This window comes from Actinomadura sp. 3N407 (genome assembly GCF_052245875.1).
Taxonomy (GTDB): Bacteria; Actinomycetota; Actinomycetes; order Streptosporangiales; family Streptosporangiaceae; genus Spirillospora.
In genome coordinates this window covers 1-228,428 of record NZ_JBQQBP010000015.1, presented here as the reverse complement: position 1 = coordinate 228,428, position 228,428 = coordinate 1, and the positions used below count along the sequence as shown (strand labels likewise).

General features: G+C 71.6%; 205 protein-coding genes, 5 tRNA genes and 4 pseudogenes. 71 read left to right on the top strand and 143 right to left on the bottom strand.

Going from position 1 to position 228,428, the window contains the following annotated elements:
• Window positions 1–908: 908 nt before the first annotated feature.
• From ACTWPP_RS32500 to ACTWPP_RS32485, 4 genes are all read right to left on the bottom strand, one after another.
• Window positions 909–2,114, bottom strand: a complete 1,206-nt coding sequence (locus ACTWPP_RS32500) for an ABC transporter substrate-binding protein (protein ID WP_443108205.1) — start codon at window positions 2,112–2,114, stop codon at window positions 909–911.
• A gap of 493 nt (window positions 2,115–2,607) precedes the next feature.
• Window positions 2,608–2,958 carry a hypothetical protein gene (locus ACTWPP_RS32495; RefSeq protein WP_443108204.1) on the bottom strand — a complete coding sequence of 117 codons (351 nt, stop codon included), beginning with the start codon at window positions 2,956–2,958 and terminating at the stop codon, window positions 2,608–2,610.
• Between the two features lie 398 nt (window positions 2,959–3,356).
• Window positions 3,357–4,862 (bottom strand): CoA-acylating methylmalonate-semialdehyde dehydrogenase, encoded by a 1,506-nt coding sequence (locus ACTWPP_RS32490; RefSeq protein ID WP_443108203.1) that lies wholly within the window; start codon window positions 4,860–4,862, stop codon window positions 3,357–3,359.
• Window positions 4,859–6,166: an aspartate aminotransferase family protein gene (locus ACTWPP_RS32485; protein ID WP_443108202.1), complete on the bottom strand. Its 1,308-nt coding sequence runs from the start codon at window positions 6,164–6,166 to the stop codon at window positions 4,859–4,861. Before ACTWPP_RS32485 ends, ACTWPP_RS32490 begins: the two co-directional genes overlap by 4 nt.
• Window positions 6,167–6,314: 148 nt before the next feature.
• Here ACTWPP_RS32485 and ACTWPP_RS32480 point away from each other — a divergent pair, with 148 nt between their 5' ends.
• The 3 genes from ACTWPP_RS32480 to ACTWPP_RS32470 all read left to right on the top strand — a co-directional run bounded on the left by ACTWPP_RS32480 (window position 6,315) and on the right by ACTWPP_RS32470 (window position 9,979).
• Window positions 6,315–7,931 (top strand): PucR family transcriptional regulator, encoded by a 1,617-nt coding sequence (locus ACTWPP_RS32480; protein WP_443108201.1) that lies wholly within the window; start codon window positions 6,315–6,317, stop codon window positions 7,929–7,931.
• A 59-nt stretch (window positions 7,932–7,990) separates the two neighbouring features.
• Window positions 7,991–8,779, top strand: coding sequence for an alpha/beta fold hydrolase (locus ACTWPP_RS32475; protein ID WP_443108200.1), 789 nt, complete (start codon window positions 7,991–7,993; stop codon window positions 8,777–8,779).
• A gap of 81 nt (window positions 8,780–8,860) precedes the next feature.
• A complete protein-coding gene (locus tag ACTWPP_RS32470; protein WP_443108199.1) occupies window positions 8,861–9,979 on the top strand; it encodes a carboxylate-amine ligase in 1,119 nt (372 codons plus the stop codon).
• Here ACTWPP_RS32470 and ACTWPP_RS32465 read toward each other — a convergent pair whose 3' ends face one another.
• Together ACTWPP_RS32465 and ACTWPP_RS32460 are read right to left on the bottom strand one after the other, a co-directional pair.
• Window positions 9,980–10,795: a TrmB family transcriptional regulator gene (locus ACTWPP_RS32465; RefSeq protein ID WP_443108198.1), complete on the bottom strand. Its 816-nt coding sequence runs from the start codon at window positions 10,793–10,795 to the stop codon at window positions 9,980–9,982.
• 219 nt (window positions 10,796–11,014) lie between these two features.
• Entirely contained in the window at window positions 11,015–11,506 is a 492-nt protein-coding gene (locus tag ACTWPP_RS32460; protein ID WP_443108197.1) for a helix-turn-helix transcriptional regulator, read from the bottom strand.
• 231 nt (window positions 11,507–11,737) lie between these two features.
• Between ACTWPP_RS32460 and ACTWPP_RS32455 the strand changes: the two genes are divergently transcribed.
• From ACTWPP_RS32455 to ACTWPP_RS32420, 8 genes are all read left to right on the top strand, one after another.
• Window positions 11,738–12,958 carry a hypothetical protein gene (locus ACTWPP_RS32455; protein ID WP_443108196.1) on the top strand — a complete coding sequence of 407 codons (1,221 nt, stop codon included), beginning with the start codon at window positions 11,738–11,740 and terminating at the stop codon, window positions 12,956–12,958.
• Window positions 12,955–15,420 (top strand): tetratricopeptide repeat protein, encoded by a 2,466-nt coding sequence (locus ACTWPP_RS32450; protein WP_443108195.1) that lies wholly within the window; start codon window positions 12,955–12,957, stop codon window positions 15,418–15,420. Before ACTWPP_RS32455 ends, ACTWPP_RS32450 begins: the two co-directional genes overlap by 4 nt.
• A complete protein-coding gene (locus ACTWPP_RS32445) occupies window positions 15,417–16,736 on the top strand; it encodes a protein phosphatase 2C domain-containing protein (RefSeq protein ID WP_443108194.1) in 1,320 nt (439 codons plus the stop codon). Before ACTWPP_RS32450 ends, ACTWPP_RS32445 begins: the two co-directional genes overlap by 4 nt.
• A complete protein-coding gene (locus tag ACTWPP_RS32440; RefSeq protein ID WP_443108193.1) occupies window positions 16,733–18,073 on the top strand; it encodes a vWA domain-containing protein in 1,341 nt (446 codons plus the stop codon). Before ACTWPP_RS32445 ends, ACTWPP_RS32440 begins: the two co-directional genes overlap by 4 nt.
• Window positions 18,074–18,075: 2 nt before the next feature.
• Complete coding sequence (locus tag ACTWPP_RS32435) at window positions 18,076–18,996, top strand: FHA domain-containing protein (protein WP_443108192.1); 921 nt, start codon at window positions 18,076–18,078, stop codon at window positions 18,994–18,996.
• Window positions 18,993–20,522 carry a hypothetical protein gene (locus tag ACTWPP_RS32430; protein ID WP_443108191.1) on the top strand — a complete coding sequence of 510 codons (1,530 nt, stop codon included), beginning with the start codon at window positions 18,993–18,995 and terminating at the stop codon, window positions 20,520–20,522. The genes ACTWPP_RS32435 and ACTWPP_RS32430 overlap by 4 nt, the downstream gene beginning before the upstream one ends.
• Complete coding sequence (locus ACTWPP_RS32425; protein WP_443108190.1) at window positions 20,510–21,403, top strand: transporter substrate-binding domain-containing protein; 894 nt, start codon at window positions 20,510–20,512, stop codon at window positions 21,401–21,403. The genes ACTWPP_RS32430 and ACTWPP_RS32425 overlap by 13 nt, the downstream gene beginning before the upstream one ends.
• A 175-nt stretch (window positions 21,404–21,578) precedes the next feature.
• Window positions 21,579–22,799, top strand: a complete 1,221-nt coding sequence (locus ACTWPP_RS32420) for a hypothetical protein (RefSeq protein ID WP_443108189.1) — start codon at window positions 21,579–21,581, stop codon at window positions 22,797–22,799.
• Here the strand turns inward: ACTWPP_RS32420 and ACTWPP_RS32415 are convergent.
• Window positions 22,760–23,431 (bottom strand): hypothetical protein, encoded by a 672-nt coding sequence (locus tag ACTWPP_RS32415; protein WP_443108188.1) that lies wholly within the window; start codon window positions 23,429–23,431, stop codon window positions 22,760–22,762. The genes ACTWPP_RS32420 and ACTWPP_RS32415 overlap by 40 nt on opposite strands.
• Before the next feature lie 126 nt (window positions 23,432–23,557).
• Between ACTWPP_RS32415 and ACTWPP_RS32410 the strand changes: the two genes are divergently transcribed.
• On the top strand, window positions 23,558–24,076 hold the full coding sequence (locus ACTWPP_RS32410; protein WP_443108187.1) for a PH domain-containing protein: 519 nt from the start codon (window positions 23,558–23,560) through the stop codon (window positions 24,074–24,076).
• 27 nt (window positions 24,077–24,103) lie between these two features.
• Here ACTWPP_RS32410 and ACTWPP_RS32405 read toward each other — a convergent pair whose 3' ends face one another.
• The 6 genes from ACTWPP_RS32405 to ACTWPP_RS32380 form a co-directional block, all read right to left on the bottom strand.
• Entirely contained in the window at window positions 24,104–25,513 is a 1,410-nt protein-coding gene (locus ACTWPP_RS32405) for an NAD(P)/FAD-dependent oxidoreductase (RefSeq protein ID WP_443108186.1), read from the bottom strand.
• A gap of 171 nt (window positions 25,514–25,684) precedes the next feature.
• Complete coding sequence (locus ACTWPP_RS32400; RefSeq protein WP_443108185.1) at window positions 25,685–26,515, bottom strand: ABC transporter permease; 831 nt, start codon at window positions 26,513–26,515, stop codon at window positions 25,685–25,687.
• Window positions 26,512–27,375: an ABC transporter permease gene (locus ACTWPP_RS32395; protein ID WP_443108184.1), complete on the bottom strand. Its 864-nt coding sequence runs from the start codon at window positions 27,373–27,375 to the stop codon at window positions 26,512–26,514. The genes ACTWPP_RS32400 and ACTWPP_RS32395 overlap by 4 nt, the downstream gene beginning before the upstream one ends.
• Entirely contained in the window at window positions 27,375–28,619 is a 1,245-nt protein-coding gene (locus ACTWPP_RS32390; RefSeq protein ID WP_443108183.1) for a polyamine ABC transporter substrate-binding protein, read from the bottom strand. The genes ACTWPP_RS32395 and ACTWPP_RS32390 overlap by 1 nt, the downstream gene beginning before the upstream one ends.
• A complete protein-coding gene (locus ACTWPP_RS32385; RefSeq protein WP_443108182.1) occupies window positions 28,616–29,767 on the bottom strand; it encodes an ABC transporter ATP-binding protein in 1,152 nt (383 codons plus the stop codon). Before ACTWPP_RS32385 ends, ACTWPP_RS32390 begins: the two co-directional genes overlap by 4 nt.
• A 35-nt stretch (window positions 29,768–29,802) precedes the next feature.
• Window positions 29,803–31,236, bottom strand: coding sequence for a gamma-aminobutyraldehyde dehydrogenase (locus tag ACTWPP_RS32380; RefSeq protein ID WP_443108181.1), 1,434 nt, complete (start codon window positions 31,234–31,236; stop codon window positions 29,803–29,805).
• Window positions 31,237–31,394: 158 nt separating this feature from the next.
• Between ACTWPP_RS32380 and ACTWPP_RS32375 the strand changes: the two genes are divergently transcribed.
• Together ACTWPP_RS32375 and ACTWPP_RS32370 are read left to right on the top strand one after the other, a co-directional pair.
• Window positions 31,395–31,856: an Lrp/AsnC family transcriptional regulator gene (locus ACTWPP_RS32375; RefSeq protein WP_443108180.1), complete on the top strand. Its 462-nt coding sequence runs from the start codon at window positions 31,395–31,397 to the stop codon at window positions 31,854–31,856.
• Window positions 31,857–31,944: 88 nt separating this feature from the next.
• Window positions 31,945–32,211: a type II toxin -antitoxin system TacA 1-like antitoxin gene (locus ACTWPP_RS32370; protein ID WP_443108179.1), complete on the top strand. Its 267-nt coding sequence runs from the start codon at window positions 31,945–31,947 to the stop codon at window positions 32,209–32,211.
• A gap of 365 nt (window positions 32,212–32,576) precedes the next feature.
• On the opposite strand, the gene ACTWPP_RS32365 is transcribed toward ACTWPP_RS32370, so the two are convergent.
• Window positions 32,577–33,008, bottom strand: a complete 432-nt coding sequence (locus ACTWPP_RS32365) for an HIT family protein (RefSeq protein ID WP_443108178.1) — start codon at window positions 33,006–33,008, stop codon at window positions 32,577–32,579.
• Between the two features lie 325 nt (window positions 33,009–33,333).
• Window positions 33,334–33,438: pseudogene (locus ACTWPP_RS32360) on the bottom strand (IS5-like element IS711 family transposase); the annotation flags it as partial.
• A gap of 189 nt (window positions 33,439–33,627) precedes the next feature.
• Between ACTWPP_RS32360 and ACTWPP_RS32355 the strand changes: the two are divergent.
• The 3 genes from ACTWPP_RS32355 (at window position 33,628) to ACTWPP_RS32345 (ending at window position 35,547) form a co-directional block, all read left to right on the top strand.
• On the top strand, window positions 33,628–34,005 hold the full coding sequence (locus tag ACTWPP_RS32355; protein ID WP_443108177.1) for a hypothetical protein: 378 nt from the start codon (window positions 33,628–33,630) through the stop codon (window positions 34,003–34,005).
• A 190-nt stretch (window positions 34,006–34,195) separates the two neighbouring features.
• Window positions 34,196–34,861 (top strand): ATP-binding cassette domain-containing protein, encoded by a 666-nt coding sequence (locus tag ACTWPP_RS32350; RefSeq protein WP_443108176.1) that lies wholly within the window; start codon window positions 34,196–34,198, stop codon window positions 34,859–34,861.
• Window positions 34,858–35,547 carry a hypothetical protein gene (locus ACTWPP_RS32345; RefSeq protein ID WP_443108175.1) on the top strand — a complete coding sequence of 230 codons (690 nt, stop codon included), beginning with the start codon at window positions 34,858–34,860 and terminating at the stop codon, window positions 35,545–35,547. Before ACTWPP_RS32350 ends, ACTWPP_RS32345 begins: the two co-directional genes overlap by 4 nt.
• Before the next feature lie 299 nt (window positions 35,548–35,846).
• On the opposite strand, the gene ACTWPP_RS32340 is transcribed toward ACTWPP_RS32345, so the two are convergent.
• The 3 genes from ACTWPP_RS32340 to rlmN all read right to left on the bottom strand — a co-directional run bounded on the left by ACTWPP_RS32340 (window position 35,847) and on the right by rlmN (window position 38,468).
• A complete protein-coding gene (locus ACTWPP_RS32340) occupies window positions 35,847–36,674 on the bottom strand; it encodes a DUF1963 domain-containing protein (protein ID WP_443108174.1) in 828 nt (275 codons plus the stop codon).
• Between the two features lie 63 nt (window positions 36,675–36,737).
• The gene (locus ACTWPP_RS32335; protein ID WP_443108173.1) at window positions 36,738–37,244 is read right to left on the bottom strand and encodes a DivIVA domain-containing protein; all 507 of its coding nucleotides are present in this window, start codon (window positions 37,242–37,244) and stop codon (window positions 36,738–36,740) included.
• Between the two features lie 66 nt (window positions 37,245–37,310).
• A complete protein-coding gene (gene rlmN / locus ACTWPP_RS32330) occupies window positions 37,311–38,468 on the bottom strand; it encodes a 23S rRNA (adenine(2503)-C(2))-methyltransferase RlmN (protein ID WP_443108172.1) in 1,158 nt (385 codons plus the stop codon).
• Window positions 38,469–38,582: 114 nt separating this feature from the next.
• On the opposite strand from rlmN, the gene ACTWPP_RS32325 reads away from it, so the two are divergent.
• Window positions 38,583–39,728, top strand: a complete 1,146-nt coding sequence (locus tag ACTWPP_RS32325) for a suppressor of fused domain protein (RefSeq protein ID WP_443108171.1) — start codon at window positions 38,583–38,585, stop codon at window positions 39,726–39,728.
• 32 nt (window positions 39,729–39,760) lie between these two features.
• Here the strand turns inward: ACTWPP_RS32325 and ACTWPP_RS32320 are convergent, their stop codons facing one another.
• From ACTWPP_RS32320 to rpsB, 5 genes are all read right to left on the bottom strand, one after another.
• The gene (locus tag ACTWPP_RS32320; protein WP_443108170.1) at window positions 39,761–40,825 is read right to left on the bottom strand and encodes a phosphatidate cytidylyltransferase; all 1,065 of its coding nucleotides are present in this window, start codon (window positions 40,823–40,825) and stop codon (window positions 39,761–39,763) included.
• Window positions 40,825–41,382, bottom strand: coding sequence for a ribosome recycling factor (gene frr / locus ACTWPP_RS32315; protein WP_443108169.1), 558 nt, complete (start codon window positions 41,380–41,382; stop codon window positions 40,825–40,827). Before frr ends, ACTWPP_RS32320 begins: the two co-directional genes overlap by 1 nt.
• A gap of 89 nt (window positions 41,383–41,471) precedes the next feature.
• On the bottom strand, window positions 41,472–42,173 hold the full coding sequence (gene pyrH, locus ACTWPP_RS32310; protein ID WP_443108216.1) for a UMP kinase: 702 nt from the start codon (window positions 42,171–42,173) through the stop codon (window positions 41,472–41,474).
• A gap of 256 nt (window positions 42,174–42,429) precedes the next feature.
• Complete coding sequence (tsf, locus tag ACTWPP_RS32305; protein WP_443108168.1) at window positions 42,430–43,266, bottom strand: translation elongation factor Ts; 837 nt, start codon at window positions 43,264–43,266, stop codon at window positions 42,430–42,432.
• A gap of 82 nt (window positions 43,267–43,348) precedes the next feature.
• A complete protein-coding gene (rpsB, locus tag ACTWPP_RS32300) occupies window positions 43,349–44,371 on the bottom strand; it encodes a 30S ribosomal protein S2 (protein WP_443108167.1) in 1,023 nt (340 codons plus the stop codon).
• A 392-nt stretch (window positions 44,372–44,763) separates the two neighbouring features.
• On the opposite strand from rpsB, the gene ACTWPP_RS32295 reads away from it, so the two are divergent.
• Window positions 44,764–45,450 (top strand): M23 family metallopeptidase, encoded by a 687-nt coding sequence (locus ACTWPP_RS32295; protein WP_443108166.1) that lies wholly within the window; start codon window positions 44,764–44,766, stop codon window positions 45,448–45,450.
• Window positions 45,451–45,657: 207 nt separating this feature from the next.
• On the opposite strand, the gene ACTWPP_RS32290 is transcribed toward ACTWPP_RS32295, so the two are convergent.
• Entirely contained in the window at window positions 45,658–46,569 is a 912-nt protein-coding gene (locus tag ACTWPP_RS32290; RefSeq protein ID WP_443108165.1) for a tyrosine recombinase XerC, read from the bottom strand.
• A gap of 155 nt (window positions 46,570–46,724) precedes the next feature.
• On the opposite strand from ACTWPP_RS32290, the gene ACTWPP_RS32285 reads away from it, so the two are divergent.
• The 3 genes from ACTWPP_RS32285 to dprA are packed head-to-tail and all read left to right on the top strand — an operon-like array spanning window position 46,725 to window position 49,783.
• Window positions 46,725–47,078: a YraN family protein gene (locus ACTWPP_RS32285; protein WP_443108164.1), complete on the top strand. Its 354-nt coding sequence runs from the start codon at window positions 46,725–46,727 to the stop codon at window positions 47,076–47,078.
• On the top strand, window positions 47,079–48,635 hold the full coding sequence (locus ACTWPP_RS32280) for a YifB family Mg chelatase-like AAA ATPase (RefSeq protein ID WP_443108163.1): 1,557 nt from the start codon (window positions 47,079–47,081) through the stop codon (window positions 48,633–48,635).
• Window positions 48,632–49,783, top strand: coding sequence for a DNA-processing protein DprA (gene dprA / locus ACTWPP_RS32275; RefSeq protein ID WP_443108162.1), 1,152 nt, complete (start codon window positions 48,632–48,634; stop codon window positions 49,781–49,783). Before ACTWPP_RS32280 ends, dprA begins: the two co-directional genes overlap by 4 nt.
• Before the next feature lie 34 nt (window positions 49,784–49,817).
• On the opposite strand, the gene ACTWPP_RS32270 is transcribed toward dprA, so the two are convergent.
• From ACTWPP_RS32270 to ACTWPP_RS32145, 26 genes and pseudogenes are all read right to left on the bottom strand, one after another.
• Window positions 49,818–50,132, bottom strand: coding sequence for a DUF2469 domain-containing protein (locus tag ACTWPP_RS32270; RefSeq protein WP_392901780.1), 315 nt, complete (start codon window positions 50,130–50,132; stop codon window positions 49,818–49,820).
• The gene (locus ACTWPP_RS32265; protein WP_443108161.1) at window positions 50,129–50,851 is read right to left on the bottom strand and encodes a ribonuclease HII; all 723 of its coding nucleotides are present in this window, start codon (window positions 50,849–50,851) and stop codon (window positions 50,129–50,131) included. Before ACTWPP_RS32265 ends, ACTWPP_RS32270 begins: the two co-directional genes overlap by 4 nt.
• 1,015 nt (window positions 50,852–51,866) lie before the next feature.
• Window positions 51,867–52,751, bottom strand: coding sequence for a signal peptidase I (gene lepB, locus ACTWPP_RS32260; protein ID WP_443108160.1), 885 nt, complete (start codon window positions 52,749–52,751; stop codon window positions 51,867–51,869).
• Window positions 52,752–52,985: 234 nt separating this feature from the next.
• Complete coding sequence (gene rplS / locus ACTWPP_RS32255; protein WP_089312872.1) at window positions 52,986–53,336, bottom strand: 50S ribosomal protein L19; 351 nt, start codon at window positions 53,334–53,336, stop codon at window positions 52,986–52,988.
• A 118-nt stretch (window positions 53,337–53,454) separates the two neighbouring features.
• Window positions 53,455–54,000, bottom strand: a pseudogene (gene trmD, locus ACTWPP_RS32250) (tRNA (guanine(37)-N(1))-methyltransferase); the annotation flags it as partial.
• Between the two features lie 450 nt (window positions 54,001–54,450).
• Window positions 54,451–54,687 (bottom strand): annotated as a pseudogene (locus tag ACTWPP_RS32245) (tRNA (guanosine(37)-N1)-methyltransferase TrmD); the annotation flags it as partial.
• Window positions 54,684–55,196 carry a ribosome maturation factor RimM gene (rimM, locus tag ACTWPP_RS32240; RefSeq protein WP_443108159.1) on the bottom strand — a complete coding sequence of 171 codons (513 nt, stop codon included), beginning with the start codon at window positions 55,194–55,196 and terminating at the stop codon, window positions 54,684–54,686. The pseudogene ACTWPP_RS32245 and the gene rimM, both read right to left, overlap by 4 nt.
• Before the next feature lie 11 nt (window positions 55,197–55,207).
• The gene (locus tag ACTWPP_RS32235; RefSeq protein WP_021598307.1) at window positions 55,208–55,450 is read right to left on the bottom strand and encodes an RNA-binding protein; all 243 of its coding nucleotides are present in this window, start codon (window positions 55,448–55,450) and stop codon (window positions 55,208–55,210) included.
• A 2-nt stretch (window positions 55,451–55,452) separates the two neighbouring features.
• Complete coding sequence (rpsP, locus tag ACTWPP_RS32230) at window positions 55,453–55,899, bottom strand: 30S ribosomal protein S16 (protein ID WP_443108158.1); 447 nt, start codon at window positions 55,897–55,899, stop codon at window positions 55,453–55,455.
• A gap of 247 nt (window positions 55,900–56,146) precedes the next feature.
• The gene (ffh, locus tag ACTWPP_RS32225; protein WP_443108157.1) at window positions 56,147–57,730 is read right to left on the bottom strand and encodes a signal recognition particle protein; all 1,584 of its coding nucleotides are present in this window, start codon (window positions 57,728–57,730) and stop codon (window positions 56,147–56,149) included.
• A 258-nt stretch (window positions 57,731–57,988) separates the two neighbouring features.
• A complete protein-coding gene (locus ACTWPP_RS32220) occupies window positions 57,989–60,529 on the bottom strand; it encodes an ACT domain-containing protein (RefSeq protein WP_443108156.1) in 2,541 nt (846 codons plus the stop codon).
• Between the two features lie 69 nt (window positions 60,530–60,598).
• A complete protein-coding gene (locus ACTWPP_RS32215; RefSeq protein ID WP_443108155.1) occupies window positions 60,599–60,937 on the bottom strand; it encodes a P-II family nitrogen regulator in 339 nt (112 codons plus the stop codon).
• A gap of 2 nt (window positions 60,938–60,939) precedes the next feature.
• Window positions 60,940–62,310 (bottom strand): ammonium transporter, encoded by a 1,371-nt coding sequence (locus ACTWPP_RS32210; RefSeq protein WP_443108154.1) that lies wholly within the window; start codon window positions 62,308–62,310, stop codon window positions 60,940–60,942.
• Between the two features lie 169 nt (window positions 62,311–62,479).
• Window positions 62,480–63,634 (bottom strand): signal recognition particle-docking protein FtsY, encoded by a 1,155-nt coding sequence (gene ftsY / locus ACTWPP_RS32205; RefSeq protein WP_443108153.1) that lies wholly within the window; start codon window positions 63,632–63,634, stop codon window positions 62,480–62,482.
• A 96-nt stretch (window positions 63,635–63,730) separates the two neighbouring features.
• Window positions 63,731–64,405, bottom strand: a complete 675-nt coding sequence (locus ACTWPP_RS32200; protein ID WP_443108152.1) for a DivIVA domain-containing protein — start codon at window positions 64,403–64,405, stop codon at window positions 63,731–63,733.
• Window positions 64,406–64,410: 5 nt separating this feature from the next.
• The gene (locus tag ACTWPP_RS32195) at window positions 64,411–65,598 is read right to left on the bottom strand and encodes a globin domain-containing protein (RefSeq protein WP_443108151.1); all 1,188 of its coding nucleotides are present in this window, start codon (window positions 65,596–65,598) and stop codon (window positions 64,411–64,413) included.
• A gap of 22 nt (window positions 65,599–65,620) precedes the next feature.
• A complete protein-coding gene (locus tag ACTWPP_RS32190; RefSeq protein WP_443108150.1) occupies window positions 65,621–66,028 on the bottom strand; it encodes a globin domain-containing protein in 408 nt (135 codons plus the stop codon).
• A 325-nt stretch (window positions 66,029–66,353) separates the two neighbouring features.
• Window positions 66,354–70,010, bottom strand: coding sequence for a chromosome segregation protein SMC (gene smc / locus ACTWPP_RS32185; protein WP_443108149.1), 3,657 nt, complete (start codon window positions 70,008–70,010; stop codon window positions 66,354–66,356).
• A 723-nt stretch (window positions 70,011–70,733) separates the two neighbouring features.
• Window positions 70,734–70,931, bottom strand: coding sequence for a hypothetical protein (locus ACTWPP_RS32180; RefSeq protein WP_083946295.1), 198 nt, complete (start codon window positions 70,929–70,931; stop codon window positions 70,734–70,736).
• 178 nt (window positions 70,932–71,109) lie between these two features.
• Entirely contained in the window at window positions 71,110–71,415 is a 306-nt protein-coding gene (locus ACTWPP_RS32175; protein ID WP_443108148.1) for an acylphosphatase, read from the bottom strand.
• Between the two features lie 34 nt (window positions 71,416–71,449).
• Window positions 71,450–72,352, bottom strand: a complete 903-nt coding sequence (gene mutM / locus ACTWPP_RS32170) for a bifunctional DNA-formamidopyrimidine glycosylase/DNA-(apurinic or apyrimidinic site) lyase (protein WP_443108147.1) — start codon at window positions 72,350–72,352, stop codon at window positions 71,450–71,452.
• Window positions 72,345–73,169 carry a ribonuclease III gene (rnc, locus tag ACTWPP_RS32165; RefSeq protein ID WP_443108146.1) on the bottom strand — a complete coding sequence of 275 codons (825 nt, stop codon included), beginning with the start codon at window positions 73,167–73,169 and terminating at the stop codon, window positions 72,345–72,347. Before rnc ends, mutM begins: the two co-directional genes overlap by 8 nt.
• A gap of 354 nt (window positions 73,170–73,523) precedes the next feature.
• Entirely contained in the window at window positions 73,524–73,703 is a 180-nt protein-coding gene (rpmF, locus tag ACTWPP_RS32160) for a 50S ribosomal protein L32 (RefSeq protein ID WP_358451043.1), read from the bottom strand.
• Between the two features lies 1 nt (window position 73,704).
• Window positions 73,705–74,352 carry a YceD family protein gene (locus ACTWPP_RS32155; protein ID WP_443108145.1) on the bottom strand — a complete coding sequence of 216 codons (648 nt, stop codon included), beginning with the start codon at window positions 74,350–74,352 and terminating at the stop codon, window positions 73,705–73,707.
• Window positions 74,353–74,445: 93 nt separating this feature from the next.
• Entirely contained in the window at window positions 74,446–74,928 is a 483-nt protein-coding gene (coaD, locus tag ACTWPP_RS32150) for a pantetheine-phosphate adenylyltransferase (protein WP_443108144.1), read from the bottom strand.
• 69 nt (window positions 74,929–74,997) lie between these two features.
• On the bottom strand, window positions 74,998–77,739 hold the full coding sequence (locus ACTWPP_RS32145) for a LuxR C-terminal-related transcriptional regulator (protein ID WP_443108143.1): 2,742 nt from the start codon (window positions 77,737–77,739) through the stop codon (window positions 74,998–75,000).
• A 57-nt stretch (window positions 77,740–77,796) separates the two neighbouring features.
• Here ACTWPP_RS32145 and ACTWPP_RS32140 point away from each other — a divergent pair, with 57 nt between their 5' ends.
• Window positions 77,797–78,414 (top strand): dihydrofolate reductase family protein, encoded by a 618-nt coding sequence (locus tag ACTWPP_RS32140; protein WP_443108142.1) that lies wholly within the window; start codon window positions 77,797–77,799, stop codon window positions 78,412–78,414.
• A 53-nt stretch (window positions 78,415–78,467) separates the two neighbouring features.
• On the opposite strand, the gene ACTWPP_RS32135 is transcribed toward ACTWPP_RS32140, so the two are convergent.
• Both ACTWPP_RS32135 and rsmD read right to left on the bottom strand, forming a co-directional pair.
• Complete coding sequence (locus tag ACTWPP_RS32135) at window positions 78,468–79,919, bottom strand: penicillin-binding transpeptidase domain-containing protein (protein ID WP_443108141.1); 1,452 nt, start codon at window positions 79,917–79,919, stop codon at window positions 78,468–78,470.
• 29 nt (window positions 79,920–79,948) lie between these two features.
• Window positions 79,949–80,515 (bottom strand): 16S rRNA (guanine(966)-N(2))-methyltransferase RsmD, encoded by a 567-nt coding sequence (rsmD, locus tag ACTWPP_RS32130; protein WP_443108140.1) that lies wholly within the window; start codon window positions 80,513–80,515, stop codon window positions 79,949–79,951.
• Window positions 80,516–80,740: 225 nt separating this feature from the next.
• Between rsmD and ACTWPP_RS32125 the strand changes: the two genes are divergently transcribed.
• Window positions 80,741–81,514, top strand: a complete 774-nt coding sequence (locus ACTWPP_RS32125) for an LPXTG cell wall anchor domain-containing protein (RefSeq protein WP_443108139.1) — start codon at window positions 80,741–80,743, stop codon at window positions 81,512–81,514.
• A 48-nt stretch (window positions 81,515–81,562) separates the two neighbouring features.
• Here ACTWPP_RS32125 and ACTWPP_RS32120 read toward each other — a convergent pair whose 3' ends face one another.
• From ACTWPP_RS32120 to ACTWPP_RS32110, 3 genes are all read right to left on the bottom strand, one after another.
• Window positions 81,563–83,323 (bottom strand): protein kinase domain-containing protein, encoded by a 1,761-nt coding sequence (locus ACTWPP_RS32120; RefSeq protein WP_443108138.1) that lies wholly within the window; start codon window positions 83,321–83,323, stop codon window positions 81,563–81,565.
• A 158-nt stretch (window positions 83,324–83,481) separates the two neighbouring features.
• Complete coding sequence (gene recG, locus ACTWPP_RS32115) at window positions 83,482–85,674, bottom strand: ATP-dependent DNA helicase RecG (protein ID WP_443108137.1); 2,193 nt, start codon at window positions 85,672–85,674, stop codon at window positions 83,482–83,484.
• Between the two features lie 33 nt (window positions 85,675–85,707).
• Window positions 85,708–87,303 (bottom strand): DAK2 domain-containing protein, encoded by a 1,596-nt coding sequence (locus tag ACTWPP_RS32110; RefSeq protein ID WP_443108136.1) that lies wholly within the window; start codon window positions 87,301–87,303, stop codon window positions 85,708–85,710.
• 274 nt (window positions 87,304–87,577) lie between these two features.
• Here ACTWPP_RS32110 and rpmB point away from each other — a divergent pair, with 274 nt between their 5' ends.
• Entirely contained in the window at window positions 87,578–87,772 is a 195-nt protein-coding gene (gene rpmB, locus ACTWPP_RS32105; RefSeq protein ID WP_030164391.1) for a 50S ribosomal protein L28, read from the top strand.
• An 81-nt stretch (window positions 87,773–87,853) separates the two neighbouring features.
• Here the strand turns inward: rpmB and thiD are convergent, their stop codons facing one another.
• The 3 genes from thiD to ACTWPP_RS32090 form a co-directional block, all read right to left on the bottom strand.
• Complete coding sequence (gene thiD, locus ACTWPP_RS32100) at window positions 87,854–88,666, bottom strand: bifunctional hydroxymethylpyrimidine kinase/phosphomethylpyrimidine kinase (RefSeq protein WP_443108135.1); 813 nt, start codon at window positions 88,664–88,666, stop codon at window positions 87,854–87,856.
• 55 nt (window positions 88,667–88,721) lie between these two features.
• Entirely contained in the window at window positions 88,722–89,585 is an 864-nt protein-coding gene (locus tag ACTWPP_RS32095) for a cellulose binding domain-containing protein (protein ID WP_443108134.1), read from the bottom strand.
• Window positions 89,586–89,686: 101 nt separating this feature from the next.
• Window positions 89,687–90,607, bottom strand: a complete 921-nt coding sequence (locus ACTWPP_RS32090; RefSeq protein WP_443108133.1) for a thiamine-phosphate kinase — start codon at window positions 90,605–90,607, stop codon at window positions 89,687–89,689.
• A 133-nt stretch (window positions 90,608–90,740) separates the two neighbouring features.
• On the opposite strand from ACTWPP_RS32090, the gene ACTWPP_RS32085 reads away from it, so the two are divergent.
• Window positions 90,741–90,974 (top strand): Lrp/AsnC family transcriptional regulator, encoded by a 234-nt coding sequence (locus ACTWPP_RS32085; protein WP_443108132.1) that lies wholly within the window; start codon window positions 90,741–90,743, stop codon window positions 90,972–90,974.
• Window positions 90,975–91,050: 76 nt separating this feature from the next.
• The gene (locus tag ACTWPP_RS32080) at window positions 91,051–91,473 is read left to right on the top strand and encodes a DUF3515 domain-containing protein (protein WP_443108131.1); all 423 of its coding nucleotides are present in this window, start codon (window positions 91,051–91,053) and stop codon (window positions 91,471–91,473) included.
• Between the two features lie 7 nt (window positions 91,474–91,480).
• Here ACTWPP_RS32080 and ACTWPP_RS32075 read toward each other — a convergent pair whose 3' ends face one another.
• From ACTWPP_RS32075 to ACTWPP_RS32030, 10 genes are all read right to left on the bottom strand, one after another.
• The gene (locus ACTWPP_RS32075) at window positions 91,481–92,032 is read right to left on the bottom strand and encodes a nuclear transport factor 2 family protein (RefSeq protein WP_443108130.1); all 552 of its coding nucleotides are present in this window, start codon (window positions 92,030–92,032) and stop codon (window positions 91,481–91,483) included.
• On the bottom strand, window positions 92,032–92,226 hold the full coding sequence (locus ACTWPP_RS32070) for a ferredoxin (protein ID WP_443108129.1): 195 nt from the start codon (window positions 92,224–92,226) through the stop codon (window positions 92,032–92,034). The genes ACTWPP_RS32075 and ACTWPP_RS32070 overlap by 1 nt, the downstream gene beginning before the upstream one ends.
• Window positions 92,223–93,563 carry a cytochrome P450 gene (locus tag ACTWPP_RS32065; RefSeq protein WP_443108128.1) on the bottom strand — a complete coding sequence of 447 codons (1,341 nt, stop codon included), beginning with the start codon at window positions 93,561–93,563 and terminating at the stop codon, window positions 92,223–92,225. Before ACTWPP_RS32065 ends, ACTWPP_RS32070 begins: the two co-directional genes overlap by 4 nt.
• On the bottom strand, window positions 93,560–94,339 hold the full coding sequence (locus ACTWPP_RS32060; protein WP_443108127.1) for an SDR family oxidoreductase: 780 nt from the start codon (window positions 94,337–94,339) through the stop codon (window positions 93,560–93,562). Before ACTWPP_RS32060 ends, ACTWPP_RS32065 begins: the two co-directional genes overlap by 4 nt.
• Before the next feature lie 2 nt (window positions 94,340–94,341).
• Window positions 94,342–95,538: a cytochrome P450 gene (locus ACTWPP_RS32055; protein ID WP_443108126.1), complete on the bottom strand. Its 1,197-nt coding sequence runs from the start codon at window positions 95,536–95,538 to the stop codon at window positions 94,342–94,344.
• Between the two features lie 10 nt (window positions 95,539–95,548).
• Window positions 95,549–96,136: a TetR/AcrR family transcriptional regulator gene (locus tag ACTWPP_RS32050; RefSeq protein ID WP_443108125.1), complete on the bottom strand. Its 588-nt coding sequence runs from the start codon at window positions 96,134–96,136 to the stop codon at window positions 95,549–95,551.
• 227 nt (window positions 96,137–96,363) lie between these two features.
• A tRNA-Tyr gene (locus tag ACTWPP_RS32045) sits at window positions 96,364–96,447 on the bottom strand.
• Between the two features lie 122 nt (window positions 96,448–96,569).
• A tRNA-Leu gene (locus ACTWPP_RS32040) sits at window positions 96,570–96,643 on the bottom strand.
• 221 nt (window positions 96,644–96,864) lie between these two features.
• The gene (locus ACTWPP_RS32035; protein ID WP_443108124.1) at window positions 96,865–98,289 is read right to left on the bottom strand and encodes a protein kinase domain-containing protein; all 1,425 of its coding nucleotides are present in this window, start codon (window positions 98,287–98,289) and stop codon (window positions 96,865–96,867) included.
• 278 nt (window positions 98,290–98,567) lie between these two features.
• Complete coding sequence (locus tag ACTWPP_RS32030; protein ID WP_443108123.1) at window positions 98,568–100,961, bottom strand: ATP-binding cassette domain-containing protein; 2,394 nt, start codon at window positions 100,959–100,961, stop codon at window positions 98,568–98,570.
• Window positions 100,962–101,100: 139 nt separating this feature from the next.
• Here ACTWPP_RS32030 and ACTWPP_RS32025 point away from each other — a divergent pair, with 139 nt between their 5' ends.
• The 7 genes from ACTWPP_RS32025 to ACTWPP_RS31995 all read left to right on the top strand — a co-directional run bounded on the left by ACTWPP_RS32025 (window position 101,101) and on the right by ACTWPP_RS31995 (window position 108,337).
• Window positions 101,101–102,267, top strand: a complete 1,167-nt coding sequence (locus ACTWPP_RS32025) for an acyl-CoA dehydrogenase family protein (RefSeq protein WP_443108122.1) — start codon at window positions 101,101–101,103, stop codon at window positions 102,265–102,267.
• 4 nt (window positions 102,268–102,271) lie between these two features.
• A complete protein-coding gene (locus ACTWPP_RS32020) occupies window positions 102,272–102,844 on the top strand; it encodes a TetR/AcrR family transcriptional regulator (RefSeq protein ID WP_443108121.1) in 573 nt (190 codons plus the stop codon).
• Between the two features lie 64 nt (window positions 102,845–102,908).
• Complete coding sequence (locus tag ACTWPP_RS32015; RefSeq protein WP_443108120.1) at window positions 102,909–104,375, top strand: aldehyde dehydrogenase; 1,467 nt, start codon at window positions 102,909–102,911, stop codon at window positions 104,373–104,375.
• Complete coding sequence (locus tag ACTWPP_RS32010; protein WP_443108119.1) at window positions 104,372–105,106, top strand: SDR family oxidoreductase; 735 nt, start codon at window positions 104,372–104,374, stop codon at window positions 105,104–105,106. Before ACTWPP_RS32015 ends, ACTWPP_RS32010 begins: the two co-directional genes overlap by 4 nt.
• Before the next feature lie 50 nt (window positions 105,107–105,156).
• Window positions 105,157–105,993 carry an NAD(P)-dependent oxidoreductase gene (locus tag ACTWPP_RS32005; protein WP_443108118.1) on the top strand — a complete coding sequence of 279 codons (837 nt, stop codon included), beginning with the start codon at window positions 105,157–105,159 and terminating at the stop codon, window positions 105,991–105,993.
• Window positions 105,990–106,385, top strand: coding sequence for a carboxymuconolactone decarboxylase family protein (locus ACTWPP_RS32000; protein WP_443108117.1), 396 nt, complete (start codon window positions 105,990–105,992; stop codon window positions 106,383–106,385). The genes ACTWPP_RS32005 and ACTWPP_RS32000 overlap by 4 nt, the downstream gene beginning before the upstream one ends.
• An 80-nt stretch (window positions 106,386–106,465) precedes the next feature.
• Window positions 106,466–108,337, top strand: a complete 1,872-nt coding sequence (locus ACTWPP_RS31995) for a beta-propeller domain-containing protein (protein WP_443108116.1) — start codon at window positions 106,466–106,468, stop codon at window positions 108,335–108,337.
• A 33-nt stretch (window positions 108,338–108,370) separates the two neighbouring features.
• Here ACTWPP_RS31995 and ACTWPP_RS31990 read toward each other — a convergent pair whose 3' ends face one another.
• From ACTWPP_RS31990 to ACTWPP_RS31980, 3 genes are all read right to left on the bottom strand, one after another.
• Window positions 108,371–109,492 carry a D-alanine--D-alanine ligase family protein gene (locus ACTWPP_RS31990; RefSeq protein WP_443108115.1) on the bottom strand — a complete coding sequence of 374 codons (1,122 nt, stop codon included), beginning with the start codon at window positions 109,490–109,492 and terminating at the stop codon, window positions 108,371–108,373.
• 76 nt (window positions 109,493–109,568) lie between these two features.
• Window positions 109,569–110,558, bottom strand: a complete 990-nt coding sequence (locus tag ACTWPP_RS31985; protein ID WP_443108215.1) for an NAD(P)H-dependent glycerol-3-phosphate dehydrogenase — start codon at window positions 110,556–110,558, stop codon at window positions 109,569–109,571.
• A gap of 17 nt (window positions 110,559–110,575) precedes the next feature.
• Entirely contained in the window at window positions 110,576–111,409 is an 834-nt protein-coding gene (locus ACTWPP_RS31980; RefSeq protein ID WP_443108114.1) for a lysophospholipid acyltransferase family protein, read from the bottom strand.
• Window positions 111,410–111,519: 110 nt separating this feature from the next.
• On the opposite strand from ACTWPP_RS31980, the gene cofC reads away from it, so the two are divergent.
• Both cofC and ACTWPP_RS31970 read left to right on the top strand, forming a co-directional pair.
• A complete protein-coding gene (gene cofC / locus ACTWPP_RS31975) occupies window positions 111,520–112,170 on the top strand; it encodes a 2-phospho-L-lactate guanylyltransferase (protein ID WP_443108113.1) in 651 nt (216 codons plus the stop codon).
• A gap of 10 nt (window positions 112,171–112,180) precedes the next feature.
• The gene (locus tag ACTWPP_RS31970) at window positions 112,181–112,387 is read left to right on the top strand and encodes a cold-shock protein (RefSeq protein ID WP_443108112.1); all 207 of its coding nucleotides are present in this window, start codon (window positions 112,181–112,183) and stop codon (window positions 112,385–112,387) included.
• 61 nt (window positions 112,388–112,448) lie between these two features.
• Here ACTWPP_RS31970 and ACTWPP_RS31965 read toward each other — a convergent pair whose 3' ends face one another.
• From ACTWPP_RS31965 to leuC, 4 genes are all read right to left on the bottom strand, one after another.
• Entirely contained in the window at window positions 112,449–112,727 is a 279-nt protein-coding gene (locus ACTWPP_RS31965; RefSeq protein WP_026403810.1) for an HU family DNA-binding protein, read from the bottom strand.
• Window positions 112,728–112,885: 158 nt separating this feature from the next.
• On the bottom strand, window positions 112,886–113,074 hold the full coding sequence (locus ACTWPP_RS31960; protein ID WP_443108111.1) for a hypothetical protein: 189 nt from the start codon (window positions 113,072–113,074) through the stop codon (window positions 112,886–112,888).
• Window positions 113,075–113,250: 176 nt separating this feature from the next.
• Entirely contained in the window at window positions 113,251–113,838 is a 588-nt protein-coding gene (leuD, locus tag ACTWPP_RS31955; protein ID WP_443108110.1) for a 3-isopropylmalate dehydratase small subunit, read from the bottom strand.
• Between the two features lie 9 nt (window positions 113,839–113,847).
• Window positions 113,848–115,284: a 3-isopropylmalate dehydratase large subunit gene (gene leuC / locus ACTWPP_RS31950; RefSeq protein ID WP_443108109.1), complete on the bottom strand. Its 1,437-nt coding sequence runs from the start codon at window positions 115,282–115,284 to the stop codon at window positions 113,848–113,850.
• Window positions 115,285–115,395: 111 nt separating this feature from the next.
• On the opposite strand from leuC, the gene ACTWPP_RS31945 reads away from it, so the two are divergent.
• From ACTWPP_RS31945 to ACTWPP_RS31930, 4 genes and pseudogenes are all read left to right on the top strand, one after another.
• Window positions 115,396–116,115 carry an IclR family transcriptional regulator gene (locus ACTWPP_RS31945; RefSeq protein WP_443108108.1) on the top strand — a complete coding sequence of 240 codons (720 nt, stop codon included), beginning with the start codon at window positions 115,396–115,398 and terminating at the stop codon, window positions 116,113–116,115.
• A gap of 49 nt (window positions 116,116–116,164) precedes the next feature.
• A pseudogene (locus tag ACTWPP_RS31940) lies at window positions 116,165–116,350 on the top strand (glycoside hydrolase family 3 C-terminal domain-containing protein); the annotation flags it as partial.
• Between the two features lie 184 nt (window positions 116,351–116,534).
• Window positions 116,535–117,164 carry a MerR family transcriptional regulator gene (locus ACTWPP_RS31935; protein WP_443108107.1) on the top strand — a complete coding sequence of 210 codons (630 nt, stop codon included), beginning with the start codon at window positions 116,535–116,537 and terminating at the stop codon, window positions 117,162–117,164.
• A gap of 90 nt (window positions 117,165–117,254) precedes the next feature.
• Window positions 117,255–118,544 (top strand): NAD(P)-binding domain-containing protein, encoded by a 1,290-nt coding sequence (locus ACTWPP_RS31930; RefSeq protein WP_443108106.1) that lies wholly within the window; start codon window positions 117,255–117,257, stop codon window positions 118,542–118,544.
• Here ACTWPP_RS31930 and ACTWPP_RS31925 read toward each other — a convergent pair.
• Entirely contained in the window at window positions 118,509–119,444 is a 936-nt protein-coding gene (locus tag ACTWPP_RS31925; protein ID WP_443108105.1) for a LysR family transcriptional regulator, read from the bottom strand. The genes ACTWPP_RS31930 and ACTWPP_RS31925 overlap by 36 nt on opposite strands.
• A gap of 39 nt (window positions 119,445–119,483) precedes the next feature.
• Here ACTWPP_RS31925 and ACTWPP_RS31920 point away from each other — a divergent pair, with 39 nt between their 5' ends.
• From ACTWPP_RS31920 to ACTWPP_RS31900, 5 genes are all read left to right on the top strand, one after another.
• Window positions 119,484–120,299, top strand: coding sequence for an SAM hydrolase/SAM-dependent halogenase family protein (locus ACTWPP_RS31920; protein ID WP_443108104.1), 816 nt, complete (start codon window positions 119,484–119,486; stop codon window positions 120,297–120,299).
• Between the two features lie 12 nt (window positions 120,300–120,311).
• Complete coding sequence (locus ACTWPP_RS31915; protein WP_443108103.1) at window positions 120,312–120,710, top strand: NUDIX hydrolase; 399 nt, start codon at window positions 120,312–120,314, stop codon at window positions 120,708–120,710.
• Between the two features lie 167 nt (window positions 120,711–120,877).
• Entirely contained in the window at window positions 120,878–121,744 is an 867-nt protein-coding gene (locus ACTWPP_RS31910) for an MHYT domain-containing protein (RefSeq protein WP_443108102.1), read from the top strand.
• A 158-nt stretch (window positions 121,745–121,902) separates the two neighbouring features.
• Window positions 121,903–122,640 (top strand): alternative oxidase, encoded by a 738-nt coding sequence (locus tag ACTWPP_RS31905; RefSeq protein WP_443108101.1) that lies wholly within the window; start codon window positions 121,903–121,905, stop codon window positions 122,638–122,640.
• A gap of 58 nt (window positions 122,641–122,698) precedes the next feature.
• Entirely contained in the window at window positions 122,699–123,022 is a 324-nt protein-coding gene (locus tag ACTWPP_RS31900) for a CocE/NonD family hydrolase C-terminal non-catalytic domain-containing protein (RefSeq protein WP_443108100.1), read from the top strand.
• 111 nt (window positions 123,023–123,133) lie between these two features.
• Here the strand turns inward: ACTWPP_RS31900 and ACTWPP_RS31895 are convergent, their stop codons facing one another.
• The 9 genes from ACTWPP_RS31895 to ACTWPP_RS31855 all read right to left on the bottom strand — a co-directional run bounded on the left by ACTWPP_RS31895 (window position 123,134) and on the right by ACTWPP_RS31855 (window position 131,058).
• Window positions 123,134–124,516, bottom strand: coding sequence for an NADH-quinone oxidoreductase subunit N (locus tag ACTWPP_RS31895; protein ID WP_443108099.1), 1,383 nt, complete (start codon window positions 124,514–124,516; stop codon window positions 123,134–123,136).
• Window positions 124,516–126,003: a complex I subunit 4 family protein gene (locus ACTWPP_RS31890; RefSeq protein WP_443108098.1), complete on the bottom strand. Its 1,488-nt coding sequence runs from the start codon at window positions 126,001–126,003 to the stop codon at window positions 124,516–124,518. The genes ACTWPP_RS31895 and ACTWPP_RS31890 overlap by 1 nt, the downstream gene beginning before the upstream one ends.
• A 3-nt stretch (window positions 126,004–126,006) precedes the next feature.
• Window positions 126,007–127,629: an NADH-quinone oxidoreductase subunit 5 family protein gene (locus ACTWPP_RS31885; protein WP_443108097.1), complete on the bottom strand. Its 1,623-nt coding sequence runs from the start codon at window positions 127,627–127,629 to the stop codon at window positions 126,007–126,009.
• The gene (gene nuoK / locus ACTWPP_RS31880) at window positions 127,626–127,931 is read right to left on the bottom strand and encodes an NADH-quinone oxidoreductase subunit NuoK (RefSeq protein WP_443108096.1); all 306 of its coding nucleotides are present in this window, start codon (window positions 127,929–127,931) and stop codon (window positions 127,626–127,628) included. Before nuoK ends, ACTWPP_RS31885 begins: the two co-directional genes overlap by 4 nt.
• On the bottom strand, window positions 127,928–128,440 hold the full coding sequence (locus tag ACTWPP_RS31875; RefSeq protein WP_443108095.1) for an NADH-quinone oxidoreductase subunit J: 513 nt from the start codon (window positions 128,438–128,440) through the stop codon (window positions 127,928–127,930). Before ACTWPP_RS31875 ends, nuoK begins: the two co-directional genes overlap by 4 nt.
• Before the next feature lie 11 nt (window positions 128,441–128,451).
• Entirely contained in the window at window positions 128,452–129,318 is an 867-nt protein-coding gene (locus ACTWPP_RS31870) for an NADH-quinone oxidoreductase subunit H (RefSeq protein ID WP_443108094.1), read from the bottom strand.
• Complete coding sequence (locus ACTWPP_RS31865) at window positions 129,311–130,171, bottom strand: hypothetical protein (protein WP_443108093.1); 861 nt, start codon at window positions 130,169–130,171, stop codon at window positions 129,311–129,313. Before ACTWPP_RS31865 ends, ACTWPP_RS31870 begins: the two co-directional genes overlap by 8 nt.
• A complete protein-coding gene (locus tag ACTWPP_RS31860) occupies window positions 130,162–130,506 on the bottom strand; it encodes an NADH-quinone oxidoreductase subunit A (RefSeq protein ID WP_443108092.1) in 345 nt (114 codons plus the stop codon). Before ACTWPP_RS31860 ends, ACTWPP_RS31865 begins: the two co-directional genes overlap by 10 nt.
• Before the next feature lie 69 nt (window positions 130,507–130,575).
• A complete protein-coding gene (locus tag ACTWPP_RS31855) occupies window positions 130,576–131,058 on the bottom strand; it encodes a hypothetical protein (protein ID WP_443108091.1) in 483 nt (160 codons plus the stop codon).
• A gap of 161 nt (window positions 131,059–131,219) precedes the next feature.
• Here ACTWPP_RS31855 and ACTWPP_RS31850 point away from each other — a divergent pair, with 161 nt between their 5' ends.
• The 5 genes from ACTWPP_RS31850 to ACTWPP_RS31830 all read left to right on the top strand — a co-directional run bounded on the left by ACTWPP_RS31850 (window position 131,220) and on the right by ACTWPP_RS31830 (window position 137,631).
• A complete protein-coding gene (locus ACTWPP_RS31850; RefSeq protein ID WP_443108090.1) occupies window positions 131,220–131,945 on the top strand; it encodes an ABC transporter ATP-binding protein in 726 nt (241 codons plus the stop codon).
• Window positions 131,946–131,997: 52 nt separating this feature from the next.
• On the top strand, window positions 131,998–132,558 hold the full coding sequence (locus tag ACTWPP_RS31845) for an ArsR/SmtB family transcription factor (RefSeq protein ID WP_443108089.1): 561 nt from the start codon (window positions 131,998–132,000) through the stop codon (window positions 132,556–132,558).
• 116 nt (window positions 132,559–132,674) lie between these two features.
• Complete coding sequence (locus tag ACTWPP_RS31840) at window positions 132,675–134,729, top strand: MMPL family transporter (RefSeq protein ID WP_443108088.1); 2,055 nt, start codon at window positions 132,675–132,677, stop codon at window positions 134,727–134,729.
• A gap of 362 nt (window positions 134,730–135,091) precedes the next feature.
• The gene (qcrB, locus tag ACTWPP_RS31835; protein WP_443108087.1) at window positions 135,092–136,660 is read left to right on the top strand and encodes a cytochrome bc1 complex cytochrome b subunit; all 1,569 of its coding nucleotides are present in this window, start codon (window positions 135,092–135,094) and stop codon (window positions 136,658–136,660) included.
• Between the two features lie 128 nt (window positions 136,661–136,788).
• Window positions 136,789–137,631: a DUF6416 domain-containing protein gene (locus tag ACTWPP_RS31830; RefSeq protein WP_443108086.1), complete on the top strand. Its 843-nt coding sequence runs from the start codon at window positions 136,789–136,791 to the stop codon at window positions 137,629–137,631.
• Window positions 137,632–138,298: 667 nt separating this feature from the next.
• Here ACTWPP_RS31830 and ACTWPP_RS31825 read toward each other — a convergent pair.
• From ACTWPP_RS31825 to ACTWPP_RS31810, 4 genes are all read right to left on the bottom strand, one after another.
• Window positions 138,299–138,511, bottom strand: a complete 213-nt coding sequence (locus tag ACTWPP_RS31825; RefSeq protein ID WP_443108085.1) for an EF-hand domain-containing protein — start codon at window positions 138,509–138,511, stop codon at window positions 138,299–138,301.
• 487 nt (window positions 138,512–138,998) lie between these two features.
• Window positions 138,999–139,493: a hypothetical protein gene (locus ACTWPP_RS31820; RefSeq protein WP_443108084.1), complete on the bottom strand. Its 495-nt coding sequence runs from the start codon at window positions 139,491–139,493 to the stop codon at window positions 138,999–139,001.
• On the bottom strand, window positions 139,490–139,945 hold the full coding sequence (locus ACTWPP_RS31815; RefSeq protein ID WP_443108083.1) for a hypothetical protein: 456 nt from the start codon (window positions 139,943–139,945) through the stop codon (window positions 139,490–139,492). Before ACTWPP_RS31815 ends, ACTWPP_RS31820 begins: the two co-directional genes overlap by 4 nt.
• A complete protein-coding gene (locus ACTWPP_RS31810) occupies window positions 139,932–141,302 on the bottom strand; it encodes a hypothetical protein (protein WP_443108082.1) in 1,371 nt (456 codons plus the stop codon). Before ACTWPP_RS31810 ends, ACTWPP_RS31815 begins: the two co-directional genes overlap by 14 nt.
• Window positions 141,303–142,001: 699 nt before the next feature.
• Between ACTWPP_RS31810 and ACTWPP_RS31805 the strand changes: the two genes are divergently transcribed.
• Both ACTWPP_RS31805 and ACTWPP_RS31800 read left to right on the top strand, forming a co-directional pair.
• Entirely contained in the window at window positions 142,002–142,640 is a 639-nt protein-coding gene (locus ACTWPP_RS31805) for a hypothetical protein (protein WP_443108081.1), read from the top strand.
• A 247-nt stretch (window positions 142,641–142,887) separates the two neighbouring features.
• Complete coding sequence (locus ACTWPP_RS31800; protein WP_443108080.1) at window positions 142,888–144,693, top strand: alpha/beta fold hydrolase; 1,806 nt, start codon at window positions 142,888–142,890, stop codon at window positions 144,691–144,693.
• A 26-nt stretch (window positions 144,694–144,719) separates the two neighbouring features.
• On the opposite strand, the gene ACTWPP_RS31795 is transcribed toward ACTWPP_RS31800, so the two are convergent.
• Window positions 144,720–145,061, bottom strand: coding sequence for a hypothetical protein (locus ACTWPP_RS31795; RefSeq protein WP_443108079.1), 342 nt, complete (start codon window positions 145,059–145,061; stop codon window positions 144,720–144,722).
• 88 nt (window positions 145,062–145,149) lie between these two features.
• Here ACTWPP_RS31795 and ACTWPP_RS31790 point away from each other — a divergent pair, with 88 nt between their 5' ends.
• Complete coding sequence (locus ACTWPP_RS31790) at window positions 145,150–146,376, top strand: hypothetical protein (protein WP_443108078.1); 1,227 nt, start codon at window positions 145,150–145,152, stop codon at window positions 146,374–146,376.
• 27 nt (window positions 146,377–146,403) lie between these two features.
• Here ACTWPP_RS31790 and ACTWPP_RS31785 read toward each other — a convergent pair whose 3' ends face one another.
• Window positions 146,404–146,883 (bottom strand): YcxB family protein, encoded by a 480-nt coding sequence (locus ACTWPP_RS31785; RefSeq protein WP_443108077.1) that lies wholly within the window; start codon window positions 146,881–146,883, stop codon window positions 146,404–146,406.
• Between the two features lie 790 nt (window positions 146,884–147,673).
• Here ACTWPP_RS31785 and ACTWPP_RS31780 point away from each other — a divergent pair.
• From ACTWPP_RS31780 to ACTWPP_RS31770, 3 genes are read left to right on the top strand one after another with little or no spacing between them, the layout of a single operon-like run.
• Entirely contained in the window at window positions 147,674–149,077 is a 1,404-nt protein-coding gene (locus tag ACTWPP_RS31780; RefSeq protein ID WP_443108076.1) for a family 43 glycosylhydrolase, read from the top strand.
• 9 nt (window positions 149,078–149,086) lie between these two features.
• Entirely contained in the window at window positions 149,087–150,547 is a 1,461-nt protein-coding gene (locus ACTWPP_RS31775) for a family 43 glycosylhydrolase (protein WP_443108075.1), read from the top strand.
• A 55-nt stretch (window positions 150,548–150,602) separates the two neighbouring features.
• Window positions 150,603–153,137, top strand: a complete 2,535-nt coding sequence (locus ACTWPP_RS31770; protein ID WP_443108074.1) for an alpha-L-arabinofuranosidase C-terminal domain-containing protein — start codon at window positions 150,603–150,605, stop codon at window positions 153,135–153,137.
• A gap of 60 nt (window positions 153,138–153,197) precedes the next feature.
• Here ACTWPP_RS31770 and yjfF read toward each other — a convergent pair whose 3' ends face one another.
• The 16 genes from yjfF to ACTWPP_RS31690 form a co-directional block, all read right to left on the bottom strand.
• Window positions 153,198–154,208: a galactofuranose ABC transporter, permease protein YjfF gene (gene yjfF, locus ACTWPP_RS31765; protein WP_443108073.1), complete on the bottom strand. Its 1,011-nt coding sequence runs from the start codon at window positions 154,206–154,208 to the stop codon at window positions 153,198–153,200.
• Entirely contained in the window at window positions 154,205–155,281 is a 1,077-nt protein-coding gene (locus ACTWPP_RS31760; protein WP_443108072.1) for an ABC transporter permease, read from the bottom strand. Before ACTWPP_RS31760 ends, yjfF begins: the two co-directional genes overlap by 4 nt.
• Window positions 155,278–156,783 carry a sugar ABC transporter ATP-binding protein gene (locus ACTWPP_RS31755; RefSeq protein ID WP_443108071.1) on the bottom strand — a complete coding sequence of 502 codons (1,506 nt, stop codon included), beginning with the start codon at window positions 156,781–156,783 and terminating at the stop codon, window positions 155,278–155,280. The genes ACTWPP_RS31760 and ACTWPP_RS31755 overlap by 4 nt, the downstream gene beginning before the upstream one ends.
• A 102-nt stretch (window positions 156,784–156,885) precedes the next feature.
• Window positions 156,886–157,866 carry an ABC transporter substrate-binding protein gene (locus ACTWPP_RS31750; RefSeq protein ID WP_443108070.1) on the bottom strand — a complete coding sequence of 327 codons (981 nt, stop codon included), beginning with the start codon at window positions 157,864–157,866 and terminating at the stop codon, window positions 156,886–156,888.
• Between the two features lie 86 nt (window positions 157,867–157,952).
• Window positions 157,953–159,008, bottom strand: a complete 1,056-nt coding sequence (locus ACTWPP_RS31745; RefSeq protein WP_443108069.1) for a LacI family DNA-binding transcriptional regulator — start codon at window positions 159,006–159,008, stop codon at window positions 157,953–157,955.
• A gap of 194 nt (window positions 159,009–159,202) precedes the next feature.
• Window positions 159,203–160,234: an NAD(P)-dependent alcohol dehydrogenase gene (locus ACTWPP_RS31740; protein ID WP_443108068.1), complete on the bottom strand. Its 1,032-nt coding sequence runs from the start codon at window positions 160,232–160,234 to the stop codon at window positions 159,203–159,205.
• 487 nt (window positions 160,235–160,721) lie between these two features.
• Window positions 160,722–160,794 (bottom strand) — tRNA-Glu (locus ACTWPP_RS31735).
• Window positions 160,795–161,176: 382 nt separating this feature from the next.
• Window positions 161,177–161,249, bottom strand: a tRNA-Glu gene (locus ACTWPP_RS31730).
• A gap of 26 nt (window positions 161,250–161,275) precedes the next feature.
• Window positions 161,276–161,347 (bottom strand) — tRNA-Gln (locus ACTWPP_RS31725).
• 98 nt (window positions 161,348–161,445) lie between these two features.
• On the bottom strand, window positions 161,446–162,072 hold the full coding sequence (locus tag ACTWPP_RS31720) for a DUF2461 domain-containing protein (RefSeq protein WP_443108067.1): 627 nt from the start codon (window positions 162,070–162,072) through the stop codon (window positions 161,446–161,448).
• A gap of 9 nt (window positions 162,073–162,081) precedes the next feature.
• Entirely contained in the window at window positions 162,082–162,849 is a 768-nt protein-coding gene (locus ACTWPP_RS31715) for a fumarylacetoacetate hydrolase family protein (RefSeq protein WP_443108066.1), read from the bottom strand.
• Between the two features lie 22 nt (window positions 162,850–162,871).
• Window positions 162,872–164,320, bottom strand: coding sequence for a cellulose binding domain-containing protein (locus tag ACTWPP_RS31710; protein ID WP_443108065.1), 1,449 nt, complete (start codon window positions 164,318–164,320; stop codon window positions 162,872–162,874).
• A gap of 90 nt (window positions 164,321–164,410) precedes the next feature.
• Window positions 164,411–164,782: an SEL1-like repeat protein gene (locus ACTWPP_RS31705; protein WP_443108064.1), complete on the bottom strand. Its 372-nt coding sequence runs from the start codon at window positions 164,780–164,782 to the stop codon at window positions 164,411–164,413.
• Between the two features lie 182 nt (window positions 164,783–164,964).
• Window positions 164,965–165,372, bottom strand: a complete 408-nt coding sequence (locus ACTWPP_RS31700) for a DUF6292 family protein (RefSeq protein WP_443108063.1) — start codon at window positions 165,370–165,372, stop codon at window positions 164,965–164,967.
• A 201-nt stretch (window positions 165,373–165,573) separates the two neighbouring features.
• Window positions 165,574–165,978 (bottom strand): hypothetical protein, encoded by a 405-nt coding sequence (locus ACTWPP_RS31695; protein ID WP_443108062.1) that lies wholly within the window; start codon window positions 165,976–165,978, stop codon window positions 165,574–165,576.
• 46 nt (window positions 165,979–166,024) lie between these two features.
• A complete protein-coding gene (locus tag ACTWPP_RS31690) occupies window positions 166,025–166,231 on the bottom strand; it encodes a hypothetical protein (RefSeq protein ID WP_443108061.1) in 207 nt (68 codons plus the stop codon).
• A 252-nt stretch (window positions 166,232–166,483) separates the two neighbouring features.
• On the opposite strand from ACTWPP_RS31690, the gene ACTWPP_RS31685 reads away from it, so the two are divergent.
• Both ACTWPP_RS31685 and ACTWPP_RS31680 read left to right on the top strand, forming a co-directional pair.
• Entirely contained in the window at window positions 166,484–167,371 is an 888-nt protein-coding gene (locus tag ACTWPP_RS31685) for a GntR family transcriptional regulator (protein ID WP_443108060.1), read from the top strand.
• 136 nt (window positions 167,372–167,507) lie between these two features.
• A complete protein-coding gene (locus ACTWPP_RS31680; RefSeq protein WP_443108059.1) occupies window positions 167,508–168,125 on the top strand; it encodes a GNAT family N-acetyltransferase in 618 nt (205 codons plus the stop codon).
• 32 nt (window positions 168,126–168,157) lie between these two features.
• Here the strand turns inward: ACTWPP_RS31680 and ACTWPP_RS31675 are convergent, their stop codons facing one another.
• Window positions 168,158–168,448: a hypothetical protein gene (locus tag ACTWPP_RS31675; RefSeq protein WP_443108058.1), complete on the bottom strand. Its 291-nt coding sequence runs from the start codon at window positions 168,446–168,448 to the stop codon at window positions 168,158–168,160.
• A 351-nt stretch (window positions 168,449–168,799) separates the two neighbouring features.
• On the opposite strand from ACTWPP_RS31675, the gene ACTWPP_RS31670 reads away from it, so the two are divergent.
• Window positions 168,800–170,116 carry a Crp/Fnr family transcriptional regulator gene (locus ACTWPP_RS31670; protein WP_443108057.1) on the top strand — a complete coding sequence of 439 codons (1,317 nt, stop codon included), beginning with the start codon at window positions 168,800–168,802 and terminating at the stop codon, window positions 170,114–170,116.
• A gap of 2 nt (window positions 170,117–170,118) precedes the next feature.
• On the opposite strand, the gene ACTWPP_RS31665 is transcribed toward ACTWPP_RS31670, so the two are convergent.
• From ACTWPP_RS31665 to ACTWPP_RS31630, 8 genes are all read right to left on the bottom strand, one after another.
• A complete protein-coding gene (locus tag ACTWPP_RS31665; RefSeq protein WP_443108056.1) occupies window positions 170,119–170,400 on the bottom strand; it encodes a GNAT family N-acetyltransferase in 282 nt (93 codons plus the stop codon).
• 38 nt (window positions 170,401–170,438) lie between these two features.
• Window positions 170,439–172,016 carry a citramalate synthase gene (gene cimA / locus ACTWPP_RS31660; RefSeq protein ID WP_443108055.1) on the bottom strand — a complete coding sequence of 526 codons (1,578 nt, stop codon included), beginning with the start codon at window positions 172,014–172,016 and terminating at the stop codon, window positions 170,439–170,441.
• Window positions 172,017–172,263: 247 nt separating this feature from the next.
• Window positions 172,264–173,367 (bottom strand): branched-chain amino acid aminotransferase, encoded by a 1,104-nt coding sequence (locus ACTWPP_RS31655; protein WP_443108054.1) that lies wholly within the window; start codon window positions 173,365–173,367, stop codon window positions 172,264–172,266.
• A 174-nt stretch (window positions 173,368–173,541) separates the two neighbouring features.
• Window positions 173,542–174,597 carry a 3-isopropylmalate dehydrogenase gene (locus ACTWPP_RS31650; RefSeq protein WP_443108053.1) on the bottom strand — a complete coding sequence of 352 codons (1,056 nt, stop codon included), beginning with the start codon at window positions 174,595–174,597 and terminating at the stop codon, window positions 173,542–173,544.
• Window positions 174,598–174,670: 73 nt separating this feature from the next.
• Window positions 174,671–175,198, bottom strand: coding sequence for a (2Fe-2S)-binding protein (locus tag ACTWPP_RS31645; protein ID WP_443108052.1), 528 nt, complete (start codon window positions 175,196–175,198; stop codon window positions 174,671–174,673).
• A gap of 744 nt (window positions 175,199–175,942) precedes the next feature.
• Entirely contained in the window at window positions 175,943–177,532 is a 1,590-nt protein-coding gene (gene serA / locus ACTWPP_RS31640) for a phosphoglycerate dehydrogenase (RefSeq protein WP_443108051.1), read from the bottom strand.
• Between the two features lie 175 nt (window positions 177,533–177,707).
• Window positions 177,708–178,346 (bottom strand): hypothetical protein, encoded by a 639-nt coding sequence (locus ACTWPP_RS31635; RefSeq protein WP_443108050.1) that lies wholly within the window; start codon window positions 178,344–178,346, stop codon window positions 177,708–177,710.
• 352 nt (window positions 178,347–178,698) lie between these two features.
• Entirely contained in the window at window positions 178,699–180,240 is a 1,542-nt protein-coding gene (locus ACTWPP_RS31630) for a DUF2079 domain-containing protein (protein ID WP_443108049.1), read from the bottom strand.
• 181 nt (window positions 180,241–180,421) lie between these two features.
• Here ACTWPP_RS31630 and ACTWPP_RS31625 point away from each other — a divergent pair, with 181 nt between their 5' ends.
• Window positions 180,422–181,210: a hypothetical protein gene (locus ACTWPP_RS31625; RefSeq protein ID WP_443108048.1), complete on the top strand. Its 789-nt coding sequence runs from the start codon at window positions 180,422–180,424 to the stop codon at window positions 181,208–181,210.
• Window positions 181,211–181,275: 65 nt separating this feature from the next.
• Here the strand turns inward: ACTWPP_RS31625 and ilvC are convergent, their stop codons facing one another.
• From ilvC to ACTWPP_RS31605, 4 genes are all read right to left on the bottom strand, one after another.
• Complete coding sequence (ilvC, locus tag ACTWPP_RS31620) at window positions 181,276–182,259, bottom strand: ketol-acid reductoisomerase (RefSeq protein ID WP_443108047.1); 984 nt, start codon at window positions 182,257–182,259, stop codon at window positions 181,276–181,278.
• 79 nt (window positions 182,260–182,338) lie between these two features.
• On the bottom strand, window positions 182,339–182,863 hold the full coding sequence (ilvN, locus tag ACTWPP_RS31615; protein WP_358463753.1) for an acetolactate synthase small subunit: 525 nt from the start codon (window positions 182,861–182,863) through the stop codon (window positions 182,339–182,341).
• A 5-nt stretch (window positions 182,864–182,868) separates the two neighbouring features.
• A complete protein-coding gene (locus tag ACTWPP_RS31610) occupies window positions 182,869–184,683 on the bottom strand; it encodes an acetolactate synthase large subunit (protein WP_443108046.1) in 1,815 nt (604 codons plus the stop codon).
• Between the two features lie 293 nt (window positions 184,684–184,976).
• Complete coding sequence (locus tag ACTWPP_RS31605; RefSeq protein WP_443108045.1) at window positions 184,977–187,817, bottom strand: putative bifunctional diguanylate cyclase/phosphodiesterase; 2,841 nt, start codon at window positions 187,815–187,817, stop codon at window positions 184,977–184,979.
• Window positions 187,818–188,283: 466 nt separating this feature from the next.
• On the opposite strand from ACTWPP_RS31605, the gene ACTWPP_RS31600 reads away from it, so the two are divergent.
• Window positions 188,284–189,396 carry a PQQ-dependent sugar dehydrogenase gene (locus tag ACTWPP_RS31600; RefSeq protein ID WP_443108044.1) on the top strand — a complete coding sequence of 371 codons (1,113 nt, stop codon included), beginning with the start codon at window positions 188,284–188,286 and terminating at the stop codon, window positions 189,394–189,396.
• Window positions 189,397–189,479: 83 nt separating this feature from the next.
• Here ACTWPP_RS31600 and gatB read toward each other — a convergent pair whose 3' ends face one another.
• The 3 genes from gatB to gatC are packed head-to-tail and all read right to left on the bottom strand — an operon-like array spanning window position 189,480 to window position 192,774.
• Window positions 189,480–190,964 carry an Asp-tRNA(Asn)/Glu-tRNA(Gln) amidotransferase subunit GatB gene (gene gatB / locus ACTWPP_RS31595; protein ID WP_443108214.1) on the bottom strand — a complete coding sequence of 495 codons (1,485 nt, stop codon included), beginning with the start codon at window positions 190,962–190,964 and terminating at the stop codon, window positions 189,480–189,482.
• Window positions 190,965–190,978: 14 nt separating this feature from the next.
• Window positions 190,979–192,475 (bottom strand): Asp-tRNA(Asn)/Glu-tRNA(Gln) amidotransferase subunit GatA, encoded by a 1,497-nt coding sequence (gene gatA, locus ACTWPP_RS31590; protein ID WP_443108043.1) that lies wholly within the window; start codon window positions 192,473–192,475, stop codon window positions 190,979–190,981.
• The gene (gene gatC / locus ACTWPP_RS31585) at window positions 192,475–192,774 is read right to left on the bottom strand and encodes an Asp-tRNA(Asn)/Glu-tRNA(Gln) amidotransferase subunit GatC (protein ID WP_443108042.1); all 300 of its coding nucleotides are present in this window, start codon (window positions 192,772–192,774) and stop codon (window positions 192,475–192,477) included. The genes gatA and gatC overlap by 1 nt, the downstream gene beginning before the upstream one ends.
• A 360-nt stretch (window positions 192,775–193,134) precedes the next feature.
• On the opposite strand from gatC, the gene ACTWPP_RS31580 reads away from it, so the two are divergent.
• Window positions 193,135–193,377: a DUF6458 family protein gene (locus ACTWPP_RS31580; RefSeq protein WP_443108041.1), complete on the top strand. Its 243-nt coding sequence runs from the start codon at window positions 193,135–193,137 to the stop codon at window positions 193,375–193,377.
• A 405-nt stretch (window positions 193,378–193,782) separates the two neighbouring features.
• On the opposite strand, the gene ACTWPP_RS31575 is transcribed toward ACTWPP_RS31580, so the two are convergent.
• The 5 genes from ACTWPP_RS31575 to mnmA all read right to left on the bottom strand — a co-directional run bounded on the left by ACTWPP_RS31575 (window position 193,783) and on the right by mnmA (window position 201,379).
• Window positions 193,783–195,894: a putative bifunctional diguanylate cyclase/phosphodiesterase gene (locus ACTWPP_RS31575; RefSeq protein ID WP_443108040.1), complete on the bottom strand. Its 2,112-nt coding sequence runs from the start codon at window positions 195,892–195,894 to the stop codon at window positions 193,783–193,785.
• Window positions 195,895–196,169: 275 nt separating this feature from the next.
• On the bottom strand, window positions 196,170–198,320 hold the full coding sequence (ligA, locus tag ACTWPP_RS31570; protein WP_443108039.1) for an NAD-dependent DNA ligase LigA: 2,151 nt from the start codon (window positions 198,318–198,320) through the stop codon (window positions 196,170–196,172).
• A gap of 51 nt (window positions 198,321–198,371) precedes the next feature.
• Window positions 198,372–199,382, bottom strand: a complete 1,011-nt coding sequence (locus ACTWPP_RS31565; protein WP_443108213.1) for a methionine synthase — start codon at window positions 199,380–199,382, stop codon at window positions 198,372–198,374.
• Window positions 199,383–199,413: 31 nt separating this feature from the next.
• Window positions 199,414–200,208 (bottom strand): LLM class F420-dependent oxidoreductase, encoded by a 795-nt coding sequence (locus ACTWPP_RS31560; RefSeq protein WP_443108038.1) that lies wholly within the window; start codon window positions 200,206–200,208, stop codon window positions 199,414–199,416.
• A gap of 94 nt (window positions 200,209–200,302) precedes the next feature.
• The gene (gene mnmA / locus ACTWPP_RS31555; RefSeq protein ID WP_443108037.1) at window positions 200,303–201,379 is read right to left on the bottom strand and encodes a tRNA 2-thiouridine(34) synthase MnmA; all 1,077 of its coding nucleotides are present in this window, start codon (window positions 201,377–201,379) and stop codon (window positions 200,303–200,305) included.
• 67 nt (window positions 201,380–201,446) lie between these two features.
• Between mnmA and ACTWPP_RS31550 the strand changes: the two genes are divergently transcribed.
• Window positions 201,447–202,523 carry a DUF695 domain-containing protein gene (locus ACTWPP_RS31550; protein WP_443108036.1) on the top strand — a complete coding sequence of 359 codons (1,077 nt, stop codon included), beginning with the start codon at window positions 201,447–201,449 and terminating at the stop codon, window positions 202,521–202,523.
• A 12-nt stretch (window positions 202,524–202,535) separates the two neighbouring features.
• Here ACTWPP_RS31550 and ACTWPP_RS31545 read toward each other — a convergent pair whose 3' ends face one another.
• The gene (locus ACTWPP_RS31545; RefSeq protein ID WP_443108035.1) at window positions 202,536–203,417 is read right to left on the bottom strand and encodes a DUF1206 domain-containing protein; all 882 of its coding nucleotides are present in this window, start codon (window positions 203,415–203,417) and stop codon (window positions 202,536–202,538) included.
• 18 nt (window positions 203,418–203,435) lie between these two features.
• Entirely contained in the window at window positions 203,436–204,611 is a 1,176-nt protein-coding gene (locus tag ACTWPP_RS31540) for a cysteine desulfurase family protein (protein WP_443108212.1), read from the bottom strand.
• Window positions 204,612–204,752: 141 nt separating this feature from the next.
• Here ACTWPP_RS31540 and ACTWPP_RS31535 point away from each other — a divergent pair, with 141 nt between their 5' ends.
• The 3 genes from ACTWPP_RS31535 to ACTWPP_RS31525 all read left to right on the top strand — a co-directional run bounded on the left by ACTWPP_RS31535 (window position 204,753) and on the right by ACTWPP_RS31525 (window position 208,532).
• Complete coding sequence (locus ACTWPP_RS31535) at window positions 204,753–205,271, top strand: TetR/AcrR family transcriptional regulator (RefSeq protein ID WP_443108034.1); 519 nt, start codon at window positions 204,753–204,755, stop codon at window positions 205,269–205,271.
• 142 nt (window positions 205,272–205,413) lie between these two features.
• Window positions 205,414–206,643: an MFS transporter gene (locus tag ACTWPP_RS31530; RefSeq protein ID WP_443108033.1), complete on the top strand. Its 1,230-nt coding sequence runs from the start codon at window positions 205,414–205,416 to the stop codon at window positions 206,641–206,643.
• A 68-nt stretch (window positions 206,644–206,711) separates the two neighbouring features.
• Complete coding sequence (locus ACTWPP_RS31525; protein ID WP_443108032.1) at window positions 206,712–208,532, top strand: serine/threonine-protein kinase; 1,821 nt, start codon at window positions 206,712–206,714, stop codon at window positions 208,530–208,532.
• Between the two features lie 65 nt (window positions 208,533–208,597).
• Here the strand turns inward: ACTWPP_RS31525 and ACTWPP_RS31520 are convergent, their stop codons facing one another.
• The 8 genes from ACTWPP_RS31520 to ACTWPP_RS31485 form a co-directional block, all read right to left on the bottom strand.
• Window positions 208,598–209,548 (bottom strand): electron transfer flavoprotein subunit alpha/FixB family protein, encoded by a 951-nt coding sequence (locus tag ACTWPP_RS31520; protein ID WP_443108031.1) that lies wholly within the window; start codon window positions 209,546–209,548, stop codon window positions 208,598–208,600.
• A gap of 23 nt (window positions 209,549–209,571) precedes the next feature.
• The gene (locus ACTWPP_RS31515) at window positions 209,572–210,351 is read right to left on the bottom strand and encodes an electron transfer flavoprotein subunit beta/FixA family protein (RefSeq protein ID WP_443108030.1); all 780 of its coding nucleotides are present in this window, start codon (window positions 210,349–210,351) and stop codon (window positions 209,572–209,574) included.
• Between the two features lie 275 nt (window positions 210,352–210,626).
• Entirely contained in the window at window positions 210,627–211,949 is a 1,323-nt protein-coding gene (locus ACTWPP_RS31510) for a protein kinase domain-containing protein (protein WP_443108029.1), read from the bottom strand.
• 61 nt (window positions 211,950–212,010) lie between these two features.
• Complete coding sequence (locus ACTWPP_RS31505) at window positions 212,011–213,939, bottom strand: serine/threonine-protein kinase (RefSeq protein ID WP_443108028.1); 1,929 nt, start codon at window positions 213,937–213,939, stop codon at window positions 212,011–212,013.
• A 51-nt stretch (window positions 213,940–213,990) separates the two neighbouring features.
• Window positions 213,991–214,815, bottom strand: a complete 825-nt coding sequence (locus tag ACTWPP_RS31500) for a serine/threonine-protein kinase (protein WP_443108027.1) — start codon at window positions 214,813–214,815, stop codon at window positions 213,991–213,993.
• A 42-nt stretch (window positions 214,816–214,857) separates the two neighbouring features.
• Window positions 214,858–215,808 (bottom strand): acyl-ACP desaturase, encoded by a 951-nt coding sequence (locus ACTWPP_RS31495; RefSeq protein WP_443108026.1) that lies wholly within the window; start codon window positions 215,806–215,808, stop codon window positions 214,858–214,860.
• Between the two features lie 220 nt (window positions 215,809–216,028).
• Window positions 216,029–216,811 (bottom strand): SDR family NAD(P)-dependent oxidoreductase, encoded by a 783-nt coding sequence (locus tag ACTWPP_RS31490; RefSeq protein ID WP_443108025.1) that lies wholly within the window; start codon window positions 216,809–216,811, stop codon window positions 216,029–216,031.
• Between the two features lie 66 nt (window positions 216,812–216,877).
• Window positions 216,878–217,543 (bottom strand): NADPH-dependent F420 reductase, encoded by a 666-nt coding sequence (locus ACTWPP_RS31485; protein WP_443108024.1) that lies wholly within the window; start codon window positions 217,541–217,543, stop codon window positions 216,878–216,880.
• Window positions 217,544–217,625: 82 nt separating this feature from the next.
• Here ACTWPP_RS31485 and ACTWPP_RS31480 point away from each other — a divergent pair, with 82 nt between their 5' ends.
• On the top strand, window positions 217,626–217,997 hold the full coding sequence (locus ACTWPP_RS31480; RefSeq protein ID WP_443108023.1) for a winged helix-turn-helix transcriptional regulator: 372 nt from the start codon (window positions 217,626–217,628) through the stop codon (window positions 217,995–217,997).
• Between the two features lie 6 nt (window positions 217,998–218,003).
• On the opposite strand, the gene ACTWPP_RS31475 is transcribed toward ACTWPP_RS31480, so the two are convergent.
• A complete protein-coding gene (locus ACTWPP_RS31475; RefSeq protein ID WP_443108022.1) occupies window positions 218,004–218,786 on the bottom strand; it encodes an enoyl-CoA hydratase/isomerase family protein in 783 nt (260 codons plus the stop codon).
• A gap of 131 nt (window positions 218,787–218,917) precedes the next feature.
• On the opposite strand from ACTWPP_RS31475, the gene ACTWPP_RS31470 reads away from it, so the two are divergent.
• Window positions 218,918–221,932: a DEAD/DEAH box helicase gene (locus ACTWPP_RS31470; protein ID WP_443108021.1), complete on the top strand. Its 3,015-nt coding sequence runs from the start codon at window positions 218,918–218,920 to the stop codon at window positions 221,930–221,932.
• Window positions 221,932–222,714, top strand: a complete 783-nt coding sequence (locus ACTWPP_RS31465) for an SWIM zinc finger family protein (protein WP_443108020.1) — start codon at window positions 221,932–221,934, stop codon at window positions 222,712–222,714. The genes ACTWPP_RS31470 and ACTWPP_RS31465 overlap by 1 nt, the downstream gene beginning before the upstream one ends.
• Here ACTWPP_RS31465 and ACTWPP_RS31460 read toward each other — a convergent pair.
• The 3 genes from ACTWPP_RS31460 to ACTWPP_RS31450 all read right to left on the bottom strand — a co-directional run bounded on the left by ACTWPP_RS31460 (window position 222,711) and on the right by ACTWPP_RS31450 (window position 225,041).
• Window positions 222,711–223,889 carry a sensor histidine kinase gene (locus ACTWPP_RS31460; protein WP_443108019.1) on the bottom strand — a complete coding sequence of 393 codons (1,179 nt, stop codon included), beginning with the start codon at window positions 223,887–223,889 and terminating at the stop codon, window positions 222,711–222,713. The two genes, ACTWPP_RS31465 and ACTWPP_RS31460, sit on opposite strands and share 4 nt — an antisense overlap.
• A 29-nt stretch (window positions 223,890–223,918) precedes the next feature.
• A complete protein-coding gene (locus ACTWPP_RS31455) occupies window positions 223,919–224,089 on the bottom strand; it encodes a hypothetical protein (RefSeq protein ID WP_443108018.1) in 171 nt (56 codons plus the stop codon).
• Between the two features lie 70 nt (window positions 224,090–224,159).
• A complete protein-coding gene (locus tag ACTWPP_RS31450; protein WP_443108017.1) occupies window positions 224,160–225,041 on the bottom strand; it encodes a serine/threonine-protein kinase in 882 nt (293 codons plus the stop codon).
• Window positions 225,042–225,144: 103 nt separating this feature from the next.
• Here ACTWPP_RS31450 and ACTWPP_RS31445 point away from each other — a divergent pair, with 103 nt between their 5' ends.
• Window positions 225,145–225,306, top strand: a complete 162-nt coding sequence (locus ACTWPP_RS31445; RefSeq protein WP_443108211.1) for a helix-turn-helix transcriptional regulator — start codon at window positions 225,145–225,147, stop codon at window positions 225,304–225,306.
• Between the two features lie 70 nt (window positions 225,307–225,376).
• On the opposite strand, the gene glgP is transcribed toward ACTWPP_RS31445, so the two are convergent.
• Window positions 225,377–227,977, bottom strand: coding sequence for an alpha-glucan family phosphorylase (glgP, locus tag ACTWPP_RS31440; RefSeq protein ID WP_443108016.1), 2,601 nt, complete (start codon window positions 227,975–227,977; stop codon window positions 225,377–225,379).
• 273 nt (window positions 227,978–228,250) lie between these two features.
• Between glgP and ACTWPP_RS31435 the strand changes: the two genes are divergently transcribed.
• Window positions 228,251–228,428, top strand: a 178-nt coding sequence (locus ACTWPP_RS31435) for a maltotransferase domain-containing protein (RefSeq protein ID WP_443108210.1), incomplete at its 3' end; no start/stop codon positions are given.

Genomic DNA, 228,428 nt, shown 5'->3' with positions numbered 1-228,428 from the left:
CGTCGGCGAGCAGGTACAGCGCCACGGCCGCCACGGCGACCGCGGCCACCAGCAGGGAGCCGGCCGCGCCGATCGCCGTCAGCGTCCCGCGCGCCCGTGCGGAGCCGGGCCCGTGCGGCAGTACGCGCGACACGGCATTCCGGACCGACATGTCTCCTTTGTACGCAATATCCCTCCAAGGAAGGGCAAAGTGCCTGGTCAATGATCGTATGCGCATGGTCTGCATACGCCCGGGCCGGCGGCGGCCCCGGCGCCCGCCCGCCCGCGCAGACCCTGCGGGCGGCATAGCCCAGATGACCTTGACGGGACGGGCGACACGTAAGGCTTTGCCGCCCTTTTCACCTTGGGTAGCGGGGACAACACACTTCCCCGCCTATAAAGGAGTCACGTGACGTCGACTCCCGTCAGGGGGAGGGACATGGGCCAGACAGGCGAGCCGACCGTGGACCCGGGCGGGCTGAGCACAGCCCAGCGCCTGGGCGACGCCTGCGTCGTCTGCCGCAAGAGGTGGCCCCGGCCGCGCGTACGCGTCGGCCGCCTGCCGGATTCGACCGGGGTGTTCGCGTGCGACGACTGCGCACCCGCCCCGCCGGTACCCCGCGCACGGCGGGGCTCCCGGGAGCCCGTCACGGATGCCGGACGGCCGGCCGGGGAGCGGCCGCCCGCGCGGACGGCGGCGGTGGACGCCGTCGTCATGGAGGTCTCTCCAGGGAGAAGGGTGACCCGGGCATTCGGGGGGAAGCCCGGGACCACCCGACAGGCGCGCCCGGCTGGGGGCGGCCGGGCGCGCCGGAGAGACTCCTCCTGACCCGCCCGGGGACCGTTGGGTCGCGGCGCATCGCCCTTCCAGCGGTCCCACTCGGGCGACGTGCCGCCGGGCCGGTGAACGCGGGACGGGCGCCGGCGCCCTACAGCTTCGTGGCCTCGATCCAGGTCTTCTTCCACTCGGCGTAGTCCGTGCAGTCGTTCTTGTCGGACTCGCCGTCGCAGTCCTTCGCAGGCGCGTGCGCGAAGACGATCCGGTCGAGGTAGTCGCGGTCGCCGACGTGGTAGGCGGCGCAGAAGCCGGGCTTGAGGCGGTCGCCCGAGCACGCCTGCGGGTTGGCGGGCGCCACCCCGGTCCACTCGGCCACCTGCTGCTGGACGTCCGGCGAGGCGGTCCACTGCAGCCACTGGTACATGCAGTTGGGGTGCTGCACCCGTGCGCCGATCATCCACGCGTCCATCCAGCCGGTCACGCCCTCGGACGGGGCGACGCTGCGGACGGGCCGGGAGGCGCGGTTCAGGACGTCGACGTGGTAGGGCCATGCCTGGCCCAGCACGGCCCGTCCGCCCGCGAACGCGCTGACGGCGTCGGCGGGCCGCTTCCAGTAGTCCCCGACGTGCGGGCGCTGCTCGGCCAGCACGCGCCCGGCCTCTTCGAGCTGCTCGGGGGTCAGCGAGTACGGGTCGTCGATCTCCAGCTTGGGCTTGTCGCCCTTGAGGTAGAGCGCCGCCTCGGCGATGGCCAGCGGGCTGTCGCGCATGATCAGCTTCCCGGAGTACCGGCGGGCCTGCCCGGGATCGAACAGCGCGGCCCAGCTCGCCGGCGGCGGGACGGCCCCGGTGTCGTACATGAGCAGGTTCGAGCCCCACCCGTACGGGATGCCGTACTGCCTGCCGTCCCGCTTGAGCAGGCCGCGCAGCTTCGGCTCCAGCTTCTTGTAGCCGTCGACGAGGTCGGTGTTGACGGGCGCGGCCTGGTTCTCGGCGATCAGCCGCCCGGCGACCTCGGGGGGCGCGGCGACGCCGTCGTAGCGGCGGTCCTCGTCGCGCATCACGTCGGCCATCTCCTCGGGCGTCTGGACGACCTTCAGCCCGATCTTGCAGCCGGTGCGCTCCTCGAACGGGGTGACCCAGTCGACGCGCGGGTCGTTGGTGCCGCTCTCGATCGATCCGGGCAGCGTGACGAGGTTGAGCATCCCCTCGCCCGGGCCGAGGGTGCTCGCCACCTTGGCGGTGCCGACCGGCTCGTCGTCTTCGCCGCTGCAGGCGGCGAGGCCCGCGGCGGCGAGCGCGGTGGCCGCCAGCAGGGCCGACCACACCCTGACCCGCGCCGTGGCCTTCAGCCGCATGTCGCTCCCGATCCGTGCCCGGGGCCCTCCCCCTCGTGAACGGGCCCGTCGGCGAGCGTAGCGTCTCCGCCGCGGCGAGGAGGTCCGTACCCGCACCGGACGGCGTTCCGCGCCGCGCCCGGCCGCCATTCCGGTCCGTCCCGGCGAGTGCGCACGAGTCGATCGCCGGTTTTCTTCGATTTCTCCTCCGACTCGCGGTACGGCGCCGGTGATTACCGAAGATCGCGACTCCGGTGTTTCCCGTTCTGTTTCTCAAAGGTAAGGACGATGTGTCCATTGACCGGCGATTCCCGCCCGAGTTTCCGCGGCCGATTGCCATATCGGTGTTTTCGGACGGGTTGTTAATGGAGAAACCGCCACGACCCCGGGGGACGGCGGGTGCTGGCGTCCGCGCCATACACGGAGGTTGCTGGAGAGGGATATGGCGCGGGCTGCCGTCCTTCCCGGGGCCGCGGCGGCACCGGCGGGCGTGGCGAGGTTGGGGAACAGCGGATCACCTTGCAGTGCTGCCTGGCCACGCGATCGCCGGTACCCGGCCGAACGGCGACGGTGTGACGCCCTCGAGACGGAGGAGATTCGAGGGACGTCGCACGTCAGGCCGGGTGTCGCGGGGATTCCACGGACGATCGTGCTCGATCAGGGGGCGGCTCGTTGCGGCGTGCTTGACCACCTCGATCCGTGCGATGAGCCGTTGCGGGGTGTCGGCTTCAAGGAAGTCGCCGACGTCGCGGTCCTTCGGCGGCAGTGCCCACCAGTGGCCGGTGAACGCGCCGAACCAAATGGTCCAGCCCGGAAATCGCCTTGCGAGCGCGTCCACCTCTGCTGCGTGGTCGGCTGCGGTCATAGCGCGGCTCTCCTGCACATCGGCCCCACCGGACTCCTGCGACTCCGGACCTCATGTTTCTGACTGCGGACCCTGACTTTTAATTTCGCCTCATTTAATGCAGACAGTCAGATTGTGTCGCCCGCCACAGAGCCCGTCAATGGGTGTTGGCATTATTCGTCACCCGCCACCGGACGAAAATTGACGACGAAAACCGACGGCCGTGGGAAAATCCCGTCGCGCCCCGACCTGGGCGTTCTCACGGTGGGCGAGCGGTTCTCACGCCACGCGATCCCGGCCCGCTCTGTTTGATGACTTTTGCCACATTCTGGGCGATTCGCCGTTTTCCGGGCGCACGAACGTGCGGCCGGTCATGGCGACCGGCCGCACGTTCGGGGCGATCCGCGGGAAGGACGGGTTCAGCCGCTGGTCGGGAAGCCCAGGTTCACTCCACCATGGCTCGGGTCGAGCCAGCGCGCGGTGACGGCCTTCGTCCGCGTGTAGAAGTGGACGCCCTCCATCCCGTGGGCGTGGCTGTCACCGAACAGTGAGTCCTTCCAGCCGCCGAAGGAGTAGTAAGCCATCGGAACCGGGATCGGCACGTTGACGCCGACCATCCCGACCTCCACCTCGTTCTGGAAGCGGCGCGCCGCCCCGCCGTCGTTGGTGAAGATCGCGGTGCCGTTGCCGTACGGGTTGGCGGAGATCAGCTCCATGGCCTCCTCGTACGAACCGGCCCGCACGACCGACAGCACCGGCCCGAAGATCTCGTCCTTGTAGGCGTCCATCTCCGGCGTGACGTGGTCGAGGACGGTGGGGCCGAGCCAGAACCCGTCCCCCGCGCCGCCGAGGACGTCCGGGTCGCGGCCGTCGACGGCGAGGGTGGCGCCCTGCGCGACCCCGCCGTCCAGGTAGGACGCGACCTTGTCGCGGTGCGCCCCCGTGACCAGCGGGCCCATCTCCGACTCCGGGTCGTCCCCGGGGCCCACCTTGAGCTTCGCGACCCGCTCGCGGACCTTGGCCATCAGCTCGTCCCCGACCGGGTCGACGGCGACGACCACGGAGATCGCCATGCACCGCTCCCCCGCCGAGCCGAACCCGGCGGACACGGCGGCGTCGGCGGCGAGGTCCAGGTCGGCGTCGGGCAGCACCAGCATGTGGTTCTTCGCGCCGCCGAGCGCCTGCACCCGCTTGCCGTTCGCCGCCGCCGTCGCGTAGATGTAGCGGGCGATCGGGGTGGAGCCGACGAAGCCGACCGCCTTGACGTCCGGATGGTGCAGCAGCCCGTCCACCGCGGCCTTGTCGCCGTGGACGACGTTGAACACCCCGTCCGGCAGCCCCGCCTCGGCCCACAGCTCCGCGAGGCGGACCGACGTGGACGGGTCCTTCTCCGACGGCTTGAGGACGAACGTGTTCCCGCACGCGATGGCCACCGGGAACATCCACATCGGCACCATCGCCGGGAAGTTGAACGGGGTGATCCCGGCGGCCACGCCGAGCGGCTGCAGGATCGAGTAGGCGTCCACCCGGGTCGAGACGTTCTCCGAGAACCCGCCCTTGAGCAGGTGCGGGACGCCGCAGGCGAACTCCACGACCTCCAGGCCGCGGGCCACCTCGCCCGCCGCGTCCGAGACCACCTTGCCGTGCTCGGACGAGATCAGCCGGGCCAGCTCGTCCCGGTGCCCGCTCACCAGCTCGCGGAACTTGAACAGCACCTTCGTCCGCTGCGAGAGCGAGGCGTCCCGCCAGCCGGGGAACGCGGCCTTGGCGGCGGCGACCGCGGCGTCGACCTCGGGTCGCGCGGCGAAGTCGACCGTCCCGGCGAGACGCCCCGACGCGGGCTCGTAGATGTCGCCGCGCCGCCCGGCCTCGCCGGCGTGCGGCTTGCCGCCGATCCAGTGCGTGACGTGCTTGGTCTCGGTCATGAGGTGGCTTCCCCGTTCACCGCATCGAGGGATGCGATCAGGATGCCGAGGCCCTCGGCGGCCTCGGCGTCGGTCAGGTTCAACGGCGGCGCCATGCGCAGCACGTTCCCGTACAGGCCGCCCTTGCCGACCAGCAGGCCCCGCTCGCGGGCCGCCTCCATCACCGCCGCGGTGAGCGGCGGGCTCGGCTCGCCGGTCCCCGGGTCGGACAGCTCGATCGCGAACATCAGGCCCTTGCCGCGCACGTCGCCGACGATGGGGAACCGGCCCGCCGCCGACTCCAGTCCGCCCATGATCGTGGCGCCCTGTTTCGCGGCGTTGGCCTGCAGGTCGTGGTCCAGGACGTAGTCGAGGGCGGCGTTCGCGGCGGCCATCGAGATCGGGTTGCCGCCGAACGTGGAGACGCCGAGGGCGTGCAGGGAGTCCATCAGCTCGCCCCGCGCGACCACGCCGCCGACCGCGAACCCGTTCCCGAGACCCTTGGCGAACGTCATCATGTCCGGGGTCACGCCGTGGTTCCCGATGCCCCAGAAACTCTGGCCCGTCCGCCCCCAGCCCGTCTGGACCTCGTCGGAGACGAACAGGATCCCGAACTCGTCCAGGACGGTCTTGTACGCGGCGAACAGGCCGTCGGGCGGCATCGTGAATCCGCCGACGCCCTGGACCGGCTCGGCGATGAGCGCGGCGACGTCCCCGCCGGTCGCCGTAGCGAGCACGTGCCGGAGGTCCTGCACGCACGCGTCGATGTACGCCTCGTCCGACATGCCGGCGAACTGCGGGAGGTGCCGGTCGGCGCCGTGCAGGAAGTGCACGTTCAGCGGCGAGTAGGACACGTTCGTCCAGGCCCGGTTGCCGGTGATGCCCGTCGTGCCGAACGACCGGCCGTGGTAGCTCTGCCGCATCGCGAGGACCTGGTCGCTGCGCCGCGCGTACGCGGCCAGCAGCAGCGCCGTCTCGTTGGCCTCCGTCCCGGAGTTGGCGAAGAACACCTTCGCGTCCGGGATGCCCGACAGGCGGGCGATCTTCTCGGCCAGCTCGACCTGCCCGCGCAGCAGGTACAAGGTGGAGGTGTGCACGACGCCGGTGGCGAGCTGCCGCTCCACCGCCTCTCGCACCTCGGGAAGGTCGTACCCGAGCATGTTCGTGAGGATGCCGGTGAAGAAGTCGAGGTAGCCGTTCCCCTCGGCGTCGGTCACGCGGCTGCCCTTGCCGCCGACGATCTCGATGGGTTCGGTGTAGTTGAGCGCCATCCACGACGGCAGGACCGCCCTGTGGCGCCGGAGCAGATTCGCGTGTTCCGACATGCCCCAAGTCTCGTTCCCGCAGGCCGCCGCGGCCACCCGCAGAGTGTCAGGACCCTGCGCCCGCGCTTAACGCTCTGCTGGCGGGCTGACATCCTGTAATGGCGGACGCCTCGCCCCTTGACATCCTGTCGGGATATCCTCGTGGTCGATGCTGCCTACTGTCGACGACGTGCTCCAGCTCGAGGCGGTCCGCCGCGGACAGCCGCGCGTCGTCGCGGGCGGCGACCGCATCGGCAACCGGGTCCGCTGGGTGCACGTCGCAGAGGTCACCGACATCGCGCACCTGCTGCACGGCGGCGAACTCGTCCTCACCACCGGGATCGCGCTGCCGGACGAGCCGGAGCGGCTGCGCGCCTACATCGGCGAACTCTCCGACGTCGGGGTGAGCGGCCTCATGATCGAGCTGGGCCGCCGCTACGCCAGCGTGCTGCCGCCCGCGCTGATCGCCGCCGCCGAGGACCACCGCCTCCCGGTGATCGTCCTCGCCCACGAGCCCGCGTTCGTGGACATCACCGAGTCCGTGCACGCCCGGATCGTGCAGGACCAGTTCGCCGAGCTGCGCGCCTCCGAGCAGCTCCACGAGATCTTCACCCAGCTGTCGGTCGAGGGCGCCTCCACCGACGAGGTCGTCCGGCAGGTCGCCGCGCTCGGCGGGCACCCCGTCGTGCTGGAGAACCTCACCCACCAGGTCCTCGCCGCCGACGCCGACGGCGGCGACCCGTCCGAGCTGCTGTCGGCGTGGGAGACCCGCTCCCGCGCCGTCCGGCCGGGCCGCCGCACCGGCTACGACGCGACGTCCGGCTGGCTGGTGACCATGGTCGGCGCGCGCGGCGAGGACTGGGGCCGCCTCATCATCGACCTCGGCGCGCCGCCGTCGCCCCGCGAGACCGTCCTGATCGAGCGGGCCGCCACCACCCTCGCCCTCGGCCGCCTCCTCGACCGGCACGCCGAGAGCGTCGAACGCCAGGCGCACGGGACGATCATCGCCCGCATCCTCGCGCACGCCTACTCCGACCCGCAGGAGGCCGCCGCCCGCGCCCGCGCGCTCGGCGTCCCGCTGTCCGGCCGGCGGCTGCTCGGCGTGGTGCTCCGGCACCGCGGCCCCGGCACGCCCGCCCCGCCGGTCGGGGAGCTGTCCGCCCTCGCCGAGACGGCCGCCGCCGCCTGCAAGGACGCCCGGCTCGCCGCCCTCGTCGGCGTCCTGGACGAGGGCGGCCCGCACGCCCGCGTCGGCGTCCTGGCCTCGCTGCCCGCCCGCGCCGACGCGGAGACGGCGCTCACCGAGGTCGCCACCCGCGTCCGCAAGCGGTCCGGCGACACCGTGATGGCGGCCGGTTCCGTCGTCGAGACGATCCGCGACGTCCGCCGCTCCTTCCTGGAGGCCGAGCAGGTCGCCGACGTCGCCGCGCGCGGCTCCGGCGCCCGCCTCTTCTACCGGCTTCCCGACCTGCGCCTCCGCGGTCTCCTGCATCTGCTCCGCGACGACGCCCGCGTCCAGACGTTCGTGGAACGCGAGCTCGGCCCCCTCCTGGAGTACGACGCCCAGCGCGGCAGCGACCTGACCCGCATCCTGGAGCTGTACCTCGAATCCGGGCGGAACAAGGCCGTCGCCGCCCAGCATGCCCACCTGTCCCGCCCCGCGTTCTACGAGCGCCTGCGCCGCATAGAACGCGTCCTGGACGCCGACCTCGACGACGTGGATTCCTGCGTCTCCCTCCACGTCGCCCTCCTGGCCCTCAGCTCCGTCCGCTGGGAACGCCCCTGATCCCGGATTGGCCGGTGAAGGCCGTCCGGGACGGGCCCTTCGCGCATACGCTTCACTCCATGACGGACGCTGCGTTGCATGTTCATCGGTATGGGGATCCGGCGGGCCCCCCGGTCGTCGTGCTGCACGGAGTCACCGGGCACGGGGCGCGCTGGCGGCGGACGGCCGAGCGGTATCTGGCGGACCGGCTGGTCCTGGCACCCGACCTGCGCGGGCACGGACGGTCGCCGCACGAACCGCCGTGGACGGTCGAGCGGCACGTCGCGGACGTCCTCGCCGTCCTGGACGCGGAGGGCATCGAGCGGGCCGACCTCGTCGGGCACTCCTACGGCGGGATGATCGCGCTGCATCTGGCGCGGACGGCGCCGCGGCGGGTGCGGCGCCTCGTCCTGCTGGACCCGGGGATCGGGCTGGACCCGGCGGGGGCGGCCAGGGAGGCGCGCGGCTACATGACACCGGTGTCGTTCGCCGATGTCGCGGAGGCCCGGGCCGCCCGCGCGGCGCGGTGGCCCGAGGCGCCGGACGAGGCGGTGGACGACGAGGTCGCCGAGCACCTCGAGCACGAGCCGGACGGCCGGCTGCGCTGGCGGTACGAGCCGGCCGCCGTCGTGACCGCGTACTCGGAGATGGCCCGTCCCCACCTGACCCCGCCCCCGGACATGCCCACGCACCTGGTCATCGCGACGCGGGCCGACCTGGTGCGGCCCGAGTTCGTCGTCGACTGCCGCGCGGCGCTCGGCCCCGGCCTCGTCATCACCGAGATCGAGGCCGGGCACATGCTCTATACCGACCGGCAGGACGAGACCGGGACGCTGCTCGCCACGTGGCTGGGCGACGGCGACCGGTGATCTCCGGCCGCGTCGTAGCAGGCGGCCCGATGGGTTGTACATCGGCGCGCTGACGGGCAGGAACACCAGGTGACCGTTCGCATGGGCCCACGTACGTTCGGGGTCGAGGAGGAGCTGCTCCTCGTCGATCCCGTGACGGGCGCGCCGCAGTCGATCTCCGGTTCCGTCATCCGGTACGCGCAGCGCCACGACGAGCTGTTCCTCACCGGCGGGCGGCGGTCGAAGCCGCTGGAGACCGAACTGCAGCGCGAGCAGCTCGAAACGGCCACCCCGGTGTGCACCTCGCTCGGCGAGCTGTCCGACCACATCAGGTCCGCGCGGCTGGCGGCGGCCCAGTCGGCGGCCGGTGTCGGCGTCACGGTGGCCGCCCTCGCGACGTCCCCGGTCGTCGTGCGCCCGTCGCTGACCCCGTCGCACCGCTACCTCCGGATGGCCGACGTCTACGGGACCACCGCCGACGAGCAGCTCACCTGCGGCTGCCACGTGCACGTCGGCATCGAGTCCCCCGACGAGGGCGTCGCCGTCCTGGACCGGATCCGGCCGTGGCTGCCGCCGCTGCTGGCCCTCAGCGCGAACTCCCCGTTCTGGCAGGGCTCCGACACCGGCTACGACAGCTGGCGGCACCAGGTGTGGGGACGCTGGCCGTCCAGCGGCCCGACCGAGCTGTTCGGCTCGGCGAAGGCGTACCGGGCGACGGTGGACGCGCTGCTCGCGACGGGCGCGCTGATCGACGAGGGCATGATCTACTTCGATGCCCGGCTGTCGCGCCACTACCCGACCGTGGAGATCCGCGTCCCGGACGTGTGCCTGGACGCCGGCGACGCCGTGCTGATGGCCGCGTGCGTCCGCGCCCTGGTCGACACCGCCGCCGGCGCCTGGCACCGCGGCGAGCCGCCCGACCCGGTGCGGGCCGACCTGATGCGGCTGGCGATGTGGCGGGCCGGGCGGTCGGGGCTGCGCGGCGACCTCGTCCACCCGTCCACGCGGCGCGCCGCCCCCGCCCGCGCGGTCGTCGGCGCGCTCCTCGATCACCTGACCCCGGCGCTGGACCGGGCCGGTGACCTGAAGACCGTCACCTCGATGCTCCACGACCTCCTGAAACGCGGCAACGGCGCGCAGGTCCAGCGGGCCGTCCACGCCCGGACCCGCGATCTCACGGCCGTCGTCGCGGCCGCCGCCGACCGCACCGTGGCCGTGTAGTCAGCGCCTGCCGAGCAGCCGGCGCAGGCTCGGGTCCGCGGCGAAGAGGCGGTCCAGCTCGGCGGCGCCGACCCGGTCGGCGAGGATCTGCAGGACGATGTCCTGCCGGACGTATTCGGCGGCCATGAGCGCGACGGCCGGGTCGGCGGTGTAGACGCCCCACGCCACGCCGCCTCCGAAGCCGCCCACGACGGCCTCGCGCCGGTCGCCGACGACCACGATGAGCCGGTACCCGAGATCCTCGAGCACCGCCTCGGGCGCCGAGTAGCGGTGCTCATGGACGTTCCCGGGCCCGTCGAGCGGTTCCCTCCCGAACGACACGACCGACACCTCGACGTCCCGCCCGGCGGCCGTCAGCAGGGGGCCGCGCAGGACCCGCATCTCCTCCGGCCAGATCGACACGAACAGGTCCCGGCGCGCGCCCGCCACGACGTCCCCCGCCCGGTCGAGCATCGCGTCGGCGTCCTTGAGGTTGTGGATCAGGTGTCCCTCGGGCGCGGCGGCGACCGCCGGCAGCGCCGACCGCAGCGCGGACACCGACCCGTCGAACTCGCGCCGCATCCGGTCCAGCAGGGACTCGGGCGGCAGCGGAAGGTACTCGGTGGCGTCGGACGACCCGCGCACCTCGTACGCCGCCCCGCGCGCCACGAGCTTGCCGAGCGTCTCGTACACGGTGCTGCGCGGCACCCCGGAGCGCTTGGCGACCTCGTACCCGTTGACGGGCCGGCCCGCCCCCACCAGCGCCACATACGCCTTGGCCTCATACCCGGACATGCCGAGCCGCTGCAGATGCTCCAAGACGTCCTGAACACTCACCGGCGTAGCCTATTGCAGTGCCCTTGGCGTCAGGCGCTGGAGCGCCTTCCTTCGGCGGGCACTGCGGTGCGACCGCTGCATCGCTTTGACTCGCCTTGCGGCTCGCTGCGCGATCAGGTTTCTCGCACGCTCAAAACCCGCCTTCGGACGCGATCGCGATGGTTCAGGTCGTTGACGGCTGAGGCGCCGGTTGACCTTGTGGCCCGCTTCGTCCCCGTCTCACTGCGCGGTCCTGCGCTGGAAGGGGATATAGCGGTCTGCGCGGCGGGGGCGGGCGAGGAGGCCGGTGGACTCGACGGCGAGGATGCGGTCGAAGCGGAAGGCGCGGACGCCGCGGCGCATGCGGCACCAGCCGACGAGGTACCAGTGGTCGCGGTGGACGAGGCAGGTGACGGGCTCGACCTCGCGGATCGTGACGTTGGCGCCGGCGTCGCCGTAGCAGAGCCGGACGACGCGGTGCTCGGTGATGGCGGCGGCGATCACGCGGGCGCGGTCGGAGGTGGAGGCGTCCAGGGGCGTGGTGAGGGTGCCGAGCGTGGTGGTGACCACGTCGTCGGCGGGGGTGGCGTCGAGGAGGGCGTGCAGGGCCCGGCGCGCGGTCGTGGCCTGCGGGCCGGCGCCGAGGTGCGCGAGGGAGAGCGCGAGGGCGGCGATCTCCGCCGCGGAGAGCGTGGTGGGCGCGGTCTGGGGGTGCGTCGCAACGTTCGCCATGGTTCGATCATACGTTCGAACACTGACATTTTGCAGTGTTCCGGGTGCGGCCGGATCGGGTCGCGTGACGCAGTACGGCGGCGCGGGGGACGATGATCGGTTACATGCTTGAGAAGGCGGCCGCGCATGGTGAAAACTTGGCACCGAAATGTGCTCAACTTGGGGGAATCGGGGCGGACATGGGCCATCGGTGGACCGGCGTTGAGTGACGCGCGCGTGGGCCGGCCCCCGATGAGCCGAGACGAGGTGGACCGCACGCTGGCACGGCTCCGGGACGAGAAGGAGCGCATCAGCACGGCGCTGCTCGAACTCGAGGCCCATCAGGGCTACCAGTTGCTGGAAGGCGCGGCGCTGAACGGCGAGACGTTGCGCGTGCAGTCCGACGTGCGTGCGGGCATGGCCTCGCTGTGGGGGCTGTTCGACCTCTACGGGCGCGCGCTCGGCGCCGCCGAGGACCTCCGCGCCCGCCATCCCAGGCCGGGGCAGGCGCAGCTCACCGAACTCACCCGGCTGCTGGCCGGGCCGTCGGTCGAGCTGCCCGTCACGGAGGTGCCGCTGGAACGGCGGACGCTGCTGTCCGTCCCGTCCGGGGAGAAGCTGACGCTGCGGGCCGCGGTCGAGCGGATGACCCCGCTGTACGAGGAGGTCGCGCAGGCGGTCGCGGCGCTCGACACGGTCTGGTCGGCGCTGCTGTCGCGGCTCGCCGAGGTGGAGGCCGAGCGCCGGGCGGCGGAGGACCTGCTGGAGTCCCTCGGCGGGGTGGAGCCGGAGCTCGACCGGCTCCGCGCCGACCTCGACGCCGTCGCCGCCGTCGTGCGCGGCGACCCGATGGCGCTGGCGCGCGGCGACCGCGCCGACACCGGGCGGCTGGACGCGATCCGCACCGGCCTGGCCGGGGTGCGCCGCGGCCTGGAGGAGGCGGAGCGGGTGCGCGACGGGTTCGCCGACCGGCTCCGCGGTGTCGCCGACGTCCTGGACCTGCTGCGCGGGACGGAGGAGGAGGCCCGCCGCCTCCGGGACGAGGTCCTCGCCAAGATCGCCTCACCGGTGCTGCCGGACCTGCCCGACATGTCCGCCGCCCTCACCGACCGGCTCGCCGCCGTCGGCGGTCCGGGCCGGGGCGCGGCGGTGCGCGGCGGCGGCTGGACCGACCTGGCGGCGCGGGTCGCCGAGCTGGAGAAGGCGGCGAACGCCGCGCTGGAACGGGCCCGGGAGACCGCCGGCGTGATCCGCGGCCTCCTGGACCGGCGCGAGGAACTGCGCGGCCGGCTGGAGGCCTACCGGGTGAAGGCCGCGAGGCTCGGGCGCGCCGAGGACGCCGAGCTGGCCCGGATCTACGACCAGGCCCGCGGAACGCTGTGGACCTCCCCCTGCGATCTCCGGAAGGCGACCGTGACGCTCTCGGAGTATCAGCAGGCCATCAACGCACGGGCGAAGGGAACGAATCGATGAGCCAGTGCGCCGAGCCGGGCTGCGGCGGAACCGTCGACGGCGGTTACTGCGTCCTCTGCGGGGTGGCCGCCTCCACCGGCCCGCCGCCCGCTCCTTCCCCGCAGCCCGCCCCGCCCCCGCCGTCTTCGCCGAACGGGTGTACTCAGCCCGGCTGCACCGGGACCATCTCGGACGGCTACTGCGACATCTGCGGCAATCCACCGGCGAGCGCCCCGAGCGTGCCCGCCCCGCGCACTCCGGTCGCCGTGCCCGACGACGGGTGCCGCCAGCCCGGCTGCACCGGGACGATCATGGACGGCTACTGCGACGTGTGCGGCTCACCGCCCGCCCACACCACCCTCACGTCACGGGCGGGCAGCGCGGGCACGGCGGGCGGCTCCACCACGGCCGGCACGCGGACGGGCAGCACCCGCACCGGGTCGGCGCGCTCGTCCGGGCGCCGCGGCATGCTGGGCGCGGGGCTGGTCGAGGTGCCGCGCGTCCCGTACCGGGACCCGTCCACCGCGGTCATGAGCGACCCGCAGGTCGCGGAGGGCAAGCGGTTCTGCAGCAGCTGCAACGAGCAGGTCGGCCGTGGACGCGGCGACCGGCCGGGGCGCACCGAGGGGTTCTGCGCCAAGTGCGGCACCCGGTTCTCCTTCACCCCGAAGCTCAGCCCGGGCGACCTCGTCGGCGGGCAGTACGGCGTGCTGGGCTGCCTCGCCCACGGCGGCCTCGGCTGGATCTACCTGGCCAAGGACAGGAACGTCAGCGACCGGTGGGTGGTGCTCAAGGGCCTGCTTGACAGTGGCGACGCCGACGCGATGGCCGCCGCGGCGGCCGAGCGCGCCTACCTCGCCGAGGTCGAGCACCCCAACATCGTCAAGATCTACAACTTCGTTCAGCACGAAGGCGACGGCTACATCGTCATGGAGTACGTGGGCGGGCAGTCCCTCAAGGACATCCTGCTCCAGCAGCCGCAGGCGCGCGGCGAGAAGCACCTCCCGCTCGCGCAGGCCATCGCGTACGGGCTGGAGGTGCTGCGGGCGTTCGAGTACCTGCACGCGCAGGGCCTCGTCTACTGCGACTTCAAGCCGGACAACGTGATCCAGTCCGAGGAGCAGCTCAGGCTGATCGACCTCGGCGGCGTGCGGCGCCTGGACGACCCGGACGGCGCCATCTACGGCACGGTCGGCTACCAGGCCCCCGAGATCGCCGACGACGGCCCGTCCATCTCGTCCGACCTCTACACGGTCGGGCGTGCGCTGGCCGTGCTGAGCTTCCCGTTCCGGGGCTACACCAGGACGTTCGTCGACTCGCTCCCGCCGCGCTCGGAGATCCCGCTGCTCCGGCGGTTCGAGTCGTTCGACCGTTTCCTGCGCCGCGCGACGCACAAGGACCCGGCGGAACGGTTCCAGGACGCGGCGGAGATGGCCGAGCAGCTCACCGGCGTGCTGCGGGAGGTCCTGGCCGCGCAGGACGGCACGCCGCGTCCCGCCCCGTCCGGGCTGTTCGGGCCGGAGCGGTTCGCGACAAGGGTGGCGGGCGGCGAGTCGGACGAGTCCGCGCTGCCGCCCGTCCCGCCGGACGTGGCCGCGGCGGCGCTGCCGGTGCCGCTGGTGGACGGCGCCGACCCCGCCGCCGCGTTCGTCTCGGGGCTGTCGGCGCTGGAGCCCGAGCAGGCCGCCGAGGCCGCGGCGAACGCGCCGGAGCGCACCCCGGAGGTCAAGCTGGCGCAGGCCCGCGTCCAGATCGAGCTCGGCCGCCCCCACGACGCGGGCGGGCTGCTGGACGAGGTCGCCGCCGAACGCCCCGGGGACTGGCGGATCGACTGGTACCGCGCGGTCGCGCTCCTGTCCCGCGGCCACGTCGACGCGGCCGAGCCGCGCTTCGACCGGCTGTACGGGCTGCTGCCCGGCGAGGCGGCGCCCAAGCTGGCCCTCGCCTACTGCCGCGAGCCGAAGGCGCCGGCCGAGGCGGTCCGCCTGTACGAGATGGTGTGGCGGACCGACCAGAGCTACATCAACGCGGCGTTCGGTCTCGCCCGCGTCCATCTGGCGGCGGGCGACCGGCGCGCGGCCGTGGCCGCGCTCGACTCGGTGCCGAAGATCTCCATCCGGTACGTGCCCGCGCAGGTCGCGGCGGTCGCGACGGCGGTGCGGGGCCGTCCGGCCGTGGAGCTGACGGCGGCCGAACTGGTCGCCGCGGGCGGCCGTCTCACCGCGCTCGACCTGGACGCCGAACGCCGCGACCGGCTCGCCGCCGAGGTCCTGGAGGCCGCGCTCGGCTGGCTTCTGGACGGCCCGGGCGCGGCGGGCGGGGCACAGGGCGGCTCCCTGCTCGGCTCCCCGCTCTCCGAGACACGGCTGCGCCGGCTGCTGGAGGAGACGTACCGGGAGCTTGCACGCCGCACCAGGGACCGGGACGAATGCCGCCGGCTCGTCGACTCCGCCAACGCCGTACGCCCGAGGACGCTGCTGTGACTGACGATGAGAACGGGGCGGACCCGATCGCGGCCAAGGCGGCGGAGCTGTCGTGCCCCTCCTGCGGCGAGATGGTGTACCCGGGAGAGATCTTCTGCGAGGAGTGCGGGCACAGGGTCGCCGACGCCCCGCCCGCCGAACAGGCCGGGACGGGCGCGCAGGAGGGGCGCCCGGACGCCACGGTCAGGCGGAGCTCGTCCTCGTCCGGGCGCGGCCGTGCGGCCGCGCGGCCGTGCCCGGGCTGCGGCGGGACGGCGATCGGCGCCGACGGCTACTGCGAGACCTGCGGGCTGCGCCAGCCCGCGGAACGCGACCATGTCGAGATCGAGCTTCCGGCGGCGGGCGGCGGGAACGGGGCCCGGCCGGTGATCGCGGCGGGCGCGAGCGACCGCGGCCGGCGCTACCCCCGCAACGAGGACGCGCTCGCCATCGCCGCCCACTCCGCCGGGGTCGCGGCCGTGGTGGCCGACGGCGTCGGCTCCTCGCAGCGTCCCGAGGACGCCTCCCGCGCGGCCGCCGACACCGGCGCCGCCGAACTGGTGGCGCTCCTCGACTCCGGCGAGGACCCCGAGGACGCCACCCGCGGCGCGGCGCTCAGCGCGGCCGCGGCGGTCGCCGCGCTGGCCACGTCGCCGTCCGACGCGCCGTCGTGCACGTACGTGTCGGCGGTGACGCGCGGCCCGGCGGTCACGGTCGGCTGGATCGGCGACAGCCGGGTCTACTGGCTGTCCGCGGACGGTGCCGTGGACCCCGGCGAGGACGGCGCGCGGGAGCCGGCCCCCGACGAGGCGGACCCGGACGCCGCGGAGGTGAGCACCGGCGACATGGCGGAGCTCGGCCCGTCCCGCCGGCTCACCGAGGACGACTCGTGGGCCGCGTTCATGGTCGCGCAGGGATCGCTGACCGAGGCGGAGGCGGAGGCGCACCCGAACGCGCACGTCATCACGGCGTGGCTGGGCGCGGACGCCGGGCAGGTGAGCCCGCACGTGGCGACGTTCCGTCCGGCGGGTCCCGGCACGCTGCTGGTCTGCAGCGACGGCCTGTGGAACTACTTCCCGGCGGCCCGCGACATCGCGGCGCTGCTGGCCGCCGGCCCCGGCGCCGGCGCCGTGAACGGGGCGGGCGGTCCCGCACCGGATCCGGGGCACGACCCGGCGGCCGACCCGCTCGGCGTCGCGCGGGCGCTGGTGCGCCACGCCCTGGACGCGGGCGGCCGCGACAACATCACGGTCGCGGTGATCCCGCTGCCGTCCCCCACCGCCCCGCAGAGCCGCATCCATGAGAGCACCCCGCAGAGCACGGAGCAGCCCCGATGAGCGAGCAGCCGAAGTTCACCGTCAAGATCGACCAGAACAAGTTCCTGCCCGAGGGCGGCCGCGAGGTGCACGCCATCGTGTCCGTGGAGGCGACCGCCGAGGGCGGCGCCGCGGCGGCCCCGTCGTCCGCCAAGGCGTCCGAGGTCATCATCATCGACACGTCGGGCTCGATGTCCTACCCCGACACCAAGCTGCGCGCCGCGGTCAAGGCGGCGCAGGTCGCGATCGACACGCTCCGCGACGGCGTGGAGTTCGCGGTCATCGCCGGTTCCAACACCGCCTCGATGGTCTACCCGCAGCACGGCGGCCTCGTCGCCGCCGACACGCAGAGCAGGCAGAAGGCCAAGCGGGCGCTGAACGGCCTGAAGGCGTCCGGCGGCACCGCGATCGGGTCGTGGCTGCGGCTGGCCGACGAGCTCTTCGACGACGACCAGGGCGGCATCCGGCACGCGATCCTGCTGACCGACGGCAAGAACCAGCATGAGACGCCCGAGGAACTCGACGCGGTCCTGTTCCGGTGCGGCGGCCGGTTCGTGTGCGACTGCCGCGGCGTCGGCACCGACTGGGAGGTCGCCGAACTGCGCAAGGTCGCGTCCGCGCTCCTCGGCAGCGTCGACATCGTCGCCGACCCGGCCGGTCTCGTCGCCGACTTCCAGGCGATGACGGAGGCGGCGATGGGCAAGGCCGTCGCCGACGTCGCCCTGCGGGTATGGACGCCGCAGACGGCGAGCCTGCGGTTCGTCAAGCAGGTCATGCCGTCGGTGGAGGATCTGACCGGCAAGCGCGTCGAGTCGGCGCCGCAGGCCGGCGACTATCCGCTCGGCGCGTGGGGCGCCGAAAGCCGCGACTACCACATCTGCGTGGAGATCCCTCCCGGCGATATCGGCAAGGAGCTGCGCGCCGCGTGGGTCAAGCTGGTCGTGCCGGGGGCGCCCGGCGAGGAAGCGCAGGTCCTCGCGACCGGGAACGTTCTCGCCCAGTGGACGGACGACGAGGCGCAGTCCACCAGGATCAACCCGCGGGTGGCGCACTACACCGGGCAGGCCGAGCTCGCCTCCGTCATCCAGGAGGGCCTGCAGGCCCGCAAGGACGGCGACTTCGACACCGCGACCGCGCGGCTCGGCCGGGCGGTGGTGCTGGCCGACGAGGCCGGCAACGACGCGATCACCGCGATGCTGCGCAAGGTCGTGGACGTCGTCGATCCCGCGACCGGCACCGTCCGGTTGAAGCGCAACGTCGACAAGGCCGACGAGATGGAACTCGACACCCGTTCCAGCAAGACCGTCCGGACGCGCAAGGACGAGACCCTGACCACCCCCCGCCCGGACAAGCACTGAGCATGGCGAACTGCCCCAACGGACACACCTCGCAGTCGCCGGACTACTGCGACGTCTGCGGCGAGCGCATCCGCGCCGCCCCGTCCGGCTCCGGCTCCGGCGCCTCGCCCGGCCCGGCTGCCCCGCCCGGCGGCCCGGCCGGCGGTAACCCGGCCGGCGGTAACCCGGGCGGCGGAGACGGCGGCGGCGCGACGGCCTGCCCGGACTGCGGGACGCCCGGTACCGACCGTTTCTGCGAGGCGTGCGGTTACGACTTCGCCACGGGCGGCGGCAAGCCCACGCCGAGGACCGCGCCGGCATACCCGTCCCAGCCGGCCGGGCCCGGCCGGGGGCCGTCCGACCCCAGGCGCGCTCCCGACCCTCCGATGCCCGCGCCGCCCGTCCCGGAACCGGCCGTACCCGCCCCGCCGGTGCCCGCCCCGCCCGTCCCGGCACCGCCGGTACCGGCACCGCCCGTGCCCGCGCCCCCCGTGCCGGCGCCGCCGATCCCCGCGCCGCCCGTCCCCGGGACGGTCTGGACGGCGGTCGTGTCCGCCGACCGCGACTACTACGACAGGGTCATCGCCGAGGAGGGCCCCGACTCGGCGTCGCTCACGTTCCCGCCGTACGCGCCCGAGAGGCGGATCCCCCTCGCCGGGCCGCAGATCCGCATCGGGCGGCACAGCTCCTCCCAGCCGTCCCCGCCCGAGATCGATCTGCGCGAGCCGCCCGAGGACCCCGGCGTCTCCCACGTCCACGCGGTCCTGCTGGCCAAGCCGGACGGCACCTGGACGCTGGTCGACCCCGGATCCACCAACCGGACCTGCATGAACGGGTCCACCGAGCCCATCCCCTACAACGTGGAGGTCCGGGTGTCCGACGGAGACCGGATCCACGTGGGGGCCTGGACCACCATCACGCTCACCCGAGGCGAGGCGACATGACCGCCGTTCAGCCGGCTCCCGCGACGGGGCAGCAGCCCGCCCCGGGCCCGCAGCCAGGCCCGCAGCAGGGTCCGCCCGACCGGCGGCGTCCCACGGCGCTGCTCAAACGGGCCCCCGACGCGCCGCCGTCCGGTGTCGCGCGGCTGCTCCCCCGCACGGTCGCCGCGCACCTCCGGACGCTGACGGCGCTCGCGATCGTCCTGCTCGTGGCGCTGCTGGCGGTCACGTGGGCGGCGATCGCGAACGCGCGCGAGGGCGTGCGGGTGATCGGGCACGACGCGGGCCCGCAGGTCGTCGCGACCGGCGACCTGTACTTCCAGCTCACCGACATGGACGCCCAGCTCGCCAACGCGCTGCTGATCGGCGGCGCGGCCGGCGGCGGCCGCGAGAAGGCGCTGGCCCGCTACGACGACAACCGGCTGAAGGCGGGCGACGCGCTGCTCAAGGCGGCCAAGCTCGCCGACGAGAGGACCGAGGAGAACACGGCCCGCGACGTGCTCGACGCGCTGGGCCGCTACGAGCGCCTCGCCGGGCAGGCCCTGCTGCTGGACCGGCAGTCCGACCGCGCGTCCGGCCCGCCGTCGAAGGAGGTCATCGACCTCTACCGGCAGGCGACCGACCTGATGAAACTGGACCTGCTGCCCAAGGCGTACAACCTCACGCTCGACAACGGCACCCTCGTCCGGCACACCTACGAGGACGAGCGGTCGGCGGTCCTCTCCGGGCGCACGTGGATCATCATCATCGGGCTGGCCCTGGTCGTCACCCTGGCCGGTTTCCAGCTGTACCTGTCGAGGCGCTTCCGCCGGCTCCTGAACATTCCGCTGGCGCTGGCCACGCTCGGCTCACTCGTCCTGGTCGCGGCGGGCGCAACCATGCTGTCCGGTCAGGCGGACCATCTCCGCAAGGCCAAGGAGGACGGCTTCGACTCGATCCTGGCCCTCGCGCGGGCACGCGCCATCAGCAACAGCGCCAGCGCCGACGAGACCCGTTTCCTCCTCGACCCGGAGCGGGCCGACGCGTACGAGCAGGTCTATCTGAGCAAGTCCCAGACCGTCCTGTACATGAAGGCGGGCAACCTGACCCAGTACAACCAGGCCGTGCAGAACAAGATCTCCTGGGAGCCCGGACGTGCGCCGTTCCTCGGCTTCCTCGGCACCGAGGCCAACCGGCCCACGGAATCGGGAGAGCAGCGGGCCGAACTGGTGAACGCCCTGAACAAGGTGCTGCGCGACTACCGGAAGGTGCAGGCGAACGACCGGCGGATGAGGGACCTCGTCCACAACGGGCAACGTGACCAGGCCGTGGCCGCGCGCAGTGCGGCCGCCGCGGACTTCGCCGAGTACGACCGGTCCCTGCAGGAGCTGATCGGCATCCACCAGAAGGAGTTCGACGAGGCCGTGAAGGACGGTGACGACGGGACGAGCGGCTGGTACGCCGTCCTCCCCGCCGCGGGCGTCGTCATCGCGCTGCTCGTGCTGGCCGGAGTGCGTCCCCGCCTCGCGGAGTACCGGTGGTCGAGGTGACGGGACCGGCCACGCGTCCCGCCGGCCGGGTGCGGCGGGCGGCGACGGCGGTACTGGTGGCGGCGCCGGTCCTCGCCGCGGGGGCCTGCGGCACCGCGGACGCCGCGGATTCCCTCCTCCGCGAGGACGTTCTCGCCATCGGCGTCCAGACGGACCAGCCGGGCCTGGGCCGCCAGATCCCCGGGGCCGAGAGCGGCCGCTACGACTCCTACGAGGGCTTCGACGTCAGGATGGCCAAGGAGATCGCCAGGAATCTGGGGTTCCCCGCCAGGAAGGTGTCGTTCTCGCCGGTGTCTTCGAAGATGCGCGAGGAGGCGATCCTGTCCGGTCAGGTCGACCTCGTCGTCGGCAGCTACTCGGTCACGCCCGAACGCAAGACCAAGGTGGGGTTCGCGGGGCCGTACTACGTCGCCCACCAGGACATTCTCGTCCGCGAGGCCAACCCCGCGTCGATCCGGAACCTGCACGACCTCGCCGGCAAGCGGCTCTGCACGGTCCCGGGGTCGCAGTCGTTCCACCGCGTCCGCACCGAGCAGAGCGTCCCCGCGGTGCCCGTCGAGGCCAAGGGGTACACCGACTGCCTCGGCAAACTGATCGCGGGCGAACTCGACGCCGTGTCCACCGACGACCTGATCCTCGCGGGCCTCGCCTCGATGGCGGCCAGGACGGGCGACTACATGAAGCTCGTGAACGCGCCGTTCTCCGACGAGCGGTACGGCGTCGGCCTCCTGAAGGACGACGTGGACGGCTGCGAGGCCGTGAACGAGGCGATCACGAAGATGTACCAGGACGACACGGTGCGGCTGCAGCTGAACAGATGGTTCGGACCGACCGGACTGGAACTCACCACCACCGTCCCGCAATTCGAAGGCTGCATCTGAACCGGCCGTCACCGACGGCATGGAATTGCTCACGGAATGGCGTGAGAAGGGCCGGTGAGACCGGCTGGTCACTGAGATCAGTCGGTTACGTAAGTTCCGGTCGGCCCGCGTGATCGTAAGTTATGGTCGCGATCAAAACCCGGTCCGGTAATCACCGTCACGCCCGAGGAGTGCAATGACGACGGTCATCCTGGTGGTGATGTGCGTCGTGGTGGGGGCGCTCGAACTGTACGCGGGCAAGCAGAGCCGGGATCAGTCGAACGCCTTCTCCCGCCGGATCGACGAGCTGAACGAGCAGGTCACCAAGCAGAACAACGTCCTGGTCACGGTGGGCGAGCAGCTCACCGCCGAACTGTCGCGGGTCAAGCAGGACGTGCTGCCCGCGCTCGACACCCGGCTCCGGCAGAACACCGGGCAGGTGGAGGAGCTCGCGGGCCTCGTCCACCAGGCCGACGACTTCCTGCGGACCCAGGCCGGCCGGCTGCGCGACCTGGAGCAGCAGCGGATCACGCTCGCCGCGCTGCGCCGCAAGCTGACCGAGGTGGAGACGTCGGTGCGCGCCGTCACCCGCGCGGGCGGCGACGAGGTCGAGGGCAAGGTCGACACCGCCCTCGACCGGCTGGCCGGCCTGGAACGCGGCGGCGAGGAGATCCTGGCGCTGCAGCGCACCCTCACCCGGACGCTGGAGGACGTCGAGGACGTCGTCGCCGAACTGCTGCAGTTCACCGAGGGCGAGCTGGACGACACCGTCACGGCGGCGCTCACCGGCCGTCCCCGCGCCCACGGCGACGCCGTCACCGCCACGGGACGGCTGTGGACGCGCGACGACCAGCTCGACGACATCCTCGGCGAGATGTACGAGCGGTGCGTGCGGGCGAGCCGGCTGAACGTCCGGTTCCGCACGGCCGAGGGGTCCGACGGGCCCGTACCCGGCTCCCCCGAACGCCGCCGGTACTTCCTCGGCGGCCAGGCCGCCGAGGACCTCGCGGGGTCGTTCAGCGCGCTGCTCATATCGACCGGCGCCGACCTTCCGCGCAACGGCCTGCGCAACGGCCTGCAGGAGGGCCCGCCGGGCGGCGGGACCAGGCGCGGGCTGGCACGGGTCGAGCCGGGCGTCCCACCGGGCGTCGAGCCCGCCCGTCCGCCCGAGGACGAGGCGGCCCTCAAGGCCCTGCTGCGGACGCTGTCGGAGTGCTCCGGCGCCGTCGCGCAGATCGGCCCGCTCATGGCCGTCCGGACGCGTGAAGAGCTGCTGTGCGCCGTGCTGACCGCCGCGCAGTCACTGGAACTGGAGAGCGACGAGGTGTTCTGGGACCCGGCCGCCGCGACCGTCCGGCTGCGGCGCCTGCCGTCCCATCAGCTGTGGGACCTCACCGGCTGGGCCGCCGCCCCGTAGGGCTGCGCCGCCCCGTAGGCGCGCACCGTCCGCTCCGCCGGACCGCCGAGCCGCACGTACAGCGGGCAGGTGAGGGCGCGCGTCACCGGGTCCACCTCGGCGCAGAGCCCGATCCCGGCCGCGCGGTCGAGGAACACCGCGTTCTCCACCGCCCGCGCCCCCCGCACCGCGTACGGGACGGAGTCGGCGTCGCCGGTGTCGAGGAGCTCGTCGAACGTCAGCCGCCGCGCGAACCGCATCAGCACCCGGGCGTCCACGACGCGGCTGCCGATCGCCGCCGCCGGGCCCGCGACGACGATGCCGAAGCTCGGGTCCTCCCGGCCGCGGACGTAGATCTCCCGGTCGGGCTCCAGCCCCCTGCGCCGGTCGGGGACCTGCACGCCGAACCCGGCGTCGCCGTTCACGTACGCGGGCGGCCCGAACCCGTCCGCCGCGCCGTCCCGGACGCGCAGCGCGCCCGCCGGCATCTCCCAGCCGGGCAGGTAGACGCCGAGGCCCCGCAGCAGCAGCCGCCAGACGGGACGTCCCGTCACGTCCGGCGCGAACTCGCCCCGCGACCCCCGCGCGCCGTGCGGCCCGCCCGCGTCCCCCTGGCCGTGCGGTCCGTCCACGGGCTCCCTGACGCCGTCCATGTCGATCATCATCAGCCGCCGGTTCCCCCTTCGACAAGGCCCCGAATCCCTTACCGCGCGGCCGCTGCGGCGGCGCGACCGCGTCGGCTACCGTTGGACCAACCGGATCATGACGAGGACGCCGCCGTGAATCTGCAGGACATGATGGTGCAACACGACAACTCGTCGCGCACCGTCGACAAGTACCTGATGTCCCACGAGGGACGTGTCATCGCCGTCCGCCGCCACCCGGCGGTCCTGATCCCCCCGGTCGCGATCGTCGTCGCCGGGCTCGTCGCGTGCGGCGCGGTCGGCGCGGTCGCCGGCCTGATGTGGATCTGGTGGCTGTGGCTGCTCACGATCGGCTACCTGCTGTGGAAGGTCGTCGCCTGGTCGCTGGAGTTCTTCCTGGTCACCGAGCACCGGGTGATGGTGATCAAGGGGGTGCTCAACCGCAGCGTCGCGATGATGCCGCTGTCCAAGGTCACCGACATCACGCTGAACCGCTCCATGACCGGGCGGATGCTCGGGTACGGAGAGTTCCTCACGGAGTCCGCGGGGCAGAAGCAGGCGCTCCGCAACATCGGGTTCATGCCGTACCCGGAGCAGCTCTACCTCGAGGTCTCGTCCGTCATCTTCGGCACCATCGACGAGTCCCCGGACTGACGGGGCGTCCCCCCGGGGCGACCCCGGTCAGGAGTCGAAGCCGAGGCCCAGGCGGTCGAGGGTGCGGAGCCAGAGCCCGCGGCGTCCGGCGTTGCGGTCCGCACGGGCGATCTCGCGGCGGGTCAGTTCGATGACGCCGTACCGGAACGGCTCCGGCGGGAACGGGACGGGCCTGGAGCGCACCATCTTCAGGCGTGTCCGCTCGGTCTCCTCGCCGGGCGCCAGGCCGACGTGCAGAAGGTCGAGCATGACGTCGGCACCGAAGCGGGTGGCTCCGACACCGAGGCCGGTGTAGCCCGCCGCGTACGCGAGCCTGCCGTCGTAGGCCGTCCCGAAGAACGCGCAGAAGCGGCTGCACGTGTCGATCACACCGCCCCACGCGTTGGTGAAGCGGACATCTTCGAGCTGCGGGAACGTGCTGAAGAAGTGCTTGGCGAGCGTCGCGTACGTCGCGGGGCGGCGTTCCAGCTCGGGACGTAGGCCGTTGCCATAGTGGTAGACGGCGTCGTAGCCGCCCCAAAGGATCCGGTCGTCCGCGGTGAGCCTGAAGTAGTGGAACTGGTTGGCGCTGTCGCCGAGGCCTTGCCGGTGCCGCCAGCCGATGGCCTCGCGCAGGCCGGTGCTGAGCGGTTCGGTGACGAGGGCGTAGTCGTACACGGGGACGACGAAGCCGCGCACGCGCCTCAGAAGCGACGGGTACGGGCCGGTGCCGAGCGCGACGCGCCGGGCGGTGACCGTCCCGTGCTCGGCGGCCAGCCGCAGCCCGCCGCCGTCGGGGCGCAGGCCCGTGACGCGGGTGTTCTCGAAGACGCGCACGCCCAGGGAACGGCAGGCGTCCGCGAGGCCCCAGGCGAGCTTGGCGGGATGCACCATCGCGACGGCGTCGCGGTCCCACAGGCCGGCGAGGAACGTCGGCGAGTCCACCTCGGCGCGGACGGCGTCGGGGCCGAGGAGAATGGGCTCCCAGCCGAACTCGTACGCCTTCTCCGCCTCCTCTTCGAGCGCGGGGACCTGCCACTCCTCGGTCGCGACGCTCATCTCGCCCGTGGGCTCCCAGTCCGCGTCGAGGCCGTACCTGACCAGGGTGTCGGCGATGCCCCGCAGGTTGTCCCAGCCGAGGCGTTCGAGCGTGTGCATGTCGTCCGGCCAGCGTCCGAGGCCGTTCTCCAGGCCGTGGGTGAGGCTCGCGGCGCAGAAGCCGCCGTTGCGTCCGGACGCGGCGTCACCGACCCGCCCGGCCTCCAGCACGACCACGTCCAGGGAGGGGTCGCGTTCCTTCGCGAGCAGGGCCGTCCACAGGCCGCTGTACCCGCCGCCGACGACGGCGAGGTCGCACGTCCGCGCACCGGCCAGGGCCGGGCCCGCGTCGGGACGGGCCGGGTCCTGGAGCCAGAACGGCTCCGGGCCGGCGTCCGCCAGCGCCTTCACCACGTCCACGTCGTCCCCCGATCCCCCACGATGACTCCCCCGCCCTGTCCCGCGCCCGTCCCGCCGCATCGCTGCACCGCCGTCCCGCCGTCCCGCCGCGCGCGCCGCCCTGCCGCACCACCGTCCCGCCGCACCGCCGTTTCGGCGCGGCGCCGTTTCGCCGTGCGGCCGCGCCGGCCGTCAGCGGGACGCGCGGAAGGTGCGCCGCGCCGAGGCGACCGCGATCACGACGCCGACCGCGAAGATCAGCGTCCCCATCACGTTGACCTGCGGCGGGGTGCCCGTCCTGGTGGAACCGTAGATCCACAGCGGGAACGTCACCGTGGCGCCGCTGGTGAAGTTGGTGATGATGAAGTCGTCGATGGACAGCACGAACGCGAGCAGCGCCCCCGCCAGCACCCCGGGCATGATCATCGGCAGCGTGACGAGCCGGAACCGCGTCCACGGACCGGCCCCGAGGTCCTGCGCCGCCTCCTCCACCGCCGGGTCGAGACCGACGACGCGGGCGCGGACGGTCACGGCCACGAACGCGATGGAGAACATCACGTGCGCGACGAGGATCGTCAGGTAGCCGCGCGGCAGGTTGAACGTGACGAACATCGACAGCAGCGACGCGCCCATCACGATCTCCGGGCAGGAGATCGCCATGAACAGCAGGAGGTTGGTCGAGCCCTTGCCGCGGAACCGGTACCGGCCGAGCGCGAGGCCCGCGAACGTCCCGAGGACCGTGGTGATGAGCGTGCTGAGCAGCGCGATGGTCAGGGAGTTGATGACGGCGGTGGTGAGGTCGCTCCTGTCGAACAGCTGCGCGTACCACTTGAGCGTGAAGCCCTGCCAGCGGAAGTTCTGCTTGCCCTGGATGTCGTTGAACCCGAACAGGATCATGATCGCGATGGGCAGGATCAGCCACGCGATCAGCAGCAGCGTGTACAGGTGCAGGCCGGAGATCCGGCGGCGCCGTCGCGGCGCGGCGGGACGTTCCGCCTGGGCCTTGCGGAGGGTCGTCGTCATCGTCTCGCCGCCTCCAGGACGTCCTGCGTACCGAGGGTGCGCGCGTAGAGGAAGATGCCGACCAGCAGGATCGCCATCAGCGTGAACGACAGCGCGGACGCCGTCGGGTAGGCGCTGTTGTTGAAGTACTCCGTCTGGATCACGTTGCCGATCATGGTGTTCTGCGGGCCGCCGAGCACCTCGGCGTTGACGTAGTCGGACGAGACCGGCACGAACGTCATGATCACGCCGGCGAACACGCCGGGCAGCGACAGCGGCAGGATGATCCGCGTGAACGCCTGGACGCGGCTCGCGTACAGGTCGTAGGCGGCCTCCACGACGCGCGGGTCGATCCGTTCGAGCGCCACGTAGATCGGAAGCAGCATGAAGGGGAGGAAGTTGTAGGCGAGCCCGGACACGACCGCGACGCCGGTGTCGAGCAGGTGGAAGTCCTTCGGCAGGAGCCCGTGGTTGCGCAGCGGTCCGAGGATCGGGCCGTTGTCGGTCAGCACGAGCTTCCAGGAGACCGTCCGCAGGATGAACGACACGAAATACGGAAGCAGAAGCAGGAACAGGTACGTCGACTTGTGGCGCCCGCCGCGGAACGCGATCCAGTACGCGGCCGGGTAGGCGATCGCGATACACGCGACCGTCGCGAGCAGCCCGTACCAGAGGGACCGTACGAACTTGTCGCCGTAGGTGCTGAGGCCGTCGGTGTAGTTCTGCCAGTGCAGGGTCTGCCGGAACCCGTCGATGAGGTTCCCCGTCTGCAGCGACAGCGACACCATCAGCACCATCGGGACGAGGAAGAACGCCGCCAGCCACAGCCCGCTCGGCAGGATCATGAGGTACGGCGCGAGCCGCCCCCGTGCTCGCCCCATCACGAGCCCTTGGAGATCGGTTCGAAGATCTTCTGGTATTCGGCCTCCTCCGCCCGGGTGAGCCGCCGGTAGTGCCGCAATCGGGCCAGGTCGGCCTCCGTCGGGAAGATCAGCGGGCTGGTGCTCAGCCTGGTCAGGTCCTTCTTCTCGTCGCCCGTCGCCTCGGCGGCCTTCTGCGCGAGGATCTGCTGGGTCGCCGGGACGGGCGGCATGTAGTTGATGTACTCGGTCAGCGGCGCGTTGTTCGCCGGGACGTAGAGCCAGTCCATCAGGGTCAGCGCGTCCACCGGGTTCTCGGCGGTCTTCGGGATGCACATGTTGTCGGTCCAGATCGTGCCGCCCTCCTCGGGCACCACGAACTTCACGTCCGGGCTCGTCAGGCTGTAGACGTCGCCCGACCACGCCATCGTCAGCCACACGTCGCCCTTGCTGACGGCGTCGACGTAGTCCTGGCTGTAGTACTTGCGGACGATCCCGCTGTCGCGCTGCTCGCGAAGCTTGGCGGCGGCCTTCTCCCAGTCGGCCTTCGTCGACTTCTCCGGGTCGATGCCGAGCAGGAACATCCCGAAGTTCCCGAGTTCCTGCGAGTCGCCCATCATGCCGACCCTGCCCTCGTACTTGGCGTCGAACAGCTGGGCGATGCCGGTGATCTCGTCCTTGACGTACTTCGTGTTGTAGGCGATGCCGGTGATGCCCGACTCGTACGGGATCGTAAAGGTGTTGCGCGGGTCGTAGGACGGGTTCTTGAAGCGCGGCCCCGCGTTCGCGGCGAAGTTCTTCAGCCTCGCATGATCGAGCGGGGCCAGGTAGCCGAGCTGGCGGGCCTTCTCCAGCTGGATCCCGTTCGTCATGACCATCAGGTCGAAGTCGATGGACTGCCCCGCGGCCAGCGGCGCCTGGATCTTGCCGAACCACGGGCCCATCTCCTGGATGACCTCCTTGTAGGTCACCTTGATGCCCGTCTCCTTCTCGAACGCCTTGATGGTCTCGCGGTCGTCCTGCATGTAGCCCGGCCAGTTCGCCCAGTTCAGGCTGCCGTTCTTGGCCTTGCCCGCCCAGAACTCCTGGACGTCGTTCCTGCTGACCTTCTCCTTGCCGCCCTGCCCCTCCACACCGCAGGCCGACAGGGCGAGTCCGGCGCCCGCGGCGCCCATCAGCCGCAGGACGTCCCGGCGGGACGCCCCGGAGAACGCGGAACGCGGCCGCGTGAGTCCGCGCAGGAAAGCGGGGTCGATGTGGCTCACTGGGGGGCTCCTATGGCGTACGAGTGGCGCGGATCCCACGACAGCCAGACACTGTCGCCGCGCACGGCGATGTCGTCGGCGGACGTGGCGTTCTGCAGGAACACGACGACGTCGGCGCCCGCGGAGGTGGTGATGTTGTAGTTCGTCGACGTCCCGAGGTAGACGACCTCGGTCACGGTCCCCCGGACGCCGCACAGATCGTTCTTCGGCTTCGCCGTCCCTATGCCGATCTTCTCGGGACGGACGGTCAGCTCCAGCCGCTCCCCCGCCGCGACGTCCAGGCCGTCCCGCACCGGCACCTCGATCCGCCCTTCCGGCCCGTGGGAGATCACCGCGGTCCCCGGACCGGTCTCGGTGACCTCCCCGCCGAGCAGGTTGGACGTCCCGATGAACCCCGCCACGAACCGCGTCGCGGGATGCTCGTAGATCTCCCTCGGCGTGCCCAGCTGCTCGATCAGCCCGTCGTTCATGACGGCGATGCGGTCCGACATCGTCAGAGCCTCGCCCTGGTCGTGCGTCACGTACACGAACGTGATGCCGACCTCCCGCTGGATCCGCTTCAGCTCCACCTGCATGGCCTGGCGGAGCTTCAGGTCCAGCGCGCCGAGCGGCTCGTCCAGCAGCAGGGCGCTCGGCCCGTTCACCAGTGCCCGGGCGAGCGCCACCCGCTGCTGCTGGCCACCGGACAACTCGGTGGGACGCCGCCGCTCCCGTCCCGCCAGGTCGACGATGTCGAGCATCTCCGCGACCCGCCGCGTGATCTCCGGCTTCGGGACGCCGCGCCGGCGCAGACCGAACGCGACGTTCTCGAAGACGCTCATGTGCGGGAACAGCGCGTACGACTGGAACACCATGTTCACGTCGCGCCGGTTAGGGGGCACACCGGTGACGTTCTTCCCGTGCAGGTAGATCTCGCCGGCCGTCGGCTCCTCGAAGCCGGCGATCATGCGCATGGTCGTCGTCTTACCGCAGCCCGACGGGCCGAGCATGGAGAAGAACTCCCCCTGCGCGATCGTCAGGCCGACGCCGCGGACCGCTGCCACGGTCTCGCCATAGGCGTGGTACGCCTTCTCCACTCCCCTGAGCTCGATGGCGGGAACTGCGCGCTCCTGGTCGTCACGTACCGGGGCGGGCTGGGTCTCGGTCATGGCCGGGTTCCTTCACGGACTCGGTTCGGCAGTACTCAGCCGCCGATGTAGTGCATGACGTGCTTGACGCGGGTGTAGTCCTCGATTCCGTACATCGACATGTCCTTGCCATAGCCGGAGTGCTTGAAGCCGCCGTGCGGCATCTCCGACACCAGCGGGATATGGGTGTTGACCCATACCGCGCCGAAGTCCAGGGCCTTGCTCATGCGCATGGCGCGACCGTGGTTCTGCGTCCACACACTGGCGGCGAGGCCGTACTCGACGCCGTTGGCCCACTCGATGGCCTGCTGTTCGTCCGAGAAGCTCTGAACGGTGATGACCGGTCCGAACACCTCGTCCTGGATCATCTCGTCGTCCTGCTTGAGGCCCCCGACGACGGTCGGCGCGAAAAAGTAGCCACGGTCCCCGACACGCTCACCACCGGTCAGGACCCGTGCGTGGCCGGGCGCCCTGTCGATGAAGCCTTGGACGCGTTCGAGCTGCCCTTGGCTGTTCACCGGCCCGTAGAAGGCGTCCGTGTTGCTCGGAGGACCGACCACGGTTCCCTTGGCCGCCTCAGTGAGCGCCTCGGTGAAATCCTCGTGCAGCCGCTCGGCGACCAGTACACGTGTGGCGGCCGTACAGTCCTGCCCCGCGTTGAAGTACCCGGCCTCGGCGATGCCCGCCGCCGCCGACTCGATGTCCGCGTCATCGAACACGACCACCGGAGCCTTGCCGCCCAGCTCCAGATGGACGCGCTTGAGGTCCTTGGCCGCCGACGCGGCGACCTCCATCCCCGCCCGCACGCTCCCGGTGATGGACACCATCTGCGGCGTCGGATGCTCGACCAGGGCCCGTCCCGTCCCACGGTCGCCGCAGACCACGTTGAACACGCCGGGCGGCAGGAACCCGGACGCGATCTCGGCCAGCATCAGAGTGCTCGCCGGCGTCGTCTCCGACGGCTTGAGCACGACGGTGTTGCCCGCCGACAACGCCGGCCCGATCTTCCAGACCGCCATCATCATCGGATAGTTCCAGGGCGTCACCTGCGCGCACACGCCCACCGGCTCCCGCCGGACCGAAGACGTATGGTCCGCCATGTACTCGCCGGACGCCCGGCCCTCCAGCACCCGCGAGGCGCCCGCGAAGAACCGGAGGTTGTCCACCATCGCCGGCATTTCCTCGTCCAAGGTCATCTGGAGCGGCTTGCCGGTGTCCCGGCTCTCCACCCCGACGATCTCCTCGGCCCGGGCCTCCACCGCGTCGGCGAACCGCAGCATCGCGAGGCTCCGCTCCCCCGGCGTGGCGTCCCGCCAGGCGGGGAACGCCTCGGCGGCCGCGCGGAACGCCGCGTCGACGTCCTCGGCACCGGACACGGGCGCCTCCGCGTACGTCTCGCCGGTACTGGGATCGGCGACCTCCAGCATCCGCGCGCCCTTGGCGTCCACGTACTCGCCGCCGATAAAGTTGCGCAGCCGCTCGCCACTCATACTCAGGTCCCTTCTGGGCACCGCCGTGTCCTGTTGGCCCGACCCTGACAGAGGATGCCCTCCAGTACAAGTGATTCCGTTGTTACGATCCAGTTTCGCGACTGATTCACTTGACTCAACCGCCTCACACCCTCGATGCCGCAGCTAGGAGACCACCGATGGAACGCGCATCCCGCGTCCAGCTGGACGAGACCGCCAAGCAGATCATCGAGCAGCTCCAGCAGGACGGCCGCCGCTCCTACGCCGCCATCGGCAAGGCGGTCGGGCTCTCCGAGGCCGCCGTCCGCCAGCGCGTCCAGAAACTCCTCGACACCGGCGTCATGCAGATCGTCGGCGTCACCGACCCGCTCATGCTCGGCTTCTCCCGCCAGATGATGATCGGCGTCAAATGCGAGGGCGACCTGGAGAAGACCGCCGACGAGCTCGCCGGTCTCGACGAGATCGACTACGTCGTCATCACCGCCGGCTCGTTCGACATCCTCCTCGAACTCGTCTGCGAGGACGACGAACGACTCCTCGAACTCCTCGGCCGCATCCGCGCCGTCCCGGGCGTCGTCTCCACCGAAAGCTTCGTCTACCTCAAGCTGCGCAAACAGACCTACTCGTGGGGCACCCGCTGACGACACCCGGCGATTCTCCTTCTCAGTGGGGATGTCCTGACAAGACCTCCCGGCGTACTTTGAGATGCCGCAAGGAAGGAGACCGGCCATGTCTGAGTCGGTTCGCCAGGACCTTCCCGCCACCCAAGCCGACGACCACATCGCCTTCCGGATATCCGCGGAACAGATCCTCGTGATCCGCAAGGCGGCCGAGCTGATCGGCTGGACGGTCACCGACTACGTCCTGTCCACTGCCCTGGACCGGGCCGAACGCGACCTGTACGAACACGCCGCCGCCGTGGAGGCCGCGGCCCCCGCCGACACCGATCCCGACTCGACCGATCCCTACGTAGCCCTACTACTGGCCCTGACCTGACCCACGCGGGCAGTCGCCCCTCACCATGGGCCCAGGCCCCGGCGTGGCGGTGATGCTGTCGGATCATGTCCGTCAGGGGCGTCGTGGTGACGTAGTCATCGGCGTGAGCCATCGAACCCAAGTGGCCGTAAGCCGCTGGTGGCGCCCCCGATTTCGCCCGCACCATGACCCGACACCATCACCGCCACGCGAACACCCCGATCGGGGACGGAAACGCCGGGGGTGAGGGCGTTGCCGAGCGCGATCAGCAGCCGCGGCAGCGGCCCGAACACCCGCGTGGGAAGCACACCCGAAGAGCCCGATCGCCCGGGATCCGACGGTGGCGCCACGGGTCAGGGCGGCGGACACCGGTCACACCCCTGCGATCATGCGCGGTCGGCGAGGGCCCCGGACAGACGCGCGGCGTACTCGGCGGCCTCGGCATCCGACTCATATTTCTGACGCGGCCAGAAGAACCCGCGGAGCCCGTCCTTCCGGTTGCGCGGGACGACATGAACATGCAGGTGCGGCACGCTCTGACTGACCCGGTTGTTCATGGCGACGAACGACCCGGCCGCACCGAGCACCGCCTCCATCGCGGCCGCGAGCCGCTGCGCATGCCCGAAGAACGAGCCGAGCGATTCGGCCGGCAGATCGGTGAGCGTCTCGAAGTGCATGCGCGGTACCAGCAGCGTGTGCCCCTTGAACAGCGGCCGCGTATCCAGAAACGCCACCACGTCCGGGGCGTCCATCACCACATGCGCGGACCGCTCCCCTTCAGCGATCTCGCAGAACACACACCCCGTCGCACCACCCATGCCGCCCATTCTCCCCATCTCCCCCGACCCCCGCCCCCCCGCTCGACCGACCGCACCGTTCAACACCCCCGTCACTCACGATGCACGAACACGTGGCGGCCAGCTAGGACGGGCCATTCTCGACCACACCCGGCGTCCAGACACCCGTGCTTGCCGGGAACGTCCCGTCCTAGGACGGCACATGGCACCAACCGGGATAGCGCCTGAGGCTCGCGACCAGATGCAGATTCCGTGCCCGGCGAGAGCCCTGTACAGCCCGCCCTGCCACCAACGGCCCCGCGCGCGGAAGGCAACCACAACTCCAGCAGGGCAGCGGTTGCGGGTTGTCGCCGACCTGGCCCGGGGTGGGCAGGATCGGCATCGGCAGGCCCCGCCGGTCGACCGCCAGGTGGATCTTGCTGGTCAGCCCGCCCCGGGATCGGCCGGGGGCTTCTCCGTCCACGGCGAGGCGTTCGACCCACGGGCCGGCGTGCCGCCGCCTCGCCCGCTGATTCTGTCGACGCCTCTCATGTGACTGCGTGTTCTCGGTTGCCGTCGACGGGGTTGAGCGGACGGTCAACACTGTCCGTCCGCGAAAGAAAAGCGAGGAAGGATCACTTTGCTGCGTAAAGTCTTGTCGGTGGCCGGTATCGGCCTGGCCGCCGTCCTCATCTCCGCGTCCCCGGCGCACGCCGGCACGGACATCCCGCCGGCCTACAGCGTGGACATGGGCGCCGGCGGTAAGTTCACCTCCACCGGCGAAGCCTTCCAGGTCTGCGATCTCAAGCTGGATGGCCTGCGGGCCCGGATGTACATCAGGTACGTGGTTTACCGCGATCCTGGCCTTACCGTCTGGGAGAACGTCGGTCATCTGGACGACACCACCGCGAACGGCGTCTGCGTGGACAAGAGCATCAACATTCCCGACGGGAAGATCGTCCAATTCAGGATCTGCACGTTCCGGGCGTCGGAGAGCAAGAACGTCAGCTGCAGATGGAGTAAGGAGGGTCGGGCCTAGGCCGCACTGCTGTGCCGGGCATCCGGGGGACGGCACTCACCCGCAAGCTGAGGTCGGCGACGGCGGGGGGATGTGCGCGGCAGCGGCTGGGACACGTTGCCTAACGGGGCTCTTACGCGTGGGGCGCTACCCTCCGGGTCTCATGCGGTTGGAGGGTGTGGCCTTTCGTTACCGCCGGAGGAACCCCTGGGTGCTCAGGGACGTCACCTTGTCGCTTCCTCCCGGCGGCGTGACCGAGGTGACCGGACGCAACGGCGCCGGGAAGTCCACCTTGCTCCGCGTGATCGCCGGCCTGCGCAGGCCGCGCAGGGGCGTCGTCAAGGACAGGCCCGGCCGGGTGGGGTACGCTCCCGAGCGCTTCCCGGTGGACCAGCCGTTCACCGTCCGCACCTACCTCGGCCACATGGCCGCGATCCGCCGTGTCCCCGCGGACGCCGTCGGCACATGGGTGCAGCGGCTCGGTTGCGATCACCTCCTCGATGTGCGGCTTCCCGAGCTCTCGAAGGGCAGCGCGCAGAAGGTCGGCCTCACGCAGGCCCTCATGGGCGACCCGGGTCTCCTCATCCTGGACGAGCCGTTCGCCGGCCTGGACGCGGCTACACGCGACGCGCTGCCCGAATTGATCTCCGAACTCGCGACCGGAGGCACCACCGTGGTCGTCAGCGACCACCAGCGCTGCACCGAAGCCCTCCCGGGCATCGACCGGTTGCATGTGGCCGACGGAACGGTGACCCGACTGGCCTCCGCGGGGGCCCCATGGACCCTGCTGGAGGTCGAGGTTCCCGAGGACGAGGCCGATACCGTGGAGACCAAGCTGCGCGCGGACGGCTACCGGGTGCGGAGGCCCGAGCGATGATCGCGCTCGTCCGGTTCCAGGTCGCGGGCTACCTCCGTTCGCTGCGCGTTCTGCACCCCTTGATCGTCGTGGCACTGGTCGTGGTGCTGGTCTTGATCCAGGGGCCGGGCGGGCCGGACGCCGCCGACCTCGCCGTCGGGACGCTCGGGGACGTGGCAGCGTTCATGTTCCCCATTTGGGCCTGGGCGGCGCGCGCCCTCCTCGACACGCAGCCGGACGAACAACGATCACTGACGGCCACCGCGGCACGCCGCTCTTCCATGCCCATGTGGGCGGGGCTGTTCGCGGCCTACGGCGTGAACCTATGCCTGGGCGTCGCCGCATTGGCGGTTCCTCTCATGCAGGCGATTCAGGTGGGTTCGCCAGGGCGCGCGATCTTGGTGGGTTGTGCGCTCAACTTCCTGGTCGCCGTCCCGGCCACACTGGTCGGCGCGTGGACGAGCCGTGCTCTGATCCCCGATCCCGGCGTCTCCCTGCTGGTGCTTCTGGGCGCTGTCACGGCTCTGGTGCTCCTCGGCATCGGACGGTTCGCCTGGCTCTCCGTCCCGATGATCGAGTGGCTCCGCGCAGCGCATGACGGCCCCCGCGAGTTCATCTCGGACTTCCCCTCCATCGCCCTCCACTTGGCACTCTGGTCCGCGGTCGTCGGCGCCGCCTACATCGCGGCCGCCCGCCATCGCCCCTAACCCGCGGCCACGAGCGGCCCAAGGGAATTCGACGTCAGCACGCGGCACGCCCAGACCCAGATTCATCCACCACCAGCGCCCTGTCAGGGCATCGAGAACCAACCCCGGCCGCCCCTGCACCCCGGACCGCACCCTGACCCGGTCGCCCTGTCCCGGATGGGCCCACGACCTGACCGGGCAGGGCGCCGAGGGTGCGGGCCCAGGAGCGCGTGGTCCTCTTCGTGGCCGACGGCGGGCCCTGACCCCGGCCCCATACCCGGCCTCCCTGTGCCTCGCGGGGGGCGGGGCGCGCTGCCCGTTTATGTGGCTTGCAGGGTCAGCCAGGTTTGTTCCAGGGGGTCGGTTGGGCGAGCGCAGAAGTAGACGCGGCCGGGGTCGCCCCAGTACCAGCCGAGACGGCGGTCGGAGTCGAGTTGGAGCAGGAGGCGCCACTCCTCTACGGCACGCTGCTCGTCCGGGGACAGCGGTGGGGGGCCAGGGGAATCCAGGGGACGGCCCGTCGAGGCGTAAAGGCAGTCGGGGCCGATCGGACGCTGGACGAGGGCCGGCCAGCCGCCCAGTTGGTGGGCGGGCATGTCGTCGGGCCAACTGTGCTGTGACCAGGCGGCGTGCAGTTGCTCGTAGACGGACAGGAAGCCGGTGTAGGCGGCCTCCAGGCGGCGCACGGCTGGTTCCTGCTGTGACGGCAGGGAGAGGAACGGGGTGGCGTGCAGGCGCGTCCGGGGATATGTCAATGCGCCCGGTGGCGGGCCGGCTCCCCGGAGGTCGCCGGTGAAGATGCGCCAGCCGTCCCGCTGCGTGGCCGCGTCGCCCCACGGACGGGGGGTTTCGCTGGCGTAGTAGAACGCGGCCTTGCCGGACGACGGAACACCGGCGATCTCACCGAAGCGGGCGAGGTCGGCGAAGTCGATCGCGCCGAGGAAGTCGAGAGGGCGGCCGTCCCACCTCGGCCAGGGCTCGCCGGGCGGCAGCATCGGGGCGCCACCGAGGTGGACGGGCACGTCGCCCCCGGGGCCGAGCCTCAGCGCCGGCCTGGTCAGGGGGAGCAAGGCGGCGATGATCTCGGGGGTCAGGAAGACGGCCAGGAGGGACCGGAGCCGGCGGTAGTGCGCCGCGAAGTGTTCCATGCACGTAGCGTGACGCCGAGGGGCGGCGGGCCGCGGTGCTCGGCGGAATTGTGGATAACTTCGTCAGTGGCGTTCGAGGGCGCTCGCGAGCTGCAGGAGGAAGCGGTCGACCTCCTGCTCGTCGTAGCCGGGCCCGAGGCGGACGACGCGGAACGCGCTCTCCCGCACGTCGCGGGCGGTCACCGGCGGGGCTATGCCGCGCAGGCCGGCGACGATGCGGTCCAGGAACGCGTCCACGTCCCGGACGTCGTAGCCGGAGCGCAGGCCCGCGCCCGAGAAGCGGGCGTTCTGGATCCAGTTGATCAGCCATGCCGGTTGCGCGCGGGGACGGCCGGGACGCTCGCCCATCGGCGCCATGGCCTGCAGTTCCCTGATGCATTCGCGCACCAGTTCGTCGACGGCGCGGGGCTCGTACCCGCGCAGGACGACGTCGAAGCGGGTCTCCCGCACCTCGTTCGCGGACATCCGCGGTCCGCCGTTCAGCGCCTGCGAGATCCTTCTCAGCAGGGCGTCCACCTGGTTACGGTCGTAGCCCCGCAAGACGACCGGCAGCCGCGTACCCGTCTTCACCGGCACCGTGCTCCTCAGCCCGCGTCCCTGCGGCCGCGAGGCGCCAGGGACACGCTCGCGGCGCGCTCAGTCCTTGGTCGCCGCGGCCAGCTGGCCGCAGGCCCCGTCGATCTCCCTGCCCCGAGTGTCGCGCACCGTGACCGGGATCCCGTGGGCCTCGAGGCGCCGGACGAACTCGCGCTCGTCCTCGGGCCGCGAAGCGGTCCACTTGGAACCCGGCGTTGGGTTCAACGGGATCAGATTGACGTGTACGAGATTCCCGCGCAAGAGCCTGCCGAGAAGATCGGCCCGCCACGCCTGGTCGTTGACGTCCTTGATGAGGGCGTACTCGATCGACACGCGGCGGCCGCTGCGGTCGGCGTAGGCCCAGGCGGCGTCCAGAACCTCGGCGACCTTCCAGCGGTTGTTGACGGGTACCAGGTCGTCGCGTAGCTCGTCGTCGGGCGCGTGCAGGGACACCGCCAGCCGCACGGACATGTCCTCGGCGGCGAGTCTCTCGATCGCCGGGACCAGCCCGACAGTGGAAACGGTCACCGAGCGCTGGGAGATGCCCAGGCCGGCAGGTGCCGGATCGGTGATGCGGCGTACCGCGCCTATGACGGCCTTGTAGTTGGCCAGCGGCTCACCCATCCCCATGAAGACGATGTTGGAGACGCGTCCGGGACCGCCTGGGATGCGGCCACGGGCCAGTGCGCGCGCGCCGGCGGTGACCTGTTCGACTATCTCGGCCGTGGAAAGGTTGCGGGTGAGTCCTGCCTGGCCGGTCGCGCAGAACGGGCAGTTCATGCCGCACCCGGCCTGGGATGAGACGCACATCGTGGACCGGTCCGGGTAGCGCATCAGCACCGACTCGAACAGGACACCGTCGAACGCCTTCCAGACGGTCTTCAGCGTGGTGCCGTCGTCGCAGTCCATCTCGCGCACCGGGGTCAGCAGCGACGGCAGCAGCTCGGACACGAGACGCTCGCGGACGGCGGCGGGCAGGTCCGTCATCTTCGCCGGGTCGTCGACCAGGCGGGCGAAGTAGTGCCGCGACAGCTGGTCGGCGCGGAACGGCTTCTCGCCCAGCTCGGCGACCGCCGCACGGCGTTCCGCGGACGTGAGGTCGGCGAGATGCCTCGGCGGCTTGCCGCGCCTCGGGGCCGCGAAGACGAGCTTCGCCGGGGTCTTCTCGGGCGCGGAGCCGGGCGCGGAGCCGGTGGTGGCGGGCTGGGTGGTAGACATGGTCCTTCCAGTGTCGCAAACACCGGCCCGTGCCTCGTCCGTCTGCGGCCACGCATCTTTACCCGTACCACGACATTCCTGCACATGACCTTGTGTGCGACTAAGGTCTCGATCATGTCGGTTTTGCGCAGGGGTTCCGCCTCGTCCCGGGGATCCACGGCCACGGTCGTCCACGCCGCGGCCAGCCCGTACGGCAGCCGGCGGCTCACCATCGAGACCGACGGTGACGTCACTGCGGCCTACCTGAAGGACGCGCGGGACTCGGTGGTCGGGGCGGTCTGGGTCGGGAATCACCGCAAGGCCCCGCCGGAACTGGACCAATCCCGCCTGGACGCGGGCCGTGCCCCGCTTCTGCCCGAATCCCACGTTCGCCAACCGGCCGGACGCAAGGCACTGGACGCCGAGGGCCTGGAGGTCGTCTGGTTCGAGGAGGGCGACGGCGTGGCCGTCCTCGAGGCCGGAGACCCGCTGTTCGTGATCCCCGGCTGGTCCGACATGGGACGCGGCATCCCCGGCTACGCCCGTGACGCCACGCGGCAGAGCCCGTTCGCCTTCCCCCTGGACGAGGAGATCGAGGACTTCGGGCCTCGCATCGACCGGGCGCGCGAGCACTGGAAGATGTGCCGCGCCGACGACTCCTGGGCGGAGTTCCAGCAGTCGGTGCTCGGCCACTTGCTGCAACGCCTCGGGCCAGGCGGCCACTACTGGCACGATGTCGGCCGGCAACTGGGCAGCGGGCGTACGGGCGTGGCCCCGACGGTGGGCGTGTCCGAGCGTCCTGCGCGGGGCGACCGCGAGTTCACCGTACTGAGCACGGTCGGAATGTGCCGCCAACGGATGCCGACCGTCGAACTGTACGAAGACGACGTCGCCCCATACGGGCGAATAGAACTGGCCGTCGCGAGCACTCTGCCCAGCCAGCGGGCAGGCAGCATATTCCCGTGGCTGGCGCAGTATCCATGGCGGTCGGTGACGTGGTTCGCCCCAGGCGATGTCGTCAAGTGGTACCACGAGGCCCGCACGTTCCCTCTCGGCAACGACGAGGTGAAGTGGGAGGGCGTGCTTCTTCTGGACGATCCGAGCCGTATGGCGGGTCCTGAGGCCCCGGGTCTGACCGGCCTGACCCTCAACGGCGACCCCGTCCGGTGGCTGTGGCTGGTGCCCATCACCGGAGAAGAACACCGCTACGCCAAGAACGAAGGGTCGGACGCGCTCATCCGGCGTCTCGCCCAGCAAGGCCGTTCCTGGGTGGTCTCCTAAGGGACGCCGCGCCCCGACTGCAGGCGAACGTCCTAGCTCGGGACGAACAGCTCCAGGAGAAGCCAGACGACGGGGGCCGTCGCGACCAGGGAGTCGAGGCGGTCCATCACTCCGCCGTGGCCGGGAAGGAGCGTTCCCATGTCCTTGATCCCGAGGTCACGCTTGACCATCGACTCGACGAGGTCCCCGGCGGTAGCGGTGACCACGGCGGCGAGGCCGACCAGCACGCCCTGCCAGATCTGGCCGCCGTCCAGCAGCCACCACACCAGCCAGCCGCCGACGAGCATGCACATGAGGGCCGAGCCTGTGACGCCCTCCCAGGTCTTCTTGGGGCTGATCGTGGGCGCCATCTTGTGCTTGCCGAGGAACGACCCCGCGAAGTAGCCGCCGGTGTCGCTGGCGACCGTGATGGCGACGAAGATGACGGTGCGGTGGTCACCGTCGTCCGGACGCATGAGGAGCGCGACGATCCCGCCCATCAGCACCAGGTAGCCGGTCAGGAGCGCCCCGGCGGCGACGTCCCGCACGTACCCGTCGGCGCCCTCCATCATCCGCGTCATCAGCAACGCGAGGATCGTGAGGGAGACCGCGGCGACCGTGGCGGTGGGCCCCCACACGTAGGACACGACCGGTGTGCCGACCATGCCCGTCGCGACGGGGATGAACGGGACGCCGATGTCGCGGCTCTTGAACCCGTCGGTCAGCTCACGGATCCCGAGCAAGAGGAACACGACCATCACGGCAAGGAAGATCTCCTTGACCGTGTAGAGAGAGAGCAGCACCAACGCGCCGAGAGCGGCGCCCACGCCGATGGCGAGCGGAAGGTTGCGGCCGGTCTTGCTCTCGCGCTTGCCTTCGGACGCCGCAGAGGACCCATCGTCGGACGACGCGTCATCCGACGCCGCATCAGCGGAAGACCCGCCCGCACGGGACGCGCCGGCATTTGGTGGGTGTGGGCCTGCAGAGGGGGTGGCGCCGGTGGGGGTGGGGCCGGAGGACGGGGTGTCCTCGGGGGAGGTGTCCGGTACGTGCCCGGCCATGTCGGCCCCCGGCTCATCCGGGGAACCCGAGGGCTCCCCGGCGTCGTCGATTTTCATCAGACTTCGAGCAGTTCGGCCTTCTTGTGCTCGAGCAGTTCGTCGATCTGCGCCACGTAGCGGTGCGTGACGTCGTCGAGCTCCTTCTCGGCACGGTGGACCTCGTCCTCGCCGGCCTCGCCGTCCTTGGCGAGCTTGTCGAGCGTGTCCTTGGCACGCCGGCGGACGTTACGGATCGCGATCTTGCTGTCCTCGGCCTTGCCGCCCGCGACCTTGATGTACTCCCGCCGGCGCTCCTCCGACAACTCGGGGAAGACCACCCGGATGACGTTGCCGTCGTTGGTGGGGTTCACGCCCAGGTCACTGTCGCGGATCGCCCTCTCCACCGCCTGCATGGACGACTTGTCGAAGACCTGGACGATGACCATCCGCGGCTCCGGCAGCGTGAACGACGCGAGCTGGTTGATCGGCGTCTGCGTCCCGTAGTACTCGGCGGTGATCTTGTTGAACATCAGGGGGGTGATGCGGCCGGTGCGGATGGCCTGGAAGTCCTCCTTGGCGACCGCGACCGCCTTCTCCATCTTCTCCTCGGCTTCGAGGAGGGTCTCGTCGATCACTGTGACTCCCATGTCATCTGGTCGGCCCTGGTCCTACGGTTCCACATTGCGTTCCGCGCCGCGTCACGCACTGCGGTTCCGGGCTGTGGTCAGCCCTCCGCCGGGCTGACCAGCGTGCCGATCTTCTCACCCCGGACTGCCCGGACGATGTTGCCTTGCCCCATGAGATCGAAGACCACGATGGGGAGCGCGTTGTCCATGCAGAGGCTGATGGCCGTGGCGTCCATGACCTTCAGACCCCGCTGTAGAACTTCACCGTAATCCAAGCGGTCGAACTTGACCGCGTCAGGATTTTTTCTTGGATCTGCATCGTAGACACCGTCCACCTGAGTGGCCTTCAGTACGGCCTCGGCGCCGATCTCCAGCGCGCGCTGGGCGGCGGTGGTGTCGGTGGAGAAGAACGGCTGTCCGAGGCCCGCCCCGAAGATGACGACGCGGCCCTTCTCCAGGTGGCGGATGGCGCGCCGCGGAATGTACGGCTCGGCCACCTGGCTCATGGTGATCGCGGTCTGCACGCGGGTGTCGAGGCCCAGCTTCTCCAGGAAGTCCTGCAGGGCCAGGCAGTTGATGACGGTGCCGATCATCCCCATGTAGTCGGCGCGGCCGCGGTCCATGCCGCGCTCGGCCATGACGGCGCCGCGGAACATGTTGCCTCCGCCGCAGACGACCGCCACCTGCACGCCGTCGCGTACGGCCTCGGCGATGGCCTCCGCCACATGCTGGACGATCTCGGGATCGATGCCGAGCGGGTCACGTCCGGCGAAGGCCTCCCCCGAGAGCTTCAGCAGCACCCGCTTCCAGCCCGCGCGTGGCGCGTGCTGGACGGATGCGCGCCGGCCGGCCTCATGCCGACCGGTTTCGGGCCGACCGGACGAGGTGCCGCCGGACGCGTTGCCGCCGGACCCGTTCCGGTCGGACGCGCCCTGATCGGCGACGTCCCGATCGGACGACGAGGCCGCCGTCGCGCTAGTGGTCGTCTTGTCCGGCACGTCGGCGGCCTCCTCGTTGCTTCGCGGTATCTGTCGGGTACCCGTCTCCAGAGTGCCCCTACGCCTGCCCGACCTTGAACCGGGCGAAGCGCACGACCTTCACGCCGGCCTCATCGAGGACCTTCGCGATCGTCTTCTTGTTGTCCTTGACGAACGCCTGCTCCGGCAGCACGAAGTCGCGGAAGTAGGCGTTCACCCGGCCCTCGACGATCTTCGGGATGGCCTGCTCGGGCTTGCCCTCGTCGCGGGTGAGCTGCTCGGCGAGCGCCCGCTCCTTCTCGACCACCTCGGCGGGGATCTCCTCGCGGGTGAGGTACCGGGGGGCCATCGCCGCGATCTGCTGGGCGACGTCCTTGGCGACCTGGGGGTTCTCGCCGTCCAGCTCGACCAGGACGCCGGTGCTCGGCGGCAGGGACGGGTCGGACTTGTGCAGGTAGCTGGCCACGTAAGCGCCCTGGAAGTGGGCGAAGTGGCGCAGCTCGACCTTCTCGCCGATCGTGGCGCTGTTCTCCTCGATCAGCGCCTGCACGGTCTTGCCCGGCTCGATCTCGGCGGTCAGCAGTGCGGGGGCGTCGGCGGCGCCGCTTCCGGCGGCGAACTCGACCAGGCGGTTCGCCAGCTCGATGAACTGCTCGTTCTTGGCGACGAAGTCGGTCTCGCAGTTGAGTTCGAGGAGTGCCCCGTCACCGGAGTTCGCAAAGTACTCGGCGACCAGGCCGTTGGCGGCGGTGCGCTCGGCGCGCTTGCCGACGTCCTTGGCGCCCTTGAGGCGCAGCAGCTCCGTGGCCTTCTCGAAGTCGCCGTCCGCCTCGGTGAGGGCGTTCTTCACGGCCATCATGCCGGAGCCGGTCAGGTCGCGTAGCCGCTTGACGTCAGCGGCGGTGAAGTTAGCCATCGCTCTCTTCGCTTCTCTCGTCGTTGGTCGTGGGACCCGCGACGGTCCGGCGGCGCCCAGGCGGGGCCGCCGGACCACGGGATCAAGCCTGCTCGGCCTCGGCGGGCTTCGGGGCCTCCGGCGCCGGCGTCTCCGCCTCTGCCTCCGCCGTTGCCTCGGAGCTCGCGGCGGGCTCGGCGGGGGCTTCTGCAGCTACCTCTGCCGCAGGCTCCGCCGGAGCCTCCACGGGGGCCTCTGCCGGGGCCTCCGCGGGGGCCTCCGCAGCGGCTTCGGCGGGGGCCTCCGCCGGGGCCGCTGCGGCGTCCTCCGCCGGCTTGTTCTCCAGCAGGTCGCGCTCCCACTCGGCCAGCGGCTCGGCGGCACCGGCGGCGGCGCCCTCGGCGGGCTTCTCGTCGCCACCGGGGGCGGCGCCCGCGCGGGCGATCAGGCCGTCGGCGACGGAGTCGGCGACGACGCGGGTCAGCAGGCTGACGCTGCGGATCGCGTCGTCGTTGCCCGGGACCGGGTAGTCGACCTCGTCGGGGTCGCAGTTCGTGTCCAGGATCGCCACGACCGGGATGCCGAGCTTCTTGGCCTCGTTGACCGCGATGTGCTCCTTCTTGGTGTCCACGATCCAGATGGCGCTCGGAACCTTCGCCATGTCGCGGATACCGCCGAGGGTGCGCTCCAGCTTGTCCTTCTCACGGCGCAGCCCGAGAAGCTCCTTCTTGGTCATCCCGGAGCCGGCCACGTCGTCGTAGTTGATCTCCTCCAGCTCCTTGAGCCGGGTGAGCCGCTTGTGGACGGTGGAGAAGTTGGTGAGCATGCCGCCCAGCCAGCGCTGGTTGACGTAGGGCATGCCGACCCGCGTCGCCTGCTCGGCGATGGACTCCTGGGCCTGCTTCTTCGTGCCGACGAACAGGATCGTCCCGCCGTGGGCGACCGTGGCCTTGACGAACTCGAACGCGCGGTCGATGTAGGACAGCGACTGCTGCAGGTCGATGATGTAGATGCCGTTGCGCTCGGTGAGAATGAAGCGCTTCATCTTCGGGTTCCACCGGCGAGTCTGGTGACCGAAGTGGACGCCGCTCTCTAGGAGCTGCCTCATGGTGACGACGGGTGCCATTGCCCGTACTCTCCTTCTCTGGGCCCTGCCGGGCCGCATTTGGTTATCTGCCTACGCCCGGGTGTCGTCCCACCGTCGCCGTTGCGACGGACCGAGGGACGGCGCCCCACCATGTCTGCGGTGGCATGCGGACGCGTGAAATCAGCCGCCGGGGAACCCCAGGCGGCTGTGACCCGTTCCCGGGTCTGTGACTCCTCCGCTCACCGGGAGCGGCTTCTCATCTCTCCGCCCTGGGGACGGATCGGCGACGGCCTGGCCCTGGCCGGTGTCCTCTCGGGCACTCCTACAGATTATCAGGGCGCGGAGGTGTCCGGGAATCAACGGCCTCGGGAGTTATCCACAGTTCGCGGGCCTCGCCGCGGCCCGCGCGCCGGACCGGCAGGGTTCGATTCATGACGCTGCTGACGATGCTCCTCACCTGCGTGATCGCCACCGGGACACCGGGCCTGGACGCTTGGCGGTGGCCCTTGGGACCACCCGTCCCCAAGGTCATCCGGGCTTTCGCTCCGCCCGCGTCCCCGTGGGGTGCGGGCCACCGTGGCGTGGACCTCGCGGCCCGCCCGGGGCAGCCCGTGTACGCCGCCGGCCCGGGGCGCGTCTCCTACGCCGACCGCTTGGCGGGACGTGGCGTCATCGCGATCGACCACGGCGCGCTGCGCACCACCTACCTGCCCGTCCGTCCCAGTGTCCGCGCGGGCCGCCGGGTCGCGTCCGGCACCCGGATCGGCGTCCTGGAGGTCGGCCTGGTCCACTGCACGGCGTCGTGCCTGCACTGGGGGCTGCGCCGCGGCTCCCTCTACCTGGACCCGCTCAGTCTCGTGCAGCGCCAGGTGCGCCTGCTCCCCCTCTGGTCGCAGCCCTCACCATCGGCGCCCCAGCGCGCCCCCGCGCCTTCGCACGAGCCGAGGATGACCCTGCGTGACGCGACCACGGCAACGGGCGGGGCGCTGACAGGCATGGTCTTGGCCTTCACACTGGCCTTCGCCTGGCGCCGAACCCGCGCCCGCTACCGCCTGCGCCGTCCGCCCTCAGGCGTCGTCGACCTATCCCGCGAACGCCGCCTACGCCGCACCCCCTGATCCCGCGGCCCCAGCCAAACGCCCCCATCCCCGCCCACGGGAACGCCGACACTCTCAACTGAATGCCGCCAGCGCCACACACCCTGACCGTCCCTGGCGCACCCGCCCTCTCCCAAAGGGGCGGGACGGCAGTCCGGCGCGGCGCAGCACAGCACGAACAGGCCATTGCGGGCCAAGTGTGGGCTGGGTAAGCGCTCAGGTTCTGGCCTAGTCGGTCTGGGCGCCGCGGGGATGCGCCTGACGGTGGACTTGTTTGAGGCGCGCGGCGGACACGTGGGTGTAGATCTGCGTGGTCTGCAGGGAGGCGTGGCCGAGGATCTCCTGGACGCTGCGCAGGTCGGCTCCGCCTTCGAGCAAGTGGGTGGCGGCGCTGTGGCGCAGCCCGTGCGGGCTCAGGTCGGGCACCTGGCCGACCTCGGAGATCCGCTCGTGGACGATGCGGCGCGCACTGGTCGGGTGGAGGCGGGCCCCACGGACTCCCAGGAAGAGGGCGGGGCCACTGCCCTCGGTCACCAGTACGGGCCGTCCCGCACGCAACCAGTCCTGGACGGCGCGGGCGGCGGGTTCGCCCATGGGGACGGTGCGTTCCCGTCCGCCCTTGCCGAGGACGCGTACCGTCCCGCGACCGGTGTCCAGGTCGTCGATGTCGAGGCCGCAGAGCTCGCTGACTCGGACGCCGGTCCCATAGAGCGTCTCCAGGACGGCCAGATCGCGGAGCCCCACCGGGCCCTGCGCGTCCATGGTGTCAAGCAGACGTGCAGCATCGCCCTGGGTGAGCACCCCAGGCAGATCACGCTGGCGTTTGGGCGTGCCCAGCAGTAGCCCGGGATCGTCCTGGAGCAGGCCGCGCCGGTGCAGATGCCGTGTGAACGCGCGCGCGGCGGCCGTCCGGCGGGCAAGGGTGGCGCGGGATCGTCCCAGAGCGTGCTGGCGGGCGAGCCAGGCACGTAGCAGCGGCACGTCCAAACCCGCGGGTTCCGTCACGCCGGCGTCGGCGGCGTAGCCGGTCAGGTCGCTCAGATCACCGAGATAGGCCCGCAGCGTATGCGGCGATACGTCGCGTTCGGCGCGCAGATGCCGCTCGAAGTCGCGGATGGCGTCCTGAAGCGCGTTGGTCACAGCGTCACGCTCCGCCAACCCCGTGACCGAAGCAAGCACCGCAGACCGATTTCGCGCGAATCGCCGCAGATGTTCGCCGAAGTTATCCACAGGAGGTCGTTCTCCGGAGGGGCATCGTGACGCTCCGGCACCGTCGAGGACCGGAGGTGAGGCCCATGAACGCCCACATCACTCTCGGCCGGCGCGGTGAGGACGCCGCCGCCGACTACCTGGTCGAACTCGGCTGGACGATCATCGAGCGCAACTGGCGGTGCCCCGAGGGCGAACTCGACATCGTCGCCCACGACGGCCGCCGGCACGTCGTCTGCGAGGTGAAGACCCGCGGCTCGGTCCGCTTCGGCGATCCCCTCGAAGCGATCACCGCGGACAAGGCGGCCCGGCTGAGGCGGCTGGCCTGGCGGTGGGCCACCGCGCACGGCGTCACCGGTGCGCCCGTGCGGGTGGACGTCCTCGGCCTGGTCGCCGACGGCGGCGGCTTCTCGGTCGATCACCTGCGGGAGGTGTGCTAGATGACCCTCGCGAAGACCCGCTCGGTGTCCCTGGTCGGGGTCGACGGCTTCGTGGTGGACGTGGAGGCGGCCATCACCAGCGGTGTCCCGGGCCTGCACCTGGTCGGCCTCCCGGACACGGCGCTCAGCGAGGCCCGCGACCGGGTCCGCGCCGCGATCTTCAATTCGGGCGAGGACTGGCCCAACAGGCACGTCACGGTGTCGCTGTTCCCCGCGAGCATGCCGAAGAAGGGTTCGACATTCGATCTCAGCATCGCGATCGCTCTGCTCGCGGCCGCCGAGGCCGTTCCGGCACGGGCCTGCGCCGGGCTGGTGATGATCGGCGAACTCGGCCTGGACGGCCGCATCCGCCCCATCCAGGGCGTCCTGCCCGGCGTGCTGGCCGCGGCCAACCAGGGCTGCCAGACGGTCGTCGTCCCCCGCGCGAACGCCGCCGAGGCCGAGCTCGTCCCGGGCATGAAGGTGGTGTCCGCGAGCACGCTGCGCGGCCTTCTCTGCCTTCTGCGCGACGAGCCGCCCCCGATCGAGGAGGACGAGGAGGAGGGCACGCCTCCTTCGCCCGCGGACGGGCTCGCCATCCGGCGGCGGGACATCCCGCCCGATCTCGACCTGGCCGACGTCCGTGGGCAGGCCGAAGCGCGCAGAGCGCTGGAGATCAGCGCCGCGGGAGGCCACCATCTCTTCTTCGCCGGCCCTCCCGGCTGCGGGAAGACGATGCTCGCGGAGCGGCTGCCGACGCTGATGCCGCCCCTGGAGCCCGACATCGCGCTGGAGGTCACCGCGATCCACTCCGTCGCGGGGACCCTCCGCCCCGGCCAGCCGCTGATCACCCAGCCGCCGTTCTACGCGCCGCACCACACCGCCTCGCGCGCCTCGATGGTCGGCGGCGGCTCGGGCCGCGTCCTCCAGCCGGGCGCCGTGTCCCTCGCCCACCGGGGGATCCTGTTCCTCGACGAGGCCCCGGAGTTCATCGCGGGAACACTCGACGCCCTCCGCCAGCCTCTCGAAGAGGGCGAGGTGCGGATCAGCCGGATCGAGGGCATGGCGCGTTTCCCCGCGCGGTTCACCCTCGTCCTGGCGGCGAACCCGTGCCCGTGCGCCGCGGCCAAGCAGGTCGACTGTTCCTGCGCCCCCGGAACCCGCCGCAAGTACGCCACCCGCCTGTCCGGCCCGCTCCTCGACCGCATCGACCTCAAGCTCGAACTGACGCCGGCCAGCCGGGCCGAACTCCGCTACGACCTGGAGTTCGCCGAATCCAGCAAGGTCGTGGCCGAACGCGTCCTGCTCGCCAGGGAACGGACGCTCAGACGGCTGGCCGGCACCCCGTGGCGCTCCAACTCCGAGATCCCCGGGCCGGAGCTGCGGCGCCACTTCACACCCCCTTCTGAGGCGATGCACGCCGCCGACGAAGCCCTGCAGAGGGGGACGCTCAGCGCACGCGGCCTCGACCGCATCCTGCGGGTCGCCTGGACGATCGCCGACCTGGCCGGCCACGACGAACCCGGCCCGGACGACGTCGGCGGTGCGCTCACCCTGTGGTCGGCGGGGCGCCAATGAGCGATGAGCGAACCGCCCGCGCCACCCTCACCGCCGTGGCGGAGCCCGGCGACACCTTCCTCAACCGGATCATCGACCACTCCGGCCCGGAGCAGGCGCTCGAATCGGTCCGCACCGGCAAGCTCCCCGACGGCGTATCCGCCGACGCCAAGGAACTCCAGCGGCTCGACCACTGGCGGATCCGGCTGATCGCCGCGGAACCCGATCAGGACATGGCCGTCTGCGCCCGGTTCCGCGGGCGCCTCATCTGCCCGGGAGACCCCGAATGGCCGACGACCCTCGACGACCTCGGCGGAGGACGCCCCTATGCCCTGTGGCTGCGCGGCCCCGGCGACCTGCGTTACGGATGCCTGCGTTCGGTCGCCGTCGTCGGCTCCCGCGCCGCGTCCCCGTACGGGCTGCGCGCCGCAGCGGACTTCGCCTCGGATCTGGCCGACAAGGGCTGGACGGTGATCTCCGGCGGCGCCCTCGGAATCGACGCGGCCGCCCACCGCGGCGCCCTGGCCGCCGACGGCCCCACGGTCGCGGTCCTCGCCAACGGTGTCGATGTCCCCTACCCGGCGTCCAATGAGGGCCTCTTCGCCGAGGTGGCACGGCGTTCCCTGCTGGTCAGCGAGTCGCCGCCGGGCACCCACCCGCACCGCCTCCGGTTCCTGGTCCGCAACCGGGTGATCGCCGCACTGTCCCGGGGGACGCTCATCGTCGAGGCGGAGGCCCGCAGCGGCGCCCTCAACACCGCCGGCTGGGCCGCCAAACTCGGCCGCGTCGTCATGGCCGTGCCCGGCCCGATCACCAGCCGGTCATCGGTCGGCAGTCATCGGCTGCTGCGCGAGGAGGGCACCACCCTCATCACCCGCACCGAGGAGATCATCGAGGCCGTGGGACGCATCGGCGCCGACCTCGCCCCGCCCCCCGACACACCCGTCCTGCCACGCGACCGTCTCGAACCGGTCACCCGGTCCGTCCTGGAGGCGTTCCCCGCCCGCGGCGCGACCGGCCCCGCCCAGCTCGCCGTCAAGGCGGGCGTCGACCTGACGACGGTCAACGCCAAGCTGGGGCTCCTGGCCGCCGCCGGCTTCGTCGAACGCGCGCCCGCCGGCTGGCGCCTCACCAAGTCCGCGAAGGCGCCTCGCGGGAACACAGAATGAAGCACTCAGGGCAGGCGAACCGGGCGCCACCACATCACTGATCCGAGGGAAGCTCGAAGTCGCTCTTGGCGAGTTCTTCGACGTTGACGTCCTTGAACGTAACGACACGCACGTTCTTGACGAAGCGGGCAGGACGGTACATGTCCCAGACCCAGGCGTCCTGCATCGTGACCTCGAAGAAGATCTCGCCGTTGTCGGCGCTGCGCACCTGGAGGTCGACCGAGTTGGTGAGATAGAACCTGCGTTCGGTCTCGACGACATAGCCGAAGAGCCCGAGGACGTCGCGGTACTCGCGATAGAGCTGCAACTCCATCTCGGTCTCGTACTTCTCGAGATCCTCCGCGCTCACGCCCGTGCCCCTTCCGTGCGGCCCTCGCCGGGGACCTCCCCTTCAGTCTCCTCCACGTCCACCTCTCCATTGTTACGCAAGGCACGCCCAACGTTGACGTAGGAGAACCGATGCTCTGGACAAGGTCCGTGCATGGCGAGCGCCCTGCCGTGCGCACGGGTCACATACCCCTTGTGAACGTCGAACCCGTACTCCGGATACCGCTCATGAAGGCCCACCATGATCCGGTCTCGGGTGACCTTCGCGACGATCGACGCCGCCGCCACGCAGGCCGCGGCCTGATCCCCCTTGATCATCGCAAGCCCCGGGACATCCAGGCCGGGCACCGGGAACCCGTCGGTGAGCACGTACGCGGGCCGCTTGTCCAGGGCGGCCAGAGCCCGCCGCATTCCGGTGACGTTGCACCGATGAAGGCCGATCCGGTCGATGTCGTGGCACGGGATGACCACCGCGCTCCACGCGTACGCGCGCTCGGTGATCTCTGCGTACAGCTCCTCCCGGCGCGCGGGACTGAGCAGCTTGGAATCGGTGAGGCCGTCGATCCTGCGCCGTCCACCCTGAAGGATCACCGCCGCGACGACCAGCGGCCCCGCGCACGCCCCCCGCCCCGCCTCATCGACGCCGGCGACGGGGCTGAACCCCGCATGATCCAGAGCACGCTCGAACGCGTGCATGCCCGCGTCGCGGCGCGGCGTGAAGCGAAGCGGACGACCCTTCATGCCCGCAGCGTACGTCCCCACAACGTCCCGCCGCGCCCCGAACGCCCCGTTCCCGTCATCTGTCCGACCTCCTGGAGGAGCACGGCGCCGACCCTGCCAACGCCGCGACAATTCTCGTTCCCGCAGGCGACAACGCCAACCGGCTGGAACCCAAGCGTCATCGGGCAGGAACCGACACCGGCGACTGATCCGCAGAAGACACAAGCAACCCAACTCGGCGCTCTCCCACATCGCCATGACGCCGCACACGCTGCGATGAACAGACCCACGACTACGTCCCCCGGCGAACCGCCCAAGGCCGCCCAACGGGCGTCCATACACCGCCTGGCGCGCCCCGTCTTCCACCCACCGCCACCGCCAACGGAACCCAGATGCAACTTGACGAAACAGGGGCCATCGACCAGCCCGCACTCATTGGCATCCACTTGACCGCAACGACTGCAGGCCGGCGTGTGCCCGTCTGACCGCGTCTTGGGCCCCAGAGACATGCCCCGGCCGCAGTCATCACGGCGGGGCGGCCCGCCAAGGTCCCGGCCGCCCCCGAGGAGGCCTGAGGATGTCGCAGGCGGCCCGTCCGCCTCCCCCGTGACCGCGTCTTCTCCCAGACCTGCCCGCAGAACTGCCACAAGCATGGCGGGCGACCCGCCTGCGATAGCCCCGACGGCCCGGGACGCCACAGCGGCAAGGGCATCACGGGGCGGCCTGGCCGCCTCCCCCGTGGCCGCGTCTTGGCGCTCGGACGTGCCCGCACGAAACGGCCGCAGCCATCGCGAACGGCCACGTCCCCCGGCGCCGACCACCGAAGGCCCGGTGCGCCACCGCGGCAAGGGCGTCGCGGGCGGGCCGGGCGCCTGCACTTTTGGCCGCGTCCTCGGCGCTCAGACGTGCCTCGCACGAAGCGGCCGGAGGCATCTCGGGTCCCTCTGGCGGCGATCGCCGTGGAGGGTGCGGGGCTTCTCGGTGGGGAGGGCGGCGTGGGTGGGGCGGCGTTCTTGTCGGGGACGGTAACGGTTGGTCAGGTGGTTTTCCAGCGGCGGCGGTATCGGAAGTAGGCGAGGGGGAGGGTGCAGATGACGCCTAGTGCGTAGGGGGTGGCGGGAAGGGCCGCGGCGGCGGTTTTCTGCAGGGCGATTCGTTCGAAGGCGTCGGGGATCGGGAGGGTGCCGATGCGGTCCAGAGGCCAGACGATGACGAAGGCGCGGCCGATGACGCGGTCGATCGGGATGGTGCCGCCACCGGGGTCGCCGCGGTGGGAGCGGGAGTCGTAGGAGAGTTCGCGATGGTCGCCCATGACCCACAACTGGCCCGGCTTCACGGTGACGTCGAACGGGTCGTTGGACGGCTTGTTCTTCTCGTGCGTGATCGGGTCGGTGTAGAGGTAGGAGCTCTCGTCCAGGGGGACGCCGTTGACGGTGACCCGGCCTTGGGCGTCACAGCATTTGACGCGGTCGCCGGGGATGCCGATGACGCGTTTGATGTAGTCCTTCTCGTTGGGCGCGACACCGAAGGCGGTACCGATCGCGCGCAGCACCTTCGACACCGGGTTGCCGGGCTCCTCGACCTGGACCTCCGGGTCCCAGGAGTCGAGGCCGTTGAAGACGATGACGTCGCCGCGGGCGATGTCGCGGGTGTGGTAAACGATCTTGTTGACGAGGACGCGGTCACCGACCTGGAGGGTGTTCTCCATGGAACCGGACGGGATGTAGAACGCCTGGACCGCGAATGCCTTGATGACGAGGGCCAGTACGACGGCGACCACGATCAGGACGGGGAGTTCTTTCCAGAACGAGCCCTGCTTCTTCTTCTTTTTGCCGTCGTCCTCGGAGTCGTCGGCCGTCTCCTCGTCCGAGTCCACGGGCTCCTTCTCTTCGGGCACCGCGCCCTCGGCTTCGGATCGCACGTTTCTCCGATCGTCCTCGTCAGTCATCAGAGCGAAAGCCTAGCGGCGAGGGGCCCGCGGTACGCCTCCCGTGGGCGTGTCGCCGGCGGACGAGGCGGTCGACTCACTCCGAAACGCCCAACGCCCCGGTCACCGTTACGGGTTTCCGGGGCGTCGTGGTTCATCCGCTCAACGAGTCCTTCTCATCCTCGGCGGGCACATGCTTCGCGGTCTCGGCGGCGGAGGAAAAGGGGCTCAGTGGTCGCGCTTCTCCTTGATGCGCGCGGCCTTGCCGCGCAGGTTGCGCAGGTAGTAGAGCTTGGCGCGGCGGACGTCGCCGCGGGTGACGACCTCGATCTTGTCGATGGAGGGGCTGTTGATCGGGAACGTCCGCTCGACGCCGACGCTGTAGCTGACCTTGCGGACGGTGAAGGTCTCGCGGGCGCCGCCGCCCTGACGCCGGATCACCACGCCCTGGAAGACCTGGATACGGCTCCGGTTACCCTCGGTGACACGCACGTGCACCTTCAACGTGTCGCCCGGACGGAAATCCGGCACGTCGGCGCGCATCGCGGCCTTCTCGATCTCCTGGATCAGGGTGTGCATCGCTGCGGTTCCTCATGGTCGAACGCGGGCGTCGAGAGGCCCCGGTGGATCTTCGGTGGGGGCGTCGCGCCGCGGAAAGTGGTCGTGGGGTGCCGTGCGATCTGGACGCACGGACGCTTTAGTCTGCCATACCTTCGCCGTCAACCGGAAAACCGGCCTCGCGCAGCACGGCGCGGTCCCGCTTGTCGAGGTCCTCCGGGTCGAGGCGGGCGAGCAGTTCGGGACGGTGCCGCGCGGTGCGGCGGAGCGCCTCGTCGCGCCGCCAGCGGGCGATCGCGCCGTGATGTCCGGACAGGAGGACGTCCGGGACGGGACGTTCACGCCAGACCGGGGGCTTGGTGTAGACGGGGCCCTCCAGCAGCGATTCCATGGCGCCGGGCGCGAAGGAGTCGTCGGCGACCGAGTCGGCGTTGCCGAGGACGCCGGGCAGGAGACGGCCGATCGCCTCGACCATGACGAGGACGGCCACCTCTCCGCCGGCGAGCACGAAGTCGCCGAGGCTGACCTCGTCCACGGGCATCCGGGTGCGGGCCTCCTCCGCGACACGGGTGTCGATGCCTTCGTAGCGGCCGCAGGCGAAGACCAGCCAGGGTTCGGCGGCGTACCGGACCGCGTCGGCCTGGGTGAACGGCCGCCCGCTCGGCGTGGGAATGATCAGCCGCGGCACCATCCCGGGCGACCCCGGTCCCGGGGCCGTCTGGCCGGTCGTCGACTGGCCTGTCACCGACCCGGCGGAAACCGCCTCAGAAGGTCCTGTTCCAGGGGCGTTCAACGCCGAAGACGCCGCACCGTAGGGCGCGGAATGAGGGGACGGCGGGCCGGAGGGGGGCGGCTTTGAGGATTGTGGGTCAGAGGACGCCGAATCCGGGGATCGTGGGCCGGGAGAAGCCGCCACTGAGGACATCGGGCCTGAGGGCAGCGTGCCCGCGGACGGTGGGTGCGAGGGCGTCGCGCCAGGGGGCGGGGGGGCCGAGGACGCCGCGCCGGAGGGCGGTGAGTCCGAAGTCGGTGGGCCGGAGGACTGTGGGCGCAAAGACGTCGGGGCGGGGGGCGGTGGGGCTGTTGGGAGCTCGCCAGAGGGGCCCGGGTGCGCTTCGGCGCCGGAGGCGTCCGGAGCTGATGGTGGCGGGACGATGGTGTCGAGGGCTTCGCCCCAGGGGTCGGGCTTCATGACCATGCCGGGGCCGCCGCCGTACGGGGTGTCGTCGACGGTGCGGTGCCGGTCGTGGGTCCAGTCGCGCAGGTCGTGGACGTGCACGTCCAGCAGTCCGGTCCGGCGTGCCTTGCCGAGGAGGGAGATGTCCAGGGCGGCGAAGTACTCGGGGAAGATCGTGATGATGTCGAGTCTCATGATGGGTCGAGCAGTCCGGGGGGCGGGTCGATCACGAGCCGCCCCCCGGGGACGTCCACCTCGGGGACCAGCGCCGCCACGAACGGGACCAGCTTCTCGCCGGCGGCCCCGCGGACGACCAGGAGGTCCTGGCCGTGGTGCAGGACGTCGGCGACCTGGCCGACGTCGGCGCCGTCCGCGGTGACGACGGCGAGGCCGATCAGTTCCTGGTCGTGGAAGTCGTCCGGGTCGGCGGACGGGGGGATGTCACCGGGGTCGACGACCAGCCAGGTGCCGCGCAGTTCATCCGCGGCGTCGCGGTCGCCGATCCCGGCGAAGCGCACGAGCAGGCGTCCCGAATGCCAGCGGACGCGCTCGATGGTGAGGGGGCCGGTGGCCGCGGGATCGGTGAGGATCTGCGTGCCCGCGACGAACCGGGACTCCGGTTCGTCCGTGCGGACATCGACGGCGACCTCACCGCGGATCCCGTGCGGCCGCCCGATCCGTCCCACCACGAGCGGTTCGCTCATCGGAACGCCACTCAGCGGACCTCGTTGACGTCGAGCAGGTCAACGCGCACATACCGGCCCCCGGACAGGGCACTGATCACGGTGCGCAGGGCCTTGGCGGTACGACCGCTGCGGCCGATGACCTTCCCGAGGTCCTCGGGGTGCACGCGCACCTCGAGGACCCGGCCGCCCCTGATCCGGCGGGCGCGGACCCGGACATCGTCCGGGTTCTCCACGATCCCGCGGACCAGGTGCTCGAGCGCTTCTTCGAGCACTGTCAGCCCTCGCTCTTAGCTTCGGTGGTCTCGGCGGCCTTCGCCTCGGACTTCTTCGGCTCGGCCTTCTTCTTGCCCTTGGTCGCGGGCGCGGCGGGCTCGTCGCCGAGCGACTCCTTGACGGCGGCCTCGAACGCGGCCTTCTTGTCGGCCTTCGGCTCGGCGACCTTCAGGGTGCCCTCGGCGCCCGGCTCGCCCTTGAACTTCTGCCAGTCGCCGGTGATCTTCAGCAGGTTGAGGACGGGCTCGGTCGGCTGCGCACCGACGCCGAGCCAGTACTGCGCGCGCTCGGAGTCGATCTTGATGAGCGACGGCTCCTGCTTGGGCTGGTAGAGCCCGATCTCCTCGATGGCGCGCCCGTCACGCTTGGTGCGGGCATCGGCGACGATGATCCGGTACTGCGGGTTCCGGATCTTCCCCAGACGCTTGAGCTTGATCTTGACTGCCACGGGTGTGGTGTACTCCAGACTTCTTTACAGGGTGGGCGGGCCCGCGCCAGGTGGGGAACACCGGCCTACGGCCGCCCGATGGACTCCGGCCGCGCAGGACGAGAGAGGGCGCCTCACGACTCCGGGGTTTCCAGCAAGTCATTCTGCCAGACGATGGCGGTAAAAGCGCAATCGCGCGATGCCGTGTCCGGGACCCGGCGGGCCCGCTCGCCATCGTCCGGACGTCATCGCCCGGACGAATGCGCGGTCACTTCTTCTTTCGGCCTTGGAGCTTGTTCAGGTCGGGCATCTGGAGGCCGGGCGGGAGCTGGCCGCCGAGGCCGGGAGGAAGCCCGCCCTGACCACCGCCGAGACCGGGTGGCAGGCCCTGGGGCATGCCGTCGGCCGCGGGCTGCTGGTCGTCCTGGCGGTCCTTGCCGGCGGCGCGTTTGCGCGGGTCACCGCTGCGCTGCTTGCCCTTTTTGTTCTTGGACGCCTTCGCCGCCTTGGTCGCCTTCTTCCGTCCGCCGGGCATGCCGGGAATGCCCATCCCGCCGGCCATCTGGCGCATCATCTTCTGCGCGTCGAAGAACCGGGTGACCAGGCTGTTGACCTCGCCGACGCCGACGCCCGAACCGCGCGCGATGCGGGCCCGCCGCGAACCGTTGATGATCTTGGGCTGGGAGCGTTCCTGGGGGGTCATCGAGCGGATGATCGCGGCGATGCGGTCCAGGTCCTTGTCGTCGATCTGGCTGACCTGATCGCGGACCTGCCCCATGCCCGGCATCATGCCGAGCAGGTTGCCGATCGGGCCGAGCTTGCGGATCATCATCATCTGCTCGAGGAAGTCCTCGAGGGTGAAGTCCTCGCCCGAGGCGAACTTGGTGGACATCTTCTCGGCCTGCTCGGCGTCGAACGCCTGCTCGGCCTGCTCGATCAGGGTGAGGATGTCGCCCATGTCGAGGATCCGGCCCGCCATGCGGTCCGGGTGGAAGACGCTGAAGTCCTCGAGCTTCTCGCCCGTCGAGGCGAACATGATCGGCCGGCCGGTGACGTGCCGGACCGAGAGCGCCGCACCGCCGCGGGCGTCGCCGTCGAGCTTGGTGAGGACGACGCCGTCGAAGCCGACCCCGTCCATGAACGCCTGGGCGGTGTTGACCGCGTCCTGGCCGACCATGGCGTCGACGACGAACAGGACGTCGTCGGGGTTGACGGCGTCCCGGATGTCGATGGCCTGCTGCATCATCTCGGTGTCGATGCCGAGACGTCCCGCGGTGTCGATGACGACGACGTCATGGAGGGCGTGCCGGGCCTGGTCGAGCGACCGGCGCGCCACGTCCACCGGGTCGCCGACGCCGCTGCCCGGCTCGGGCGCGAACACCGGCACGCCGGCCCGCTCGCCGACGACCTCGAGCTGCTGGACGGCGTTGGGACGCTGCAGGTCGGCGGCCACGAGCATCGGCGCGTGGCCCTCCTGCTTCAGCCACCGGGCCAGTTTGCCCGCGAGGGTGGTCTTGCCGGAGCCCTGCAGCCCCGCGAGCATGATCACGGAGGGCGGGGTCTTGGCCAGCCTGATCCGGCGGGTCTCGCCGCCGAGGATGTTGATGAGCTCCTCGTTGACGATCTTGACGACCTGCTGTGCCGGGTTCAGCGCCTGCGAGACCTCCGAGCCCCGCGCCCGCTCCTTGACCCGCGCGATGAAGTCCTTGACCACGGGCAGCGCGACGTCGGCCTCGAGCAGCGCGATCCGGATCTCGCGGGCCGTGGCGTCGATGTCGGCCTCGGAGAGCCGGCCCTTGCTGCGCAGCGACGAAAAGACCGTCGTCAACCGGTCGGAGAGCGTCTCGAACACGTGTCTGGACCGTCCTTGGAAAGCGTCTGGGATCGCCTATCAGCGTATCGGGTCACCGGCCAAGCCCCACCCCTCTCGCCGAGCCCGTTCCGGACGCCCTCCCGGCGATGCCGTCCGCCACCCCCTTTCCGGCTCCGGCACGACCGTCGCCGGGGCGCGCGTGAAGCCCGCACCGCAGGCCCATGGCAGCCGATGCACCTGCACAAAGGCGCACGTGCAGGCCCCCGGCCGCACTCACGAGCCGCACGGCGGGCGGGGTCAGGAGAGGGAGGTGAGGATTTGGGTGCGGACGGCGTCCAGGGTGGCGGGGTCGTCGAGTGGGCGGCCCCGCTCGTCCACCACGTAGAAGACGTCCACGGCCTCGGCGCCGAGAGTGTCGACCTGCGCCGCGCGGACCCGCAGGCCGCACGCGCCCAGGGTCTGCCCGATCCGCCAGAGCAGCCCGGGCCGGTCGTGAGCGCGCACCTCGACGACGGTGGCGGTGCGGGACGCGTCGTCCACGATCATCACCCGGGGCGGGGGGACCGTCACGCCCGGGCGCACCCGCGCCGACCGGGCCCGCCGTTCGAGGCGGTCGGCGACGTCGAGCCGGTCCGCGAGCATCCGGCGGAGATCCGCCTCCAGGCCCGCCGGATCCGGCGGCGTCCCGTACTCGGGCACGGCCGTGAAGTCCAGCACGGCCGTCTCCCCGGAACCTTCCGGGGAGGAGATCGTGCGGGCCGTCTTCACGGCCAGGCGGTGCAGGGCCAGGACGCCGGCGGCGCGCCACAGGAGGCCGGGACGGTCCGGGGCGGCGATGGTGATGCGGGAGCCGGTGACGCGGACGGCGGCGCCGTCGTGGCGGGCGAGGGCCAGCCGGTCGGGGCCGAGGGCGGGGACGGGCGGCGGTGTTCCGCCGGACAGCGCGGCGGCGGCGCGGCGGGCGAGTTCGGCGACGAGGCCGGCCTTCCAGGTGCCCCAGGCGGCGGGTCCGGTGGCGTTGCCGTCGGCGATCGCGAGGGCGGCGAGAAGGTCGATGATCTCCCGTTCGCGGCCGGGCACCCGCGAGACGGCGGCGGTGACGGTCTGGACGGTCACCGGGTCGTCGAGGTCGCGGCGGGTGGCGGTCTCGGGGAGGAGCAGGTGGTGGCGGACGAGCGTCTCCAGGACGCGGACGTCGTCGTCGGGGAAGCCGAGGCGGGCGCCGATGTCGCGGGCGACGACGGCGCCGGCTTCGGAGTGGTCGCCGGGCCGGCCTTTGCCGATGTCGTGCAGGAGGGCGCCGACGAGCAGGAGGTCGGGCCGGGCGACCTCGCGGGTGAGGGCGGCGGCTCCCGCGGCGGCCTCCACGAGGTGGCGGTCCACGGTGAAGCGGTGCACGGGGTTGCGCTGGGGGCGGTTGCGGACGTGTTCCCAGTCGGGCAGCAGCCGGACGATCAGCCCGGCCTGGTCGAGGGCCTCCCAGACGCCGATGGCGGCGGGCCCGGCGCCGAGCAGGGACACGAGGGCGTCGCGCGCGTCGGCGGGCCACGGCGTCCGCGGCAGGACGGCGCGCTCGGCGAGCCGGGCGACCGTGGCGGGAGCGATCGGCAGACCCGCCTGGGCGGCGGCCGCGGCGACGCGGAGCACGAGCGCGGGGTCGTTCAGGTCGGCCTTCCGCGCCAGGACGACCTCGCCCTCGTGCTCGACGGCGCCGTCCCCGACCGGCCGCCGCTCGACACCGCCCCGGTCCACCCCACGCGAGGCCGAACCACGCGCCACCGGTCCGGGCGAGGCCGGACCGCGCGAGTGGGCCCCACGCGACGCCGAACCGCCCGACGCCGCAAGGGAAGCCGGCCCAGCCGTGAATGAACCAGCCGACCCCGGATCAGCCGACCCCGGACCGTGCGACGGTGAACCAAGCGACGGTGAACCAGCGGACGTTGAACCGGGTGACCGTGAGCCAGGTGACGGTGAGCCAGGTGACGGTGAGCCGGGTGTTGTTCGGGGTTGGGTGGGGCGTCTCTGGGACGTGGTGAAGCGGTCGACGCGGCGCCACAGGTGGGTGGCCGCGTAGGTGACCGTGCGAGCCGCCTCCGCGATCGAGCGTTGCAGGACGTTCGCGTCCAGCAGGCCGAGGGCGCGGGCGACCGACTCGTGTTCCTGGAGGACGAGGCGGTCGGTGGACCGTCCGGTGACCTCGTGCAGGGCGTGCCGGACGTCGAGCAGCAGGTCGTGGGCCGCCCGGACCCGGGCGCTGGGGGCGGACGCCACCCAGGACGCGGCGACGGCGTGCATGACGTGGACATCGCGCAGGCCGCCGCGCGCCTCCTTCAGGTCGGGTTCCTGGAGGAACGCGAGTTCGCCTTGGGCGTCCCAGCGTTCGCGGCACATCGCCGACAGTTCGGCGAGCCGGACGGGGGCGTCGGCACGCCAGTCGGTGAGGACGGCGGTGCGCAGTTCGTCGGTGAGCGTGTGGTCGCCCGCGATCCGGCGGGCCGACAGGAGCCCGAGGGCGGCCTTCATGTCGCCGCGCGCCACGGTGCGGGCCTGGTGGACGGTGCGGACGGAGTGGTCGAGGCGGAGCCCGGAGTCCCAGATCGGGTACCAGACCCGGTCGGCGATGCCGGCGACGTCCGCGTGGCCGCGGTGCAGGAGCACGAGGTCGAGGTCGCCGCCGGGCGTCAGCTCGCGGCGGGCGTGGCTGCCGACCGCGACGAGCGCCACGCCGGCGGGGACGTGGCGGTCCGCGAGGAGCGAGCCCAGCCAGCGGTCCAGTTCCGCGGCGCGTGCGGCCCGCGCCGCCGCGAGGGCGGCGCGGGCCGTGTCGGCCGTTCCCACGGGCGTCCCGGGGCCGGGGCGGCCCGGGCGGTCTCCGGGGGATGGGGCGGCGAGGGTCACCGGGGTGCCTCAGAGGGCTTCGGGGCCGGTCTCGCCGGTGCGGACGCGGACGACGGTGTCGACCGGGACGGCCCACACCTTGCCGTCGCCGATCTTGTCGGTGCGGGCCGCCTTGACGATCACGTCGATGATGTCGTCGGCGTCCTCGGATTCGACGAGGACCTCGACGCGCAGCTTGGGCACCAGGTCGACCTGGTACTCGGCGCCCCGGTAGACCCCGGTGTGGCCCTTCTGCCGGCCGTAGCCGCTGGCCTCGCTGACGGTCAGGCCCTTGACCCCGAAGGTCTCCAGGGCCTTTTTGACCTCGTCGAGCTTGAACGGCTTGATGACCGCCGTGATGAGCTTCATCCCTACGCCTCCACCTTCTTGGCCGCGCCCTCGGTCTCCGCCGCGTCCTCCTGTACCGGAGCGGGCGCGGCGGCCGCCGCCAGGGTCGCACCGGCGCCGCCGCCCGTCCGGATGGTGCCGAAGTCGTAGGCGGTCTCCGCGTGGGCGGTGCTGTCGATTCCGGCGGCCTCGTCGTCCTCGCTGATGCGGAAGCCCATGACCAGGTCGATGAGCTTGGCGATCAGGTAGGTGACGACGAACGAGTAGGCGAGGGTCGCCAGGACGGCCACGGCCTGCTTGCCGAGCAGCGACAGGCCGCCGCCGGCGAACAGCCCGTCGGCGCCGCCGTCGTTCACGGCGGTGGTGGCCAGGAAGCCGATCAGCAGGGCGCCGACGATGCCGCCGACCATGTGGACGCCGACCACGTCGAGCGCGTCGTCGTACCCGAGCTTGTACTTGAGGCTGACCGCGAAGGCGCACACCGCGCCGGCGACGAGGCCGATGACGATGGCGCCGAGCGGGGTGACGAACGCGCAGGCCGGGGTGATGGCGACGAGGCCGGCGACGATGCCGGAGGCGAGGCCGAGCGTGGTGGACGAGCCGTCCCGCAGTTTCTCGACGACGATCCAGGCGAACGCGGCGCCGCAGGTCGCGGCGAGCGTGTTGATGAACGCGACGCCGGCGAGTTCGTTGGCGGCCACGGCGGAGCCGGCGTTGAAGCCGAACCAGCCGAACCACAGCAGGCCGGCGCCGAGCAGGACGAACGGCAGGTTGTGCGGGCGCATCGGCTCTTTCGGCCAGCCCCTGCGCTTACCGAGGACGATCACCAGGGCGAGCGCCGCGACGCCGGCGTTGATGTGGACGACGGTGCCGCCCGCGAAGTCGAGGGCGCCGAGTTCGAAGATCCAGCCGGCCTGGCCGCCCTCTTCGCCGTCCGACCACCAGACCCAGTGCGCGATCGGGAAGTAGACGAGCGTCACCCAGGCCAGGGTGAACACGACCCAGGCCCCGAATTTGGCACGGTCCGCGACGGCGCCGCTGATGAGCGCGACGGTGATGATGGCGAACGTCGCCTGGAAGGCCACGAACACCAGTTGCGGGATGCCGGTGCCGTCGTCGGCGGTGGCGGCGGTCTCCAGGCCGACGAGTCCCCATTCGCCGAACCCGCCGATGAACGAGCTGAGCCCGCCGCCTGAGGTGAAGGCGAGGGACCAGCCGTAGACGACCCACGCCATGCCGACGACGGCGATGCTGACGAAGCTCATCATCATCATGTTGAGGACGCTTTTGGCCCGGCTCATGCCTCCGTAGAAGAAGGCCAGGCCCGGTGTCATCAGCAGAACGAGCGCCGTGCTCGTCAGGATCCACGCGGTGTTACCGCTATCGATCTTCATCTCTGAGAGAGTCCCTCCTCGCCGGGGAACGTGACTGCTCAGAGACTCTGGCGCGGCCGTTTCACCTGAGGGGCTCCTACGTTTCCGCGGTGTGAAAACCGACCCCGGTGTGTTTCGCCGGTGTTTCCAAAACCTCACATGCCGTATTCAGGCGATATTGGACCTTTTCTCAGTCCCCCAGGATCGCGTCCACAAAGGCCTCGGGCTCGAACGGAGCCAGATCGTCCGGTCCCTCGCCGAGCCCGACGAGCTTGACCGGGACGCCCAGCTCGCGCTGCACCTGGACGACGATTCCGCCCTTCGCGGTGCCGTCCAGCTTGGTCAGCGCGATGCCGGTGATGTTGACGACCTCGGCGAAGACGCGGGCCTGCTGCATGCCGTTCTGCCCGGTCGTGGCGTCCAGGACCAGCAGCACCTCGTCGACCGTGGCCTGCTTCTCCACGACGCGCTTGACCTTGCCCAGCTCGTCCATCAGCCCGGTCTTGGTGTGCAGCCGGCCCGCGGTGTCGACGATCACCACGTTGACCTTGGTGTCGATGCCCTGCTTGACGGCGTCGAACGCGACGCTGGCGGGGTCGGCGCCCTCCTCCCTGCGGACGACCTGCGCCCCGACCCGGTTGCCCCAGGTCTCCAGCTGGTCGGCGGCGGCGGCGCGGAAGGTGTCGGCGGCGCCGAGGAGCACGGTCTTGCCGTCGCCGACGAGGACGCGGCCGAGCTTGCCGCAGGTGGTGGTCTTGCCGGTGCCGTTGACGCCCACGACCATCATGACGGCGGGACGGTCCCCGGGCGTCTCGGTCTGCAGGGAGCGGTCCAGATCCGGGCCGATCTGCTTGACGAGTTCCTGCTTCAGCAGCTCGCGGACCTCGTCCGGGCTGCGGGTGCCGAGGACCTGGACGCGGGTCCGCAGGTCGTCGGTGACCTGGCGGGCCACGGCGGCGCCCATGTCGGCGGTGATCAGGGTGTCCTCGATCTCCTCCCAGGCGTCGTCGTCGAGCGTCTCGCGCGACAGCAGCACGAGGAGGGTCTTGCCGAAGGTGTTCTGGGAGCGGGCGAGGCGGGCGCGCAGCCGGACCAGCCGGCCCGCCCCGGGCGGCGGCTTCTCGATCTCGACCGTGGGCCGCGGCGGGGGCACCTCCGTCGGCGGCGCCTTCTCAATGGTGGCGGCGCCGCCCTCCGCCTCGTCGACGGCGGTCGCGCCCCCCGCCCCTTCCGTGGGCCGTTCGGCGGGCGGCCGCGGCCGGCCGCGGCGGGGCCGCAGCAGCATGACGCCGCCGACGATCAGTGCGACCGCGGCCAGCGCGGCGATGACGATCAGATATTCCATAGCGCCCCCCAGTTTTCCAGATGGTGCCCACCCAGGGGCGCGACCCCCTGAACCCCGTGTCGCCGAAGGTTCGGACCCGGTCCTAGGGCGATCTGGTCATTGTGTTGGCCAGGAGGCCGGCAATGACGCGTTTTCCGAGTTCTCCCACTCGTCAACGTTCCGCAAAAGGGCCTCCAGGTAGGAGCGGAGGTGGGTGCGGTAGACGTCGCTGTAGGTGCGCAGGTAGGCGATCTCGCGCTCCATGGCGCGGCGCTCGTCGGCCAGGAGGGCCTCCTGGCGGACGACGGGCGGCGGCGCGGCCTGTTCGGCGTTGCGGACGGCGGCGTCGGCGACCGCGGCGGCCTTGCGGTGGGCGTCCTCCAGCATGTGCTCGGCGCGTCCCTTGGCGTCGGTCAGGATCGCCTCCCGGTGCAGCCTGGCCTCGTGGGCGAGTTCGCGGGTGTAGCGCTCGGCGTCCGCGACGTACAGGTCGGCGGTCTGCTGGGCCTGCGACAGGATCCGGACGGCCTGGAAGTGGGCGTCCTCGGGCGCCATCACGCCGGGCGTGCCCTTGGCCGCCTGGGCGCGCAGCCGGTTGACCTCGTCGGCGAGGGCCGCCTTGTCGCTGAAGATCTGCACGAGTTCCCGCTCGACGTACGCCAGGAAGTTGCGGACCTGCTCCTCGTCGTATCCGCGGCGGCCGAGGGCGGCCCGGGCGAAGACGACCGACTGCAGTTCGCCGGGGGTCAGCCGCGTGCCCTCGGAGACGACGGGAAGGTTCGGGGAGTTCAACGCGCTCACCTCTGTGCGTCTGCGAAGGTTTCCAGCCGGATGCGGTCGCGGGCGACGCCGATCCGCGCGAGCTGCTCGACCGTGTGCCCGACCATCGCGGACGGCCCGCACACATAGGCGTCGTGGCCGTCCCATGGGCCGTGCCCGGCCACCACGTCCGCCAGATTTCCGTGCTCGACGTCGCCGTCGTCCGCGTGGAGTCCCGGCTGGAGCCCCGAGGGGAGCCCTGACCGGAGCAGGGCGGAGAAGCCGTGGCCGCCGGACTCGTCCGACACGGCGGGCACGACGGTCAGCCAGCGGAACTCGCCGGCGAGTTTGGTCAGGTCTTCCAGGTCGTACAGGCCGTCCCTGGTGCGGGCGCCGAAGAACAGGTGCACGCGCGGAGGGGCGGTGCGGCGTGAGATCTGCTCCAGGATCGCCTTGAGCGGGGCCAGGCCGGTGCTGCCCGCGACGAGCAGGACGTCCCGTCCGGACGCCTCGTCCAGCGTGAGCGTGCCGACGGGGGCGCCCATGCGGACCCGGTCGCCGGTGTCGATGCCGCGCACCAGCACGGGGCTCACCGGGCCGCCGTCGACGAGGCGGACATGGAAGTCGACGGTGTGGTCGGGGCGGGGGGCGTTGGCCATCGAGTAGTAGCGCCAGTGCCGCAGCCGGGACGGCACCTCCAGCGCGACCGACTGGCCGGGCCGGTAGGGCAGCGGCCGGTCGGGCTGGACGCGCAGGACGCTGATGTCGAATCGGCGCCGCTCGACGCCGATGACCTGGCCGTTCCACCAGGCGGGGCTGGTGAGGGCGTTCTCGTCGGCGGCCTCCAGCATGACCTTGGCGACCAGGCTGTAGGCGGCGTTCCAGTCGCGCTCGACGTCGTCGGTCCAGGACGCTCCGCAGAAGTGCCGCAGGGTGGCGAGGAGGCTGGCGCCGACGTGCGGGTAGTGCTCGGCGACGATCCCGAACCTGCGGTGGTCGCGGCCGAGCTGCTGGAGGAACGGGACGAGGGCGGGCAGGTCGTCGACCTGGGAGACGATGTGCCCGAGGGCGCGCAGCAGCTTGTCGCGCTGGGCGCTCATCCCGATCGGGAACATGTCGCGCAGGTGGGGGTTGCGGACGAAGAGGTCGGAGTAGAAGAACAGGGCGACCTGGTCGCCTTGTCCGGCGACGTGGTCGAAGCTGTCCTTCAGGCGCTGAGCGTCCATGTCAGATCAGGTGACGGCCGGATCAGGAGACGGGCTCGGACGCGGCCTCCGTCATGACCTTGGCGACGAGGCCGTAGGCGGCCGTCCAGTCACGTTCGAGGTCCTCGTTCCATTCGGGGCCGCTGAAGTGGGCGAGGGTGGCCAGGAGGCTGGCGCCCACGGGGGCGTAGTGGTCGCCGAGCACCCCGAAGCCCTGGTGCCGCCGGCCGAGGTCCCGCAGGAACGGGACGAGCGCCTCGGTGTCGTCGACGGTCGAGACGATCTGGGAGAGCGCGGCGAGCAGGACCTCGTGCTGCTTGGTCATCGCCGCCGGGAACATCGACCTGAGCTGCGGTTCCCGCGCGAAAAGGTCGGCATAGAAATATTCGGCGACGTCGACGCCGTTCGTGCCCACGAGGGCGAAATTGTCTTTGAGTTTCTGCGGGTCCACGGGCGCCACCTTCCGGGCGGTTCTCCGTACCGGGCGGGGTTTGGCCGGTGAGGGAAGCCGGAGAACCAACGGTGCATATGGGTAGTGGATGGGTCCGACCCGCACAAGTCCGCCAGCGTTGTCACGGCGTCACGGTCGGTGCACGGCGGTCGCGCCGCTTCCCCGCCACCGGCGCGAATGCGCCGTGACCAAGCAGTTATTGGAGCCCGAAAATCGGGAAGACCACATCTCGCGACCCGTCCGAAATGCGGAGCACTGGGCGATGTAACGTTCCAAAGAAAGGGTGACTGATATTGCTGTTATATGAAATTTCACGCACAAACCGTCAGTCGCGCAGCCGCTGGCTGACCACCTGGGTGACGCCGTCGCCGCGCATGCTGACACCGTAGAGGGCGTCGGCGCCCTCCATGGTCCGCTTCTGGTGGGTGATCACGATCAGCTGGGACGCCTCCCGCAGCTCCTCGAACACGGTGAGAAGCCGCTGCGTGTTGGTGTCGTCCAGCGCGGCCTCGACCTCGTCCAGGACGTAGAACGGCGACGGGCGTGCCTTGAACACGGCGACGAGGAAGGCGATCGCGACCAGGGACCGCTCGCCGCCCGACAGCAGCGACAGCCGCTTGACCTTCTTGCCGGGCGGGCGGGCCGCGACCTCGACGCCGGTGGCGAGCATGTCGCCCGGCTCGGTGAGCGACAGGCTGCCCTCCCCGCCGGGGAACAGCCGCGCGAAGATCCGCTCGAACTCGCGGGCGGTGTCGTCGTAGGCGGTGCCGAACACCTGCTGGACGCGCTCGTCCACCTCCTTGACGAGGCCGAGCAGCTCCCGCTGGGTCTTCTTCAGGTCCTCCAGCTGGGAGGTCAGGAACGCGTGCCGTTCCTCCAGCGCGGCGAACTCCTCCAGCGCGAGCGGGTTCACCTTGCCGAGCTGGTTGAGCTGCCGCTCGGCGGACTTGGCGCGCTTCTCCTGCACGGCCCTGTCGTACGGGACGGGCCGCGCGTCCTCTCCCTTGTCGAGATCGGGCGGGACGAGCTGGTCCGGCCCGTACTCCGACACCAGCGACTCGACCTCCAGGCCGAACTCGTCCAGCGCCCGCTGCTCGTACTGCTCCAGCCGGAGCCGCTGCTCGGCGCGGGCGACCTCGTTGCCGTGCACGACGTTGACCAGGCGTTCGAGCGTCCCCGACAGCTCGCGGACCTGGGTCCGCACGACCTTCAGCTCGGCCTCGCGGGCGGCCTTGGCCTGTTCGGCCGCCTCCCGCCGCCGCACGGCCGCGGCCAGGGAGTGCTCGATGCGGTCCAGGGCCGTCCTGGCGCCCCGGTGGACGGCCTTGGCGACCCTGGCCTGCTCCTCGCGGCGGGCGCGGCGCTGGGCGGCGCGGGCGCGTTCCTCGCGCTCGCGGCGGGCACCGCGTTCGAGCGCGTCGGCGCGGCCGGAGATGGCCTGGACGCGTTCCTCGGCGGTCCGGACCGTCAGCCGCGACTCCATTTCGGTGCTGCGCAGTTCCTGGCAGCGGGCGTTCAGCTCGTCGCGGGCCTGAGTGTCGTCGCCCGCCTCCTCGGCGACCTCCGCGGCCTCCTCCGACTCGGCGAGCCGCATCGCCAGTTCGTCGGCCGCCTCGGCATCGCGTTCCAGCGACTCGTTCGCCGCGTCGAGCGCCTTGGTCAGCCGCTCCGCCTCGCCCTGCGCGGCGCGGACGTCGGCCTCCAGGCGGGCGGCGCGCTGGGCCTCCTGAGCGGCCTGCGCGTCGAACTCACGCAAGCGCGCGCGGACACGGTCAAGCTCTGCCTGCGCCTGGTTGACCCCTGACTGGGTCTCGTTAGCGGCCGCTTCAGCGGCTTCCACCGCCGTCTGCGCCGCCTGCTCCCGCTCTATGGACGCCGTGAGGTCATCGGCCGCGACACCCGCCGCCGTCTCTGCCGCCGCCAGATCCTCGGTGGCCTCATCGAGCGTCGCGCGCATCTGCAGGAGACTCTGCCTGCCGCCCGCTGCGCCGCCCTGGGCCCAGTGCGCGCCGACAAGCTCCCCGTCACGGGTGACGGCCCGCAGAGAGGGCTCCCTGCGAACGAGCCCGGCGGCGGACGGAACATCGTCCACCACGGCAACGCCGCGTAGAAGGTGCTCGACCGCAGGACGCACGGCATCCGGCACCGTCACAGCGTCGACCGCATAGTCGACGCCGGGAAGCCGCCCGCCCGCCGCGACCGCTCCCCCGCCGATGAGCAGCCCGGCACGTCCGGCATCCCGGGAACGCAACAGCGTCAAGGCGGCCTCGGCCGTGTCCAGCGAGCCGACGGCGATGGCCTCGGCCGCGTTGCCGAGCGCGGCCGCGATCGCGGTCTCATACCCGGGGCGGACGTTCAGAAGCGACGCGACCGTCCCGAGGACACCCTCCAGCGAACCGTCCGCCCCCGCTGCGAGAAGGGCCTCCCCGCCATCGGCGGCGCTGGCCAGCGTCAGGTTGAGGGCCTCGATCCGGGCCTGCAACGCCGTGACCCTCTTCTGCGCGGCCTGATCCGCGGACCGTGCGGAACCCACCGCCGACCGGGCCTCCTTCAACGCCCGCCGCGGACCCTCCACCGCCGCGCGCGCCGCCTCGGCGGCGTCCTTGGCGGTGGCGAGCGCCTCCTGGGCCACATCGTGCTCGGCGGCCAGCTCCGGGTCCTCCACGACCTCGGCCTCGAACGCCTCGAACTCGGCCCGCGCGGACTCGGCGCGCTGCCCGGCCTCCTCCCGCGCCTCGGCGAGCCGCCCGATCTCCGAGCGTCCGGCCGCCGCCTTGCTGCGCAGCGCCTCGACCCGTCCCCGCAGCCGAGCCAGCTCCTCCCGCCGGTCGGCGGCGGCACGCGCGGCGGCCTGCAACCGCCGCTCCTCGGCGGCCAGGGCGTCCTCGGCGCGCGACCGCTCCTCGACGGCGGCGGAGAGCCCGTCCTGCGCCCCCTCCAGCGCCTCCCGGAGCATCTCCTCCTGCTCACGGATCTCGGCGGCCTCGCGTTCCATGTCCTCGGGATCGCGCCCCCGCCGCTCCTCTTCACGCGCCGCGGCGGCGTTGCGATGCCGCTCGGCCGCAAGATCGGCGACGCCGCGCAGCCGCTCCTTCAGCGCCGACAGCCGGAACCACGTGTCCTGCACGAGCGCGAGCTCGGGCGCCTGCTCGGCCTCCTCGGCCTCCAGCACGCCCTCACGTTCCTGCGCCTCGTTCAGCGCCCGCTCCGTCTCGGTGCGGCGCTCCCGGACGGCGGCCTCGTCGGCCGCCTCCTGCTCAAGCCTCGTCCGCAGGGTGACCAGATCATCGGCCAGCAGCCGCAGCCGGGCGTCACGCAGGTCGGCCTGGATGACGGCGGCCTTGCGCGCGATCTCCGCCTGCCTCCCCAGTGGCTTCAGCTGCCGCCGCAGCTCGCCGGTGAGGTCCTGGACGCGGGTCAGGTTCCCCTGCATCGCGTCCAGCTTGCGGAGCGCCTTCTCCTTGCGCTTGCGGTGCTTCAGAACACCGGCCGCCTCTTCGATCACCGCACGGCGCCCCTCGGGGCCCGAGTGCAGGACGCGGTCGAGCTGCCCCTGCCCGATGATGACGTGCATCTCGCGGCCGATGCCCGAGTCGGACAGCAGCTCCTGGATGTCGAGGAGCCGGCACGAGTCCCCGTTGATCGCGTACTCGCTGCTGCCGGACCGGAACATCAGCCGGCTGATCGTGACCTCGGTGTAGTCGATCGGCAGCGCGCCGTCGGAGTTGTCGATCGTCAGCACGACCTCGGCCCGGCCGAGCGGCGCCCGGCTGGCGGTGCCGGCGAAGATGACGTCCTCCATCTTGCCGCCGCGCAGCGACTTGGCGCCCTGCTCCCCCATCACCCAGGCCAGCGCGTCGACGACGTTGGACTTGCCCGACCCGTTCGGCCCGACGACGGCGGTGATGCCCGGCTCGAACTTCAGCGTGGTGGAGGACGCGAAGGACTTGAAGCCGCGCAGCGTCAAATTCTTCAGGTACACGCGTCCGCCGTCCTCCTGGGGTGACTAGGCGATGGCCGGGCAGCCGTGTTCGTTATACAACGGCCGAGGTCGACTCGGGCACGGGACGCGCGGTCGGCGCCATGGTTTCGGGTCACGGCGGTCATGAACCACCGGATGCCCCAAATGCCACCGATTGCTTCAGATGCCATCAGATTCGGACAGGCAGAACGCGTAACAAGGTTTGACCGAATCCAGACCGTTCCCCATACACCAGCACGAGGGTACACCCGGGCCCCGCCCAGGCCCCCTTTTCAGCCGTCACACACAGTGGCACCGGGCCGGCGCCGGGGGCCTGCCCCACTCAAACACCCACACCACCCATCACCACAACCACGCAACGACTTGAACTCCCTCGCGATCACGGACGAAGGAGGGGCCGGACACCCACATCAGCCACGGCGACCACGCGTCAACCCGAACCGCGGCGATCACGCCCGAAGGAGGAGATCACCCCGGAAGGAGGGAGTAGGCACCGACATCAGCCGTCGCCGCAACCACGCGACAACCTCGACAATCGCGATCGCGTCCGAAGGCAGATCCGAGCGAAGCAAGGATCTGATCGCGCAGCGAGCCGAAGCGATGCAGCGATCGCATAGCAGTTCCCGCCGAAGGAGGGCCCTCCAGGGCCCGGCGCCAAGGGAACTGCAATAAACAAGGGACGCCAGGTCGTGGCGTCCCTGTCCACCTTGAGAAAGGCGCCGATCAGGTCAGCGCCGGTTCACGGTCCTTCACCGCAAGGGACATCACATCGTCGTCCGGCGCCGTCGCGAGCGCGTCGTTCTCTGCCTGAAGCCGTACGAGCTCGGCTTCCAGATCACGTACGCGCTGCTGAAGGCGCCGCATCTCCGCGACCATCCGGGGGTCGGGACCGCCGACGTGGCCGAGTAGAGCCTTCGCCATGACTAAGGGTCCTCCACGCTGAGTAACCAGCAGGGATCGCGCACGAGAATCAGCTGAAGTCGGTGCGCGTATCGTCTAGAGTCGCACCGGCCGGTGTCCTGGTCAAGACGCACATCACAGGCCGGTAACAACCTTCCTCTACTAGTTTAGCAGGTATAAACCGGAACCCCCTACCCGGTCAGCGCTCGTGGAAACCGGAGCCCTCGCCGCGCGGCTCGCTCCAGCGGCCGGTCACGCCCGTCACCTTGCCGGGGCGTCCGGGCAGGCCGGCGGGCGCGTCGCCGTCCAGCAGGTCCAGGAGCCGCCGGCATTTCCGCCGGGGGCCTTCGGCGACGACCTCGACGCGGCCGTCGGCGAGGTTGGTGGCGCTGCCGGCGAGGCCGAGTTCGAGCGCCCGTGCCCGCACCCACCAGCGGAAACCGACCCCTTGGACGTGGCCGCGCACCCAGGCCGTCAGCCGGACGATCTCCTCATCACCGTCCATCGCGTCCCCCATCCCGATCGTGACTCCGGTCGCCCTAGCACCGTGCCCGGCGGGGACGCGGCTGGCACACGGGGCAACTGTAGGACGAGCGGTTCATGAACTCGTCGCGGCGGATCGGCGTGCCGCAGCGGCGGCACGGTTCGTCGCGCCGCCCGTAGGCGTCCAGGGACCGTTCGAAGTAGCCGCTCTCGCCGTTCACGTTGACGTACAGGCTGTCGAACGATGTGCCGCCGACGGCCAGGGCCGCCCCCATGACCTCCTGAGCGGCCTCCAGGACGCCCGCGGCCTCCGCCCGCGTCATCGTCTCGGTGGGCCGCGCCCAGTGCAGCCTGGCCCGCCACAGCGCCTCGTCGGCGTAGATGTTGCCGACCCCGCTGATCAGCGACTGGTCGAGCAGGGCCCGTTTGATCCCGGTTCTGCGGCGGCGGAGGGCGCGGAAGAACGTCTCGGCGTCGAAGGCGTCCTCCAGCGGGTCGGCGGCGATGTGCAAGATCGGCTCCGGGACGAGCCCGGGGCCGTCCGATCCGCCGATCACGTCCGGCACCAGGTCGGCGACCATGAGATGCCCGAACGTGCGCTGGTCGACGAAGCGCAGGTCGTGGCCGCCGTCGTCGAAGCCGATCCGGACCCGCAGATGTTTCTCGCGTTCCCGGTCCGGCTCGCCGACGAGCAGCTGGCCGCTCATCCCGAGGTGGGCCAGCATCGCCTCCCCCGGCGCTTCGCCGTCGTCCGCGCTCAGCGGCAGCCACATGTACTTGCCGCGCCGGCGGGGCGTCAGGACGGTGCGGCCGGCGAGACGCCCGGCGAAGTCGGCCGGGCCGGGCTCGTGGCGGCGCACCGACCGCGGGTGCAGCACCTCGGCGGACGCGATCGCGCGGCCGGCCGTCCAGCGGTCCAGGCCGCGCCGGACGACCTCGACCTCGGGAAGCTCAGGCACCGGCCTGGGCCGCCTGACCGGCCTGCCGCTGACCGGCCTCCTGTGCCCGCCCGGTCTCCTGCGCCTGCCCGGTCTCCTGCGCCTGCCCGGCCTGCTCGGCCTCGCGCTCCACGACGATCCGGCGGATCTCGTTCCAGGCGGCCTCGGCGGCGTGCTGCTCGGCCTCTTTCTTGCTGCGGCCCTCACCGGCCCCGTAGGTCGCCCCGCCGACCCGGACCGTGGCGCGGAACGTCTTCTGGTGGTCGGGGCCGCTCTCGGCGACGTGGTACTCGGGGACGCCGAGTTCCTCGACCGCGGTGAGCTCCTGCAGCGAGGTCTTCCAGTCCAGGCCGGCGCCGAGGCCCGCCGAACGGGTGATCAGCCCGTCGAAGAGCCGGTGCACCAGGGCGGACGCCTCGTCCAGGCCGCGGTCGAGGTAGACCGCGCCGATCAGCGCCTCCAGCGTGTCGGCCAGTATCGACGCTTTGTCGCGCCCTCCGGTGCCCTCTTCGCCGCGGCCGAGCCGGATGTGGGCGCCGACGCCGAGGCCCCGCGCGACGCCCGCGAGGGCCCGCATGTTGACCACGGCGGCGCGCAGCTTGGCCAGCTGCCCCTCGGGCAGGTCGGGGTGGCCCCGGAACAGGGTGTCGGTGACGACGAGCCCGAGCACGGAGTCGCCGAGGAACTCCAGGCGCTCGTTGGTGGGCAGCCCGCCGTTCTCGTAGGCGTAGGAACGGTGGGTGAGTGCGCGTTCGAGCAGTTCGTCTTCCACGTCGACGCCGAGCGCGCCGCTGAGTTCCGCGCGATCCGGCGCGGGGTCGCTTTTCTTGCCGCTCACAAGCCCTCCTCGCGGGCCGTGCACCGCGCGCAGGGCGCGGTCGCGTCTGTGGCGCGCGGCCGGGGCGGCCGGGACGGCGAGGACGCTCGGCGGGGAAGGTCCGCGAAGACGAGGTGCGCGCCGGTCGGTGATCCCGGCGTGCACCACGGCTCCGGGCGCAGTCTCCGCGCCGGTCACCACGCCGACGTCACGCGCCGGGGTGGTCGGGGTGCCTGTCCTGCCGCATCGCGGGGGGCGGGCCGCGCCGTCCGCGCGGATCCGCCCCCCAGGATGCGAGAAGACCGAAGGTTTTTCATCCGGCCTGCCGCCGGAGCCGTCACCAGGTGCCGGCGACCGAGGATGAAAGGTGTTCACTCAGGACGACGGGGTGATGACCTGCCGCCGGTCGTAGGTGCCGCACGTCGCGCAGGCGGTGTGGGGCAGTTTGTGGTCGCGGCACGTCGGGCACTCGACCAGGTTCGGCGCCGCGGTCTTCCACTGCGCACGCCGGTGCCGCGTGTTGCTGCGCGACTTCTTCCGCTTGGGGACGGCCACGTCAGCCCTCCTGCTTTCCTTCTCGTCGGTCGGATGAACCACGGGGGCCTGAGCTCCCGTCCCCCCGGCCGGGGGGAGCCGGCGCCAGGTCGCCGGCGATGTCCTGCAGCGCCGCCCATCGGGGGTCGGCGACGTCGTGGCGGTGGCCGGGTTCGGCGTCCGCCAGCCGTACACCGCAGTCCGGGCACAGGCCCGGACAGTCCTCCCGGCACAGCGGGGACAGCGGCAGCGCGAGCACCACCGCGTCCCGCAGGACGGGTTCGAGGTCGATCAGATCGCCCTCGAGGCGGAGTTCCTCGTCGCCGGCGTTCCCGCCGGAGCGGGTGTCGTCGTAGACGAAGAGTTCCTGGAAGTCCGCCTCGAAGGTCGAGGCGATCGGGTCGAGGCAGCGGGAGCACTCCCCCCGGAGGGGGACCGCCGCCGTGCCGGTGACGAGCACCCCTTCGAGTACCGCTTCGAGCCGGATGTCCAGCTCGATCGCGGCGCCCTCGGGGACGCCCACCATCTCGACGCCGAAATTCTCCGGTGCCGGCACGGACAGGTGCTCCTCCCGCGACGACCCGGGTTGCCTGCCCAGCGCTCGGGTGTCGAGCACGAGTGGGGCGTTGGGGTCGAGGCGTGTCAGTGGCTTCCTGCTTTCGTGAGGCATGAGAATGACGGCCGCGGGTGATGGCCGATGTCCCAGGGTACCGAAGACCCGGCGATTGCCCCAACTCGCGGCGCCCTCACCAGGGCCGGGCCGTCACTGGTCCTGCCGGAGCCGGTCCACCAGCCGGTCGTGCACGATGTCGGGGACGAGTCCGGAGATGTCACCGCCGAATTTCACGACCTCTTTCATCAGGCTTGACGAAAGGAACGCGTACTCGGGGTTCGTCGCCATGAAGAGCGTCTCCACGCCGGCGATGCGGTGGTTCATCTGGGCCATCTGCAGTTCGTACTCGTAGTCGCTGACGGCCCGGAGCCCGCGGACGATCACCGGGATGTCCTGCTCTTTGCAGTAGTCGACGGTGAGCCCGTAGAACGTGTCCACCTTGACGTTGCCGTACTCCTTGGTGACGGCGGAGATCATGCCGGCGCGTTCGTCGACGGTGAACAGGCTCTTCTTGTTCTTGTTGATCAGCACGGCGACGACCACCTCGTCATAGAGACGGGAGGCGCGGCTGATGATGTCAAGGTGCCCATTGGTCACGGGGTCGAACGATCCCGGACAGACGACTCTGCGCACGACGCGAACCCCTTCGGTCCCGGTTTCTGACCTGCGGCGCGAACGTACCAAATCGTATTCGGCCCGCTTTCACCCGGGCTCGTCCGGGGCGCGGGAGGCCGCCAGGCGGGCCAGTTCGGTGCGGTTGGCGACGCCGAGCTTGGCGTAGACGTGCGCCAGGTGGGTCTTGACGGTGCCGCGGCTCATGAACAGCCGCGCGGCGATCTCGGGATTGGACAGTCCCCGCACGGCGAGTTCGACGACGGACCGTTCGGTGGGCGTGAGGCTCTCCCACCCGGAGTCCGGCCGGCGGCGCGGCCCCCGCGAGCGGGCGGCGTAGGCGGCCGCGTCCTTCAGGTCCATCGACCGCCCCCGTGCCACGGCCGTTTCGTCCAGCCCCGCGCTCAGTTCGCCGGTGGACGGGCGCCGGTCGGCGCCGGCCTGTGACCAGGCCCGTTCCACGGCGCCGGCGAGGACGGCGGCGGCCTCGGCCATGCCGCGCCGCCGGTTCAGGACGGTCAGTGACTCCAGGCATCCGACGCATCCGAGGACGAGGCCGTTGTCGACGTTGATCCGCAGAGCCTCGTGGCACAGGTCGAGCGCGCGTTCGGTGTCGGTGGCCTGGGCCAGCAGCGCCTGCTGCTCCAGCACCGCCGCATGGATGCGCGGCATGCCGGGTGTCAGGGGCGAGTCCGCCAGGACCCGGAGGAGGTCTGCGGCGGCAGCCGCGTCGCCGGCTTCTCGCAGGGCGGTCGCCAGCACCAGCCGGGTCTCGGGGGTGAGCTGTTCGTCCCGGCGGCACCATCGCACCGCTTCACGCGGGCGGCCTTGTCCGAGGGCCAGGACGGCGTTGGTGCGCTCCCATCCCGGGATGTAGACCGGTTCGTCGGATCCGGCCACGAGGCGGCCGATCGGCGCGAGGGCGTCGACGGCGTCCTCGATCCGTCCCTGGAGTGCGCGGACCTCGGCCAGCGTGCAGCGGGCCACACCGATCCGGTGGAAGTCGCGCAAGGGCTCGGCCGTCTCCACGGCCCGTCCGGCGACATCGTCCGCGCGTTTCAGATCGCCCGACCGCGCGGCGGCCAGCGCGAGCCAGCTCAGCGCGGAGGACGCCACGCCCCGGTCGCCGCGTCGCAGGAGCCCGTCCAGGGCGCTCTCCAGATGATCGATCGCCTCGGCGTACTCGTCGCGCAGCAGGTGGACCAGGCCGGCCAGTGCCTGCGAGGAGTCCGCGACGAACCCGTCGCCCTCCCGCACGGCCTCGTCCCGGACCCGCACGGCCTCCTCGCGCGCCGCGCCGAGGTCCGAGGCCAGCAGCCCGATGGCTGCGATCGAGGCGGCCAGCCTGCCGGCCGCGGGCGCGCCGGTCTCGTCCGCCATCTCCCGGGCCGCCCGCACCGTCTCGTACGCGTCGGCGCCCGGCAGGGCCGTGTCGGCCACCAGCGCCTGCGCCACCAGCACCTCCGCCTGCAGGGGGCTCCGTTCGCCGCCGCCCCGTTCGGCCGCCAGGCGGAGCAGCCGCACCCCTTCGCTGCCCCGGCCCTCCAGGTGCCACAGCCACGCCATCGACGCGGCCAGCCTCCTGCCGCGCGCCGGGTCGTCGCGCGACAGTCCCCATTCGATGGCGGCGCGCACGTTGGCGTACTCGGCGCCGACGCGCGCCCGCCACAGGTCCTTGTCGGTCTCCAGCAGCGGCGCCAGGTCGTCCGCCAGCGACAGCTGGAGGTCCAGGTGCCGGTCCCGGGCGAGTTCGGTCTCCCGCGCCTCCTCCAGCCGGGCCAGCGCGTAGGCGCGGACGACCCCGAGCATCCGGTACCTGGCCACCGTCCCCGTCGTGTCGGCCACGACCAGGGACTTGTCGATCAGGCCGCGCAACGCCTTCAGCGGGCGCCCGCCCGCCGGGCCGCCCAGCGCGGCCAGGCCCGCGACGGCGTCGGAGGAGAAGCCCGGCTCGAACACGCCGAGCCGGCGGAACAGGACCCGCTCGTCGTCGTCGAGCAGGCGATGGCTCCACCGCATCGACCCTTCGAGCGTCTGCTGCCGGAACGCCGCCGTCCGCGCACCCCCGTCCAGCAGCAGGTACGGGTCGCTCAGCGAGTCGGCGATCTGCGCGGGCGACAGCGTTCCCGCCCATCCGGCCGCCAGTTCCAGGGCCAGGGGCAGGCGGTCCAGCCGGTCGCAGACGCGCCTGGCTCCGGCGCGCGCCTCCTCACCGGTCCGCGCGTCCGGGTCGTTGGCCCGGGCACGCTCCAGGAACAGCGCCTGCGCGTCGGGCAGGTCCATGGGCGGGACGCGCCACACCCGTTCGCCCTCCACACCGAGCGTGGCCCGGCTGGTGGCCAGGACCGCGACGCCCGGGCAGCGCGCCATGATCGCCGAGATCGCGCGGGCCGAGTCGTCCAGGACGTGCTCGCAGTTGTCGGCCACCAGCAGCAGCCGGCGATCCCGGAGGCCCTGCGCGAGCGCCGCGACCGGGTCCGTCCCCTCGGGCAGCGGGATCCCCAGCGCCTCGGCCATCCGGTGGACGACGAGTTCTCCGCCGGATTCGTGCTCCAGCCCCACCCAGAAGATCCCGTCCGGCCAGGACGGGGCCTGGGCGCGGCAGGCGCGGATCGCCAGCCGGGTCTTCCCGCAGCCTCCCGGGCCGACCAGGGACAGGACCCGTCCCGCCGTCACCCGGTCGCCGATCGCCGCGAGGTCCGCGGCCCGGCCGACGAACGACGACAGCTCGGGCGGGACGTGGTGGAGGCCGGCCGTCGCGGACGGTCCCCCGCCCATCAGCCGGCCGCCCCGCGCATATCGGCCAGGTGGCAGATGTTCCGGCCACGCCACGGCGACACGCTGGACCCGGCCGACGCCACCGGGGCGTCACCAGCGAAAGGACCGGACATGACGCACAACACCCAGCCCCAGGGCCGGCGGGTCGTCGCCAACATCTCCCTCTCCCTCGACGGCCGTATCCACGGGCGCGGCGGCGAGTACGACATGGGGTGGATCGCGCCCCACGCCGTCACGGACGCGCCTCGCGACCTCATGGTACGGATGACGAACTCGGCCACGACCGCCCTGATGGGCCGCAAGAACTACGAGGGCTTCGGCGGCTACTGGCCGGCCGTCGCCGGAGACGAGGCCGCCGAGCCCCGCGACCGTGAACTCGCCCGGTGGCTCGACGCGGTCGAGAAGGTCGTCTTCTCCACCACGCTCACCGAAGCGCCGTGGCAGAACTCCCGGATCGCCGGCGCCGGCCCGGTGGACGAGGTCAGGCGGCTGCGCGAGCAGGACGGCGGCGACATCGTCGTCCTTTCCAGCAGCAGCCTCATCCGGGCGCTGATCGAGGCGGACGAGGTCGACCGGCTGCAGATCACCCAGTGCCCCGAACTCGTCGGCGGCGGTGCCCGCCTCTTCGAGGACGGCTTCCCTTCGTCCTCATGGTCGCTGACCGACCTGTCCACGGCCGAGACGGGCGCGATCTGCCTGGTCTACGACCGGATCCAGGCCGGGGACTGACCCCCGGCGGCGGGGCCGGGACGCACTCGGCCGCGTTCCGGCCCGGCGCGGCCTCAGTCGGCCAGCGCGTCGACGATCCTGGCGGCGATCGGGCCGGACTCGATGCCGTAGCCGGGCGCCTCGGTCATCACCGCGACCGCGTACTTCGGGTCCTCGCGCGGGCCGAAGCCGATGAACCAGCGGTCGTTGTAGGGGGCGCCGGTGACGTCGGCGGTCCCCGTCTTGCCGCCGAGGATGGACGTGCCCTGCAGGGACTCGGCGGTGCCCCTCTCCACGACGGCCTCCATCATGTCCCGCATCTGCTCCGCCCGCTCGGACGTCATGGCCCGGGACATCCGTCCCGGCGAGATGTCGTCCACCGTCCGGCCGCCCGGGGCGCGCAGCTTGTCGACGAGATGCGGCTGCATGACCACCCCGTCGTTGAGGACCCCGGCGGCGACCATGGCCATCTGCAGCGGCGTGGCGACCGTGCTGCCCTGCCCGATGGAGCCGAGCGCGCCGAGCGCCGGCTCATCGGTCCGCGGGAAGGAGCTGGCCGCGCTCAGCAGGCCGTCCGCGTACTCGATCCGGTCGCCGAACCCGAATTCGGCGGCCTTCTCATGGACGGCGTCGCTGCCGGGCTCCTCCGCGCCCATGTAGGCGAACGTGGTGTTGCACGACTGCGCGTACGCCTCGATCAGCGGGATCCGGCTCAGATCGCACGCCCCGCCGATGTCGCCGGCGTCGTTGTTGATCGCCTGCCCGGCGCCCGGCGGTTTGTAGCTGCGTCCCGCCCTGACCTCGGTGTCCTTGCTCGCCCCGGCCTCCAGCGCGGCGGCGGCGACCACGGTCTTGAACGAGGAGCCGGGCGGGAACAGCTCCCTGGTGGCCTTGTTGAGCAGCGGCTTGAGCTCCTGGTCGTTGAGCCGCTCGAACGCCGCCTTCGCCTCCTCGCGGTCGAGCGTCGACACCTCGTTCGGGTCGTAGGCCGGCGTGGACGCCATCACCAGGACCGCGCCCGTGCCGGCGTCGAGGACGACGGCCGCGGCCCGCCGCGCGCCGGCGCCCTTGAGCGCGTCGTAGGCGGCGCGCTGCGCCCCGACGTCGACGGTGGCCTCGACTGTCCCGCCCGGAACGTGCTTCCCGAGGAGCTTGTCGATGAGGTTGGACGTGGCGAGCCGGTCGTCGGTCCCGTCCAGGAAGTGGTTCGCGGCGTCCTCCAGGCCGGTCTGGGAGAACACGGAGAAGTAGCCGGTGACCGGCGCGAAGACCGGGCCGTCCGCGTACCGGCGCCGGTAGCGCTCGTCGTCGATCTTCTCCGACCAGGCGAGGCGCTCGCCGTCCGCCACGATGGGCCCGCGGTCGATCTTGAATCGGTCGTCGAGCCGGCGGGCGTTGAGGGGGGCGTCCCGCAGCTCCTGGGCCTCGAATCCCTGCACGTAGGTGACGTTCACCATCAGCCCGATGATCATGACCAGGGTGACGACCCAGGTACCTGCCAACGCGCGGTCGATCCCGGGTTTCATGCGCGTGCCCTTACCCGAATCCGTTCCTGTCAAGGGCCCGTGGCGCGCCCGTACCAGAACGTCGCCTCGCCGTAACGCCGGTCCCGCTCGGCCTCGTACCCGTCCGGCCACCTCAGCGCCGGCCCTCGCGCGGCGCGTTCCACGACGACCAGCGCGTCCGGTGCGGCCCACCCGTGGTCGCGCAGGTTCTCCAGCAGGACGGCGACGGACGCGTCCGCCAGCGTGTACGGCGGATCCGCGAAGATCAGGTCGTACGGCTCGCCCGGCGGCCTGCGGACGACCCGCTCCACCTTGTCCGGGCACGGGACGGCGCCGGGCAGCCCGAGCACTTCGGCGTTCCGCCGGATCGCCTTCATCGCACGCGGATGCGACTCGACGAGCAGCGCGTGGGCGGCGCCCCTGGAGAGCGCCTCCAGGCCGACGGCCCCCGATCCCGCGTACAGGTCGGCGACGCGGAGCCCGTCCAGCGGGCCGAGGAGGGCCAGCACCGTGGAGAACAGGCCCTCCCTGGCGCGGTCGCTGGTCGGCCTGGTGTCCCGTCCCGCCGGGACGGCCAGCCGCCGCCCTCCCGCGCTCCCCGCGATGACCCTGGTCATCCCCCCAGTATCGCGCCGGCCCGACGTGCACGGTGCTCACATCCCGTCCGCCCGGGCAACGGAAGTCTGCGAAAACTGCACAACGCGCACGGCGGTCTCTTGTGGAACCACACCTAAATGACCAGAACGCTGTTCACAGCAACTACTGGACGTGTAAACGTGCTCGCAGGTTGTGCAACCGAATCCCCTCAGGAGAACTCTGTGCATCACGGTAGGAGACTGGCGGTGACGGCCGGCGCGACGGTTCTCGGCATCGCCGCCATGAGCGGCGTCTCACACGCCGAGACCTCCCAGCCCCCCGTCAAGCACGCGAAGGAGCCCTCACTCGACCTTCGCCTCGGCGCCAGTCTGAAATACGACGAGGGCACCAAGACCACCTCTGCGGGCCTCGACCTCGGCGCGGGCGTCAACACCCCCGACGGCGGCGCCGGGATCCGGGTCAAGACCGGCGCGAGCGCGTCCCTGCCCAACGCCACCGTCAAGGCGGGCGCCAAGGTGGAGGCCAAGGCCAAGTCGTCCGCCGGAAGCGCCGGGGTGACGGTCAAGACCGGCGCGAAGATCTCGGGCGGCGAGCAGGTCGTCAGCGCCGGAGCCGGCGTCGGCGCCTCGGTGGCCCCGGCCGGCGGCACGCCGCTGTCGGCGAACGTGTCGGCCAACGCGTGCGTCGGCTCGGGCTGCGAGGCCCCGACCCCGCCGACACCGCCCACGCCCCCGACCCCGCCGACACCGCCCACCCCGCCGGTGCCCCCGGGGACCCCGGCGCCGCCGAGCCCCTCCCCGGCGCCGCCCTCGCTGCCGTCGTCGCCGCTGCTGCCGGAACTCCCGTCCGGCATGGCGATGGGCCCCGGCGCCACGGCCGCCGGCGAGTTCACTCCGCCGAAGACGCTGCCCGTCACCGGGGCCGACGCGCTGCCGCTGGTGGCGCTGGGCCTCACCGCCATCGCCGCGGGCGGCGCCGCGGTGGCCGCGACCCGCAGGCGGACCGCCCGCGAGTCCTGAGCACCCCGTGCGAAAGGGCGTCTCCCACCGGGGAGGCGCCCTTCTCGTTCAGAGCCGCTCGGAGCTCGCGACCTTCCAGCCGTCACCCGAGCGCTGGAGCAGCAGCCTCCGGAACGAGACCGGATCCTCGTCGGTGCAGCCGCTCTCACACTCGCCGAGCGTCACCAGCGCCAGAAGGCGGTCCGCCTGCCCGGCCGGACGCAGACCGATCTCCACCGGCGTCCCGGACGCGACGGACGGGTCCCGCGACACGGCGTCCAGCGCCCCGCGGGCCTGCGGGCCCGGCCAGGACGCGCCCGCCGTGTCGGCCCGGGCCGAACCCGCCTTCAGCGAATACAGGCTGTCGAGCAGCCAGCCGTCCCCCTGCTTGACCATGGTCGCCCGCATCGGGTCCTGGAGCCTGCCGGGGTCGGCGTTCTCCGCGCGGACCGTCCGCCTGACGTACGACAGCACCGTCACCCTGCCGGACGACGCTGCCACCACGGCGGAGTCGACGACGTCGGCGGTGACCGAGCCCTTCTTGTCCTTCAGCTCCTCGCGGTAGTCGCGGGTCGCGAGCTGCCGGTCGTAGTCGGCGCCGTACCGGGGCGTGGACACCCGGTGCGCCGCCGCCACGTTCGCGTCGAGCGACGCGTGGTCGAAGCTCAGCACCGTCTCGATCGCCCGCGTGGCCGGCTCGACGGCCCCCACCGCCGCGCCGGGCGGCGCGGCGGAACCGGTGTCCGCCTTCGCGGGATCCTTCCCCGAGCCGCCCGACAGCAGCGTCCACGCCGTCCCGCCCACGGCGAGGGCGAGCAGCGGCGCCGCCACCGCGGCGACGATCCCCAGCATCCGCCGCCGGCGCGCCGGCGGGACCGTCTGCGGCTGCCGCACGGGGGCGGTCCCGCCCGAATCCGTGCCGGCCAGATGACCCGACCGCCCCACGGTCGGCGGTGCGAGCGGAGCCCTCGCGAAGTCGGCGCCGGTGCTAAGCGTCCCCTCGTCCCCCTGCCCGGCCGGGGCCTCGCCGCCGAGCAGGTTCAGCAGGACCTGCTGCGCCTCCGGGCGCATCGCCGGGTCCTTCGCCAGACATGACGCGACGGCCCCTCGCAGCGACTCCGGCAGCGCCGACATGTCAGGCTCGTAGTGCAGGATCCGGTGGAAGACCGCGGAGATCGTGTCGTTGCCGAACGGGTGCCGCCCCGTCGCCGCGAACAGCATCGTCGCCGCCCACGTGAAAAGGTCCACACCCGTGCCCAGTTCGGCGTCGGTCACCTGCTCGGGCGCCATGTACGACGGCGTCCCCACGACGCCGCTGCCCTTGGCCGCCGACGAGCCGATGACCCGCGCGATGCCGAAGTCGATGACGCGCGGCCCGTCCGGCCCCATCAGCACATTGGACGGCTTGAAGTCGCGGTGCAGGATGCCCGCCCTGTGGATCGCCGCCAGCGCCGTCACCGTGCCGATCGCCAGCCGGTCGAGGTCGGTCCCCGTCCGCGGCCCCTGATCGTTCACGAGCCCGCTCAGCGACGGCCCCGGCACGTACTCGCTGACGACATAGGGCAGATCGCCGGAGACGTCGGCGTCCATGACCTGCGCGGTGCAGAACCCCGCGACCCGCCCGATCATCCCCAGTTCCCGCTCGAACCGCGCCCGCCACTCCGGATCGCGGCTGAGCCGGTCGCGCAGCAGCTTCACCGCCGCCTGCACGCCGTCGTCGCGACGCCCCAGGTAGACGACGCTCTGGCCGCCCTCTCCCAGCCGTCCGACCAGCTCGTACCGTCCAAGCCGCACCGGGTCGTCCGGCAGCAAGGGGCCAACGGCCGTCATGGGAGCTCCTCCGTCGCGAACCGACCCGCCAGGAAAGCAGTACCCGCACAACCCTCATACGGCCACCCACCACTTTCAACAAGTTAGACGTCCGTGACCGGCCGTGCGTTCTCAGTCATCCGCCGGGCCGCCGGCCGCGCACGGCGAGCGCGGCCGGATCACGCCTTTTCGAGGAAGTCGGCGCGGTCTTCGTCCAGGAGGGAGGCGAGGACGGTGGCCAGGCCCGGGTGGGCGGACAGGTCGGGATCGGATTCGACCAGGGCCGTGGCCTCCTCGCGGGCGTCGCGGATGACGTCCTCGTCGCGGTGGAGGGTGAGCAGGCGGAGGCTGGTCGTGCGGCCGGCCTGCACGGCGCCGAGCACATCGCCCTCGCGGCGCTGCTCCAGGTCGAGGCGGGACAGCCGGAAGCCGTCGGTGGTGGACGCGACCGCGTCGAGCCGTTCGCGGGCCTTGCTTCCGGGTTCGGCGTCGGTGACGAGGAGGCACAGGCCGTGCAGGGTGCCGCGCCCGACGCGGCCGCGGAGCTGGTGGAGCTGCGAGACGCCGAACCGGTCCGCGTCCATGATCACCATGACGGTGGCGTTGGGGACGTCCACGCCGACCTCGATGACCGTGGTGGCGAGCAGGACGTCCAGGTCCCGGTCGGTGAAGCGGCGCATCACCGCTTCCTTCTCGTCCGGGTGCAGTTTGCCGTGCAGGACGCCGATGCGCAGGCCGGCGAGCAGTTCCTCCAGTTTGGGCAGCACCTCCATGATCCCGAGGGGGGACCGGCGGGCGGACTCGTCGCCGGCGTCCATCGCGTCGCCTTCGTCGCCCTCCTTCTCGCCGATGCGCGGGCAGACGATGTAGACCTGGCGTCCCTTGGCGGCCTCCTCCTTGATGCGCTCCCAGGTGCGGGCGAGGAACGCGGGCTTCTCCGGCGGCACGACGTGGGTCTGGATCTCCGACCGGCCCGCCGGAAGCTGCCCGAGGACGGAGGTCTCCAGGTCGCCGAAGACCGTCATCGCGACCGTGCGCGGGATCGGCGTCGCCGTCATGACCAGGACGTGCGGGCGGCCGCCGCCGACCTTCTCGCGCAGCGCGTCCCGCTGCTCGACGCCGAAGCGGTGCTGCTCGTCCACGACGACGAGCCCCAGGTCGGCGAACTGGACGCTCTCCTGCAGGAGCGCGTGGGTGCCGACGACGATTCCGGCGGTGCCGGACGCCGCGTCCAGCAGGGCCGCCTTACGCGCCTTCGCGCCCTGCGAGCCGGTGAGCAGGGCGACCCGGGTGGCGTTCTCCGCGCCGCCGATCTGGCCGGCCTGGGCCAGATCCCCGAGCATGCCGGTGATCGACCGGTAGTGCTGCTGTGCGAGGACCTCGGTGGGCGCGAGCAGCGCCGCCTGCCCGCCGTTGTCCACGACCTGCAACATCGCCCGCAGCGCGACCACGGTCTTCCCGGCTCCGACGTCACCCTGGAGGAGGCGGTGCATGGGGTGTTCCAGGGCCAGGTCTGCCGCCAGGTCATCGCCTACTTCGCGCTGGCCCTCGGTCAGTTCGAAGGGCAGGCGGGCGTCGAACTCCGCCTGGAGGCCGCCGAAGGACGGCGGGCGGGGCGTCGCGGGGAGCGCGGCGGCGGCGAGGCGGCGCTGGGCCAGGGCCACCTGGACGACGAACGCCTCGTCCCACTTGAGGCGGGCGCGGGCGCGGCCCAGTTCCTCCCAGGTGCGGGGGCGGTGGATGCCCTCGTACGCCTCGCGCAGGCCGGTCAGGCGGCGGCGGCCGAGGAGGGCGCCGGGCATCGGGTCGGCGGGGAGGGCCAGCTGGTCGAGGACGGTCCCGACGGACGTGCCGATCGTCTCGATGGGCAGCGCCTTGGTCGATGGGTAGATCGGGATGATCTCGTCCGCCCACTCCTGCGCGGCCTCCTCGGCGCCCTTCTCCGCGACGACCTTGTACTGCGGGTGGGTGAGCTGCCGCACCTCCTTGCCGCTGCGGGGCCGGTAGGTGCTGATCTTCCCGGCGAACAGGCCGCGGGTGCCGGGCGACAGGTCCTTCTCGGGCCGGTAGGAGCCCTTGCGGCCGAAGAAGCTCAGCTTCAGCAGCCCCGTCCCGTCCGTGACGGTGATCTCCAGGACGTAGCCGGGGCTGCGGGTGAGGCTGCGGCCCTGCACCTTCACGACCTCCGCCATGACGGTGACGTGCTCGCCGTCCTGCAGGCCGCTGAGCTGGGTCAGCTCGCCGCGGTGGGCGTAGCGGCGCGGGTAGTGGTGCAGGAGGTCGCCGACCGTGTGCAGGTCGAGGCCCTTCTCCAGCGCCTTGGCCGTCTTGTCGCCGAGGACCTTGCGCAACGGCTCGTCGAGATTCGCCACGCAGTCTTTTCTAGCCCATGGCGGCGACGGGAATCACTCAACGCCGATGAGCAGCGGGTACCGTTCCTGGCCGCCGTCGTAGACGCCGACCTCGACGTCCGGGTGATCGCCGCGCAGATGTCCCTCCAGAGTCTCGGCGAGGGCGGGGGGCGCGTGGGTGCCGGCGATCAGCGTGACGAGCTCTCCGCCGCCGGACAGCATGCGGTCGAGGAGGTTCCGGGCGACCTCGGTGACGTCCGCGCCGATCGTGACGACATCGCCCTCGATCAGGCCGAGGACGTCGCCGGGCTGGCACAGGCCGACGCTCGTCACCGCCTCCTGCTCGGCGACCTCCAGGTGGCCGAAGCGGGTCGCGCCCGCGGCGCGGGTCATCTCGATCACGTCCTCGCCGAAGCGGCGCAGCGGGTCGTGGACGGCGAGCGCCGCGATCCCCTGGACGGACGCCTTCGTCGGCACCACCGCGATGTGGACGCCGCCGTCCCGCGCGCGCTCTGCGGCGGCCTCGGCGAGTGAGAGGACCTCCGGCTCGTTCGGCAGGACGGTCACCTCGTCGCCCGCCGCGAGGATCGCCTCGGCCAGCACCGCGAGCGGCGGCGCCGTGCCGGGTTCGCGCCGGACGACCCGCGCGCCGCACTCCTCGAACAGCGCGGCCAGCCCTTCGGCGGCGGTCACGGCGATCACCGCGCGTCCGGTGTGCGGCGCCTGCGGCTGCTCGCCGGCGCCGGCGTGCAGGTAGGTGACGCGGACCCGGTGCGGACGTCCCGCGGCCATGCCCGCCTCGATCGCGGCGCCGGCGTCGTCCACATGGACGTGGACGTTCCACAGGCCGTCGCCGCCCACCACGACGAGGGAGTCGCCGAGACCGTCCAGCTTCTCCCGCAGGGCGTGGACGGCGCCGTCCGGAGCGTCCAGCAGGTACATGACCTCGTAGCCGGGACCGTGCTGCTCCGGGCGCTCCGCCACGGGCGCGGGCGTCCCGGCGGCGCGGGCGGGGACCTCGTACCGCTCGGGATACTCCTCGGTGATCACGGCGGCGAGGACGTCGAGGACCACGCAGAGCCCGGCGCCGCCCGCGTCCACGACGCCGCTGCGGGCCAGCACGTCCAGCTGGCCCGTGGTGCGGCCGAGCGCCCGCCTGGCCCCGCCGGCCGCGGCCCGCGTCGCGTCGGCGAGTCCGGTTCCGGACGTGTGCGCGGCCGCGGGGGCGCAGGCCGAGGCGGCTTCGGCGAGGACGCTCAGGATCGTCCCCTCGACGGGGTGTTCCACGGCATCGCGGGCCAGGCCGGACGCGTGGTCGAGCGCCCTCGCGAACGCCGTGCCGTCCGGCGGCGCCTCCAGCCCGCCGAGGCCGTCGGCGAGCCCGCGGAACACCTGGCTGAGGATCACGCCGGAGTTGCCCCGTGCGCCGAGCAGCGCCCCCTGCGCCAGCGCCCGCCAGACCTGCGCGGTGCTCGCGGTGTCCGGCAGCTCGTCGAGCGCGTCCGCCGCGGCGAGCACGGTCAGGTGCAGGTTCGTGCCGGTGTCGCCGTCGGGGACGGGGAACACGTTGAGCGCGTCGATCTCCGTCCGGGTCCGGCCCAGCGCCTCGGCCGTGAGCCTGCACCAGCGCCGTACTGCTTCCCCCTGCATTGCCCTCCTCCTTCGGGCCCTGGCGGGGCCTTCCATCGTCGGGAAATGCGGTGCGATGGTTCGGGTCGTTGCGTGGTCGAGGTTACGGCCGCCGAGGCGATTACGGGAATGCGCGGAACCGCCGGGCGATTCGCGTACCCGGCGGGCCGTCGGCTAGTCTGGTCCGTGCGCCTCGTCCGAGGCGCTCATCAGTGAGCACCCGTGATGCCCGGCCCGCCGTCGGCGGCCTCGGGCGGCGCTCCGGTCAGAGCATCGACACCACTTGGAGTTTCCCGTGGCTTCCGTCTGCGACGTCTGCGGCAAGGGACCCGGTTTCGGCATGCGCGTCTCCCACTCGCACCGCCGCACCCCGCGCCGCTGGAACCCCAACATCCAGCGTGTGCGCGCCGTCGTGAACGGCAGCACCAAGCGGATCAACGCCTGCACGTCCTGCATCAAGGCCGGCAAGGTCGTCAAGCCCACGGTCTGACCTGAGACCGCGGGCTTCGGCCGGCTCATCGGATCGGTCCGGTGAGCCGGCTTTCGTGTTTCTCAGGCGTGCGCCCGTGCGTCAAGCGCGGTGCCGCCAGCCGTGGTCGACGGGGCCGATGCCGGTCCCGAGCGGGAAGCCCGCCGCGATCGCGCCCGTCACGTACTCCTTCGCCCTCGCGACCGCCGCGGGGACGTCGTCGCCCAGCGCCATGTGGGACGCGATCGCGGACGCGAGCGTGCAGCCGGTTCCGTGGGTGTGCCGGTTGTCGTGCCGCGGCGCGGTGAAGCGGTGCTCGTGCTCCCCGTCGAACAGCAGGTCGGCGGGCTCGCCCGGCAGATGCCCGCCCTTGATCAGCACCCACCGCGGGCCGAGCGCCTTGACGGCCTCGGCGGCCTCGCGCAGCCCCGCCTCGTCGACGACCTTGACGCCGGTGAGCTGCTCCACCTCGTACAGGTTGGGGGTGACGACGGTCGCGGCCGGCAGCAGCGCCGAGCGGACGGCGTGGACGGCGTCGGGGGCCAGGAGCGGGTCGCCGTGCTTGGACACGCCCACGGGGTCGACGACGGCGGGCGCGTCGGAGGCGGCGAGGGCCTCGGCGACGGTCTCGACCAGGACCGTGGACGCGAGCATCCCCGTCTTGATCGCGTGGACGCCGATGTCGGACAGCACGGAGTCGAGCTGGGCGCGCACCGCCTCGGGCGGCAGTTCCCAGTAGCCCTGGACGCCGAGGGAGTTCTGCGCGGTGACGGCGGCGATGACGCTCATCCCGTGGACGCCGAGGGCGAGCATCGTCTTCAGGTCCGCCTGGACGCCGGCGCCGCCGCCGGAGTCGGAGCCCGCGACGGTGAGCACGAGGGGCGGGGTCTGGGGCGTGGACGGAGTGTGCGACATGCCGTCCACTTTATGGCGATCCGAGGGACCTGGGCGTTCCGGCCGCCGGCGCGGTTCAGACGATGGCGCAGGGCTTGCTGTTCAGGACGCACGAGGACGGCGTGGCGGCGGTCCCCCGCGCGGCGAAGACGATCCGCACGGTCTCGCCGGGTGCGATCCCGGTGCGGCCGCGGACGTACGGGACCTCGCCCGTCCGGACGACGGTGGCGCCGCTGACGGCGGTGACCGAGGCGGTCGGGATCTTGAAGGCGAGCGCCCACTTGGCGACGGGCCGCGGGCCCTTGTTGGCGATCGTGGCGGTCGCCTTGAAGCCGCCGGGGCTCTTGGACGCGACCCGGAACGCGATGACGAGGCCGTCGGAGCGGCCGGCGCCGCGGCTGGCGCGTTCGCCCGGCCCGCGTTGGGAGACCTGGCTGTCGCGCTGGTTGGTCTGCGTGTTCTGGGGTGCGCCGCCGGCGAAGTTGAGGGATATCTGCTGGGTGCTCAGCGCGTAGGAGACGATCCCGACGGCGATGATGAGCGCGAGGATCGGCATGAGCGGGACGGGGAGCACCGAGAGGAACGTGAACCGTCCGCGTCTGCGGGGCGGGGAGGGGCGGGGTACGGGTTCCGGCGGGTCGGGGGGCCGTTCGGGGGCGGCGGCGGGGTAGGGACTGGGGGCGCCTGGATAGTCACCGGGATAGTCGCCGGGGAGCGGTTCGAACAGGCGGCGGATCGGGGGCCCGTTCTGGCGTTCCGCGTCCGGCGGCGGACCGGTCGAGATGCGGTCGTGCGGCGACACGTAGACCCGGTCGTCGGTCGGTCCGGAGAAGGCGTCGTAGGGGCGGCCGGCCGGAGCCCCGTAGAACGGCCCCCGGGGCGCACCGGAGCCCGGCACGGGGTCGTCGTCCGGTCGCTCAGCCCTGCTGTGTCGTCCCATCCCATCCCTCTTCGATCACAGGATGTATACCAAACCAGCACCAAACATGCCTACCGGATCCGTCAACGCATAGGGCTGTACGCACTAGTCAACCCTTCCGTTCACGCCGGAAAATGGTCCCATCCGCCTGCCTGCGGCTCGCGGCCGTCCACGCGTACTCCCGCCCCTTCGCCGACGATCCCGATCCTTTTCCAGGATGGGGGCAAAACGGCATCCGGGGGGAAGGTTCCGGCGAAAGCGTGGTCTTCGCCACCCGTGAGGGCGTGCCGCAGCCCGTCCGGGCCGAGGATCTCCGGGACGGGCACGGCCGAGGAGTCGACGTCGATCCGGACACCGCTCGCGGCGGCGATGTGCGCGAGGTCCTGGACGAGCCCGTCGCTGACGTCCAGCAGGGCGGTGGCCCCGTGGGACCGCGCCTCCCGTCCCGCCGCGTACGGGGGCCTCGGGCGGCGGTGGGCCGCGATCAGCTCGGCGGGACCGCCGCGTCCCGCGCCGAGGAGCGCCAGCCCGGCGGCGGCGTGGCCGAGCCGCCCCCGGACGGCCACGACGTCGCCCGGACGCGCCCCGGACCGGGTGAGCGGCGCGCCGCCGCCCAGGTCGCCGAGCGCGGTGACGGCGAGCGTGATCTCCGGGGCGCCGACGACGTCGCCGCCGGCGACGGAGGCGCCCGCCTCGCGGCATTCGTCGGCGAGCCCGTCGTAGAGCCGCTCGGCCCAGTCCGCGGCGGTGGCGGGCGGGGCGGCGAACCCGACCAGCAGCGCGGTGGGACGGGCGCCCATGGCGACCACGTCGGCGAGGTTCTGCGCGGCGGCCTTGCGCCCGATGTCGTACGGGCCGGACCAGTCGCGGCGGAAGTGCCGGCCTTCGACGAGGAGGTCGGTGGTGGCCACGACCCGCCGGTCCGGCGCGGCGATCACCGCCGCGTCGTCGCCGGGGCCGAGCAGCACGTCCGGGCCGGGCGGCAGCCGCCGCGTCAGCCGGGCGATCAGCCCGAACTCCCCCGCTTCGCCGATGGTGCCCATGTCCGCCGTTTCCCCGTGTCCCGTACATCCCGGGCGGCGTGATCGCGGCACGCCCTCCCCCGGCCGCCCGCCGCGGCGCGTAACACGATACGGTGAACCGTCCGACGCTCATTCTCCGCCCGGGGAGGACGTGATGGTGCAGGCCTACATCCTCATCCAGACCGAAGTCGGCAAGGCAGCCGACGTGGCCGGTCACATCTCCGATATATCGGGCGTCACTCTGGCGGAGGACGTCACGGGGCCGTACGACGTGATCGTCCGAGCGGAGGCGCGCAATGTCGACGAGCTGGGCAAGCTCGTCGTCGCGCAGATCCAGGCGGTCGACGGAATCACCCGCACCCTCACGTGCCCGATTGTCCACATCTGAACGGCCGTTGCCGGGGGGTCAGGGGGGTCGTCCCCCAAGAAGGAAACGGCTCCTCCATCCCGTCCTGCTCGCGGGGGTGGCGCTGATGGCCGCCGCCTGCGGCGACGGCGCCGTGCAGGTCCCCGTGCCGCAGCCGGACACGGCCACACGGCGCCTTTGCGAGGGCCTCCGGCTCCCCGAGAAGGTGCGCGGGCAGCAGCGCCGCGACACCTCGCCGAAGTCCCCGCTGACCGCCGCCTGGGGTTCGCCCCCGATCGCGCTGCGCTGCGGCGTGCCGCGGCCCGCCGCGCTGCGGCCTGCGTCGGAACTGGTGACGATCAACGGGATCGACTGGTTCGGCTACCCCGTCGACCGGCCGGTCACCTTCACCGCGGTCGCGCGGCAGGCCTACGTCGAGGTGACGGTCCCGCCGAAGTACAACCCGGCCGGGGACGTGCTCATCGAACTCGGCGCACCGATCAAGGCGACGATCCCGGAGAAGCCCGAGGGGCAGATCTGATCACCGATCACCAGATCGGGACGGGGCTCTCCCCCCGCGCGTAGTAGCCGGGGATCGGCTCGCCGGCCGCCGCCCGGTCGAGGCGCCGCTTCATCCCGTCCGACAGCACGTCCGCCTTCATCATCTCGACGAACACCGACGTGACGTTGCCCAGGTCGAACCAGTCGCGCTGCCACGACCACTTCCGGTCCCCGGCGTACCGGAACCAGGACCCGCCGATGCCGAGCACCTCGTACGGCGTCCCGTCCGGGCGCCTGGCGTCGGCGACCTGCTTCCAGAAGCCGACGACCTCGCCCTTGACCTCGTCGACGAGGATGCTCTGGTACGGGTAGGTCCAGCCGTCCAGGCCGCCCATCTCCGAACCGAGCGCCAGGTCGCGGATCTCGTCGCGGCCGACGGCCATGAAGTCCTGCTTCGGGCCGATGTTCCAGCCGTAGGTGGCGTCCTCGGTGTAGAGGTCGGCGAGGGGCCGCCAGTCGCCGGCCTCCTCGCAGCGCCGGTTGGCCTCCAGCCAGTACTCCACCATCGCGTCGAGTTCTTCACGGGGGAACGAGGGCATCACGTCTCCAGCAGTTTGAGGGCCTGGGTGGGGCAGTAGCGGACGGCGGCCTTCACTTCGGCGCGCATGTCCTCGGGCGGTTCGGCGTCCAGGATCCGGACCTTGCCCTTGGGCGGGACCTCGAAGACGTCCGGGGCCTCCATCTCGCACATGGCGTGTCCCTGGCACAGGTCCAGGTCGGCTTCGACCCTCACCGGCGCCTCCTGCGGTAGCGGACCGCGCACGGCTGGGCGAGCTGGACGACCATCTTCGAGTGGTCGTTGCGGTAGGTCTCGGACGGCTGGGCGGGCTCGAACTCCCAGTCCCGCAGCAGCACCGAGAAGATCGCCTTGAGCTGCATCATCGCGAAGTTGGCGCCGACGCAGCGGTGCCGTCCCGCGCCGAACGGCACCCACGTCCACCGGTTGAGGAGGTCCTCCTCGCGGGGCGCGACATAGCGTTCGGGCCGGAACGCGTCCGGGTCCGGGAAGTCGGTCTCGATCCGGTTGGAGACGGCGAGGCTGCAGCCGACCATCGTGCCCGCCGGGATGCTGTGGCCGCACACCTCCTGGTCGGACTGCGCGACCCGCAGCAGCAGGATCAGCGGCGGATGCAGCCGCAGCGCCTCCTTGATCGTCGACTCCAGGTACGGGATGGCGCGCAGCGCCTGGAACGACACCTCGCGCCCGTCGTCGTACAGCTCGTCCAGCTCGCGGACGACGCCGTCCAGCACGTCCGGGTGGCGCAGCAGCTCGATCAGCGTCCACGCGGCGGTGCCGGACGTGGTGTGGTGCCCGGCGAACATCATCGAGATGAACATGCCGGTGATCTGGTCTGCGTCGAACTTCAGCGCCCCGTCCTCGTCCTTGATGGACATCAGGACGTCGAGGAGGTCGCGATCCTCCTTCGGCGGCTTCGGAGGACGGCCGTCCATGATCCCCTGGACGAGTTCGACGAGTGCCGCCCGCGCCTTGTCGCGCCGCCGGAAGCTCTCGATGTCGGCGTACGGGTCGACGTAGGCGAGCGCGTCGGTGCCGCGTTCGAGGTCGTGGTACAGGTCGGCGAACCGGCGGTCGAGCTGCTCGCGGAACTTGCGCCCGATCAGGCACGCGGACGAGGTGTAGATCGTCAGCTCGGCGAAGAAGTCGAGCAGGTCGATCTCGCCCTCGTCGCCCCATCCGGCGACCATCCGGTCGACCTCGGCGGAGATCGTGGCGGCGTGGCCCTTCATGAACGAGCCCTTGAGCGCCTGGTTGTGCAGGGCCTCGCGGCGCTGCTCGGGGGTGGCGTCGAACACCACGCCCTCCCCGAAGATCGGGGTCATGAACGGGTACGCCTCGGCCTGGTCCAGCTCCTCGTCGGGGGAGCGGAAGAAGTACTCGTTGGCCTCGGCGCCGGACAGCAGCACGACGCGCCGCCCGGCGAGCCGGAACTCGCCGACGTCGCCGCACTCGTCCCGGACGCGCCGCATCAGCCCGATCGGGTCGGAGCGCAGCTCCTCCAGATGGTCGGGTCCACCCGAGACCACGCGCGGCTCCACCAAAGCGGTCATGAATCCTCCAGGGGGGCTTCGGGCTGTACTTCGACGAGCCGGAGATGGGCGCCGCGCGGGGTCGCGACGACCGCGGCGACGACGTCGGCGACGTCGGACGGGCGCAGGAAGTACGGGTGGCGGGCGTGGCCCCACTTCGTCCAGTCCTCCAGCACGGCGCCGGTCGTCTCCGCGTCCCAGGTCATGCCCATGCCGGTCGCGGTGGGTCCGGGCCGGACGACGGACGCCCGCACCCCCGTCCCCTCCAGCTCCATCTGCATGGTGCGGGCCATGCCTTCCACGCCGTTCTTCGCCGCGACGTAGGCACCGGTCCAGGAGCGCGGGGCGGGAACGGTGTCCGAGGAGATGAACACGACGTCGCCGCGCCGCCGCGTCACCATCTGCGGGACGAAGTGCGACACGAGCCGGTGGGCGCCCACGAGATGGACCTGCACCTGGGCGAGGAACTCCTCCGGGTCCAGCTCGTGGATCCGGGCGGCCGCGAGGTCGCCGGCCCCGGACACGACGATCTCGATGGGCCCGAGCGCGTCCTCGGCGGCCGACGCGAACGCCTTGACGGAGCCGGAGTCACCGACGTCCAGGGGATGCGCGAACGCCTCTCCCCCGCCGGCCCGGATCGTCGCGGCCAGCTCCTCGCACTTGCCCAGGCGCCGCGCTCCGAGCGCGACCGGGTGCCCGGCCATCGCCAGCGCCGTCGCCGTGGCCTCGCCGATCCCGGACGACGCGCCCGTCACCACGGCCGGACGCCGCTCCGGATGTGGATCGAACCGTGGCATCTCTACCGCACCTCCATACGCACCGGCAGGGCCGCGAAGCCCCGCACGTTCACCGAATGCACGCGCTCGGCACCCGCATGGTCGACCTCGAAGGACGAGACGCGCCGCACCAGCTCGCCCAGCGCGATCCGCGCCTCCAGCCGGGCCAGGTTGGCGCCCAGGCAGAAGTGCCGGCCGCCGCCGAAGCTGACGAGCTGCGACGTGTCGCGGTCGATGTCGTAGGAGTCGGCCTCCTCGAAGACCCGGGGGTCGCGGTTGGCCGACCCCACCAGCAGAAGCAGCCGGTCGCCCTCGGGGACCCGCCGCCCGTGCAGCTCGACGTCCTGGGTGACCGTCCTCGCGAGCATCTGGCTGGAGGTGTCGTAGCGGAGCGTCTCCTCGACCCAGTCGTCCACCCGGGCCGGGTCGCCGAACGGCTTGGCGGCCTGCTCGGGGTTTAGCGCCCCCCAGTAGAGGGCGTTGGCGAGCAGCTTGGTCGTGGTCTCGTTGCCGGCGACCACCATCAGGAACAGGAACGCGATGATCTCCCGGTCGTCCAGCCGGTCGCCGTCGATCTCGGCGTCGAGCAGCGCCGACGTCAGATCGTCCGACGGCTCGCGCCTGCGCTCGGCGACCATGTCCTGGTAGTAGCCGACGAGCGTGAGCGCCGCCTCCATCCCGGCCCGCGGGACGTCGTTGAGGCCCTCGTCCCGGTGCACGACGAGGTCGGCGAGCCGCCGCACCTCCACCCGGTCGGCCTCGGGGACGCCCATCATCTCCGAGATGACGTCCATGGGCAGCAGCCCGGCGAAGTCGGACACGAAGTCGAACTCGCGCTTCTCCAGGGCCGGTTCCAGATGGCGCCGGGCCAGCGCCCGGATGTCGTCCTCCATCGCCTTCACCCGCCGGGGCGTGAAGCCCTTGGACACCAGCGCCCGCATCCGGGTGTGGCGCGGCGGGTCGAGGGCCAGGAACGACATCGTCCGGTGCGCCTGCGGCCCCCAGGCGCTCGGTTCCAGCGAGACGCCGTTGGCGCTGGAGAACGTCGCGTGGTCGCGGAACGCCGCGGAGACGTCGGCGTGCCGGGACAGCGCCCAGAAGCCGAGTTCGTCGTTGCGGTAGAGCGGCGCCTCGTCGCGGAGCCGCGTGTAGAAGGGGTACGGGTCCTCGTGGACGGCGTAGTCGAAGGGGCTGTAGAAGACCTGCGCGGCAGGGTCCACGGCCGTCACCTCACTCGGGGGGGTCGGGCAGGATGAGCTCCGCCATCTCGGCGAGCCGGTCGGCCATGCGGGCATAGGACGTGTAGCCCATGCCCGCGTACACGAGCGCGCCGGTGTAGGCCAGCTCCAGCGCGCCGAGGATCTTGGGGTCGTCGTGGTCGCGCAGCGCGGCCCGGAGCCGCCCGCGGATCGCGACGCCGATCCGCATCCGCAGTTCGCGCACGTCGGGGTCGGTGCCGAGCAGCGCGGTGGTGCACGCCGCGGCCAGCTCCGGCTCGTCCGACACCAGCAGCGCGATCTCGCGCAGCACCTCCTCCACGCGCTCGTGGAGCGTGCCGTCGGCCTCCACCGGCGGCAGCGCGCTGAGCCGCCGCCAGAACACCTCGGTGATGAGGTGGTTCTTGGACGCGAAGTAGGTGTAGGCGGTCGCGGGCGCGACCCCGGCGCGCTTGGCCACGTTGCGGACGGTCAGGCCCTCGTAGCCGGTCTCGCCGACCTCGACCACGGCGGCGTCGGTCAGCCGCCGCACCGTGTCGGCCTGCCGCTCGGTGAGACGGCGGCGGGTGGGCTCGGTCGTCAGCTGCTCATTCCCGGACACGTGTCCAGACATTAGTTCAGGAGATCCCCTCGCGCAACGTCCGGGGCGGCCGGAATGGCGGTCAGGGCGCCAGATCGACCCGGACGTCCTCCATGGAGTCGGGGAGCAGGATGACCGTCGCCCCATTGTGGTGCGTCCATCCGGCCGGGAGCGGGAACCAGCGGCCGCCCGAATGCGCGAGCAGGATTCCTCCAGGCCGGACCGCGAGCCGGGACGGGCTCGCCAGGTGGGGCGGGTGGGATTCGAACCCACTCAGCGCGAGGCACCTGGGTTACAGCCAGGCCCGACTCTCCGAACGTCGGCGCCGCCCCTTGCACGGGCCATCGGCCCGCGTCCGTACCTCCGGAGGGATTCGGTGCTAGCCCTGGCCGACCAGTTCCATCGCACAGCACCTCATGCTGCCGTCTCTGCCGTTGGACTACGGAGGCATGCGTGCGGCTCCCGGGATTCGAACCCGGAACATCCACTTTCTGAAAGTGGTCTCTCTGCCTGTTGGAGTAGAGCCGCAGGATTTCGCGAGGTGGCGTCACTCGCGGCGGCTCGGCCGGGTCTACGGGGAGACGGGATACCGGCCGGGGCGGGCGTGCGACGCCGAGGGCAGTCGAAGTCGATACTGCTCCAGAGCCATGGCCGGTCCTCCTCCCAAGATCTCGTGTCACCGTCTTGGACGGGCTGACGTCGTCTACGGTGCCATCCCCGGGAAACCGCCGCAACGGGTTTTCCGGCGGCTACTCGTCCGGCAGGGCGGCGCCGAAGGCGACCAGCGCCCAGAACGCGACCATGATCCAGCCCAGCGCGATCCCGGTGACCGCGAGACCCATCCCGCGTTCACCCGAGCGGCGCACCCGTACCCAGGCCATATGCCCGGCGACGATCGCCGGGATGGACGGCAGCCCGCAGGTGATCAGCCCGACCGCGCCCATCGAGACCGCGTAGATGGCGAGGCTGTTCATCGGCGGCTTGGCGTGCGGATCGGTGTGCGGATGGTGCGTGGGCGCGTACCCGTGCGGCGGCGCCATGGGGGCGTAGGCGTTGTGGCCCGTGGGCTGCTGGTAGGCGGCGGGACGGGCGGCGATCGCGTCGGCGTACCGGTTCCAGGTCTCCGCCTCGGCCGTGCGGCCCTGCCCGTTGAGGAGCACGGCGAGGTTGCGCATGGCGGCCGGGTCTCCGGCCTGGGCCGCCTGCCGGTACTGCCGCTCGACCAGCGCCTCCGCCTCTCCCGCGGCGAGCGCCGGGGCCGGGCCGCCGTCCCCGGGCTGCGTCGGAGGCCGGTCGGGGGGCCGGGTGTGCCGCTGAGCGGGGGGCGGGGCCCGTTGGGCGGGCGCCCTGGACGGGGCCTGCGCGGGCTCCTGCCGTACCCCGCTGGAGATGAGCCCGTCCAGCAGGGCCTGGGCGGACGGGCGCCGTTCCGGGTCTTTGGTGAGCGCCGCGCGGACGGCGCCGAGGAGCGAGCCGTCCAGCCCGCTCAGATCCGGCTCGCCGCTCACGATCTGATGGATGATCGCCGGGATCGAGTTGCCGCCGAAGCACGGTCCGCCGCGCGCCGCGAACGCCACGGTCGCGCCCCAGGCGAACACGTCGGACGCCGCGGCGGCGCCCCGTCCGTCGAGTTGCTCCGGTGCCATGAACGCGGGCGTGCCGACGATGCCGCCGGTCGCGGTGAGCCTCGTCCCGTCGAGGGAGCGGGCGATGCCGAAGTCGATGACCCTGGGCCCGAACGTCGACAGCAGCACGTTGGCGGGTTTCAGGTCGCGGTGGACGACGCCGGCGTCGTGGATGGCGGTCAGCGCGGTCGCGATCCCGACCGCGACGGCCTCCAGGTCGGCGCCCCGGAGCGGGCCGTCCTTGGCCACGGCGGCGTCGAGGCTCGGCCCGTTGACGAACTCGGTCACCAGGTAGGGCGGTTCGGCGGCGGGGTCGGCGTCCAGGACCGGCGCCGTGCAGAACGGCCGGACCCGCTGCGCCGCCGACACCTCGGCCCGGAACCGCGCCCGGTACTGCCGGTCGGCGGCGAACTCCCGCCTGATCACCTTGATGGCGACCTTGCGTCCGGTGCCGTCCAGCCCCGCGTACACCGTGCCCATCCCGCCCTCGCCGAGACGGTCCACGATCCGGTACCGGCCGATGCGTTCCGGCAGGTCGGGCTGCGACACGGGACGTTCTCCTCAGGGCGGGGCCAGGCCCCCCAAGCCTGGCACATCCGGACGGCGACCCGGCCCGTACCGCGCGAATGTGATCAGCCGGGTTCGCCGGGGGACGGCAGGACCGGTAGCACGATCAGCAGCGAGGCGGCCGCCGACGGGTGGTAGACCGGCGGGATCGGTGCCACGGCCCCGCTCCATGCAGCCCGGACCTCACTCCTCGATCAGGACTGCCTGGAAGAGCCCGCAGCGTTGAGGAACGAGACGTACCGCGCCCTGGCGGCCCTGCGTCAGGGGGCGATGTAGTCGGCGAGGTGCCGGCCGGTGAGGGTGGAGCGGGCGGCGACCAGGTCGGCGGGTGGGCCCTGGAAGACGATCTGGCCGCCGTCGTGGCCGGCGCCGGGGCCCAGGTCGATGATCCAGTCGGCGTGCGCCATCACCGCCTGGTGATGCTCGATGACGATGACCGACTTGCCCGAGTCCACCAGCCGGTCCAGCAGCCCGAGCAGCTGCTCGACATCGGCCAGGTGCAGGCCGGTGGTCGGCTCGTCCAGCACGTACACCCCGCCCTTGCCGCCCATGTGGGTGGCCAGCTTGAGCCGCTGCCGCTCCCCGCCCGACAACGTGGTCAGCGGCTGCCCCAGGCTCAGATATCCCAGCCCCACGTCGGCCAGCCGTTCAAGGATCTTGTGCGCGGCCGGTGTGCGCGCCTCACCGGTGCTGAAGAACTCCTCGGCCTGGGCCACCGACATCGCCAGAACCTCGCTGATGTCACGGCCGCCGAAGCGGTACTCCAGCACCGACGCCTGGAACCGCTTGCCCTCGCACTCCTCGCAGGTGGTGGCCACCCCGGCCATCATCGCCAGATCGGTGTAGATCACCCCGGCACCGTTGCAGTTGGGGCAGGCACCCTCGGAGTTGGCGCTGAACAGCCCCGGCTTGACCCCGTTGGCCTTGGCGAACGCCTTGCGGATCGGGTCCAGCAGCCCGGTGTAGGTGGCCGGGTTGCTGCGCCGCGACCCGCGGATCGCGGTCTGATCGATCGACACCACCCCGGCCCCGGCCGGGATCGACCCGTGGATCAGCGAACTCTTGCCCGACCCGGCCACGCCGGTGACGACGGTGAGCACCCCGAGCGGAACATCGACGTCGACGTCCCGCAGGTTGTTGGCGGCGGCGCCGCGGATCTCCAGCGCGCCGGTGGGGGTGCGGACGGTGTCCTTGAGGGCCGCCCGGTCGCCCAGGTGGCGGCCGGTGATGGTGCCGCCGTCCCGCAGTCCTTCGACGGTGCCCTCGAAGCACACGGTGCCGCCCGCGGTGCCCGCGCCGGGACCCAGGTCGACGACGTGGTCGGCGATCGCGATCGTCTCCGGCTTGTGCTCGACGACCAGGACGGTGTTGCCCTTGTCCCGAAGCCGCAGCAGCAGGTTGTTCATCCGCTGGATGTCATGGGGGTGCAGGCCGATGGTGGGCTCGTCGAACACGTAGGTGACGTCGGTGAGCGAAGACCCCAGGTGGCGGATCATCTTCACCCGCTGCGCCTCACCGCCCGACAGCGTCCCCGCCGGCCGCTCCAGCGACAGGTAGCCCAGCCCGATCTCCACGAACGACTCCAGCGTCCGCAGCAGCGTGGCCAGCAGTGGCCCCATCGACGGCTCGTCCAGTCCGCGCACCCACTCGGCCAGGTCGCTGATCTGCATCGCGCAGGCGTCGGCGATGTTGATGCCGCCGATCCGGGACGAGCGGGCGGCCTCGCTGAGCCGGGTGCCGCCGCAATCGGGGCAGTCGGTGAACGTGACCGCCCGGTCCACGAACGCCCGGATATGCGGCTGCATCGCCTCCCGGTCCTTGGACAGGAACGACTTCTGGATCTTGGGGATCAGCCCCTCGTAGGTGAGGTTGACGCCGTCCACCTTCACCTTCACCGGGTCCTTGTAGAGGAAGTCGTTGAGCTCCTTCTCGGTGAACTCGCGGATCGGCTTGTTCGGGTCGACGAAGCCCGACTCGGCGTAGACCCGCACCGTCCAGAAGCTGTCCGACTTCCAGCCGGGGATGGTGAACGCGCCGTCGGCGAGCGACTTGGAATCGTCGTAGAGCTGGGTGAGGTCGATGTCGGTGACCGAGCCGCGGCCCTCGCAGCGCGGGCACATGCCGCCGGTGACGCTGAAGTTGCGCCGTTCCTTCGTGGTCTTCCCGCCGCGCTCGAACGTGACCGCGCCCGCTCCGCTGATCGAGGCGACGTTGAAGGAGAAGGCCTGGGGCGAGCCGATGTGCGGGTCCCCTAGGCGGCTGAAGAGGATGCGCAGCATCGCGTTGGCGTCGGTGGCGGTGCCGACGGTGGACCGGGGGTCGGCGCCCATCCGCTGCTGGTCGACGATGATCGCGGTCGTCAGCCCGTCGAGCACGTCGACCTCGGGCCGCGCCAGCGTCGGCATGAACCCCTGCAGAAAGGCGCTGTAGGTCTCGTTGATCATCCGCTGCGATTCCGCGGCGATCGTGTCGAACACCAGCGAGCTCTTGCCCGAGCCGGAGACCCCGGTGAACACCGTCAGCCGGCGTTTCGGGATCTCGATGCTGATGTCCTTGAGATTGTTCTCGCGCGCGCCGTGCACGCGGATCAGATCGTGGCTGTCGGCAGGGTGCTGCACCGGTGACTGCGTGTCCGTCCTCGTGTCCATGCTCATCGTGTCTCCATCTATTGGGGCAGGACAATCAAGCTATACGCGGTCGGTGACCGCTGCTTCTCGATTCCTGACCGGCCTGGCCACCGCGATCCCCGCGACTCTTCCGTCAGCACATACTTACGAGTATGGTCTCCGTACTATGGAGTATGGAGAGGACGTCGTCCGTCGTGCGCGGGAGCTGGCACCGGTGCTGAACGAGCGGGCCCGCGCGGCCGAGGAGGCGCGGCGGCTGCCCGACGAGACCATCGCCGACCTGGCCGGGACCGGCCTGTTCACGATGCTGGTGCCCAAGCGGTTCGGCGGCGGTGGACTCGGGTTCGAGGCCATGGTCGCGGCGTGCCGCGAGATCGGGGCGGGCGACGCCTCGGCGGGCTGGCTGAGCGTCATCTACACGCTGCACAACTGGATGATCGCCCTGCTTCCGGAGGAGGCGCAGCGGGAGGTCTGGGCGGACCGCCCGTACGCGCTGGTGCCGTGCACGCTGGCGCCGAACGGGACCGCCGAGGCCGTCGACGGCGGCCACCGCGTCACCGGACGCTGGTCGTGGGGCAGCGGGGTGATGCACGCCGACCACGTGATGGTCATGGCGCTGGTCACCGTGGACGAGTCGATCGAGCCGAGGCTGTTCCTGCTCCCGCGCGCGGACGCCGAGGTCCACGACGTGTGGCACACGAGCGGGATGCGCGGCACCGGCAGCAACGACATCGAGATCAGCGACCGGTTCGTGCCGGCGCACCGGTCGGCGCCGCTGGCCGACCTCACCGAGGGCAGGTCGCCCGGGTCGCGGATTCACGACGGGGCGATCTACCGCATTCCACTCGTCCCGGTGTTCGCGCTCACCGGGGCCGCACCCGTGCTGGGCGTCGCCGAGGGCGTCCTCGCCCGGTACGCCGAGCGGATGCAGGACCGGGTCATGGCCTACACCGGCGTGAAGCAGCGCGATCTGATGAGCGGCCAGATCCGGCTGGCCAGGGCCACCGCGGACCTCGCCGCCGCCCGCCTCATGCTGGAGGACGCGGTACGCCACGTGATGGAGACCTACGAGTCGGGCGGACGTTTCGGAATGGCCGAGCGCGCCCGTTCCCGGCTGGTGGCCGCGCATGTGGCGGGCGTCGCCCGGACGGTCGTGAACGAGCTGTGCGCGTCCGGCGGTGCGAGCGTCCAGTTCACCGACTCGCCGTTCCAGCGTGCGCAGCGGGATGTGAACACGATCTCGTCGCATGTGGTCTTCGACGCCGACGCGACGTACGCCCTGTACGGCAGGACCGTGCTGGGGATGGACCCCGACCCGATGACACTGGTGTGACGAAGTGACCCGCGAGGACACGAAGAGCCGGACGAGGGTCGCCCGGCGGGACTGGATCGAGGCCGCCTACCAGGAGCTGGCGCGGGCCGGCGAGCGCGGCGTCGGGATCAACGCGCTCGCCGCGCGGCTGGGCGTCACCAAGGGCAGCTTCTACTGGCACTTCAAGGACCGGTCCGCGCTGATGGGCGCGCTGCTGGACCGCTGGGCGCACGAGCGCACCGACGAGATGCTGGCCCTCACGCTCGGCAGCACCCCCGATCCGCTCGAACGGCTCCGGCGCATCCAGGCGCTGGGCCGCGAGGTGGCGCCGATCGACCGGGCGATGCGGCTGTGGGCCCAGCACTCCCCGGAGGCGGACGAGGCGGTACGGCTCGCCGACCGGGCGCTGCTCGGCCACATCACCCGGTGCCTGGACGGGCTCGGCCTCGCCCCAGGCGACGCCCGCCTCCGCGCGCTGCTGATGCTCCGCGCGTGGGTCGGCGGCTACCTCGTCCCGTCCCCGGACGGTGAGGCGCCCGGCGGCGACTCGTCCGACCGGACCCTGGAGATCTTCCTGGCGAAACCCGCCGGTTCCTGATCTCTGACCGAATCTGCCGGTTCGGTCTTGCGTCCGGCCCCGCCCTGAACGGTAGTCTGGACACGTGTCCAGAACAACCGATCGCTTGCTTCTGCTGGACGGGCGGCTGACCCCGAGCGCGGGGGGCGGCGCCTTCGAGACCATTGATCCCGCCACCGAGGAGGTGCTCGGCACCGCCGCCGACGGCACCCACGACGACATGGACCGCGCGATCGGCGCCGCCCGGCGCGCGTTCGACGAGACCTCGTGGGCCACGGACGCCGGGTTCCGCGTCCGCTGCCTGCGGCAGCTCCGGGAGGCCATGCGGCGGCGCTCCGACGAGCTGCGCGAACTGACGATCAAGGAGGTGGGCGCGCCGCGGTTCCTGACGTTCGGGGGCCAGCTCGACACGCCCGTGGACGATCTGGGCTGGTTCGCCGGGCTCGCCGAGTCCTACGAGTGGGAACGCGACCTCGGCCGGGCCGAGCCGATGGGGATGCCCAGCAACCGGCGGATCCGCCGGGAGGCCGTGGGCGTCGTCGGCGCGATCACCCCGTGGAACTTCCCGCACCAGATCAACCTGGCGAAGCTGGGTCCGGCGCTGGCGGCGGGGAACACGGTGGTGCTCAAGCCCGCGCCCGACACGCCCTGGTGCGCTGCGGTCCTCGGCGAGATCATCGCGGCGGAGACCGACATCCCGGCGGGCGTCGTCAACGTGGTCACGTCGTCCGATCACGGGCTCGGCGCCCAGCTCGTCCAGGACCCGCGCGTCGACCTGGTGACGTTCACCGGGTCCACGGCGACCGGACGGAACGTCATGGCGAGCGCGGCCGCCACCCTCAAGAGGGTCTTCCTGGAACTCGGCGGCAAGTCGGCGTTCATCGTGCTGGACGACGCCGACCTGAAGTCCGCCTGCTCGTACGCGGCGTTCTCCGGGATCGCCCACGCCGGGCAGGGCTGCGCGATCACGACCAGGATCCTCGTGCCCCGCGAGGACTACGACGAGGCCGTGCAGATCACGGCCCGGTCGCTGGCGAAGCTCGGCGCCGGCGACCCCGGCGACGACCGGACGATCTGCGGTCCCGTGATCTCGGCGAAGCAGCGTGACCGCATCGAGGGGTACCTGGAGCTGGCCGTGAAGGAGGGCGGATCGTTCGCCTGCGGCGGTGGCCGCCCGGCCGGCCGGGAGAAGGGCTTCTGGATCGAGCCGACCCTCATCACCGGGCTGGCGAACGACTCCCGGACGGCCCGCGAGGAGATCTTCGGCCCCGTCCTGGTGATCATGCCGCACGACGGCGACGACGACGCGGTCCGCATCGCGAACGACTCGCCGTACGGGCTGTCGGGCGCGGTCCACGGCGGCGACGCCGAGCGGGCGCGGGCGGTCGCGGCGCGGCTGCGCACCGGGACGGTCAGCGTGAACGGCGGCGTCTGGTACAGCGCGGACGTCCCGTTCGGCGGCTACAAGCAGTCCGGCATCGGCCGCGAGATGGGCGTGGCCGGGTTCGAGGAGTACCTGGAGACCAAGGCGATCGCGGAGGGCACCACATGAGGTTCGAGGGCAGGGTCGCGGTCGTGACCGGCGCCGCGCAGGGCATCGGAGAGGCCTACGCGCGGGCGCTGGCGTCCGAGGGCGCGTCCGTGGTCGTCGCCGATGTGGACGAGCGCGGGCAGGCCGTCGCCGACGACGTCAAGGGCGCGTTCGTGCGGACGGACGTGTCCGACCCGGCGTCGGTGGAGGCGATGGCGGCGGCGGCCGTGGAGCGGTTCGGCGGCATCGACCATCTCGTCAACAACGCCGCCATCTTCGGGTCGATGAAGCTGGACTTCCTCTTCACCGTCGACTGGGACTACTACAAGAAGTTCATGTCCGTGAACATGGACGGCGCGTTGCTGTGCGCGCGCGCCTGCTACCCGCACATGCAGGCTCGCGGGGGCGGTTCGATCGTCAATCAGTCGTCCACGGCCGCGTGGCAGTACTCCGGCTTCTACGGGCTGGCCAAGGTCGGGGTCAACGGGCTCACCCAGCAGCTCGCGCATGAGCTGGGCAGCATGAACATCAGGGTGAACGCCATCGCGCCCGGTCCGATCGACACCGAGGCCAACCGCACGGTCGTCCCGGGCAACATGTCCCAGAAGATCGTCAAGGACAAGATGGCGCTGAAGCGGATGGGATCTCCCGACGATCTCGTCGGGATGTGCCTGTTCCTGCTGTCGGACGAGGCGGCCTGGGTGACCGGGCAGATCATCAACGTCGACGGCGGCGAGGTGTTCAGGTCATGAGCGAAGCGAACCGCAAAGTGCGGGAAGGCGACCCTCCGCAGGGAGCGCGCATGAGCGTCGGGTTCATCGGGCTCGGGCAGATGGGCGCGCCGATGGCGCGGCATCTCACCGGCGGGGGCCTGACCGTCTTCGATACCCGCGCCGAGGCGGCCGCGCCGCTGGTGAAGGCGGGCGCGCGGGCGGCGAAGAGCGTCGCGGAGGCGGCCGCGCACGCCGACCTGGTGTCGATCATGGTGCGGGACGACGACCAGGTGATGGAGGTGGGCGAGGAGGTCCTCGCCAGCGCCCGCCCGGGGACCGTCCTCGCGATCCACTCGACGATCCGCGCGGGGACGGCCGAGGAGCTGGCCGGGAAGGCGCGCAAGTACGAGATCGAGGTCGTGGACGCGCCGGTCAGCGGCGGGTTCATGGGGGCGAGCGCGGGCAGCCTCGCCGTCATGGTCGGCGGGACGGACGAGGCGTTCGAACGCTGCCGGGAGCCGTTCGGCGCCTGGGCCGGCCTCGTCCTGCACATGGGCCCGGTCGGCGCGGGCACGCGCACGAAGCTGGCCCGCAACCTGCTGCACTTCGTGTCGTTCACCGCGGCGGCGGAGGCGCAGCGGCTGGCGGAGGCGTCGGGGGTGTCGCTGCGGAAGCTGGGGCGGGTCGTCCGGCACACCGACGCGATCACCGGCGGCGCCGGCTCGATCATGCTGCGGCCGACGACCGCGCCGATGCAGCCGGACGACGACCTGTACGACATCCTGCGGCACACGCGGGACCTCGGCGAGAAGGACCTGTCCCTGGCCCTGGAGCTGGCCGGTGAGCTGGGAGTGGACGCGCCGTTCGCCCGCCTCGCCCTCGAACGTTTCGGCACCGGGCTCGGTCTGACGGGAGGCACCGGATGACGGAGAGCGAACCGCCGAGCGAGCGGCGCGAACGCGGCCTGGAGATGATGCGCCGGGTCTACGGCTGGGAGATCGGGGACGCGCCCGGCGACTTCTTCGGCATCACCGTCGACCACCTGTTCGGCGACATCTGGACGCGTCCCGGGCTGAGCATGCGCGACCGGCGGATGCTCCTCATCGGCGTCCTGGCCGGTCAGGGGCTCAACGACGTCCTCGACATCCAGATCCCCGCGGCGCTGGCCAACGGCGAGCTGTCGCCGGACGAGCTGCGCGAGACCGGCATCTTCCTGACGCACTACATCGGCTGGCCCCTCGGGTCCCGGCTGAGCGTCCAGATCGACACCCTCATCGCCAAGCACGAGAAGCGCATCCGGAAGGAAAAATCAGACTAAGTCTGGATTCTGGGGAACCGGAGGTCCGGTGCGAGCGTCCAAGACCCATGCGTGGTCGCGTCTTCGCTCCGGCTACGACGATGCTGCTCCTGGCCGGGTCGGCGGGATGCACCGGGTCTCCCGGCGCCCCGGACCCGCCGAGTCGGGCACCGTCGATACGGCTCGTCGCCTACGACGGCTGCGATGCCCTCCACAAAGAGCTGCGCCAGGCGACGGCCGACAGGGTCGGCCCGTTCGGGCTGGACGACATGCCCGTGCATGGTCTGCCGGAGGGCGACACGGCCCTGCGCAAGGGCCCGCAGGCGGCCGAGGCGGCCCCGGCGCAGCCTCCGCGGCATTCCACCACGAACGCGCACGAGCGGGGCGCGGACGAACCCGACCTCGTCAAGACCGACGGCCGCAGGATCGTGACGCTCGCCGGCGGAGGTCTCACCATCATCGATCCCGCGACGCGCAAGATCACGCACACGCTGGACCTGCCGGGATCCGGCGACCACGGCGACGGGCAACTGCTCCTCAGCGGCGACCGCGTGCTCGTCCTGGACGAGCGGTCGCCGATGATCCCCCTCCCCCGCCCGGCAAGGCCGGGAAGCGAAAGCTCACCCGCGCCGCCGACGTCCAGGCCGCAGACCCCCAGGCCCACGACACGCCTGACGCTCGTCGACGTCTCCGGCGCACCGAAGATCGTCGGCACCATGACGACCCACGCCGACTACCTGGACGCCCGCCAGAGCGGCTCGACGGTCCGGGTCGTGATGAAGTCCGAGCCCGACATCCACTTCCCCGGCGGCGAGGGCGGGAAGAAGGCCGCCGAGGCGAACAGGCGGGCCGTGATAACGGCGCCGCTCGACGCGTGGCTGCCCGCCTTCCAGGTGGACGACGGGAACGGCGGCCCGGCGAAGCAGTACCGGACGCCCTGTGACCAGGTCAGCCGGCCGTCCTCGTACGCGGGTTCGAGCATGTTGAGCGTGCTGACGTTCGACCTGTCCAAGGGGCTCGGCGACCCGCAGGCGATCGGCGTCACCGCCGACGGCACGACCGTCTACGGCAACGGGAAGAGCCTGTACGTCACCGGCACTTCCGCGAAGCCGTCCATGTGGAGGTCGCCCAAGAAGAGGCCTGAGCAGCGCACCGACGTCTACAAGTTCGACGTCAGCGGCAAGGGACGTCCGCGCTATGTGGCGTCGGGTTCGGTCAAGGGCTCCCTGCTGAACCAGTACTCCATGTCGGAGCACGAAGGGAAGCTGCGGCTGGCCACGACCACCGGCCAGTTCGCCCGCGGGGAGAAGCCGTCGCAGAGTTCGGTGTACGTCCTCGCACAGGACGGCGCTCGCCTCAACGAGATCGGACGCATCGACGGCCTCGGCAAGGGCGAGCGGATCTACTCCGTCCGGTTCATCGGCGCCACCGGCTATGTCGTGACGTTCCGGCAGACCGACCCGCTGTACGTGCTCGATCTGAAGGACCCGCGCCGCCCCCGCCTCACCGGCGAACTCAAGATCACCGGCTATTCGGCGTACCTGCATCCCACCAAGGAGGGGAGACTCCTGGGCATCGGCCAGGACGCCGACCTGTCCGGGCGGACGAACGGCCTCCAGGTGTCGCTCTTCGACGTTTCGGGCGAGCCTCGCAGGATCAGCGACTACAAGCTGCCCGGAACGACGGCCGAGGCGGAGTTCGAGCCGCACGCCTTCCTGTACTGGCCGGACTCCGGTCTCACCGTCATCCCCGTGAACGGCCGCGGCGACGGAGGCGGTGAGGCGCTGGCGCTCAAGGTGACCGGCTCGTCCATCACCAAGGCCGGGAACGTCCGGCATCCCGGCGAGTATCGCGGCACCGGCATCCGCCGTTCGCTCATCGTCGGAGGCGCCCTCTGGACGTTCTCCAGCCAAGGCGCCCGCGCCACCGAGGCGGCGACGCTCAAGAACACCGCGTGGCTGCCGTTCGACTAGTTCGGCGGGTTCGGCCGGTTCGATCGGAGCGAGTCAGCGCAGGCCGGTGGAGCGCTTGACGGCGGTCTGGATGAGCCGGTCGACCAGCGCCGGGTAGCCGAGCCCGGTCGCCGCCCACATCTGCGGGAACGCCGACGCCGGGGTGAAGCCCGGCATGGTGTTGATCTCGTTGAGGATCCAGCGGCCGTCCGGCGTGTGGAAGAAGTCCACGCGGGCGAGGCCCTCGCAGTCGAGCGCGTCGAAAGCCTGGACGGCGATGCGGCGGACCTCCTCGATCCGCGCGGCCGGCAGGTCCGGCGGGATCGCCATGCTGGTGGCCCCGTCGAGGTACTTGGTCTCGAAGTCGTAGAAGTCGTGGTCGCCCGCCATCAGCACCTCGGCGGGCAGGCTCGCCTCGGCCGGGCCGTCGTCCACGCCCTGCAGGACGCCGCACTCGATCTCGCGGCCCTCGACCGCGGCCTCCACGATGACCTTCGGGTCGTGCTCGCGGGCCGCATCGACCGCCGCCTCCAGGTCGGCCTCGTCGGTGACGCGGGTGATGCCCATGCTGGACCCGGCCCGGGCCGGTTTGACGAACACCGGCGTGCCGGTCGCCAGCCCGAGCTCCTTGATCTCGTCGATCTTGCCTTTGCGTTCGCGCCGCCACTCCCGGTCGCCGACCAGGACGTACGGGCCGACGGGCAGGCCGCGCGCCTGCCAGACGAGCTTCATGAATCCCTTGTCCATGCCGACCGCGCTGGCCAGCACCCCGGCGCCGACGTAGCGGACGCCCGCGAGGTCGAGCAGCCCCTGGATGGTGCCGTCCTCCCCGTAGGGGCCGTGCAGCAGCGGCAGCACCACGTCGACGTCGCCGAGCGTCTCCGGGACCTGCCCCGGCCGGACGACCATCAGGCCGCGGTCGTCGGGGTCGAACGGCAGCGCGAGGACGCCGCCGCTGCCGGTCACCTCCGGCAGCCGGCCGTCCTCGATCGCGAGCCGCAGGTCCCCGGGCGGCAGCACCCAGCGTCCGTCGCGGGCGATGCCGATCGGCACCACCTCGTACCGGTCCCGGTCGATGGCGGCCATCACGGCCCCCGCGGTGACGCAGGAGATCGCGTGCTCGGAGCTGCGTCCGCCGAAGACGACGGCCACGCGGATCTTCGAAACCTGGGACATGACGTCCGACCCTATCGGTGATCAGCCCGGGTCGGCCACGAGCGATCCGGGCGCGGCGGTCCCGCCGGTGCGGCCGTCACAGCCCGTACCGTTCGGGCTTGGGGGAACGCGAGATCAGCGAGATGGCCGCCTCCTTGATCGGCATGCCGTGGTGCAGGACGGCGGTGACCGCCTCCGTGATCGGCATCTCCACGTTGTGCTTGCGGGCCAGCTCCATCACCGCCTCCGACGACTTGACGCCCTCGGCGGTCTGCTTGGTGACGGCGATGACCTGCTCCAGCGTCATGCCGCGGCCGAGGTTCTCGCCGAACGTCCGGTTGCGCGACAGCGGCGACATGCACGTCCCGACCAGGTCGCCCATCCCGGCGAGGCCCGCGAAGGTGTGCTCGTCGGCGCCGAGCGCCGCGCCCAGCCGGGCGATCTCGGCGAGGCCGCGGGTCATCAGCAGCGCCTGCGTGCTGGCGCCGAACCCGAGCCCCACGGACATGCCCACGCACAGCGCGACGATGTTCTTCACCGCGCCGCCCAGCTCGCAGCCGACGACGTCGGTGGAGGTGTAGACGCGGAAGTACGGCGTCATCGTCGCGGCCTGGAGGCGCTGCGCGGCGCCCTCGTCCGCGCAGGCCGCGACCGCCGCGCCGGGTTCCCCGCCCGCGACCTCGCGGGCCAGGTTCGGGCCGCAGAACACCCCCACCCGTTCCTCGGGGACGTTCGCGACCTCGCCGATGACCTCCGACATCCGCCGGGACGTGCCGATCTCGACGCCCTTCATCAGGCTGACGAGCACCGCGTCCGGCGGCAGCAGCGGCACCCAGGCGCCGAGGTTGCGCCGCAGGGTCTGCGCCGGGACGGCCAGCGCCACGAAGTCGGCGCCCGCCAGGGCCTCCGCCGGGTCCAGCGTCGCGCGGACCCCCTCGGGCAGCGTGACGCCGGGCAGGTAGTCGGGGTTCTCGTGCCGCTCGTTGACCGCCTCGACGACCTCGGGGCGGCGCCCCCACAGGACGACCTCGCCGCCCGCGTCGTTCAGCAGCTTGGTGAACGTCGTCCCCCAGGACCCGGCCCCCATGACCGCGGTGCGCAACGTCACGAGCCGGCCGCCTTCGGGTCGCCGGTGCCCGGCCGCGCCGTCTCTGGCACCGCGGGCTCGAACGCCTCGGCGGCCGCCCGGCGCCGCTGCTCCAGCACCTTGTGGTGGTCGTAGCGTTCGCCGGGCGGCTCCTGGCCGCGCAGCTCGCCGAGCAGTCCGATGATGGCCGCCATGATGTCGTCGGTGGCGGCCCGCAGCGTCTCCTTGGTGAGCGGCAGGCCCTCGTACTCCGACAGGTCGACGGGCGGCCCAGCGATCACCTTCATCGTCTTGCGCGGGAACGGGTGGAAGCCCTTCTTCAGGCTTCCCGCCAGCCCCGTACGCTCGCCCTTCCGGTACGGCATCAGCTCGTGCGCCCCCCAGTTCGCCACCGGGACGACCTTGGCGCCCGTCTTCAGCGCCATCCGCGCCACCCCCGTCTGCCCGGTCATGGGCCACAGTTCGGGGTCGCGGGTGCAGCTGCCCTCCGGGTAGAACATCAGGCACTCGCCGTCCAACAGGGCCTTCTCGGCGTCCTTCAGGGCCATGGCCGCGTCGGCGCTGTCGCGGTAGACCGGGATCTGGCCGGTGCCGCGCAGGATGTTCCGGACGAAGCGCACGTCGAAGAGCGTCGACTTCGCCAGGTACACGGGATAGCGGCCCGACTCGTACACGAAGTGGGCGAGCGCGAGGGGATCGGCCTCGGAGATGTGGTTCGCGGCGATGATGACGCCGCCCTCCCCCGGCACGTTGCCCCGGCCGCGCCAGTCCCGCTTCAGCAGCCCCTTCAGCAGCGGGCGCAGGATGACGATCGTGAGCTTCCGCCACCCGGGCGAATACCCGTGGCTCATGCCCGTCCCCTCCTCACTCCGTCCCCCAGGCGAACGCGGGGTGTCCCGTCCCCAACGAACGCGGGGTGTCCATAAGTGTCGCGGGTGCGTGCGCATAGTGTCGAGTTGCCATGTCTACCGCAGAGTTCTCCCAATGGTCCCTCGTCGTGCCGGTGAAGGTGCTGTCCCGGGCGAAGACCCGCATGTCCGCGGCGGCGGGCCCGCATCGCGAGTCCCTCGCGCTCGCGGTGGCGACCGACACGGTCGCCGCGGCGCTGCGCTGTGACCGGGTCCGCACCGTGATCGTTGTCACCGACGATCCTCTCCCGGCCGCCGATCTGGCCGCCCTCGGCGCCCTGGTCGTGCCCGACGTGCCGGACGCCGGGCTGAACCCGGCGCTCGTGCACGGCGCCGGCCGCGGCCGCGAGCTCGCCCCCGGCACCGGCGTGGGCGCACTGTCGGCAGATTTGCCCGCTTTGCGATCTGATGAACTCGCGCGCGTCCTCGACGCCGCCGGCCGGGCGGCCGAGGCGTTCGTCCCGGACGCGGCCGGTGTCGGCACCACCCTGTACACGGCCCGCCCCGGCGTCCCGTTCTCGCCCGCCTTCGGCGGCGACTCCCGGGCCGCCCACCGCGCCCGCGGCGCCCGCGAGATCCTCCTTCCCGGCATCGACAGCGTCCGCCGCGACGTCGACACCCTCGAAGACCTCCGCGCCGCCCTCGCCCTGGGCACCGGCCCGCGCACCACTGCCGTCGCCTCCCGTCTCCCGGCTTTCGCCTAGGGTTCGGTGTATGCAGGGGACGGTGAAGGACTTCGACGCTTCGACCCGGTCGGGAAGCGTGCTGCTCGATGACGGGACGGAACTGCCGTTCGACGGGGAGGCGTTCGCGGCGGGCGGGCTGCGGATGCTGCGGCTCGGGCAGCGGGTGAACCTCGCGATGGACGGCGACCGGATCTCGGTGGTGACGCTGTCGACGTTCCCGCTTCCGTCGACCTAGAGGCTGCCGCACGCAGCGCCCGGGACCTCTTGGCACGGTCCCGGGCGCTGGTGCGGTGCGGCTACTTCTTTCCGGCCACCAGGTTCTTGAAGTCCGCGCCGGCCTTGAATTTCGGAACGGACGTCGCGGGAACCTCGATGGTCTTGCCCGTTGCGGGGTTGCGGGCCGTACGGGCAGGCCGGTCGGCCTTCTCGAACGAACCGAACCCGGTGATCGCGACCTTGTCGCCCTTGGCGACCGCGGTCTGGATCGCCTCCAGGATGGCGTCGACGGCCTCGGCTGCGGCCTTCTTGCTGCCCAGCCGGTCAGAGATGGCGTCGACCAGCTCACGCTTGTTCATGGGTTACTCCTCTAGTTCCCCCCTTGCCCGAACGAAACTAAGGGACCCTCAGCATGGACACAATCACCTGCACGCACGAGTTGGCGTGTCGCTGGCGTTTTTGTCGGCCTCGCCCCCGTCTCGCCGGGTGACCGGACCGGATCCGGCCACTGCGCACGCTAACCGACGTCGGGCGTCTCTTGGAAATCGGCGAGGAACGTCTCCAGCCTGCGGGCGGCCAGCCCGGCGTCCCTTTTCGCCAGATCGGTGATCGCCAGCAGGTGCCGGATGAGCCGCTGCCGGGTCTCGGGCGGCAGCGGCGCGACGGCCCGGTGAGCGTCACGCAACTGCCGTGCGAGCAGGGTCAACGCAGGATCGTCCCACTCGGGTCCACTCCACGGGACCGCGCTCAATGTGATGCCCCCAAAGGTCGGACGGGTCGTCGCACAGGGAATTCTCCCCCGTCGCCGCCCGCGCCCGTCCACCCGGGGCCGCAAAAGGCCCGGATCGCCGTCCACGACGGCGATCCGGGCCTTGAGACGCGCTACAGCGTGACGGGGAGCCAGGGGGTGCGGTTCGACTCGAAGTCGTTGATCGCGTCGGCGTGGCGGAGGGTGAGGCCGATGTCGTCCAGGCCCTCCATGAGCCGCCAGCGAGTGTAGTCGTCGATCTCGAACGAGGCGGTCCGGCCGTCCCAGCGGACCTCGCGGTTCTCCAGATCGACGGTGATCTCCAGGGCGGGGTCCTCCTCGATCCGGCCCTGGAGGTCCTCGACCTGCTCGCCCGTGAGGACGACCGGAAGCAAACCCATCTTGGTGGAATTATTACGGAAGATGTCCCCGAAGCGCGGCGCGATGACGACGCGGAAGCCGTACTGCTGCAGGGCCCAGACGGCGTGCTCGCGGGACGAGCCGGTGCCGAAGTCCGGCCCGGCGACCAGGATGCCCGCGCCGTCGTACTGCGGCTGGTTCAGGACGAACTCCGGGTCCTCGCGCCAGCCGGAGAACAGGCCCTTCTCGAAGCCGGTGCGGCTCACCTGCTTCAGCCAGACGGCCGGGATGATCTGGTCGGTGTCGACGTTGCCGCGGCGCAGCGGGACCGCGCGGCCGGTGTAGGCGGTGAACGCTTCCATCGTGGTTCCTTACAGGTCGGCAGGGGCGGTGAGGCGGCCGGTGACGGCGGTGGCGGCGGCGACGGCGGGCGACACCAGGTGGGTGCGGCCGCCGGGCCCCTGCCGGCCCTCGAAGTTGCGGTTGGACGTGGAGGCGCTGCGCTCGCCGGGCGTGAGCTTGTCAGGGTTCATCGCCAGGCACATCGAGCAGCCGGCCTCGCGCCATTCGGCGCCGGACGCGGAGATGACCTCGTCCAGGCCCTCCTCCTCGGCCTGCTTCTTGACCCTCATGGAGCCGGGGACGACCAGCATGCGGACGCCGCCGGCGACCTTGCGGCCCTTCAGGACGCCCGCGACGGCGCGGAGGTCCTCGATGCGGCCGTTGGTGCAGGAGCCGACGAAGACGGTGTCGACCTCGATGTCGCGCAGCGGCGTCCCGGCGGTCAGGCCCATGTACTCCAGGGCGCGCTCGGCGGACTGGCGCTGGGCGGGGTCGTCGTAGGACGCCGGGTCGGGCACGGCGTCGCCGAGCGGCAGGCCCTGGCCCGGGTTGGTGCCCCAGGTGACGAACGGGGTCAGCTCGGCCGCGTCGATCACGACCTCCTTGTCGAAGACCGCGTCGTCGTCGGTGCGCAGCGACGTCCAGTACTCGACGGCCTTGTCCCAGTCCGCAGCGCCTTCATTTTGGGGGGACGCCCCCCCGGCAACGGCGTTTGAGGGCGCGTGCGGGCGGCCCTTGAGGTACTCGAACGTGGTCTCGTCCGGCGCGATCATCCCGGCGCGGGCGCCAGCCTCGATGGACATGTTGCAGACCGTCATGCGGCCCTCCATCGACAGCGACCGGACGGCCTCGCCGCGGTACTCGATGATGTGGCCCTGGCCGCCGCCGGTTCCGATCCGCGCGATGACCGCGAGGATGAGGTCCTTGGCGGTGACGCCCTCGGGCAGCGCGCCTTCGACGGTCACGGCCATCGTCTTCGGCTGGACCTGCGGCAGCGTCTGGGTGGCGAGGACGTGTTCGACCTCGCTGGTGCCGATGCCGAAGGCGAGGGCGCCGAACGCGCCGTGCGTGGAGGTGTGCGAGTCGCCGCACACGACGGTCATGCCCGGCTGGGTCAGGCCGAGCTGCGGGCCGATGACGTGGACGATGCCCTGCCCGTCGTCGCCCATCGGGTGCAGCCGGACGCCGAAGTCGGAGCAGTTCTTGCGCAGCGTCTCGACCTGGGTGCGCGACACCGGGTCGGCGATGGGCTTCAGCAGGTCCGTCGTCGGGACGTTGTGGTCCTCGGTGGCGATCGTCAGGTCGGGGCGCCGGACGGGGCGGCCGGCCATCCGCAGCCCGTCGAACGCCTGCGGGCTGGTGACCTCGTGGACGAGGTGCAGGTCGATGTAGAGCAGGTCCGGCTCACCCTCGGCGCGCCGTACGACGTGCGCGTCGTAGACCTTTTCGGCCAGTGTTCGGCCCATCACTCCCACCTCACCTGTAATGATCGTCGGCGCCCGGTGCTGATCGCAGGTGCGCCGTGGTCCGGGTCACCTCGACTTGCATCTCAAATTTCGAGACGGCAGTATCAAGACATGGACAACTCTAGCGGAGTCGGCGTACTTGACAAAGCCGTTCTTGTTCTGAATGCGCTGGAGGCGGGCCCCGCCTCGCTCGCGCAGCTCGTCCAGACGACCGGGCTGGCCCGCCCCACGGCCCACCGGCTGGCCGTCGCGCTGGAGCACCACCGCCTCGTCCACCGCGACACGCAGGGGCGTTTCATCCTCGGGCCGAGGCTCGCCGAGCTCGCCGTCGCGGCGGGCGAGGACCGGCTCCTCGCGATCGCCCAGCCCATTCTCGCCCACCTGCGCGACCTCACCGGCGAGAGCGCCTCGCTCTTCCGCCGCCAGGGCGACGTCCGGGTCTGCGTGGCCGCCGCCGAACGCACCAGCGGCCTGCGCGACACCATCCCGGTCGGCGCCGCGCTCCCCATGACGGCGGGTTCGGCCGCGCAGATCCTGCTGGCCTGGGAGGAGCCCGACCGGCTGCACCGCGGGCTGCGCAACGCCAAGTTCGAGGCCGCCACGCTCGCGTCCGTCCGCCGCCGGGGCTGGGCGCAGAGCGTCGGGGAGCGCGAGCAGGGCGTCGGCTCGGTCTCCGCCCCGATCCGCGGCGCCGGCGGACGGGTGATCGCCGCCGTGTCGGTGTCCGGCCCCCTCGAACGCCTCAGCCGCTCCCCCGGCCGCCTGCACGCCGCCCCCGTCGCCGCGGCCGCCGAGAAGATCTCCGAGGGAATGCGCCGCACCGCGTCCTGATCCACTCGGCCACCGCGAGCCGCACCCTCCCGAGGACGACGAGCTCGCCGCCGCGGTGGCCGCCGCCCGCGATGCCGACGCCGCCGTCGCCGACCCGCGCACCGTCGTGGTGGTGAACGCGGGCGCGCCCGTCCTGACGCCGTGGCGGGACGAGGTCGCCGCCGTCCTGTGGGTGTGGCTGCCGGGCCAGGAGGGCGGCGACGCGATCGCCGGCGTCCTCACCGGTGCGGCTCGCGGGCTTGGCCGTCGCCGAGGCCGCCCCCGGCGACGCGGTGACGGTCCGCATCCGGCTGGACGGGCGCGTCCTCGCGGCGGCCGGCGACCTGGAAATCACCGCAACCCGGACAGACATTGGATAGTGCCGGTATCTAATCGGGCCACCCGGATAGCGTTAAACGTCCGGTCAAGGGGGTGCAACGGTGCAGATCTCCGAGCTCAGCGATCGCAGTGGCCTGACGGTCCAGACGATCAAGTTCTACATCCGGGAGGGCCTGCTCCCGAAGGGCTCGGCGGTGAGCGCGACCCGGTCGGAGTACGGCGCGCGCCATCTGGAGCGGCTGCGGCTGATCAACGCGCTGCGCGAGGTCGGCGACCTGCCGGTCTCGGCGATCCAGCAGATCATCGCGGCCATCGAGGACGAGCGCGTCAGCCTGCACGAGCTGTTCGGCACCACCCAGTACGCCATCGGCCCGCACGTCGCGGCGCCGCACGACCCGCACTGGCGCGCCGCCCGCGAGGACGTCGACGCCCTCGTCCGCGAACTCGGCTGGACCGTCGGCGACCGCGCCCCGGCCCGCGATCTTCTCGCACACACGTTCGTGGCGCTGCGCCGCCTCGGCTTCCCGATCACGCTCAAGGACCTGCGGCCGTACGTGAAGGCCGCGACCGAGGTCGCCGAGCACGAGATCGGCAGGGTCGCCGAGGGGACCTCGCGCGCCCGGACCGTCCATTCCCTGCTGGTCTCGACCGTCCTGTACGAACAGGTTCTGACGGCCCTGCACCGTCTGGCCCAGGAGGACGCCTCGTCCCGCCGCTTCGACCGGACCTGAGCCCGGCCTGAGTCATGCGCGCCGCGCATGGCTCCTCTGCCGAATCTTCGCTGGTGACATGGCCGCCCGGCGCCTAGCGTCGAGCACGCCATGACACGAATCGCATTTCTCGGACTAGGACGCATGGGCGTCCCGATGGCCGGGCGGCTGCTCGCCGCCGGCCACGAACTGACCGTATGGAACCGCACGCCCGCCAAGGCGGCACCGCTGGCGGAGGCCGGCGCCGCCGTCCGCGACACGCCCGCCGAGGCTGTTCGGCCGAGCGGGGCTCGCCGTTCGATCGGTGGCGGGCGGGGGCCGGAGGACGGCGCGGGATGCGACCTGGTGATCACGATGCTCACCGACGCGGACGCCGTCGAGGACGTGCTGTTCGGCCCCGGCGGAGCGGCCCCGGCCCTGGAGCCCGGCGCGGTGATCGCCGACATGTCGACGATCGGCCCGGACGCGGTCCGCCGCGTCCGGGCCCGGCTGCCGGAGGGCGTCGGCTACGTCGACGCACCCGTCTCCGGGAGCGTCCCGCAGGCGGAGGCCGGCGACCTGGTGATCCTCGCCGGCGGCACGGACACCGACCTGGCCCGCTGCGCCGGGGCCCTCGAAGCGCTCGGACGCGTCCGGCGCGTCGGCCCGCCCGGCTCGGGCGCCGCGCTCAAGCTGGTGGTGAACGGCGTGCTCGTCGCGAACTTCGCCGTCCTCGGCGAAGCCCTCGCCGTCGCAGACCGGCTGGGCGTGGACACCGATCCGGCCCTGGACGCGCTGTCCCGCCTCAGTCCGCAGGCCGGGCGGCTGAAGGAGGGCAGCGCCGCCGACCCGCCGCGCTTCACCCTCGCCCTGGCCGCCAAGGACCTCGCCCTCGCCTTGGACGGCACCCGCCCGGCCGGCGTCCTGTCCGCCGCCCAGGCCCGGACGGACGCCGCGCTCGACGCCGGGCTGGCGGACCACGACCTGATCACACTCGCAGACCACACCAGGAGGACGTCACAGATGCGCGTCACGCTCGGCAACCCCGCGACCGTCCCGCCGCCGCCCAACCCCGCCTACTCCCACACCGCGCACGTGACACAGGGCCCGATGCTGTACGTGTCCGGGCAGATCGCCCTGGACGAGAACGGCAAGGTGGACGCGCCGGGCGACATGACCCGCCAGTCGGAGGTGATCTTCTCCCTGCTGGAGCGGATCCTCGCCGCGCACGGGGCGGGCTTCGCGGACATCGTCAACATCCGGTCGTTCCTCACCGACCTCGACCTCCGCAGGGAGTACGGGGCCGTCCGCGCGCGGTACTTCACCGGCGCTCCCCCGACGAGCACGACCGTCGAGGTGCCCCGGCTGTTCCACCCCGACGCCCTCCTAGAGGTGGAGGTCGTCGCCGCCGTCCCCCGTTAGGCCCCCGGCCGCGTCGCGGAGGTCCCCGAGGAACGCGGTGACGGGCGGGGATCTGCGTGCGTGGCGCCCGACCGCCGCGTAGACCGACCGGCGCGGCTGGTCGGACGTCACGGCGCGCAGCACGACGCCGTCCCGCGACGCCGCCGACGCGGCCAGCGCCGGGACGAGCGTGACGCCGAACCCCTCCGCGACCAGGCCGAGCTTGGAGATCCACTCGGCGACCCGCAGCGGCGTTTGCGGGACGAACCCGGCGGCCTCGCAGCGGGCGCGCAGCGCCGCGATGGCCTCGGGGTCGTCGGCCACGATCCAGGGCTCGTCGGCGAGGTCGCCGAGCGGGACGCGGCGGCGGGCGGCGAGCCGGTGCCCGCTGGGCAGCGCGACCAGCAGCGCGTCGTCGGCCAGCGGCACCAGGTCCCCGGCGGCGATCGACGGGAGCTTGTGCGTGCTGACCACGGCGATGTCGAGGTCGCCGGCCTCCAGCATCGGCAGCAGCCGCTCGGTCGTCCCCTCGCGCAGCACCGGCCGGACGCCCGGATGGCGGGCCCGGAACCGGGCGAGCGCGCGGGGCACGAGCGCGGCGTTGGCGGTGGGGAACGCGCCGAGCCGCAGCGTCCCGGTGTCGAGGCGGCGCAGCCCGTCGAGCGCGCGGGCGGTGTCGGCGAGCCGGTCGAGGAGGCCGCGCGCGTGCGGCAGCAGGTACTCCCCGGCGGGGGTCGGGCGGACGCCGCGGGCGCCGCGGGCGAACAGTTCCACGCCGCAGACATCCTCCAACGCCGCGATCTGCCGGGAGACCGCCGACTGGGTGTAGCCCTCGGCGGCCGCGGCGGCGGTGAACGAGCCGAGGTCGGCGACGGCGACGAAGGTCCGCAGCAGAACGGGGTCGAGGGCTTCGGCGCGCACGCCCGCAGCATACGAGGGCCGCCCGATAGGGTCGGCCGCATGCCGGAGAGCCGCCCGTTCGTCAGCCTGGCGACCGACTTCGGCGCCGCCTACACCGCGATCTGCGCGGGGGTCGTCTACACGATCGCGCCGGCGGCGAACGTGCTCGTGCTCAGCGACGAGATCACCCCGTTCGGCGTCCGCGAGGGCGCGATGCTGCTCCGCCAGGCGCTCCCGTACCTTCCGGCCGGCGTCCACTTGGGGATCGTCGACCCGGGTGTCGGCACACAGCGCCGCCCGGTCGCGGTCGAGACGGGGCGCGGGGACGTGCTGGTCGGCCCGGACAACGGCCTGCTCGTCCCGGCCGCGGACAGGCTGGGCGGCGTCGTCCGGGCGCACGTCCTGGAGAATCCGGCGTACCGGCTGCCGGGCGTGTCGGCCTCGTTCCACGGGCGCGACATCTTCTCGCCCGCCGCCGGGCACATCGCCGCCGGCGTCGAGGTGTCCGATCTCGGGTCCCCGGCCGAGCCGCTGCCGCTGGACGTCCCGTCCCCGGTGGTGGGCGACGGGGAGCTGACGGTGCCGGTGCTCTACACCGACCGTTTCGGGAGCCTGATCCTGGGCGCCGAGCCGGAGGACCTGGCCGCCGCGTTCGGCCCCCTGCCGTACGGGACGCCCCTGGGGGTCGTGTGGACCGCTCCGGGTCCGGGCTCCGCGCGGGTCACGTTCGAGGAGACCTTCGGCGGCGTCTCCCCCGGCGAGCCCCTCGTGTGGGTCGACTCGTCGGGCTGGCTCGGTCTGGCGGTCAACCAGGGGTCGGCCGCCGTGGCGTTCGGCCTCGCGGGCACGGAGACCGTCACCCTGCACCGGCTGTAGGAGACTTGCCCCGTGGAAGATCTCGATGTGGTCGCCTGGATCCAGGTGTCGGGCGGACGGATGCTGGCCGTCCGCTCACGCGGCCGTGACCTGCTGTACCTCCCGGGCGGCAAGCGCGAGCCGGGCGAGGACGACTGGTCGGCCCTGTCGCGCGAGGTGCGGGAGGAACTGGACCTGGAGCTCGACCGGACGTCCTTCCGGGAGCTGGGCGTCATCCGTGCGCCCGCCCACGACCAGCCCGACTTCGCCCACGTCCGGATGGCGTGCTTCACCGCCGCCTATCGGGGCGCGATGGTCCCGGCGGGGGAGGTGGACGAATACGTCTACATAGGCCGCGCCGAACGCCACCTCCTCGCCCCCGCCGCGCAGGCGGCTCTCGACCTCGCCGCCGAAAACGGTCTGCTGGTCTGATCGGCACCGGCCGCCCGGAATCCGCGTCCCGAAGTACCCGGCAGCCCGCTGTTCGAGTTTCCATCCGGCGTTGAATGGCCCACTCGTCACCCCTCCCGAGGGTATGCGTTGATAGATCCACTAGGATGCCGCCGGTCGGGTCAGAAAGCACTTACGGGGGGGCCGTAATGTCGGAGGTCCATCACTTCTCCTACGGGCTGGTCACACCGGTGCCCGCCTACCTCATGTCGTTCATCGGCTCGCTCCTCGGCCTGCTGTGCACGGCCCGCGCACGGGCCTCCACCGGCCGCTCACGCGCCTCCTGGCTGGCCCTCGCGGCGCTGGCCATCGGCGGCACCGGCATCTGGGTGATGCACTTCATCGCGATGCTCGGCTTCACCATCGAGGACCACGAGATCCGCTACGACGTGCCGCTCACGCTGCTGAGCTGCGCGACCTCCATCGCGGTCGTCGCGATCGGGCTGTTCATCGTCGGCTTCGGCGGCATCCGCATGCCCGTGATCATCACCGGCGGCGTCATCATGGGCGCCGGCGTGGCGAGCATGCACTACACCGGCATGACCGCGATGAACATGGCGGGGCACATCGGTTACCGGCCCGCCATCGTCGCGCTGTCGGTGCTGATCGCGCTGGTGGCGGCGACCGCTGCGCTCTGGTTCAGCATCCGCGTGAAGGGCATGTGGGCGGCCGTCGGCGCCGCCGCGATCATGGGGGTCGCGGTGACCGGCATGCACTACACGGGCATGGCGGCCATGCGGATCACCATGCACGAGGGCATGCCGGACCCCACCGGCGCCCGCCCCGCCGACTTCCTGCTGCCGCTCATGGGCGGCGTCGGCGGTGTGTCGATCATCCTGCTGATCATCATCGCGATGGCGCCGAGCGAGGAGGAGATGCGGGTCGAGGCCGCGATGCAGGAACGCATCCGCTCGCGGCAGCAGGCGGAGACGCCGGGCACGCCGCCGGCGGAGCCCGCCGCGCCCCCGCGGAGCCGGTCCGCCGGCGAATGGTTCGACGGCGGACCGGGCCACTGACGCCGCCGCCCCGGCCGTACGCCCCTTAGACGGACTCAGGGTCGACCCCTACGCCCGGGGCGGTACCGGGAGCAGGGGGCGGTGGGCGGCGCGCCGTAGAGCGGGTGTCTCTCAGCGGCCGATGCCCGGGCCCATGCCGTACACGCAGCATGATCGGCATGACGAACACGACGCAGACCCTCACCCGCCCCGAGTCCCCCGTCCACGCCGGCCCGCCGAAGCTGTCCCCGACGCAGCTGCGCGCCGCCCAGATCGAGACCCTCGAAAGCCCGCGGCTGAAGTACGGGCTGCTGGCCCGGATGCTGTTCAAGCAGATGGACCTCGTCTACGGCCGCAAGGGTACGCTCGTGAAGTTCGCGATGCTGGAGTTCATCGCCCGCGTCCCCTACCAGGCGTGGGAGCGGATGGGCTACTTCTCCCTGTCGCGGCACCGCCACCGCTCGGCGCTCGCCAAGCGCGTCTACGAGCGGATCGTGGAGACCCGCGAAGAGCAGGACAACGAGCAGTGGCACCTGCTCATCCTCCAGGACCTCGTCCAGCGCGACGGTCTGAAGCAGTCCTTCGTGCTGCACCGGCTGGCGCCGTGGCTCGTGGCGTTCTTCTACTACCACGTGTCGTGGCTGCTGTTCCTGGTGCGGCCCGAGCTGAGCTACCGGCTCAACGCCGACTTCGAGGACCACGCCGAGCACGAGTACATGTCGTACGTGGCCGAGCACCCGGAGCTGGAGTACGTGCCCGCGCCCACGACGTACGCCGCCGAGTACGGGGAGTACGGCTCGGTCGCCGACCTGCTGCGCCAGATCGGGCACGACGAGCGGATCCACAAGCTCGACAGCCTGGTGAACATGCGGGCACCCCGCTTCCAGGACGCGCCCGCCCCAAAGGTCGTCAGTTAATTGACTGTCAGAGCGAAGCTGCCTAACGTCGGCCCCCTGCTCTGAGAGCGAGGCCATCGTGACGAAGCTCGACCGTCCCGCCCTGCCGGCCGTCACCGTCCTGGTCCGCAACCCCTACGGCGAGCCGGTGTTCCGCTCGGTGCCGGTGACGCCGTACCTGCGGGCCGGGATGACGGTCGTGCTTCAGCACTGCCGGATCGGCCTGGTCGCCACCAGCCAGACGTTCAAGGCCGGGCACCGGATCAGGGTGCAGGTCGCCTCGTCCGACTTCCCGCGGTTCGACCGCCATCCGGCGATGACCCGTGCCGAGCAGACCGTCTTCCACGACGCCGCCCGCCCGTCCTGGATCACCCTCCCGATCATGCCCCGGATGAACACTTAAGCGATCCTTTGACTATCACCCTCGTCCAGAGACATGGTTAAGGCGTCGGTCGCCGACCCGTCCGGGAACACGATCACTTTCAACGAGAAACCGTCCACCTGAGCGCGGGCGTCAGGACGCGGCGAGCGCGATGCCGCTGCCGACGCCCAGCGCCACGGACAAGGCCGCCGCCGCGACGGCGACCGCGGAGGCGCCGCGCGCCGGACGCGGCGGCGGGCCGTCCCGGCGTCCGAACAGCGGGACGATCCACCGCAGGTAGTAGAAGACGCTCGCGACGGTGTTGACGGCGGCGACCACGGCGAGCCACGTGTAACCGCCGTCGAGGGCGGCGCCGAACATCAGGACCTTCCCGACGAACACGGCGGTCGGCGGCGTCCCGATGAAGCCGAGCAGGCAGATGACCAGCGAGAGGCCCACGAGCGGCGACCCGCGCAGGAGACCCGTGTACGCCGCCAGGCCGTCGCGTCCGGTGGCGAGGACGACGGCGAACGCGCCCACGTTCGTCACCGCGTATGCGGCGACGTAGAACAGCAGCGCGGGCTGCGCCAGGTCCGTCCGTCCCACCATGGCGACCGGGATCAGCAGGTAGCCCGCCTGGCTGACGGTCGAGTACGCCAGCAGCCTCCGGACGTTGTCCTGCCCGAACGCGGCGAGGTTGCCGAGCGTCATCGTGGCCGCGGCGATCACGGCGACGAGCGCGGGCCACCCGGCGGCGCCCGGCGGGAGCGCCTCGGCGCCGATCCGGTAGAGGGCGGCGAAGGCGCCGATCTTGGGGACGGTCGTGACGAAAGCGGCCACGGCCGGCGGCGCGCCCTCGGTCACGTCCGGGACCCAGAAGTGCCCGGGGACGGCGCCCGCCTTGAACAGCAGCCCGGCGAGCAGCGCGACGACGCCCGCCGCGACCGCCGCCCGCGGGGCCTCCGCGAGGCCCGCCCGCAGCACCGGATACGCCGAGCCGCGCCCGACCCCGGACAGCAGCGTCACACCGGCGAGCATCAGGACGCCGAGCAGCGCGCCCATCAGGTAGTACTTCAGCGCCGCCTCGGTGCCGGGCGCGTCCTTGCCGAACCCGGCGAGCGCGTACGCGGGGATGCTCGCCAGCAGGTACGCGGCGACCAGGACGAGGAGGTCGGACGACGCGCCGAGCACCACCGTCCCGAGCGCCGAGAACAGGATCAGGACGTAGTGCTCGCTCTCACGCGGATGGCCGCGCACCGGCCCGGCGGCGAGGGCGATGACGAGAAGCGTCGAGCCGAGGACGGCGATCCGGGTGACGTGCGTGATCGGGTCGATGTGGAACGCGCCGAACGCCGTCAGGTCGGGACGGGCCGCGGCGACAGCCGCGACGGCCAGCCCCGCGGCGAGCCCCGCCGCGCAGATCACCGCGACCCGCCACTGCCGCCCGCGGGGCAGGAACAGCCCGTTGACCAGGCCGAGCACGGCGGCGATGAGGACGCACAGCTCGGGCGCCAGGTCGGCCGGGTTGTCGTTCATCACCGGCCCACCAGCCCGATGATCGACGCCGACAGCGGCTCGATCGTGTCGAGCAGGACGCGCGGCGCCACGCCGATGAGCAGCGACAGCGCCAGCAGCGGGACGAGCGCGGCGATCTCGGGCCGCCGCACGTCCGTGACCCGGGACGTCAGTTCACCGGGCGGGCCGGTGACGACCTTGTGCAGCACGCGCAGGAACAGCCCGGCCGTGATGAGGATCCCGAGGACGGCGAGCGCACCGGTCACCGCCGTCACCGTGCTGCCGCTGCCGATCGTCCCGGCGAAGATCTGGAACTCGGCGATGAACCCCGACAGGCCGGGCAGCCCGAGCGACGCGAACGCGGCGACGGCGATGAGGCCGGAGTAGACGGGCGCGGCGCGCGCGATGCCGCCGAACCGTCCGATGTCGTAGCTGCCCGCCCGGTCGTAGAGGACCCCGCACAGCAGGAACAGCGCGCCGGTCACCAGACCGTGGCTGACCATCTGCGTGACCGCCCCCGTCACGGCGAGCCGCCGGGCGTCGGCGTCGCCCGCCGCGTATCCGGCGGCGCCGAGCGCCAGGACGATGTACCCCATGTGGTTGACGGACGTGTACGCGACGAGCCGCTTGACGTTGTCCTGGGCGAGCGCGACGAGCGCCCCGTACAGGACGCTGACCAGCCCGACGATCAGCACCACGAGGGCGTAGCGGCGCCAGGCGTCCGGCAGCATCGGCATCGCGATCCGGACGAGCCCGTACGTGCCCATCTTCAGCATGACCCCGGCGAGGATCGCCGACCCGGCGGCGGGCGCGTCGGTGTGCGCGGGCGGCAGCCAGGTGTGGAACGGGACGACCGGCGTCTTGATCCCGAGTCCGATCCCGACGGCGAGGAGCGTCAGCCCGGCCAGCCCCGGTGACGCCTCCAGCGGCGGCGTGCGGGTCAGCTCGACCATGTCGAACGTGTGGGGGTCGGCGCCCAGGTAGAGGCCGATGAACCCCAGCAGGAGGACGAGCGACCCCAGGAACGTGTAGAGGAAGAACTTCAGCGCCGACCGCGCCCCGTCCTCGTGCCCCCACAGCAGGATCACGAAGTACATGCCGACGATCGACAGGTCGAAGAAGACGAAGAACAGCAGCAGGTCGAGGGCCGCGAACAGCCCCAGGCAGACCGTCTCCAGGAACAGGAAGAGGGCCGCGAACGCCCGGACGCGGTCGGTGTGCCGCAGCGAGTACACCGCGCACGCGGCGAACAGGACGGCGGTCAGGGTCAGGAGCGGCAGCGACAGCCCGTCCACGCCGACGTGGTAACCGGCGCGGACCGACGGGATCCACCGCACGTTCGTCTCGAACGAGACCCCGCCGCCCGTCCCGTGCGCGATCCACATCGCCACGATCAGCGCCAGCTCGGCGACGGTGACGCCGATCCACGTCCACGGCGCCGCGCGCCGCGGGACGACCGGAACCACGAGCGCGGCGGCCAGCGGGAGGAAGATCACCAATGTGAGCATGGGTCACCCGGCCAGGACGGCGACGACGACGAGGACCACGAGCACCACGGCGGCCTGCGCGTAGTACGTGTGAAGCTGCCCGGTCTGCGGGCGCCGGGCCAGTGCCGCGAGCCCCCGGGCGGCGCGTCCGACGACGGTGACCAGGCCGTCCACGCGGAACTCGACGCGGCGACCCGCCAGCCCGGCCGTCCACCGCCCGCCCCGCGCGACGCCCCGCACGGCGCCGTCGACGACCTGATCGTCGAACCGCGCCAGCGCCCGCGCAACGGCGAACACGGGACGAACCGCCCCGGCGACGGCGGCCCGTTCCAGATAGAGCCAGTTCGCGGCCCAGGCCGGTTCCGGAACCCGCCGGACCGCCACGACCACGCCCACCGTGACCACCGCGAGCACCCCGGAGAGGACGGCTTCCCAGACATGCGGCTTCACTCCCGTCGGAAGACCCGCGACCCCGAGCGCACACGCGGCGCCGGCCAGCACGACCAGCGGAACGCGTTGGGACCAAGGCACCCGCGCGACCTGGCCCTCGGCCGGACGCACCACCATGAGCAGCGCCTTCGCGGCATACGCGGCCGAGAGCACGGAGGCGGCGAACCCCACGGCCAGAAGGCCCTCCGACCGGGCACCCGCCACGGTCAGCACCTCGTCTTTGGTGACCCACAACGACAGCGGCGGGACACCGGCCAGCGCAAGCGCGCCCGCCCCGAACGTGGCCTTGACCAGCCGTCCCGTCCGCTGCGCGCTCAGCCACAGCCCCGCGCACAGGAACAGCAGGCTCTTCACCGCGGCGTGCGCGACCAGATGCGCCGCCCCCGCGCCCGCCGAACCGGCCCCGGCGGCCAGCACCATGAATCCGATCTGCGCACACGTGGACGCGGCGAGAAGCTGCTTCAGCTCCCGCTGTGCGAGCGCCACCGCACCCAGCACCAGCGCGGTCAGCGCACCCGCCCAGCACACCACCGTGTCGGCCCAGCCGGTGGCGTCGAGGAGGGGATGAAGGCGCATCAGCAGATAGGCGCCGGCGGCGACCATCGTCGCCGAGTGCAGCAACGCCGACACCGGACTCGGTCCCGCCATGGCCCGCGACAGCCAGAACGAGAACGGAAGCTGCGCCGACTTGCCCAGCGCCGACACCACGACACCGGCGGCTATCAGATCCCGCCAAGGCGCGTCGGCCTGCGCCAGCGCGTCGAACTCCAGCGAATGCGCTCCGGCGACCGCGAAACCCGCCGCCGCGTAGAGGCCCATGTCGGCGGCCCGGGTGGTGAGGAACGCGACGTCCGCCGAACGGACCCGTTCCACGTCCGACCACACGTAGCCGATGAGCGCGTACGACATCGCGCCCATGACCTCCCAGCCCATGAGCAGCAGCAGGAGGTCGGTCGCGGTGACCGTGACCAGCATCGCCACCGCGAACAGCAGCATCAGGACGTAGAACCGGGCGCCGTACCCCTCGCCCGCCGCATACATGAGCACCGCGACCAGGACGGCGGCCAGGGTCACGACGAGAACGGCGGACAGCCCGTCCATCGCCAGCCCGCCCGGCCACCCCGGCAGCAGCGAGAAGTTCCACCCTGGTTCCTGTGGAGGGACGGCCCCCCACACCCCCCGGTTCGCTCCGCTCATCCCCGGAGATCCCCCGCATCATCGGTGAGGTCCACGTCGCGGGCCCTGAAGAGCGCGGTGACGACGGCGAAGCCCATGGCCATCTCCAGCGCCATCACGGTGATGGCGACCAGCACGAGGACCTGCCCGTCGGCGGAGCCCGGCGACACCCAGTACCAGAACCCGGCCCCCGCGACGATGATCCCGTTGATCATGAGTTCGAGGCCCATCATCAGCATCACGATCGACTGCTGCGACAGGGCGCCGAACAGCCCCACGCAGAACAGCGCGGCGGCGAGGAGCAGGAACGTCTCAAGCGTCAAGACGCGCCGTCCCGGTCATAGCGTCCCCGGTGCGTGGCCAGCACGACGGTCGCGATCATGGTGGCCAGGATGGCGATGCCGATCACCATCATGACCAGCATCTTCGGCCCCATGATCGACTCACCGAGCGCGAACGTCGGATCGCCCGGCGGACGCCCCGCCCGCCTCGGCCACGGAATCGCGAAGATCCCCGCGGCCAGGGCGGCGAACGCGGCGCCCGAGATGGCGAACGCGCCGCGCTTGTTGTGCAGCATCGTCATCGGCATCAGCCCCGCCGGATTCATCATGTACATGACCATGAAGACGACCATCACCAGCATCTCCATGATCATCATCAGGATCACCAGGACGCCGAGGTAGTGCAGGTCGATCAGCAGCAGCTCCGCGCCGACGCACAGGAACAAGGCGAGCAGCGCGAACGTCGCCCGCGCCATCGAGTCGACGACGAACACCGCGACACCGGACCCGACGGCGGCGACGGCGAGCACCCAGAACGCGACGGCCTCCACGATTCACCTCCTCATACGACGACGAGCCCGACGACGAGCATCTGCAGCAGCGTGGCCGGGATCAGCACCGTCCACGCCGCCGTCATGAAGCGGTCCATGCGCACGACGGGCAGCCGGTGCCGCGTCCACACCAGGAAGGCGAGCACCGCGGCGGTCTTCACCAGCGACCACGCCCACCCCGGCAGCAGCGGCCCCGAACCACCGCCCAGGAACAGCGGGACGGCGACGGCCGCCGACACCGTGAGCAGCCCGTACCGTCCCGCCAGGAAGACGAGCCGGTCGGGCCCGGACAGTTCCAGCGCCGCTCCCCCTGCCAGATCCCCGCCCAGGGGATGCCCGAACGGCCCCCAGAACGCCATCGCGAGCGCGGACACCAGGTAGACGACGAACGCGACCGGCATCCAGACCGCGAACCACAGCCCGTCCTGCGCCTCCCCGATCACCCGCAGATCCAAGGAGTGCGCGGCGAGCGCCGCCGTGATGAGCGCGAACATGTGCGGCAGTTCGTACGCGAGCCCCTGTGCGATGAACCGGTAGCCGCCGACCAGCGCGAACGCGGAGTTGACACCCCAGCCGGCCAGCCACACCGACGCCCAGGCCACGACCTCCATCGCGTTGAACCAGACGAGACCGACCGGCGCGTCCACCGCCACGTGGCCGCCGAACGGCACCACCAGTGCCGCGAGCGCCGCCGCCACCGGCAGCGAGATCACCCCGATCCTGGTCAGCAGCCGGTCCGCCCTGGCGGTGACGCGCCGCTGCATGGTCAGCAGCCGCGCCACCTCGCGGAACGGCTCGGCCGGACGATGTCCCGCGAACGCCGCGTTCAGCGACGCCGCCGCCACCGCCAGCACACCCAGGACGAGCACCTCAGCCATCGGCGGCCGTCCCGAGGTCCGGGTCGAGGCTCGCCACGATCAGCCGCGCCTCGGCCAGTTCGGCCCCTTCCAGCAGCGACGGCAGCACCGCCAGCGACTCGTCCCAGGGTTCACGCGTCCGCGCCGCCTCGCCGTCGAGTGCGGCGCCGATCTCCCGCAACCACCCGTCGAGCCGGTCCTTCACCTCGCCGCGCGTCATCCACCGCAGGGTCCGCGACCGTCCGACCCTCCGCGCGAAGGGCGCGAACCTCTTCGCGAGCACATCGTCCGGAACCCCGCCCAGCGCCTCGTCGCGCAGCACGGCCGCGCGCTCGCCCGCCGCGTCCCAGCCCGCCACGCGCAGCAGCCTGGAGACGCTGTCGAGACGGGACGCCGCCCGCCGTCCCTCGTTCCAGAACCCGCCGTCCGCGGTGTCGATGGCGGTGACCTCCGCGGCCTGGACGACGTCGCCCTGCAACGTCAGGTCGACCCGTAGCCCGGCGGGCCAGTTCGCCAGGACGGGTCCGAGCGGGACATGCAGGACGTCCAGCCGCAGCCCGTCCCGGTCGTCCCCCCGATCGGCCATGTGGACGTCGTCCAGATCCAAGGCGGGCCGCGAACCACCGGCGACGCCCTCCAGGTCGGCGGTCGCCCGGACGCGCGGCTCGGGCATGTCCCGCCACACGGTCTCGATGGCGTCCGCCAGTTCCGCCCCCGGATGCCCGCAGACGACGAGCATCCCCGTCTCCGCGGGCGAAAGCGCAGGACGCCACCCACGCGAACGCATCTCCGCCTCGACCGCGAGCCGGTCGCGCGTCCCGTCCGCCGCCGGCACCACGAACGGACGCGGCGTCGCGAACCGTCTCAGACCCACCGCAGCGCCCCTTCCCGCCACGCGTACAGGACACCGACCAGGATCAACGCGAGGAAGAGGAACATCTCCACGACCGCCTTCACGCCCACGGACGCGACGACGAGCGCCCACGGATACATGAAGACCATCTCCATGTCGAAGGCGAGGAAGACCATCGACACCGTGTACCAGCGCACGTGGTACCGCGAGAGCGCATGCTCGGCGGGACGCGCCCCGCCCAGGAACGGCCCTGCCTCGAAACTCCGGGGCGCCATCGCGAACGAGACGGCGTAGACGCCGGCGATGAGCGCCGTCACCAGCCCGATCACCGAGAGGGCGGCGGCGTACGGCGGCATCGCCCCTCCCGGATCCCGGCGATCTGGCTAGTTGGTCTCTACCTGATCAGCGCATCCGGAAACCTCGGCTCAGCCGTGCCCTCCGTGCCCGCTGGTTCCGCCGGTTTCGCCGTGCCGCTGCCGGTCGGCGGCCGCGGCGCCGAGGATCATCTCGTCCACGACCCAGCGGGCCTCCGGGGACAGGTCGACGAGGGCGCGCAGCACCTCGGGCCGGATGACGCCGTGCTCCATGTCGCGGCGCAGCGCCTTGAGCGTGAGGTCGTCGCCGATGGGGCCGGACTCGCTGGGGAACCCGAAGAACCCGATCGGCACACCGAAGAACGTGGCGAGTGCCGTGAGGGTTTTGAGCTGCGGGTTCTCCTGCCGTCCCGTGCGCAGTTTCCACACGGTGGTGGAGGAGATGTCCTCGCCGGTGGTGCGGGCGATGGCGGCGGCCGTCTCCACGTTGTTGCGCGGCGGCCCGGTGTCGGCCGGCCACAGGTTCCGGATCAGCCACTCGACCTTCTCGGCCAGCGTCGCCCCCGGCGACACCTCGTGCATGCGATCGCGCATCGTTCTCCTCCCGCCGACCTCAGTGACTTTAGTTGACCACGGTCGTGCTGACCGGCCAATGACACACGCCCCTCCGAAAGTCGTGAGACCTGCGACTTCGTGCGCTGCCGCGCGGCCCGTCCCGTCCGGTCCAATCGGGGACGACGGAAAGGGGCACGCACGTGACAGAGTTCGCCGCACGAGCCGAGGGCGTGTGCAAGACGTACGGGACGGGCGACGCCCGCGTGACCGCACTGGACGGCGTCACCGCCCGCATCCCCCGAGGGCGGTTCACGGCCGTGATGGGCCCGTCCGGCTCCGGCAAGTCGACGCTCATGCACGTGATGGCGGGGCTCGACTCCGCCGACGCCGGCCGCGTCCACATCGGCGACGCCGACATCACCGGCCTGGACGACCGCGCCCTCACCAGGCTCCGCCGCGACCGCGTCGGCTTCGTGTTCCAGGCGTTCAACCTCGTCCCGACGCTGACCGCGCTGGAGAACGTCACGCTGCCCGCCGACATCGCCGGCCGGCGGCTCGACCCGGCCTGGCTGGACGAGGTGATCGACACGGTCGGCCTCGGAGACCGGCTCTCGCACCGCCCGTCCGAACTGTCGGGCGGCCAGCAGCAGCGCGTGGCCTGCGCCCGCGCCCTCGCCGGACGCCCCGAGATCATCTTCGCGGACGAGCCGACCGGCAACCTCGACTCCCGCTCCGGCGCCGGGATCCTGGGGTTCCTGCGCCGCTGCGTGGACGAGATGGGCCAGACGATCGTCATGGTCACCCACGACCCGTCCGCCGCCGCCCGCGCCGACGAGGTCATCACGCTCACCGACGGCCGCATCGTCGACCACCGGGACCAGACGCCTCCTCCCTCTCAGGTCGCGGGTCCTCCTCCTCTGCGATGAACTTTGCCAAGAAACGTTGCAAAGGCCCTTTGCAACTTCTAGCGTCCTGGGCATGAAGGAACAGCCGGCGCCCCGGGCGATCACCGATCCGCAGCAGGTGCGTCTGCTCGCGCACCCGCTGCGGCGGCGGATCGCCGAGATCCTGCGGCGCGGTCCCGTCTCGTCCACGACCCTCGCCCGCGAACTCGGGCAGAGCACCGGCTCGACGAGCTACCATCTGCGGCAGCTCGCCAAGCACGGGTTCGTCGAGGAGGTGCCGGAGCTGGCGCGCGGGCGGGAGCGCTGGTGGCGGGCGGTGCCCGCCGACCGGCGGCTCCCCCCGTACAGCGAGCAGTCGCCGCCGATGCGCGAGGCCGTGGAGGACCTGACCCGCCTGGAGCTCGCGAACGAACTCGACGCGCTCACGCGCTTCCAGGAGCAGCGCGACGGGATGGGCCCGTGGGCGGACGCCCTGCTCTTCTCGTTCTCCACCATCACGCTGACGCCCGAGCAGGTACGTCCCTTCTTCGAGGAGTACATCGCGCTCCTCTACCGCTACAAGCACGCCGACGACGACCCGCCGCCGGACGCGCGCACCCTCCACGCCAGGTTCCTGGCGTTCCCGGAGGTCTAGAGCCCGGACCGCCGAGTTGCCGCTCGGCGGCCCGGACGGGTGGAAGCCCCGCATCACCACGCCGGAAAGGCGTGTTCGCACGCAACACGAGACCCCCACGGAAAGGAGAGCACCTCATGCTGCTCTCACGCAAACGACCGGCCCGCCTGCTCAAATGGGCGGTCCTCCTGGCCTGGATCGTGATCACGATCCTGGCGGTTCCCGCCGCCGGCCGGCTCTCGGACGTCGTCGAGGCCAAGTCGTCCGCCGAACTCCCCCGCGGCGCGCAGTCCACCCGCGTGGACGAGTTGACGTCACGTTTCCCCGGCGGCGAACCGGCCCCCGGCATCATCGCCTACGTCCGCTCATCGGGCATCACGCCCGGCGACCGCGCGAAGGCCGAGGTCGACCGCCGCGCCCTCGCCCCCATCGCCGCCGGGACGATCGCGCCGCCGCAGCCGTCCCGCGACGGGCAGGCGCTCATGCTGAACGTCCCCCTCCCCGACGACGACACCCTCACCGACAGAGCCGAGAAGCTCCGCGACCAAGCCCAGGCGGGAGCACCACCCGGCCTGGACGTCCGCCTGACCGGCCCGGCCGGCTCCGCGCTCGACGTCGGCGACGCCTTCGAGAACATCGACAAGCCGGTCCTGATCATCACGATCCTGGTCGTCACGGCCGTCCTGCTGCTCACCTACCGCAGCCCCGTCCTGTGGCTCCTGCCGATCGTGAACGCGGCGATCGGCCTCCAGGTCGCCAACGCCGTCGTCTACCTCCTCGGGAAGCACGCCGGGCTCTACGTGGCGGACGGCATGTCCGCCATCCTGAACGCCCTCGTCTTCGGCATCTCCACCGATTACGCGCTGCTCCTCCTCGCCCGCTACCGCGAGGAACTGCGCCGCCACCCCGACCGCCACCACGCGATGGCGATCGCGCTCCGCCGCGCCGCGGCCCCGATCATCGCGTCCGCCGCGACGGTGTCCCTCGGCCTCCTGTGCCTGCTCGCCGCCGACATGGGCTTCAACTACGCGCTCGGCCCGATCGGCGCCATCGGCGTCCTCGGCGGCCTGGTCGTCGTCATGTCCCTGCTGCCGGCCCTCCTCGTCATCTTCGGGCGCTGGATCTTCTGGCCCCGCATCCCCCGCCACGGCGACACCCCGCCCACCCGCGGCGTCTGGGACCGCATCGGCCACCGCATCGCCGCCCGGCCCCGCCTGACCTGGATCGGCGGCCTGGTCGTCCTCGGCGCGCTCTCGACCGCCGCCCTGGGCATCAACACGGGCCTGGACCGCGCCGACTTCCTCACCACCACACCGAGCTCAACGATCGGCGAACGGCTCCTCGCCGAGCACTACCCCGGCGGCCAGGGACGCCCCATCCAGGTCATCACCGACCAGCCGGACACGGCCTCGGTGACCACCGCCCTCCACAACTCCCCCGGAGTGGCCCGCGTGAGCGACCCCCTGCCCTCCACCGACGGGCACCTCACGAAACTCGACGTCGTCCTCACCGACCCGCCCGACAGCGCAGCGGCCGAGGACACCGTCCGCGACCTCCGCGAAACCATCCCGGACGCCGCCTTCGGCGCGAGCACCGCCGCCGAGATCGACCTCGCCGACGCGCAATCCCATGACCGCCGCGTCGTGATCCCGCTCGTCCTCGGCGTCGTCCTCCTCATCCTGACGGCACTCCTCCGCGCCCTCGTCGCGCCGCTCCTCGTGATCGCCACGGTCGTCGCGTCCTACTTCGCCGCCCTCGGCGCGTCCTGGCTGCTGTTCCGGTACGCGTTCGGCTTCCCCGCCGTCGACACCCAGGTCGCCCTCATGGGCTTCCTGTTCATGGTGGCGCTAGGCGTGGACTACAACCTGTTCCTCGTCTCCCGCGTCCGCGAAGAGGTGGCACGCACCGACCACCGCACCGGCGTCCTGCGCGGCCTGGGCGTGACCGGCGGCGTCATCTCCAGCGCCGGCCTGGTCCTGGCCGCCACCTTCGGCACCCTCGGCGTCATGCCGATCACGATGATGGTGCAGATAGGCGTCCTGGTGTCCCTCGGCGTCCTCCTGGACACCTTCTTCGTCCGCTCCATCATCGTCCCCGCCCTGGCCCTGGACGCCGGCCGCCACTTCTGGTGGCCCGCCCACCGCACCAAGGCCACGCCCCAGAAACGGCCCAAAGAAGTAGCACATCGCTAACACGGGGTTAACCGGAGGTCGCCTTCTGCCAGAACGGGTTTCGGCCGTGTGAGCCGGGCGTCCGCCCAGCATGGGGCGGACGCCCGGCTCATGAGCGGGCGACCCGTGCCGCGGCGCCACCGGGGAGACACACGTCATATTCCGTTCAGGTCACAGATCGCCGAGCCATTCCGTCAAATGTATGTGACCACCAGGAACAGAAGAGGAGCTCACCAGAAGGGCCGAACCCTTCAGCCGTTCCACTCCTCGGGGGATTCTGTGTACGAACTGCTCGACAAGCCCACCCGGCCGGAGGCGCCGGGGTCGATCTCGCCGCACGGCCCGTCCGGACCCAAACGAGGTGGCGGCCCGGTGAGGTCGAAATGAACAGGTCCGCCCTCCCCACGCGCCACCGGAAGTCGCCGGGGCTGATCGCCAGGAAGTGGACCTCGACCGCCGCCGTGCTGGTGAAGAGCGGGCTGGGCAGCGCCGACGACCGCAGCCTGATACGGCGGTACAGGACCCGCGCCGACCACTGGACCTTCCTGTTCGCGCAGATCACCGCCTACTCGTTCGCGGTGCTGCTGCTCACCGGCGTGTTCTTGACCTTCTACTTCGACCCGTCCATGGCCCGCGCCCCCTACGACGGGCCCTACCGCCCGCTCCAGGGTGTGCCGGTGTCGCGGGCCTACGACTCGACGATGCAACTGTCGTTCGAGGTGCGCGGCGGGCTGCTGATGCGCCAGATCCATCACTGGGCGGCGCTGATCTTCTGCGCGTCCATCGCACTGCAGTTGCTCCGGCTGTTCTTCACCGGCGGATTCCGCCGGCCGCGGCTGCTCAACTGGCTGATCTGGGTGGGCCTGCTCGCCCTCGGCATGGTCGCCTCGCTGACCGGCACGATCCTGCCCGACGACATGCTCTCGGGCGGAAGCCTGCTCCTGACCAAGGGCGTCCTGGAGTCGATCCCGTTCGTCGGCACCCACCTGCAGCGACTGGTCTTCGACGGCGGCTTCCCCGGCGAGGTCATCATCGAGCGGGTCTACTGGCTGCACATCCTGATCCTCCCCCTGATCATCATCGGGGCGCTGGCACACCGCCGCCGCCTGGTGACCCGGCAGCACGGCCACACCCGCTTCGCCCCCGGCCCGGCCGCAGGCCGCCTCGGCTCGCACCACATCACCCGCGCGCACGCCGCGATCATCGGCGCCCCCAAGCCCGCCGCGATCGCGATGTTCCTGTTCACCTGCGGGGTCCTGGCGCTGCTGGGCGGGTTCGTCCAGATCAACGCAATCTGGCAGTTCGGACCCTTCGAACCCGGCGCGATCACCGCAGGTGCGGTCCCCGGCTGGTACATGGCCTTCCTGGACGGCGCCGTACGGATCATGCCCGGCTGGGAACTCGACATCGCCGGGCACCCGTTCACCCTGGCCGTCCTGGTCCCCGCCGTCATCGTCCCGGGCGTCTTCTTCACCGCCCTGGCGCTGTGGCCGCTCGGGGAGGCGATCATCACCGGTGACCGCGCCGAACACCACATCCTGGACCGCCCACGCGACCGCCCGGCGCGCACCGGCGCCGGAGCCGCAGGGATGACCTTCTACGGGCTCCTGTGGCTCGCCGCCGCCAACGACCAGATCGCCGTCACCTTCCACCTCGACCTGTTCGCCGTCACCTGGTTCTTCCGCGTCGCGGTCTTCGCCGGGCCCGTGGCGGCGTTCGTCCTCACCAACCGGATATGCCATCACCTGACCCGGCAGGAACGCCACGACACGGTGCACGGCCGCGAAACCGGCCGGATCGTCATGGACACGAAGGGCCGGTTCACCGAAATCCACATAAGCCCCGACCACCCAGACGAGGCGACCGGCTCCCCGGCTAGCCTCCCCCCTCAAGGAGTAACCGCGTCCTCCCAGCCCGCCCACCGCACTGAGGCCCCCGAAGCGACCATGTGAAGTAGCACATCAGCGACGCGGAGATAGCCGGAAGTCCGCCTTCTGCCAGATCAGCGGCTCCGGCCCGTGTGTGAGCCGGGCGTCCGCCAGCATGGGGCGGACGCCCGGCTCACGAGAGGTTCACGCCCATGTATCTCAGCGATGACGACCCAGAATGGGAGAGGCACAGCGGCGGTTCCGGTCACGCCGGCCCTGAATGGGCGGACGGCGACGAGGACAAGGCCCTCACCTACTGGGACGCGCTGGACGACAAGGGCCGCGCCGTCCTCCGCTACCTTTTCAGCCGCCGAGGGCATCAGATCCACTACGGCGAACTCCTGAGAGAACTTCGCCTCGACCCCGCGGGGACCAAGCGTCCGCGGAACGTTGTCGCGGGCTCCCTCAACAGAGCGGGCGACGCGAACAGGGCGACGGGACACCGTTACCCCTTTCGCTGGTGGGAGAACGGCAACGACGCCCACTACGGCGTCAGGACGAGCACCGCCAACATCTTCGAGAAGGCGTTGTTCGCCGCGCAGGCGCAGCACGGACGCGGAGACCTGCTCCCTTTCAGTTTGTCCACCGACCAAGTGCAGCCGTTCATCCGGCGCCTGAAGGACACCATGGACGACACGGACGTGCGGATGGTGCTGGGCTCGGCATGCACGACCGCCGCGAGAGCCGTCCAGCAGTTCGTAGCGGCCTTGCAACTCCCCTACAAAGCCGCAGCCGGATGGCAGGAGTTCCTCGACCAGCTCGATGACGAACCCGCTTCGCGGCGCCTGTGTGTCGTCGTCACCGACGCCTGCCAGATGCTCAAACACGAGGACGCCGACATTTGGCACGAGGCCGTCAAATCCCTGCACGGGGGACCACACCACCTCGGCGGCGGCTGGTCCACCCTCGTGCTGGTCGACGACGCATCCGCATGGGACAACTGGGTCTTCGAGTCAGCCACCGACATCCCCCCTCCCGGCAGGCGACGCGCATAAGGCGCCAGCGCGATCAAAACGGGCCGACCACGGCCCGCGTTGGCCCGGCTTGGTGACCGCGCAGACGGACTCCGGCAGCCCGTCCGGACCTCCGCGCCAACGAATGCAGTCGATCTGCCGGAGCGACCATTGGCTCCCACGCATGAACGGATTGAGGCCCGCGAAACGACCTTGCCGACGTCGCCGACCAGCGGACGGGCACCCCAGCATCCGAGGAATTGCTCCACGACGAACAGGCCCCGCCCAGACCCGCCGTTGAGGTCCGCACTCCCAATGCGCGGCAGTCACACGTGCCCACGAAGGTCTGAGGCCCGCCGACCGATCCCCTCGACCTCTCCCCCACGACCAGCGGCAACACCGGTGCCCTCTACCACGACCACCTGATGACGCGGTCCTCTGACGCCGCCCGCAAGCTCCTGGAGGACACGCAGATGTCGAGGCTGCCGAAGACATCTTCGACTGAACCACGTCGTCTGGCGGCCAGCGTCGCGGATGGCCTGGCCGCCGACCGACCGACCTCCGCCCTCCTCCGGCCCGGCGAGGAGCAGCGGCATGCGACCGGACCCGTTCTCAACTGAGAGGCAGGGTCACCGGGCTGCGGAGCCCTCACACCCCGGGCGATGTCGCGCACGAGCACCGGCCTCCTGCGGCGTGGCTTTCACCGTGGCTAGTCGGTGAGGAACTCCCTGTAGGAGATCTCGCCGTCAGCGTTCTTGTCGGCGGTGGCGATGTAGGCGTCGATCTCCTCGATGGAGCGAGGGTCGCCGGAAGCGGCGAAGGCGGCGATGAGTTCGTCCCGGCTGAGGTAGCCGGAGCCGTCGGTGTCGAGCGAGCGGAACTCGGCCTGGTGATCGGTGTCGGGATTCTCATGCTTGCCCACTTCTTGCTCCAATCGTCGGTTCCTCGACAGCGTAGAGGGGGCCCTCGGCGAGACGGTACGGCAGCCGGGCGAACGCTCCTGCGCATCCGTGCAGCGGAAGACGCGGGCACGAGCGCGAAGCCGCACAACCGTGATCGACCAGCGTCGCGAACTCGCGCCAGGCGAGGCGGCCGCTCCACCGGACACCGAGACGGAGAATGCGTGAGTGACCCGCCCCAGGATCCGCGTCGCCGCCTACGTGATCAGGTATCTCGCCGTCCCTGAACTCCTGGTCTTCGACCACGCGGGCATGCCGCAAGCCGGCACCTGAAACAACCACTGGCCGACCAACAAGATGCCTGGCTAAGCCACATCAATCCCGACTGGACGCCCCCGACCGGCACCCATCAGTAATCAACCGCCAAATCGCCCCTACATATACGCCGACCCCTGGACACGCACCCTCTCGAGGCCAGCGCCGCCGTGCCGCCTATGAACAAGATCTACCTCACCCCGCCGACGCCCGCTCCCCTGCCTGCCGGGTCGCAAGCCACCGATGCGCATACTCCACCGACTCCCGCAAAAACTCGTCCAGCCCGGCTTCGTCGGCCACCGTCTCTGGAAGCAGGTCGTCCAAGACCGCGAGTTCCGCCATCACGGCTGTCCTGGTGTCGGGTGTGGGTTCCTCATCGACTGAGGTGTCACCGAGGACCGCCCGGATGATGTTCTCAGTCACGCGGGCATCGATCTCTTCCTCGTCTTTCTTTAGCGAGATCCGCAGGTCCGCAACGTACCGGACGACCTGCGGAAACATGAAGGACGGGGAGAACTTCCGCTGGACCGCCACGGCGAAAGCCGCGTAGATCATCAGCGTGTGCGCTACGGCCTCACTCTCGCTCCCAGGATTCTCGAACGGTTTCACCCCCTCGGGATCGCCGACGAGGAACAAGCGCAACACCTCAGCATGCTGGTCCCTCAGTACAACATCCGAGTAATCGCTCACGAGAGCATTTCCTCTCCCAGGTATCGAGCCTTGTGCATGAACTCGTCGAGCTCCTCGGAGCTGAACTCTTCATCAGAGACGAGGCCGGCCAGCAGCAGAATCTGGTGCCCATAGGCGGTCTTGTCATCGATGCGTTGGCGATCCTCCGGTGGAAGTCTCTGAATTGCGACCTTGATCAGCGTCTCAGCCACTCCGGCATCGATGGACCGGGCCAGGTCCTCTCCACGCTCCCTGACCCCGGCAACGAAGTCGATGATCTCAATGTCCTCCGCTGCCCTACCGTCTTTCAAGAACCGTCGCCTAGCGGCTTCGAAGAACGCTGCGCCGACCAACGCAACGTAGCCGACATTCGCAGCTTCTGGATCCAGTTCATCCAGCAAACGCTTGTGCTCGTCAACGCGTCCGGCCAACTGAGCACGCAGCGCCGCCACCTGATCGTCAGTTATCGCCATTTCTTCTCCCTGCCCGTTTGAAGAGTCCACCGATTCCTTGCGCCGCACCATAAGCAAAGAAGACGAGAGCAGCCACTCCGGTCACCACATCCGGATAGCTGATCGGCCTGTCCGGGGCATGCATGCTGTAGGGAGCGTCGCGAGTGCCGGTCGGATGTTCCGATGGATGTTTATGATCAAAGATTGTTTGCGAAGAATCGCTGAACTTCCTTGTCTCCTTCAAGGCATCTTCGAGGTCATTACCATTCATCGAGCGAAGAGCTCTCTTCCAATCCGAGTCTCTCTCAGGATCGGGTTCTCGCAGGTCCTGGTTCTCATTGACCGGGGCGAGTTCGCCGCGTTCGGGGATCAGCACCCCTGCGCCGACCGGGTCAAGATCCCCGCGGTTCGGCAGACCTGCGAATTTGTCGCGTTCGTCCTCCTCTGACGCTGGGGACTCGGCTTGGTCCTCGACATTCCTACCAGGGTCGTCGGTGTCGTCGCCGGGGCCGTCCTGGATTTCGTCCGGCCTTTCCTCGGAAGGCTCGGGAGCGTCCTGGTCGGGGGGTGGTTCGGTGTCTTCTGTTTCCCGGCCGATGTCCGGGATGGCCTTGTCGTCGGGTTCGGGGTGGGATTCTGGGGGCCCGGCGGCTTCGGGTGCGCCGGGTCCGGGCTCGCCGGTCTCCTCGGCGGGTGCTTCCCATCGCGGGGGCTTTGCGGCCCCATCGTCCGTCCGGTCGGACGTCTCCGGAGCGGCGGCCGTTGGCTCCTCGACGTTCGTTTCGCCTTCGGCACTTTCCGGGTGCTCATCGCGCGTCTCGGTGTTGTCCCGGCGGTCGCCCACCTCACCGGTGTCCTCCGTTCGGTCCCGCGTCTCGGGCGCCTCCGACTGGCCGGCCTCGGTCGTCTCGGGCCCCGAGTCACCGGCCTCGGACGCCTCCAAGCTGGCCGCGTACTCCTTCTGCAGCTCGATCGCGCGGGCCCTCGACTCGGCTCGTGGCCGTCCGATCGTGTTCGGATCGTCATTGGGGTCCCGCCCGAACTCGGCACCGGGCTTCTTCTCCGCCTCCGGAGCGTCGGTCTTCTCATCGGCGGGGCGGGCCTTGTCCCGATCCCTCGGCTCCCCAGCGGGGCGTTCCGTGCCCTCCGACCCGCCCGCAGGCTCGGCCTTCCCGGCGGCGGGCTCGGCATCCCGCTGCTCGCCGCCCGTCCCGGACTCTGCGGCGGCGCGGGCGGCGGCCCGGCTCTCCAGACGGGACGGCTGGCCCGGCGAACCCGGATGATCCGGCGGCGGCGTGTACGGCTTGTCGGGCTTATCGGGCGTCTCGGTGGTCTCCACCTTGGTATCGGTCCCGCTGGGATGGTCGGCGCCCACCATCAGCCCTTCCGCCGGACGGAGCCGAACCGATCCTCGTCAACCGGCCCGGCAAGGTTCAGACGCAACCCAGTACGCGCGGGGTCAACTCCCGGATGCGCCGCCCGTCAATGAAAGCGTGCACACCCGAGAATTGCACCCCCGCCCGCGAAACGGCAGCAGCCATCCAAACGAATCGTCAACTGTGACCCCAAGCGCCCGCCCTTTCGTCGTCGACTGGTGAAGTCCGCAGATGATGAGCGTGGCAGGAAGTGAATATCCCCCGGATACGCAACCGTGCCAGCCGCGGGCGATGCACGGCGAGGCGTCAGGGCTCCCGGCCGGCCTGGTAGCCGGACCTGACCTTCTCCTGGGAGGCCGTCAACGACTTCGGAGAGCAGAGCCTGACGCAAGGCTGCGCTGCGGGCGCGGGACGCAGCGTTCCGGCACCACGCCTGGGCGCTCGTCCGTACAGGGCAGTTCACCGCTGCCGGTGCCGTCGGGCAGGTGTGTTAGCTCCATTTTTGCGTGGCGGTTCACCGCATCTCGATGGCCGCCACCAAACAGCTAACCCGTGCCCGTCTCCACGGATGACCCCCGCCGACTAGGTCGCCAGTCTCCCTGAGCCGACGGCAAAGTATGGCCAGGAAACTCTCGCGCGCCGTAGAGTGCATCGTCATTTGTGGTCCCGCTTTTCACGGAACAGACCGAGCAGGAGTGCCCGTGGATTCCGCACGTATCGATGATCCCAGCGAGGACGTACTGCGAGTCAAGCACCGGGACCCCACCCAATGGCTCGGTACGCTGCTCTTGCTCGTGATAGTCGGCAGCCCGCTCCTTTTCGGAGTGTCCTTCGCCCTCGACCTCCCCACGTTCGCCTGGGTGGTCGGGCTGGTCCTGATCGTGGCGAGCGGGGTGGTTACCGAACTGCGGTCCGCGCGCGGTCTGACGCTCGACGCGGACGGAATCACCTGGCACCGGGTCGAGTTGTTCATTCCCTGGTCCCGGGTGACTGACGTGGGCATCGACACCAAAGGCGCAGGGAAGCCCCACCTGGTCGTGTGGACCGCCGAACCGGCCGAAGCGCTGCATGGTCAGCGGGGAATCGCGAAATTCATCATCAAGGCGACCACCGAGCAGTTCGGTGGTCCGATCGCCGTGAAAGCTCATCTTCTGGCGGTCCCACCCGAGTCGGTTATCGAGGCCGCAACCGACCGGATGCGGCAGGACGCAAGGCCCGACGACAACGCCCGGCAAGCTCAGCGCGTCCGCGCCCGCAACGTGGCCGGATACTGGGCGTACGCGGGGTTCGCCGGATACTTCGTCTGGCTGGCTGCGATCGTGCTCCCCATCCTCATCTGAACGCCCAAGCCCACACCATTGACCGGCCTGCGCTTCAACGCGACGATCCCGGCACTGCGTGCTACCCGCGCAGCACCCACGCGCGTCGCTCCGGTGACGTCCCGCCGGACCGCCGCCCCGGTCGGCAGCGACGTCGGCCAGGCGGGGACATCGGTGGACGCCGCATCGCGCGCTCCAACCGGTCGAGGTTGGCGTGGCCGTGACCACCGGGTTGGACAAAATAGGTAGACCGGTCTAGTTTCATCTCATGGTCAAAGATCCAGACACTCTGGTCGCCGGTGCGACCGGCCTCATCGGCCGGTGGCTGGTGGCGGAACTGCTCGCCCGGGGACGTTCCGTCGCCGTGACCGTGCGGGGCGGTCCCGGCCGCGGCGATGAACTGCGCGCATGGCTGCGCGATCACGGCGTCGACGACCGGGCGCTCGCCGTCGTCGCGGGAGACGTCACCCGGCCGGGGCTCGGGCTCGCCCCCGCGGACCACGACCGCCTGGATTCCGTACGGGACGTCTTCAACGCCGCCGGCGTGTACCGCTTCGGCCTGGGCCGGGAGGAGGCCCGGCCGGCCAATGTCGAGGGCGCCCTGAACGTCTTGCGCTGGGCCGGGGCGCGCCCGCGCCTCCGCCGCTTCGTTCACCTATCGGGCTACCGCGTCGCCGCCGCGGATCCGCTCCCCTACCCCGCGCCCGACGACGTACTGGCCGAGTTGTATAGGCGTCACGGCGCGTACGAGGCGTCCAAGCGCGAAGGCGACGCGGCGGTACGGGCCGTCGCCGCGGACGAGGGCGTCCCGCTGACGGTCGTCAACCCCGCCGCCGTGATCGGGCATTCGGTCACCGGCGAGGCCGGGCAGTACATCGGCCTCGCCGACATCGTCGCGAAGCTGTGGGCGGGAAGGCTTCCCGCACTGGTCGGCACCCGGCGCACGTTCATCCCCGTCGTCACCGTCGATCACCTCGCCCGCTTCCTCGCCGCCGTTCCCGAGCATGACGACGGAGGCCACCGCGCTCATTGGGTGCTCGATGACGCCACCCCGGAGCTGCCCGATCTGACCGCGTTCCTCGCGCGGCACTTCGGCGTCCGGGCGCCGCGCGTGGTTCTGCCGGCCGGTCTCGTCCGGCGGCTGCCACGCGCGCTCAGCGGGGTCGATCCCGAGACGCTGACGTTCCTGTCAGAAGACCGCTACGACACCTCGTCGGCGGACGCGCTCGCCGATGCCGCCGGGCTGAACCGTCCACCCGTCCTGGACGCGCTGCGCCACTGGGCCGACCGGCTCGTGGCGGAACGTTTCGGGAGCGGCCGGGCGGCGTTGCAGGGCGGCTTCCATCCCGTCGCCGGGACCCGCACGTACCTCGCCGGTGACCGCGTCTCCCCGGCGTACGTCCTGCTCCACGGTCTGCCGCTGAACGCCGAAGCCTGGCGGGACGTGCTCCCCGAACTGGACGGCACCGCCCTCATCGCGGACCTGCCGGGTCTCGGCCGCTCCTCTCGTCCCGCCGGCGGCCCCGACGACTGGCTGACCGACCTCCTCGCTCCCCTGCGGACCCGCCCCGTCCTCGTCGCGCACTCCGCCGGAACCGCACCCGCCTTGCGCTATGCCCACGCCCATCCCGACCGGGTGGCCGGTCTCGTCCTCGTTTCGCCGTACTTCCTTCAGCCGCGCCCCGCGCGGCACCTGCGCACGCCCTCGCTCGTCGGCGGCTTCCTCCGGACGGCCTCAGCCCGCCGGCTCGGCCGGGCGCTGCTCGGGCCCGGCGCCCCCGTCCACCCGGCCCTGGACGAAGCCGCCGCCCAGCTACACCGCCCGGGTGTCGCGCGGCGCACCGCGCTGTGGCTCCACCGGGCGCAGCGCCCCGCCGAGCGCGCCGAACTTCGAGCGCTGGCGGCCACGTGCCCGGTGCCGGTCCGTATCGTGGCCGGCGAACTCGATCCGCTGACCGGCGACACCCTCGACGTCCCCGTAACCGTCGTCCCCGGAGCCGGCCACCACCTGCCGCTGACCCACCCCGTCCCAGTGGCCGCCGCCGCGCATGCCTTGCGCGGCGTGGTCGCCTGATCCACGCACCGCAGCACGGGACCTGCTCAATCGCCGTGGCGGGAGAAGAGCCTGGTGTACGGAATCCGGTGCTCACGCATCAACCCGTAGACGTCGGCGGCGGGTCCTGTGGGGAGCAAGTCCAGAATGTCGTCGCCGGGCCGGCCGCCCAAGGCGGTCAGGAGGCGGGCCACGTCGGCGGCTTCGATCCTGTGGACCCATTCGTACTCGGTGATGGCGCTTCCGTAGACGCCGCCGACGCCTTTACCGAGGTCATGGCCTTTGAGCGTGACGTTGCCCGCGGCGTCGAGGGCGGCGGTCAGGTGCCGGCGGCCGTTCTCGTCGGAGACGCTGCGCAGAGTGACGCGCCGCGAGGCGGGTTCGTCCATGATCGCAGTCTTCCACCCCCGGGAGACCTGGACAGTTGTCTGATCGGCTGTCTATATTGCGTTGGCGGTACACCTTTGGAGGGACCTGATGCCCAGCCGCTACGCACGTCTGAGCCGCGACCAGCTGACCACGCTGGTCCCGGAGCTGTTGCTCATCGGTCACCTCATCGACCGGGCGGGGATGCCGTTCTGCCTGGAGGCATGGGGCGAGGACCAGATGACGCAGATCGCCATCGAGGAGTGGGCCGGCGCCAGTCCCATCTACACGCGGCGGATGCAGAAGGCCCTCGGGTTCGAGGGCGACGACGTGCCCACGATCTTCAAGGGCATGCAGCTGGACATCGGTGCGCCGCCGCAGTTCATGGACTTCCGCTACAGCGTGACCGACCCGTGGCACGGGGCCTTCCACCTCGACCACTGCGGAGCGCTGCTGGACGTCGAGCCGATGGGCGCGTCCATGGTCAAGAACATGTGCCACGACATCGAGGACCCCACGTTCGACGCCACCGCCGTGGCCACCAACCCGAAGGCCCAGATGCGGCCGATCCACCGCCCGCCGCGCGATCCGGCCGGCAGGCACCCGCACTGCGCCTGGACGGTGGAGATCAACCCGGACTCACCCGGCGTCGAGGCGATCCCGGCCCTGGCGGTCAACGAGCGTACGCACGCCGCCACGCTCGTCCTCGATGACATCGATCCCGCCCAGGACGGTCAGGGCGACTACGGCGGCCCCCTGGTGGACGACTTCGACTTCGGGGCCTTCTCCCACTCGGCGCTGGTCCGCATGGCCGACGAGGTGGTTCTTCAGCAGCATCTGCTGAATCTCTCGTTCCACCTGGCCGTACGGCAACGCGCCGCAGAAGACGACCAGCTCTTCCACCGGGTCGCGCTGCGCCAGCTCATCGGGCACGCCGGGGTGGCCGCCGAGCGCCTGCACCAGGCGCTCGGCCTGTCCGGCACCCCGCGGGACGCGGCCCAGGTCATCGAACTCCACCCGTTGATGAACCCGGCGCCGTACGTCGACCTCAGCCGGGACGGCGAGTCGATCACGGTGTCGTCGTCGCCGGCGCACCGGGACGGCGGCTGGCTGCCCCTCTGCACACCCGGCGCGCCCGATGCCCTGCGGTCGATCGTCCGTGCGGTGAACCCCTGCCTGGACGTCGAGATGGCCGGCACCGCCACCGACTGGACGGCACGGGTCGTGCTGACCGACACCGCCGCCCCGGAGTCCGGCGAGGTCGCGGTCACGAAGATCAGCAAGGGCGCCGCGTTCCGGTTCGAACCGCGCCGGTCCCTGCCGATCTTCGTGAAGTGACCGGCCGCCGGTCCGGCGGCACCGCGCTCAGGCGGTCTTCGCGTTCTCCCACGCGGCGAGGAAACCGCCGAGCTCGGCCTGCTGCTCCCCGTCGAAGGCGTTCTTCGGGAGGAACGCCGCGATCTGCCTGTTGATGAAGAACAGCCAGAACTCCGGCGTCGTCTCGACCCGGCTGAACATGGACCACTTCATCATGGTGGTGGACTGATCGGTGCGGGACTCGTACCCCTCGTCGGTCACCCGCACCGTCGTGGGCACGCAGAGGTAGGTGAGCTGCCGCGTGGCGAGCCGGCGGACCGCCCGGGTCGCCGCCATCGGAGCCGCGACCGCCGCGACGAGCATGCCGATGCCCAGGATGACGGCATCGATCAGGAAGCAGGCGATTCCCGCCGCGACCAGGACCGACGGCAGGACCAGGTAGACCGCCCTGAGCTGCCGCTTGATTCCCAGCTGAAGCGCCCGGGCCACCTCATCGGGAGAGACTTCGTATTTGATTGTGATGTTCACTTGGCCGCCTTCGTCCGATGCGTTGGACATCATCCATCGAGCCGCCGACACACGGCAAACCGCCTCCCTCCGGCAAGGCGCACGTTGCGGTACCCCGGCGCCGGTCTCGCGACGCCGCCGGACGGCGTGGCTCCTCCGCCTCTCCGGGAGAACCGCCGCCCCGGTATCGGACCGGTGGCGCTTCTTTCGGCATGCGGGAGATCAGCCGGTGGGGTGGCCGGGGTGCCCGGCGGCGACTTCATGTGGCGGCGCCGTACCGCTCTCCGCGTCCGCCGGAGAAAGCGGGCAGGGAGATGTTGACAACGGACAAAGCAGCGGTGACACTCACTGAACATAGCGGTAATCAGGGTGCTGCCTAACTCGTTGAATGATGTTAGCGCAAACACTGGAGGTGCCAAGAAAGAGAGACGCGGCCCCGTTACCGGCATTCCCGTCACCCACCCCTGCTGAACGCCATGGCACCTGTTCACGCGGCCCCGCGCCAAAAGCGCGGTGAGGCCGTGTCCGCGGCCGGCGCGAAGGCAGGCGGCTCAATACCCCGCCAACTCCCAGCATGAGACAACTCATCCGCTCCAGGCCGACCTCAGTTCGCCGTCGCGAGAGCGGGCCTCACAGTTCGTCGCGGTGAACCAGCCGCCTCACACAAGCCGTTCTGCCTGCCCTTCTTTTTGTCGACCAATGATGTTAGCGCAAACATACTGGAGCGTTGTCACGCGGAAAGGATCGGCGGATGACAATGACGATGCGAGAGCCGCGAAGAACGCGCCGGCGATGGCGCGCGGCTCTGGCGATGGCCGTCGCGATCACCACCGCCTGGGCCGGGGCGTTCGTCGCCCCGCGACCGGCTTCGGCGGCGACGGTGGACACCGGCGCCTGGTACGTGCTGGTCAACCGGCACAGCGGGAAGGCGCTGGACGTCTACGACCTGGCCACCCACGACGGTGCCCGGATCACGCAGTGGGCGCGCAACGACGGCGCCTGGCAGCAGTGGCGGTTCGTGGATTCCGGCGGCGGCCACTACCGGCTTCTGTCCCGGCACAGCGGCAAGGTCCTGGACGTCTACGGCTTCTCCACCGAAGACCGGGCCCCGATCGTGCAGTGGGCGGACCACAACGGCGTCAACCAGCAGTTCCGGCTCGCCGACTCGGACGGCGGCCATGTGCGCCTGATCAACCGCAACAGCGGGAAGGCCGTGGACGTCCTGGACCACTCCACCGCCGACGGAGCGCAGGTCGTCCAGTACACCGACCTGGGCGGCGCCAACCAGCAGTGGCGGCTGGTCAAGGTCGACGATTCCGGTACGCCTCCGGCGTCGTACCCGAACCCGGGTGTCGTCACCGGCGACATCGGCGTTCACGACCCGTCCATGGTCAAGCGGCCCGAAGGCGGCTACCTGACGGCGTACACCGGCCGCGGCCTCCCCCTGAAGACCTCCGGCGATCGGACGGCCTTCCGCAACGCAGGGGCGGCCTTCCCCGACGGAACTCCGTGGACGGGTCCGTACACCCCCGGAAATCCCGACTTGTGGGCCCCGGACCTCTCCTACCACATCGGCCGGTACTACCTGTACTACTCGGCGTCGACGTTCGGCTCCAACCATTCCGCGATCTTCCTGGCCACCAGCTCCAGCGGCGCGTCGGGGACCTGGACGAACCACGGGCCGGTGATCGAGTCCCGTACGTCCGACGACTTCAACGCGATCGACCCGAACCTGATCGTCGACGATCAGGGGCGCTGGTGGCTGAGCTTCGGTTCGTTCTGGTCCGGGATCAAGCTCGTCCGGCTCGATCCGGCCACCGGGCTGCGCAGCGACGGCACCATGCGCGCCATCGCCGGCCGCGGCGGCGGCGCGATCGAGGCGCCGTACATGTTCAAGCACGGGTCCTACTACTACCTGTACGTGTCGTTCGACCTGTGCTGCCGCGGAGCGTCGAGCACCTACCGCGTCATGGTCGGCCGTTCGGCCAGCCCCGTCGGCCCGTTCCTTGACCGCGACGGCGTTCCCATGACGGACGGCGGCGGAACCGAGGTCCTGGCCGGTCACGGCGGCGTGCACGGCCCCGGCCACCAGGCGGTCCTGGCCGACACCGACGGGGACGTCCTCGTCTACCACTACTACGCCGACAACGGGGCCTCGTTGCTCGGCATCAACTACCTCGGCTACGACGACGCCGGCTGGCCCTACGTCCACTAGGAGGCTCCGATGTCCGACACGTACAGGCACGGCATGGTGAGACGGGCCTGCGCCGTCTTCGTCGCCGCGATCGTCACGCTCGCGCTGTCCGCCGCGGTCGGCACCGGCCGGGCGGAGGCCGCCCCAGGACCGTCCTTCACCAACCCCGTCGTGCCCACGCCGAACAGCGCCGACCCGACGCTGGTCCACCATGGCGGTTACTACTACTACGTCGCGACCACCTGGTCGTCCCAGGTGGTGATGCGCCGGTCGCGGACGATCGCCGGCCTGCGCAGCGCACCGGAGCAGGTCGTCGTGAACACCGGCGGGGACACGATGTGGGCGCCGCACCTGGAGCTCATCGACAACCGCTGGTACCTGTACTACTCCGTGGAGCAGAGTGGCGGGCCGCGCCGCACCCACGTGGCGCAGAGCGCCGGGACCGACCCGCTCGGCCCGTACACCGGCCGCGGGATCATCAACCTGATGCCCGACAACGGGTGGGCGATCGACGCGGCCCCGCTCAAGCTCAACGGCGCCCTGTACATGACGTTCTCGGCGTTCGGGCCGGACGGGCTCCAGTCGCTGTACGTCGCGCCGATGTCCAACCCGTGGACGGCGAGCGCGTTCGGCACCCGGATCTCCGCACCGACGCTGCCGTGGGAACGGCAGGGCGGCAACGTCAACGAGGGATCGTTCGCGCTGCAGCGCGACGGCCGCACGTTCCTGACGTACTCGGCCAGCCACTGCAACACTCCCGACTACAAACTCGGCATGCTGGAGTACCGCGGCGGAAACCCGCTGTCGGCGGGTTCCTGGTCCAAGTTCTCCAACCCGATCTTCCAGCGCGACGACGCGGCCGGGGTCTACGGTCCGGGTCACCACTCGTTCTTCACCTCGCCGGACGGCACCGAGACGTGGATCGCCTACCACGCCAACTCCTCGCCGTCGCAGGGCTGCGGCACGACCCGCACGACGCGGGTGCAGAAGATCTCGTGGAACGCCGACGGCACCCCGAACCTCGGCGTCCCGGTGTCGACGTCGACGGTGCTGCCGGGCCCGTCCGGTGAGAACGCGTCCACCGTGGAGATCCGCAACCGGCACAGCGACCTCTGCCTGGACGACTACAACTGGGTGACCACCCCGGGCGCGGAAGTCCGGCAGTGGACGTGCGGCGACGCCGCCGTCCAGGACTGGTACCTCATTCCGGCCGCCGACGGCTACTACACGCTCAGCAACCGCCATAGCGGCCTGTGCCTGGACGACCGCGACTGGGCGACCGAGCCCGGTTCACCGGTGCAGCAGTGGACGTGCAACGGCCTGGCCGTCCAGCAGTGGCGCATGACGTCGGTGGGTGACGGCTACTACACGCTGACCAACAGGCACAGCGGTCTCTGTCTCGACGACTACAACTGGGGCACCGAGCCCGGCTCCGAAGTACGGCAGTGGACCTGCCTCAACAACAACGCCCAGCACTGGCGCATCGCCTGACCGGGCGACCTGCCTTCTCCTCTCCGTATTCAGCGACACCCATCAGGAGAATCGCATGCCGAGAACCCGCCGAAGTCCGCGACTGGCGCTGGGGGCGGCCGCCGCGGCCGTGCTCGTCGCCATTCCGGTGAGCGCCTGGGCGCAGGCACCGGCCGGCTACACCCTGCAGATCGACGCGGCGGCCGCCGGGCCGGAGATCGCCGACAGCATGCACGGCATCTTCTACGAGGACATCAACCGCGCCGCCGACGGCGGTCTGTACGCCGAACTCGTACAGAACCGCTCGTTCGAATACGACCCCGCCGACAACGGCTCGTACACCGGGCTGACGTCGTGGACCCCGACGTCCGTGGGCGGCGGAACCGGCACCGCGCGGGTGGTGGACGACAGCGCCCGGCTCAACGAGCGCAACCGCCGCCACCTGCGGCTCGACCTCGCCGGAGACGGCGGCGCGTACGGAGTCACCAACGCCGGCTACAACACCGGCATCGCCGTTGAGAAATCGGAGAGGTACGACTTCTCCGTCTGGGCGCGCACCACCGGCCCCGCCGGGACCCGGTTGACGGTGAGGCTGGCGGACACCGCGGGCGTCGAACTGGCCCGGCCGCTGCAGATCACCGTGACCGGTGACGAATGGGTGAAGTACCAGGGCACCGTCCAGGCCGGGCAGGACAGCGCCTTCGGCAGGCTGACCGTGGCCGCGAGCGGCTCGGGGACGGTGCGGCTCGACATGGTGTCGCTGTTCCCCCGCGACACGTTCAAGAACCGGCCGAACGGGCTGCGCGAAGACCTCGCCCAGAAGATCGCCGCACTGAACCCGGGATTCCTGCGCTTCCCCGGCGGCTGCCTGGTCAACACCGGCAGCCACTACGGCTACGAGAGCCCCGACTATGAACGGCGCCGCTCCTACCAGTGGAAGGACACCGTCGGCCCGGTCGAGGAACGGGCCACCAACGCCAACTTCTGGGGCTACAACCAGTCCTACGGCCTGGGCTACTTCGAGTACTTCCAGTTCGCCGAGGACATCGGCGCCATGCCGGTGCCGGTGGTGCCCGCGCTGGTCACCGGATGCGGCCAGAACCAGGCCACCGACGACCCGGACCTGCTGCGGCGGCACATCCAGGACACCCTGGACCTCATCGAGTTCGCCAACGGCCCGGCGACCTCCGCCTGGGGCGCCGAGCGGGCCGAGATGGGGCATCCCGAGCCGTTCGGCCTGACCCACATCGCCGTCGGCAACGAGGAGAACCTGCCGGACGCCTTCTTCGAGCGGTTCCTCCGGTTCCGGGACGCGATCAAGGGCCGGTACCCGGACATCACGGTCATCAGCAACTCCGGTCCCGATGACGCCGGCCCCACCTTCGACCGCGCGTGGCAGCTCGCCCGGCAGTCCGACGCCGAGATGGTGGACGAGCACTACTACAACGATCCGACCTGGTTCCTGGAGAACAACGGCCGCTACGACACCTACGACCGCAACGGCCCCCAGGTGTTCCTCGGTGAATACGCCTCGCGCGACAACCGCTTCTTCAACTCCCTCGCCGAGGCCGCGTACATGACCGGGCTGGAGCGCAACTCCGACATCGTCAAGATGGCCTCCTACGCCCCGCTTCTGGCCAACGTGGACTACGTCCAGTGGCGGCCGGACCTGATCTGGTTCGACAACCACCGCTCGTGGGGATCGACCAGCTACGAGACGCAGAAACTGTTCATGAACAACGTCGGCGACCACGTCGTGCCCAGCGAGGCCAGCGGCACTCCGGGGCTGAGCGAACCGATCACGGGCGTGATCGGGCTGTCCACCTGGCGCACGAGTGCCGCGTACGACGACGTCACGGTCACGTCCGCCGGCGGCGGCACCCTGTTCCAGGACGATTTCTCCGCCGGCGACTCCCGGTGGACGAACGCCGCCGACCGCGGAACCTGGGTGGTCGAGAACGGCGCCTACGTCCAGCGGGACACCGCCGCCGAGAACACCATGGTCACCGCGGGAGATCCCGCCTGGCGCGACTACGACGTGCGCGTGAAGGCCACCAAACGCGCCGGTGCCGAGGGATTCCTGGTCGCCTTCGGCGTCCGCGACACGGGGAACTACTACTGGTGGAACCTCGGCGGGTGGGACAACACGCGCTCCGCGGTGGAGCGCAGCACCGACGGCGCCAAGCAGACCATGATCGAGGACGCCACCCGCATCGAGACGGGCCGGCAGTACGACCTGCGTGTCGAGGTCCGGGGCCGGAAGGTGACCCTGTACCTGGACGGGCAGGTGTGGGGCTCGTTCACCGACACCGCGGTGGCCGAACCGTTCCGGCAGGTCGTCACCCGCGACCAGAGCACCGGCGAACTGATCGTCAAGGTGGTCAACGCCCAGGCCACGGCCGCGCGCACCCGGATCGACCTGGGCGACGGCGTCAAGGTGGGCCCGCTCGCCCGCCTGACCACCCTGCGCGGCGACCCGGAAGCGGTCAACACCGCGGATTCCCAGCCCGTCCGTCCGGTGGAATCGACCCTCCGCGGCGTCGGCAACGAGTTCACGCACACGTTCGCGCCGTACTCCATCACCTTCATGCGCGTCAGGGCGAGACCCTGACGCCGATCCCTGAATGACCGGCGCCGTGCGGCCCTCCTCGGGGACGGCCGCACGACGCGTTCAGGCCGCCGGCTCGTGCGCGGAGGAGGAGCGGGCCTTCCTCCGGGTGCCGACCAGGCGCTGCAAGGCGATGAAGGCGAACAGGAGGACGCTGATGGCGATGCGGGTCCACCAGGAGCTGAGCGTGCCCTCGAAGGTCAGCATGGTCTTGATGACGGCAAGGACGAGGACGCCCAGCAGCGTGCCGAACACGTATCCGGAGCCGCCGGTCAGTACGGTGCCGCCGATGACGACGGCGGCGATGGCGTCGAGTTCCATGCCGACGGCGTGCAGGCCGTCGCCGGACAGGGTGTAGAAGGCGAACAGGACGCCCCCGAGGGCCGAGCAGAACCCGCTGATGGCGTACACCTGGATCTTCGTGCGGGCGACGGGCAGCCCCATGAGCAGCGCGGACTGCTCTCCCCCGCCGATCGCGTAGACGTTGCGCCCGTTCCGCGTCCAATGCAGGACGTACACGGCCACGGCGAAGACGACCAGGGCGATGACGGCTCCGGCGGAGACGCGGACGCCGCCCGGCACGGTGATCCGGTTGAGCGCGACGGCGTCGAAGAAGCCGTTCTCGATGGAGATCTGCTTCTCGCTGATGGTGAAGCACAGGCCGCGGGCGAGGAACATCCCGGCGAGCGTGGCGATGAAGGGCTGGATCTCGAAGACGTGGATCACGTACCCCATGGCGGCGCCGAAGACCGTCCCGACGAGCAGGACGACCACGATCACCAGCGGGCCGGGCACGCCGAGCCTGGACGTGCCGACCGCGCACAACATGCCCGACAGGGCGACGACCGACCCGACCGACAGGTCGATGCCGCCGCTCAGGATGACGAACGTCATGCCGATGGCGACGACCAGGAGGAACGCGTTGTCGATGAACAGGTCGGCGAAGACCTGGGCGGTGCCGAAATTCTCGTACCGCAGCGCCCCGGTGACGAACGCCAGGACGAACAGGCCGAGCGTGACGAGGACCGGGACGTGCCGGCGGTGTACCGCGGGCAGGGCGAGCGCGGTGGTCATGCGGGGACCTCCACTTTCTTGTCCGCGGGAGGCGGGTCCGTGGGCGGTGGAACGGGGCGGCGGGGACGGCGGCGCGCGACCTTCGCGCGGAAGGCCGGGGACTGGAGCAGGCACACGATGGTGACGACGACGGCCTCGAACACCAGCGTGGTGCGCGGCGGGATCCCGGCGGTGTAGATCGTGGTGTCCAGCGTCTGGATGATGAGCGCGCCGACGACGGTGCCCGCGATGGAGAACCGTCCCCCGGTGAGGGCGGTGCCGCCGAGCACCACCGCGAGGATCGCGTCCAGCTCGATCCACAGCCCGGCGTTGTTGCCGTCGGCCGCGGACACGTCCGAGGCGATCATCCACCCGGCGACCCCGGCGCACATCCCGCAGAACATGTAGCCGAGCACGATCAGCCCGGACGCGCGGATGCCGACGAGCCGGGACGCCTCCGCGTTGCCGCCGACCGACTCCAGGAGCAGCCCGAGCGCGGTCCGGCGGGCGAGCACGGCCGCGGTCGCCACGGCGGCCGCCACGATGAGGACCGCGACGGGCAGCCCCAGCACGTGGCCGCCCCCGATCGTGGAGAAGCCGGAGTCCTGGTCGATCGTGATGATCTGCCCGCCGGTGATCAGCTGGGCGATGCCGCGTCCGCCGACCATGAGGATGAGCGTCGCGATGATCGGCTGGATCTTCAGCCGGGTGACCAGGAGCCCGTTCCACAGGCCGAGCGCCAGGCACAGCGCCAGGCTCAGCGTGAGCGCGGCGGTCAGCCCGTGCCCCTCGCTGATCAGGTAGCAGGCCATCGCGCCGCTGATCGCCACCACCGAGCCCACCGACAGGTCGATGCCGCCGGTGGCGATGACCATGGTCATGCCGAGCGACACCATGATCAGCGGGGCGCCGAACCGCAGGATGTCGATGAGGCTGCCGTACAGGTGCCCCTGCCGGACCTTGATGGCGAGGAAGTCCGGCGTGAAGGCCGCGTTGACCAGCAACAGCAGCACGAGCACCGCGACCGGCCAGAACAGCCGGTGCCGTGTCAGGCGCGCCGGCTTCGCCGTGTTCATGACGTTCAGGGCGCTCATGACGCTCCGTTCGCGATCGTCTCGAGGAGGCGCTCGGGTGTGAGCGACCCGTCGTTGGCGAGTTCGGCGACGAGCGTGCGGTCCCGCAGCACCTCCACCTTGTGCGAGAGCCGCAGCACCTCCTCCAGCTCGGCGGAGATGAACAGCACGCCCATGCCGTCGTCGGCGAGGGACACGACGAGCTTCTGGATCTCGGTCTTGGCGCCGACGTCGATGCCGCGGGTCGGCTCGTCCAGGATCAGCAGCCGGGGCCGGGTGATGAGCCAGCGCGCGAGCAGCACCTTCTGCTGGTTGCCGCCGCTGAGGTTGCGGACCGGCGTGCCGGGGGACGGCGGCTGGATCCGCAGCGTCCCGATGTACTCGGTGACCAGCTCGTCGCGGCGTTTCGGCGGCATCGGCCTCGTCCAGCCGCGGGCCGCCTGGAGGGCGAGGACGATGTTCTCCGCGACGGTCAGGTCCATGACCAGGCCGTCGCCCTTGCGGTCCTCCGGGCAGAACGCGATGCCGCGGTCGATCGCGGCGCGCGGTGTCCGCAGCGCGACGATCTCCTCACCCACCCGGACGTGCCCGGTGTCGGCCGCCTCCGCGCCGAACACGAGCCGGGCCAGTTCCGAGCGTCCCGACCCGAGCAGCCCGGCCAGGCCGACGACCTCCCCCTCGTGGATCTCCAGATCGACCGGTGTGATCGCGCCGGCCCGCCCGGCGCGCTCCAGGGCAAGGAGCCGCTTCCCGCGCGCGATGGCGGGCGCGGCCTCTTCGAGCTGCTCCAGGTCGTGCAGTTCCTGGCCGGTCATCCGGGACACCAGGTCGAACCGGCCGAGCTCGCCGATCGGGTACTCCCCGACCAGCCCGCCGTTGCGCAGGACGGTGACCCGGTCGCAGATCTCGTAGATCTGGTCGAGGAAATGCGAGACGAAAAGGATCGCCACGCCGTCGTCGCGCAGCCGCCGCATCACCGCGAACAGCCGCTCCACCTCGCCGCGGTCGAGGCTGGACGTCGGCTCGTCCAGGATCAGCACCTTGGCGTCCAGGTCGACGGCCCGCACGATCGCGACCAGCTGCTGGACGGCGAGGGACTGCGTGCCGAGCGGCGCGGCCACATCGACGTCCAGGTCGAGGCGGGCCAGCAGTTCGGCGGACCTGCGCCGGATCCGCGGCCAGTCGATCCGGCCGAATCTCCGGGGCTCGCGGCCGATGAAGATGTTCTCCGCCACCGACAGGTTGGGGCAGAGGTTGACCTCCTGGTAGACGGTGCTGATGCCGAGCCGCTGGGCGTGCGTCGGGTCATGGACCCGCCGTTCCCGGCCGTCCAGCGTCATGCGGCCCCCGTCCGCCTGGTGGACGCCGGTGAGGACCTTGATCAGCGTGGACTTCCCGGCGCCGTTCTCGCCCATGAGGGCGTGGATCTCGCCCGGGAACAGCCGGAAGGCCACGTCGTCGAGCGCACGCACCCCCGGGAATTGCTTGGAGATTCCGGTGACCTCCAGGACGGGCTCAGCCACGATTCCCTCCCTGTCTTCCTCGCTTCGTCGGTTTCCCGGCTTCGTCCCTGACGGCTCCCGCCGCGTCCGCGGCGGACGGCGGACGCGGCGGGAGCCCGGGGGTCAGTACTTCCGGGTCGGGAGGGCCTTCTTGGCGGCCGCCTGGTCGAAGACCGTCTCCTCGGTGATGATGCGCCGTTCGACGGGCTCGTCGGCGTTCACCTTCTTGACGATGTCCATGAGCTGTCCGCCGAGGAGCGGGTTGCACTCCACGATGAAGTTGATCTTGCCGTCGGCGAGGGCCTGCATCCCGTCCTTGACGGCGTCCACCGTGATGATCTTGATGTCCTCGCCCGGCTTGAGCCCGGCCTCCTCGATCGCCTGGATCGCGCCGAGGCCCATGTCGTCGTTGTGCGCGTACAGCACGTCGATGTCCTTGTGGGCCTTCAGCAGGGCCTGCATGACCTCCTTGCCCTTGGCGCGGGTGAACTCCCCGGACTGGGAGGCGATCACCTTGAGGTTCGGGTCGGCCTTGATGACCTCCTCGAAGCCCTTCTTGCGGTCGATCGCCGGCGCCGCGCCGACCGTGCCCTCGAGCTGGACGATGTTCACCGGCCCCTCGGCGTCCTTGGAGTCCTCCACCAGCCACTGGCCGGCCTTCTTGCCCTCCTCGACGAAGTCCGAGCCGAGGAACGTCACGTACATGGACGGGTCGGAGTCCACCGCGCGGTCGGTGAGCACGACCGGGATGCCGGCCGCCTTCGCCTCCTTGAGGACCGCGTCCCAGCCGGTGACGACGACCGGCGAGAACGCGATGACGTCGACCTTCTGCTTGATGAAGGAGCGGATCGCCGCGATCTGGTTCTCCTGCTTCTGCTGGGCGTCGGCGAACTTGAGGTCGATGCCGGCGGCCTTGGCCTCCTCCTTGATCGACTTGGTGTTCGCCGTCCGCCAGCCGCTCTCGGCGCCGACCTGGGAGAAGCCCAGGGTGATCGAGCCGGAGCCGGAGCCGGAACCGGAACCGGAGCCGGAGTCGCCGCAGGCGGTCAGGGCCGTCAGGGCGAGCGCCGTGCTCGCGGCCGCGGCGAGGATTCTTCGCAACATCGGGGGTTTCTCCTTTGAGGGACGACGGAGATGTTAGCGCTAACATTCCGGACGAGGGGATGCGGGACGGTGGGGGACGACAGGGGTCAGCCGCGGCGGGCCGCGGTGCTTTCGCGGACGATGAGTTCGGGGCCGACGACGCGCCGGCCATGGGCGCCGTCCGCGGCGGGACGGCCGATTCGGTCCATCAGCAGGGCGAACGCGTGCCGCCCGACCTCGCCGAAGTTCTGCCGGACGGTGGTCAGGGGCGGAGAGAAGTACGGGGACTCGGGGACGTTGTCGAAGCCGACGACGCTGACGTCCTGCGGTATCCGGCGGTCCGCCTCGCGCAGCGCCCGCAGCAGGCCGAGGGCCATGGCGTCGTTCGCGGCGAACACCGCGGTGACGGACGGGTCACGAGCGATCATCCTGCCCAGGTCATAGCCGGACCGGGCGGACCAGTCCCCCACCAGCGAGGCGGGTTCCCGGCACCGCCCGGCCGCCAGGGCCGCACGCCAGCCGGCCTCCCGGCCGCCCGCGTCCACCCAGTCGGCCGGACCGGACAGATGCCACACCGTCTCGTGCCCCATGTCGAGGAGATGACGCGTGGCCCGCACCGCCCCGACATGCTGATCGACCGCGGCCAGCGGGAACGGCAGTTCCTCGGCCGCGCCGACCACCACGATCGGCAGGTCCGGGGGGAGGTCGCGCAGCCCCTCGGCCGCCGACATGTGCGGCGCCACGATGATGATGCCGTCGACCGCCTGACCGCGCAGCCTGTCCACGCCCTCGCCGATCGACCGGCGGTTCAGCGCGCTCAGGCTGACGATGCTGATCAGGTAGTCGTGTTCGCGCGCCGCCCGCTCGATGCCGTACACCGTGGAGGCCGGACCGTACAGCGTCGTGTCGAAGCTGACGACGCCCAGGACGCCCGACCGCCCCGTCACCAGGACCCGCGCGGCCACATTCGGCCGGTAGTCCAGCGCACGGACGGCGGCGAGCACGCGGGCGCGGGTGGACGCGCGCACCTTCCCGGGCGAGTTGAGGACGCGGGACACCGTCATGGCCGAGACGCCGGCCAGCGCGGCCACGTCCTCCATGAGGACGCGGCGCCCCTCGGCCGGGCCCCGATCGGCCGGACGCCGGCCCGTCGACTCGCCCATCGTGCCTCCATGTGCCGAACACGCTTGCAGGAATGTTTGCGATAACGCGTTCCGCTGTCAATACCCAAGCACCCGAAGCATGCGTCGGATCGCCGATGGAACAGGGAATCAGCCCGACCTGACCTGTCATCAGGGTTTGCCGACGGGCAGGCATTGACGAGGTGTTCCGATAGCGCTAACACCCCCGCCGAGGGTCAGGGCGTGAGGATGGCGCGGCCGCGGACACGTCCGGCGTCGAGGGCGTCGACGGCGGACTGGAAGTCGTCCAGGGCGTACTTCTCGGTGTGCAGGGTGACCGCGCCGCGGGCCGCGAGGGCCATCAGGTCGCACAGGTCGTTGTAGGAGCCGACCAGGTTCCCGATGATGTTGATCTCGGCGGAGATGATGTCGATCGTGGGAACGTCGATGTTCTCGCCGTACCCGACCACGTGGTAGTCCCCCGCTTCGCGGAGCATGCGCACGCCCTCGGCGGTCGTGCCGCCCTCGCCGACGAAGTCGACGACCACTTCGGCGCCGCCGCCGGTGAGGTCGAGGACCTTGCCGACGTGCTCGCCGTCCGCGACGATCCCGTGGTCGGCGCCGATCGAGGACGCGAGCTTCACCGCGTCCGGGTCGCGGTCGACCACGATCAGCCGGGCCGCGCTGATCGCCTTGAGCACCTGGACGCCGATGTGTCCGAGGCCCCCGGACCCGATGATCACGCACCGGTCGCGAGGCGTCAGCCGGCGCGCCGCCTTCGCCGCGGCGTGGTAGGCGGTGAGGCCGGCGTCCGCGTAGGCCGCGACGTCGGCGGGTTCCAGCGACTCGTCGAGCTTCACCACGCTGCGCGCGGACGTCCTGAGGTAGTCGGCGTACCCGCCGTCGGCGTCGATCCCGGGGAACCGGCTGCTCTCGCAGTGCACGTCGTCCCCGGACCGGCAGGCGCGGCACAGCCCGCAGGTGATCAGCGGGTGCACGATCACCTTGTCGCCCTCGGCGACGTTCGTGACCGCGGAGCCGACGGCGTGCACCCATCCGGCGTTCTCGTGCCCGATCGTGTACGGCAGTTCCACCCCGGACTTCTCCGCCCACTGCCCCTCGAGAATGTGCAGGTCGGTCCGGCACACCCTGGCGCCGCCGATCTTCACGACCACGTCGAACGGACCTTCCGGTTCGGGGACGGGCACGTCGTCCATCCGCAGGTTCTCGTGGTAGCCGACGACCCGCACGGCTCGCATCGAACTCATGAGAAGCGCTCCTTGAGGTAGACCGCGTACGCCGGACCCACGGCGCGGCGCCATCGCACCCGCCGCCTGCCCGCGTGCATACCCGTGGCCGCCGCCCCTGACCATCACCACCCGGCCCGACACGGCCGGCGCCCGGCCCCATCGGGCCTCCCCCCATGCGACCGGTCTCGCTCGCTCTCGCGGGTGATGTGCCGCGTCACGCCCCATCTGACGATCAGCGCCGCGATCATGCCGTTGCCCTACGGGCTCATCCGCCTGACCTGGTTCACGCCCTGGGCCTGGTGGTGTTCGTTCCGCTCAGCCTCTGGGGACCGCTGCTCGCCGGGGCGGCCATGGCGTACTACTACCGGCGGCGGGAAACCTGCGCCCACTGCCACGAAGGACCACCGGTCCGGCGAGAGCCGGTCGCGCTCCCCGCTTGAGCCGGAAATCGTCGCCTGTTCGGGACGAAAAAGCCGCAGATCGCTTGATCTGCGGCTTGCCGCTGTACCCCCGAGCGGATTCGAACCGCCGTTACCGCCTTGAGAGGGCGGCGTCCTAGGCCACTAGACGACGGGGGCCGGACTGTGCACCCGAGCGATGTCCCCCTCGGGCCTGACCCACCCTACCGGACACCACCCCCCGCCTCGACCCGTTTTCGCCCCGGCCACCGCCGATCCCGCGTGCGGGACACCGGCCGATCGCCGAACCAATGAACCAATGAACCAATGCAGCATGTGAACGTCGCAGACGGACGTCCCGCGCGGCCGCCGCTCCCATATGCGGGCGCGCATCTATGCCTGGTCTGGTGCGGTTCTTGGACGATGCAGATGAGGGTCCCGCGCGTACGCTTCAACCGGCGTGAGGGCGAAGCCCGAACATCAGGGGTTCCAGGGGGTCGCCCCTTGGAAGACACCACGGGAGGGCGAAGGTGGCAAAGGCCACCGAGCAGGCCGGGCTACGTACCCCCGAGCGGATTCGAACCGCCGTTACCGCCTTGAGAGGGCGGCGTCCTAGGCCACTAGACGACGGGGGCGTGTGTCCACGAAAGAGTGGACGCAGCTGGGGTACCAGGACTCGAACCTAGACTAAGTGAACCAGAATCACTCGTGCTGCCGATTACACCATACCCCAGTGAGGTACGGGCTTCCGTGCCGTTTCCGGCTGGTCGCTCGCGCCTCGATGAGAATACAGGACCACGGGACTTCGACCAAAACGATTGGTGCGGGAGGTCAAGCGGGCGGCCCCATGTGACGCCGCCCCCAGTCGACGAGGGGACGCAGGCGGCGCCATGACTCGCGGACCCGCGTCACCACCTCGGGGGTCAGCATCCACGGGTCGGCCGGCCACCCTTCGTGGGCGTAGAGCGAGCGGTGCCGCAGGAGTCCCAGGCGGGGATGGTCGGGCGGCGTGCCACGGGGGCGGGTCTTGAGCCGCTCTCCCGCGATCTCCATCCCGGCGGAGCGCAGATCGTCCACGATGGCCTGGAGTTCCTTGCCGGACGTGTCGGAGCCGACGGCGTCGCGGTAGCGGCGGAGCTGCTCGGGTGCGGGCGCGTACATGCCGCCGGCGGCCATCAGGCCGTCCGCGTCGATCTGGAGGTAGAAGCCCTCGCTCGTGTGGCCGCCCTGGTGTGTCTTGTAGGGCGACTTGTCCTTGCTGAACCTGAGGTCGCGGTACGGGCGGAAGAGCTTGACCGCGCCGAACTCCTCTTCGAGTTCGGCGCACAGCTCGGTCATCGGTTCGCGCACATGGCGTTCGTACGTCTCCTTGTGGGCCGTCCAGTACGACTTGCTGTTGTCGGCCTGCAAGCCCTCGTAGAACTCGAACGCCTCGTCGGTGAAGCCGCCGAACGCCATGGCTCCCCCTCAGTCGCGGGCGATGACCCGGTTGGTCAGGCCGCCGACGCCGTCGATGGTGACGGTCACCTCGTCCCCGATCTCCAGCGGTCCGACGCCGGCCGGGGTGCCGGTGAGGATGACGTCGCCGGGCAGCAGCGTCATGACCTGGCTGACGTACTCGACGAGGGCCGGGACGCCGTGCAGCAGCAGGGACGTGCGGGCGTCCTGCCGGACCTCCCCGTTGACGGTGGTGGAGATCGCCAGATCGGCGGGGTCGGCCTCCGTCTCGATCCACGGGCCGATGGGGCAGAACGTGTCGAAGCCCTTGGCGCGCGTCCACTGCCCGTCCTTGGCCTGCAGGTCGCGGGCCGTGACGTCGTTGGCGCAGGTGTAGCCGAGGATGACCTCGGCGGCGCGGGACGCGGGGACCTCGCGGCACATGCGGCCGATGACGACGGCCAGTTCGCCTTCGAAGTCGACCCGCTCCGACAGCTTCTGCGGGTACGTGATCGCCTCCCCGGGTCCGATCACGGCGGTGGACGGCTTGGAGAACAGGATCGGCTCGGCCGGCGGCTCGTCGCCGCCCATCTTCCGGACGTGGGCGGCGTAGTTCTTGCCGATCGCGATGACCTTGCTGGGCAGGATCGGCGCGAGCAGCCGGACGTCGGCGAGCGGGAGACGCTGCCCGGTGAACGTCAGCTCACCGAACGGATGGGCCGCGATGGCGGCGACGGTGTTCTCCTCCACCACACCGAAGGACATGCCGTCGTCGGTGGAGAACCTGGCGATACGCATGGTCGAGAGCCTAGTACGCCGTTCAGAAGCCGCACGCCTTGCCGTTGAGCTTGCACTCCTTCGGGGTGGTCGTGATGCCCGCCGCGCCGAACTGGACGTCCCACGTGCCTCCCGGCGGGATCGCGGGGGCGCCCTTCAGGTTCTCGAGCTCGGCCTTCTCGCCGCCCTTGACGAGCCGCGCGCCCCAGATGTTCTTCACGTCCGCGCCGGGGGTGCTGAACGTCAGCTTCCACGTCTTCATGGGCTCGTCGGTGCGGTTCGTGATGATCATGCGGCCTTCGAAGTACCCCTCGTCCTGCTGGACGAGCTGGTAGGTGATTCCCTTGCCCTGCATCACCGGCCCGATCGGCACGGTGGGCGCCGCCGCGGGCGGCTGCCCCGGCCGCTGACCGGGCGGCTGCCCCGGCTGCTGCTCGGGCGGCCGGCCCGACGGGCCGCCGGACGGCGGGGCCCCGGGCGCCCCGCTCGCCGCCGGGGCCGGTCCGCCGCCCTCGGTCGCGGGGGCGGACGCCGCCGGAGACGGGCTCGTCGCGGCCGTACCCTCCTCGCCGCCACCGACGACCAGCAGCGCCACGACCCCGGCGCCCGCGAGGAGCACCACTCCGGCGACCAGCGCGATCAGCAGAAGCGGGCGCCTCGACCGGGACGGGCCGGACGGACCGGACGGCATGACCGACACGATCGGCGGCGGCGTTCCCCCGGACGGTGACGCGGCGCCCGGCATCGCCGGGGTGGGCGACTCGGGCGGCGGCACCGTCCCCTGCGGCGGCGGCCCGGGCATCGCGTAGGCGAACGCCGGGCCGGCCCCGGCGGGGTTCGTCGATTCGCCCTCGGCGGCGAACTGCTCCGTCCACGGCGCCTCCTCGGGCGCCGGGGGCGGGGCGGGTGCGGGCGCGGGGACGTCCTGGTCGGCGACCGGCGCATTCTCGTGAGGCATCGCCTGCTCCGCCGCCGGAGCGTTCTCGGGCGCCGTGGCCTGCTCGGGGACGGACGCCTGCCCGTACACCGGCGCGGGCATCTCGAACACGGCCGCCTCCGGCGGGGCGGAAGGCGTCCGCGGGACGGGGACGTCGGCGGCGGTGACCGGCGCCTCCGGCGAGCCGGCCGGGCTGTCGGTGAGGGTCATCGGGGCCTCGTCGTCGAGGTCGCCGCCCGGGTCCTGGAAGGTCACGTCCGGCTCGCGCAGCGGCGGGTCCTGGAAGGTCACGTCCAGGTCGGCTTCGGGGTCGTCCTGCGGCAGCTCGTCCTCGGGGTCGTCCACCGGAACGTCGCGGAACGTCACGTCCGGGCCGTCCTCCGGGACGTCCTGGAGCGTCGCGCCGGAGTCGAAGAGGTCGTCCACGGGTTCGTCGACGAAGGTCTTCTCGGGCCCCGGCATGGCGGGTTCGGGCTCCGCGGCCTTGCCCGGGGCGCGGAACTCGGCGGTCGTCTTGTGGTCCGGGGGAACGTACCCGGGCTCCTCGCCGCTCAACTCGTCACCTTCCACTTCGTCGATCTCATGGAGTCCGACGACGGGCGAGGCGGTTCGGTTCACGCCGAACCGGGAGGTGCCGCAAAGCGGTCAGCCGGCGGGGGCCGGCTCCAGCCCGCGGCGGGCCGCCTGCCGCAGCTGCCGGTTGAGCATGTCGGTGATGAGCTCGATGGCGTCCGGGGTGGTGGCGTCCTGGGCGCCGCTGAGCCAGCGGGTGGCCTCGGCCAGCAGGTCCTCGGCCGAGTCGGCCGCGGAACCCGCGTCCGCCATCCGGCCCAGCACGGCGCCGAGGCGCAGCGCCGCGTCGGCGCGGCCGGATTCGGCGGCTCGCCGGTACCAGTCCGCGGCCTGTTCCAGGTCGCCTTCGCCCTCGTACATCTCGCCCAAGCCGAAGGCCACGTCCGCCCACGTCCCGTCCGTCGGACGCCCGAGGTCCTCGGGGCTCCAGGGTCGGACAGGCATGCGATCACTCCGGTAGGTTCGGTTACTGGGAGACGGCACGCGGAAGGGTCACGTGTGCCGTGCCGAACCCATGGTGGACGCTTTCCCCGCAATCCGCCACCACTTTCGCCATGTTCGGCGAAACTTCTGCGTAGCCGTACCGATACCGGCGGAAAGACGCTCGTTCGGGTGAACGACCGGTCTCAGCCGGCCGTGTAGCGGGCGAGCCGGTCCTCGAACCCGTCGTGTCCGGCGGTGAAGGGACGTGTCGCGGCCGCCGGCGCCCCGGCGGCGGCACCGTCCAGCAGGGCCGGGACGGCGCGCGGGTCGGGCAGCACGCCCTCCCCGAGCCGGACCGGGTCGCGCAGGACCGTCCGCACTCCGGGTTCACCGGAGACGAAATCACCGAGGACGAACCCTTCGGACTCGTTCCAGACGAGGGCCTGGAGCCCGAGGACGAAGGTGGCGTCCCGGGGGTGGGACGGGTCGAGCCATATCTTCGAGAGCGGCACCCCGCGCGCCTGGAGCGCGTCGCCGACACCGGTGATGTATCCGCGGGTGGCCTCGACGAAGGGGTCCGGGTGAGGCAGGGGGCGAATGCGGCCGGTCACTGGATCATCCCTCTCTCTTCCGTCTCCTAGAAGTATGAGGGAAAAGATCCGTTATGTCCCGTTTCTGGACGGAGAAATCTGGCAGAAGGCAGCACAAACTACCCCGTTCACCACATTCCTCCCTCCTGTCTCCTGACCCCCGGGTGTCCGTGGGATCGGGCGGCGCCGGGTGCGGGGGCGCCCTTGCCCCCGCGGGCACCGTCAGTGCGGCGCGAAGGCGGCGGCGTCCCGGCGGGTCCGCGGCCGCGGACGAGGCGCCGAGGAGACCAGCCGGGGGGCGACGACCACGGCGAAACCCGCCGCCGAGCAGACCGCCGTCAGCGGCGCCGGCACGCCCACCCGGCGTCCCAGCTCGGCCGTGACGACCAGGATCGCGATGCCGGCGACCAGGGGCACGGCTCCGGGCCAAGGCTCCCGCCGCACGCGGTGCTCGGGCACCGGCGTCAGCACCACGAGAGGATGGGCCCCCTCACCGGGCTCCTCCCATCCGGCCCGCTGCCACGCGGTCCGCTCGTTCCACGCGGCGCGCTCCCACGCGGCCTGCCTTTCGATGCCGGCCACCGGGTACGGCGCACCCGGCACCGGGTCTGTCCGACTGTCTTCCACCTCGAACTCTCCTTAGGTCAGCGGCCTGCCCCGCGGCGACCAGAGATCATGTGCGAGGGCGGCCCGAGTGCGGCTCGCCGGCTGGGCTGAACACGTTGACCAGCATCCCCGGGCGGCTGGGCGCACCCCTTGAGGCGGCCTTCGAGTTATGGAGATCGATGACGCCCATGCGGCGGCCCATCCAGGCGACGTAGAGCGACAGGACCAGGAACAGCATCACGGGAACGATGATCCACACAGCCGTCGCGGTCATGGTTGAACCCTCCTCCGACTGGTTCGCGGTATCTCTTACATCTAGAAGTTCCTGCTGCTACCGTTGTCCGAGTTCTTCGCTGATTGACTTGTACCTACAAGTCTCTCACTCAAGGTGTTACCCTTTTTATAGGTTGCAAACACGTTGGGCGGGAACGACTTGTTGAGATCATGAAGTCCGGTTCGGTGCACGTCCCTCGTCCGGGCGAGGTGCACCACCGGGCGGGACAGGCCCGGGAAGGAGCGGATTCCGATGGCTCGCACGACGCCTCTCCGCTGGCGCGATATCGCCAATGACCTGCTCCGCCGCATCGAATCGGGCGATCTGTCCCCCGGGGACGGCGCGGCCGGCCGGCGGCGCCTGCCCCCCGAGAAGGAGCTGGAGACCCATTACCGCGCCTCCCGCAACACGGTCCGGGACGCCTTGTCCTGGCTGGCGCAGCAGGGATACGTCGTCTCCGAGCAGGGCAAGGGGACGTTCGTCGTCCACCGCCCGAACATCGTCCACGTCACGCTCTCCGCGGTCGAGCTGGGTCTCGCGCCGGGCAGCGGTTCGGGCGAGTGGTACAACCGCGACGCCTTCATTCCCGCGAACCGTGAAGTGACGGTGTCGCCGGTCAAGGTGGAGGTCCAGGAGGGCACCAAGGTCATCGCCCGGTATCTGCAGACCAATCCGGGCTCGGAGTTCATCTCCCGCCACCAGGAGCTCTTCCTCGACGACCGGCCCTGGGCCCTGCAGACCTCGTTCTACCCGCTCGACTTCGCCACCGGCGGCGCGTCCCGCCTGCTCTACCCGCGCGACATCCCCGAGGGCGCGGTCGCCTACCTGGGCGAGACGCTCGGCTACAGCGAGGTCGGCTACCACGACGAGATCAAGGCCCGCGTCCCGGACGAGAACGAGAAGCGGTTCTTCAGCCTGGGCGAGTCCGCCGCCGACGTCGTGTTCGAAACCGTCCGGACGGCCTACTCCCCCGACGGCAAGGCGTTCCGGCTCACCGTGACGGTCTGGCCCGCCGACCGCACACGGCTGCACTACAACGACGGGCAGGTCCCCGACGACGTCCTCAGGGCGCCGGGCCTGGGGCCCCCTGAGGACGCTCCGCGCGAATCCCCGCCGGCCGAAGGCGCCGGAAGCGGATAGATCGCCGCCGCCCGACCGCGGCGGCCGTCTCGCACCTATCCAACACACGCCCCCCTTCCCGGCCGTTCGGGAGCCCGAGGCACTCCCCTCACCGGCCAGGAGGCGGGGGCTCGGCTTTTCCCGGAGTCAGGAGCACGTGGACACAGAGACCAGGGCCCGCCGACGCAGCCGGGCCCCCCGCACCAGTTACCGCATCCGCATCGCCCGGCCGGACGAACTCGACGACGTCCTCGGGCTCATCGATCACGCGGCCGCATGGCTGCGGGCCGAGAAGAACACGACGCAGTGGGCCCGGCCTTGGCCCAGTCCGGACGACCGCCGCAAACGCGTCTACGAGGCTCTGCTGAACCGGGAGACGTGGCTCCTGTTCGACGGGGAGCGGCCGATCGGCACCGTCAGCATCCGGCTGATCGGCCACGAGGAACTCTGGACGGCGCGAGAGCGCGAGACCGAGGCCGTCTACCTCCATCGCCTCGTCATCGACCGGCGGTACGCCGGCGAGGGCCTGGGAGCCGAACTGATCGGCTGGGCGGGACGCAAGGGAGCGTCCCGGCAGCAGAAGGCCGAGCTGATCAGGATCGACGTCTGGACCGACAACACCGAACTCCACGCCTACTACCGCCGCCAGGGTTTCAAGGACGTCGCCATCCGCACCACCAGCGACAACACACCATCAGGCGCCCTGTTCGAGAAACCGCTGAGCCTGGTCCCGCCGGCGGCGGCAACCCGCATAACCGAACGCCTCCGCCCCTAGGAGACCCCGCCGTCCGTCTCCGCGGGCGCGGGTCAGACGAAGCGGACGAGCATCAGGTCGCTTTCGGGGGTTTCGCGCCAGTAGACGGCGCCGGGTTCGCGGGACATGCCCTCGACCTCGGAGGCGATGATCAGTGCGCGGTTGATGCAGTCGGTCTTGTTGTAGCCGGTCAGCTCCTGGAGACGCTGAAGGGCCTGGACGGCCTTGCCGGTCAGGTTGACCGTCACGCGCTCGCTCTGCGGGACCGCCTCGGCGCGGTGGGCGGGTTCGTCGGCGTCCATGCTCCCGCCCGAGGTGTCGGCGGCTGCTCGAGAGTTCGTCATGAGCGCGTTCTCCAATCCGGGGCGCGGAACCCGGCCCACCAGCCGTCAGGCGCCAGGGGTGGGATACCCGCCGGTCAGGCGATGATACAGCCATCCGGCAGCAAACCCATGCCCCCCACGTCCAGGGTGTACGTGTGAAGTTCCCCCGGGTGTTGGCCTGAAACCTCAGGCGATCCTGGTTCGCATGACTCTTGCCATCAGGTTAGCTAATAGTCTCCGGGTTTTATACAGCGAACGTATGGTCTTCATATGCACGACTGCGTATTCTCATGGTTGGGAGAACTGGGGACACGACGACCGCCGGGAGGCGGCGTGAACATCGCCGCACCTTCCCGGGGGAAGGAAGACTCCGTGAGCACTGACCGTTCCGCGGCGCGGCTGTGGAGGCGCACGATCTCGCACGGCGGCACCGGCCTGCTGAACGCGAAGGTGACGACCCCCGTGACGCTCCTGGCCGTGCTGCTGGGGTACGCGCTGGACGGCTCGCCGGGCGCCGTGATCACCGGCGGCCTGACGTTCCTGTCGTTCCCCGCGGTGACGATGACGAACGCGTTCGTCCAGTTCATGAGGGCCGGGACGCTCCAGGAGTCGTCCGGGCCCCCGCCCCCGCCGGCCGTCCCGGCGCCGGGAATCGAACCGGCCGCGCGCGTACCGGACGTCCGGTACGACGGGTCGACGTTCTGGGGGGCGCTGACGCCGGACGAGCAGCAGGCGCTTCTCGCACGGGCACGCCCGCACGTGTTCGGCAAGGAGGAGGTGCTGTGCCGCGAGGGCGGGCCCGCCGCCGAGGTCATCGTGATCCTGTCCGGCTGGACGCGGGTGTGGGTCGAGGACGGCCCCGAGCAGCGGATCATCGCGTTCCGGGGCGCGGGCGAGCTGGTCGGCGAACGGGCGGCGCTGATGGTCAAGGACCGGTCCGCCACCGTCACCGCCGAGGGCGACGTCCAGGCCCTGCGGGTCGACGCCCGCGACTTCGCGGTGTTCCTCGACGCGAACCCGCGCGTGCGGGCCGTCCTGGAACAGCAGGTCTACCGACGGCAGACCGAGAAGCCCGCGCCGGGGGTCCTGCCCGACTGGTCCGGAGGCAACTGCACGGTGCTGATCACCGACATCACCGGGTTCAGCTCACCGTCGCGCACCGACGCCGACCGCCGGTACGTGCTGGACACCATGTACCGGCTGCTGGACGAGTCGTTCGCCGCGTCCGGCCTGGTCCTCTCCGACTTCTACCAGGAGGACCGCGGCGACGGCGCCCTCATCGTCGTCCCGCCGACGACGCCGACCGAGGCCGTCATCGACCCGATGCTCGCGCACCTGGCCGTGGCGCTGCGCCGCCACAACCGGCGCGCCGCCGAGGCCGCCCGGATGCGGCTGCGCGCCGCGCTGCACGTGGGACCCGTGCAGCGCGGGTCGAAGGGCGTTTCCGGCATCTCGATCATCACGGCGCGGCGGATGGTGGACGCGCCCGCGGTGAAGAAGCGCGTCGCCGAGACGGGTGCCGACCTGGCGTTCGTCGCCTCCGACTTCGTCTTCGACACGGTGATCACGTCCGCGCCCGGGTTCGTCGACCCCGGCCGCTACGCGCGGGTCCGGGTCCGGGTGAAGGAGACGTCGCTGTCGGCGTGGCTCACGCTCGAAGGCGGAGAGTCCCGCCTCAGGGCCGTGTGAGGTCAGGCGGCCACCACATCCTGGTAGTCGGGGTGCTTCTCGATCCAGCTCTTGATGAACGGGCACACCGGGACGGCGGACAGGTTCCTGGCCCGGAGGTCGTCCAGGACGCCGCGGGCGAGCGAACCGCCCACGCCCTTGCCCCCGAACGCGGGGTCGACCTCGGTGTGGACGAGGGCGACCGTTCCCTCGCCCGGCTCGTACTCGACGAACCCGGCGAGGTCGCCGTCCAGCCTGATCTCGTAGCGGCCCTGCTCGGCGTTGTCGGTGATCTCAGTGCTCATGCCCCCGATAATGCCCGCGGGGCGCCGCGCATTCCCGGTCAGGCCGCGTCGTACCCGGCGCGGAGCAGGCAGTAGGTGACGGCCTCTTCCAGGGCCTGCCAGGACGCGGCGATGACGTTGTCCTCGACGCCGACCGTGCCCCATTCGCGTTCACCGTCGCTGGACTCGATGAGCACCCGCGTCCGGGCGTCGGTGCCGTGCGCGCCCTCGAGGATGCGGACCTTGTAGTCGACGAGCTCCAGCCGCGCCAGCTCCGGGTAGAGGCGGCCGAGCGCGACGCGCAGCGCGTTGTCGAGGGCGTTGACCGGGCCGTTGCCCTCACCGGTCGCGATGATCCGCTCGCCCTTGGCGTGCAGCTTGACGGTCGCCTCGCTGACCATGGACCCGTCGGGACGGCGCTCCACGATCGACCGCCACGACTCGACCTCGAAGTGCCGCTGCCGGACGCCGGTCAGCTCCTCCCGCAGCAGCAGCTCGAACGAGGCGTCCGCGGCCTCGAAGGTGAAGCCGGTGGACTCCAGCTCCTTGACCCTGTCCACGACGGCCTTGGACTTCTCACCGGACAGGTCGTAGCCCAGCTCGCGGCCCTTCAGCTCCACCGAGGCGCGCCCGGCCATGCTGGACACCAGCATGCGCATGTCGTTGCCGACGGCGGACGGGTCGATGTGCTGGTAAAGGTCCGGGTCGATCTTGACGGCGGAGGCGTGCAGGCCCGCCTTGTGGGCGAACGCCGACAGGCCCACGTACGGCTGCTGCGAACTGGGCGCGACGTTGGTGACCTCCGAGACGGCGTGCGCGATGCGGGTCATCTCGCCGAGCTGGGCGTCGGTCACCAGGCTCATGCCGCGCTTGAGCTGGAGGTTCCCGACGACCGTGAACAGGTTGGCGTTGCCGCTGCGCTCGCCGTACCCGTTCGCGCAGCCCTGGACGTGGGTGGCGCCGGCCTTGACGGCGGCGAGGGAGTTGGCCACCGCGCAGCCCGAGTCGTCGTGGCAGTGGATGCCGACCCGCACACCGGCGGACACGACCTCGTGGACGACGTCGGCCAGCTCGTCCGGCAGCATGCCGCCGTTGGTGTCGCAGAGCGCGACGACGTCCGCGCCGGCCTCGGCGGCGGTGCGGACGGCCTCCAGCGCGTAGGCGCGGTTGGCCTTGTAGCCGTCGAAGAAGTGCTCGGCGTCAAGGAAGACTCGTTGGCCCTCCGCACGCAAGTGGGAGACCGTGTCGCGGATCATCGCGAGGTTCTCCTCCAGGGTGGTGCGGAGGGCCAGCTCGACATGCCTGTCGTGGCTCTTGGCGACAAGGGTCACGACGGACGCGCCGGATTCGCGCAGCGCGGCCACCTGCGGGTCGTCGGCGGCCTTCACACCGGCCCGGCGGGTCGCGCCGAACGCGGTGAGCTGCGCGTGCCTCAGGTCGAGCTCTGTTCGAGCGCGCCTGAAGAACTCGGTGTCCTTGGGGTTGGCGCCGGGCCAGCCGCCCTCGATGAAGCCGACGCCCAGATCGTCGAGGTGCCGCGCGATGGCGAGCTTGTCGGGCACGGAGAGGTTGAGCCCCTCCTGCTGCGAGCCGTCGCGCAGGGTGGTGTCGTAGACGTGGAATGCGTCACCTTGCATCGGAGAAACCCCCAAGGAATGGGCGATCAGCGCCAGGGCACAAAAAAGACCCCTCACGGACGTGAGAGGTCTGCGCGCCGGCGTCGTCCCGTTAGCTGCTGCCGGCGCGCCAGCCGATAATCACGAGGCTGTGGCGCATGATGTCGGCCAGTCTGCCACACGGTTCGCATGCTCGTACCGTACGTCTCAGATGGTGAGACGCCAATGCCCCGGCGCGGATGGCGCCGGGGCTGCGCGAACGCCGTGATCAGACGATTCCGTGGACCCAGCCGTAGGGGTCGGGGCGGGTCCCGTACTGGATGCCGACCAGTTCCTGGCGCAGCCGCATCGACAGTTCGCCGGGCTCGCCGTCCCCGATCGTCCACTCGCGGTCGGCGCCCTTGACGCGGCCGACCGGGCTGATGATCGCGGCGGTGCCGCAGCCGAACACCTCGGTGATCTCGCCGGACCGGCAGCCCGCCTCCCACTCGTCGATGCTGATCTTGCCCTCCTCGGCGGGGACGCCGAGGTCGGGGGCCAGCTTGAGCATGGAGTCGCGGGTGACGCCGGCGAGGAGCGTCCCGGTGAGCGCGGGGGTGAGCAGCCGCGCCCGCGCGCCGGAGCCGTAGACGAACATGAGGTTCATCGAGCCGACCTCCTCGACCCAGCGGTGCTCCACCGCGTCGAGCCAGACGACCTGGTCGCAGCCCTGCCCGACGGCCTCGGCCTGCCCGGCGAACGAGGCCGCGTAGTTGCCGCCGAACTTGGCCTCGCCGGTGCCGCCGGGGGCCGCGCGGGTGTAGTCCTGCGACAGCCACACCGAGACGGGCTTGATCCCGCGCGGGTAGTACAGGCCGGACGGGGACGCGATGACCATGAAGAGGAACTCGTTCGCCGGGCTGTTGACCCCGAGCGCGCGGGTGGTCGCGAACATGAACGGCCGCAGGTAGAGGCTGTGCCCCTCGGCGTCGGGCACCCAGTCCCTGTCGGTGCGGACGAGCAGCTCGACCGCCTCGACGAACAGCCGCTCGGGGATCTCCGGCATCGCCATCCGGTGGGCGGAGCGGTTCATCCGGGCCGCGTTCATGTACGGCCTGAACGTGACGATCGACCCGTCCGGCTGCTTGTAGGCCTTGAGGCCCTCGAAGAGCTCCTGCGCGTAGTGGAACACCTGGCTGGCCGGGTCCATCGGGATCGGCCCGTACGGTTCGAGTCGCGCGTCGTGCCAGCCCCGGTCCGCCGAGTAGCGGATCGTGACCATATGGTCGGTGAAATGGCGCCCGAAGCCGGGATCGGCCAGGACGCGTTCGCGTTCGGCGGCGGTCGCGGGCCGCTCGTTGCGCTTGATCTCGAAGTCCAGGTTGCTGCTCATCGCGGTTCGTCCTCTCGCGGATCGCCGGGGCGGCCCCATCGCCGCTTCGGCTTCCTTAGTCCCTATTGTCATACTTCGTCTAGACCCACTCCCAAACACACGGCGCATACGGAAAACCGGGCGCGCCGCGAGGGCACGCCCGGAGTTCCCTGTCCTGGCCAGAGAGACGTGCCCCTAGCCGGATACTCGCTTGGCGATCGCGTCGCCGATCTGGGCGGTGGACCTGACGCCGAGGGCGGCGCGCTCGGCCAGATCGTCGGAGACGGCCTGCTCGACGCGGCGGGCGGCGCCGCCCGCGCCGACGTGGTCGAGGAGCATGGCGACGGAAAGGATCGTCGCGGTCGGGTCGGCCTTGCCCTGCCCCGCGATGTCGGGGGCGCTGCCGTGCACCGGCTCGAACATCGACGGCGCGGTCCGTCCGGGGTTGACGTTGCCGGACGCGGCGAGCCCGATGCCGCCGGCGATCGCGGCACCGATGTCGGTGATGATGTCGCCGAACAGGTTGTCGGTGACGATCACATCGAATCGCTGCGGCTGGTTCACGAAGAACATCGTGGCCGCGTCGACATGGCAGTAGTCGGTGGTGACCTGCGGGTACTCCTCGGCGACCCGCTTGAGGACGCGCTGGTACAGGTCGCCCGCGAACGTGAGGACGTTGTCCTTGTGGACGAGCGTCAGCTTCTTGCGGGGCCGGGACGCGGCCACCTCGAAGGCGTACCGGACGACCCGCTCGACCCCGAAGGCGGTGTTGACGCTCTCCTGCGTGGCGACCTCGTGCGGGGTGCCCTTGCGCAGCACGCCCCCGACCCCGGTGTAGGGGCCCTCGGTGCCCTCCCGGACGACGACCATGTCGATGTCGTCGGTCGTCACGCCCGCCAGCGGAGTCTCGACCCCCGGGAACAGCTTCACCGGACGCAGGTTGACGTAGTGGTCCAGCTCGAACCGGGCCCGCAGCAGCAGCCCGCGCTCCAGGACACCGCTCGGCACACCCGGGTCGCCGACGGCGCCCAGCAGGATGACCTCCTGCTCGCGCAGCTCGTCCAGCACCGGGTCGGGCAGCGTCTCCCCCGTCCGGTGCCAGCGGGCGGCGCCGAGGTCGTAGGAGGTCTGCTCGAACGCGAGGTCACCGGACGGAGCGACCGCCTCGAGGACCTTCAGTCCCTCGGCGACCACCTCTGGGCCGATCCCGTCCCCCGGGATGACGGCCAGACGAATGCTGCGGGAAGCCATGCGCGCACTCTACTGCAAACGTCTCAGTGCTTGGGCTTTCATCTCATATACCGGGACGCATGTCTCGGCCCGGTCATCGCAGGCCGCAGTCACCGCACATGCCGCCGCCCGGGACGCGGTAGTACAGGCAGCAATTGTGCCGGACGAACCCGTCCCGGCCGAAGTCCCCCGCGCCGGCCAGGGGCTCACGTGCGAGCAGTTCCCGGACGATGGCGGCGCGGGCACCGCCGGGCGGCCCGACGTTCAGGCCTCCGGCGAGTGCGGAGGCCGCGTTGCCCCACAGCAGCCCGTCCGCCAGGTTGACGAACGTCAGCATCGCTTCGGCCAGCGGCCTGAGCTGCCCCTCCACGACCATGGGATGGATGAGGCCGGCGGCCTCCGCGGCGTCCTCGACGCGCCACCCCCGCGGCTCACCGAGCCCCAGGGCGACAGGCTCCCCCGGCGCCCACCGCCATCGCAGCCCCGACAGGTCGGGCACGACCCCGCGCCCCGCCGCCGCCACGACCGGCGACCACACCCGCGAAGCGAGCCCCTGAAACAGAATGGACGCGGCGACCCGCCGCTCATCCGTCCCCAGCCGCTCGCGGTACTCCTCCGTCACAGCGAGAAGCCGACCCCCGTCCACCTCGGGAAAGGGCCGCCAAGCCGCGCCCGCCCCGGTAACGATCTCGAAGTAAGGCCCGAGCCGAGCAACGTCTTCAACGACCTTCACAACCTCGGCCGGACGGGCTTCAAGCGCCATAATGCCCAGTGTGCAGGCCCACGGACACGGACGCGCGGTGTTCATTGCAGCGCCCGTGGCGTCGGGCGCTAGATGTACTCGGCCACCGGGTTGGTGACACGCCGCGGCTGGTGATTGATCAATGAGAAGACCTCCGAGTGCGGCGGTGGCCGGTGTCGGTGCGCATGGGGTGATCGCGGTTGACTAATCAGCACGCCTGTCCAGGGCGGTCTGCAGAGCGCGAGCCGCCTCTTCCTGGGCGTCGTCGTCGGCGGGCGCGTTGTTCCAGGTGTCGTTCATGATGGTCTGCTCCGATCGCTGGGCTGGTGGCCAGAGGGGCCGCCGGGGATCCGTGGTTCACACGATCCGGCGTGAAATCGGACTCACGGCCAGGCAGAGCCTCCGCAGCGGGTGCCGGCCTGCCGATGATCAGGCCCCGCTGCGGCAGCGAAGGATTACCACGTAACGCCGCATGACTATCTGCGAGGTTACCCCGGGTCAGGTGGAGTGTCCCGACCCGTGGCGGAAAATCTCAATAATTGAGACGGAACGGGTGGTGAGAACCGCCACGGGCGGGCGGCCGGCGCGCTGCCGGACCGCCCGCCCGTGGCGAAGGGACGAGTCTCAGTTCTCCAGGTCGACGCGGCGGCCCATGTCGGCGCCGACCTCGCGGGTGATGGCGTCGACGAGCTGCGGCCCGATCGCGGAGTCGACGGTCAGCGCGATCAGTGCCCTGCCGCCCTTGGCGTCCCGGCCGACCTGCATGCCGGCGATGTTGACCTCCTCGTCGCCGAGCAGCTTGCCGACCCGGCCGACGATGCCGGGACGGTCGACGTAGGAGAAGAACGCCATGTGCTCGGTCGGCACCAGCTCCATGTTGTAGCCGTTGATCTCGATGATCCGCTCGGCGTGCTTCGGGCCGGTGAGGGTGCCGGACACCGACACGACCGAGCCGTCGGCCATCGTGCCGCGCACCTGCACGACGTTGCGCCAGTCGGGGCTGTCCTCGCTGGTGGTGAGGGTGACCTCGACGCCGCGGTCGCGGGCCAGCAGCGGCGCGTTCACGAACGTCACCGCCTCCTCGATCACGTCCACGAACACGCCCTTGAGCGCGGCCAGCTCCAGCACCTTGACGTCGTGTTCGGCGATCTCGCCGCGGACCACCACGTCCAGCCGGACCGGGACGCCGCCGGCGAGGGCGGTGAAGATGCGGCCGAGCTTCTCGGCGAGCGGCAGGCCGGGCTTGACGTCCTCGGCGACCGCACCGCCCTGCACGTTCACCGCGTCCGGCACGAACTCGCCGGACAGCGCCAGCTTCACCGAGCGGGCGACCTGCGTGCCCGCCTTCTCCTGCGCCTCGTGGGTGCTGGCGCCGAGGTGCGGGGTGACCACGACGCTGTCGTGGTGGAACAGCGGGCTCTCGGTGCACGGCTCGGTGCTGAACACGTCGATGCCGGCGCCGGCGACGCGGCCGTCCTTGAGGGCGAGCTCCAGGGCCGCCTCGTCGACGATCCCGCCGCGGGCGGCGTTGACGATCCGCACGGTCGGCTTGACCTGGTGCAGCTCGCGGTCGCCGATGACGCCGAGGGTCTCGGGCGTCTTCGGCAGGTGGACGGTGATGAAGTCGCTCTCGGCCAGCAGCTCGTCCAGCGTGACGAGTTTCACGCCGAGCTGGGCGGCGCGGGCGGCCTGCACGTACGGGTCGAACGCGATCACGTTCATGTCGAAGGCGGCGAGGCGCTGGGCGACGAGGACGCCGATGCGGCCGAGGCCGAGCACGCCGACGGTCTTGCCCTGCAGCTCCACGCCGGTGTACTTGGACCGCTTCCACTCGCCCTGCTTGAGCGCGGTGTGGCCCTGCGGAACGTTCCGCGCGGTCGCGAGCAGCAGCGCGATGGCGTGCTCGGCGGCGGTGACGATGTTGGACGTCGGCGCGTTGACGACCATGACGCCGGCCTTGGTGGCGGCCTCGACGTCGACGTTGTCGAGGCCGACGCCGGCGCGGGCGACGACGCGCAGCGCCTTGGCGTGCTGGAACACCTCGGCGGTGACCTTGGTGGCACTGCGCACGATGAGTGCGTCGACATCGGCGACGGCGGGCAGCAGCCGCTCGCGGTCGCCGCCGTCGACGTGGCGGACCTCGAAGTCGGCCTCCAGGACGGCGATGCCGGCCGGGGAGAGTTCTTCTGCGACGAGGACGACGGGCTTACTCAAGGAAACAGTCCTTCGGAAGTGGATGTTCGTGTGGTGTGCAGGTGAAGTCGCGAGTCACCTCGTCGTGCCCTCGCCCCCACGCGAGTGTATCTCGCGCCGGCGAGCGCGATTCGCGGCAGGGAGACACCCACCGGTAACTCCGCTTCGTCCCGCCCGCGTCCGGCCGGACGTCCGGTCAGGCCGCGTTGGGTTCGGGCATCGCGGCCAGGACGGACGCGACCCGTTCGGCGTCGGCGACGTGGACGTGCGGGACGTCCACGAAAACCCGCAGCGGCCCCGCCGGCAGCCCCAGCTCGTCGGCGACCTGCACCTGCACCTCGCGGAGCGGGATGTAGGTGAGGTAGCCGCGGTGGACGTTCTGCGACCGGAACATCGCCGTCATGATCAGCCGGTAGCCGCGGATGCGGAACGACAGCGCCGTCAGGCACGGCAGCCCCTCCGCCGGCTCGCCCGGGATCGTCAGCGAGATCCACGCGCTGGTCGTCCACGGCCTGGCCCGCAGCAGCTCCACCACCCAGCGGATCTGGTCGTTGCCCTGCAGGTCGTGCAGCCTCGGCCAGTACCGCCCGCGGACGTTGCGGCGGGTGCGCTCCTGGGCGCGCCGCACGAGGCGCGCCCGGTCGCCGTGCTCGTGCAGGATCGGGTCCTCCCAGCTCAGCGAGGTGACCTCGAACAGCACCGGCGGGCCCTCGATGATGGGTCCGGTGTCCTCCATGCCGGCCTCGCCGGCGGCCCAGACGTGGCGCAGGACGCCGATCCACGCCTGCCCGCACGTCTCCCAGCGCCGGACGTCCTTGTCCGCTCCCGCCGGCACGTCACTACTCCCCGCCATAATTCGTCCCATGACGGGCGACGCGGATCCGGGAATTACCTGCCGGGGGCATTGACACGCGGGGGATATATTCCGCCTCTGCTCCGGCCCGTGACCTTCGGTCGTTCTTGAACAGCATCACACCACTCATGCACTCCGCCCCAACACCGCTCCGGCGGCGGTCACATGAGCGTTCGCGCAGGTTCCCCCGCGCCGGCCGCGGCCGTCACGGCTTTCTTCAAGTATCAGGCAAAGTGCGCCGAAAGGATAGGGTAATTTATCCGAACGGTACCTTCACCGGCATTCTGACGTGTGCCAGGGCCGACGGTCACTTTGGACCTCTGTCCAAACGTGATTATGCTCCACCTTGGGCGGGGACGTCCCGGTGCAGCACGATGTACCCCTCCCGCCGGAAGACCGCGCGATACCCCTCGGCCTCCAGTTCCGCCACCCGCCGCCGCTGGCCGGCCACGCTCGGGAACGGGAACTCCAGCCGCCCGACGTAGGCGATGACCCAGGGCGCGCCGCGCGACCGCTCGTCCCACAGCAGGACGCGGGCGCGGGTCGTCAGCGCCGGGCCGACGCCGTTGGCCGCCTCGACGAGCGCCCCGTCCGGGATCCTCGCGGCCGCCGCGGCCGCCGCGCGGGCCCGGTCGTTCTGCCGCCACAGCGCGGGATCGGCCAGATGGCGGTACGCGAAGAACGGCACGCAGACGATCACAGCGGCCAGGACCGCCGCCATCGGCAGAACAGGCGGGAGCCGCTCCGCCGCCCGGATCCTGCCGCGCAGCCGCGCCGCCCCGTCCACCGCCGCCATGACGAGCACGGCGACGATGAAGGCGTTGTAGTGGTAGTCGGGTTCCCACCAGTTGCCGAAACGGCTGTTGAGCATGCGCTCGGCCAGCATTGGCAGCGCGATCAGCGTCAGCGGTGACGCGAGCGGCAGCAGAAGCAATGGCAGGACGAGCAGCGCCATCGTGAGGACCTTCTGCGGCGGGGTACCGAGAACGGCCACGACGTCCCACGGGTGGGTCAGCGCGTGGACGGCGGCATGCGGCAGGTCGGGGCCGAGTGACCCGTACGCCCAGTAGTAGTCGTTGTCCCCGCCGAACGCCGCGATGAAGACCTGGGAGGAGATCCACGCCGCGACGAGCCCGACCACGACGTAGGCGAGCCCGGCCCGGCGGTCGCCGCGCGGCAGCAGGCCGCGCACCCCCCGGCGCTTTCCCTCACGCCCGTCGCGCCGCGTGAGCAGGAACAGGCCGAAACCCGCGAGCAGCAGCCCCATGTCCTCCTTGACCAGCAGCAGCGCGAACGCCGCCACCACCGCCTGCCCTCGCCGTCCCGCGTCGTGCCGCTCGATCATCAGTGCCGACAGGAGCGGCACGAACGCGACCTCGTGGAAGTCGAACGCGAGCGCCTCCGCGATCGGCCACGACAGCGCGTAGGCGCCCCCGGCGCAGTACGCGGCGCCGGCGCCGAGCCGCCGCTCGGTGAACCGCCAGATCGGCGGGATGCCGAGCGCGAGCAGGACGGCCTGCGCGAGCAGCAGGGTGACCGGCCCGTCGTGGATCCAGTAGAGCGGCGCCAGCACGACCAGGATCGGCGAGAAGTGGTCGCCGAGGATGGAGAAGTCCGGCCCGAAGCCGTTGTGGACGCCCTTGACCATGGCGACGGGCAGCTCGAAGCGGCTGTACGAGCGGATCGCCTGGTCGAAGATGACGAGGTCGTAGCTGCCCGTCCGGAACGCCCGCAGCCGCATCAGCGAGTACGCCGCGTACAGCACGGCGCTCGCCGTGACCATCGCCGCGAGCGCCGCCCGCCGGCGTCCGGACGGTCCCCGGCGGCCTGCCGGGACCTCGTCGACGGGGCCCTCCACCGCAACCGCCTCAGCCACGCGCCGGACGCTACCAGCCGCACCCCGGCGCGCAGAGCCCCGCGTCGCAGGGGAGGCAGGTCGCCGTAGCCGTCCGGCTACACCGGGCACACGCCGACGGAGACACGCCACCGCGATTTCACTGTGAGCGACGACTCGGAGCCTTAACGTGACCGATGTCCCCGGCCGATCAGGAGAGAACGTGACCTCGGACTGCACCATCAGCGTCCTGCGCGACATCCTGCGCGTGTACGACCACCGCTACCTGAGCCTCGACCGGCTCCAGCGCGAGCGGCTCGTGGACGGCACCCGCCACGTCATAGGCGAGGAGGGGCTGAGCGAGGCGGCGCGCGCCGCCCTGCCCGCCTCGGTCCGGCTCAGGGCGTTCTGCATCCAGCACGGCCTGCGCGAGGAACTGGAGCGGCTGATCCGCGACGAGATCGAGGGCGCTCCGGCGGGCGCCGTCGTGGTCGGCGGCCGGATCTACGCCATGTACCCCTACCTGCGCGGCGTCTCCCGCCAGGACGCCGACATCACCACCGAGGTCGGCGTCGACCACCGGCTGGACGCGGTCGCCTGGCAGGGCAAGAGGATCCGTATCCGCGGCGTCGCGGCGCTCCAGCGCGTCGAGACGAACCGGACGGTCGTGGACGTGATCCTGCGGGAACGCACGTCCGGCAAGGAGCACGGTTTCCCCGCCGAGCTCCGGCCGGACCGGCCCGGGCGGTTCGAGGCCGTCGCCGACCCGGCCGCCGTGGAACCGGGCCGCTGGGACGTCCACGTCGCGGCGACCGCGCTGGGGGTGACACGCGAGGCCCGCTTCGGATCCGTCCGCGCCGAAGGTCTGAAGACCACGCCGCAGTGCCGCACCACGGGCACGAGGGACACCACGGTCTACTTCACCAGGGGCGGCCACCTGGCCCTGACCGTGGCCGACGAACCAGCCGACACCTCATGGCGCACCAGGCTCCGCCGCCGCCTGAAACGCTGACCCGCGGCGTGTCGCCCTGACGGGACGCTCCCCAAGGGCGACACGCCGCGAGTCGACGAAGCGGGCTAGTCGTTGAGCCAGCTCATCATCGGGCGCAGCTCGGCGCCCGTCTTCTCGATGGGGTGCTCGGCGAGTTCCTCGCGGTACTGGCCGAACTGCTTCTGGCCGCCCTCGAACTCGTCCACCAGCTCCTTGGCGTACTGCCCGGACTGGATCTCGCCGAGGATCTTCTTCATCGCGGCCTTGGTCTCCGGCGTGATCACGCGCGGGCCGCGGCTGTAGCCGCCGTACTCGGCGTTGTCGGACACCGACCAGTACATCTTGGAGACGCCGCCCTCGTACATCAGGTCGACGATCAGCTTCATCTCGTGCAGGACCTCGAAGTAGGCGACCTCCGGCTGGTAGCCGGCCTCGGTCAGCACCTCGAACCCGGTCTTGATCAGCTCGGAGACGCCGCCGCACAGCACCGTCTGCTCGCCGAACAGGTCGGTCTCGGTCTCCTCGGTGAAGGTGGTCTTGATGCCGCCCGCGCGCAGGCCGCCGATCGCCTTGGCGTACGACAGGGCCAGCGGCCAGGCGTTGCCGGACGGGTCCTTCTCCACCGCCACGATCACCGGGACGCCGCGCCCGGCGACGAACTGGCGGCGGACGAGGTGGCCCGGGCCCTTCGGCGCGACCATCGCCACGTCCACGCCCTCCGGCGGCTGGACGAGGTCGTAGCGGATGCTGAAGCCGTGCCCGAAGAACAGCGCGTCGCCCTCGACGAGGGCCGGCTTGATGTCCTTCTCGAAGATCTCGCGGTGGTGGTGGTCGGGGGCCAGCAGCATGATGAGGTCGGCCTCCTCGGCCGCCTCCGCCGGGGTGACGACGCGCAGGCCCTCGGCCTCGGCCTTCTCCCGGCTGGCCGAGCCCTCGCGGAGCCCGACCCGCACGTCGACGCCGGAGTCGCGCAGGGAGAGAGCGTGCGCGTGCCCCTGGCTGCCGTAACCGATGATCGCGACGTGGCGACCCTGGATCACGCTCAGGTCGGCGGCGTCGTCGTAGAACATCTCAGCCACAGTGCTGTTGCCTTTCGTTGATGTGGTTGTGTCACGCGCTCTGACGTGTGCTTCAGGTGCCGCACGCGGATCAGGCGCTGCGTTCGATGGCGCGCAGCGAGCGGTCGGTGATGGACCGGGCACCGCGGCCGATGGCCACCATGCCCGACTGCACCAGTTCCTTGATGCCGAACGGCTCCAGGACCTTGATGAACGCGTCCAGCTTGTCGCGGTTCCCGGTGGCCTCGATGGTGACGGCGTCCGGCGCGACGTCCACCACCTTGGCACGGAACAGCTGGACGGTCTCCAGGACCTGCGAGCGCGTCTCGGCGTCGGCGCGCACCTTGACCAGCACGAGTTCGCGCTGGACGGACGCCGAGGAGTCCAGCTCGACGATCTTCAGGACGTTGATCAGCTTGTTGAGCTGCTTGGTGACCTGTTCGAGGGGCAGGTCGGCGACGTTCACCACGATCGTCATCCGGGAGATCTCGGGGTGCTCGGTGACGCCGACCGCGAGGGACTCGATGTTGAAGCCGCGCCGGGAGAACAGCGCCGCGACCCGGGCCAGGATGCCGGGCTTGTTCTCCACGAGCACCGACAGGGTGTGCAGGCTCATCGGGGTCAGTCTCCGTTCTCCCACTCGGGAGCCATGTCCCGCGCGATCTTGATGTCGTCGTTGGTGGTGCCGGCCGCGACCATCGGCCAGACCATGGCGTCCTTGTGCACGATGAAGTCGATCACGACGGGGGCGTCGTTGATCTCCATGGCCTTGGCGATGACGTCGTCGACGTCCTCGGCCTTGTCGCAGCGCAGGCCGACACAACCGTACGCCTCGGCGAGCTTGACGAAGTCGGGGATGCGCTTGGCCGCGTGCAAGTTCGTGTTGGAGTACCGCTCGTTGTAGAACAGCGTCTGCCACTGCCGGACCATGCCGAGGTTCCCGTTGTTGATCACGGCGATCTTGACGGGGATGCCCTCGATCGCGCAGGTCGCGAGCTCCTGGTTGGTCATCTGGAAGCAGCCGTCGCCGTCGATCGCCCAGACCGTCGTGTCCGGCGCGCCGACCTTGGCGCCCATCGCCGCCGGGACGGCGTAGCCCATCGTCCCCGCGCCGCCGGAGTTCAGGAACGCGCCGGGCCGCTCGTACTTGATGAACTGCGCGGCCCACATCTGGTGCTGGCCGACGCCCGCGACGTAGTACGCCTCCGGCCCGGCGAGCTTCCCGATGCGCTCGATGACGTACTGCGGGGACAGCGACCCGTCGTCCGGGATGTCGTAGCCCAGCGGGTACGTGTCGCGCCACGCGTCGAGCTGCCGCCACCAGTCGGTGTAGTCGCCCTTGTGCCCCGCCTCGTGCTCGTTCTGCACGGCGACGATGAGGTCGGCGATGACCTCGCGGGCGTCGCCGACGATCGGGACGTCGGCGTGCCGGTTCTTGGAGATCTCCGCCGGGTCGATGTCGGCGTGCACGATCTTGGCGTCCGGCGCGAACCCGTCCAGCTTCCCGGTGACGCGGTCGTCGAACCGGGCGCCGAGGGTGATCAGCAGGTCGGACCGCTGCAGCGCGCCGACCGCGCCGACGCCGCCGTGCATGCCCGGCATGCCCATGTGCAGCGGGTGGCTGTCGGGCAGCGCGCCCTTGGCCATCAGCGTGGCGACGACGGGCGCGCCGGTCAGTTCGGCGAGGACCTTCAGCTCGGCGGACGCGTTCGCCTTGAGGACGCCTCCGCCGACGTACAGCACCGGGCGCCGCGCCTGGACGATCAGCCGTGCCGCCTCGCGGACCTGCTTGGAGTGCGGCCGGGTGACGGGCCGGTACCCGGGCAGCTGCAGCGTGACGGGCCACTCGAAGTCGACGGTGGCCTGCAGGGCGTCCTTGGCGATGTCGACGAGGACCGGTCCAGGGCGGCCGGTGGAGGCGATGTGGAACGCCTCGGCGATCGTCCGGCCGATGTCGGTGGCCTTGGTCACCAGGAAGTTGTGCTTGGTGATCGGCATCGTGATGCCGGCGATGTCGGCCTCCTGGAAGCCGTCCGTCCCGATGAGGGAGGACGCCACCTGGCCTGTGACGGCCACCATCGGCACCGAGTCCATGTAGGCGTCGGAGATCGCGGTGACGAGGTTGGTCGCGCCCGGCCCGCTGGTCGCCATGCACACGCCCACCTTGCCGGTCACCATCGCGTAGCCCTGGGCCGCGTGGCCGGCGCCCTGCTCGTGCCGGACGAGGATGTGGCGCAGCTTCGCGGAGTCGAAGAGCGGGTCGTAGGCCGGGAGGATCGCGCCGCCCGGGATGCCGAACACCGTGTCGACGCCGACGTTCTCCAGGGCGCGGACCAGCGCCTGGGCTCCCGTCATCTGTTCGGTCGTCATGATCTGCGTTTCCTTGGGGAGTGGGTGTGAACGTCTCTCATCCGGCCTGTCGCCAGGGGCCGTCACCTGGCCGGTGACCGAGGACGAAAGTGTTCAGTTGGCTCGCCGGGCAACAAAAAACCCCCGCCGCCGTGAGGCGGTCAGGGGAGGCGCGCAGGACGAGGAGCTTGGTCAGCCTGCGCGCCGACCAAGTACTACGAGGATGGTGAAGGTGCTCTGCACGAGCCCACTTTCGCCGATGTCCGGCCCCGGGTCAAATCCATGGACGCTTTGTCTCAAATGTCGAGACAGCCGTGTCGGCCGTTCCGCGGGGCGGAGACCCCCGCCGGCCCGGGAGGGGCGGCGGCGGGGACGGCCGGTCAGCCCGGGAGGGGCAGCGGGACGTCGCCGGACTGGGCGTGCGCCTCCAGGTTCGTCCGCACCAGCGACTCGACCCGCCCGGCCGCCATCGGACGCGCCACGAGGAAACCCTGGCCGCGCGGGCAGCCCATCTCGCGCAGCAGCTCCAGCTGCTCGGGCCGCTCGATGCCCTCCGCCACCACGGCCAGCCCGAGGTCGCTGCCGAGCCGCACGATCGTCCGGGTGAGCAGCGTCAGGGTCTCGTCCGACCCGAGCCCCGCCACGAAAGACGGGTCGATCTTGATGATGTCGACCGGGAGCTGCCCGAGGTAGGCGAGCGAGGCGTACCCGGTGCCGAAGTCGTCGATCGCGAGCCGCACCCCGAGGTCCCGCAGCTCCGACAGGCGTTCCACATTCTGGCCCGCGTCCTCGACGAGGACCTCCTCGCGCACCTCCAGCGTGAGGGCCTGCGGCGGCAGCCCGGTCTCCTCCAGCGCCGCCGCGACCGACTCCACGAACCGGGGCGCGGCGATCTGCCGGGCGGTGAAGTTCACCGACAGGCCGACGTCCCACGAGTCCCCGCGCCACCGGGCGACCTCGCGGCACGCCTCCCGCAGCACCCAGTCGCCGAGCGGGACCATCAGGCCGGACTCCTCCGCCGGGCCGATGAACTCCTCGGGCGGCACCGCCTCGCCCCCCCGCCACCAGCGCAGCAGCGCCTCCACGCCGGTCACCCGGGACGTCGCGAGGTCCACCACCGGCTGGAACTCGATCGCGAACTCCTCCTCGGCCAGCGCCTGCTGCAGGTCGCTGCCGAGCTCCAGCCGCCGGACGACGTCGGCGTGCATGTGCGGCGCGTACACCTCGACGCGCCCGCCGCCGAGCCCCTTCGCGCGGGCCATCGCCAGGTCGCCGTTGCGCAGCAGGTCCGCGGCGGTGCGGCGGAGCCGGCGTCCCGCCTCGGAGCCGTTGCCGCCGCCGGTGCCCGCGGGCTGCTCCTCGTCCCCGGCGAACGCTATGCCGACACTCGCCGTCAGCACGATGTGCTTGTTACCGACCTGATAAGGGTCGGCCGAAAGTTCCCGCAGGAGCCGTCCGGCAAGCTCCACTGTGGCGCGCGTCTCAGTGTCGTCCGGCGGCAGCTGGACCAGGACGGCGAACTCGTCGCCGCCCCAGCGGGCCACCGTGTCGTCCGACTGGACGTTGGCGCGCAGCCTCCGCGCGGCCTGCGCGAGCACCTGGTCACCGGCCGCGTGCCCCTCGGAGTCGTTCACCGCGGTGAAGCCGTCCAGGTCGACGAACACGACCGCGACCTCGCCGCCGGACTGCTGCCGCGACAGCACCTCCCGGGTGCGCTCCTCGAAGTAGGACCGGTTGGGCAGGCCCGTCAGGCCGTCGTGGAACGTCAGGTGCGCGACCTGGCGCTGCAGCGCCGCCTGCTCACTGAGGTCCCGCGTCGTGACGAGCAGCCGCGCGGGGGTGCCGTCGGAACCGCTGTAGCGCGAGATCGTCGACTCGGTCGGCAGCCACGTCCCGTCCGCCGCCCGGATCCGGCACGACACGCGCAGCGCCTCGTCGACCGCCTCGTCGTCCAGGACCTCCAGGAACACCTCCTGGACGCGGGGCAGGTCCTCCGGGTGGACGATCTCGTGCAGCGGGCGCCCGAGCAGCTCCTCGGGCTCGTAGTGGTAGGTCCGCAGGGCCCCGGCGCTGGCGTACTGGACGGTGGCGTCCAGGTCGCAGATGAGCACCGCGTCGTTGATGCTCTCCGACAGGGCCCGGAAGTGCTCCTCACCGGTGTCCACGGCCCGGCGCAGCTCGTCGTTCTCCCGCAGCAGGCCCGCCAGCCGCGCGATCAGCACCAGCGCCGCCGAGCCCGCCGCGATCGAGATGCCGGGTTCGAGGCCGTTCTGACCGGTGAGCGAGTGGCCCGCGATGAACAGGGCGGTCGCGGCGGCGATCGCGGCGGGCGCGATGCCCGGCCCGATCATCCGGCCCCACTCCTCGCCGGACCGGCCGGGCCAGTCCGGCTCGTCCACGTCTTCGGGTATGTCGTCGACGGGCGGCTCGGGCTCGGCGGCGGGGCCCGTCCACGGCACCAGCAGCAGGAGCAGCAGCCCGGCGAGGCGCAGGATGTCGGACGGGTCGTCGGACGGCCCGCCGCCGTCCAGCCGGACGAACGTCGTCACGATGTCGGCGACCGCGATGGCCGTCAGCGCGCCGTACCCCATCCAGGCGAGGCGGCGGTGCCCGCGCACGGCGCCGAGGACGAACGGCAGCGCGCCGCAGACGAACACGAGGCCGATCAGCGGGTACAGCAGCTCCAGCAGGAACTCCGTCGGCGACTCCCCCGACCGGTGGTAGAGCGTGCCGAACAGCGCGACCCAGCCGAGCACGAAGAGCGCGCAGGCGCAGACATAGGTGTCGGCCGCGTACCGCAGCCATGTCCCCGCGTCGCGGGGCAGCCTGATCGGCGCGACGAGCCCGACCACCAGCGCGACAAGGGCGAAAAGATAGAAGAGATCGGGTACCGACAGCGACAGGGCACTGCGGCCCTGCCCGTCGGACAGGGCGCCGCCCAGGGCGCCGAGGAACCAGGACGCGGCGGCGATCCCGTACCAGCGCCAGGAGGCGCGCCAGAGCCCGCCCGGGGCCGTGTCCGCCGGGCCGCCCGCCGGCCGCCGGGCCGACAGCAGCAGGGAGATCGCGGCGGCGCCCGCGGCGCCCGCCTCGGCCCAGGCGATGAACGCGTTCCCGCCCCAGCCGAGCAGCGAACCGGTGGCGTACAGCACGCCGGCGACCGCGGCCATGGCGACCGGCAGCGCACGCGGCGGAACCCGCCTGGCGTATTCGCCGCTCATCGCGCCGTGTCCCTTCCTGCCCCGGTGGAGCGTTCGGTCCCTGAGACGCTGCACCGCGCCAGGGGAGAATCCGGGTTCACGACCCTCGCCGCACGGATAACGGCCGGAAGGTCCTGAATCGTGCCCCGCGCAGGGGTCGGCGCGGGCCGGTGGCGAACACGTCGGCTTCGCCTGCCGGAGATCAGCGACGTCGCTGCACTACGGGATCACCGTGTCGCTCAATGTACGTTCGGTAGGTCACGGAGCGATTGAGGCTGAGCGTCCTCCCGGCGACAAACGACCTCGTCGAAGAACGATTTGGGACGTCCGAAAGCCGATCGTCCCCGATGCGGTGCGATGCCCGGCAACACGCTGAGTGACCATGTCGGAGGCAGGTATCGCACTGTGACGGGAATGACCCCGTGACGGCGGCGCCGAGGTTGGAACGGCGGGCCCCTCGGATCCGTACTACCTACGGGAGGCGCTAATGCGAAGGCACACGATCGTCCTGGTCTCGGCCGCGGTGGCCCTGGCCGCCTGCTCGTCCCCGTCCGGCGACGGGGACGGGAACGGCGGCGCGCACACACCGCCACCGCTGACGGCGAGCAGCCCGACAGGGACGGGCGGCGGTTCCGGCGAACCCGGCGAACCACGCGCCGTCGCCACCGACCTGGAGGTCCCGTGGGCGGTCACGTTCCTGCCGGGCGGCGACGCCCTCGTGACCGAACGCGACAGTGCGCGGCTCCTCCGCGTCACCCCGTCCGGCGACAAGACGACCGTCGCCACGGTCCCCGGCGTGGAGCCCGGCGGCGAAGGCGGCCTGATGGGCGTCGCGGCCTCCCCGAACTACGCCGGCGACAAGCTCATCTACCTGTACTTCACGGCGGCGTCCGACAACCGCGTCGTCCGCGCCACCTACGACGGCGGCGACCTCGGCGCCCTCGACCCCATCATCACCGGCATCCCGAAGGGGAGCAACCACAACGGCGGCCGCATCCAGTTCGGCCCGGACAAGATGCTCTACGTCGCGACCGGTGAGACCGGCGATACAGGCCTGTCCCAGGACAAGGACTCGCTCGGCGGGAAAATCCTCCGCGTCACCCCCGACGGGAGCCCGGCCCCGGGGAACCCCTTCGGCAACCGCCTCTGGACTTACGGCCACCGCAACGTCCAGGGACTCGCATGGGACGACGAGGGCCGCCTCTACGCCACCGAGTTCGGGCAGAACCGCTTCGACGAGATCAACCTCATCGAGAAGGGCGAGAACTACGGCTGGCCCGAAGTCGAGGGCACCGGCGACCGCGAGGAGTTCACCAATCCCCTCCTCACCTGGACGACCGACGAAGCGTCCCCGTCCGGCCTCGCCTACGCGGGCGGCTCCCTGTGGGCCGCCGCCCTCCGCGGCGGGCGCCTCTGGGAGGTCCCCCTCGACAACGGCAAGGCCGGCCGCCCCACGGCCCACTTCAACTCCGACTACGGCCGTCTCCGCGCCGTCGTCCAGGCCCCCGGCGGCTCCCTCTGGTTCACCACCAGCAACGAGGACGGCCGGGGCGACCCCGCCCCCGAGGACGACCGGATCCTCACCGTCCCCCTCCGCTGAGCCGGCGGTCCGCAGAAGGCGACGTGGCCGTCCACGGTGTGGCCGCCGTCCCGCGGGTGGGCCGCGGGACGGCGGGACGGGTGTCAGGAGGCGCCGAGCTTTTCCAGGATGAGTTCCCGGGCGCGGCCGGCGTCGGCCCGGCCGCGGGTGGCCTTCATGACCGCGCCGACGAGGGCGCCGGCGGCGGCGACCTTCCCCGCGCGGATCTTGTCGGCCACGTCGGCGTTGTCGGCGATGACCTGGTCGATCACGGAGGCGAGTTCACCCTCGTCGCTGACGACCTTGAGGCCCCGGGCGGCGACGACCTCGTCCGGGGTGCCCTCGCCCGCGAGGACGCCCTCGAACACCTTGCGGGCCAGCTTGTCGTTCAGCTCCCCCGCCGAGATCATCGCCTGGACGCGCGCGACCTGCTCGGGCGTGATGGGCAGGTCGGCCAGTTCGACGCCCTGCTCGGTGGCGCGGCGGGACAGCTCGTTCATCCACCACTTGCGGGCGGACGCGGCGTCGGAGCCGTGTCCGATCGTGGCCTCGATGAGGTCGACGGCGCCGGCGTTGACGACGTCGCGCAGCTCCAGGTCGGACAGGCTCCACTCCCGCTGGATGCGGCGGCGCCGCGCGGCCGGAAGCTCCGGCAGCGACGCGCGCACCTCCGCCACCCACTCCCGGGACGGCGCCATCGGCACCAGGTCGGGCTCGGGGAAGTAGCGGTAGTCCTGCGCCTCCTCCTTGCTGCGGCCGCTGGTGGTGCGGCCCGTGTCCTCGTGGAAGTGGCGGGTCTCCTGGACGATCCGCCCGCCGTCCGACAGCACGCCCGCCTGCCGTTCGATCTCCGACCGGACGGCCCGCTCCACCGAGCGCAGCGAGTTGACGTTCTTGGTCTCCGTGCGGGTGCCCCACTCGGTCGCGCCCCGCGGCATGAGCGAGACGTTGACGTCGCAGCGCATCGAACCCTGCTCCATGCGCACGTCCGACACGTCCAGCGACCGGACCAGCTCGCGCAGCTCCGTCGCGTAGGCGCGGGCCACGAGCGGCGCCTTGTCGCCGGTCGCGACGATCGGCCTGGTGACGATCTCGACCAGCGGGATCCCGGCCCGGTTGTAGTCGACCAGCGAGAACTCGGCGCCGTGGATGCGGCCGGTCGTGCCGCCGACGTGCAGCGACTTGCCGGTGTCCTCCTCCATGTGGACGCGCTCGATCTCGACCCGGTACGTCTCGCCCTCGACCTCGACGTCGAGGTGCCCGTCGACGCACAGCGGCTCGTCGTACTGGGAGATCTGGAAGTTCTTCGGCATGTCCGGATAGAAGTAGTTCTTCCGGGCGAACCTGCACCACTCGACGATGTCGCAGTTCAGCGCGAGCCCGATCTTGATGATGCCCTCGATCGCGGCGTGGTTGGTGACCGGCAGCGAACCGGGCAGCCCCAGGCACACCGGGCACACCTGGGTGTTCGGTTCGGCGCCGAACCCGGTCGGGCAGCCGCAGAACATCTTCGACGCGGTGCCCAGCTCGATGTGCGTCTCGATCCCGAGCACCGGCTCGAACTTGCCGAGCGCCTCGTCGTAGTCCATCAGCGTCGGAGTTGTCACTTCGCCTCCACCAGTTCCGGGGCCTTGCCCAGGAGGGGGCCGCCCCAGCGGTCTTCGAGGGCCCGCTCGACGGCGGCGCCGACGCGGTAGACGCGGTCGTCGCCGAGGACGGGGGCCATGATCTGCAGGCCGACCGGCAGGCCGTCCGCCAGCCCGCACGGCACCGAGATCGCGGCGTTGCCGGTGAGGTTGGCCGGGATCGTGCACAGGTCGGCCAGGTACATCGAGACCGGGTCGTCGGCGCGCTCGCCGATCGGGAACGCGGTCGTCGGGGTGGTCGGCGACACCAGCACGTCCACCTGCTCGAACGCGGCCTCGAAGTCGCGCTTGATCAGCGTCCGGACCTGCTGCGCCTTGCCGTAGTAGGCGTCGTAGTAGCCCGAGGACAGCGCGTACGTGCCGAGCATGACCCGCCGCTTCACCTCTGGGCCGAAGCCTTCGGCGCGGGTCAGCGCCATGACCTCCTCGGCGCTGCGGGTGCCGTCGTCGCCGACGCGCAGCCCGTAGCGCATCGCGTCGAAGCGGGCCAGGTTGGACGAGCACTCCGACGGCGCGATCAGGTAGTAGGCGGGCAGCGCGTACGTGAAGTGCGGGCACGAGACCTCGACGACCTTCGCGCCGAGGGACTCCAGCAGCTCGACCGTCTCGTTGAAGCGCTCCGAGACGCCCGGCTGGTAGCCCTCCCCGGCGAACTCCTTGACGACGCCGACGCGCAGCCCGTTGACGTCGGCGCGGCGCGCGGCCTCCGCGACCGGCGGGACGGCCTCCGACACCGACGTCGAGTCCATCGGGTCGTGGCCGCTGAACGCCTCCTGCAGCAGCGCCGCGTCCAGCACGTTGCGGGCGAACGGCCCCGGCGTGTCCAGGGACGACGCGAACGCGATCACCCCGTACCGGGACGAGCCGCCGTACGTGGGCTTCATGCCGACGATGCCGGTGACCGACGCGGGCTGCCGGATCGACCCGCCCGTGTCGGTCCCCGTCGACAGCGGCGCCTCGTACGAGGCCACCGCCGCGGACGAACCGCCCGAGGAACCACCCGGGATCCGCTCCAGAGCCCACGGGTTGCGCGAGGTGAAGTAGGCGCTGTTCTCCGTCGACGAGCCCATCGCGAACTCGTCCATGTTCGTCTTGCCCAGGATCACCAGCCCGGCCTCGCGCAGCCGCGCCGTCACGGTCGCGTCGTACGGCGGCCGCCACCCCTCAAGGATCTTGGACCCGGCGGTGGTGGGCATGTCCGTCGTGGCGAAGACGTCCTTGTGCGCGATGGGGACCCCGGCCAGCGGGCCGAGCCTCTCCCCCGCCGCACGCCGCTCGTCCACCTTCCGGGCCTGCGCCAGCGTCGCCTCACGGTCGACGTGCAGGAACGCCTTCACCTGACCGTCCACGGCGGCGATGCGGTCCAGGTGCGCCTCGGCGACCTCGACGGCGGTGACCTCACCGGCGGCGAGCAGCTCCCCGAGCTCCGCCGCGCCCTTCTTGACCAGCTCCATCACGCCTCCTCGTCCAGGATCCGGGGGACGCGGAAGCGCTGCCCCTCCGCCGCCGGGGCGCCCGCGAGGGCCTGCTCCGGCGTGAGGCACGGCCGCACCTCGTCGGCCCGGTAGACGTTGGTCAGCGGCAGCGCGTGCGAGGTCGGCGGGATGTCCTCCGCGGCGACCTCCTGCACCCGCGCGACCGCGGAGATGATCTGGTCGAGCTGGGCGGCGAGATGGTCGAGCTCATCGTCGCCGAGCGCCAGCCGGGACAGCCGGGCGAGATGCGAAACCTCGTCACGGGAGATGGCGGACATGTGAGAAACCGTTCCTGCGGATCGATGGGATTCGCCGCCCATCCTATGTTTATTGCAGTGCCCTTGGCGTCGGGCCCTGCAGGGCCCTCCTTCGGCGGGCACTGCGGTGCGATCGCTGCATCGCTCCGGCTCGCCTTGCGGCTCGCTGCGCGATCAGGTTTCTCGCAGGCTCGAAACCTGCCTTCGGACGCGATCGCGACGGTCGGGGTCGGTGCGTGGCCGAGGCAGTGGCCGGTGCGGTCTCGCATGGAGCGACGGCGTGGGGCCGATGGAGTCTCCGAGAATATGTGCAGTTTGTTTAGTTTGGCCTGGACGGGAACGCTTTCGTCGTCCACTCAGGGACGACGAGAGGAGACCGCCGTGACCATCGGCGGCAGCATCGCGCTGATCATCATCGGCGCGATCCTGGCCTACGCGGTCAGCTACGACTTCAGCGGCATCGACATCCGGCTGGTCGGCGTGATCCTGATGATCGGCGGCCTGATCGGCCTGGTCATCGGCATCGTCCGGATCGTCTCCGGCCGCCGCTCCGTCGAGCGCCGCCCTCCGCCCGCAGTTCGTGAAGAGCGCTACTACGAGGACGACTACCGCCGCCCGTACTGACCGCCCTCAATCCTGCCGCAAGCACTGCTGCGGCGGGGCGACGCCTGCCGCTGATCCGGGAACGGCACCGGCTCAGGCGGCGCCGGTTCGTCCCCTCAGAGTGCGCCCGCCCAACAGACAAGGGAACCCGTGCCGCGCAGCCGGAGCACTCAGAGATCGCCCGGCTGACCTGGCGCGTCACTTCCCCACCACCCCCAGCCGTCGCCCGTGCGTGACCGCACCAGCCACCGCCGCAACCACGCAGCAACCGGAACCGTCGCGATCGCGTCCGAAGGCAGGTTCAAGCGAAGCGAGAACCTGATCGCGCAGCGAGCCGCAAGGCGAGCCGAAGCGATGCAGCGATCGCACCGCATTTCCCGCCGAAGAAGGGCCTCCAAGGCCCGACGCCAAGGGAAAAGCAATCAACTACGCAGCGGGTTCGGGGGCGCGTTGCATGTGGCGGCGGAGCCAGTCGGTGGCGGTTTCGGCGTCCATGGGGCGGCCGAAGTGCCAGCCTTGGGCGGCGTCGCAGCCCATTTCGCGGAGTGCCTGGGCGGTGGCGGGGTCTTCGACGCCTTCGGCGACGGAGCGCAGGCCGAGGGTGCGGACGAGGTCGACGATGGAGCGGACGATGACGGCGTCGTCGGTGGATTCGAGGAGGCGTCCCACGAACGAGGCGTCGATCTTGATTTCTTCGACGGGGAGGCGTTTGAGGCGGACGAGGGAGGAGTAGCCGGTGCCGAAGTCGTCGAGGCTGAGCGGGATGCCGAGGTCGGCGAGGGCGCTGACGGTGTCGGAGGCGTAGGCGGGCTCGTTCATCAGGATCCGCTCGGTGATCTCGAGCTGGAGGGCGGCGGCGGGCAGGCCGCGGGCGAGCAGTCCCTCCTCGATCGTCTCGGTGAGGCCGGTGTCGAGGAGGTCGCGTCCGGAGGCGTTGACGGCGACCTGGACGGTGAGGTCTTCGCGCCACCAGGCGGCGGCCTGCGCGAGCGCGGCCTCGACGACGTGGTGGGTGATGGAGCGCATGAGGTACGTCTGCTCGGCGACGGACAGGAACGCCTCGGGTTCGAGGACGCCCTTGTCGGGGTGGCGCCAGCGCAGGAGGGCCTCCATGCCGACGAGCTGGCCGTCCCGCAGGGAGATCTTCGGCTGGTAGAACAGTTCCAGCTCGGAGCGGTCGATGGCGCGGCGCAGGTCGCCGAGCATGCTGAGGCGGGCCGGGGAGTTGCGGTCCTTGGCGGGCGAGTAGATCTCGACGCCGGTGCGGGCCTCCTTGGCGTTGTACATGGCGACGTCGGCGCGTTGGAGGAGCAGTTCGAAGTCGGGCGCGTGGTCGGGGAACAGCGCGATGCCGACGCTGGCCTCCAGGTCGAAGGACATGCCGTCGAGGCGGACGGGTTCGCTGAGGGCGGCGCGGAGCCGGGCGGCGACCTCGCGGGCGGCCGCCTCGTCGCGGACGGACGGCAGCAGCACCGCGAACTCGTCGCCGCCGAGCCGCGCGACGAGGTCGCCGGGGCGGACGCTGTGGGTGAGCCGGTGCGCGACGAGCTGGAGGAGGCGGTCGCCGGTGGGGTGCCCGAGGGTGTCGTTGACCTCTTTGAAGCGGTCGAGGTCGAGCAGGAACAGCCCGGCGCGGTGGCTCGGCGGGTCGGATCTGCGGCGGCGGGACCTGCCGCCGATCCCGGGGGTGCGGGGGCCGCGCTTCTCGGCGCCGCGGGCTTCGGTGAGGGCCTCTTCGGTCCGGACGATGAGGAGTTTGCGGTTCGGGAGGCCCGTGAGCCCGTCGTGGAGGGCCTGGTGTTCGCGCCGGACGGAGACGGAGGCGTTCAGGTACACGGCGATGAACGGCAGGACGATGAGGGGCACGAAGACGGCGGACCTGTCCATCGCCACGACCATCAGCGGGGCGAGGCCGAGCAGCGCCAGGTGGACGAGGACCTGGTAGCCGAGGTCGAAGCGGAGCGCCTTGACGAGCGAGACCCGTTCGTGGAGGGCGACGGCCGACCCGACGAGCGTGTCGTTGCAGATGAAGTAGACGGCGCCGGCGAGCGCTATCGCGGGCAGGTCGCCCCCGTCGGGGACCCACAGGTCGGTGGGGGTGGCGAGGTCGCCGAACACGGCGAGGACGAGCTGGGCGGCGGCGAGGCTGAGGGTGTACTGCGCGGCGTTGAAGGCGATGCGGTGGGGGCTGCGGCCGCGGAAGATCCCGCAGGTGATGACGGCGATGACCTGGAGGGCGGCGGCGATCGGCAGGCCGGCGTACAGCAGGGCGGCGAACGAGAAGGTGGTGGAGGTGGTGGCGCCGTTGTTCTCGGTGGAGCCCGGGGTGATGATCGGCCGCAGTTCGCCGAAGATGATGAAGCAGCCGAGGATCCAGAACACCGGCGTGCCGGCGAGCGCGTCCAGGTCGGCGCCGCTCAGCCCGGAGAACGCGGTGACGCAGGCGGCGATGCCGAGCAGGATGACGACGACGAAGTAGATCCACAACGGGGAGCCGCGGCGCGGTGCCGTGTTCCGCGTGTTGTTCGGGTCCTTCATCACATCCTCGGGGGGTTCGGGGGGCCGTCCCCCGGCACCGGGCGTCCCCGACCTCGGGGGACGCCCCCCGGGTGTTACGTCCGGAGATTCAGGTGTAGGTCGTGATGAGAGGGAGGGTACGGCCTTCGCTCAACTTCGCGAAACCGATTGCGTACGTTGCGTTATGCCCGTATCGCACCCGCCGCTCACCGTTGGGTAGTTGAAGTGTACCCCTGAGTAACGCAAACCTGGTCGAAGGCCCCCGAATACGCCGGGTTATTCCTCGGCGCTCACCGTCACGTCCTGCTGGCCGCATCCGGCCCTTCGGCCAGCAGGACGCGAAACCCTTCCTCTTCCAAGACCGGTACGCCAAGCTTGACAGCTTTGTCGTATTTGGACCCCGGGCTGTCACCCGCGACCACGAAGCCCGTCTTCTTCGACACCGACCCGGACACCTTGCCGCCGAGCCGCTGCACCGCCTCGGTCGCCGAATCGCGGCTGAACCCCTCCAGCGACCCGGTGATCACCACGGTGACGCCCTCCAGCGGACGCGGGCCCGCCGCGCCCTCGTCCTCCATCCGGACGCCCGCGGCCCGCCACTTCTCGACGATCTCGCGGTGCCAGCCGACCTCGAACCACGCCCTGATCGACGCCGCGATCGTCGGCCCGACGCCGTCGACGGCCGCCAGGTCCTCCTCCGAGGCGTTCGCGATCGCGTCCATCGAGCGCATCTCGCGGGCCAGGTCGCGCGCCGCCGACGGGCCCACATGCCGGATCGACAGCGCCACCAGCACCCGCCACAGCGGCTGCCTCTTGGCCTTCTCCAGCTCGTCGAAGAGGATCTCGACGGTCTTCTTCGGCTCGCCCTCCTTGTTGGCGAAGAACGACACGACCTTGGGCTCGCCGGTCTTCGGGTCGGTCTTGGACGTTCCCGTCCGCTGGTCGAGGACGAGGCTCCTGATCGGGAGGAGCTGGTCGACGGTCAGGTGGAACAGGTCGCCCTCGTTCTTCACCGGCGGCTCGGCCGGCTCCAGCGGCTGGGTGAGCGCCGTCGCCCCCACGTAGCCGAGCGCCTCGATGTCGAGCGCGTTGCGGCTCGCCACGAAGAACAGGCGCTCGCGCAGCTGCCCGGGGCAGTACCGCGCGTTGGGGCACCGGATGTCGGCGTCGCCCTCCTTCTCGTACGCCAGTCCGGTACCGCACTCGGGGCAGTGGGCCGGCATCTCGAACTCGCGCTCGGAGCCGTCCCGCAGGGCGGTCACCGGCGCGACGATCTCGGGGATCACGTCGCCGGCCTTGCGCAGGACGACCGTGTCGCCGATCAGCACGCCCTTGCGCCTCACCTCGCCCGCGTTGTGCAGCGTGGCCCGCTCGACGGTCGACCCGGCGACCTTGACCGGCTCCATCACGCCGTAGGGGGTGACGCGCCCGGTCCTGCCGACGCCGACCTTGATGTCGAGGAGCCTGGTGTTGACCTCCTCCGGCGGGTACTTCCACGCGATGGCCCAGCGCGGCGCCCGGCTCGTCGACCCGAGCCGCCGCTGCAGCGAGAACTGGTCGACCTTGACGACCACCCCGTCGATCTCATAGGCGGTGCCGTGCCGGTCCTCGCCGTACCCGGCGATGTACTCGCGGACGGCGTCCATCCCGCCGAGGACCCTGTAGCGGTCGCTGACGGGCAGCCCCCAGCCGCGCATCAGCTCGTACGCCCCGGACTGGCTCTCCGGCTGCGTCCCGCCGCGCCACGCGCCGTACCCGTGGACGAGCATGCCGAGCGGCCGCTGCGCCGTGACCCGCGGGTCCTTCTGCCGCAGCGACCCTGCCGCCGCGTTGCGCGGGTTGGCGAACGGGTCCTTGCCGGCCTCCACCTGCGCGGCGTTGACCTGCTCGAACCCCTCGACGGGGAGGAACACCTCGCCGCGGACCTCCAGCACGTCCGGCCAGCCCTCGCCCTCCAGCCGGTGCGGGACGTCGGCGATGGTGCGGACGTTGTTGGTGACGTCCTCGCCGGTGCGCCCGTCGCCGCGGGTGACCCCGCGCACCAGCCGCCCGTCCTCGTACGTCAGCGCGATGGCCAGCCCGTCGATCTTCAGCTCGCACAGGTAGCCGGCGACCTTGCCGACCTCCTTGACGACGCGCTCGTCCCACGCCACCAGCTCGTCGGCGCTCATCGCGTTGTCGAGGCTCTGCATCCGCTCAAGGTGCCGGACGGTCGCGAAGTCGGTGATGATCGGCGCGCCGACCCGCTGCGTCGGCGAGTCGGGCGTGACCAGCTCCGGATGCCGCTCCTCCAGCTCGTGCAGCTCCCGCATCCGCCGGTCGTACTCGGCGTCGGAGAGCGCCGGCTGGTCGAGGACGTAGTAGCGGTAGTTGGCTTCGTCGATCTCCCGGCTCAGCTCCAGATGCCGCTGCCGCACCTCGCCGGGAACGCCGTCGCTCATGGTCATGCCCCCATTGTCGCCGTCACGTCCGACAATACGAGCCCGCCGCGCCCGGGGTCAGTCCGCCGCCTCGTGCAGCATCCGGGCCGTGGCCCGGCAGCGCCGCAGGGCCGCGCGGACATGGCCCGGGGACGCGCCCGCCATCCCGCATCCCGGAGTGATCACGACCTGTTCCGCCAGCCGCGCGGGAGGGAATCCGAGGCGCCGCCACAGGTCCCGCACCGGCTCGGCGGTCGCCCGGAGGGCGGGCAGGACGGTGTCGGTGGCGGGCACCGCGCCGAGGAGCAGCCCGATCCCGGCGTCGATCGCCTCGCCGACGGCGTCGTCGTCGCGTTTCGGCATGAGGTTCAGATCGAACGAGATCGCCTTCGCGCCCCCGCCTCGAAGCAGGGCGTAGGGCACGTTCCGGGCACAGCAGTGGACGACGGGGTAGGCGGCGTCCCCCGCGCAGGCCGTCTCGATCACCCTCCTGAGCGTGTCCTCCGCGACGGGCTCCTCGATCGCCCGCAGCCGCGAGAACCCGCTGGCGGTCGGGACCGTCCCCGCGAGCGCGGCGGGCAGGCTCGGCTCGTCCACCTGGAGCACGATCCGCGCGGCGGGCAGCCGGCGCCGGACGTCCGCGACGTGCGCGGCGGCTCCCTCGGCGAGCGAGGCGGCCAGGTCGCGGACGGCGCCCGGGTCCTTGAGCGCCCGGTCGCCGTGCCGCAGCTCGATCGTGGCGGCCAGCGTCCACGGCCCGCACACCTGGATCTTGAACGGCCCGTCGTGGCCGCCCGCGACCTCCTCCAGGACGTCCAGGTCGCGGGCCAGGTGGTCGCGGGAGCGGGACGTGTCCCGTCCCGGGCGGTCGGAGATTCGCCAGCCGGACGGCTCCAGGCGCACCGCCATGTCGACCAGCAGCCCGGCCGTCCGTCCCGTCATGTCGGCGCCGGGACCGCGCGCGGGAAGCTCCGGCAGGTGCGGCAGCTCGGGCAGCTCACCGAGGACGACCCGCAGCGCCTCCGCCGGGTCGTCCCCCGGATACGACCCGACCCCGGTCGCCGTCCCCGTCTGCCACGGATAACTGATCGTCACAGACGAAACCCTATCGGCGCGGCGATCACACCAGCCCGCCGAGCCGGTCCAGGAGGCGGCGCGTGTCGTCCTCGGGCACGGTCTTCAGGCCGAACAGCACCTCGTCGACGCCGGCGGCCTCCAGTTCGGCGACGGCCTCCGCCTTCGGCGGCACCCCGAACACGCTCACGGGGACGCGGCGTCCGGCCCGCTCCCGCAGTTCGGCGATCTGCACCGCGAGCGGATCGGTGCCGCGCCCGTAGATCGGCATCCAGCCGTCGCCGAACTCGACGACCCGGTCGAACGTCGTCGGCCCGGACCCGCCGATCATGACGGGCGGGTGCGGGTCCTGGACGGGCTTCGGATAGAGGAACACCGGGTCGAAGTCGACGAACTCGCCGTGGAACTCCGCCTCGTCCTTCGTCCAGAGTTCCTTGACGGCCAGCACCCGCTCGCGCAGCAGCCGCATCCGGGTCGTCGGGTCGGTGCCGTGGTTGCGCATCTCCTCCCGGTTCCAGCCCGCGCCGACGCCGAGCACGGCCCGTCCGCCCGAGATCAGGTCGAGCGAGGCGACCTCCTTGGCCAGGACGATCGGGTCCCGCTGGACGATCAGCGCGATGCCCGTGCCGACGCGCAGCCGCTCGGTCGCGGTCGCCGCGGCGGTCAGCGCGACCAGCGGATCGAGCGTCCGGTAGTAGTGCCGGGGCAGCTCGGCCCCGCCGGGCCACGGCGACTCCCGCTTCACCGGGATGTGCGTGTGCTCGGCCAGGAACAGCGACGCGAACCCGCGCTCCTCCAGCGCCCGCCCCAGCTCGGCGGGCCCGATCCCGTCATCGGTCACGAACGTCGAAACACCAAATTCCACAGCACGCCTCCCACACATCGCCTACGCGACCATAAGCCACGCACGCCCGGCCTGCTTCCCGGGCATGGCGTCAAGCGGCGACGCGGGCGGTGTCCGCGATGGTGGCCGAGGCCAGGACGCGGTCGCCGTCGTACAGGACGGCCGCCTGGCCCGGTGCCACACCGCGGGCGGGACCGGCCAGGCGGATGCGCAGCTCATCGCCGTCGTGCTCGACCGTGCAGCCGTACACCTCGCCGTGCGCGCGGAGCTGCACGTCGCAGTCGAACGGGCCGCCCGGGGCCTCGCTCAGCCACACCGGGCGCTCGCCCCTGATCTCGTGGACGTCCAGCGACTCGCGCGGCCCCACGGTCACCGTGTTCGTCACCGGGGAGATGTCCAGGACGTAGCGGGGACGCCCGTCGGGCGCCGGGGTTCCGATGCGGAGGCCCTTGCGCTGCCCGATCGTGTAGCCGTAGGCGCCCTCGTGCTCGCCGACCTCGTTGCCGTCGGCGTCGACGATCGGGCCGGGCGCCGAGCCGAGCCGCTCGGCCAGGAAGCCCCGCGTGTCGCCGTCCGCGATGAAGCAGATGTCGTGGCTGTCGGGCTTGTCGGCCACCTGGAGGCCGCGCCGCTCCGCCTCCCGCCGGATGTCGGCCTTGGACGTGTCGCCCAGCGGGAACAGGGCGTGCGCGAGCTGCTCGGGTGTGCAGACGGCCAGCACGTACGACTGGTCCTTGCCTCCGTCGACGCCGCGCCGCAGGACGCCGCCGTCGAGCCGCGCGTAGTGGCCGGTGCAGACGGCGTCGAAGCCGAGCGCCATCGCGCGGTCCAGCAGCGCCGCGAACTTGATCTTCTCGTTGCAGCGCAGGCACGGGTTCGGGGTGCGGCCGGCCGCGTACTCGCTGACGAAGTCCTCCACGACGTCCTCGTGGAAGCGTTCGGCGAGGTCCCAGACGTAGAAGGGGATGCCGATCACGTCGGCGGCGCGGCGGGCGTCCCTGGAGTCCTCCAGGGTGCAGCAGCCGCGCGCCCCCGTGCGGTACGACTGGGGGTTGCTGGACAGGGCCATATGGACGCCGGTGACGTCGTGCCCGGCCTCTGCGGCGCGGGCGGCGGCCACGGCGGAGTCGACGCCGCCGGACATGGCGGCGAGTACGCGCAAAGTCATAGTCCTTCGAGGGTACGCGGCGTGGCCCGGTCTCCCGTCGTCATTTCCGCGTACGATTGGGGCCGCTATGGGAATCTTCCGTCGTCCGCGCGACGCGTCACCGGTGACGCCTCCCGCCATCAGCGAGTTCTGGGAGTGGTGGGCGCAGGCCCGCCCGACGATCGAGGCCTCGCTGGCCGCCGGGCCCGAGCAACCCGAGCCCGAGACGCCCGGGGAGGGCCTGTCCGCGGAGGCGATCGAGGAGCTGTCCCGCCGCGTCCACAAGATCCACGCCGGGTTGCAGTGGGAGATCGGCGGCGCCGACGACCGGACCCCGTCCCTCACCGTGACCGGCGGCGGCGAACCCGAGCTGCGCGGGCTGACCGAACGCTGGGCGCGCTCCGCGCCGTCCGGGTCGGCGGCCGCCGGCTGGACGTTCCACCCCGCGCGCCAGCCCGACCCGGAGATGCTCGCGCAGGACCTCATACTCGGCGACCACGAGTTCGACCTGGAGTACGTCCGGCTCGGCATGCGCGCCGACGCCGACCGGGCCCGGGTGCACATCGCCGCCTACCACCCCGACTTCCTGTTCGTGTCCGAGGAGCAGCAGCTTCAGGTGGCGCTGAACGTCCTGCACTGGGCCCTCGGGGAGGACGACGTCGCCCGCTGGATCGGCGAGGTCGCCATCGCCACGGAGGCGCCGATCGACTCGCTGCCGCCGTCGATGCTGTCCGCGGTCGTCGAGCAGATCGCCGAGCCGTTCGCCGAGCCCGCGTGGCTCACCGGCGAAGGCCGCACCCCCCGCGGCCATCCGGCCCGCCTCGGCGCCCGGTTCCCGCTGCACCGCCAGGACTACCCCCTCTGCGACCTGCACGTGGCGATCACCGTCCCGTACGCCAACAGCAACCCCGACCGCCTCCCCGTCGAGCCGTCGTCGGGCGCGCTGCGCGCCTTCGAGAAGAAGCTCACCAAGCTCGGCGACCGCGCCGTCCTCGCCGTCCGCGAGACCGGCGACGGCCTCCGCGTGTTCCACCTGTACGCCGACCCCGACTCCGGAGTGATCTCCGAACTCGACCAGCTCGCCGCCGGCTGGCCGGAGGGCAAGGCGAAGGTCGCCTCCACCAATGACCCCGGCTGGCGCGCCCTGTCCCCGTACCGGCCTTAACGCGAAGCGTCTCTACCCGCCGCGGCGCGAAGCATCGACCTTGCGCCAGCGGGCCTCGCAGAACGAATAGAGGCCGAAGGTCAGGACTCCCGCGGCCACGGCGACCAGGCCCCAGGCTCCGGCGGGTGTGCCGGCGAACTCGCGGAGGGTGCCGTCCAGCCCGTGGGCCTCCTTCGGCTGGAAGGTGATGGCGGCGTGGCCGAGGAACGCGCCGACCCCCGCGCCGATGAGGCCGCGGGCGGCGTTGCCGGCGATGCCGAAGGGCTGGACGAAGCGGCGAGCGGCCTCGCTCATCCGGCCGGTGTCGAGCTCGTCGAGGAAGGCCCGGCGGACGGCGTTCACGACCACCACGACACCCCACACGAGGAAGCCCGCCGCGACCGCCGCGACGAGCCAGCGGCCCCCGGGCTCGGCCATCGCGCGAGCGGTGAACGTCCTGGACCGCTGGTCGCTCGACGTGCCCTGGTGGCCGAGCAGGAACCCGAGGATCGCCGCGCAACCCGCCGCGTAGACGATGCCGCGGGCGGCCGAGGCCAGCCGCTCGGTGGGCGTGTCGCCGTCCGGTACGGGACGTCCGTACAGGGCCTCGGCGAGCTGCCAGAGGACGAGCGCGGCGAAACCGGCCGCCATCAGCCACAGGACGATCGTGCCGCCGGGCTTGCCCGCGACGATCTGGAGGGCGCCCTTCCGCTCGGCCTGCCCGCCGTCACCGAACCCGACCTGCAACGCCAGCCAGCCGACGAGCAGGTAGATGAGACCGCGGGCGACCAGGCCCACGCGGGACATGTGGTGGAACCACGGGTGTCCCGCGGCCTTCCGGCCCGCTTGTTTCGCTCCGCCGCCCGTCGTCATCGCATCGCCTTCCTGGAGGACGGCGACGCTGTCCCCGTTCAAGGGACGGTCAAACTCTCGTCAGCTGAGGCCGGCGCGGCGGGCGCGCTCCACGATGGGGCCGATGGCGTCGGCGAGGGCCTTCACGTCGGCCTCGGTGGAGGTGTGGCCGAGGGTGAAGCGCAGGGAGCCGCGGGCACGTTCCGCGCCGGTGCCCATCGCCAGCAGGACGTGGCTGGGCTGGGAGACGCCGGCGGAGCACGCGGAGCCGGTGGAGCAGGCGATGCCGCGCGCGTCCAGCAGCATGAGCAGGGCGTCGCCCTCGCAGCCGGGGAAGGTGAAGTGCGCGTTGCCGGGGAGGCGGTCGGCGGGGTCGCCGTTCAGGATCGCGTCGGGCACCGCGTCGCGGACGGCGCCGATGAGCCGGTCGCGCAGTTCGGTGAGGCGGCGCGCCTCGGCGTCGCGGTGCGCGACGGTGGCCCGGACGGCGGCGGCGAACCCGGCGATGGCGGGCGTGTCGAGCGTCCCGGACCGGACGTCGCGTTCCTGGCCGCCGCCGTGCAGCAGCGGCACCGGGTCGAGGAAGACGGGCTCCTTGGGCTTGGCGAGCAGCAGCGCGCCGACGCCGAGGGGGCCGCCGAGCTTGTGGCCGGTGAGGGTGAGCGCCTGCGCGCCGCTCGCGGCGAAGCGCACGGGCAGCGTCCCGGCGGCCTGGACGGCGTCGGTGTGCAGCGGGACGCCGTGCTCGCGGGCGGCGGCGGCCAGCTCGGGGACGGGCTGGACGGTGCCGACCTCGTTGTTGGCCCACATCACGGTCGCCAGCGCCACGTCGTCTCCGGAGCCGAGTGCCTCGCGCAGCGCCTCCGGGAGGACGCGGCCCTGTTCGTCCACGGGTAGCCAGTCGACGCGGGCGCCCTCGTGGTCGGCGAGCCACTGCACGGCGTCCATGACGGCGTGGTGCTCGACGGCGCCGGCGAGGACGCGGGTGCGGGCCGGGTCGGCGGCGCGGCGGGCCCAGTACAGGCCCTTGACGGCGAGGTTGTCGGCCTCGGTGCCGCCGGAGGTGAACACGACCTCGCTCGGCCGGGCGTCGAACGCCTCGGCGATGATCTCGCGGGACTCCTCGACGACCCGGCGGGCGCGCCGCCCCACCGCGTGCAGCGAGGACGGGTTCCCGAGTTCGCGCAGCTCCGCCGTCATCGCCTCGATGGCCTCGGGCAGCATCGGGGTCGTCGCTGCATGGTCGAGGTAGGTCACCACGGGGTCAACAGTATCCACGGCGCCCGTGTTCCCCTCCGGTGCCCGTGCGGTTGCGGGAACCGCGCGGCCGCGGGAATGGCGGGCGCGGGAACCGGGTTACGATCTGTACCGTCCAGCCGGTACAGTAAAATGGTCATGATGAAGGAAGCCCTCTTGAACGCCGCCGAAGCCGTCCTCTCCGAGCAGGGGACGCAGGCGCTGACGCTCACCGCGGTCGCGGACCGCGCCGGCGTCAGCAAGGGAGGGCTGCTCTACCACTTCCCCACCAAGGACGCGCTCGTCCGGGCGATGGTGGCGCGGGTCATCGAGGAGTTCGACGACCTGATCGCCTCCCACGACGACGGCACGCCGGGCTCCTACACCCGGGCCTACGTCGAGGCCACGTTCGAGATCCTGACCGGCGAGGCCCGCGCCTACCGGCGCTGGTCGGCCATCACGGCCGCCGCGGCGGACCCGGAGCAGGCCGAGCCGCTGAACGAGGCGATGCGGCGCTGGCACGGCCGCGCCCCGGCGGACGACCCCGACCCGGGCACCGCGACGGTCGTCCGGCTGGCGGCCGAGGGCCTCTGGGAAGTGGTGAGCCATGATCCCGGTCTGTACGGCGCGGACCAGCTCGAAGCGCTGAGGCAGCGGCTCCTGGACCTGCTGGAGCGATGACCCCGGGGCGCCCCGCGCCCCCCGCCGAACCACCTGAGCGACCCGGGCCCCCAGGGGTCTGGAGCGTTCCATGACGCCTGTCACACCACACCGTCCGCCACTACGGGGCCGTGCCCCCGCCGAGCCGAGAAAGAGGTGAACCATGCTGTTCCGCGCCCGTTCGGGGACGTTCCTGACCTTCGCACTGGCAGGCCTGCTGACCGGAGTGTGGGTGGCGCGCATGCCCGCGCTGGCCGCCAAGTTCGGGACGAACGAGGGCGAGATCGGCATCGTCGTCCTCGTCTGGGGGCTCGGCGCGATCGTGGCCATGCAGGCGCTCCGCGGTGTCATGTCCCGCGCCGGCAGCCGGGGCGTGCTGCGGGCCGCGCTGCCGCTGACCTCGCTGTCCTTCGCGGCCGTCGCGCTCGCCCCCTCCTACGGCGTGCTGCTCGCCGCCGTCGTGCTGTTCGGGATGACGTTCGGGATCACCGACATCGCGATGAACGCGCAGGGCAGCGTCGTCGAGCAGGCGTACCGCCGGTCCGTCATGAGCGGCATGCACGCCGGCTGGTGCGTCGGCGCGATGAGCGGCGGGGTGTTCGGCGTCGTCACGGCCGCGGCCGGGTTCGGGTTCACCACGACCGTGCTGACCGCCGCGCTGCTGTCGCTGCCCGCCGGCCTCGCCCTGGGCCGCACCTACCTGCCCGACCCGGCACGCCCGGAGGCCGGCACCGCGTCCGGGACGGGACGCAGGGCGCGCCGCATGCCGCCCGCCGTGTACCTGATCGGCGTCCTCGGGTTCATCGCCTTCATGACGGAGGGCTCGATCGCGGACTGGAGCGGCCTGCTCCTGCACGACGAGATGGGCGCCACCGAGGCGGTGGCCGCGGCCGGCTACCCGGTGTTCGAGCTGGCGATGCTGCTCGGCCGGCTCGTCGGCGACCGGGTCCGGACGCGCGTCGGCACCCGGCGGCTGCTGACCGGTGCCGGGCTCGGCACCGCGCTCGGCATGAGCGTCGTCGTGCTGGCGCCAGGCCCGGGCGTCGCGATCGCCGGGTTCTTCGTGACCGGGCTGGTGGTCTGCACGGTCGTCCCCACGACGATCTCGCTGGCCGGGACCGCCGCCCCGGACCGTCCGGCCGCCGCCGTCGCCCAGGTCGGCGCGATGGGCTACGGCGGCCTCCTGCTCGGCCCGGTCGTGGTCGGGTTCCTGTCGGAGGCCACGTCGCTGCGCGTGGGCGTGGGCTCGGTCGTCGTCCTGGCCCTGCTCATCGCCGCGGGTGCCCGCTTCGTCCCGCTCCGCACGGGCACCGACGCCGCCCCCGCGCCGGCCGCGGTCCCCGCGCGGGCCGGCGATCCGAACGACACCCGGCCCGAGCCCGTCGCGGCCTGAGCGCCCCCGTCCGCCCCCTGGATCCGATATAACCCATCGGGACCATTTCTGGCGATGGGGGCGGACGGATGGCCGAGTGGCGGGTTCCGGGTTACAGCGAGCTGCGGCCGCTCGGCGAGGGCGCGCAGGGACGCGTCGTACTGGCGCGGCACGACGCCACCGGCCGCCCGGCGGCGATCAAGTACCTCGCGGACTCCCTGGCCGGGGACGAGGAGTTCCGCGGCCGGTTCCGCGCCGAGGCCGGCCTGCTGAGCCGGCTGCGCAACCCGTTCATCGCCGGCCTGTACGGGCTGGTCGAGACGCCGGACGGCGCCGCCATCGTCATGGAGGCCGTGGACGGCGCGTCCCTCAAGGCGGTGCTCGCCGAGCGCGGGCCGCTGGCGCCCGAGGCCGCCCTGGCGTTGCTCAAGGGGTCGCTGCAGGGCCTCGCCGCCGCCCACGACCTCGGCATCGTGCACCGGGACTACAAGCCCGCGAACGTGATCGTGCGCGGCGACGGGCTGAGCAAGCTCATCGACTTCGGCATCGCCGTGGACGCCGGCGCGTCGGGGCGGGCGGGGACCCCCGTCTACATGGCGCCGGAACAGTGGCGGGACGAGCCCGCGTCGCCCGCGACGGACGTGTACGCGGCGGCGTGCGTGTTCTTCGAGTGCGTGACGGGCCGCCGCCCCTACGCCGCCGAGGACCAGGCCGGGCTGATGGGCCGCCATCTGACCGCGCCGATCCCGGTCGAGGACGTCCCCGGGCCGCTCCGCCCGCTGATCGCGCGCGGGCTGGCCAAGAACCCGTGGGACCGTCCGATGGGCGCCGCGGCGTTCGCCTCGGAACTGGAGTCGGCCGCGTCCGCCGCGTACGGGCCCGACTGGGAGGGGCACGGCGTCCGCACCCTCGCGGGGGCCGCCGCCGCGCTGTCGATGCTGTTCCCGCTCACCGCGCTCGGCCTCGGCTCGGGAGGCGCGTCGGCGAGCGCCGCGGGAGCCGCGGGCGCGGCCGGGAGCGCGGGCGCCGGAGCCGCCGGGACGGGAGGCGGAGGCGCTGGAGCCGGGGCCGCGGGCGCGGCGGGCAAAGGCGTCCTGGGGACGCTCGGCGCCAAGGGCACGGCGGCCGTCGCGGGCGGCGCGGCGGCCGTGGCCGTGGGCGGCGGCGCGGCGGTCTACGTGTCCGTCGCGGACGGGGCGCCCGAGCAGAGGCCCATCGTGGCTCAACTGGCCGCGCTCAGCGAGCCGCAGCAGGACATCGGCAACGGCGCGACGTTCCGGGCGCAGGGCCAGATCGTGCGCGTCACCGGCGGCGACGCCGCGCTCAACCGGAAGATCAACCGGGCGCTGAGGGCGCCGCTCGAACAGCGCTGGGCCAAGACGAGGACGGGCCTGGGGCGCATCGGCAGGGGCGGCTACACCGATGTCGTGAAGCCGGCGATCCTCATGCGCAACGACCGGCTGCTGTCGGTCTGGTACAGCGTCGGGCTGCGCGGTGACCGCGGGTCGGGCTGGGACCAGCCGCAGGCGGCGACCGTGGATCTGCGGACCGGCGCGTCCTACCGCCCGCCCGACCTGTTCCGCGACCCGGCCGAGCGGGGCCTCGCGCCGCTGGACGAGAAGATCAAGGCGAATCTGCCCGGCGGCTTCTACTGCCGCGCACCGGGCACCGCGCCTCCCGGAGTCGTCCTGCCCAGGGGGACCGACAACCCGTCCGCGTTCATCAAGTCCGGGGACGTCGCCATGGCCCTCACCCCGGACGGCGTCCGGGTGGCCTTCTACGGAGCGCTGCTGGGCTACGAGTCGGCATGCGGGCTGCAGGACACGGTCGTCCCCTACGCCGACGTCAGCGAGATGCTCAAGCCGGCCCTGCTGAAGGCCGTCCCGTACCCGTCCCCGAAGCGCTCCTGAAACGCGGAAGGCCCCGGCGGCGGCCCTTGGGACTCAAGGGCCGCCGCCGGGGCGTTCGCGCGAGGTCACTTGCGCTTGGTGATCTCCTCGGTGAGCTGCGGCGCGACCTGGAAGAGGTCGCCCACGATCCCGTAGTCGACGAGCTCGAAGATCGGCGCCTCGGGGTCCTTGTTGATCGCGATGATGGTCTTCGAGGTCTGCATGCCGGCCCGGTGCTGGATGGCGCCGGAGATGCCGACCGCGATGTACAGCTGCGGCGACACGGTCTTGCCGGTCTGGCCGACCTGGAACGAGTGCGGGTACCAGCCGGCGTCGGTCGCGGCGCGGGAGGCGCCGACGGCCGCGCCGAGCGAGTCGGCCAGGCCCTCGATGATCGAGAAGTTCTCGGCGCCGCCGACGCCGCGCCCGCCGGACACGACGATCGCGGCCTCGGTCAGGTCCGGGCGCTCGCCCTTCTCCTGGACGACCTTCTCCACGATCTTGGCGCCCTTGTCGGTGTCCGACAGGGTGACCGAGACCTGCTCCTCCGCCGGGGTGGCGGGGGACGCCTCGGGGGCCACCGAGTTCGGCCGGACGGCGATGATCGGCGTGCCGGTCCGCACCTTGGCGTGCGCGATGATGCCGCCGCCGAAGATGGAGTGCTCGGCGACGAGGCCGTCGGTGACGTCCACGACGTCGGTGAGCACACCGGAGCCGGTCTTGACCGCGAGACGGCCCGCGATCTCCTTGCCCTCGGCGGTCGCGGCGACCAGCACCGCGGCCGGGGACCCGGCGCCGACGAGCTGGGCGAGCAGCGCGGCCTTCGGGGCGACGACGTAGGAGGTCAGCTCCTCGTCGGCGGCCACGTAGACCTTGCCGGCGCCGTACTCGCCGAGCTTGTCCCTGGCGTTCTCATAGCCCGGCCCGACCCATACCGCGGCGGCCTCGCCGAGCCGGTTCGCCAGCGTCAGCAGTTCGAGCGTGACCTTCTTGACCTCACCGTCGACATGGTCGACGAGGACGAGAATCTCCGCCATTGTTCGTTAATCCCCTTCCTCGGTCAGACGAACTTCTTCGACGCGAGGAACTCGGCGATCTTCGCGCCGCCGTCGCCCTCGTCGGTGACGATCTCACCCTTGGCGCGCGGCGGCGCCTCGGCGAAGTCGACCACTTCGGTGGCGGCGTTCGCCAGGCCGACCTGCGACGCGTCGATGCCGGCGTCGCCGAGGCCGAGCGTCTCCACCGGCTTCTTCTTGGCCGCCATGATCCCCTTGAACGAGGGGTAGCGCGGCTCGTTGATCTTCTCGACGACGCTGACGACCGCGGGCAAGCTCGCCTCGACCCGGTCGAAGCCGTAGTCGGTCTGGCGCTGCGCCTTGATGGACGTACCGTCGATCTCGACCTTGTTGGCGAGCGACACCTGCGCGGCGCCGAGCCGCTCGGCGAGCATCGCGGCGAGGACGCCGGTGCGCGCGTCGGTGGACTCCGAGCCCAGCACCACCAGGTCGAATCCCGTACGGCCGAGGGCCTGCTGGACGGCGTACGAGGTCTGCAGCGCGTCGGAGCCCGCGAGGCCCTCGTCGACGAGGTGCACGGCCTTGTCGGCGCCCATGGCCAGGGACTTGCGGATCGAGTCGGTGGCCTTGTCGGGACCCATGGTCAGGACGGTCACCTCGCCGCCGTGGGCCTCCTTGATGCGCAGCGCCTCTTCGATCGCGTACTCATCGAGTTCGTTGATGACACCGTCCGCCGCAGCGCGGTCGAGCGTGCTGTCATCGGACTTCAGCTTGCGCGGGCTCTCCGTATCGGGAACCTGCTTCACCAGGACGACGATGTTCATGGCCGGTGGCCGACCTCCCTGCACTCAGTTGGCCGCCGAGTAAGCGGCGGAGGGGCGCCGCCCATGGCGGGTCGACGCGGACATGCGTTTTCGAAGTCACAGCCTGCCAAACACCCGAACGTGCTTCGGAGCCGGGTCCCTGGTACGGCCGTGCACCACATATGTTACTTGTGAGTAGCATACTGGCAAATCCCAGCTCGTGAGACCTTACCCACGTGGCCGCGAGATTCGCCGCATCCACCACGTCCCGGATCCGGCGTGACGCACTTCACGTCTCAGAACCGGTTGACGGCGGTCTGCAGGCGATCCATGGTGCCCTCCACCGAACTCTGCAGCCCGTACATCGGGGAGAAGCTCGGCGTCAGCGTCAGCGCCCCGACCACCGCGACCAGGGCCAGGCCGCCGAGGACGGCGCCCGCCGCCGCGATGTGGCGGGGCCGACGCGCGGCCGACAGGAACATCCGCTCCAGCTGCCGCCGCGGGCCGCTGACTCCCGGCGCCGTCCACAGCACCGCCGCGCCCGCCCCGGCGCCGAACGCGGCGGCGCTGAGCGAGTCGATCTCCCCTCCCACCGACGACACCGCGACGAGGCCGAGCGGGACGGCGACCGTGAACGCCGCCGCGTACGGGACGGTCAGCAGCGTCCGCCCGAACGCCCACGCCCAGCCCCGCGCCGTCGTGCCCGCCACCCGCAGCAGCGTCACCGCGCCCAGCGACAGCACGAGCCCCGCGATCGGCGCGATGACCACCACGGCGACCGCGATCACCACGACCATCGCCGCGAGCAGCCGCGCCCAGCCCCGCGCCACGGCCAGCCCGTGCGCCCCGGCCGCCGTCTGCGCCGTCCCGGCCGCCTCCGGTGACGCGGCCGCGGGTGCGCGGGCGGGCGGGGGCGCGGGCACGGCCGCGGCAGCCGGAGTGGGGCCGGAACGGGTGGCCGGGGCGGACGGCAGGTCCAGCCGGGACGTCGCCTCCGCCAGTTCGGCCGCGTCCGGGCGGGCCCCGGCGTCGAGGGCCGCGGCAGCCTCGACCAGCGGGCGCAGGTCCGCGGGCAGCGCGTCCAGGGGCAGCGGACCGGGGTCCGCCGCGTGCGCGCCGGCGGCGGCGTACGTCACGGTCGCGGCCCACGCCCGGACGTCGTCCGCCGCCGTGACGCCCGCGGTCAGCCCGAAGTCGATGACGACGGGCGCGCCGTCCACGACCAGGATCGTCCCGGGCCCGAGTTCGCCGTGCACGAGACCGGCCCCGTGGATGGCCGCGAGGGCCCTGGCCAGCCCGAACGCCAGCCGGCGCAGCGCGTCACCCGGCATCGGGCCCTGCTCGGCGACCGTCTCCCCGAGCGGCCGTCCCGGAACGAACCGGGACACGACGTAAGGGGTGGGTGCGGCGGCGTCACCGTCCAGGACGTCCACCACGTAGGGACTGAGCACCTCGCGCATCCGCGCGATGTCGGGCGCCGCGCCAGGCGGGAGAAGCCTGATCGCCACATCGCGTCCGTCGGGCCCGGCGGCACGGCGGACGGCACCGTTCCCGGCGCCCAGCCGGGACAGCAGCCGGTAAGGACCGATGTGCTCGTGGTGGCTCGTTTCGCCGCTCATAATGGGTCGCCACCCTACCGACCGGAGACGTCCCGCCGGGCCGATCCGGACGGAGGGGAGGTCACAGGCCCGGAATGCCGGAGACGAGTTCCCGGACGTCGGAGCGCAGGCTCTCCAGGTCCTGGCCCATCCCGTCCAGCGGCGTGGTGTCGGGCGGCTGCTCCTGGGACAGCACGACCAGTACCGCCGCGAAGATCCCCAGGATCAGGGCGCCGGCGAGCGCGGCCTCGGCGCGCGGCAGCAGCGCGCCCCAGATCCGGGCCAGCTGCCGCCGGGGCGCGCCGCTGCCCGGCGCGAGGCACAGCAGCCCGATCACCGCCATGGCGGAGTAGGCGATGGCCTTCGAGGAGGTCATGTCGGAATTGGCGAAGATCAGCACGCCGAGCAGGACCACCCCCGCCATGACGCTGAGGGACGTCCACAGGACCGTGGACATCACCGCGCCCGGCAGGTGCAGCGGCGTCCGGAACGCCGCCGCGACCGCGTCGCCCGAGCGCGGGCCCCGCCGCGTCTGCCGCCCCTCCATGCCCTTGGCGGCCTTGTCCGCCATCCGCAGGACGAGCACGCCGCCGATGGTGACGAAGAGGGCCAGCAGCGGCACGATGTTGGCGAACCCGAGCAGCGCCACCAGCACGATGAAGCTGAGGACCCGGTACCAGCCGTAGGGCTTGCGGCGATCCTTGTCGGCGCGTGTCTCCGGGCCGCGTGTGTCCGCGCCCCGCGCCGGGTCGGCGCGCCGCTGCGCGTCCTGCGCCTGCTGGTCGTAGGGCCCGGGCCGGGCCGGCCCGGGGCCGCGCTGAAGCGCTCCCGGCGGGGGCTGGTTCGGCGGCGGCGCGTACTGCGGCGGGTACCCGCCCTGGGCGTAGGGGTCCTGCGGCGCGTAGCCGCGCCCCTGGAACTGCTCCCCCGCCTTGTAGGGCGCGGGGCCGGGCGGCGGGACGGGCGGGGGCGCCGCCGGCGGCAGCTGCCCCACGAAGTCGCTGGGCTGCGCCGGGGCCGGGGCGGGCGTCGGCGCCGGGATCGCGGTCGAACCCGGCGTGGTGGGACGCGCCGGGGTGTCCTGCGGCGGCGGCGCGGCCACCGGCATGGAGAACATCCGGGAGTGGTCGGGCGCGGGCTCCTCCACCGGCTGCGACGCGCCGGGCGAGTAATGCTGGTCGACCCGGGTCTGGTCGGTGATGGTGGCTTCGATGTGGATGCGCCGGGTGAGCTGCACCAGGTTGACCGCGGTGGGACGTTCGGCCGGGTTCCGCGCCATCGCCGACCGCAGCACGGGCAGCATCGCGTCGGGCACGCCGCCCAGGTCCGGCGTCCCCTGCATGATCTTGTAGAAGATCGACTCGAAGGTGCCGGAGCCGAACGGCGGGCGTCCCGTCGCGGCGTAGGCGACCGTCCCGGCCCAGGCGTGCACGTCCGACGGCGGGCCGGCGTCCTCACCCTCGATGATCTCCGGGGCCAGATAGCCGGGGGTGCCGATCACCATGCCGGTCGCGGTCAGCCGCGTCGCGTCCGCGCCCTGCGCGATGCCGAAGTCGATCACGACGGGCTCGCCGTCGACGAGCATCACGTTGCCGGGCTTCATGTCCCGGTGCACGATCCCGGCTCCGTGGATCGCCGACAGCGCCGACGCCAGCCCGACCCCGAGCCGCTGCAGCCCCTGCCCGTAGATCGGCCCGGACTCCTCGACGATCTCCTCCAGCGTCCGGCCGGGGACGTACTGGGTGACGATGTAGGGCTGGTCGGCGGTCACGTCGGCGTCGAGGATCTCGGCGACGTGCGGGCTGTGCACCCGGCGCATCGAGTCGACCTCGCGGGCCAGCCGGCGACGCGCCGTGGCGTCCCCCGCGACCGCGGGCCGCAGCACCTTGATGGCCACGTTGCGCCCTTCGGAGTCGGCGCCGAGGTAGACGACGCCCATGCCCCCTTCGCCGAGGGTCTGAAGCACGCTGTAGTGGCCGATTCGGTCCCCGGACGTGACAGCTCCCTTCATCGTTTCCGAAACCCTACCCTCGCCCATCCGGCCGGGAAGATCTAATCGGCATCAGGCGGCCACCACGCGATCACCCTTGAGGGTCACGCGGTCGCCGTCCGCGAGCGCCCCGGCGAGCCAGCGCGCGGGCGGGCGCCTGGACGGGTCGCGCCGGAACGCGGGCCGCAGCAGCCGGGCCAGCGGTTCCGGGACGCCGTCGAGGTCGGCGTGGCCGCGCAGGATCCGGAAGCACACGCCGTGCAGCGAGCCCCGTCCGAACGGCGGCCGGCCCGTCGCGGCGTACGCGACCGTCGCCGCCCACGAGAACACGTCCGACGCGGTGGTGGCGCGCTCACCCTCGATCAGCTCCGGCGCCAGGTAGGCGGGCGTCCCCACGACCATTCCGCGCCGCGTGATCTGCGCGGCGCCCGCCTCGTGCGCGATGCCGAAGTCGATCAGCGTCGGCCGGTCGCCCATCACGATCACGTTGCCGGGAGCGACGTCCCGGTGCAGCACGCCCGCGTCGTGGACGTCCCCCAGCGCGAGCGCCAGCCGCCGCGCGAACCGGACGAGCCGGTCGTGCCGCATCGGCCCGTACGCCGGGATCAGGTCGTTCAGCGGGCAGCCGGGCACGTACTCCATGGCCACGTGCGGCCGCTCCGCCGCGACCTCGCCGCCGAGCAGCCGCGCCACGTACTCGCTGCGGACCCGCGCCTGCGCCGACATCTCCCGGGCCAGGCGGGTGACCGCCTCCGGCTCCCCCGCCAGTTCCGGGCTCAGCTCCTTCACCGCGACCTCCCGGCCGCAGAGGTCCATCGCCAGGTACACCACCGCGGTGCTCCCCCGGCCGATCTCGTCCAGCAACCGATACCCGCCCAGTCGCCGATGTGTCCCCATGTCCCCTTTGACGCCAGAAAACGGACTCCCGTTCCCCGGGGATCACCCCTTGCGGGCGGCCTGGCGGGCGCGGCGCTCCTCGCGGCGGGTCTCGAACTTGGTGGCGGACGCGTCGAGCTCCTCCAGGAACTCGCCGAGCTCCTCGCGGGCCTTCTCGCCGTCGCCGGACAGGTCGGTGCGGTCGAACACGTTCCACTTGCGCAGCACCGGGATGAGCACGTCGTCGTGATGGAGCCGCATGTCGTAGATGCCGGCGTTGGCGATGACGACCGACTTGCGGAGGAAGCCGTCGATGCTGTGGCCGGGCATGTGGAACGTCTTGACGACGTCGGTGATCGCCCGCATCGTCTCGTTCGGGCTCGCCTCCAGCGCGGCGCCCATCAGGTTCCGGTAGAAGATCATGTGGAGGTTCTCGTCGGCGGCGATGCGGGCCATCATCTGCTCGCAGACGGGGTCGCCGGACGCCCTGCCGGTGTTGCGGTGCGAGACGCGGGTGGCGAGCTCCTGGAACGACACGTACGCCGTCCCGTGCAGGAACGAGTCGCCGTGGTCGGCCTCGTAGCCGGCCTCCATGTGGTGCATGCGCGCGCGCTCAAGGGCGATCGGGTCGACCGCGCGGGTCACGGTGAGGTAGTCGCGCAGGGCGATGCCGTGCCGGTTCTCCTCGGCCGTCCACCGGTTGACCCAGGTGCCCCAGGCGCCGTCGCGGCCGTACACGGTGGCGATGGCGCGGTGGTAGCCGGGGAGGTTGTCCTCGGTGAGGAGGTTGACGATGAGCGACTCGCGCGCCTCGACGCTCAGCTTCGACTGCTCCAGCGACCACGGCTCGCCGTCCAGCGGCCCGTCGAAGTCGCGGCCCTCGCTCCACGGCACGTACTGGTGCGGGAACCATTCCTTGGCCATCGACAGGTGCCGGTTCAGCTCCGTCTCGACCACCGGCTCGAGGTCGATCAGCAGGCCGGTCTGGGACTTCTCTTCGGGGGTCACGGACATGCGGTTCCTTCGCTGGACGAGTGGTCTTGCCGGGCGGTGCCGCCGTGCCCGCGGCACGAGCGGGCCGCCCAGCAGGCCATACACAACCTACTCAAGCGTAGGTTCGATCGTCGCCACTCGGCGTCGGCCGCGTCAAGTCAGCACCGCGACAATCAACCCGCGGCGAGTTTTGTAGATCCGAGCAAAAGGGCGGCGTGGCACCTGCCGCGTGCGCCGGCCGTCACCGCGTGTCGGCGGCCTGTTGCCACATGCGGTTCACGGCGGCCCTGAGCAGGGGCCTCGGGACGAGCTTCAAAGCCGGGAACGCCGCCTTGTACTGCATCCCAGGGATGCACAGCGCGCGTCCGGCCGACACCGCGTCCAGCCCGGCCCTCGCCACGTCGTCGCGCCGCAGCCACAGCAGGTTGGACGGGCCGTGCGCGCCGGGTCGCTCGTCCTCGGTGCGCGTGAACCCGGGGCACAGCGCCGTCACATGGACGCCCTTCCCCGCGACCTCCGCGTGCAGGCTCTCGGAGAACGCCGCCACGTACGCCTTGGTCGCCCCGTACGTCGCGCTGCCGGGCGACGGAGCGAACCCCGCCATCGACGCGACGTTCAGCACCCCGCCCCGGCCGCGCTCGGCCATCCCCGGCACGGCGGCGTGGGTGAGCCGCACGAGCCCGGTCACGTTGAGTTCGATCTGCGCGAGATGGTCGTCCAGCGGCAGTTCGGCGAACGCTCCAAAAGCGCCGTACCCGGCGTTGTTGACCAGCAGTTCGACAGGGTCGGCGCGCAGCCGCCCCTCGACCTCGGCGCGCTGCCCGGGGTCGGTGAGGTCGGCCGCCACCACCTCCACGGCGACCCGGTACCGCTCGACCAGCTCGCGGGCCAGCCCGTCCAGCAGCTCGGCCCGGCGCGCCACGATCACCAGATCGGTGCCGCGGCCGGCCAGAAGGCGGGCGAAGCTCTCGCCGATGCCGCTGGACGCGCCCGTCACGAGCGCGGTTCGGTACGCGTGTCGCATGGCGGGAGATGCTAGCGGCCGATCTCCAGAACCCCGGGCAGCACACCCAAAAACACACGTAACGTTTCAGCTCACGTCTTGCGGAAGGCGCCGCGGCTCGCCACCGGCGTACTCGGGCGGCGGCAGCATCGAGGCCGGGTCCTCCCCCGCGACCCACAGGCCCACCATGAACGCCGTCGCCGCCTCCAGCAGACCGGCCCTCTCCAGCCCGCCGCCGTCCAGGGGGACGCAGCCGAGGTCGCTCACCAGCGTCCGCACCGCGGCCAGCGCCTCCTCGTCATCGCCGCACAGCGGGACGCCGAGGGGCCGCCCGCCGAACACCGGCGGGGTCATCCGCCACACGCTCTCGTGGCACGTGCTGAACGCCTTGACCACCCGCGCGCCGGTCGCGTCCGCGATCCGCCGCGCCGCCGACGGGCCGTCGTGCGTCTTCAGCCTTTCGAACGGCGGCTCCATCGGGTTGGTGCAGTCGATCAGCACCCGGCCCGTCAGGGGGCCCGCCTGGCGCAGCGCGTCGTGGACGCCCTCGTACCAGACGGCGAGCAGGACCACGTCCCCGAACGCGGCCGCCTCCCGCAGCGTGCCACCGGCCGCGCCGTGACCGATCCTCCCGGCCAGCGTCACCGCCTTCGCGGGCGTCCGCGCCCCGATCCGCACATCGTGCCCCTTGCGCGCCCACTGCGTCGCCAGCGCGTCCGCCATGTCGCCCGCGCCCAGTACACCGATCCGCATGATGGCCTCCCTCTCGATTACCGTCGGAGGCGACGCTAGGCGGGCCATTGGGCACCAACTGGTGCGTATCGGGAGGAGCAGAATGACGGGCGAACTCATGAACGACATCGAATTCGCCGCCGACTGCCAGACGCGGCTGGGCCTCGACCTCCTGTCCGGTACGTGGACGGGCGTCGTGCTCTGGACGCTGCGCACCGGCCCCATGCGCCCGCGCCAGTTGCGGGACAGAATCGGCGGCATCAGCCACAAGGTGCTGAACGAGACGCTCCGGCGCCTCGAACAGAACGGCCTCGTCACCCGCCGCCGGTACGCCGAGGCACCGCCGCGCGTCGAATACGAGCTGACCGGCCCGGGACGCGGGATGCTCGAACCCCTCTTCGCCCTGAGCCGCTGGACCGAGCGCTACGCCGACGAGGTCCTCGATGCGCAGGAGCGTGCGGTCAGCGGCCTGTGAACGCGGTCAGCGGCCTGTGAACTTCGCCTTGCCGGGGCCTTCCTCCATGAAGCTCTTCATGCCGGCGGCCTGGTCCTCGGTGGCGAACAGGGCGGCGAACTGGGTGCGCTCGATCTCCAGGCCGGTGTCGAGGTCGACCTCCAGGCCCGCGTTGATGGCCTGCTTGGCGGCGCGGAGCGCGATCGCCGGGCCGCCGACGAAGCTCGCCGCCCACTCCTTCGCGGCCGTGTAGACGTCGCCGTCCGGGACGACCCGGTCGACGAGCCCCAGGGAGAGGGCCTCGCCGGCCTCCACGTGCCGTCCGGAGAAGATCAGGTCCTTGGCCCTGGACGGCCCGACCAGCCGCGACAGCCGCTGCGTGCCGCCCGCGCCGGGGATGATGCCGAGCTGGATCTCCGGCTGCCCCACCTTCGCGCCCTCGCCCGCGACCCGGAAGTCTGCGGTCAGCGCCACTTCGAGGCCGCCGCCGAGCGCGTACCCGGTGATCGCGGCGATGACCGGCTTGGGAATCCCGGCGAGCGCCTTGGCGAAGTCCTGCAGCAGCCGCGAGTGGCCCGCCGACATCTGCGCGTACGACATCGGGGCCATCTCCTTGATGTCCGCGCCCGCCGCGAACACCTTCTCACCGCCGTACAGCACGACGGCGCCGACCGTCTCGTCCTGGGTGACCTCCCGGGCCGCGTCGATCAGCTCCCGCTGCATCTGGGCGTTCAGGGCGTTCATCTTCGGACGGTCCAGCCTGATCGTCGCGATCCCGTCCTCGACCTCGACCCGTACGAACTCGCCCACGGCGACCCTCCTGAAACTCGGCGGCTGAACGCTTCGAGCCTAACCAGGGGCCGTGCCGCGGTGACGGGCGGCGCCCGAGTCACGGTTGTCATGCGCCGGTACGTCAGAGGCTGCTGGTAGCTTCGGTGACCATGCTCGTCGCCCACGCCACCTGGCATGGCGGTGCGCTCTGCCTCTGGGCCGAACGCACCGGCCCGCACGAGCCCTCACCGGACGTCCACCCCTTCGCGACCCGCGACTTCACCGGCACGTCCTACGAGCCGCTCCTCCGAACCGCGTTCCCCGTCGAGCTGACGCTGTCGCTGCCGACGCTCGGCGACCATCCGCTGCCGTCGGCGGAGCTCGGCCCCGAGCCGGTGCGCGAGGAGCCCGAACTGCGCCCGTGGCGGGTTCCTGCGCTCGTCCTGGAGCCGTTCCCCGCGATGGCCCTGCTCCAGGCCGCCGAGCACGGTGCCGACGTGATCCCCGGCACCGACCTGCGCTTCCTGTCCATGATCGCGGACGAGGCCGTCCATCTCACCGGGCGCGGCCAGGTGCTGCCCGCGCTGCTGCGCGAGGACGGCGACCTCGTGGCCCGCTGGCGTCCGGTGATCGACGACCCGGCGCGGTTCCGGGCGCTGGCCCGCGCCATGCCCGCCGCGTGCCGCGCCGCCGACGGCGGACGTCCCGCCGCCGCGGTGCTGCGGGAGGCGCTGTCCGGCCTGGTCGACACCGCCGTCCGGGGCGTGGTGCCGCATCCGCTGCTGGTGTCCCGGCGCAAGGTCCCGGACCGGCTGCCGCTCGCCGAACGGTGGGTGGCGGCGCTGACGGGGCCGTCCCCCCGGGTCGCCCGCGAACCGCGTGACGACCCCGACGATCTGATCGCCGAACTGGACGCGTGGGCCGCCGCCGCGCGCCGCCCGTCCGGTCCGCTCCGCGTCTGCTTCCGCCTCGCCGAGCCGGGCGCGCAGCAGTGGGACGTGGAGGACGGGGAGCTCGCCGACGAGCCCGAGGACGACGACTCCTGGCGGGTCGAGTTCGCCCTCCAGGGCACCGACGACCCCAGCCTGTACGTGCCGGCGTCCATGGTGTGGGCGGGGGAGGCGACCTCGATCCCCGACGCCGAGGAGACGCTCCTCGGCGGCCTCGGCCGCGCGCTGCGCCTGTTCCCCGACATGGCGCCCGCCCTGGACGGCCCGGCGCCCGGCGAGCTGATCCTCGACACCGCCGGCGCGTTCCGCTTCCTCCGCCAGGCGGCCCCGATGCTCGCCGCCGCGGGCTTCGGCGTCCTCCTTCCCCAGTGGGCGGGCAAGGCCAAGCTCGGCATGAAGCTGACGACCGGCGGCGAGGACCCGGAGTCGTCGTCCGGTTCGGCCGTGGCCTCGGGCTTCGACATGAAGGCCATGGTCGATTTCCGCTGGGACCTCGCCATCGGCGACGACAGCATCGACGAGGCCGAACTGGAGGAGCTGGCCCGCCTGAAGACGCCCCTCGTCCGGCTGCGCGGCCAGTGGGTCGAGCTGGACGAACGGCAGCTGGAAGCCGCCCTCGACTTCCTGCGCCACCCCCGCCGCGGCCGGATGAGCGCCGCCGAGGCGATCCGCGCGATCGTCCACGCGGGCGACGACGCGCTCCCCCTCGCCGAGGTCGACGCCGGCGGCCCCCTCGGCGACCTGCTCTCCGGCGAGGCCGACCGCCGCCTCGCGCCCACGCCCACCCCCGACGACCTGGACGCCGAACTGCGGCCCTACCAGGAGCGCGGCCTCGCCTGGCTGGCCTTCATGAACGATTTGGGGCTGGGCGCCCTGCTCGCGGACGACATGGGGCTCGGAAAGACGATCTCCGTCCTGTCGCTGCTCGTCCACGAAAGGGAGAACGGCGCCCGCCCCGACCCGACGCTGGCGATCCTCCCGATGTCGCTGGTGGGGAACTGGCAGCGGGAGGCGGCACGGTTCACCCCCAAGCTGCGCGTCTACGTCCACCACGGGACGGGGCGGCACCGCGGCGACGACCTCGTCCAGGCCGTCGCGGGCGCCGATCTGGTGCTGACGACCTACGGGACGGCGGCGCGGGACGCGGAGGCGCTCGCGGCGTTCGAGTGGGGGCGGATCGTCTGCGACGAGGCGCAGGCGCTCAAGAACAGCGGGACGCGGCAGGCCAGGGCGGTGCGCAGCATCCCGGCACGGACCCGGATCGCGCTCACCGGCACCCCGGTGGAGAACCACCTCACCGAACTGTGGTCGATCATGGAGTTCGCGAATCCGGGGCTGCTCGGCCCGCGCAGCGCGTTCCGGCGGCGTTTCGCGATACCGATCGAGCGCGAGGGCGACGAGCAGGCGGCGCTGGCGCTGAAGCGGGCGACGCAGCCGTTCGTCCTCCGCCGCCTCAAGACCGACAAGTCGATCATCTCGGACCTTCCGGAGAAGCAGGAGATCAAGGTCTACTGCAACCTCACCACCGAGCAGGCGTCGCTCTACCAGGCGACCGTGGACGACATGCTCCGGCAGATCGCCGAGGCGGAGGAGGCGAAGCGGCGCGGGCTCGTCCTGGCGACGATGGCCAAGCTCAAGCAGGTCTGCAACCATCCGGCGCAGCTGCTCAAGGACGGGTCCCGGCTCCCCGGCCGCTCCGGCAAGCTGGAACGGCTGGAGGAGATCTGCGCCGAGGTCCTCGGGCAGGGAGAGAAGGCCCTCGTCTTCACCCAGTACGCCGCGTTCGGCTCGATGCTCCAGCCCTACCTGGCCGCCCGGCTGGAGCGGCCCGTGCTGTGGCTGCACGGCGGGACGTCCAAGCAGGGACGCGACGACCTCGTCCAGCGTTTCCAGGACGACGACGAGCCGGCGATCTTCCTGCTGTCCCTCAAGGCGGCCGGGACGGGACTGACGCTGACGGCCGCCAACCACGTCGTGCACGTCGACCGCTGGTGGAACCCGGCCGTCGAGGACCAGGCCACCGACCGCGCGTTCCGCATCGGGCAGACGCGCAACGTCCAGGTCCGCAAGTTCATCTGCGTCGGGACGATGGAGGAGCGCGTCGACGAGATGATCGAACGCAAGAAGGCCCTCGCCGAGTCGATCGTCGGCACGGGCGAGGACTGGCTCACGGAGCTGTCGGTCGCCGAGCTGCGCGACGTCCTGCGCCTGTCCCCCGAGGCGGTGAGCGACTGATGGACGAGCCGCTCAAGGCCCGCACGAAGCGGGGATCGATCGGGGCGCGGTGGTGGTCCCGGCGGTTCATCGACCTCCTCGAATCGTTCGCCGACAAGGGCCGGCTGTCACGCGGCCGGACGTACGCGCGCAAGGGACAGGTGTTCGGCCTGAGGGTCGCGCCGTACGAGGTGACGGCGCAGGTGCGGGGGTCGGCACCGGAGCCGTACGAGGTCGCGCTCGGCATCGACGCGATCGACGCGGACGGCTGGCGGGCGGTGGAGAGGGAACTGGCGTCGCGCGCGGTGTTCCGGGCGCGGCTGCTCGCCGGGGAGATGCCGCCGGAGATCGAGTGGGTGTTCGCCGAGCTGGGCCTGTCGCTGTTCCCCGGATCGGCGTCCGATCTGCACCTGATGTGCGACTGCCCCGACTGGGGCGATCCGTGCAAGCACGCCGCGGCCGTCCTGTACCTGCTGGCCGAGGCGTTCGACGACGACCCGTTCCTCATCCTGCAGTGGAACGGGCGAGGCCGGGAGCAGCTCCTGGCGGCCCTGCGACGCGGCACCGAGACCGGGCCCGACCCGCTGGCCATAGAGGACGAGCCGCTCACGGCCGCCGGGTTCTGGACGCCTCCGTCGGGCATGGCCCATCTCCGCGACCGCCCGGCCGCGCCCCCCGTCCCACCCGGCTTCGTCCTCCAGGTGGCCGCTCCCCCACCGGTCAAGATCCGCCGCCGCGCCCTGACCGACGTCCTCGCCCCGGTCTACGAGGCCCTCGCGGAGGGCGGCGGCGAAGCGGACTAGGCGGGGAGGCGGGCGCGGACGGTGAAGCCGCCGCCCCCGGGGCGGGGGCCGGCGTCGAGGTCACCGCCGAGCGCCCTGGCGCGGTCGCGCATCCCGCGGATGCCGCTGCCGTCCTGTGAGGCCCCGGCCGCGGCGGTGTCCCCGTCATCTTCCACATGGACGACCACGTCGGATTCGGTGTACCGGATGCGGACGGCGGCTGCGGTGGCGTTGGAGTGGCGGGCCACGTTGGTGAGAGCCTCCTGGACGATGCGGTACGCGGCGAGGTCGGTCTCGGCGGGCAGGGTGCGCGGCTCGCCCTCGACCTCGGTCCGGATGGTGAGTCCTGCGGCGGCGATGCCGTCGGTCAGCTCGTCCAGCCGGGCGAGGCCGGGGGGCGGCGTGACCGGCGCGGCCTCGTCGACCTGCCGCAGGACGCCGAGGGTGGCGCGCATCTCGCGGAGGGTGTCCTTGCTGGCCTGCTTGATCGCGGTGAGGGCGTCCTCGGCGCGTTCCGGCTCGCGGCGCAGGCCGTGCAGCGCCGCCGTGGCCTGCACGTTGATCAGAGAGATGTTGTGGCCGAGGACGTCGTGCAGTTCGCGGGCGATGCGGAGCCGTTCCTCGATGGCGCGGCGCCGCGCCTCCAGGTCGCGCCCGCGTTCGGCGACCCGGGCGCGTTCCTCGGCCTCCCGCAGGTAGGCGCGCCGGTTGCGGACGACGCCGCCGATCGCGATGACCGCGACGAACCATCCGACGAGCAGGAAGCCGGCCGCGTCCTCGATGTGGCTGGCGTCGCCGCTGTTCCCGTACGCGGTCGCGGCCAGCGCGAGACCCGCCAGCACCACGGCCACCGCGAGGTGCCCCTCCGCCGCCGCCGTGTACAGGGCGATGGCGAACGTGATGATGAGCAGGCCGTCCGGCTCGGTCAGCGGGTAGTAGAGCCCGCACGCGACGAGCGTGACGGCCGCCACGGCGACGGGGTAACGCCGGCGGAAGTACAGCGCCCAGCACGCGATGACCAGCATCGCCCAGCCGGCCGCGGGCATGAGGCCGCGGTCGTCCTTCTCCGCCACCAGGACGCTGGAGGTCGACAGGAGCAGGCATCCCACGGCCAGGAGCACGTCGGCGTGGCGGCCGCGCGGCGGCCACCGGAGGGCCCGCGCGACACCGCCGTCACGCAGACCCGGTGTTCGCACCCGTCCATCCTGCCAGGGGCGCGGCGGAGTCAGGCGCGGCGGAGGTTGCTGAAACTCCCGGATCCGCTCTCCCAGCGCAGGGAGCCGTCGGGGCGGGGGACGAGCTTCTGCATGCCGCCCAGCTCGCACCGGTCGCCGAAGGTGAGCAGGCGGCTGGAGTACAGGACGATCTCGTCTTCGGTGGACACCAGCGTGGCCATGGCCGAGCACGAGGATGCGTCCCCGTCGAGAAGGTGATCTTGGCGGCCTCGGTTCCGACGCGGCCCGCGGTCAACTCGAACCGCTTGCGGGACGGGGACGGGCGGCGTGCCGACCCAGTTCGGCCACGACCTCGGCGGGCAGCCAGGTGCCGTCGCCGGGCGGGTCGCCGAGGAGGTCGTCGAGCGCGGGACGGTCTCCGGGCTCCTTGGCCAGGCAGCGATCCGCCAGGTCGCGGACCGGCCCGTCCAGGTCGCCGAGATCGGCGGGTTCGGACGCCACGCGGAACAGTTGGGCGTGGACGCTGCCGCCGCCGCCGAACGGCCGGCGGCCGGTCGCCGCGTACGCCAGGACGGCCCCGAGGCAGAAGGCGTCGGAGGCCGGGGGCAGCGGCGTGCCCCGCACCTGCTCGGGCGACGTGAACCCCGGAGAGCCGATCAGCGTCCCGGTCCGGGTGGTGACGCCGGAGTCCACCGAGCGGGCGACGCCGAAGTCGATCAGGCGGGGCCCGTCGATCGTGACGAGCACGTTCGACGGTTTCAGGTCGCGGTGGATCAGGTCCTTGCCGTGCACGGCCCGCAGTGCCCGCGCCAGCCCGGCGGCCAGCGCGAGGACGGACGCCTCGGGCAGCGGCCCGTGCAGGTCGACGACCTCCTGGAGGCTGGGGCCCGGGACGTACGCGGTCGCCACCCAGGGCGCCTCGGACTCGGTGTCGGCGTCCAGGACGGCCGCGGTCCACTCGCCGCCGACGCGGCGGGCCGCCTCGACCTCGTTCCGGAACCGGCGGCGGAAGTCGGGGTCGCCGGCCAGTTCCGGATGGACGAGCTTGACCGCGACCATGCGGCCGCGGGCGGACCGTCCGAGGAACACCCGGCCCATGCCTCCGGCGCCCAGCCGTGCGATCAACCGGTACGCCCCGGCGTTCCGCGGGTCCCCGGGCCTCAGTGTCTCCACACGGTGCCCTTCCCGAGTTGATCAGTCCCCGGGGCAGGATAGAGCGCCGCCCAGCCGGGCACCAACGCCGGCCCGATTCGCAGGGCCGCGATGTCGCCGCGAGCTGGCGACGGCGCTGGGTGTCCACTACCAGACGATCGGGTACCTGGAACGCGGCGGGTACAGCCCGAGCCCGCATCTCGCGCTGCGCATCGCCGACCTCGTCGAGGTGCCGATCGAGGTCGTGTTCTCGCTGACGCCGTTCCCCCGGCTGGGGAGCACGTGATGAGGTAGCCGAGACAGGAGGCGCGCCGGATGAGAACGCGCTGGACGCGTGCCCAGAAGGACGTGACGGCCTAGCGCAGGTCGCCGTTCGTCATGCCCTGCGGGGCGGGCGGCAGCGCCACCAGGCCCATCTCCGCCCGTCCCGACAGCAGCGGATGCCTCGGCACCACCCGGACGCTGTACCCGAACGCGCCGCTGCGCCCCAGCGGGACCTCCCCGACGTACCGGATCCGCCCGTCCTCCGACGGGCCGCTCCGGTCCAGCTCCAGGTGGGACGGGTCGATCAGCGCGTCGGAGTCGTCCACCCGGCCGTAGACGACCTCCACGGCGACGTCGCCGGGGTCGAGGCCGCCGAGGTCGACGACGACCCGCACCGACAGCCGCGCGCCGACCTGCGGGCTCTCCTCCCCGTTGGACTCGACGTGCTCGACGGCGACGCCCGGCCACGCGTCCCGGACCCGCCTCTTCCACGCCGCCAGCGTCCGCGCCCCCGCGAACTTGTCGGCGACCATGGCGCGTTCGGACACGGCGGCGGGGATGTAGAGCCGCTCGACGTAGTCGCGCAGCATCCGGGACGCCAGCACCTTCGGGCCGAGGGTGACGATGGTGTGCTTGACCATCTCCAGCCAGCGTCGCGGCAGCCCGCCCGAGTCCCGGTCGTAGAAGGTGACCGAGACGTGGTCCTCGATCAGCTCGTACAGCGCGGCGGCCTCCAGCTCGTCGCGCCGGTCGGGCGCGGCGAGGCCGTCGGCGGACGGGATCGCCCAGCCGTTCTGGCCGTCGTACCACTCGTCCCACCAGCCGTCGCGGATCGACAGGTTCAGCGCGCCGTTCAGCGCCGCCTTCATCCCGGACGTGCCGCACGCCTCCAGCGGGCGGAGCGGGTTGTTCATCCACACGTCGCAGCCCTGCACCATGAGCTGCCCGAGCGCCATGTCGTAGTCGGGCAGGAACACGATCCGGTGCCGGACGTCCTCCTCCCCGGCGAACCGCACGATGTCCTGGATCAGCCGCTTGCCGCCCTCGTCGGCCGGGTGCGCCTTCCCCGCGATGACGATCTGCACGGGACGGTCCGGGTCCAGCAGGATCGAGCGGAGCCGGTCCTGGTCGCTCATCATCAGCGTCAGCCGCTTGTAGGACGGGACGCGCCGCGCGAACCCGATCGTCAGGACGTCCGGGTCGAGGGCGTCGTCGATCCAGGAGAGCTCGGCCTCGCTCGCGCCGCGCTGCCGCCACGACTCGCGGAGGCGGCGCCGCGCGTCCAGGACGAGGCGGCGCCGCAGCAGCCCCCGCATCCGCCAGATCTCGGCCTCGGAGACGCCGCGCACGCCCTCCCAGCCGCGCCCGGACTCCATCAGCGACGGCAGTTCCCGGGCGGCCAGCTCCAGCGCCTCGCGCGCCACCCACGTGCCGGCGTGCACGCCGTTGGTGATCGACCCGACGGGGACCTCGGCGGTGTCGAAGCCGCCCCACAGCCCGCCGAACATCTCGCGGCTGACCTGCCCGTGCAGCTCGCTGACGCCGTTGACGCGCTGCGCCAGCCGCATCCCCATCACGGCCATGTTGAACACGGTGCGGTCGCCGCCGGGGTAGTCCTCGGCGCCGAGTGCGAGGACCCGGTCGACGGGGACCTGCTCCTTCTCGTTCACGCCGCCGAAGTACCGGCTGATCAGCTCGCGCGGGAACCGGTCGATGCCGGCCGGGACGGGCGTGTGCGTGGTGAACACCGTGCCCGCCCGGGTCGCCTCGAGCGCCTCGTCGAACGTCAGGCCCTCCTCCGACACCAGCTCGCGGATGCGTTCCAGGCCGAGGAACCCGGCGTGCCCCTCGTTGGTGTGGAACACCTCGGGCGCCGCGTGCCCGGTGATGCGGCAGTACGCGCGGATGGCCCGGACGCCGCCGATGCCGAGCAGCATCTCCTGCAGCAGCCGGTGGTCGCCGCCGCCGCCGTACAGCCGGTCGGTGACGTCCCGCGCGGACTGGTCGTTCTCCTCCACGTCGGAGTCGAGGAGCAGCTGCGGGACGCGGCCGACGCGCGCGATCCACACCTGCGCCTCCAGGCCGCGTCCTTTCGGGAGGCCGATGACGACCCGGACCGGCGTCCCGTCCCGCTCGCGGAGCAGGGTGAGCGGCAGGCCGTTCGGGTCGAGCGGCGGGTAGCGCTCCAGCTGCCAGCCGTCCGGTGACAGCGACTGCGAGAAGTAGCCGTGCCGGTACAGCAGCCCGACCCCGAGGATCGGGACGCCGAGGTCGCTCGCGGTCTTCAGGTGGTCGCCGGCCAGGATGCCGAGGCCGCCGGAGTACTGCGGCAGCGCGGCGGTGATGCCGTACTCGGGTGAGAAGTAGGCGATGCAGGCGGGAGTGTCGGCGTTCGAGCGCGACTGGTACCAGCGCGGCGCCGTCAGGTACTCGCGCAGGTCGTCGGAGGTGTCCTGGAGGCGGCGCAGGAACCGCCGGTCCTCCGCCAGCCGCGCCAGCCGCTCCGGCGCGACCTCGCCGAGCAGCCTGACGGGGTCGTGGTGGACGGCCTGCCACAGGGCGGGGTCCACGGCGCGGAACAGGTCGAGCGTCTCGTGGTGCCAGGACCAGCGGAGGTTGAGGACGAGCTCCTCAAGCTGCCGGAGCGGCTCGGGAAGGACGGTGCGTACCGTGAAACGTCGGATTGCCTTCACACAACGTCACGCTATGCGCTGTTCTCCGGTGGCGCGACAGCCGGGGAGGGCGGCGGCGCCGGCCCGACCGTTCCGAGGGGCGCCCTTGAACTCCGCGATTCACCAGGTCACAGGGTTTTCCATACCGTCCGCGCCCGCGATCCGGGGCGCTTGAGCGGCACTCACCCAGGGTCGCCGGGGCGGGGCGCAAAGTTATCGGAAACTACCGGACGGTAGGCCCCGGTTCGCGGGCATGGGACGTTTCGGAAGTCTCGCAGGGGTAGGGGATCGCTCATGCACGTCGAGTCCGGAACGTCCAGCATGACCGGCATTCCGAGGCTAGGTCGCATCCCGATTCTGGATGTGGCGCCGGTGGTGGGGTGCGGCCGGTGGCCGGCCAAGGCGGTGGTGGGTGAGACGGTCGAGGTGTCGGCGACGGTGTTCCGTGAGGGGCACGAGATGCTGGGCGCGG

Excerpts from the sequence above, each read along its gene's own strand:
- ACTWPP_RS32500 (WP_443108205.1), bottom strand. The coding sequence starts at position 2,114 with ATGCGGCTGAAGGCCACGGCGCGGGTCAGGGTGTGGTCGGCCCTGCTG.
- ACTWPP_RS32495 (WP_443108204.1), bottom strand. The coding sequence starts at position 2,958 with ATGACCGCAGCCGACCACGCAGCAGAGGTGGACGCGCTCGCAAGGCGA.
- ACTWPP_RS32490 (WP_443108203.1), bottom strand. The coding sequence starts at position 4,862 with ATGACCGAGACCAAGCACGTCACGCACTGGATCGGCGGCAAGCCGCAC.
- ACTWPP_RS32485 (WP_443108202.1), bottom strand. The coding sequence starts at position 6,166 with ATGTCGGAACACGCGAATCTGCTCCGGCGCCACAGGGCGGTCCTGCCG.
- ACTWPP_RS32480 (WP_443108201.1), top strand. The coding sequence starts at position 6,315 with ATGCTGCCTACTGTCGACGACGTGCTCCAGCTCGAGGCGGTCCGCCGC.
- ACTWPP_RS32475 (WP_443108200.1), top strand. The coding sequence starts at position 7,991 with ATGACGGACGCTGCGTTGCATGTTCATCGGTATGGGGATCCGGCGGGC.
- ACTWPP_RS32470 (WP_443108199.1), top strand. The coding sequence starts at position 8,861 with ATGGGCCCACGTACGTTCGGGGTCGAGGAGGAGCTGCTCCTCGTCGAT.
- ACTWPP_RS32460 (WP_443108197.1), bottom strand. The coding sequence starts at position 11,506 with ATGGCGAACGTTGCGACGCACCCCCAGACCGCGCCCACCACGCTCTCC.
- ACTWPP_RS32455 (WP_443108196.1), top strand. The coding sequence starts at position 11,738 with ATGAGCCGAGACGAGGTGGACCGCACGCTGGCACGGCTCCGGGACGAG.
- ACTWPP_RS32450 (WP_443108195.1), top strand. The coding sequence starts at position 12,955 with ATGAGCCAGTGCGCCGAGCCGGGCTGCGGCGGAACCGTCGACGGCGGT.
- ACTWPP_RS32440 (WP_443108193.1), top strand. The coding sequence starts at position 16,733 with ATGAGCGAGCAGCCGAAGTTCACCGTCAAGATCGACCAGAACAAGTTC.
- ACTWPP_RS32435 (WP_443108192.1), top strand. The coding sequence starts at position 18,076 with ATGGCGAACTGCCCCAACGGACACACCTCGCAGTCGCCGGACTACTGC.
- ACTWPP_RS32430 (WP_443108191.1), top strand. The coding sequence starts at position 18,993 with ATGACCGCCGTTCAGCCGGCTCCCGCGACGGGGCAGCAGCCCGCCCCG.
- ACTWPP_RS32420 (WP_443108189.1), top strand. The coding sequence starts at position 21,579 with ATGACGACGGTCATCCTGGTGGTGATGTGCGTCGTGGTGGGGGCGCTC.
- ACTWPP_RS32415 (WP_443108188.1), bottom strand. The coding sequence starts at position 23,431 with ATGGACGGCGTCAGGGAGCCCGTGGACGGACCGCACGGCCAGGGGGAC.
- ACTWPP_RS32400 (WP_443108185.1), bottom strand. The coding sequence starts at position 26,515 with ATGACGACGACCCTCCGCAAGGCCCAGGCGGAACGTCCCGCCGCGCCG.
- ACTWPP_RS32395 (WP_443108184.1), bottom strand. The coding sequence starts at position 27,375 with ATGGGGCGAGCACGGGGGCGGCTCGCGCCGTACCTCATGATCCTGCCG.
- ACTWPP_RS32385 (WP_443108182.1), bottom strand. The coding sequence starts at position 29,767 with ATGACCGAGACCCAGCCCGCCCCGGTACGTGACGACCAGGAGCGCGCA.
- ACTWPP_RS32380 (WP_443108181.1), bottom strand. The coding sequence starts at position 31,236 with ATGAGTGGCGAGCGGCTGCGCAACTTTATCGGCGGCGAGTACGTGGAC.
- ACTWPP_RS32375 (WP_443108180.1), top strand. The coding sequence starts at position 31,395 with ATGGAACGCGCATCCCGCGTCCAGCTGGACGAGACCGCCAAGCAGATC.
- ACTWPP_RS32370 (WP_443108179.1), top strand. The coding sequence starts at position 31,945 with ATGTCTGAGTCGGTTCGCCAGGACCTTCCCGCCACCCAAGCCGACGAC.
- ACTWPP_RS32365 (WP_443108178.1), bottom strand. The coding sequence starts at position 33,008 with ATGGGTGGTGCGACGGGGTGTGTGTTCTGCGAGATCGCTGAAGGGGAG.
- ACTWPP_RS32345 (WP_443108175.1), top strand. The coding sequence starts at position 34,858 with ATGATCGCGCTCGTCCGGTTCCAGGTCGCGGGCTACCTCCGTTCGCTG.
- ACTWPP_RS32340 (WP_443108174.1), bottom strand. The coding sequence starts at position 36,674 with ATGGAACACTTCGCGGCGCACTACCGCCGGCTCCGGTCCCTCCTGGCC.
- rlmN (WP_443108172.1), bottom strand. The coding sequence starts at position 38,468 with ATGTCTACCACCCAGCCCGCCACCACCGGCTCCGCGCCCGGCTCCGCG.
- ACTWPP_RS32325 (WP_443108171.1), top strand. The coding sequence starts at position 38,583 with ATGTCGGTTTTGCGCAGGGGTTCCGCCTCGTCCCGGGGATCCACGGCC.
- ACTWPP_RS32320 (WP_443108170.1), bottom strand. The coding sequence starts at position 40,825 with ATGAAAATCGACGACGCCGGGGAGCCCTCGGGTTCCCCGGATGAGCCG.
- tsf (WP_443108168.1), bottom strand. The coding sequence starts at position 43,266 with ATGGCTAACTTCACCGCCGCTGACGTCAAGCGGCTACGCGACCTGACC.
- rpsB (WP_443108167.1), bottom strand. The coding sequence starts at position 44,371 with ATGGCACCCGTCGTCACCATGAGGCAGCTCCTAGAGAGCGGCGTCCAC.
- ACTWPP_RS32295 (WP_443108166.1), top strand. The coding sequence starts at position 44,764 with ATGACGCTGCTGACGATGCTCCTCACCTGCGTGATCGCCACCGGGACA.
- ACTWPP_RS32285 (WP_443108164.1), top strand. The coding sequence starts at position 46,725 with ATGAACGCCCACATCACTCTCGGCCGGCGCGGTGAGGACGCCGCCGCC.
- ACTWPP_RS32280 (WP_443108163.1), top strand. The coding sequence starts at position 47,079 with ATGACCCTCGCGAAGACCCGCTCGGTGTCCCTGGTCGGGGTCGACGGC.
- dprA (WP_443108162.1), top strand. The coding sequence starts at position 48,632 with ATGAGCGATGAGCGAACCGCCCGCGCCACCCTCACCGCCGTGGCGGAG.
- ACTWPP_RS32265 (WP_443108161.1), bottom strand. The coding sequence starts at position 50,851 with ATGAAGGGTCGTCCGCTTCGCTTCACGCCGCGCCGCGACGCGGGCATG.
- rplS (WP_089312872.1), bottom strand. The coding sequence starts at position 53,336 with ATGCACACCCTGATCCAGGAGATCGAGAAGGCCGCGATGCGCGCCGAC.
- rimM (WP_443108159.1), bottom strand. The coding sequence starts at position 55,196 with ATGAGCGAACCGCTCGTGGTGGGACGGATCGGGCGGCCGCACGGGATC.
- ACTWPP_RS32215 (WP_443108155.1), bottom strand. The coding sequence starts at position 60,937 with ATGAAGCTCATCACGGCGGTCATCAAGCCGTTCAAGCTCGACGAGGTC.
- ACTWPP_RS32210 (WP_443108154.1), bottom strand. The coding sequence starts at position 62,310 with ATGAAGATCGATAGCGGTAACACCGCGTGGATCCTGACGAGCACGGCG.
- ftsY (WP_443108153.1), bottom strand. The coding sequence starts at position 63,634 with ATGGAATATCTGATCGTCATCGCCGCGCTGGCCGCGGTCGCACTGATC.
- ACTWPP_RS32195 (WP_443108151.1), bottom strand. The coding sequence starts at position 65,598 with ATGGACGCTCAGCGCCTGAAGGACAGCTTCGACCACGTCGCCGGACAA.
- ACTWPP_RS32180 (WP_083946295.1), bottom strand. The coding sequence starts at position 70,931 with ATGGCGAAGGCTCTACTCGGCCACGTCGGCGGTCCCGACCCCCGGATG.
- ACTWPP_RS32175 (WP_443108148.1), bottom strand. The coding sequence starts at position 71,415 with ATGGACGGTGATGAGGAGATCGTCCGGCTGACGGCCTGGGTGCGCGGC.
- ACTWPP_RS32155 (WP_443108145.1), bottom strand. The coding sequence starts at position 74,352 with ATGCCTCACGAAAGCAGGAAGCCACTGACACGCCTCGACCCCAACGCC.
- ACTWPP_RS32140 (WP_443108142.1), top strand. The coding sequence starts at position 77,797 with ATGACGCACAACACCCAGCCCCAGGGCCGGCGGGTCGTCGCCAACATC.
- ACTWPP_RS32135 (WP_443108141.1), bottom strand. The coding sequence starts at position 79,919 with ATGAAACCCGGGATCGACCGCGCGTTGGCAGGTACCTGGGTCGTCACC.
- rsmD (WP_443108140.1), bottom strand. The coding sequence starts at position 80,515 with ATGACCAGGGTCATCGCGGGGAGCGCGGGAGGGCGGCGGCTGGCCGTC.
- ACTWPP_RS32120 (WP_443108138.1), bottom strand. The coding sequence starts at position 83,323 with ATGACGGCCGTTGGCCCCTTGCTGCCGGACGACCCGGTGCGGCTTGGA.
- ACTWPP_RS32110 (WP_443108136.1), bottom strand. The coding sequence starts at position 87,303 with ATGCAGGGGGAAGCAGTACGGCGCTGGTGCAGGCTCACGGCCGAGGCG.
- thiD (WP_443108135.1), bottom strand. The coding sequence starts at position 88,666 with ATGTCGCACACTCCGTCCACGCCCCAGACCCCGCCCCTCGTGCTCACC.
- ACTWPP_RS32095 (WP_443108134.1), bottom strand. The coding sequence starts at position 89,585 with ATGGGACGACACAGCAGGGCTGAGCGACCGGACGACGACCCCGTGCCG.
- ACTWPP_RS32090 (WP_443108133.1), bottom strand. The coding sequence starts at position 90,607 with ATGGGCACCATCGGCGAAGCGGGGGAGTTCGGGCTGATCGCCCGGCTG.
- ACTWPP_RS32085 (WP_443108132.1), top strand. The coding sequence starts at position 90,741 with ATGGTGCAGGCCTACATCCTCATCCAGACCGAAGTCGGCAAGGCAGCC.
- ACTWPP_RS32075 (WP_443108130.1), bottom strand. The coding sequence starts at position 92,032 with ATGCCCTCGTTCCCCCGTGAAGAACTCGACGCGATGGTGGAGTACTGG.
- ACTWPP_RS32065 (WP_443108128.1), bottom strand. The coding sequence starts at position 93,563 with ATGACCGCTTTGGTGGAGCCGCGCGTGGTCTCGGGTGGACCCGACCAT.
- ACTWPP_RS32060 (WP_443108127.1), bottom strand. The coding sequence starts at position 94,339 with ATGCCACGGTTCGATCCACATCCGGAGCGGCGTCCGGCCGTGGTGACG.
- ACTWPP_RS32030 (WP_443108123.1), bottom strand. The coding sequence starts at position 100,961 with ATGAGCATGGACACGAGGACGGACACGCAGTCACCGGTGCAGCACCCT.
- ACTWPP_RS32025 (WP_443108122.1), top strand. The coding sequence starts at position 101,101 with ATGGAGTATGGAGAGGACGTCGTCCGTCGTGCGCGGGAGCTGGCACCG.
- ACTWPP_RS32010 (WP_443108119.1), top strand. The coding sequence starts at position 104,372 with ATGAGGTTCGAGGGCAGGGTCGCGGTCGTGACCGGCGCCGCGCAGGGC.
- ACTWPP_RS32005 (WP_443108118.1), top strand. The coding sequence starts at position 105,157 with ATGAGCGTCGGGTTCATCGGGCTCGGGCAGATGGGCGCGCCGATGGCG.
- ACTWPP_RS32000 (WP_443108117.1), top strand. The coding sequence starts at position 105,990 with ATGACGGAGAGCGAACCGCCGAGCGAGCGGCGCGAACGCGGCCTGGAG.
- ACTWPP_RS31995 (WP_443108116.1), top strand. The coding sequence starts at position 106,466 with ATGCTGCTCCTGGCCGGGTCGGCGGGATGCACCGGGTCTCCCGGCGCC.
- ACTWPP_RS31990 (WP_443108115.1), bottom strand. The coding sequence starts at position 109,492 with ATGTCCCAGGTTTCGAAGATCCGCGTGGCCGTCGTCTTCGGCGGACGC.
- ACTWPP_RS31985 (WP_443108215.1), bottom strand. The coding sequence starts at position 110,558 with ATGGGGGCCGGGTCCTGGGGGACGACGTTCACCAAGCTGCTGAACGAC.
- ACTWPP_RS31980 (WP_443108114.1), bottom strand. The coding sequence starts at position 111,409 with ATGAGCCACGGGTATTCGCCCGGGTGGCGGAAGCTCACGATCGTCATC.
- cofC (WP_443108113.1), top strand. The coding sequence starts at position 111,520 with ATGTCTACCGCAGAGTTCTCCCAATGGTCCCTCGTCGTGCCGGTGAAG.
- ACTWPP_RS31970 (WP_443108112.1), top strand. The coding sequence starts at position 112,181 with ATGCAGGGGACGGTGAAGGACTTCGACGCTTCGACCCGGTCGGGAAGC.
- ACTWPP_RS31965 (WP_026403810.1), bottom strand. The coding sequence starts at position 112,727 with ATGAACAAGCGTGAGCTGGTCGACGCCATCTCTGACCGGCTGGGCAGC.
- leuD (WP_443108110.1), bottom strand. The coding sequence starts at position 113,838 with ATGGAAGCGTTCACCGCCTACACCGGCCGCGCGGTCCCGCTGCGCCGC.
- leuC (WP_443108109.1), bottom strand. The coding sequence starts at position 115,284 with ATGGGCCGAACACTGGCCGAAAAGGTCTACGACGCGCACGTCGTACGG.
- ACTWPP_RS31945 (WP_443108108.1), top strand. The coding sequence starts at position 115,396 with ATGGACAACTCTAGCGGAGTCGGCGTACTTGACAAAGCCGTTCTTGTT.
- ACTWPP_RS31930 (WP_443108106.1), top strand. The coding sequence starts at position 117,255 with ATGACACGAATCGCATTTCTCGGACTAGGACGCATGGGCGTCCCGATG.
- ACTWPP_RS31920 (WP_443108104.1), top strand. The coding sequence starts at position 119,484 with ATGCCGGAGAGCCGCCCGTTCGTCAGCCTGGCGACCGACTTCGGCGCC.
- ACTWPP_RS31910 (WP_443108102.1), top strand. The coding sequence starts at position 120,878 with ATGTCGGAGGTCCATCACTTCTCCTACGGGCTGGTCACACCGGTGCCC.
- ACTWPP_RS31905 (WP_443108101.1), top strand. The coding sequence starts at position 121,903 with ATGACGAACACGACGCAGACCCTCACCCGCCCCGAGTCCCCCGTCCAC.
- ACTWPP_RS31895 (WP_443108099.1), bottom strand. The coding sequence starts at position 124,516 with ATGAACGACAACCCGGCCGACCTGGCGCCCGAGCTGTGCGTCCTCATC.
- ACTWPP_RS31890 (WP_443108098.1), bottom strand. The coding sequence starts at position 126,003 with ATGCTCACATTGGTGATCTTCCTCCCGCTGGCCGCCGCGCTCGTGGTT.
- ACTWPP_RS31885 (WP_443108097.1), bottom strand. The coding sequence starts at position 127,629 with ATGAGCGGAGCGAACCGGGGGGTGTGGGGGGCCGTCCCTCCACAGGAA.
- ACTWPP_RS31870 (WP_443108094.1), bottom strand. The coding sequence starts at position 129,318 with ATGGCTGAGGTGCTCGTCCTGGGTGTGCTGGCGGTGGCGGCGGCGTCG.
- ACTWPP_RS31860 (WP_443108092.1), bottom strand. The coding sequence starts at position 130,506 with ATGCCGCCGTACGCCGCCGCCCTCTCGGTGATCGGGCTGGTGACGGCG.
- ACTWPP_RS31855 (WP_443108091.1), bottom strand. The coding sequence starts at position 131,058 with ATGCGCGATCGCATGCACGAGGTGTCGCCGGGGGCGACGCTGGCCGAG.
- ACTWPP_RS31845 (WP_443108089.1), top strand. The coding sequence starts at position 131,998 with ATGAAGGAACAGCCGGCGCCCCGGGCGATCACCGATCCGCAGCAGGTG.
- ACTWPP_RS31840 (WP_443108088.1), top strand. The coding sequence starts at position 132,675 with ATGCTGCTCTCACGCAAACGACCGGCCCGCCTGCTCAAATGGGCGGTC.
- qcrB (WP_443108087.1), top strand. The coding sequence starts at position 135,092 with ATGAACAGGTCCGCCCTCCCCACGCGCCACCGGAAGTCGCCGGGGCTG.
- ACTWPP_RS31830 (WP_443108086.1), top strand. The coding sequence starts at position 136,789 with ATGTATCTCAGCGATGACGACCCAGAATGGGAGAGGCACAGCGGCGGT.
- ACTWPP_RS31815 (WP_443108083.1), bottom strand. The coding sequence starts at position 139,945 with ATGGCGATAACTGACGATCAGGTGGCGGCGCTGCGTGCTCAGTTGGCC.
- ACTWPP_RS31810 (WP_443108082.1), bottom strand. The coding sequence starts at position 141,302 with ATGGTGGGCGCCGACCATCCCAGCGGGACCGATACCAAGGTGGAGACC.
- ACTWPP_RS31800 (WP_443108080.1), top strand. The coding sequence starts at position 142,888 with ATGGTCAAAGATCCAGACACTCTGGTCGCCGGTGCGACCGGCCTCATC.
- ACTWPP_RS31795 (WP_443108079.1), bottom strand. The coding sequence starts at position 145,061 with ATGGACGAACCCGCCTCGCGGCGCGTCACTCTGCGCAGCGTCTCCGAC.
- ACTWPP_RS31790 (WP_443108078.1), top strand. The coding sequence starts at position 145,150 with ATGCCCAGCCGCTACGCACGTCTGAGCCGCGACCAGCTGACCACGCTG.
- ACTWPP_RS31780 (WP_443108076.1), top strand. The coding sequence starts at position 147,674 with ATGGCCGTCGCGATCACCACCGCCTGGGCCGGGGCGTTCGTCGCCCCG.
- ACTWPP_RS31775 (WP_443108075.1), top strand. The coding sequence starts at position 149,087 with ATGTCCGACACGTACAGGCACGGCATGGTGAGACGGGCCTGCGCCGTC.
- ACTWPP_RS31770 (WP_443108074.1), top strand. The coding sequence starts at position 150,603 with ATGCCGAGAACCCGCCGAAGTCCGCGACTGGCGCTGGGGGCGGCCGCC.
- yjfF (WP_443108073.1), bottom strand. The coding sequence starts at position 154,208 with ATGACCACCGCGCTCGCCCTGCCCGCGGTACACCGCCGGCACGTCCCG.
- ACTWPP_RS31760 (WP_443108072.1), bottom strand. The coding sequence starts at position 155,281 with ATGAGCGCCCTGAACGTCATGAACACGGCGAAGCCGGCGCGCCTGACA.
- ACTWPP_RS31750 (WP_443108070.1), bottom strand. The coding sequence starts at position 157,866 with ATGTTGCGAAGAATCCTCGCCGCGGCCGCGAGCACGGCGCTCGCCCTG.
- ACTWPP_RS31745 (WP_443108069.1), bottom strand. The coding sequence starts at position 159,008 with ATGGGCGAGTCGACGGGCCGGCGTCCGGCCGATCGGGGCCCGGCCGAG.
- ACTWPP_RS31740 (WP_443108068.1), bottom strand. The coding sequence starts at position 160,234 with ATGAGTTCGATGCGAGCCGTGCGGGTCGTCGGCTACCACGAGAACCTG.
- ACTWPP_RS31720 (WP_443108067.1), bottom strand. The coding sequence starts at position 162,072 with ATGGCGTTCGGCGGCTTCACCGACGAGGCGTTCGAGTTCTACGAGGGC.
- ACTWPP_RS31715 (WP_443108066.1), bottom strand. The coding sequence starts at position 162,849 with ATGCGTATCGCCAGGTTCTCCACCGACGACGGCATGTCCTTCGGTGTG.
- ACTWPP_RS31705 (WP_443108064.1), bottom strand. The coding sequence starts at position 164,782 with ATGCCTGTCCGACCCTGGAGCCCCGAGGACCTCGGGCGTCCGACGGAC.
- ACTWPP_RS31690 (WP_443108061.1), bottom strand. The coding sequence starts at position 166,231 with ATGACCGCGACGGCTGTGTGGATCATCGTTCCCGTGATGCTGTTCCTG.
- ACTWPP_RS31685 (WP_443108060.1), top strand. The coding sequence starts at position 166,484 with ATGGCTCGCACGACGCCTCTCCGCTGGCGCGATATCGCCAATGACCTG.
- ACTWPP_RS31675 (WP_443108058.1), bottom strand. The coding sequence starts at position 168,448 with ATGACGAACTCTCGAGCAGCCGCCGACACCTCGGGCGGGAGCATGGAC.
- ACTWPP_RS31665 (WP_443108056.1), bottom strand. The coding sequence starts at position 170,400 with ATGAGCACTGAGATCACCGACAACGCCGAGCAGGGCCGCTACGAGATC.
- cimA (WP_443108055.1), bottom strand. The coding sequence starts at position 172,016 with ATGCAAGGTGACGCATTCCACGTCTACGACACCACCCTGCGCGACGGC.
- ACTWPP_RS31655 (WP_443108054.1), bottom strand. The coding sequence starts at position 173,367 with ATGAGCAGCAACCTGGACTTCGAGATCAAGCGCAACGAGCGGCCCGCG.
- ACTWPP_RS31650 (WP_443108053.1), bottom strand. The coding sequence starts at position 174,597 with ATGGCTTCCCGCAGCATTCGTCTGGCCGTCATCCCGGGGGACGGGATC.
- ilvC (WP_443108047.1), bottom strand. The coding sequence starts at position 182,259 with ATGTTCTACGACGACGCCGCCGACCTGAGCGTGATCCAGGGTCGCCAC.
- ilvN (WP_358463753.1), bottom strand. The coding sequence starts at position 182,863 with ATGAGCCTGCACACCCTGTCGGTGCTCGTGGAGAACAAGCCCGGCATC.
- ACTWPP_RS31605 (WP_443108045.1), bottom strand. The coding sequence starts at position 187,817 with ATGAGCGGCGAATACGCCAGGCGGGTTCCGCCGCGTGCGCTGCCGGTC.
- ACTWPP_RS31600 (WP_443108044.1), top strand. The coding sequence starts at position 188,284 with ATGCGAAGGCACACGATCGTCCTGGTCTCGGCCGCGGTGGCCCTGGCC.
- gatB (WP_443108214.1), bottom strand. The coding sequence starts at position 190,964 with ATGGACTACGACGAGGCGCTCGGCAAGTTCGAGCCGGTGCTCGGGATC.
- gatA (WP_443108043.1), bottom strand. The coding sequence starts at position 192,475 with ATGGAGCTGGTCAAGAAGGGCGCGGCGGAGCTCGGGGAGCTGCTCGCC.
- gatC (WP_443108042.1), bottom strand. The coding sequence starts at position 192,774 with ATGTCCGCCATCTCCCGTGACGAGGTTTCGCATCTCGCCCGGCTGTCC.
- ACTWPP_RS31575 (WP_443108040.1), bottom strand. The coding sequence starts at position 195,894 with ATGAAGGACCCGAACAACACGCGGAACACGGCACCGCGCCGCGGCTCC.
- ligA (WP_443108039.1), bottom strand. The coding sequence starts at position 198,320 with ATGACCATGAGCGACGGCGTTCCCGGCGAGGTGCGGCAGCGGCATCTG.
- mnmA (WP_443108037.1), bottom strand. The coding sequence starts at position 201,379 with ATGACTTTGCGCGTACTCGCCGCCATGTCCGGCGGCGTCGACTCCGCC.
- ACTWPP_RS31550 (WP_443108036.1), top strand. The coding sequence starts at position 201,447 with ATGGGAATCTTCCGTCGTCCGCGCGACGCGTCACCGGTGACGCCTCCC.
- ACTWPP_RS31535 (WP_443108034.1), top strand. The coding sequence starts at position 204,753 with ATGAAGGAAGCCCTCTTGAACGCCGCCGAAGCCGTCCTCTCCGAGCAG.
- ACTWPP_RS31530 (WP_443108033.1), top strand. The coding sequence starts at position 205,414 with ATGCTGTTCCGCGCCCGTTCGGGGACGTTCCTGACCTTCGCACTGGCA.
- ACTWPP_RS31525 (WP_443108032.1), top strand. The coding sequence starts at position 206,712 with ATGGCCGAGTGGCGGGTTCCGGGTTACAGCGAGCTGCGGCCGCTCGGC.
- ACTWPP_RS31520 (WP_443108031.1), bottom strand. The coding sequence starts at position 209,548 with ATGGCGGAGATTCTCGTCCTCGTCGACCATGTCGACGGTGAGGTCAAG.
- ACTWPP_RS31515 (WP_443108030.1), bottom strand. The coding sequence starts at position 210,351 with ATGAACATCGTCGTCCTGGTGAAGCAGGTTCCCGATACGGAGAGCCCG.
- ACTWPP_RS31510 (WP_443108029.1), bottom strand. The coding sequence starts at position 211,949 with ATGAGCGGCGAAACGAGCCACCACGAGCACATCGGTCCTTACCGGCTG.
- ACTWPP_RS31505 (WP_443108028.1), bottom strand. The coding sequence starts at position 213,939 with ATGAAGGGAGCTGTCACGTCCGGGGACCGAATCGGCCACTACAGCGTG.
- ACTWPP_RS31500 (WP_443108027.1), bottom strand. The coding sequence starts at position 214,815 with ATGGGGACACATCGGCGACTGGGCGGGTATCGGTTGCTGGACGAGATC.
- ACTWPP_RS31495 (WP_443108026.1), bottom strand. The coding sequence starts at position 215,808 with ATGTCCGTGACCCCCGAAGAGAAGTCCCAGACCGGCCTGCTGATCGAC.
- ACTWPP_RS31490 (WP_443108025.1), bottom strand. The coding sequence starts at position 216,811 with ATGCGACACGCGTACCGAACCGCGCTCGTGACGGGCGCGTCCAGCGGC.
- ACTWPP_RS31485 (WP_443108024.1), bottom strand. The coding sequence starts at position 217,543 with ATGCGGATCGGTGTACTGGGCGCGGGCGACATGGCGGACGCGCTGGCG.
- ACTWPP_RS31480 (WP_443108023.1), top strand. The coding sequence starts at position 217,626 with ATGACGGGCGAACTCATGAACGACATCGAATTCGCCGCCGACTGCCAG.
- ACTWPP_RS31470 (WP_443108021.1), top strand. The coding sequence starts at position 218,918 with ATGCTCGTCGCCCACGCCACCTGGCATGGCGGTGCGCTCTGCCTCTGG.
- ACTWPP_RS31465 (WP_443108020.1), top strand. The coding sequence starts at position 221,932 with ATGGACGAGCCGCTCAAGGCCCGCACGAAGCGGGGATCGATCGGGGCG.
- ACTWPP_RS31455 (WP_443108018.1), bottom strand. The coding sequence starts at position 224,089 with ATGGCCACGCTGGTGTCCACCGAAGACGAGATCGTCCTGTACTCCAGC.